Genomic DNA, 225,611 nt, shown 5'->3' on the forward strand with positions numbered 1-225,611 from the left:
CCCTGGCCGTTGTCCTCGACGTCCACGCACATCCAGGGTCCGCGCCGCTGGATACGGGCGGTGATGGTGGTACCGGGCTCCGTGTGCTTGCGGGCGTTGCCGAGCAGGTTGATGAGCACCTGCTGGAGGCGTGCGGCGTCACCGGAGACGAGGGCGGGTTCATCGGGCAGGTCGAGGCGCCAGTTGTGGTCCATGCCGGCCGCGCGGGTGTCGCTGATGGTGTCCACGACGAGCGGGATGAGATCGGTCTGCTCGAACTGGAGGGGCCGGCCCGCGTCGAGCCGCGCGAGGAGGAGGAGATCCTCGACCAACAACGTCATCCGGCCCGCCTCGGACTCGATACGGCCGAGGGCGTGCCGGGTGTCGGGGCCGATCTGCTCTCTGCCGCGTCTGGTCAGCTCGGCGTAGCCGCGGATGGAGGAGAGGGGGGTTCTGAGCTCGTGACTGGCGTCGGCGACGAACTGCCGTACGCGCATCTCGCTCTGCTGACGCGAGTGCAGGGCGGCGTGGACGTGGTCCAGCATCCGGTTCAGCGCGGCGCCCACCTTGCCGACCTCGGTGTTCGGGTCGCACTCCGACTCCGGAACACGCTCGCTGAGGTTCACCTCGCCGGTGTGCAGGGGGAGTTCGGAGACTCGGGTCGCTGTCGCGGCGACTCGGCGGAGGGGGCGGGTGGCTACGCCGACGATGACGGTACCGGCGATACCGGCGGCGATGAGACCGGCGGCGGTGACGCTGGCTTCTACGGCGATGAGGGTGTTGAGGGTGTTGTTGACTTCTTTGGTGGGCAACGCAACGTAGTAGCTGCCCTTGTCGCCGGAGGTGTACTTGACGAGATACTCACCGAGGCCGGGAATGTCCACGGTGTGCAGCTTCTCGTCCTGGGTGACCTCGTTGAGCGCCTCGATCGCCTTTTCACTGAGGTCCACTGCGGTCCTGTTGTAGGGATCGTCGTCCCCCACCTTGGCGTCAGTGATGAGGCCCTTCTGAACCGTGGCAGCGATACTGCCCTGCTGCGGCCCCCTGGTGACCAGGCTCTCCAGGTCGTTCGTATTGCCCGTCGGCGGCGTGTTGTCACCGACCTTGCCGGGCGGAGCACCCACTCCGGAGGCTCGCGCCGCGGCCTCTCCTACCTTGGTACCCAACTGCTCGTACAGATGCGACCGCAGCGCCAGCGTCGTCACCGTGCCGATCACCGCGCACACCACCGCGATCAGCACCACGGACGCGACGACGAGCCGCGCCCGCAGGGTACGCGGCTTACCCAGTCGCTTCTTCTGCGTACGCGGCCGTCGTCGTCCGCTCATGACGCGGCGGGCTTGATCAGGTAACCGGCTCCACGCCGGGTGTGGATCATGGGCTCACGGCCGGCGTCGATCTTGCGTCGGAGGTACGAGATGTACAGCTCGACCACGTTGGCCTGGCCGCCGAAGTCGTAGGACCACACACGGTCGAGGATCTGCGCCTTGCTGAGCACGCGCCGCGGGTTGCGCATCAGGAAGCGCAGCAGCTCGAACTCGGTGGCGGTGAGGTGGATGCCCTCGCCGGCCCGCGACACCTCGTGGCTGTCCTCGTCGAGGGTGAGGTCACCGACGACCAGGACGGAGTCCGAGCGCCGGTCGGCGGCACCGGAGCGGCGGATCAGCCCGCGCAGCCGGGCCACGACCTCTTCGAGGCTGAAGGGCTTGGTGACGTAGTCGTCGCCGCCGGCGGTGAGCCCGGCGATCCGGTCCTCGACGGCGTCCTTCGCGGTGAGGAACAGGACGGGAACGTCCGGCAGCTCACGGCGCATGCGCCCCAGGACGGTCAGCCCGTCCATGTCGGGCAGCATCATGTCGAGGACGACGGCGTCGGGCCGGAACTCCCGAGCGGTCTGGATGGCACCCGTGCCATCTCCCGCACTCCGGATCTGCCATCCCTCGTAGCGCAGGGCCATGGACAGCAGCTCGGTGATCGACAGTTCGTCGTCCACCACAAGCACTCGGACGGGGCTCCCGTCCGGCCTCAGCAGTTCGGTGCGCCCCTGGGGCGAGGTCGTGGTCATGTGGCCACACTGTCTGGATCCTCTGAGAGCACGCTTTCCAGAACCTGTGATTTCCCTGAGAAACTCACAGGGACCTCTCAGGGAACGCCCTGGAGGCTCCTTGCCTTCTCAGCGGCCGGACCTCTCACTGATCGGCCCGCTGAAAGCCGTGACTGTGCTCGACCCGGGCGATGTGCAGTGAGTACCGCTCGTACCAGTGCGCCCGCCCGTGCTCCTTGGCCTCCCGGTGCTCCGCGTTCTGACGCCACTGCTCGATGCCGGCCAGGTCCCGGAAGTAGGCGATGGTGATCGACAGCCCGCCTGGCGTGCGGGCCGAGTCCTCGCCGAGGAAACCGGGGATCTGCTGGACCAGCTCGCCCATGCGCTCCGCGGTGGCGCCGTATCCGGTGTCCTCCTCGGTGCGCAGGGAGGTGAAGACGACGGCGTAGTACGGAGGTTCGTGGGCGGCGACGGGTGCGACAGGTGCAATGCGGTGATCGCTCATGTCATCCACGGTCGTTCCAGGCCGGGCGCCGCGTCCAGGCACCTTGCCGAAAGGGATCCGGGAGGGATCCAAGTCTTTGCCATCCGCCTCCAGCGGGTCGCCCGAACCGTCGGGCCTGTCAGAACAATCCGTCCTGCACCCCTGTCTCCCTCCTGAACTCCCGCACCGGCACCGAGAGTTCCTCGGTGTCGACGGGCACCAGCCCCCACCCCGTCATCAACCGCGTGTCCAGCACGACCACCCCGCCCGCGGTCCCCAGATGCAGATCGGGTCCGGCGGCCGCGACCAGCCGCCCTCCCACCGCACCCCCGGCGACGAGTTCGGCGACCACACCGGCGGGGGCGGGCAGGTCCGCCAGCCCGAACACCCGCACATGGTCGACAGGTTGGCAGGGCTCGGCCCGCAGCGACTCCGGCCACCCGCCCAGCCCCACGGCCCGCGCATGCAGCTCGCGGATCTCGGCGGCCCGCTCCGCCTCGGTGCCGGGCAGCCCGGACCGCACCGCCCGCTTGTCGGCGTAGGGAATGCGGTCAGGCACCCGCAGGGCGGCCCGCAGCAGTTCCTCCGTCCGCCGGGCCGCCATGAGCGGGCCGACGCCGAGCCAGGTGAAACAGACGGCACCCTGTTCGAGCAGCCGCGCGGAACCCCGTTCTTCGGCGGTGATCCCGACCTTGGTCATGCCGGGTCCGAACCAGGCCAGATAGACGTGGTACGGCCGTGGATCGTCCGCGATGGTGTCGGCGGCGACGGAGTGCGCCCGGTCCAGCCGCGCGCACTCCTCGCACCGCGCCCCCGTACTCCGCCCCGACACCGCCGCCCGCACCGGACACGCATGCCCCCGCGCTCCCACGCATGTCCGCACACCCCCGTCCACGACCCCGAAGGCCACCCGTTTCCCCCAGGTCAGCGCACTGCGCCGCCCGCCCTCCCACGTCAGCTCGGGACCGTCCGCCGCCCACCGCAACCCCGAGCACTTCCATGCCTGTGCCATCGCTGACGAGAGTAGAGGCCGACACTGACAACAGGCGGTGAGCAGCGGAAACAGGCTTCAGCGACCGCCGGCCTCCGCCCTCGCGGGCTCCGGCTCACCCGTCACCACGACCGACCCCGCCCCCGGCTCGGGCACCGGCTCCACCGCCGTACTCCTGACCCGTCCCCGCCCCGCCAGCCGGCACCCCACGCACCCCGGATGTCCGTCGCGCGCCGAGCTGTCCCGCACCCGCATCCCCCACTCCTCCCGGGGCCGGCGTCCCGGCGGCTTGCCCCAGCCGGTGAGGTGCAGGGCCCACGTGACGAGGACGCTCACCACGACGACGGCGAGCCCGGCCGCCAGCACCGGGGCCGACACCATGATCGTCCCGAGTCCCAGAACGGCAGAGCCGACGATGGCCACGGCGAATCCGGTCCACCCCGCGACCGTGTGCCCCTCGTCATACTGGTGCGCACTCACGTTCCCGCCTCCCGCTCACAGCAACAGAACATCTCACGACGTAAGAAATTTAGCACCGAAACCTCTCACGATCTAAGGTAATCAGCAGATGCAAGCCGAGCCCCGCCCCGCCGCCACCCCGGCCCAGGCGCTGTCCTCGATGGACTCCCTCATCGCGACGCATCTGCTCGGCCAGCAGGAGATGGCCCAGCGGCTGGGCCTGAACGTCACCGATCTCCTCTGCTTCGGCTGTGTCCTGAAGGCCGGCGCGAACCTGCTCACCGCGGGCGACCTCGCGGAGCACGCCCATGTCACGACGGGCGCGATGACCGGCATCCTCAACCGCCTCGAACGCGGCGGCTACATCACCCGCCGCCCCGACCCCGACGACCGCCGCCGGGTCCGCGTCGCCGCCGTCCCGGCCGCGGTCGCTCGCGTCGAGGCCCTCTACGGCCCTTACTACGCCCGCCTCAACACCCTCTTCGCCGACTACTCCGCGGACGAGATCGCCGTACTGAACGACTGGTTCACGCGTACGACGGGCGTGGCGCTGGAGTACATCGAGGAACTCCGGGGCCAGGACGGCGATCTGCGGTCGTAGCGGCAGGCTACGGCGGCTCCTGGTAGGGCCTGGCGCAGGGCGATGGTGGGGCTGGCTCCACCATCGGTTCGGTAGGGGACACCCTCGTTCCGAAGGCCGCGCGACGACATCGTAGAACCACGCTGATCCGGGCTGAAGCCGCGGTGAAACTCCACTGAAGCCGGTCCGGGGTCAGCTGTGGTCTGTCAGATTCGCGCCCCGCCCGGAAGGAACCGTCATGGAGACGCAGCGCACAGAGGCCAAGCCGGTGGGCCCGCTCGCTTCCTTCGTCCGGTTCGTGGTGTGCGGCGGCGGGGTCGGGGTCCTGTCCAGCGCGGCGGTTCCGCTGCTGGCGCTGTTGATGCCCTGGGCGGCGGCGAACGCGGTGATCACGGTCGCGTCGACGATCCTCTGCACCGAACTGCACGCCCTGTTCACCTTCGGCACCGGCGGCCGCGCCGGACTGCGCCGCCACCTCCAGTCGGCCGGTTCGGCGACCGCCGCCTACGTCGTGACCTGCGCCGCGATGTTCGCCCTGCACTCGATGCAGTCCGCGCCGAGCCTGGCCTGGGAGCAGGCGGTCTACCTCGGCGCCTCCGGTCTCGCCGGGATCGGCCGGTTCCTGGTGCTGCGGCTGTTCGTGTTCGCCGGTCGCAAGGAGAACGAGGCAGTGGCGGTACGCCCGGTGCGCGGCGGCCGCGTCCACCACGGCGACCTGCTGCTCGCCCGCTGAACTCCCCGGCTGCCGGGGCCCCGGGATCACCCCGGGGCCCCGCTCATGCGTCAGGAGCCGTCGGCCCGGACCGCGTACACGTACCGCTTGTTGACGTACTCGCTGGCGTTCCAGATCACGGACTCGCTGTACGCCCAGCCCGACGCGCCGCTGCTGTGGAAGCTGAGGTCCTCGGAGCCGATGGCGAGGTCGGCGACGGTGCTCGCGCTGTTCGCGCCGGAGGTGAAGGTGCGCAGGGTGCCCGCGTTGGACTTGCCGTCGCTGACCGAGAGGTAGTGCTTGGTCTTGCGGGAGACGACGCCCTGGATCTTCTGCTGGGCGACGGTGACGGCCTCGGTCGCGGTGAGCGAACCCGGGTGCCGGTCGGTGTAGTCGAGCTCCCAGCGGACCACCTTGGGAACGGTGTTGGTGGGCTCGGTCGAGCCGAGGAAGGGGTCGCCCGGCTCGTCGTAGTCGACGACGCCGGAGAGCGAGTACTCGCCTATCACCAGGCTGTCGGGGGTGCTGGCGCGGTCGAGGCCTATCGCCGAGTAGCGCAGCCAGGTTCCCGCGTTGTCGTAGGCGTGGCTCTGCGGGAGGACGTACTTGTAGCCGTAGCCGTAGTACTGACCGTCGGTGTGCAGACCGCACACGTCCTTCTCCGTGGTGGGGACGGTGAAGAGGGTGTTGAGGTCGAAGATCCTGAGGCCCTTGTACGTGTCGACGACGTACAGCAGGTTGCCGTACCACATGATGCCGCCGGCGTGTTTGCGGACGGGGTTGAAGGAGTACGCGCCCGTGCTGGTCCTCACCGGTTCGACCAGCAGGATGTGCCGATAGGTGGGCGCGGAGGGGGTGTTGTAGTCGACGAAGGTGAGCCGCATGCCCTTGTCGAGGGTGTAGTCGTCGATCTTGTCGTCGTCGGGGTCGGTCTCGAAGTACCAGGAGACCAGGATGACCTTGTTGCTGCCGCCCTCGGGGTAGAGCCCGTTGCCGTAGGCGTCGGCGCTGGTGGTGACGCCCTGGGGTATCCAGTAGTCGACGATCTGGTCGTCGTCGTCCCAGGCGAAACCGGCCTGGAAGGCCTCGGCGGTGCTGGGGGCGCTGCTGAGCACATCGGCACTGCGGTTGGTGTCGGCTATGACGGTGGTCGCGTCCACCTTGGTCAGACTTGCCGCCAACCCGGCTGCCAGGGCGGCGAATTCGCCGTGGCTGTTGGAGGAGCGGCTGGTCAGTGAGTACTGGCCGGCATTGATGGTCGCGGCGTGCGCGGCGGTGGGGGCGAGCAGGCTGCCGGCGGCACCGACGAACGGTGCGGCCGCCATGCCCTTGATGATCGCTCTTCGCGTCATGGTCATGACGCGAGAAAGTATGCGGAGTCGAACAGACAGCACAAGCACATATGTTCGCCATCAACAGGCAAGGGCGGCAGGCCCCTTGCCCCGGGCCTCTTTCCGGCGGGACCCCGTCCGACTCCGACCTAGCACGCCCGCGCGGCTCCCGGACGGCCGTTCTCGAGAGCCGGTCGAGGAAGGCTAGCCGTCCGCTGGGGTACGGCTAGCCACACCCCCCACGCGGTAGGTCGCTCCATGGCGGCTGAAGGCCGAGGGGGGCATCGTGGAAAGCAGAGGATCCGAGAGGCACAGACCCGAGGCACAGCCCGAGGCACATCACACCTCCCCGGAAGGACATCCCATGCAGTCGCTGCCCTCACCCGAGCCGAACACCACCGTGGCCGCCCTGACCGAGAGCGCGCACGACAACGAACTCGCCCCGCTCCTCACCGCCTGGGACCAGACCCACTCGCCCGCGGCCGACCCCGAGTGGCGCCATCTCCTGGACGAACTGGCCCACCCCCGCACCACCGAGGCGTTCCACCGCCTGGCGGGAGCCACGGCTTGAACCCGCCCTCTTCTTGCCGCCAGACCCAGAACGCCAGAGGCCCCGGACATCACGCCGGGGCCTCTTCTCGTGTCTGCGGGTGCCGGTCCTGCTCCTACGCTGACTCCACGGTCAGCGCGTAGTCCACCGCCACCGAGAAGTCCTGCGACCGACCGCGGATCTCCAGCGTGTGCTTCCCGCTCCGCAACGGCGGCAACTGGACCCAGAGGCCGCATCCGGTGGCCGTGAAGCGCTCGCCCGTGCCCGTGACGGGATTGCCGGCGACACCGTCCACGGAGATCGTCTCCCCACGGCTGGTCTCCGCGTCGATCTCCTCGCCGTCCAGGACCGCGGATCCCTCGGCCGCGCTCATGAACTCCGCACAGTCCGCCGGGTCGGCGACCAGGTTCACCAAGGGGAACGCGAGCGGGACCCCGCCGGGAACCGTGCAGGTGCGCTCGGCCCGGGTGCCGAACGTGCCCGCCAGGAACCACACGTCCTTCGGCTGGTTACGTCCGCACTCGCGTCCGTCCTCGTCGGCCACCGGGTTCGTGGCTTCGGGCTCCGACGCCGCCCACGTCCACCACCGGCTCTGCAACACGTCGGAGGACAGCCGGTCCTGCGACGCCGAGGCCACCGACGACTCGGAAGCCGCTGCCGTCGTCCGCGCCCCCGCCCCCGCCTTCGCCTTCGCCTTCGCCGAGTCGTCCGAATCCCCGGACGAGCCGCCGCATCCCACCAGCGCGGCCAGCATCATGCCGACAAGCCCCGCTCTACCGATCCCGCCGTTCACCAGCACCCCTCCCGTACCGCGAACCCGCCCCCGACAACGCGAGAGGCCCCGGATCTCTCCGGGGCCTCTCACTTCATGTGCACTCGGCAGGATTCGAACCTGCAACCTTCTGATCCGTAGTCAGATGCTCTATCCGTTAAGCTACGAGTGCTTGTTTTGTTTTCCCGCCGTTCCTTGCCCTTCCGGGCCGCTCGCGGCGACAGGAAGAACATTACATGACTGCCGCCGCCATGTGAAATCCGTTTGCCGTACCCGTTGTGAGCTGCGGAAACGGCCTGAGAAGGCCTTGGCGGCAACGACGAAGCCCCGGCCTTGAGACCGGGGCTTCGTGATCAAGCGCGGAGGCGGAGGGATTTGAACCCTCGATGGGATTTGAGTCCCAAACCGCATTAGCAGTGCGGCGCCATAGACCGGACTAGGCGACGCCTCCAGCACAGCCACCCGCGCGAGCGCGAATGGTGCGTGCAGATGATGACACAGTCGAGCGTGGTGTCACCAATCGCCTCCCACGGTACTAGGCGGGCGGGCCGCAGGGCAAAGCCCTGCCGACGGTGCGAGCGGGGTGGCGCAACCGGTCGGGTCGGGGCGCGTTAGTCAGGTCATGCTCCAGTCCGCCCGGCTCGCCCGGCTCCTCGTCCTCGGCGCCTCCACTCTCGTCGCCGCCGGTTCCGTCACCGCCGTACCCGCCTCCGCCCACACCCTCATGCCCCCGCCCGTCCGCGACGACGACCGTGTCGGCGACCACCTCACCGTCACCGTGCGGAACGCGGGCGGCGGCAGGGACGGCACCTTCGAGCTGTACTGCCATCCCGGCGGCGGCACCCACCCCGACGCCGGCAGCGCGTGCGCCGCGCTCGACCGGGGTGCGCGCTGGGGCAAGGACACCTTCGCTCCCGTACCGGAGCGGAGTCTGTGCACCATGCAGTACGGCGGGCCGGCCACCGCTCATGTCACCGGGACCTGGGCCGGGCGGCCCGTCGACGCGCGGTACGACCGGAGCGACGGTTGCCAGATCGGCCGTTGGGACCGGCTCGTTCCCGTGCTGCCCGACATGGGCCGATAGGCAGGCAGTACCTCGCACAGGCATTTCATGGCGGAAACAGGGCGTCCGGAAAAGTCCTGCGAAAGTCCCACGGAGGTCTCGCGGAGGAGAAGCAGGTGGTCGCGCGTGCGGTCACACGTTCTGCGTCACTTCGTCGTGCGACCTCCCTCTCATCCGGGGCCCCCGGCACAACCGGTGCCCTTAGACTCCCTCGCGTGACACGTCGCGGGCCGGTTGGCAAGATGGCCCGAGCGGTCGGCAAGGTGCGGTAACAGGGAGGAAGCGTCTCGTGAGCAGCAGGCCATCCCGAGGCGCTGCTCGCCTCGCAGCCATACTCGACGCGCTGCCCGACGCGTTGGTCCTGGTCAACGCCAACGGGACCGTCGTGAACGCCAACACCATCGCCCTCGAGGCCTTCGAGGCGCCGGGGACGGCTCTGGTCGGGCGCGGGCTGCTCGATCTGCTGCCCGAGTTCGACTCCAAGCTGATTCCGGGGTCGATGCGGCGGCCGGACCACATGGATCCGCGGGGGCAGACCAAGCCGACGCGGATGATCGCGCGCCGCACCGACGGGGCCGAGTTCCCGGTCGAGGTGACCAGCGCCAATCTCGAGAACGGCCAGCAGGCCTACGACAACTACGGCTACGGCAGCGACGAGCTGCTGATGCTCGTCGTACGGGACCTCACCGGGACCGTCGACACCGAGGCCGAGCTGGCGCGTTCGCAGCGGCAGACCGAGATGATCCTGCGGGCCGCGTCCGAGGGGGTCGTCGGTACCGACACCGACGGGCGAATCGTGCTCGTCAACCCGGCCGCCGCCCAGATACTGGGCTACCGGGCCAGCGACCTCGGCGGCCGCGAGCTGCACGAACTCATGCTGCACTCCCGCGCGGACGGCACACCGTTCCCGTACGAGGAGTCCCCGCTCGCCGACACCCTGCGCTCCGGGCGCAAGCACCGGGTGCGCGGGCAGGTGGTGTGGTCGAAGAAGGGCGACAAGGTCTCCGTCGACCTGACGACCGCGCCGGTGCGGGACGGTGACCAGCTCGTCGGGGCCGTCATGACCTTCACCGACCGGCGCCCCTACGACCAGCTCGCCGAGGAGAAGGACGCCGCCGAGCAGCGGCACGCGCAGGAGCTGGAGCGGCTCGCCGAGGAGCACGCCTCCGAGCTGACCGCGCTGCGCCAGAAGCACATCACCGAGGTCGAGGAGCTCCAGGAGCAGCACGAGGAGGAACTCGCCGCGGGCGAGGAGCGGTACGCCTCCCTCGGCGAGCGGGCGAAGGACCGGTACGAGGCGCTCGCCGGGCGCCACGAGCAGCTCCTCACCCTGCTCGGGGCCTCCCTGCGCGGGCCCCTCGACGAACTGCGCCGCGAGCTGGCGGCGCTGGCCGCGGACGACGCCGGGCAGTTGTGGCCCGAGGCCAACCAGGTGCTGCACCACCTGTCCGCCGGGTACTCGCGGATCACCCAGCTCATCGACAACGTCCTCGCCTACCAGCGCCTCGACACCGGCACCGACGGCATCACCCGGACGAAAGTGATGCTCGACGCCGTCGTCGCGGCGGGCGTCGACGGGGCCGTGGAGCTCATCGGGCCGGGGCGCGTGCAGTTCGCCGTGCACGCCCCGCCCATCGAGGCCGAGGTCGACCCGCAGCTCCTCGCCCGGGCCCTCGCCCACCTCGTCGCGGACGTCGCCGGCGTCGACGCGACCGGCAACTCGCCCGTGTCGGCGGGCGGGTACATGGACAACACCGTCGTCGTGGCGGCGGCACAGCGCGGCGAGGTCGTACGCATCGAGGTGCGCGGGCCGTACGCCGGGGGAGACCCGGTGCACGAGCCGATCGTGCGCGGGATCGTGCGCGCCCACGGTGGTGTGCTGCAGACGCATGACGTGCCGGGCATGAGCGGGAGCGCCTACGTCCTCGAAGTACCCATCGGCGGTGGGGCGGGGGCCGTCGCGGCGGCCGGTCCGGCCGCGATCGAGCCGCCTGCCGGGACCGATGGCGGGGGCGGGCGGCGCCGGGCGCGGCGGTCGTCCGTCGACGCGTTCCTGGAGAGCGATGCGCCGGAGGCGTCCGGCATCGGCGCGGACCCCGACTCCGACGGGGCCGAGGGCACGCCCACCGGACGTCGCAGAAGGCGTACGGAGCAGGCTCCGGCCCTTCCGGCGCCGGCCCCCGGCGTGGAGTCCGGGTCCGGTGGCACCGGTCGGCGGCGGGGCAAGCCGGCCGAGGGTGCCGGTGAGGACGTGGCCGACGGGGTCCACGCGGGCGTGTCCGAGGGTGCCGTCGTCACGGCCGCCGAGTACGCCGCGGGGACCGCGGCCGTGGGGAGTGGGCTGGGCGGGACCGTGCCGCCGCAGGGTGTGCCCGCGCCCGCGGAAGGTCGCCGTGCTCTGCAGGAAGGCGGCGCCGGACCGGGCTCCGGTGAGCAGCACGCGCTGCCGGCGCTGCCCGCGGTCGCGTCCCCCGAGCCCGCGGAGGGCGGGACGCAGCCGACCGGACGTCGGCGCCGCGCCCTGGCCGCCGCGAACGAGCGGGCCGCCGCGCAGGAAGCCGCGCCCCGCGCGGTGTTCGCCCTGCCGCCCGCGGACGCGGACCGGGCCGAGGGCGCTCCGGACGGGCCGGGCGACGCGCAACACCAGGCGGCCGCGGCCGGGCAGGCGCTCGTTCCGGAACAGGCTCACGTTCCGGGGCAGGCGCAGGGCGGTGTGCCTCCGCAGGCACCCGGCGCCCAGGGCGGTGTGCCCCTGCCGACACCTGGCGTCCAGGGCGCCGTTCCCGGACAGTTGCCGGGTCAGATCGCCGTACCCGCACAGCTTCCGGTCCAGGCCGGTCTTCCCGGGCAGGCGCCCGGTGCGGCCGCCGTACCCGCGCAGGTGCCGGGCGCTCAGGTCGCCGTCCATGTCCCGGGCCAGGCCGCTCCCGCCGCCGGGCTCGTCGACGACGGTCGGCACGACGCCGTGCCGCACGACCAGTCCGGCGACCACACCCCGCCGCAGCCGCACCCCGCGTCCGCGCCCACGGGCCGGCGCCGACGGGCCATGGGTACGCCCGCGGAGGCCGGTGGGACGCCCGCGCAGGGGGTTCCGGCGCAGCAGCAGGGGGTGATGGCACCGCAGGCGACCGCCGGGCAGCAGACCGCTCAGCCGGTCCCCGCCCAGGCCGCCCGGCCCGCCGCCGTACCCGCGCAGAACACCACCGGTCAGACCGCGCCGCCCGCCCAGGCACCCTCCGGACAGACCCTCGCCGGTCAGCCGCTCCCCGCCGAGGCCGTTCCCGGCCAGGCACCCCAGGGCACCCCGGCTCCCCAGCCGTGGCCCGCCGACGACCACGCCGTTCCGGTGAACGCCCCGCAGCCCGTACCGGCCGCCGGTACCCCGGCCCCCGGCACCACGCCGCCCCCCGAGGCGGCCGCGCAGGCCCGCCCGGCGCAGCCGCTGCCCGCGGAGGCCGCGGCGCCCGTCGACCCGAACTCGACGCAGGGGCGGGCGATCAGCGTGCGGACGCTGGGGCAGGGCGTGCCGTTCACCCGGCAGGCGGCCCATGTCCAGCAGCCGACGGCGACGCCCGCGCCGCATCAGCCCGGCGGTTCCGGCCGCCGCCGCAAGCTCGGCACACCGCCCGACCCGGCCGCCGGGCGCCCGCATCCGACGGCCGAGCAGACCCCGGCGCAGCCCCAGCCGTCGTTGGCCGGGCAGGCGCCCGCGCAGGCCCAGCCCTCGATGGCCGGACAGTCCCGGCTGGCGCAGCTGACCGAGGGCACCGGACGGTCGTACGCCATAGGCGCACCGGACGAGAACGCCGCCGAGGGTCCCGAGCCGCTGGACGGTCCCGGTGGGGCCGTCGAGATCGCGGACACCCCGCGGCCGCAGCCCATGGACGACGAACTGCCCCCGGAGCCGCTGGACAACCCGCGCCGGCTGCTGGTGTGGCCCGCGCCGGACGTCACCACGCAGCAGGCGCTCAGCGACCGCGGCTACCGGCCCGTCATCGTGCACTCGCGCGAGGAGGTGGACGCGCAGATCGCCGCGTTCCCGGCCGCGCTGTTCGTGGACCCGCTGACCGGGCCGATCACCCGGACCGCGCTGCAGTCGCTGCGGCAGGCCGCGGTGGCCGCCTCGGTGCCGGTGATGGTGACCGCGGGGCTCGGACAGGCGACGCGCGAGGCGGCGTACGGCGCCGACCCCGCCGTACTGCTGAAGGCCCTGGCACCGCGGGACAGCGAGCAGCACCCGCCGCGCGTGCTGCTGATCGAGGAGCACGCGGAGATCGCGTTGGCGCTGACCGCGACGCTGGAACGGCGCGGGATGCAGGTGGCGCGGGCCGCGAGCGACGCGGACGCGGTGACGCTGGCGGGGCAGTTCCGGCCGAACCTGGTCGTGATGGACCTGCACCAGGTGCACCGCCGCCAGGCCGGCATCGTCGACTGGCTCCGCGCGAACGGGCAGCTCAACCGCACCCCGCTCGTCGTCTACACCGCCGCCGTCGACCAGGCGGACCTGCCCCGGCTGGCGTCCGGCGAGACGGTGCTGTTCCTGGCGGAGCGGTCCACCAGTGGTGAGGTGCAGGCGCGGATCGTGGATCTGCTGGCGCGGATCGGGACGAACTAGGGCGCGGGGGCGGGGGGACGCCGGTCAGGCGTCCCGGGTCGGACGGTGGGCCTCGGTGCGGAACCAGGCCGCCCCGCGACGAGCCGCGCGGTGAACCGCCGCGCACCGTCCACCCCTACTTCGCCACCAACCTCCGCGCTGCCTCCCGCACCGACGCCCGCAGCCGTTCCCGGTCGTCCTCCTCGCCGCCGACCACGATGCGCCGCATCTGCGGGACGACGGCGGCCCAGTTGGCCAGCGCGATGAGGAGGAAGAGGAGGTCGCGGGCGGGGATCGCGTCGGAGACGACACCCCGCTCCTGGCCGTCCTGGATGGTGGCGACCTTCTCCCGGTAGTGCTCCTGGCGCTCGGCCTCGTCGGGCAGCTCGGTCAGGCCGTACTCCAGGCCCTCCCAGAAGAGCAGGCGCAGTACCTCGGGGTGGGCGACGTGGTAGTCCATGACGCCGTCGATCCAGCCCTCGATGTCATCCGCGTCGACCGGGACGGCGACGGCCAGATCGAGCATCGCCTTCCCCAGGACGCGGGAGAACAGCTCCGCCTTGTTGCCGAAGTAGGCGTAGATCAGCTGCTTGTTGGCCTTGGCCTCGCGGGCGATGCGGTCGATACGGGCGCCGGCGATGCCGTGGCGGGCGAACTCGGCGACCGCCGCCTCGAAGATCCGGGCCCGGGTCGCCTCGGGGTCTCTGACTGCCATGGGGTCCAGGGTAGCGGGGAAGTAACCAACCGTTTGGTTGACAGGGAATTCGAGGGCGGTGCAGGGTGTTGCCCAGCTATCCAACCAACTGGTTGGTTGTCGACAGAGACCAGACCCTCGCCCCTCGCCTTCCTGCTCGCCGTCCTCCTCGCCTTCCTCCTCGTCTCCTCCGAAGGAGCCCGCCGCCCATGTCGTCGACGACGATCACCACCGAAACGGTCGCCCGGACCCCCACCCGGGAGCCCGCCCGCGCCCGTCTCTTCCTCGTCCTCATCGCCCTGTGCACCGCGGTCACGGCCGCCAACATCTACCTCGCCGCCCCGCTGCTCCCCCTCATCGCGCACGACTTCGGCTCCGCCCCCTCGGCCATCGCCTGGATCGCCTCGGTCGCCCAGTTCGGCTACGCCGCCGGCCTGCTCTTCTTCGCCCCGCTCGGTGACCGCGTCAACCGGCGCCGCCTGGTCGCGGGCCTCACCCTGGCCACGACCGCGGCCCTGGCCGTCGCCGCCGCGGCCCCCGGCACGACCGCCCTCGCCGCCGCGGTCTTCGTCGCCTCCGCCGCGACGGTCGTCCCCCAGCTCCTGGTCCCCCTGGTCGCCGAACGCGCCCCCGCCGACCGCCGCGCCCGCCACGTCGCCGCCGTCATCGCGGGCCTGTTCACCGGCATCGTCGCGGCCCGCGTCCTCGGCGGTCTGGCCGGGGACGCCTTCGGCTGGCGCCCGGTGTTCGCCGGTGCGGCGGTCCTCACCGCGATCCTGGGGCTGCTCACGGCGTCCGTCCTGCCCCCGCGCGCGGGAACCCCGAAGGGCAACGGCGGGCTCTTCTCCGGCCTCGCCTCGATGCCGGGCCTGGTGCGGCGCTCGCCCGACCTGTGGCGCGCGTGCGTACGGCAGGCCGGGATGTACGGCGCCTGGAGCGCCCTGTGGACCTCGCTCGCGCTGCTGCTGACCGGCGCGCCCTACGACCTCTCGACCGCCACCGCCGGTCTCTTCGGCCTCTTCGGCCTGTCCGCGAGCGTGGTGGCCCCGCTGGCCGGCGGCCTGGTCGACCGCTTCGGCGCCGCGAAGGTGGTGCGCACCGCGTATGTGCTCGCCGCCGTGTCCGTCCCGCTCTTCTGGCTCGGCGGCCATGTCCTGGTGGCGCTCTTCGCCGCCGCGATCGCCATCCACGCCGCCCTGGTCGCCGCCCACATCGCCAACCAGACCCTCGCCCTCACCACCACCTCCACCCCGGCCACCGCCAACAGCGCCTACGTCGTCTCCGGCTTCGCCGGCGGCGCCCTCGCCTCCGCCCTGGCAGGCCTCGCCTTCACCCACTTCGGGTGGGGAGGAGTGGTCGCGGTGGCGGCCGTGTGGCTGACGCTGGGATGGGGGGCGACCGCCGTACGACGGTGACGGCGCTGTTCCTACGACGGTGACGGCGCCGCTTCCACGACGGCGACCGCGGCGGTCGTACGGCGATGCCGGGCAGGGATGTCGATTCCCTGCCCGGCATCTCGTGCGTCCGAGCGTGTGTCAGAGCTTGGTGATGTCCAGCGCGCCCTCGGCGTACTGCTTGCGGAGCACCTTCTTGTCGAACTTGCCCACGCTCGTCTTCGGCACCGACTCGATGATCGTCCAGCGCTCCGGGAGCTGCCACTTGGCGATGTGGCCCTCCTCGGCGAGGAAGGCGCGCAGGGACTCGAAGTCGGCGGTGGAGCCCTCGCACAGGACGACCGTGGCCAGCGGGCGCTCGCCCCACTTGTCGTCGGGGACGGCGACGACGGCCGCCTCGGTGACGTCGGGGTGGGACATCAGGGCGTTCTCCAGCTCCACCGAGGAGATCCATTCGCCGCCGGACTTGATGACGTCCTTGGCGCGGTCGGTGAGGGTGAGGAAGCCGTCGGCGGAGATGGTGCCGACGTCGCCGGTCTTCAGCCAGCCGTCCTCGCTGAACTTGTCGGCGGGGCGCAGCGATTCGGCGTCCGGGCCGTTGTAGTAGGCGCCGGCGATCCACGGGCCGCGGACCTCCAGCTCGCCCGCGGACTCGCCGTCCCAGGGCAGGCGCTCGCCGCCGGGGCCGGTGAGGCGGGCCTCGACGCTCGTCGGGAAACGGCCCTGCGTGAGGCGGTACGCGAACTCCTCCTCGGTGCCCACCACATGGGCCGGCGGACGGGCGATGGTGCCGAGCGGGGAGGTCTCCGTCATGCCCCAGGCGTGGCAGACCCGCATGCCCAGCTTGTCGAAGGCCTCCATGAGGGAGGGCGGACAGGCGGAACCGCCGATGGTGACCTGCCCGAGCGAGGAGACGTCCCGGGGCTTGGCGGTCAGTTCGGCGAGCAGGCCCTGCCAGATGGTGGGGACAGCGGCCGCGTGGGTCGGCTTCTCGCTCTCGATCATCTCGGCGAGCGGCGCGGGCTGCAGGAAGCGGTCCGGCATCAGCAGGTTCACACCGGTCATGAACGTCGCGTGCGGCAGACCCCAGGCGTTGACGTGGAACTGCGGCACCACCACCAGCGAGGTGTCCTGGTCGGTCAGGCCCATCGACTGCGCCATGTTGACCTGCATGGAGTGCAGGTAGATCGAACGGTGGCTGTACACCACGCCCTTGGGGTCGCCCGTCGTGCCGGACGTGTAGCACATCGCGGCGGCCTGACGCTCGTCCAGCTCGGGCCAGTCGTACGCCGTCGGCTTCCCGGCGATCAGGTCCTCGTACTCGTGCACCTGGACGTCGGCGGCCGCGAGACCGGAGCGGTCACCCGGTCCCGACACCACCACGTGCTCGACCGTCTTGAGGTGCGGCAGCAGCGGGACGAGGAGCGGCAGCAGCGAACCGTTGGCGATCACGACCCGGTCGGCCGCGTGGTTGACGATCCACGCCAGCTGCTCGGCCGGAAGCCGGAGGTTCAGGGTGTGCAGGACCGCGCCCATGGACGGGATCGCGAAGTAGGCCTCGACGTGCTCGGAGTTGTTCCACATCAGGGTCGCGACCCGCTCGTCGTCCGCGACGCCGAGGTCCTCGCGCAGCGCGTGCGCCAGCTGGGCCGCACGGGCGCCGATGTCGGCGAAGGAACGCCGGTGCGGCTCGCTCTCACCGGTCCAGGTGGTCACCTGCGATGTGCCGTGGATCGTGGCCCCGTGGGCCAGGATCCTCGAGATCAGCAGCGGTACGTCCTGCATCGTGCTCAGCACGGCGTCCTCCCGGGGCGACATTGCCTACGCGGTGGTAAGGGCTGGGCTGATTCTGCTCACATACCACGCGGTATGTCACTAGGCAGCGGTGATCGATCACGTCACGTTGCGTTCACAGTGCTGTGCGGCTACCGGGGAGACCGCACTGCCGGTCTCAGGGCCGGTCGGGGCCGCGGAAGGGCAGGGTCTGGCTGTAGACGACGCTCGTGGTCGTGCTGCCCAGGCCCGCCAGCTCGTCCATGAGGGTCTCCAGGTGCGCCATGGAGGTCGCGGCGACCTTCAGGGTGTAGCAGTCGTCGCCGGTGGTGCGCAGACACTCGAGGATCTCCCGCCGCCCGGCGAACAAGTCACGCAACGGCTGGTGCCGGTTGCCCGGGTACTTCAGCCGGACGAGGGCCAGCACGGGATAGCCGACCTTCGCCAGGTCCACCACCGCCTGGTACCCGGTGATGACGCCCTGCGCCTCCAGCTGCCGCACCCGTTCCGTGGTGGCCGACGGGCTGAGGTTCACCCGCCGCCCCAGCTCGCTCAGTGACAGACGCGCCTCCTGCTGCAACTGACGGATGATCGCCCAGTCGACCTCGTCGAGATTCACGGCCATGTCGTGAATCTACCGGCGGATTCACGGGAGCACACCCCGATCACCAGGAGAAGCCTGTTCACTTGCCCATGATCACCGCTATAGCCTCGCACCATGCAACTGGGCGTCAACGTACCGAACTTCGGCCCCGGCACCGACCCGGGCGTCCTGCGCGAATGGGCCCGCGTCGTGGAAGGGCTCGGCTTCGACCTCCTCATGGTCTCGGACCACGTGACGGTCACCCCGGACGTGGCCGAGCGATACCCGGAACCGTTCTACGAACCCTTCACCACCCTCTCCTGGCTCGCCGGCATCACCACCACCCTGCGCCTGGGCACCACCGTCCTCGTCCTCCCCTACCGGCATCCGCTCCTGGTGGCCCGCATGGCCACCAACCTCCAACAGCTCAGCGAAGGACGCCTGGTGCTCGGCGTGGGCGTCGGCTGGGCCCGTCAGGAGTACGAGGCGCTCGGCGTGCCCTTCTCCGCGCGCGGCAGACTGACCGACGAGCACCTCACCGCCCTGCGCGACGCCTGGCGCTCGGACGGCCCCGCCACCGCCGTCCCCCTCTGGGTCGGCGGCAACAGCGACGCGGCGATCCGACGCGCCATCGGCTTCGGCGACGCCTGGCATCCCCTGCGAGGCACGATCTCCTGGCTGCGCTCCACCGTGACCCACCACTCCCTGCCGGGCTTCGCCCCTCGCATCGCCCTGCGACTGACGACGACACCGGTCGACGACACCGAACGCCCCGCGGGCGTCGGCACCCTCGACCAGATCCTCGACGACCTCGACCAGCTCCGTCTGCTCGGCGCCTCCACCGTCCTGCTCGACCCCTACCACGGGGACCCCGAGGAGACCCGCCGCCCGCACACGGCCTGGCAGGATCTCACCGCCGTGGCCACCCACTGGAGGAACCGCCCATGATCAGCACCGCCGACGAACACCTCCTGCGCCGCGCGATCGGCCTCGCGGCTCACGCCGTCACCCTCGGCGACGCCCCCTACGGCTCGCTGCTGGCCGGCCCCGACGGCGAGATCCTCGCCGAGGCCCACAACACGGTCCTCCGCGACAACGACATCAGCGCCCACCCCGAACTGAAGCTCGCCCGCTGGGCCGCCCGCGAACTCTCCCCCGACACCGCCGCCCGCACCACCCTCTACACCAGCTGCCAGCCCTGCGGAATGTGCACCGGCGGCATCGCCCGCTCCGGACTCGGCCGCGTCGTCTACGCCCTCTCCACCGAGCAGCTCATCGAACTCAACCCGACCTCAGGCGCCTGGCCCACGGTCGAGCAGCACGGCCCGTCCCTCTTCGACGAGGCACGGGGCCCGATCGAGACGTATTACCGACAGTGATCCACCGGGCCCGACGGTGACCTGCCCCGGAACAGTGGCGGAGCACCCGGACCGATCAAAGGCGGCTCGGGATGGTCGGGGCCTGCTCCGCAGGAGTGAGCTCCGCCGGTACGGGCCGAGACCGGCTCGGAACAGCTGTGACCGCGCCGCGGCCGGGCCGCTCCGGACGATCGGGGCCCGCTCCCGCGGTCCAGTCGGCTCAGAGCGGTTGGGGCCTGCCTCGCAGCCCGGGACGGCTCTGAGCGATTGGGACCCGCCCCGCAATCCAGGTCGGCGCAGAGCGGTTGGGCCCACCCCCACAACTCAGGTCGGCACAGAGCGATTGATACCCGCCCCGCAATCCAGGTCGACTCAAAGCGGTTGAGCCCACCCCGCAGCCCGGGTCGACTCCGACCGGTTGGGACCCGCCCCCGCGGTCCTGGCCGGCTCGGAGCGCTCGAAGCCGCTTGTCGTGGCCGGGGCCTCCCTGGTGCGGCCACGATCCGAACCGTGCGAGGCAGCCGCCCGCTTCAGTGCCGCCCACCTGCGGCGGGGCAGCCGCTCCTAGCGGACCAGCCCCAGCTCCGGGTCCTCCCGGAGCTTGCCCAGCGCTCGGGACACCGCCGACTTCACCGTGCCCACCGACACCCCGAGCACCTCGGCCGTCTGGACCTCGCTCAGATCCTCGTAGTACCTGAGGACGACCATCGCCCGCTGCCGGGCCGGCAGCTTCATGATCGCCCGCCACATCGCGTCGTGCAGCGCCTGCTGATCGGCCGGGTCGCCCCCGCCGGGCGTCAGCTCGGGCTCCGGGATCTCGTCGGTCGCGAACTCGTCCACCTTGCGCTTGCGCCACTGCGATGTACGCGTGTTCAGCAGCGCCCGACGCACATAACCGTCCAGCGCGCGATGGTCCTCGATCCGCTCCCAGGCGACATAGGTCTTGGCGAGCGCGGTCTGCAGCAGGTCCTCCGCGTCGCACGGGTTCGCGGTCAGCGACCGGGCGGTACGCAGCAGCACCGGCTGGCGGGCCTTCACATACGACGAGAAGGAGGGGTACGTCGCGTACGGGCGGGTCTGCCTCGCCGGTACCGCGACGTCCGATGCGCTGGTGCAGACGGGTGTGGTCATGGCTCCACGCTAGGAGCGAGGAGGCCTCCCGCTCATCGGCCGCAGGTCCCGAAGACGACTCCGCCTCAGGTTGTAGGGGTGGGGGTGGCTCCACCTCCTGAGGGTGGACGAAGGGGTGGGGACTACTACGGGACGACCCCTGAGAGGTACGCCCGTCCTCGCAGACGGGCCCGCCTTCAGAGGGCTCAGCCGTCCCCGGAGAGCACCAGTCCCGAGGTGGGTACCCCCGTCCCCGCCGTGACCAGGACCCGGCCCGCGCCGGATATCCGGTTCACCGCCGTCCCCCGTATCTGACGCACTCCCTCCGCGATCCCGTTCATCCCGTGCAGATACGCCTCCCCCAGCTGTCCTCCGTGTGTGTTCAGCGGCAACCGCTCCCCGGCCACGAAGTCCGCCGCCTCCCCCTTCCCGCAGAACCCGAACTCCTCCAACTGCATCAGCACGAACGGCGTGAAGTGGTCGTACAGGATCCCCACGTCGATGTCGGCCGGCGTGAGCCCCGAAGTGCGCCACAACTGGCGGGCCACGACCCCCATCTCCGGCAGGCCCGTCAGGTCGTCGCGGTAGAAGCCGGTCATCTGCTCCTGTGCCCGGCCCGCTCCCTGGGCCGCCGCGGCCACGACCGCCGGCGCGTTCGGCAGATCACGTGCCCGCTCCAGGGACGTGACGACGAGGGCCTGGGCGCCGTCCGTCTCCTGGCAGCAGTCCAGCAGACGGAGCGGCTCGACGATCCAGCGTGAGGCGGCATGGTCGGCGAGGGTGATCGGACGCTCGTGGAAGTACGCCGCCGGGTTGGTCGCCGCGTGTCTGCGGGCGGTGACGGCCACCTGCCCGAAGGCCTCCGGGGTCAGACCGTAGGTGTGCAGATAGCGCTGGGCCGCCATCGCCACCCAGGACGCCGGGGTGAGCAGCCCGAACGGCAGGGACCAGCCGAGCGCGACCCCCTCCGCCGAGGGCTCCCGATGCTGCACTCCCGAGCCGAAACGACGCCCCGACCGTTCGTTGAAGGCGCGGTAGCAGACCACCACCTCGGCCACGCCTGTCGCCACCGCCAGCGCCGCCTGCTGGACCGTCGCACAGGCCGCTCCGCCGCCGTAGTGGACGCGGGAGAAGAAGGACAGCTCGCCCATCCCGCAGGCCTGCGCCACGATGATCTCCGGGTTGGTGTCCATCGTGAACGTCACCATCCCGTCCACGTCGGCCGGCGTCAGCCCCGCGTCGCCCAGCGCGGCCCGCACCGCCTCCACGGCGAGCTTCAGCTCACTGCGGCCCGAGTCCTTGGAGAACTCGGTGGCGCCGATGCCGACGATCGCCGACCGCCCGCCGAGGGTGTCCCGGGCGCGGACGCTCATCGGGCACCTCCTGAGGCCGTCCCCGAGGCTGTCCCGGAAGGCGTCTGCGGCGGCGCGTCCGGCGGGACGGTGACGGTCACCGTGCCCGTGACATGTCTGCCGACGCTGTTCTCCCCGACCACGCGGACGGTCGCGGTGTCGCCTTCGACCTCCTCGACCGCGCCCGTCAACACCATGGTGTCTCCGGGGTAGTTGGGGGCGCCCAGACGGATGGCGACACGGCGGAGCTCGGCCGTGGGACCGAAGTGGTCCGTGATGTAGCGGCCGACGAGGCCGTTGGTCGTCAGGATGTTCATGAAGATGTCGGGGGAGCCCTTCTGCCGGGCCGACTCCACGTCGTGGTGGACGTCCTGGTAGTCGCGGGAGGCCACGGCGCCGGCGACGATCAGCGTGCGGGTGACCGGGATCTCCAGCGCGGGGAGCTGCTCACCGATGTGCATGGGACCCCTCCTCGTGCGAGCCCTTCCCGTACAAGCCTTCCTCCGCCCGGAAGACCGGGAGCACCAACTCCTCGTCGTACTCCCTGAACTCGAGCCGCACGGGCATGCCGATCCGCACCTTGTCGTACGGCACCCCGGTCACATTGCTGATCATTCGCACGCCTTCCGTGAGCTCTATCAGGCCGACCGCGTACGGAGGGTCGAAGGCCGGGAAGGGCGGGTGGTGCATGACGACATACGAATGGACCGTGCCGTTGCCACTCGCCTCGACGGTGTCCCACTCCGGGTGGCCGCAGGTGTTGCAGCCGGGCAGCCAGGGGTGGCGCAGGGTGCCGCAGGCCGTGCAGCGCTGGATGAGGAGGCGGTGTTCGCGGACGCCTTCCCAGAAGCCTGCGTTGTCGCGGTTGATGACGGGGCGGGGGCGGCGGGGGGCCTGGTCCGGCTGGCGCTGTCGCGCGGGGGCGTATTTGAGGATGCGGAAGCGGTGGGTGCCGGCGAGATCGGGGCCGACGCGGATGTCCATCCGGGTCGTGACGAAGTGACCCGTGCCGAGCTTCGTCGTCTTGCGGGGCGACACCGACTCGATCACCGCGTCGAAGGTGATCTCGTCGCCGGGGCGCAGGGGGCGGATGTACTCCTGCTCGCAGTCGGTGGCGACGACCGAGGTGCAGCCCGCCTCGTCGAGGAGGGTGAGCAGTTCGTCGAAGGCCGACGAGCGGCCCGTGTGTCCGGAGAGGCCACCCATCGTCCATGCCTGGAGCATGGTGGGCGGGGCGATGGCGTCCGGGCCGGAGTAGGCCGGGTTGGTGTCGCCCATGGCCTCGCACCAGTGCCTGATCATGGGCGCGTTGACGGGGTCCTTGCCGGTGCCGGAGACGGCGGCGGGCCGGCCCTCGTAGGTCTTCAGTCGCTGCTCCACTTCGTCGGCCATGGCCTCCCCCTCGTCCTCGTGGTCCCGTTCGTCCCGCCCGTTTCGTATCGACACTTCTGGTACACCGCTGCCGCCGTCGGGGTTCCCACGAACCCGGCGAAGATTTCTGACTGTCCGTCAGATGAGGTGCACTGTCAAGGCGGATGGCCACCGGCCGGGCCCCAGTCGGCAGCCCTCGCCCGGAGTTGGCAGACTCGGCCGGAGTCAGCGAGCCCCGGCGGAGTCGGCGAGCCCCGGCGGAGTCGGCGAGCCCGCCCACGACGCCCATGGCCATACGCACAAACGTCTGCGCGGCGATGCCGAAGCACCGCCGCGCAGACGCGTCACACCCCATGAAGCACACCCGGTCGGAGACCGGGGCCGCCGCCTGGGCGGCGGCCCCTCAGGTCACCACCACAGCGGGGTGAAGTTGATGGACGTGTTGTCGTTCCCCTGGTTGATGGCCGTGAACGCGGAGCCGTTGACCTGCGCGGTGTTGCTCTGGTTCGAGGCGCCGGAGCCCACCGCGTTCTGCTGCGTGGTGGACGAGTTGCCGTTGTTGGTGCCACCGACACCGCTGCCGACGATGCTCGCGACACCCGCGTTCGATCCGTCGTCCGCGAAGCCACCGTTGTCCGCCGTCGCGACGCCGGTGAAGAGCGCGGCGGCGAGCGGAAGGGCGGAGACGGCGGCGATGACGCGGGCGGTACGGATGCTTGCCATGTTCTTCCTCCAGAACCCGGCTTCATAGCCGGAAGTACGTCAAGTAAGGCTTTTCCCCAGGCAGTTGGCCGACCGCCTCGGAGTCGATCACGACGTCGCGAGATCAGAGTTGCCCACCGAATCCCCGGCGAACCAGCCCGGAAGCGACCATTCCCCCTGAAGCGTGAGGACAAGTCGATAAACCCCTTTCACGACCTTGAGCATCAGGTCAGGGTGATACGGGCAAACACATCTCAAGCGCCGCAAGAGGTGAAGCGTTCCGGCGCTTTTCCGGCCAACCCGCCCCGCCCGGCGAGTCGCCCTGGAATACGCTTCCCTTTCTCGAACAGGTGTACGAAAATAGAGTCATGGCCACCACAGACCGGCAGGCCACGACGCTGGCCCTCGCCCACGCCCTGTCAGCCGCCGAACGCGGCCTGGCCGTCATCCCCCTGTCCCGGACGAAACTCCCGGCCCTGCGCTCCCCGCACCGCGACGACCCCGAGGCCCCGCCCTGCCACGGCGAGTGCGGCCGCTTCGGCCACGGGGTCTACGACGCCGCCACCGACCCGAACCGCATCCGCGAACTGTTCGCCGCGGCCCCCTGGGCGACTGGCTACGGCATCGCCTGCGGCCTCCCGCCCCACCACCTGATCGGCATCGACCTCGACACGAAATCGGACACGGACTCCTCGGCGGCCCTGCGCGAGCTGGCCCTGCGCCACCTGTTCACGATCCCCGCCACGGTCGTCGTCCTGACCCCCAGCGGCGGCCGCCACCTCTGGCTGAGCGGCCCGCCCGACGTCGTCGTACCCAACTCGGCCGGCCGCCTGGCCCCCGGAATCGACATCCGAGGCGCCGGCGGCTACCTCGTCGGCCCCGGCTCCCGCACCGACCACGGCGTGTACGCGACGGCCCCCGGTACGGCCCATCTGGCCCCCGCCGCCTGCCCGCCCGCCCTGCTCCGCCTCCTGCTGCCCCCGCCCCGCACCCACCACCCCACACCCACGTCGGCGGGCGACCACGGTCAGGGCCTGGTCCAGTTCGTCCTCGCCGCGCACGAGGGACAGCGCAACACCCGCCTGTTCTGGGCGGCCTGCCGCGCCTACGAGGACGGCATCGGCCCCGCCCTCGTCGATCCCCTGGTCGACGCGGCCCTCAACACCGGCCTGACCGAACGCGAGGCCCGCGCGACGATCGCGTCGGCCGCACGCATGACGGGCCACCGGCCGTAAGGCATGTACGAGCCGGCGTCGGCCATGAAATTCACGGGAGCTCGATGCACCACCGCCCTAGAGTGCCGACCATGTCACTGGCCCGCATCGTCCTGACCTCCGGCCGCAGCATCGACCTGTCCGAGCTGCGGCTCTCCTCGACGTACGGCGGAATGCTGGAGGGCTATCCCTGCAAGCCGGTCAACGAGATGAAGATCAAAGGCCTGTTGCAGTCGGCGGAGCGGGAGTTCCCCAGGACGCCGGTCCACCTGGTCCCGCCCGCGCGGGAGTACCCGGACCAGTACGCGGGTGCGTTCGGCCCGGTGGAGGTGCTCCCGTCGGTGGCGTGCGTGGGCCGCTTCCGCTCCGACGTCATGAACCCGGCCCACGATCCGGTCCTGTACCGGTCGAACCTCACGGTCATCTGGTTCCAGCCCACCACTCAGGTGCCGTCGGGCTGCGACGCGGAGACCGGGCTGCGGGAGGTGGCGTGGGACGAACTGGCCTGGGACTACGAGCTGTAGCCGAACCGCTTGCCGCGGACCGGGAAGGCACCCTGAAGTACGCGCACAGCACGACGGCCCCCGACCGATTCACCTGGTCAGGGGCCGACGATCTGTGCGGTGGGTGTGGGATTTGAACCCACGGTGACTCGCGCCACGACGGTTTTCAAGACCGTTCCCTTAGGCCGCTCGGGCAACCCACCCCGCGCCGCAGGTGACCGGCGGCGCGGGGACCAGAGTAACCGGTGAGCACGCGCGCGCGTGGGTCAGCTGTCGCCCTCCCGGGAATCCAGGGTGAGATCCACGGTGTTGGTCTTGCCGTCGCGTTCGTAGGTGATCTTGACCTTGTCGCCGGGCTGGTGGGTCCAGATCTCGCCGATGAGGGTGGGACCCGAGTCGATGACCCGGTCGTCGAGCTTGGTGATGACGTCGCCGGGCTTGAGGCCCGCCTTGGCCGCCGGTCCGCCCGCCTCGACCGCGTCGGAGCCGCTGGCGCCCTGCTCGGTGATCTTCGCGCCGCCCGTGGAGTCCTCCAGGGAGACCGAGGCGCCGATCTTGGCGTACACCGGCTTGCCGGTCTTGATCAGCTGCTGGGCCACGTACTTGGCCTGGTTGATCGGGATGGCGAAGCCGAGGCCGATCGAGCCGGACTGGCTGGTGCCGCCCAGGCCGCCGTTGCTGCTGGACTGGATCGCGGAGTTGATGCCGATCACATTGCCCTGGGCGTCCAGGAGGGGGCCACCCGAGTTGCCCGGGTTGATCGAGGCGTCCGTCTGCAGGGCGCTCATGTAGGACGCGTTCGAACCGCTGCCGTCGCTCGACGCGACCGGGCGGTTCTTCGCACTGATGATGCCCGTCGTGACCGTGTTGGACAGGCCGAAGGGGGCGCCGATGGCGATCGTCGAGTCGCCCACCGCCACCTTGTCCGAGTTGCCCAGCGTCAACGGCTTCAGGTCGCTCGGCGCGTTCTTGAGCTTGATCACCGCCACGTCGTAGCCCTGCGCGTGGCCCACCACCTCGGCGTCGTACTTCTTGCCGCTCGGGAAGGTCGCGGTGAGCTTGCCGCCGTCCACCGCGTCCGCCACGACGTGGTTGTTGGTGACGATGTGGCCCTCGGTGTCGAAGACGAAGCCGGTGCCGGTGCCGCCCTCGCCGCTGCTGGACTCGGCCTGGATGGTGACCGTGCTCGGCAGGGCCGTGGCGGCCACGCCCGCGACCGTGCCGGCGTCACGCTTGACGGAGCCGCCGCTGTCGGAGGCCGAGACGGTGGTCGACGAGCCGTTGTCGTCGTTCTTGGCCAGGGTGTAGCCGAGGCCGCCGCCCAGGCCGCCCGCGACCAGCGCGGCGATCAGGACCGCCGCCATCAGGCCGCCGCGGCCACGGCCGGACTTCGGGGCGGGCTGCTGGTAGGAGGCGCCCCAGCCACCGGCACCCGCACCGCCCGAGCCGCTGTCGGCGTACGTCGGGGTGGCCGGGGGCGGGGGCGGCCACGAGCCGTCCGGCGCCTGGCCCGGGGCAGCGCCGCCCTGCGGACCGCCCGCGCTCGCCGAGGCGTACGCCGGTGCCTGGCCCGCGTGGACCAGTTCCTGCTCCGGTGCGCCGGGGGCGTGCGGGGGCGTCGTGGGGAACTGGGTCGTCGGGGCGCCGCTGCCGGGCGCGGTTGCCTGCGGGGAGGCTGCGGGGGAATCCACCGGCACGGGAGGTGCGGACGGGGCCGGGGGTACCGCAGTGCCCTCGTTCTCGGTGCTCACAGCTTTTCTCCTCGATCCACGGCTGTTGTCCTAAGGTCGCACTCGGTCACGCTCGTTCACGCTTGCCGACGGTCCGGCGCGATGCAGCTGTGCATGTGCTTTTGTATGCCGTCAGCTTTTCCCACAGGCCGTCAGAGCACCATAAGCGGTGGCTGTGGGTCCGCGACTTTCCTTTATATGGGACCTGTCCGGCGAACCGGACGCATCTTGGCGCCCTCCTCGTGCGACGCGTACCCCGGTGCGGTGGCACCATGACGCGGTGACCCACGCACGGCAGCAAAGCATTCAGGTCGTCGCTCACCGTGGAGCCTCCGAAGAGGCCCCGGAGCACACTCTGGCCGCGTACAAGAAGGCGATCGAGGACGGTGCCGACGCCCTCGAGTGCGATGTGCGCCTGACCGCCGACGGCCATCTCGTCTGCGTCCACGACCGACGCGTCAACCGTACGTCCAACGGGCGCGGGGCGGTCTCCGCCCTGGAGCTGGCCGACCTGGCCGCCCTGGACTTCGGCTCCTGGCGGAACCGGGACGAGGAGCCCGACTGGGAGCACCGCCCGGAGGACCGCGAGGACACCTCCGTACTGACGCTGGAGCGGCTCCTCGAGCTGGTCGCGGACTCGGGGCGGCGGGTGGAGCTGGCCATCGAGACCAAGCACCCCACCCGCTGGGCCGGGCAGGTGGAGGAGCGGCTGCTCGTCCTGCTGAAGCGGTTCGGGCTGGACGCGCCCGCCTCGGCCGCCGACTCCCCGGTGCGGATCATGAGCTTCTCGGCCCGCTCGCTGCATCGCGTGCGTGCCGCCTCGTCGGCGCTCCCCACGGTCTATCTCATGCAGTTCGTCTCGCCCCGGCTGAGGGACGGTCGGCTTCCGGCGGGCGTCCGCATCGCGGGGCCCTCGATCCGGATCGTGCGCAATCACCCGGCGTACATCGAGCGGCTGAAACGAGCCGGTCACCAGGTGCACGTATGGACGGTGAACGAGCCCGAGGACGTGGATCTCTGCGTCGAGCTCGGCATCGACGCGATCATCACCAACCGACCCCGCGCAGTCCTGCGCCAGCTGGGCAGATAACCAAAACGCCGCCAACTGGTAAAGACCTGTGACGACATCTTGACCCGGCACCCCGGACACCCGCATTCTCCCAACCCGGCCAGGACGTCGAAATCCAGCCAGGCGATTACAGGGTGTGCCCCGGCGCGTTCGGACCGTATTCGATCGTTACGAATGCGTCAGCGGACCTTGATTGGCCGGTTTCCGGTACAGGCCAATGGGGCATCCACACCGTGGCGTGGGGCAAAGGAGGTCTCGGGGGTGGCGTTGGTGGTGGCACAGGAGGTGCCCACGTCGTCGAGCATGGCCGTACCCCATGGCCCTGCGGGCGTGGGGGAAGCAAGACACCGGATGCGTTCTCAGTTGCGCAGAGGTGGCGTGTCGGAAGCGGTCATCGACGACGCCGTACTCATTCTTTCCGAACTCTTGAGCAATGCGTGCAAGCACGGCCGGCCACTGGGCGACGCCCTGGCCGGGGACGGCGATGTCCGCGCCGCCTGGCGGGTGGACACCGGGGGCAGACTCACGGTCGAGGTGACGGACGGCGGCGGGCCCACCCGCCCTGCTCCGGCCACGCCCTCGGTCACCGCACACGGCGGCCGCGGGCTGAACATCATCACCGCGCTGTCCGACGACTGGGGCGTCAGGGACGACGCCCGCGGCGAGGTCACGGTGTGGGTCGTGGTCCACGACGACGTGCACGATCCGGACGCCTGTCACCGTCGCGACGACTTCGCCACGCGCATCACGGCTCCCTCGGTGTCGACGATGGCCGGTCTGGACTTCGCGGACGCGTTCACCGACCTGGACTAGACGCTCCGCCGGGGAGAACCGCGATGGTCCGCCCTCGCTGCGGCTCCGTCGTGACTGGTCGCACAGTTCCCCGCGCTCCTGCGGGGCGTTACCGAACCGTCGGGGTTGTCCACAGGCTCCCGTCGGTCACTCCATGAACGGCTAGGCTCCCGCCGTACGAGACCAGCCGTAACCGGGAGACCTCACGATGGCCAAGAAGCGACCCCAGACGAAGGCCAAAGGCCCGCAGATCGCCGACGGGGAGGTCCCGGTCGTCGGTGCCCGCGAACCCTGCCCCTGCGGCAGCGGCCGCCGCTACAAGGCCTGTCACGGCCGGGCCGCCGCGCACGCGGTGACCGAGCTGGTGCAGCGCCCGTTCGAAGGACTCCCGGGCGAGGGCGACTGGGTGGCACTGCGCGAGCTGGTGCCGGCCGCCACGGTCGAACTGACGCTGAAGGGCGGCCTCCCCGAGGGCGTCCCGTCGGTCTCGCTGGCCACGGTGCTGCCGATGGCCTGGCCGGCGCTGCGCCGCGAGGACGGCTCGGTGCTGCTGGGCCTGCAGAACGACACGGCGTCGGGCGACATCAGCCGCGACCTCGCCGACACCCTCCAGCGCGCCCTCACCGCCGACCCGGGCACCCCGGTCCAGGGCCGCCGCGCCCCCGCCGACGGCCCGCGACTGCAGGATCTGCTCGACCCCGAAGGCACGTTCGAGCCAGTCGTGCACACGGGCTTCGAGTTCTGGGTGCCGGACGCGGAGAACTCCAGCCCGGAGGTGGCCGCCTCCCTGGAGCGTGCCAACGCCGCGGCCATCCCGACCGCCAAGCTCCAGGGCGTGGACGCCGCCTACTGGTGCGAGACGCCGGACAAGAACCACCTGCGCTGGGTCATGCCGTATCCCGAGGAGCAGCTTCTGGACGCACTCGCGCGGCTGCACGCGGCGGGCCGGGCGGGCCTCGGCGAGGGCACCCGGCTCGTGGGTTCCTTCCGCGCACACGGGCTGACCGTGCCGGTCTGGGACCTGCCGAGCGGGGTCACCGCGGAGGACGTGGAGAAGCCGGCGGCCGAGTTCGCCGAGCGGCTCACCGGCGCGCTGGCCTCGGACGCTCCGCTCACTGCGGACGAGCGCCGCGCGCGTGGCGGGCTGACCAACCGACAGGTCACGCTCAGCTGACACACAGGTTCGAAACCCGGGAGCTGCTGACTGGTCGGTCAGCGGCTCCCGTGGCGCGCGGGGTCCCCGGATCCACTCACAACTCCCGCCGGGAGCAAGTGAGTCGGTGTCCGGAAAGCCGATGAAAAACCGAGATCGAATTTGCGAACTGCCGATCTCTTGTTACCGTTCCAGTAGCCCGGTTGCTGGTGCATCCCCCGTCGCCAGCAACCGGGTCTTTCTTTGCGCCGTTCCGTTTACGCAACGCTGCCGGGCGTCAACTGCCCGTGTACGCACCGGAGTTGCTTCCGGAACGCAGCAGCAGCGGCCCCTGACCGCCCCGTCCCGCGAACTCCGCGACCGCCGTGTACGCGCCCGGTTCGCCCTGGGTGCGCTCCCTGGGCGTCTCGCAGGTTCCGGGCTCGTCGCCCGCGCCCACGGCGCAGTGCATCTGCACGGTGCGGCCGCCGGGGCCCATGAGGCTGAGGACGGATTCCAGTCCGCCGCCGGTGACGTTGCGGTAGTAGGTGCGCGCCCAGGTCTGCTCGCCCTGTGTCAGGACACAGGTCTGTGCCTCGATGCCCTCGGGGGAGGTGAGTTCGGGTCCGCAGCGGGCGGCGGTGGCCAGGCCCAGGCCGAGCAGCCACGGCGAGCTGGTGGGGGCGGCGACCTTGTGATCCTCGCGCACCCCGTCAGGTGCGGCGCCTTCCTCGCGTACGGCGGCCTCATCGCGTACAGCCACGTCGTCGCGTACAGCGGTGCGGCGCTCCTCGCCCACCTGTCCCGCGGACGCCACGGCCAGCGGCAGCGCGACCGCGCACACCACGACGCCCGTCAGGGCAAGCAGACGAAGGTTCATGAAAGGGACGATAACGAGCGCGCGCGGACGACTGGTTCCGCGCGCGCCCGACACCCCTACAACTCGGGCGCGCTCACACCCGTACGAGTGAGGGCGTCCACCGCCGCGTCCACCACGGCCTCGACATCGGGCACCCACGGGGAGGCCGAGCCGGGCAGCGGAGCACGCTCCCAGTGGATGGCGCCCCGGCCCGTCTCGGACGGGGGCAGCGCGACATAGCCGCCCTCGCCGTGGAAGCGCAGGGAGCCGGGGACGAAGTCCTTGGCGTACAGCAGTTCGCCCAACTGCTCCATGGAGTACGGCTTGACGAGGATCGCCCAGCGGGTGGGCGAGGCGACCACCGGTCCCAGGCGCATGCCCTGGCGGTCGAGGGCGGCGAGCGCACGGGAGCCCGCGAGCGCCGGCAGGGACACCGCGCAGGGTGCCGTGCCGCCGGTGGCGAGGACGATCGGCGCGGCGGGCCGGTTGCTCCACCACCAGCGCACCATGCGCTCGTCGGTGGTCGCCGCGAGGAGCCCGGGGTCGAAGGGGTGCGCGCCGGGGACCGTGCACTCGGGGTCGGGGCAGCTGCAACGGGCCCGACCCTGTGGGTCCGGTGCCGCGCCCGGGAGTACGGGCCACTGCCATTCCGTCGCGAAGGTCAGGGCCGCGCTGATCAACTCAGGCCCCCCGTCGTTCCGCTTGGACAGGAGCCTGCGTGCCTTTCCGAGGATCTCGCGCATGAGCGCTCGTTCCTTTCCGTTGCACCGCTGGCAACACCGTGGGCCACATCACACCATGTGTCGATCACTGCACTGTGCGTACCTGTTGGCGCATCACACCCCTGTCAGAGACAAGGGGAACCCCTATGGGTCGAGCGTTGGCTGCGTCCACGGCAGCCTGACCCACACTGCGTCTATCAAAAGCATGGGCGTGGCGTGGGGGTGGCGAAGTCTGGCGTTTTGCCGTCCCGCGTGTTTCTCCTCGCCTCCGCCACGGAGGATGGGGCACGGTCGTCGGTGGTTAAGACGCCCGGGTCCGTCACCAGGTTCCGGGTGGATGTCAACCACCCCTGGTCTTCTCCGAGTACGTACCCATCACGACCGCTGTGACGCTCAGTGGAGCAAGGCCAGTCGACCGCAATAACGCGTTACCCGAGTCAGTTTTAAGCCAACTTTGCTTTTCGGCAAGAGGTACACCGGTGGCCCACGGACACCAGGAATCCCGGCAGGACAATGCTGGACATCCCCTCACGAGTGCGTGTACATGTGGAGACACTGCTAGCGGCGCAGAATGACATGGGGGTTTGCGATGCTTTTGAGCAATACGCACCGGTCGGAAAGCCGGACGCCATGAACGCCCCTCACCCTCCGAAAGTGGCCGGAATCGATTCAACGGTTCCCTCGCCCGCACACACTGTCGCGCCCGCGCCCGCCGTCCCGGGCACCTCTCCGGTCCCGCCACCGACCGCTCCGAACGCCCCGGGCGCCCTGCTCCAGGACCGGCTCGCGGGCTGGGTTTCCGACCTCACGACCCTGCACGAACTCACGGAACGGCTGGCCCGGACGGACGGACTGCAGGAAGCCCTGACGGAACTCCTGCGCGCCGGAGCCGCCCTGGTGGGCGCCCGGCGCGGCCTCGTCGTACTGGAGCCGGACGACGGACTCGGCCCCGACACCACGATCGGCCTGGGCCTGGCCCGGGCCGATCTCGGTCACATCGAGACCGTGCCGCGCAGTGCGATGTCGTACGGCAGGATCCTCGACGGACTGCCGGGCGCCGACGGCGAGATCGCCGAGCCGGACCTGTTCGCCGAGGACGGCCTCGACCCCCGGCACCGCGAGGTGGCCGCCCGCCTCGGCTACGCGGCGTGCTACGCGCTGCCGCTCTCCTCCGACGCCGCCGGCCGCCTCGGCGCCGCCGTGTGGCTGTACGACGAGCCCGCCGAACCGGACGAGCGCCGCCGCCACCTCGTCGGCCTGTACGCGCGCCACGCGACCGAATACCTGGCGCGCCTGCTCGAAGTCGAGCGCACGCGCGCGTGCATGGCGACGATGGCGGAGGAGCTGCTGCCGTCCCGGCTCCCCCGCGTCGCCGGTATGCGGCTCGCCGTCCGGCACCGCACCGGCCCGCGCGGCGGCGGCGACTGGTACGACGCCCTGCCGCTGCCCGACGCCGCGCTCGGTCTCGCGGTGGGCTCGGTCACCGGATCCGGCCCGAGCGCGATCGCCGCGATGGGCCGGCTGAGAGCCAGCCTGAGGGCGTACGCCGTGATGGAGGGCGAGGACCCCGTCGCCGTCCTGTCCGACCTGGAGCTGCTGCTGCGGCTCACCGAGCCGGCCCGCTCCGCGACCGCCCTGTTCGCCTACTGCGAGCCCGCGCTGCGCAAGATCACGCTGGCCGGTGCCGGGCACTGCCCGCCGCTGCTGGTCGGGGAGCGGCGCACGGAGTTCGTGGAGACGTCCGTGTCGGCGCCGCTCGGGATGCTCGCCTGCTGGGAGGCGCCCAGCGTGGAGTTGGAGGCCGAGCCGGGAGAGACGGTTCTGCTGTACACCGACGGGCTGCTGCACCGGACCGGCGACCCCACCGACCGTGCCTTCGCGCGGCTGCACTCGGCGGCGGCCGGGGTGCCGAAGGCGCTGCGGCGCGACCCGGACGCGATCGCCGACCACGTCCTGCGCACCGTCCTGCCGGACGGGCTCGACGCGGCGGACTCCGAGGAGGACGTCGTCCTGCTCGCCGCGCACTTCGAGTAGTGCCTCGGGTAGCTCTCGGTAACAGGTCCAACGGCCCTGGGCCCCCTTCCGTACGACCGTACGATGGACGGGGTCCAGTGCCGTATCGAGGAGGATGACCGTGGCCGACGAGCTCAACCCGGAGACCCCGGAAGAGACCGAAGAGCCGATCAAACAGCGGAAGAACGGGCTGTACCCGGGCGTGTCCGACGAGCTGGCCGAGAGCATGAAGTCCGGCTGGGCCGACACGGAGCTGCACGATCTGCAGCCCATTCCCCAGGCCGCCGAGACCGCCGCCCGCCGTGCCGCGCTGTCCGCGCGTTTCCCGGGCGAGCGTCTGGTGATCCCGGCGGGCAACCTGAAGACCCGCTCGAACGACACGGAGTACCCCTTCCGGGCCTCCGTCGAGTACGCGTACCTCACCGGCAACCAGACCGAGGACGGCGTGCTCGTCCTGGAGCCGACCTCCGAGGGTCACAAGGCGACGATCTACCTGCTGCCGCGTTCCGACCGCGAGAACGGCGAGTTCTGGCTGTCCGGGCAGGGCGAGCTGTGGGTCGGCCGCCGGCACTCCCTGGCGGAGTCCGAGGCGCTGTACGGCATCGCCGCCTCCGATGTACGGGAGCTGGCGGACGCGCTGCGCGAGGCGACCGGTCCGGTGCGGGTCGTACGCGGGTTCGACGCCGGCATCGAAGCGGCGCTGACCGACAAGGTCACCGCCGAGCGCGACGAGGAGCTGCGGGTCTTCCTCTCCGAGGCGCGGCTCGTCAAGGACGAGTTCGAGATCGGCGAGCTGCAGAAGGCGGTCGACTCGACCGTGCGCGGCTTCGAGGACGTCGTGAAGGTCCTCGACAAGGCCGAGGCGACCTCCGAGCGGTACATCGAGGGCACGTTCTTCCTCCGCGCGCGGGTCGAGGGCAACGACGTCGGCTACGGCTCCATCTGCGCCGCCGGTCCGCACGCCTGCACGCTGCACTGGGTGCGCAACGACGGGCCCGTGCGCTCCGGGGACCTGCTCCTGCTGGACGCCGGTGTCGAGACGCACACGCTGTACACCGCCGACGTCACGCGCACGCTGCCGATCAACGGCACGTACACCGAGATCCAGAAGAAGGTCTACGACGCCGTCTACGAGGCCCAGGAGGCCGGTATCGCGGCGGTGCAGCCCGGTGGCAAGTACCGCGACTTCCACGACGCCGCGCAGCACGTGCTGGCCGAGAAGCTCGTCGAGTGGGGCCTGGTCGAGGGGCCCGTCGAGCGGGTGCTGGAGCTCGGGTTGCAGCGGCGGTGGACGCTGCACGGGACCGGGCACATGCTCGGCATGGACGTCCATGACTGCGCCGCGGCGCGGACCGAGACGTATGTCGAGGGCACGCTGGAGCCGGGGATGGTGCTGACGGTCGAGCCCGGTCTGTACTTCCAGGCCGACGATCTGACGGTGCCGGAGGAATACCGGGGTATCGGTGTGCGGATCGAGGACGACATCCTCGTGACGGAGGACGGGAACCGGAATCTCTCGGCGGGGCTTCCTCGGCGGTCGGATGAGGTCGAGTCCTGGATGGCTTCGCTCAAGGGCTGACGCCTGGATCGATGGCCGGGTACCAGTGGGGTACCCGGCCTTTCGTTGCGGTCTGCGGGGTTGTGGGGGCTTGTCGCGCGGTTCCCCGCGCCCCTTGGGGGGTTGATGTGGACCTGCATATCGAGCTCGGGTCTGTTGAGGGGCGGCGGGCCGGGCTTGAGCGTGCCTTGCGGGATGCCGTACGTGACGGGCGGCTGGCTCCCGGGGCTCGGTTGCCTGCCACGCGGCGGCTGGCCGCCGAACTCGGCGTCTCGCGCGGGACCGTGAAATCGGCGTACGACCAACTCGTCGCCGAGGGGTATCTCACCGCCCGGCAGGGTTCGGGCACCCAGGTCGCCTCCTTGCCGTCCGTGGACGAGGAGAACCCGGAAGCCGCCCCACACACGCGTGCACCCCGTTTCGATCTGCGGCCCGGCAGTCCGGACGTCGGGACGTTCCCGGCGGCGGCCTGGCTGCGGGCGCTGCGGCGGGCGATCGCGACGGCGCCCTCACTGGCGTACGACTACGGCGATCCGCGCGGGCGCGTCGAGCTGCGGACCGCGCTGTCCGGGTACCTGGGGCGTGCGCGAGGGGTCATCGCGCCCCCTGAGCGGATCGTGATCACGTCCGGGTATGTGCAGGGGCTCGCGCTCCTCACGCGTGTGCTCGACGGTGGCGAGATCGCCATGGAGGACCCGGGGCTGCCCTTCCACCGGGAGGTCGTACGGCGCGGCGGCGGGAGCGTGGTGCCCGTGCCGGTCGACGAAAGGGGCGCCCGTGCCGACGGGCTGGGGGACTGCGGAGCCGTCGTGCTCACGCCCGCGCATCAGTACCCGACCGGGGTGACGTTGCATCCCGCACGGCGGCGGGCGTTCAGCGACTGGGCACGCGCGCGTGGCGGGCTGCTCGTCGAGGACGACTACGACGGGGAGTTCCGCTACGACCGGCAGCCCGTCGGTGCGCTGCAGGGGATGGCGCCGGGGCATGTCGTGTATCTCGGCACCGCCTCCAAGACGCTGGGGCCCGCGCTGCGGCTCGGGTGGATGGTGCTGCCGCCGCACCTGGTCGACGCGGTCGCCGACGCCAAGCTGCACAGCGATCACCACACCGAGTCCATCGGGCAGTTGGCGCTCGCCGAGCTCATCGGCAGTCATGCGTACGACCGTCATGTGCGCGCCTGCCGGCTGCGGTACCGGCGGCGCCGGGACCAGTTGCTGCACCGGCTCGGGGAGCGGCGGCCGGTGCGGGGGATCGCGGCCGGGCTGCACGCGCTGGTGGAGGTCGCCGACGAGAAGGAGGCCCTGGCGCGGGCGGAGGCGGCGGGTCTCGCCGTCGGGCGCCTTGGGGACCACTGGCACACGCCGGACGCCGAGGGGCGGCCTCAGGGGCTCGTGGTGGGGTACGGGACGCCGCGGGAGCGTGTGTATCCGGAGGCGCTGGAGGCGCTGGGGACCGTGTTGGACGGATTGGGCCAGTAAAGGGGGCGACTATTGGGTCTGTAGTGGGGTCCAGTTCCCTTCTACCGTCGTAGACATGACGAACTCCCTCGTCCCGCCCGCGGGGCCGCGACGCGTCCTGGCCCTGGCCCAGTTGACCAATGCCGTCGGTGACGGCGCCTACCTCGTGACCTCCGCGTTATACTTCACCCACGTCGTCGGGCTCTCACCCGCGCGCGTGGGGCTCGGACTGACCGTCGGGTGGGCGGTCGGGTCGGTGGCGGGGGTGCCGCTGGGGCGGCTCGCGGACCGGCGCGGGGCACGCGGTACGGCGGTGCTGCTGGCGCTGGCGGCGGGGCTCGCGGTGGCGTCGTTCCTGTTCGTCCGGGGGTTCCTGCCGTTCGTCGCGATCGCGTGCGCGTACGCCGCCGCGCAGTCGGGGCTGGCCGCGGCCCGGCAGACACTGCTGGCGGGGCTGGTGCCCGCCGGGGAGCGGACCGGGGCGCTGGCGTATCTCCAGTCGGCGTTCAACGCCGGGCTGGCGGTGGGTGCGGGGCTGGGCGGGCTGGCGATCCAGGCCGGGACGCGGGAGGCGTATCTGGCGGTGTTCGCGATGGACGCGGTGACGTTCGCGGCGTGTGCGGGGGTGCTGATGCGGCTGGCGTCGGTGGCGCCGGTACCCGTGCGGAAACGTCACGGCCTCGGTGTCGTACGGGATCGCCGCTATGTCGCCGTCACGGCCCTCAACACCGTCCTGCTGCTGCGGATGCCGCTGCTCAGCCTCGGGCTGCCGCTGTGGATCGCCGAGCGGACGCAGGCGCCGGCATGGCTGGTGTCCGCGCTGTTCGTGCTCAACACCGGGGCCGTGATGGTCTTCCAGGTGCGGATGGCGCGCGGTGTCACGGGGATCGGGTCGGCGGTCGGCGCGGTACGGCGGTCGGGGTGGGTCATGCTCGCGGCGTGCGCGGTGTTCGCGCTGTCGGCCGGTGCGTCGCCGTGGGTCGCCGCCGGGGTCCTGGTGGCCGGAGCGGTCCTCCAGGTCCTCGCGGAGATGGGGCAGTCGGCCGGTTCGTGGCAGCTGTCCTTCGATCTGGCCCCGGCCGACCGGGTGGGTGAGTACCAGGGGTTCTTCGGAACGGGCGTGACCGTGGCGCGGACGCTCGGTCCGCTCGTGGTGACCACGCTGCTGATCGGCTGGGGGACGGCGGGCTGGCTCCTGCTGGGAGGGGTGACACTGCTGGCGTCGTACGCCATGGGGCCGGCGGCGCGCCGGGTCACCGCCTCCCCGCGGGAGGTCAGGCAGCGGCCCGTGCTCGTGAACTGACTGTCGCCGGAAGCGAGTCCAGGAACAGGGCCCCCGCGAGCAGCCCCGCGCTGCCACGGGGGCTCCACGCGCGCGCGTGAAGGTCCGCGTCGAAGGCGACCAGTGCCGCGGCACCGGCCTCGGTGGACGTGCCGCCGGCCTCCAGGACGCCGCGGGCGCCCGCCTGGACGTGGCGCAGGCCGAGGGGGCCCGCGGCGTACAGGAGTTCGGTGTCCTGGAGGGTGGACATCACGGTGAGCAGGGCGTCGAGCCGGGCCTCGCCCTCGGTGGCGCCGGCCGCGCGCGCGGCCGCCAGGGCGTCCAACGCCCGCCGTACGTGCGGGAATCCGGCCCGGGCCTCGCCCCGCGCCCCGGCTGCGCCGTACTTCGCCGACACCGACGAGCCGTGGGAGGGCTTGCGCGGGGCACGCTTGTCGGTGTGCCGGGCGATGCCCTTGGCGGTCGCGGTGATGTCCGTGGCCACGGCTCGGGGGTCCAGGGCGGCCGCGGCGACCAGCAGGCCGAGGGCCCACGTGGCGCCGCGGTGGCCGCCGCCCGCGAGGCCCACCGAGTGCTCGGTGCAGCGGCCGATCGCGCCGAGTTCCGTACGGAGTCCGGGCGTGGGTTCGCCGGTGCGGCGGGCGGCGGCGGCCATCGCCGCGAGGCCGGGCACGAGTGCCTTGGCCGACCAGCGCAGGGAGCAGTGGTCCCGGCGGGTGACACGGGCGTCGAGGTCACGCGGATCGGGCAGGCCCGGCTTGGGAGCCAGGGCCAGCTGCCCGGTCAGCGCGGTCACGGCGGCCTGCGCCAGCGCTTCGTCCTCGCGGCTGCTCATGGCCGAACCTTACGAGGAGGCCGAGGCCGACGGGGAGGCGCTGCCGGTCGGGGCCTCACTCGGCGGAGTGCCCGTCGGCGCGTCGCTCGGCGGGGTGCCGCCGCCACCGCCTCCGCCTCCGCCCGCGCCGGTGCTCTCGGCGTCGGGGTCGATCCCGAGGGTCAGGAAGCCCTTGTAGCCCTTGGAGGGGTCCTTCTTGTGGACGGCCTCGAGGGTGAGCAGGCCGCCGGCGGCGCCGCTGCCGTCGTACACCATGTCGTTGTCGAGGGTGGTGTAGCTGCCGGAGTGCCGGGAGTAGGGCTCCAGCGTGAAGATCTCTTCGGCGACGGTGTCGTCGAAGAAGAACTGGCCGGTGTGGTTGACCTTGCCGCCCTCGTAGGTGCCGTCCTCCTTCTCGCCGCCGGTGTGGACCTTGACGTGGATGTGGCAGGTGCGCGGGGTGTACCAACCGGGGAAGATCGTCTCGAACTTGACGACCCCGTTGCCGTTGGCGATCTGGTAACCGCGCAGGTAGGTCTGGTCGTCGGCGGTCGAGCCGTCCTCGCTCTCGGCGGGGGCGGAGCCGCCGGGGTTGGCGGTGGTGTAGCCGGAGTAGTAGCCCCAGGCGTCGCAGTGCCAGATCTCCACGGCCGCGCCGGGGACCGGGGTGCAGCCGTCGGTGGCGTCGACGACGGTGAGGCGCAGGGTCAGCGGGACGCCGCTCTTGCCCTCGGTGATGTCTTTTCTGACCAGGGCGCCGTCGAGGTAGTACGGCCCCTCGGTGACGCTCGTCATGAGCGTCATGCACTCGCTGCCGGCGGCGGACGCCGAGGCCGTCGCGGCAGCGGTGGTGGCGTCGTCGGCGAAGGCCGACTGGTAACCGGCGACGGCGAGGCCGCCCGCGGCGACCGTGCCGCCCGTCACGGCGATGGCTCGGCGCCTGGTGATCGTCTTGTCCCTGTGGTTTCCCGTCATGATCGGGAAGGTAGGGACGGTGTCCGTCAGGGAGGTGGGGAGACGCTGAGAGCCGCCTGTGAATGCTGAGGAAGCTGAAATTCCGCGTCTTCGCGCGTGGAGAAGTCCCCGGGCGGCGGGCGCTACACCGCCATGAGCGGAGCGTCCTTCTTCCACTTGAGGATCTTGTCGAAGCTGACCACCGCACCGCCCCGGCCCGGCTTGTTGCCGATGTGGACGTGGTCGGCGAGCTCCTGGATCAGACACAGCCCGCGGCCGTGCTCGGCCTCGCTGGAGGCACGCCGGACCACCGGGGCGGGGCGCCCGAAGCCCGGACCCGAGTCCGCGACCTCGATACGACACTTCTCGCCGTCCAGATATGCGGTGACCCGGTACGCCTCCGAGGTACCGCCCTGCTCGGTGTCCCCGCCGTGCTCGACGGCGTTCGCGCAGGCCTCGCTGAGGGCAACGGAGAGGTCGTAGGAGATATCGGGGTCCACCCCCGCGGTCTCCATCGTGCCGAGCAGCAGCCGTCGCGCGAGCGGAACGCTCGCGGCTTCGCGGCGCAGATGGAGTGACCACCAGATGCTCATGCTCCAGCCTCCCGGCCGCGGCTCGACATACCGTTACCTATTGCCGCCAGTGGCCAGGTGTAAGCACACAGTTGACGTGACGCCGCCCATATGGGCGATGCGTACCGGGCGGCGCATGGGGTATGTGGGGGCGGTTCATATCAGAGGGTGATCTTCCGGTCGTACCACCCGTACGTCACTTTGTGGGCCTGCCGTATGGCCGCCGTAAGCCCAGTGCGATGATGAGCCCGCCATGTCTGCCCCCCACCAGCGCACCGGAGACGGTCTCCGGCTCCCGCGGGCCGCGGTGTTCGCCGCGGTCTGCGTCGTGCTGGCCGCCGCCGGGCACACCATGGCCGCCTGCGCCGCCGTTCCGCTGTGGACGCTGGGCGCGGGATTCCTCGGGGTCCTCGCGGTCGCGGCACCGCTCGCCGGGCGGGTGCGCTCGCTGGCCGGGACCGCGGCGCTGCTGGCGGTCGGACAGACCGTGCTGCACACGCTGTTCGGGCTGGGACAGCACGGTACGACGACCCAGCCGATGCCCCCGATGTCGTCGGACGCCACTGTGGTGGAGCAGGCCGCGCGGCTGGTCTGCGGGACCACCGCGGCGGCGATCAGCCCCACCCAGGCGGTCCGGATCCTCACCGAGGCGCGCCTCTACCCGGGCACGCACGCGCACGGCTCGATGGACACCATGTCCACCGCCGACGCCTCCACCTCGCTGATGCCCTCGCTGCCGATGCTGCTCGGTCACCTCCTCGCGGCCCTGGCCGCCGGCTGGCTGCTGCGCCACGGCGACCTGGCGCTGCTGCGGCTGGCCGAACTGTCGGCGCACGGGGTCGCTCAGGGGGCACTCGTACGGTCCCTGCGCGCAGCGCTCGCTCTGGTGCGTGCCCTGCGGGCCGGGCTGCCGGGTGCGCCGGAGGCCGGTCCACGGCTGCCGCGCACCGATCTGCTCGCGCCCCCCGCGCCTCGTACGACCGCACTCCGGCACGCGGTGATCCGGCGCGGTCCGCCCGCCGCCGACGGTCTCGTCCTCGCCGCCTGACACGACGCGAGCACCCCTTCCTGGGTTGGGGGCCGCCGTCGTGCGGCCACACGCGCGTGCCCTGTTCCGAGTGATCGGGCACCTCTGCGCGCGCGTATCCCTCTTCAACTCCGGAATCACACGCGAAGTGGAGTGCTCTCTTTCATGAAGGTTTCTCGTCTCGCCGCCGTCGGCGCCCTCGCCGCCTCTGCCGTCGTCGTCCTGTCCTCCCCCGCGTTCGCGCACGTCAGCGTGCAGCCCGAGGGCACCGCCGCGAAGGGCGGTTACGCGGTCGTCGACTTCAAGGTGCCCAACGAGCGCGACAACGCCTCGACGACCAAGCTCGAGGTCACCTTCCCGACCGACCACCCGCTGGCCTCCGCCATGCCCGAGCCGGTGAACGGCTGGGACATCAAGGTCACCAAGTCCAAGCTGTCCAAGCCCATCGAGCTGCACGGCAAGAAGATCTCCGAGGCCGTCTCCAAGATCACCTGGACCGCCGACGGCAAGGGCATCCAGCCGGGCTTCTTCGAAAAGTTCCCGGTCTCCGTGGGCACGCTGCCCGAGGACGCCGACGAACTCGTCTTCAAGGCGATCCAGACGTACTCCAACAAGGAGGTCGTCCGCTGGATCGAGATCGAGCAGGAGGGCCAGGAGGAGCCCGAGAACCCGGCCCCGGTGCTGGCACTCTCGGCCGCCTCCGAGGACGGCCACCACGGCGCGTCGGCGACCGAGAAGGCCTCCGACTCCGACGACACCGAGAACGCCGCCGCCGAGACGGCCGCCCCCGCCGACAGCAGTGACACCACCGCGCGCGTGCTCGGCGTGGTCGGCATCGCCGTCGGCGCGCTCGGGGTCGGGTACGGCGTGCTCGCCGGCCGTCGGCGCACCACCGACGCCTGAGGTCCACCCTTCCGCGCGGCGCACCGGGGTCGTGCGACCTGTCCGCACGATCCCGGTGCACCCCGGGCCCTTCACATCTGGGACATTTTGATATGCGCAAGAAGACGTTCGCCGCGGCCGCCCTGCTCGCCGCCGCATCCCTGACGCTGACCGCCTGCGGCAGCAGTGCCGACAGCGACTCGCCCGTCTCGGTGGTCTCCGAGGAGGCGGGTTCCGACAAGGCCGCCACCGTCCTCGACAAGCCGTTCGAGAAGCCGGACCTCGTCCTCACCGACACCCAGGGCGAGAAGTACGACCTCCGCGAGCAGACCAAGGGCCGGCCGACGCTGATCTACTTCGGCTACACCCACTGCCCCGACGTCTGCCCGCTGACGATGAACAACATCGCCGTCGCCAAGAAGCAGCTGACCAAGGCACAGCAGGACGAGCTGCGGATCGTGTTCGTCACCACCGACCCCGACCGGGACACCCCGAAGGCGCTCGGCAAGTGGCTCAAGGGCATCGACTCCCAGGTCGTCGGTCTCACCGGCGACTTCGCCACCATCCAGGCCGGCGCCCGCACCCTCGGCATCTCCATCGAGCCGCCGCACAAGGACAAGAACGGCAAGATCGTCTCGACGCACGGCACTCAGGTCGTCGCGTTCTCGCCGAAGACCGACGGCGGGTACGTCCTCTACGGCGAGGACGCCACCGTCGACGACTACACCAAGGACCTCCCCGAGCTCATCAAGGGAGAGAACCCGTGAGCCGGTTCCCGCTCCTCGCGGCCGCCGCGGCCGGCGCCCTGGTGCTGACCGGCTGCTCCGACTCCGGCTCCTCCGACGACGCACAGGCCGAACTGTCCGTCAGCGCCCCCTACATGCCCCAGCCGGTCTCCGACTCCATGGCGGCGGGTTTCCTCACGATCACCAACCAGGGCGGCGCGAAGGACGACCTGACCTCGGTCACCAGCGATGTCGGCGAGGTCACCGTGCACAAGACCGTCGACTCCGCCATGGCGGAGGTCAAGAGCCTCGACGTGCCCGCACACGGTCAACTCGTGTTCAAGAGCGGCGGCAACCATCTGATGTTCGAGAACCTGAAGCGGAAGCCGAAGCAGGGCGAGACGGTCTCCGTGGAACTGCACTTCGCGAAGTCCGGCCCGGTCACCGTCGAGATGCCGGTGAAGTCCGCGACGTACAGCCCCAAGACCGGGCACTGAGGGAGGGACCACCTTGACGCAGACCATCGCCCCCCGCGTCCGGATCCTGGTGCTGCTGCTTCTCGCGGCCACCGGACTGCTTCTCGCCGGTGCCGGACCGGCCTCCGCGCACGCCGCGCTGACCGGCAGCGACCCCCAGCAGGGGGTGGTGGTCGACAAGGCCCCGACCCAGGTCTCGCTCACCTTCTCCGAGAAGGTCGCGATGTCCGACGACTCCCTGCGGGTCCTCGACCCCAAGGGCAAGCGCGTCGACACCGGCAAGCCGTCCGACGTCAGCGGCACGACCTACGCCGTCCAGCTGCACAGCGGACTGCCCGACGGCACCTACACCGTCACCTACCAGGTCGTCTCCGAGGACAGCCATCCCGTCGCCGGGGCCTACACCTTCTCCGTCGGCGCCCCCTCGAAGACCACCGTCTCGGCCTCCGGCCCGACCGCCGGCGGCGGAGTCGTCGGCTGGCTCTACGGCTTCGGACGTTACGTCTCCTACGCCGGGTTCATCGTCATGGTCGGCGGCGCCGCCTTCGTGCTGGCCTGCTGGCAGCGCGGTTCCGGCGTACGGCCCCTGCAGCGGCTCGTCGTCTCCGGGTGGCTCGCGCTCACCTCGGCCACCCTCCTGCTGCTGCTCCTGCGCGGCTCGTACACCGGCAGCGGCAAGCTCGGCGACGTGTTCGACCTGAGCCTGCTCGGACAGGTCCTCCAGACCAAGACCGGCGCGTCGATGGTCTCCCGGCTGCTGCTGCTCGCCGCGGCGGCACTGTTCATCGCCGTGCTCTTCGGGGCGTACGACAAACGCGAGGACCAGGAGAAGCGGGACCTCACCTTCGGGCTCTCCATCGGCGGCACCGTCGTGGCCGCCGGGCTCGCGGCGAGCTGGGCGATGGCCGAGCACGCCTCGACCGGGCTCCAGACCGGCATCGCGATGCCCGTCGACGTGGTGCATCTGCTGGCGGTCGCGGCCTGGCTCGGCGGGCTGACCGCGCTCCTGGTGACGCTGTACCGGGCCGACACCCCCATCGAGCGCTCCGCCGTTCGCCGCTTCTCCCGTCTCGCCTTCAGCAGCGTGGTGACCCTCGTGGCCACCGGCATCTACCAGTCGTGGCGCCAGCTCGGTTCCTGGTCGGCCTTCACCGACACGACCTACGGACAGCTGCTCCTCGTCAAGATCGGGCTCGTGACGCTGCTGGTGGGCATCGCGTGGATCTCCCGGCGATGGACCTCGCGGCTGGGGGACAGCGCGGTGACGGCCTCGGTGGAGGTTCCGGAACAGGAGGACGCTCCGGAGCGGGAGAAGGAGCACGTCAGTGCCCATGCCCAGGGCGGCGACTCCCAGCGGGCCGCCCAGCTCGCCCGGCAGCGGGCCGCCGTCGACGCGGCGCGGCAGCGGCGGCAGCGGGACGCCGACCCGGATCGGTTCGGGCTGCGCCGCTCGGTGCTCGCCGAGGCGAGCGTCGCCGTCGTGCTGCTCGCCATCACCACCGTGCTGACCCAGACCGAGCCCGGCCGCACCGAGGAGGACGCCAAGGCGGCCACGTCGTCGTCCTCTTCCTCCTCCACCTCGTCCTCGGGCGCGCTGACGCTCGACATGCCGTTCGACACCGGCGGCGAGGACGGCAAGGGCCTCGTGCGGATCGATCTCGACCCCGCGCGCGTGGGCGCCAACGAGATGCACGTCTACGTGGAGCGGCCCAATGGGCGCGGCTTCGACGTACCCGAGGTGAAGGTCTCCTTCACCCTCGAGTCCAAGGGCATCGGGCCGCTGCCCGTCGTCCCCGACCACATCACCACCGGACACTGGTCGGCGAACGGCATCCAGCTCCCCATGGCGGGCGATTGGCAGATCGCGGTGACCGTGCGGACCTCCGACATCGACCAGACCACCGTCTCGAAGAACGCGCAGATCGGCTGAACCACCATGGCTGACCAGTCCATTCCGGAGGTCCGTACTCCCGAGAAGGCACTTGATGACGGCGCTTTGCCAAACGCCGTCATCAAGGAGGGCGTTTCGCGGCGCCGGCTGCTCGGGACCGCGGGTGCCACCGGGCTCGTGCTCGGCGCGGCCGGCGGGGCCGTCGGGTATGCCGCCCGGCCCTCCGAGGCCACGCCGCTCGCCTCGGTCGGCGCCGACGAGGCGATGTTTCACGGGAAACATCAGCCCGGCATCCTCCAGGGCCTCCAGGCCTGCGGCCACCTCGTCGCCTTCGACCTGACGGCGGGCGCCGGCCGCAAGGGCGCGGCCGCGTTGCTGCGCCGCTGGTCGCAGACGGCCCGGCGGCTGATGGCGGGCGAAGGGACGGCCTCGGGCGACACGGATGTCGCGCGGGACGCCGGTCCGTCGGCGCTGACGATCACCTTCGGGTTCGGGCACAGCTTCTTCGCCAGGACCGGCCTCGAGAAGCAGCGCCCGGTCGCTCTGGACCCGTTGCCCGACTTCTCCTCCGATCAGCTCGACAAGGCACGCAGCAACGGCGATCTGTGGGTGCAGATCGGCGCCAATGACGCGCTGGTCGCCTTCCATGCCCTGCGCGCGATCCAGAAGGACGCGGGGAGCGCGGCCCGCGTCCGGTGGCAGATGAACGGGTTCAACCGGTCGCCGGGTGCCACCGCCCACCCCATGACGGCCCGGAACCTCATGGGCCAGATCGACGGCACCCGCAATCCGAAGCCGAGCGAGTCCGACTTCGACCGGCGGATCTTCGTACCGTCGTCCGGTTCGCACGACCCGTCCTGGATGGCGAACGGCTCCTACGCCGTCGTACGCCGTATCCGCATGCTCCTCGACGACTGGGAGAACCTCTCGGTCTCCGAGCAGGAGAACGTCATCGGGCGCCGCAAGGCGAACGGGGCGGCGCTCTCCGGGGGCTCCGAGACGACCGAGATGGACCTGGAGAAGACGGACGCCCAGGGCGATCTGGTCGTGCCGATCAACGCCCACGCGCGCATCACCCGGCCCGACCAGAACGGCGGGGCGGCCATGCTGCGGCGCCCGTTCTCGTACCACGACGGCATCGGCACGGACGGGGTGCCGGACGCGGGGCTGCTCTTCGTGTGCTGGCAGGCCGACCCGCTGCGCGGCTTCGTCACCGTGCAGCGCAAGCTCGACCGCGGGGACGCCCTGTCGAAGTACATCCGGCACGAGTCGAGCGGGCTGTTCGCGGTGCCGGGCGGGGCGGCGGAAGGGGAGTACGTGGGGCAGCGGCTGCTGGAGGGGTGAGCGGGCGGGGTGGTCGTGCGGTCCGGGGAGGGTCACGCGAACGCCCGGGGCGGCTTCCGGTCACGCCGGTTCACTCAGCGGAGGGGCTGTCGTGAGACGTGTGCGCCAGGCTGCGCAAGGGCCATTAGGGTGAGGTCATGCCAGCGAGCTATGCGTATCTCGGTCCTGAAGGCACCTTCACCGAAGTCGCCCTGCGCACGCTTCCGGAGACGGCCACGCGGGAGCTGATCCCGTATGTGTCCGTGCAGTCCGCGCTGGACGCGGTGCGCGCGGGCGAGGCCGAGGCCGCGTTCGTGCCGATCGAGAACTCCGTCGAGGGCGGCATCACCACCACCCTCGACGAGCTGGTCGCGGGCGCCCCGCTGATGATCTACCGCGAGGTGCTGCTGTCGATCACCTTCGCGCTGCTGGTCAGGCCCGGCACCGAGCTGTCGGGGATCAAGACGGTCTCCGCGCATCCGGCCGCCCAGCCGCAGGTCCGCAACTGGCTGAAGAAAAACCTCCCGGACGCCCTGTGGGAGTCCGCCGCCTCCAACGCGGACGCCGCGCGCCTGGTCCAGGAGGGCCAGTACGACGCCGCCTTCGCGGGCGAGTTCGCGGCTGCCCGGTACGGCCTGGAGGCGCTGGAGACCGGCATCCACGACGCGGAGAACGCCCAGACGCGGTTCGTGCTGGTCGGCAGGCCCGCCCGGCCCGCCGCGCCGACCGGTGCCGACAAGACGTCCGTGGTGCTGTGGCAGCGCGACGACCACCCCGGTGGTCTGCGCGACCTGCTGGGCGAGTTCGCCACCCGTGGCATCAACCTGACGGTCCTGCAGTCCCGGCCCACCGGTGCCGGCATCGGCAACTACTGCTTCTGCATCGACGCCGAGGGGCACATCTCCGACCGCCGGGTCTCCGAGGCCCTGATGGGGCTCAAGCGGATCTGCCTCGATGTGCGGTACCTCGGTTCGTACCCCCGTGCGGACATGACCACGGCCGACGTGCAGGCGCCGTTGCGCGGGACGTCGGACGAGGAGTTCGTGGCGGCGGCGGACTGGGTGGCGCGCTGCCTGGACGGGCGTTTCTAGCAGGCGTCCAGCAGGAGTACGCGGGGTTTCCGGCCGTTCCTACCTGCATATTTTCGTTATCCACAGGCGTTATCCACAGGCTGCCGTCTCGACCTGGGGACAAGTCGACACGGAAGCGCCACTCAGTCGACAAATCTCCCTACAGCCCGCAACTTCGTCCACAGCTCTGCAGGTCACCCTTCGTCCACCCGTTTCCATCGATCAATCCTTTGGAGCGACCCATTTCCACCCGAAAGTGGGCCTGAACAGGGTTTGGATCGGGAATTCTCAGCCCGGCAAGGCCGATTCGGAATGATCACTTCCGAAGTCCACAGATCTTTCGCACACCCTGTGGATAACTTTCCGGGGGTGTGGATTCCTGTGGACAGAGGAGCCTCCAAGTCCCGTCCCCCGCAAGGGAATCGAGTCAACCAGCCGCCTCTCGCCTGCCCCGTTCCAGGGAGTGGGACGCCTTTTATTGACACGGTACGCAATTCCCCCATAACGGTATGTAAGGCGTAGTTCGGAATAGCGAGTCGTGGGCTCTCACCAGGCACCGGTAGCCTTGGCCGCGTGATTGACCTTCGCCTGCTCCGTGAGGACCCCGACCGAGTGCGCGCGTCCCAGCGCGCCCGTGGAGAGGACGTCGCGCTCGTCGACGCCCTCCTGTCTGCCGACGAGCGGCGCAGGTCGTCCGGCGTCCGCTTCGACGAGCTGCGTTCCGAGCAGAAGAACCTCGGCAAGCTCATCCCCAAGGCCTCCGGCGACGAGAAGGCCGAGCTCCTGAAGAAGGCGGGCCAGCTGGCCGCCGACGTCAAGGCGGCCGACGCCGAGCAGCACGAGGCCGACGAGGAGACCAAGCGCCTCGCCCTCCAGCTCGGCAACCTCGTCCACCCGGACGTCCCCGTCGGCGGCGAGGAGGACTTCGTCGTCCTCGAGACGCACGGCACCATCCGGGACTTCGGCGCCGAGGGCTTCGAGCCCAAGGACCACCTGGAGCTCGGCGAGTCGCTGGGCGCCATCGACGTCGAGCGCGGCGCGAAGGTCTCCGGCTCGCGCTTCTACTACCTGACGGGTGTCGGCGCGCTCCTGGAGCTCGCCCTCGTCAACGCGGCGATCGCCCAGGCCACCGAGGCCGGCTTCATCCCGATGCTCACCCCCGCGCTGGTCCGACCGCGCGCCATGGAGGGCACCGGCTTCCTCGGCCAGGCCGCGGAGAACGTGTACCACCTGGAGAAGGACGACTACTACCTGGTCGGCACCTCCGAGGTCCCGCTCGCCGCGTACCACATGGACGAGATCCTCGACGCCGACAAGCTGCCGCTGCGCTACGCCGGCTTCTCGCCGTGCTTCCGCCGCGAGGCCGGCACCTACGGCAAGGACACGCGGGGCATCTTCCGCGTGCACCAGTTCGACAAGGTCGAGATGTTCTCGTACGTCGCCCCCGAGGACGCCGAGAACGAGCACCAGCGGCTCCTGGACTGGGAGAAGCAGTGGCTGACCGGCCTCGAGCTGCCCTTCCAGGTCATCGACGTGGCCTCGGGCGACCTCGGTGCGTCGGCGTCCCGCAAGTTCGACTGCGAGGCGTGGATCCCGACCCAGGGCAAGTACCGCGAGCTGACCTCGGCGTCCAACTGCGACAGCTTCCAGGCCCGCCGTCTGTCGGTGCGCCAGCGTGACGGCAAGAAGGTGCAGCCGCTCGCGACGCTCAACGGCACGCTGTGCGCCGTACCGCGCACGATCGTGGCGCTCCTGGAGAACCACCAGCAGGCCGACGGCTCCGTGTACGTGCCGCCGGTGCTGCGTCCGTACCTGGGCGGGCGTGAGGTGCTGGAGCCCGTTGCCAAGTGAGTACGGCCGCTGAGTTTCCCTTCAAGCTGATCGCGACCGACCTCGACGGAACGCTCCTGCGCTCCGACGAGTCGGTCTCTCAGCGCACGCGTGCTGCCCTCGCGGCGGCGACCGAGGCCGGTGCGGCGCACATCGTCGTCACCGGCCGCGCGGTGCCGTGGACGCGGCACATCCTCGACGACCTCGGCTACGAGGGGCTCGCGGTCTGCGGGCAGGGTGGGCAGGTGTACCACGCCGGGGAGCATCGGCTGCTGACGTCGGTGACGCTCGACCGGCAGCTGGCGGGGGTCGCGCTGGCCAAGATCGAGGCGGAGGTCGGGCCGCTGTACCTCGCGGCGAGCCGGGACGGTCTCGACGGTGCCGTGCTGGTGGGGCAGGGATATGCGCTCACCGGGGACCTGCCTGCGACGCCGTTCACGGATGCGGCCGATCTATGGTCCGCGCCGCTGAACAAGATCTACATCCAGCATCCGGAGCTGTCGGACGACGAGCTGGCGGAGGCGTCCCGGCGGGCCGCGGGTGGGTTCGTGAACGTCGCGATGGCCGGTGCGGGAATTGTTGAGCTGCTGCCGTTGGGGTTGTCGAAGGCGACGGGGTTGTCGCTGGCTGCCCGTCGGCTCGGTCTGAAGGCCGCGGACACGATCGCCTTCGGCGATATGCCGAACGATGTGCCCATGTTCGGGTGGGCGGCTCGGGGTGTGGCCATGGGCAACGCGCACGAGGAGCTCAAGGCGGTGGCCGACGAGGTCACCGCGTCCAACGAGGACGACGGGATCGCCGTGGTCCTGGAGCGTCTGCTGGGTTGAGGCTGTGGTGAACTGCGGGCCGTCTCCGGCTGGTCGCGCAGTTCCCCGCGCCCCTGGGTTGGTGCACTCGTCCCTGGGTTCAAGTCCCGCTCAGTCTCGGTGACAGTGTCTTGCGGAGGATGCACGGATCGAACGTGCGCGGGGTTTCCCCCGACCGCGGCTTAGCAAGCCGGTGCCTTTCCACTCGGCCAATCCTCCGGGTGGGCGGCCCACGCGAGAGCGACATCGCGTGCTCGAAGCGGCCGCCCCGGGCAGCTCCCCTGCGAGCGGGTCCGACGGTGGCGTAACTACACCGGAACCCGCCGCGGACTGCCCTGAAGGGAGCTGGACGTACTGTCGTGCATGGACATCGCCCAACTCCTCTCCCAGAACGTGGCGCCGGAGTCACTGTCCGGCGTGGACACAACCATCGTGCCCGTACGCCGAGTTGGACGCCACTGATTAAAGGCGGCCGGTTGTTCGCCTACCGCCGCCACCACTTGCGGCGCGCCTTGCTGAAGAACCAGCCCGCGGGCGGCTCGTCGGAACGCCACGGCTGCGGCTCGGGCTTCTCGCCGCGCCAGCGGGCGGCGAGCATCCGGGCCCGGGCGGACGGCTCGGAGGACTCCGCCGAGCGTATGAAGTCCTCGTCCAGGACGAGGCCGTCCCAGGTGTCGTCCCCGGATCGTGCCCGCCCGTCGTAGTGCGCGTCCGCCATCCCCGTTCCTCCTCGCGGTGCATCCCCTTGTGCCCAGTCTGCCCGGGCAGTGGTGAAGTCCCTGTCAATAAGCCCGGCGTCTACTCCTCGCCCGCCAGCGTCAGAGTCCGCAGCTTCTGTCCCGCGTACCAGGTGGCGAGCACGGTCACCGCGACCAGCAGCACCGTGGCCGTCGTCAGCCCCACGTCCGAGGTGACCAGGTCCCCGCCGGCGACCTTCTGAGCCACCGCCAGCGACCACTGCTGGACGCTGAGCGTGCGCGCCCCGGCGACCAGGGAGCCGAACAGTGCCTCCCAGACAAGGGCGTAGACGAGGCCGAAGACCACCGCGTGCCGGGACACCGTGCCGAGCAGCAGGAACAGCGCGGCGTAGGCGATGGAGGAGACCAGCGCGGCCACCGTGTAGGCGACGGCGACCTGCTGGCCGTTGCCGTTGAGGATGAAGCCCGCGATCAGGGTCGGCAGCGCCGAGAACACCATGGTCACGGCGACCGCGACGATCAGCTTGGTGAAGATGATCGTCGGCCGTTTGATCGGCTTGGACAGCAGATACACCACCGAGCCGTCGTCGATCTCCGGGCCGATCGCGCCCGTGCCGGCGATGACACCGATGATCGGCACCATCGTGGCCAGCGCGAGGCCGCCCAGGAGGTCGGCCGTGGTCTGGTCGTCGGCGCCCACCAGAGCCCGCACGATCACGGAGATCAGGATGAGCAGAGCGGGCAGGGCGCCCAGGATGAGGGCCCGGCGCCGGCCGAGCAGGGCCCGGTAGGTGAGTCGGGCGACTGTGGGGTCGTACATCGTGGGCCTCCTACGCCGCGACCAGATACGAGAACACGGACTCGAGGGACTCGTCGGACGGCGAGACCGTGAGCAGCCGGATGCCGTGGTCGCGGGCGACCTTGGGCAGCAGCGCGGTGAAACGGCCGAAGTCGACGGCCTGGATGCGCAACGCACCCTCCGCCAGGTCGACTTCGATGCCGGACGTCGACGGATCGGCGATCAGCGCGGCCGCGAGGGCGCGGTCGTCGCTGGAGCGCACCAGATAGCGGTGCGGCCGGTCGGTCATCAGGCGGCGGATCTTGCGGAAGTCACCGCTGGCCGCGTGGCGTCCGGCCACCACGACCTCGATGTGCCAGGCGAGTTGCTCGACCTCTTCGAGGATGTGGGAGGAGAACAGCACCGTGCGGCCCTCGTCACCCATGCGTCGCAGCAGGTCCATGAGCTGCATGCGCTGACGCGGGTCCATGCCGTTGAAGGGCTCGTCGAGGAGGAGCAGCGACGGGTCGTGGACGAGGGCACTGGCCATCTTCACGCGCTGACGCATGCCCTTGGAGTACGTCTGGATCTTGCGGTCCTGCGCGTACTCCATCTCGACCGTGGCCAGCGCCTTCTGGGCGGCCTTGGCTCCCAGACCGTGCAACTCGGCGTTGGCGACGACGAATTCGCGGCCGGTGAGGAAGTCGTACATCGCCTCGCGCTCGGGGACGATGCCGATGTGCTGGTAGATGTTCTCGTTGCGCCACACCTGCTGGCCGTCGAGGGTGACGGTGCCGGTGGAGGGGGCGAGGAAGCCGCCCATCATGTTGATCAGGGTGGACTTTCCGGCGCCGTTGGGTCCGAGGAGGCCGGTGACGCCGGGGCCGATCGTCATGGTGATGTCGTTGACGGCGACCACGTTGCCGAACCAGCGCGAGACGTGGTCGATGTTGAGCGTGGTCACAGTCCGACCTTTCGGTAGCGGCGCAGCAGCAGGCCGTAGCAGGCGGCGATGAGGCCGAGGACGGCCAGGACGTAGACCACGCCCTCGCCGTTCGAAGGACCTACCGCGCCGGGGAACGCCGAGCTCGCGCCGAGGAACGCGGTCTGCAGTCCGTCGATGAGGGTGACCGGGGAGAACAGGCCGATCCACGGGACGGCGTCCGAGCTGCCCTGGGCGTCGGCGATCGCCTGGAGCGTGGAGACCGCTCCGTAGGAGATGGTCATGACGGCGATCACGGCCGCGATGCCGAAGCCGCGGCGCGGGGTGACCGAGGCGATGACCAGGCCGATGCCGGCGAACAGCAGCGAGAGCAGTGCCACCGAGACCAGTCCCTGCGCGAATCCCTTGGTCTGGTCGGCGAAGTCCAGTTTGGCCAGCAACGCGCCCACATAGAGCACAAGCAGCGGGGCGGCGGTGAGGATGAACATCGCCGAGGCCAGCGCCGCGTACTTCGCACGGACGTAGTCGGCGGTCTCGATCGGTCGCGAGAAGTACAGCGGCACGGTCTTGAAGCGCAGGTCGCGCGAGACGGACTGGGGTGCCTGGGAGGCGATGTAGAGGCTGATGACGGCCTGCATGACGATCGCGTAGCGCGTGTAGTCGACGGGCAGGTCGTTGGCCTTGGTGGCGACCGCGACGGCGACCATGATGGCCGCGGGCACGCACATCACCACGAACAGCAGCATCGGCAGCACCTTGGACTTCACCGAGCGGCCGAGGCCGTAGGAGCCGCGCAGGGACTGCGAGTAGAGGGAGCGGGTGGCATAGGAGCGGCCGAGGCGGGGGCCGTCGTAGGTGCGGTAGCCGATGTTGTGGATGCGGGTCTGGTCACCCGGTGTCGCGACCGGTGTCGACAGGGGCTGCTCAACTGCCATGGCCGACGGCCTCCTTCCGCTGCTCGCTGGTGTCCTGGTCGTCGGTGAAGACCTCGGAGATGTGGTGCCGGCGCTGCTCCATGCGGACCAGGCCGAGGCCGAGGTCGGCGACCGCGTCCCGGACGACGTCGTACGTCTCCTCGCCCTGTGCGGTCAGCAGCAGGATGTGGCCGGCGCCCGGCAGGGCGCTGTTCGCGTCGAGGACTTCCACCCCGCGCGCGTGGAGCGCTTCTCGCACCGCGCGGGTGCCGTCGGGGTGCGCGTCGGTGTCGGTGACCTCGATCGCGAGGGTGGTCGTGGTCTGGGTGAAGTCGGTGGTGGAGCTGGAGCGCAGCAGCTTGCCGCCGTCCACGACGACGACGTGGTCGCAGGTACGTTCCAGTTCGCCCAGCAGGTGCGAGGTGACCAGGACCGAGATGCCGAAGTCGGTGTAGATGCGCCGGATCAGGCCCAGCATGTCGTCGCGGCCGACCGGGTCGAGGCCGTTGGTCGGCTCGTCCAGGAAGACCAGCTGCGGGTCGTGGACCAGGGCCTGGGCCAGCTTCACGCGCTGCTTCATGCCGGTGGAGTAGCCGCCGATGGGGCGGTACCGCTCCTCGTACAGCCCGACGTGGCGCAGCGTGTCCGCGGTGCGTTCGCGGGCGGCGGCGGGCGGCAGGCCGGACATGCGCGCCATGTGGACGACGAACTCGGTCGCCGAGACGTCGGGCGGCAGACAGTCGTGCTCCGGCATGTACCCGACGCGCTCGCGGATGGCGCCGCCCTTGGTGGCGACGTCGAGTCCGAGCACTTCGGCACGGCCCTCGGTGGCGGGGGACAGACCCAGCAGGATCTTGATCAAGGTGGACTTGCCGGCTCCGTTTGCTCCGACGAGTCCGGTCACACCGGGCCCGACGTCGACGGAGAGCCGGTCAAGCGCGGTCACCCGGGGGAACCGCTTGCTCAGGCTTTCGGTCGCGATCACAGTCACGTCTTCGAAGGTAGTGACCCGCGCCACGCCGGTCGTCACACCGCAGAGCTGTCTTCGGGTCAGCCTCCAGATGTACGGGCCCGTAGGGGATGCCATGCCTGAGAGCTACGCGGAGGCGTTTTCCACAGGCCGCGACCCGCCTATTGACGCTGCCTCTAACAACTGTCACATTCGGTGCTGTCAAGTTACGGACACGTAGCGCAGTCGGCGTGGACTGGGTGGGGCGGAGTGGCATGACGACGGCAGTGACAGACGAACGGGCCGCTGAACTGCGGGGATTCAGAAAGGTCCAGCGGCTGGCGTACGAGTGCGCCGAGGCAGTCGCGGCCCGCCTAGAGCCGGGGGTGACCGAGCGTGAGGCGGCGCGGATGCAGCGCGAGTGGCTGGGCGAGCGCGGGGTGCGGGACTGGTTCCATCTGCCCTTCGCCTGGTTCGGGGACCGCACGGCGTTCGTGAACTTCCGCGTCCCGCTGCAGTTCTTCCCCACCAACCGCAGGCTGGAGCCGGGGATGCCGTTCATCCTCGACATGGCCCCGGTGTACGAGGGCTTCACGGCGGACATCGGCTACTCGGGCTCGCTGGGCGTGAACCCGGTGCAGGACAGGCTGATGGACGACCTCCGGGCGCACCGCGAGCTGATCCTCTCCGAGGTGCGTGAGCGGCGGTCGCTGCGCGAGATCTACCAGGACGTGGACCGCCTCATGGTCCGCCAGGGCTACGCCAACCGGCACCGCGCGTATCCCTTCGGGGTGATCGCGCACAAGGTGGACCGGGTGAAGGAGCGCCGCTGGTCGCCCAAGGTCTTCGGCTTCGGCACCCAGTCCCTCAAGGGCCTGGCGGCCGACGCGCTGCACGGACATCGCGAGGGCTGGTCGCCGCTGTGGTCGCCGTACCGCTTCTCCGACCATCCGCCGCGGCCGGGCCTGTGGGCGGTCGAACCCCACCTCGGTTTCCGGGGTACGGGCGCGAAGTTCGAGGAGATCCTCGTCGTCACCGACTCCGAGGACCCCGAACAGAGCGCGTTCTGGCTGGACGACGATCTGCCGCACGTGCGGCGCTGGACGGAGGGGGAGTGAGCGGCGTGACTCTTGAGGATGCGCGCGAGCGCCGGGTGCGGACCGGCGGCGTCGAGCTGTGTGTCGCCGAGCTGGGGGACCCGTCGTGGCCGACGGTCGTCCTGGTGCACGGCTATCCGGACAGCAAGGAGGTGTGGTCGCAGGTCGCGTCACGGCTGTCGGACCGTTTCCATGTCGTGCTCTACGACGTCCGGGGCCACGGCCGCTCGTCGGCACCGCAACCGCTGCGCGGGGGGTTCACCCTGGAGAAGCTCACGGACGACTTCCTGGCCGTTGTGGACGCGGTCAGCCCGGACCGGCCGGTGCATCTGGTGGGGCACGACTGGGGCTCCGTACAGGGCTGGGAGTTCACCACGGTCCGGCGCACCGAGGGCCGGATCGCCTCCTTCACCTCGATGTCCGGACCTTCCCTGGACCACTTCGGACACTGGATCAACGGCCGGATCAAGCGCCCCACTCCGCGCCGCGTCGGCCAGCTCCTCGGCCAGGGCGCCAAGTCCTGGTACGTGTACGCGCTGCACACGCCCGTGCTGCCCGAACTCGCCTGGCGCGGCCCGCTCGGCAAGGCCTGGCCGCGCCTCCTGGAGCGCGTCGAGCGGGTCCCCGGCGACGGCTACCCGACCTCGTCGCTGGCGACGGACGCGGCGCACGGGGCGTGGCTGTACCGGGACAACATCCGTCCCCGCCTGCGCAGACCACGCCCGGACGCGTACGCCCACGCGCCCGTGCAGCTCATCACGCCGCTCGGCGACGCGTTCCTGTCGGAGCGGCTCTACGACCAACTGGAGCAGTGGGTCCCGCAGTTGACCCGACGCACCCTCCAGGCACGGCACTGGGTACCGCGCTCACGGCCCGACCAACTAGCCTCCTGGATCTCGGAGTTCGTGACCTCCGTGGAAGGCGGGCGCCCCGAAGCGGTGACGGTCACCGGCACGTACGCCGACCGCTTCGGCGGGCAGCTCGTGCTGGTCACGGGTGCGGGCAGCGGCATCGGGCGGGCGACCGCCTACGCGTTCGCGGAATCCGGCGCCCGAGTGATCGCCGTGGACCGGGACGCCGAGAGCGCGACACGTACCGCCGAGATGTCCCGGCTGATCGGCTCCCCCGAGGCCTGGGCGGAGACCGTCGACGTCTCCGACGAGCAGGCCATGGAGAAGCTCGCCGCGAAGGTCGCCGCCGAGTACGGCGTGGTGGACGTCCTGGTGAACAACGCCGGGATCGGCCTGGGCGGCTCCTTCTTCGACACCAGCCCCGAGGACTGGAAGAAGGTCCTCGACGTCAACCTGTGGGGAGTCATCCACGGCTGCCGGCTGTTCGGCAGGCAGATGGCCGAACGCGGACAGGGCGGCCACATCGTCAACACCGCGTCGGCGGCCGCCTATCAACCCTCCAAGGCGCTGCCCGCCTACAGCACCTCCAAGGCGGCGGTGCTGATGCTCAGCGAGTGCCTGCGCGCGGAGCTGGCCGGGCAGGGGATCGGGGTGAGCGCGATCTGCCCCGGCATCGTCAACACCAACATCACCTCGACCGCGCGCTTCGCCGGGGTGGACGCCGACGAGGAGAAGCGCCGCCAGAAGCGGACCGCGCGGCTGTACGGACTGCGGAACTACCCGCCGGAGAAGGTCGCCGACGCGATCCTGCGGGCGGTCGTGCGCAACGAGGCGGTGGTACCGGTGACACCCGAGGCCCGCGGCGCGCGCCTGCTGTCCCGGGTCGCACCGCGCGCGCTGCGGGCGATCGCACGGCTGGAGCCACCGCTGTGAGGACCCTGGGCCGGTTCTCCGGCGTGACGTCGTCCTTCGGGCCTCTGCTCCGCCGGGCGGTATGAACGGCATCCAGAGGGGGCTCGTGTGAGTGAGGTACCGGCGCTCCGGATCGAGGACCTCGCGCACCTCAGCGGCGCCACCGTCCGCACCATCCGCGCCTACCAGGACCGCGGCCTGCTCCCCCGTCCCGAGCGCCGCGGCCGCGCCAACCTCTACTCCGACGCCCACCTCGTCCGCCTGCGCCAGATAGCCGAGCTCCTCGACCGTGGCTACACCCTGGCTTCCATCAAGGAGCTCCTGGAGGCCTGGGACACCGGTCGCGGCCTCGGCGGGGTGCTCGGGCTGGTCGCCGAGGTCGACGGACCGTGGAGCGACGAGGCGGCGGTACAGATCTCGCGCGCCGAGCTGGAGGAGCGGTTCGGCGGCACTCCCGACGACGCGGCGATCGCCGACGCCGTGGAGCTCGGTGTGCTGGAGCCGGTGCCCGACGACGAGGACTGCTTCCTTGTTCCGAGCCCCCAAGAGCTGGCCGTGGCGGTCGAGTTGCACGCGGCAGGGGTGCCGCTGTCGGCCATCTCCGGCCATCTAAGGGAGTTGAGGGGTCAGGTCGAGCACATCGCCGCCCGTTTCCTGGAGTTCACCACCGAGCACGTCTTCGCCCGCTACCTCGACGGACCCCACCGACCGACCGACGCCGACGCGGCCGAAGCGGCCTCACTCGTACGCCGGCTGCGGCCGCTCGCCCAACAGACGGTGGACGCGGAACTCGCCCGTGCGATGCGGCTGTTGGCGGTACGTCATCTGCGGCAGCACCTGGACACGGGCAAGGGGCCAATGGAGCGGATTTCGTCACGCTCCGTGTCGCTGCCCGAGGAGACAATGCGGGCGGTGGAGGGGCTGGTTGGCGCGGAGGACGTGGCGGAGTTCATCGCGCTTGCGGCTGAACGGGAGGTGCGGGCAAGGGGGTTGGACGCGCTCACGTCAAAGCGATTGGCCCCAGCCGATCTTGACGAACAGGGCTGACATGACGGTGAGTTGTCCACAGAAACGCCAAGTAGCCTGTGGATAACTACACTTGGTTGTGGATCAAACCTCCATGCCAAAACAAAATGCGTGATGCGCGTCTCTCCCGTCATGCTGAGCGGATGGACGAAAGACGCACCGTGAAGGTGTCGAAGTACCTCTCGAAACACCTGCGCCATCAACCCGAGCGGATCGGCCTCGTCCTCGACGAGGCCGGCTGGGTCGAGATCGACGCACTGATCGCCGCTGCCGCCGCGCACGGCTTCCGGTTCACCCGCGAGGAACTGGACCATGTGGTCGCCGCCAACGACAAGAAGCGCTTCGCGATCGAAGGCGCCCGAATCCGCGCCAGCCAGGGCCACAGCATCGAGGTGGACCTCGGACTGCCCCCGGCGACCCCACCGCCGTACCTCTACCACGGCACCGTGGACCGCTACCTGGACGCGATCCGCGCCGAGGGCCTCCGGCCCATGAACCGCCACGACGTGCATCTCTCACCCGACCGCGAGACGGCGACCCGCGTCGGCGCCCGCCGCGGCCGGCCCGTCGTGCTCTCCGTGGACACGGGTGCGATGCACCGCGACGGCCACGTCTTCCACGTCAGCGCGAACGGAGTATGGCTGACGAAGGCGGTGCCGCCGGAGTACCTGAGGTTTCCCGCGCCCCACTGACCGGTCTCTCCGGCATGATCAGTGGTATGGACCACAGCGGAACCCACCTCCCCACCACCGAGGCCGCCGTCGCAGCCCTGCGCGCCCTCGCCGCCGAGTACGCGCTCGAGATCGAGGTGACCCACGACATCGGCGCCGACCAGACCTCGCGCCGCAGCGCCGCGGGCGTCGGCGTCACCACCGACCCGGACGGCTCCCTGCCGCACGAGGCCTATGTCGAGCTCGGTGGCCGGCCCCAGGTGGACGTACGACTCTTCCCGGACGACGACGCGCTGATCACCGTCGACGGCGTCGAATGCCCCGACATCGCCCGCGACGACGTGCCGGCCTTCCTCCGCGCCCTCTACGACGGCCACGCATGGGTCAAGGTGCGCCGCTTCCCGCCGGGCAACTATCTGATGGTCCCGCTGCCGGGCGACCGCGTGCACAAGGAGTTCATCCTGGTCGGACTCAGCCCATGGCTCAGCAGCCAAGGGCGATGACCGGGCGGTGACTGTCAGTCACTGTTTCACGTGAAACGGGCGGGTCCGCATACGCTCGAATCATGAGTCTGCGTCTGAGCACCGTGATCCTCCCGTACCGCCGCTGGCACGAGGGGAGTCGTGAGGCATGGCAGCGTGCGGAGCAGCTCGGCTTCCACACCGCCTACACCTACGACCATCTGTCCTGGCGCAGCTTCCGGGACGGCCCGTGGTTCGGTGCCGTGCCGACACTGACCGCCGCGGCGGCCGTCACCGACCATCTGCGGCTGGGCACCCTGGTGACCTCGCCGAACTTCCGCCACCCGGTCACCCTCGCCAAGGAACTGATCTCCCTCGACGACATCTCCGGCGGCCGGGTCACCCTCGGTATCGGCGCGGGCGGCACCGGCTTCGACGCCACGGCCCTCGGCCAGGAACCGTGGACGCCGCGCGAGCGTGCCGACCGGCTCGCGGAGTTCGTCCCGCTGCTGGACCGGCTGCTGACCGAGGACTCGGTGTCCTACGAGGGCGACTTCTACTCGGCTCACGAGGCACGGAACATCCCGGGCTGTGTGCAGCGGCCCCGGCTGCCCTTCGCGGTCGCGGCCACCGGTCCGCGCGGGCTGCGGCTGGCCGCCCGTCACGGGCAGGCGTGGGTGACCACCGGCGACCCGAAGCTGTACGAGAACGGCACTCCTGAACAGTCGATTCAAGCCATTCGCGGCCAGGTCGAGAAGCTCGCCGACGCATGCGCGGAGATCGGCCGTGATGTGACCGGGATGGACAAGATCCTGCTCACCGGATTCACCCCGGACCGCGCCCGGCCGCTGCAGTCGCTCGACGCGTTCGTCGACTTCGCGGGACGGCACCGGGAGTTGGGCTTCACGGAGATCGTCGTCCACTGGCCGATCGCCGACTCGGACTTCGCCGCGGACGAGAAGGTCTTCGAGCAGATCGCCATGGAGGCACCGGCACAGCTGGGCCGGGGCGACGGAGCGTGATCGGCCCGGTGGGGGCGGTAACTACTCACATGTGCAGGCTCTCGCACGACCGTGCGGGCATATGCGGGAGAATGAGCGAGTGACCTCAGCGACTCGACAGCCCGAGACCCCGGCCTCCACGGTCCCGCCGCGCCTGATAGCCACCGACCTCGACGGCACCCTGCTGCGCGACGACAAGTCCGTCTCCCCGCGCACGGTCGCCGCCCTCGCCGCCGCCGAGGAGGCGGGCATCGAGGTCTTCTTCGTCACCGGCCGCCCCGCCCGCTGGATGGACGTCGTCAGCGACCACGTCCACGGGCACGGCCTGGCGATCTGCGGCAACGGCGCCGCGGTGGTCGACCTGCACGGCGGCCCCGGCGCCCACCGGTTCGTGAAGGTGCGGGAGCTGGCGCGGGACAACGCGCTGGAAGCCGTACAGCTGCTGCGCAACGCGGCGCGTGGCACCGTGTACGCGGTGGAGCAGACGTACGGCTTCCATCAGGAGCCGGACTATCCGAAGCTGCACATGGAGATCCCCGACGAACTCCAGCCGGCCGAGAAGCTGCTCGCGCCGGACGGTCCCGGAGCCGACGAGCCGGTCCTCAAGATCCTCGCCTTCCACCCCACGATCGACCCGGACGCCTTCCTCACCCTCGCCCGTCTCGCCATCGGTGAGCGCGCCAACGTCACCCGCTCCAGCCCCAGCGCCCTGCTGGAGATCAGCGGCCCCGGCGTCTCCAAGGCCAGCACGCTCGCCCTGTGCTGCGCCGAACGCGGTATCTCCCACGAGGAGGTCGTCGCGTTCGGGGACATGCCGAACGACGTGGAGATGCTGACCTGGGCAGGCCAGTCGTACGCGATGGGCAACGCCCACCCCGATGTGATCGCCGCGGCCTCGGGGCGGACGGTGGCGAACAACGAGGACGGGGTGGCGGTCGTGATCGAGCAGCTGCTGGCGCGGCGCTAACCGAGGGGGACGCCGCGTGCCGCCAGCCACGGCACCGGGTCCACCGCCGAGCCCAGCTCCGGTGTGACCCGGACCTCGAAGTGCAGGTGGGGTCCGGTGGAGTTGCCGCTGGTGCCCGACTGGCCGATCCACTGCCCCGGCACCACCTGGTCCCCCTGGTCGACGGTGACGGCGGCGAGATGGGCGTACTGCGTGTAGTAGCCGCCCGCCTGCTCGATCACGATCTCGATGCCGAACGGGCCCCCGCAGGACACCTTCACCACCCGGCCCGCGCCGACCGACCGCACGGGCGTGCCGATCGGCACCGCGAAGTCCTGTCCGGTGTGCCGGTTCGCCCACCGCGAGCCGCCGCTGCCGAAGCCCGCGGACAGTGCGTACGTCTCCACCGGCGCGACCCAGGCGCCCACGACCTGCGTCGGGGGCTGGTCCAGCCGGACGGCACCCCGGCAGGCACCCGCGGCGACCGACGCGTCCGCCTGGCCCTGCAACTGAAGGCGCGCTTCTTCGAGCTTCTGCTCGATGTCCGACTTCAGACCGGCGAGTTCCGCCTTCCGCTTCTCCAGCGACTGCCACGCCGCCACGGCCTTCGCCTCGTCCTTCGCGAGCCGCTCCTCGGCACGCCGGCTCTTCTCGATGGAGTTGTTCACGGCCAGATTCGCCTGGGAGAAGACCTGCTGACCGCGCATCAGCTCCTCCGGACTGCCGGCGAGGATGATCTGCGCGGTGAGCGGAAGACCGCCACCGTCGCGGTACTGAGTGCGGGCGATCCGGCCCAGGTCCTCGTGCAGGACGGCGATGTCCCGCCGCTCCCGGTCCAGCAGCGCCTCGAACCGCTGTGCCTGGACGCGCTGCGCCTCCGCCTCCACCCGGCCTTTCTCGTACTGCTGTGTCGCCACGGCCGCGTCCTCGTACAGCCGCGCCACCTGGGCACTGATCCCGGGGTCAGCGCCGTCGCGCCTCTTCTCCGCCGCGTCGGTGGGGCGGGCCGCGAGCACGGCGAGCGCGCACAGGACGGCCGGGACGAGCAGGGGATGGCGCCAGGGCAGTCGCATATCAGCGATCGTGGCCCGAGCGCGGGACAGTGGCACGTTCAGGTCGTACAGCCGGGGGAATCACAGCCCCGTTCGGCGCAGTCGTACGACCGAACAGGCCTGCTCGGAATCGAGGTTGACGGCCCGTCACGGGGTAGGTGGCTCACGGGCCAGCTCTTCAGTCGAGCGGTGCCTCCCACACCACCGTCGTGCCGCCGCCGTCCTTCCCGATGCCCGGCCCGTGCCGGCTGTCGCCGCCCAGCGACTCGGCGCGCCTCCTGAGGTTCTTCAGGCCGCTGCGCCGGCCGTCCTCGGGGATGCCGACGCCGTCGTCCGCGACGGTCAGGCGTACGCCCTTGCGTCCACCCGGCAGGAGCGCGGTCGCGTCGACGACGACGTCGATACGACAGGCCTTGGCGTGCCGGGAGGCGTTGGAGAGAGCCTCGCGCAGGGCCGCGATGAGGTTCTTGCCGGTGAGATCGCCGACGAGGGTGTCGACCGGGCCGACGAAGCGGTGGGAGGGTTTGAAGCCGAGCGGCACGGCGGCGGTGTTGATCTCCCGCAGCACGCGTGTGCGTAGCGCCGCGGGCTTCTCGGCGGGCCCCTGTTGCAGCGCGAAGATCGCGGTGCGGATCTCCTGGATGGTGACGTCGAGGGCATCGACGGCCTTGCCGACCCCCTCGCGCACATCGGGCACGACCGACCCGCGCTGCGCGCTCTCCAGCATCATGCCGGTGGCGAACAGCCGCTGGATGACGAGGTCGTGCAGGTCACGGGCGATCCGGTCGCGGTCCTCGTAGACCGCGAGCCGTTCCCGGTCGCGCTGCGCGTCGGCCATCATCAGCGCTAGGGCGGCCTGCGAGGCGAACTGGATCGCGAGGGTGCGTTCCGACTCCGTGAACGGCCGCTCGCCCCGCGCGCGGGGTGTGACGAGAGCGCCCAGGACACGGCCGTCGCTGTGCAGGGGCAGCATCATGGTCGGCCCGTAGCCGCGCGCGAGGGGGGAGATCATGCGCGGGTCGGCGGCCGCGTCGTCCATGAACACGGCCTGTCCGTCGAGGAGTTCGGCGACGAGCTTGCTCTCCGGCGGGACGACCGTGCCCAGGAGGTTCGACGGCTGGTCCGCGGCCACCGCGGCGACCTCCAGGCCGCCCTCGTCGGCGGGCAGCAGCACGATCCCCGCTGTCGCCCCCGACAGCCGTCGGGTCTGCTCCGCGACGACCTGGAGGGCGTCGTCGACGTGCCCGCCGGACAGCAGGGCGGTGGTGACGGCGACCGACCCGTCGATCCACCGCTCACGCTGCTGGGCGGCCTCGTACAGCCGGGCGTTGCCGATGGCGATGCCGGCCTCCGTGGCGAGCACCCGGACCATGTCGAGGTCGTCGTCGTTGAACGGCCCGTCGCCGCGCTTCTCCGTCAGATACAGGTTTCCGAAGATCTCGCCCTGGACCCGGATCGGGAGGCCGAGGAAGCTGCGCATCCATGGGTGGTGCTCGGGGAAGTCGCAGGAGCGCGGATCGCGGGTGAGGTCCGTGAGGCGGACCGGCTCCGGGTCGCGGATGAGCGCGCCGAGCAGCCCCCGGCGCCCGTCCGGCAGCCGTCCGATACGCCGGGCGGTCGCCTCGTCCACGCCGTGGAAGACGAAGTCGGCCAGCCCCCGGCCGTCCTCGTCGACGACGCCGATGGCCGCGTACCGGGCCTCCGTCAGCGTGGCCGCGGTCTCGCAGATCCGTTCCAGCGTGGAGTGCAGCTCGAGGCCGCTGCCGACGGACCGCATCGCCTCCAGCAACTGCGGCACCCGCGCGGCCAGCTCGGTCGGGAGAGTCGCGGGCGGGGGACCGGGAGCCGGTGCGTCGGACATGAGCCGAGCGTAATTAGTCCCCTTTGATACAGAAAGTCGAGCGTGTCAGGCAGCGGCTCACGCGGTGAGTGCCAGCACCTCCGACTCCGCCTCCCGCTCCACCATCCCTCGCAGCGGCCCCGGCACGGCGGCCAGTTCCGCGTACGAGCCCCGCTGCACCACACGTCCCCCGTCCAGCACGATCACCTCGTCCACTCCTTCCAGCCCGGCCAGCCGGTGGGTGATGAGCAGCGTCGTACGCCCCTCGGTGGCGGCCAGGAGGTCGGCGGTGAGCGCGTCGGCGGTGGGCAGGTCGAGATGCTCGGCCGGCTCGTCGAGCACGAGGACGGGGAAGTCGGCCAGCAGCGCGCGGGCCAGCGCCAGCCGCTGCCGCTGGCCCCCGGACAGCCGCGCACCGTGCTCGCCGACCAACGTGTCCAGGCCGTCCGGCAGACCGTCGGCCCACTCCAGCAGCCGGGCCCGCCCCAGGGCGTCACGCAGATCGTCCTCGGTGGCGTCCTTCTTGGCGAGCAGCAGGTTCTCGCGCAGTGAACTGTCGAAGAGGTGCGCGTCCTGGGCACACAGCCCCACGAACCGCCGTACGTCGTCTCCGTCCAGCGCGTACGCGTCCACGCCGCCCAGCGTGTACGAGCCGGCCTCCGCGTCCAGGAACCGCAGCAGCACCTGCGCGAGGGTCGTCTTGCCGGACCCGGACGGCCCTACGACGGCGATCCGACGGCCTTGGGTGAGGGTCAGGTCCAGCCCGGCGAGGGCGTCCCGCCCCTGCCCGGCGTAACGCGCGGACAGACCCTGCACGACGACCGGGAACGGCGACGCGGGTGCCTCCCGCGGCCGCTCCGGCTCCCGTACCGGCTCCGGGGCGTCCAGCACCTCGTACACGCGCTCCGCGCTCTTGCGGACCCGCTGGCGGTACCGCACGGCGAGCGGCAGCCCGAGGACGGCCTCGAAGGCGGCCAGCGGGGTGAGGACCACGACGGCCATGGTGACGCCGCTCAGCCGTCCGTCGGCGACTCCCTGGGCGCCCACGAGGGCGGTGGCGGCGACGGTCAGACCGGAGACCAGCGCGGTGAGCCCGTCGCCGAGCGCGGTGGCGGTGGCGGCGCGCGAGGCGATCCGGGCGAGCACCCCGTCTGCCTGCCGCGCATCGGCCGTACGGGCGGACAGGGCGCCGGCGACGGCCAGTTCGGCGGTCCCGGTGAGCAGATCGGTCACGCGCGTCGCCAGTACTCCGCGTGCGGGGGCCAGCCGCCGCTCCGCCCGCCGGGCCACCGCACCGGTGACCGACGGCACCCCGACCCCGGCCGCCAGCAGCCCGACGGCGAGTACGGCACCGGCCTCGGGCAGCAGCCAGGCGGTGAAGCCCACGGACACGGCGGACACCGCGAGAGCCGCACCGGCGGGCAACAGCCAGCGCAGCCAGTAGTCCTGCAGGGCGTCGACATCGGCGACGAGGCGCGACAGCAGATCACCGCGGCGGGTCCGGCGCAGTCCGGCGGGCGCCAGCCGCTCAAGGCGCCGGTACACGGCGACCCGGGTGTCGGCGAGCATCCGCAGCACGGCGTCGTGGGACACGAGCCGCTCCGCGTACCGGAAGACGGCCCGCCCGATCCCGAAGGCCCGCGTCGCCGTCACGGCCACCATCAGATACAGCACCGGCGGCTGCTGCGAGGCCCGCGAGATGAGCCACCCGGAGGTGGCCATGAGCCCGACGGCACTGCCGAGAGCGAGGCTCCCGAGGAGCAGGGCGAGCGCGAGGCTCCCGCGCCGGGGGGCGGCCATGGCACGGACACGGGCGAGGACGCCACGGGCGGGCGCGGCCGCTGCCGGATCGCCGGGCACGGCCTCCTCGGAGGACACCCCATCGGTGTCGAAGGACCGCTCTTCGTTGCTACGAGCCGCAGGCGCCTTCGCCACGGCCTCGGTACGACCGGGAGCAACAGCCTCCTCCAGCCGCACCACCCGATCCGCCACGCCCAAAAGCGCCGGCCGATGAACGACGAGCAGCACCGTCCGCCCCACGGCCAGCCGCCGTACCGCCGCCACGACCTCCGCCTCGGTGGCCCCGTCGAGCGCCGCCGTCGGCTCGTCGAGCAGCAGCACCGGCCGGTCCGCGAGGAACGCCCTTGCCAATGCGAGCCGTTGCCGCTGACCGGCGGACAGCCCTGCCCCGTCCTCCCCGAGCACGGTGTCGGCGCCCTGCGGCAGCGCGTCGACGAACTCCAGCGCGCCCGCGTCCCCGAGCGCCTGCCGTACGGCGGTGTCGTCCGCGTCGGGGCGTGCCAGCCGTACGTTCTCGGCGATCGTCCCGGCGAACAGATGCGGCCGCTGCGGCACCCACGCGATCCGCGACCGCCACTCCTCCAGATCGGCCTCGGTGAGATCGACTCCCCCGACCAGTGCCCGGCCTTCGGCGGGCGGCACGAACCCCAGCAGCACGTTCAGCAACGTCGACTTGCCCGCGCCGCTCGGTCCGACGAGCGCGACGGTTTCCCCGGGCTCGACGGTGAAGGACACGTCGGAGACGACGTCTCCGGACCGGCCGGGATAGCGGACGGTGACCCTGTCGAAGGTCAGCGCACCGGCCGACACGGCTCGGGTGCCCGACGCCGGCACCGGCGTCTCCAGTACCTCGAAGATCTCCTCGGCCGCGGCCAGCCCCTCCGCCGCCGCGTGGTACTGCGCCCCCACCTGCCGCAGCGGCAGGTACGCCTCGGGCGCCAGCACCAGGATGACCAGGCCGAGGTACAGGTCCATCTCGCCGTGCACGAGCCGCATGCCGATCGTCACGGCGACCAGCGCCACCGACAGCGTCGAGAGCAGCTCCAGGGCGAAGGAGGAGATGAAGGCGATCCGCAGCGTCCGCATGGTCGCCCGCCGGTACTCGCCGGTGATATGCCGGATCGAGTCGGCCTGCGCCTTGGCCCGTCCGAACACCTTCAGGGTCGGCAGCCCGGCGACGACGTCCAGGAAGTGCCCGGACAGCCGGGACAGCAGCTGCCACTGACGGTCCATCCGGGACTGTGTGGCCCAGCCGATCAGCACCATGAAGAGCGGGATGAGGGGGAGGGTGCCGACGATGATGGCCGCCGAGACCCAGTCCTCGGTGACGATCCGCGCCAGCACCGCCACCGGTACGACCACCGCAAGGCCCAACTGCGGCAGATAGCGCGAGAAGTAGTCGTCGAGGGCATCGACGCCTCGTGTGGCGAGCGCGACCAGCGACCCCGTCCGCTGCCCGCTCAGCCACCCGGGTCCGAGCGCTGCGGCCCGTTCCAGCAGTCGGCCCCGCAGCTCGGACTTGACCGCCGCACTGGCCCGGTGCGCGGCGAGTTCGGTGAGCCAGGAGACCAGCGCCCGTCCCCCCGCGACCGCCACCAACAGCAGCAGGGGAGTGCGCAGTTCACCGACCGACAGACCGTGCTGGAAGGCGCCGACGACCACCTCGGCGATGAGCATCGCCTGGGCGATGACCAGCGCCGCCCCGACGGCACCCAGGCCCACGACCGCCACCATGAAGAGACGGGTGGCGCGGGCGTATCGCAGCAGACGCGGATCGATCGGTTTCACGTGAAACACACCCTCTTCTCAGCGGGATTGGTGGGGCATGTTTCACGTGAAACATGCCCCAACCCGGGCACCCCGGCTCGGACTCAGTGCGCGACGTCCGCCGCGATGTGCTGCGTACCGATCCGCTTGCGGAACACCCAGTAGGTCCAGCCCTGGTAGACCATCACGACCGGCGTGGCGATCACCGCGCACCAGGTCATGATCTTCAGGGTGTACGGGCTCGACGAGGCGTTGGTGACCGTGAGGCTCCAGTCCTCGTTGAGCGAGGACGGCATGACGTTCGGGAAGAGCGTCAGGAAGAGCATCGCCACGGCGGCCGCGATGGTGACGCCCGAGAACGCGAACGACCAGCCCTCGCGCCCGGCCTGGTTGGCCACCAGGGCGGCGACCAGGGCGGCCACCGCCACGACCATGGCGACCAGGCTCTTGCCGTCACCGCTCTCGACCTGCGTCCACAGCAGGAAGACGAGCGCCGACACGGCCGTCAGGAGTCCGACCTGAAGCGCCAGCTTCCGCGCCCGCTCCCGGATCTCGCCGACCGTCTTGAGCGCGGTGAACACCGCTCCGTGGAAGGTGAACAGCGTCAGCGTCACCACCCCGCCGAGGAGCGCGTACGGGTTGAGCAGGTCCCAGACGGTGCCGACGTACTCGAAGTTCTTGTCGATCTTCACGCCGTGGACGATGTTGCCGAAGGCGACGCCCCACAGGAACGCGGGGAGCAGCGAGGTCCAGAAGATCGCGGTCTCCCAGTTGCGCTGCCAGTTCTCCTCGGGACGCTTCACCCGGTACTCGAAGGCGACACCGCGGACGATGAGGCAGACCAGGATCAGCAGCAGGGGCAGGTAGAAGCCCGAGAAGAGCGTGGCGTACCACTCGGGGAAGGCGGCGAAGGTCGCGCCGCCCGCCGAGAGCAGCCAGACCTCGTTGCCGTCCCACACGGGGCCGATGGTGTTGATCAGCACCCGCTTCTCGGGCCGGTTCCGGGCCAGCAGCTTGGTGAGGACGCCGACCCCGAAGTCAAAGCCCTCCAGGAAGAAGTAGCCGGTCCACAGGACGGCGATGAGCACGAACCAGACGTCGTGAAGTTCCATGACTCGATCCCCCTCGGCCTAGTACGAGAAAGCCATCGGCTTGTCGGCGTCACGGGTGTCGCCGCCGATCTTCGTGGGCGGGTTGAGGTCGGCCTCGGTGAGTTCGGGCGGGCCGGCCTTGATGTACTTCGCGAGCAGCTTGACCTCGACGACGGCGAGGATGGCGTACAGCGAGGTGAAGACGATCATCGAGGTGAGGACCTCGCCCTGGGAGACACCGGGGGAGACCGCGTCGCGGGTCCGCAGGACGCCGTAGACGACCCACGGCTGACGGCCCATCTCGGTGAAGATCCAGCCCCAGGAGTTGGCGATCAGCGGAAAGCCCGCGGTGAGAACGGCGATACGCCAGTACCACTTGGTCAGCTTCGGACCGAGGGCCTTCTTGCCCCTGGGCAGCAGCACGAGATGCGGCACCTCGTCGTCGGCGACCCTCAGGGCCTGCGGCAGCAGGAACTTCTTGCGGGTCAGCCAGAGCCCGAGCAGGCCGATCGCGAAGGACGTCATGCCGAAGCCGATCATCCAGCGGAAGCCCCAGTAGGCGACGGGGATGTTGGGCCGGTAGTCGCCGGGCCCGTACTTCTCCTGCTCGGCCTTGTTGATGTCGTTGATGCCCGGGACGTACGAGGTGAAGTCGTCCTTGGCCAGGAAGGACAGCAGACCCGGGATCTCTATGGCGACCCTGTTGTGGCCCTTGTCGACGTCGCCGACGGCGAAGACCGAGAAGGGCGCCGGCTTCTCGCCGTCCCACAGCGCCTCGGCGGCGGCCATCTTCATCGGCTGCTGCTCGTACATGATCTTGCCGAGGGTGTCGCCGCTGACCGCGGTGAGCATGCCGCCGATGACGACGGTGACCAGACCGAGCCGCAGCGAGGTCTTCATGTCACTGATGTGCTTCTTGCGCAGCAGATGGAAGGCGGAGATGCCGACCATGAAGGCGCCGCCGGTGAGGAACGCCGCCGAGAGGGTGTGGAAGGCCTGGGCGAGCGCGGTGTTCTGGGTCAGGACCAGCCAGAAGTCGGTGAGCTCGGCCCTGCCCTTGGCCTCGTTGATCCGGTAGCCGACCGGGTGCTGCATCCACGAGTTGGCCGCGAGGATGAAATACGCCGACAGGATCGTGCCGATCGAGACCATCCAGATGCAGGCCAGGTGGATCTTCTTGGGCAGCTTGTCCCAGCCGAAGATCCACAGACCGATGAAGGTCGACTCGAAGAAGAAGGCGATCAGCGCCTCGAAGGCGAGCGGGGCGCCGAAGACGTCACCGACGAAGCGCGAGTAGTCGGACCAGTTCATGCCGAACTGGAACTCCTGCACGATGCCGGTGACCACACCCATCGCAATGTTGATCAGGAAGAGCTTGCCCCAGAACTTCGTCGCCCTGAGGTACTTCTCCTTCTCCGTGCGCACCCAGGCGGTCTGCAGTCCGGCCGTGAGGGCGGCCAGCGAGATCGTCAGGGGAACGAAGAGGAAGTGGTAGACGGTGGTGATGCCGAACTGCCAGCGCGCCAGTGTCTCCGGCGCCAAAGCCAGGTCCACGTCGTCAGTCTCCTTAGGTCGCCGTGGTACGGCAGTTTGCCCCTTATGTCACACACATCATTGGAGCAACCGGGACACGCTTGTGAACGCGTTCACATTCACAAGCCCAGTATGCCGTACTGGTTTTCGACGAAGGGCAGGGGGGTCGTGTCTCCTGCGTCACGGGAACGCACACGGCGGCCGCTTCGACATCTCGTTGAAGCGGCCGCCGTGCGGCAGGTCTCCCGGCGGTGCTTCAGAGCTCCTTGCGGAACCCCTCCGCCGCCTTCAGGAAGATGTCGTTCGCCTCGGTCTCCCCGACCGTGACCCGCACACCCTCACCCGGGAACGGCCGGACCACCACACCCTGCCGCTCGCACGCCGCGGCGAAGTCGGCCGTGCGCTCCCCCAGCCGCAGCCACACGAAGTTGGCCTGGGTCTCGGGCACCGTCCAGCCCTGCCCCCGCAAGCCCTCCACCACCCGGTTGCGCTCACACACCAGCGAGCCCACCCGGCCGAGCAGCTCGTCCTCGGCACGCAGCGAGGCGATCGCCGCGTCCTGCGCGAGCTGGCTGACACCGAAGGGCACCGCGGTCTTGCGCAGCGCCGCCGCCACCGGCTCGTGGGCGATCGCGAAGCCGACCCGGAGACCGGCCAGACCGTACGCCTTGGAGAAGGTCCGCAGGACGCAGACGTTCGGCCGGTCGCGGTACAGCTCGACGCCGTCCGGCACCTCGGTGTCCCGGATGAACTCGCGGTACGCCTCGTCCAGCACCACGAGCACATCGCTCGGCACCCGGTCGAGGAAGCGCTCCAGCTCGGCCCGCTTCACCACGGTGCCGGTCGGGTTGTTGGGGTTGCAGACGAAGACGATGCGCGTCCGGTCGGTGATGGCGTCGGCCATGGCGTCCAGGTCGTGCACATCGCCCGGCGTCAGCGGGACCTTCACCGAGGTCGCTCCGCTGATCTGCGCGATGATCGGGTACGCCTCGAAGGACCGCCAGGCGTAGATGACCTCGTCGCCCGGGCCCGAGGTCGCCTGGATGAGCTGCTGGGCGACACCGACCGAGCCGGTGCCGGTGGCCAGGTGGGAGAGCGGGACACCGAAGCGCTCCGACAGCTCGTTCATCAAGCCTGTGCAGGCCATGTCCGGGTAGCGGTTGAAGGACGAGGCCGCGGCCGTGACGCTCTCCATCACGCCCGGCAGCGGCGGATAGGGGTTCTCGTTGGAGGACAGCTTGTAGGCGACCGGGCCGCCGGCCGCTGCGGGCTTGCCCGGCTTGTAGGTGGGAATCCCCTCCAGCTCGGCGCGCAGCTTGGGGCTCGTCTCGCTCACCGCAGTCCTCCTTGTGACCACCACCGGCTTCGAATGCTTCTTACCTTATGAGGATTCGGCGCCGCTGCGTACAGGTGGGACGCAAACCCCATCAGCCCCACTGGCATCAGGGGCATCACCGTACGAAGACAGACGAATCGCAGGGCGCGCTCACATATATCTATGCGCCGGTGGCTCGCGCCGTGGCGCGCATCACCCGTGCAGGTGAGTTGAGACCTCTTCGAAACATCGGCGAGTTGGCAGGCCCATGCGCGTCGACAAGTCACGTAGTGCCATTGGATCGTTCAACTCCCTTTAATTCAAAGGAGATTGACGGGTTATGACCATGCAGAAACGTGCCTGTCAACGCGTGCATATGCGCCCGCCCTACCCCACCGCCTGAGCCCTACTATCGGCTCGCCATGACAGCAGCAGGGAAGCACCAGGTGAGCCGCGCGGAAACCTCACGTCGAGGCAGCCGGCCGGGCCGTGCGGGCATCAGAGACGTTGCCGCCGCCGCCGGAGTCTCCATCACGACCGTCTCTGACGCCCTCAACGGCAAAGGGCGGCTTCCGGACGCCACCCGCCGCCATGTCCGCGAGGTCGCCGACCGGCTGGGTTATCGCCCGTCGGCGGCCGCCCGAACCCTCCGTACCGGAAAGTCGGGCCTCATCGGCCTCACCGTGACGACGTACGGGGATGAACCTTTCACCTTCACGGAGTTCGCGTACTTCGCCGAGATGGCCCGGGCCGCCACCTCGGCGGCGCTCGCCCGGGGCTACGCGCTCGTCATCCTCCCCGCGACCTCGCGCCACGACGTGTGGTCGAACGTCGCCCTGGACGGGACGGTCGTCATCGACCCGTCCGACCAGGACCCGGTGGTCAGCGAACTCGTCCGGCAGGGTCTACCGGTCGTCTCCGACGGCCGCCCGGCCGGCTCGCTGCCGGTCACCGCGTGGGTCGACAACGACCACGAGGCCGCCGTACTCGGCATCCTCGACCACCTGGCCGACGCCGGCGCCCGCCGCATCGGCCTGCTGACCGGGACGTCGACGGACACCTACACCCATCTGTCCACCACGGCGTATCTGCGCTGGTGCGAGCGGGTCGGCCAGGATCCGGTGTACGAGTCCTACCCGGCGCACGATCCGTGCGCGGGCGCCGTCGCCGCCGACCGGCTGCTGGCCCGGCCGGACCGCCCCGACGCGGTCTACGGGCTGTTCGACCCGAACGGCACCGATCTGCTCGCCGCCGCCCGTCGCTACGGGCTGCGGGTACCGGACGACCTGCTTCTGGTCTGCTGCAGCGAGTCCACCGTGTACGCCAGCACCGAACCGCCCATCACCACGCTCTCGCTGAAGCCGAGGCGTATCGGCACGGCCGTGGTCCAGCTCCTCATCGACGCCATCGAGGGGGTCGAATCGGACCAACCGGTCGAGCAGGTGATACCGACGGAGTTGATCGTGCGCACCTCGTCCCAGCGCCGTCCTCCCCGGACGACCGTCAGTCCGCCCCGGTCGCCCGAGGAGAAGTAGGACGAGGGCCGTCAGCAGGCGGCACAGGCCCTGCCCAATCGGGGCGAAAGCCGCGGTGAACAGGAGTCTTGCTCCGATTCACCACCCCTGGGTCATCACATGGCGCGATCCGCATTCCTATGATGGGCCCACGACACCGCGGGCCGCTGCGACCAGGCAGTCCGAAGCGGTGCAGATGCGGCGTGATGGTGGAGGGGTCTGATGACTCAGGGGGCCGGTCAGGGACCCGAGGCGGAGCGGACGGCGACGTTGCGCGACTTCCGGGTGCCCGCGTACGTCCACGAGACCGGCCCGTACGGCCACAGCGCGCACCCCGGCGACGTCGTACCGGCGCACGAGGCGGAGTACCCGGAGGGGTACACGCCCACCGAGCGCAACCTGCCGGTCGTCAACCGGGGTGACACGCTTCAGGTGGCCGTCGACCCCGCGGCGGTCCCGCAGGCCGTTGTCGGGCCGGGCGCGCTGTTCGTCGTCGGTGACGTCCACGGCTATCTCGACGAGCTGGTGGCGGCGCTCCAGGAGAAGGGTCTCGTCGACGCGGCGGGCAACTGGTGCGCGGGCACCGCCCGGCTGTGGTTCCTCGGCGACTTCACCGACCGCGGGCCGGACGGCATCGGCGTCATCGACCTCGTGATGCGCCTGTCCGCCGAGGCCGCCGCGGCCGGCGGCTACTGCAAGGCCCTCATGGGCAACCACGAGCTGCTGCTCCTCGGCGCCAAGCGGTTCGGCGACACCCCCGTCAACTCCGGAGCGGGCACCGCCACCTTCCAGGCGGCCTGGCTGCTCAACGGCGGGCAGAAGACCGACATGGACCGTCTCCAGGACCACCACCTCCAGTGGATGGCCCGCCTCGACGCCATGGAGGAGGTCGACGGGCACCTGCTCGTCCACTCGGACACCACCGCCTACCTCGACTACGGCGACTCGATCGAGGCGGTCAACGACACCGTCCGCGAGACGATCACGCGCAACGACGCGGACGAGGTGTGGGATCTGTTCCGCAAGTTCACCAAGCGCTTCTCCTTCCGCGACGAGGGCGGCGCCGACCATGTGCGGTCCCTGCTCGACACGTACGGCGGCACGCGGATCGTTCACGGTCACAGCCCGATCCCCTACCTGCTGGGCGAGGTCGGCTCGGAGGACGGCGAGGACTCGTCGGGTCCGCTGGTCGAGGGACCGCACGTCTACGCCGAGGGGCTGGCCATCGCGATGGACGGCGGTGTGACCATGGCCGGAAAGCTGCTGGTCCAGCAACTGCCGCTGGATATCTGAACGTTCACGGGGCAAGCGATCCCCCACGACGGACCGAGCAAGAAACGACGCAGGCCAGGGCCCAATTTCTGGAAACCCCCTGTCACCGTGTGCCGTCACCGCTCTACCATCGGCTTATCCGTAGCAGGCTCCCCTCCGTTTCTGCCCGACGGCTCACAGTCATGCGAGCCCCAAGCCCTACGGAGCATCGGGGGATGCACATGAACAGCGTTCCGCAGCACCTGCTGATCGAGGACCGCCAGGAGTACGAGCGGATCCTCGATGAGGCGCTGCGCTCCGCCCCACACCGCCCGGAACTGGCCGCTGTGGGACAGCGGCTCAATCCCGAACAGCTGCGCACCATGGCGCTCAACGCCACGGCGATCATCACGGCGGCCGCGGCGACCGAATACCAGCACTACGTGAAGGTCCGCGAGGAACTGCGCCAGCCGGCGCCGTCCACCCCGTCGTCCGTCCGTGAAACCGGCTCCGCGGAGCCGGGCTCGGGCGCGGTGGGGCTCGCCGCCACCATGGGAGAGGTCGCCGAGACCGCCGGCGCGGGCGCCGTCGCCGTCGCCGCGGTCCTGACTCCTGTCCTCGCCGGAACTGCCGCGGCGATCTTCCTGCTGGTGGGGTACATCCTGAAAATGCTGGACCCCCAGCCGGCGTTCGCCCAGACGATGCTGACCACCGGTTGGGTGTTCGGCGCGGTGACCGCGGTCGCGATCCTGGTCGCCGCGGTCGGTCTCCTGCTCACCGCCCTGCGCAACCGGCCCTCGCTGGACACCGGGCCGTACGGCGAGCTGAGCGGGGAGGTGGCCCGGGCCAGGGAAGCCTGGCGCGAGGCCCTGCTGGAGCGGGGTGTCCTGCCCTTCCTGCGGGACGCGCTGGCCGACCCCGGCACGGCGACCGCGCTGCACCGCCCCGCACGGCCCGCGCCGACCAGCCGTATGCCGAACCTCGGCTACGGCCGCCCGGGTTTCAGCAGCCCGGACGACGGCTCCACCGGCCCCCGGCCCAGTTTCACGAGCCCGGACTACACCAGCCCGGACTTCGGCGGCCCGGAACACCAGCCGGAGTAGCCTCCGGCTTGCGCCCCTCCTCGCGGGGAAACCCGCTTCCGGGGGCGCGCAAGCCGGTTGTCCGGCGCCGCACGGGCACCGGACGACCTGCGCCTCCCGCACTCCCCGACGGGCCTCGGCTCAGTCGGCGAGCGGCAGATACACCCGGTTCCCCGCCGCCGCGAACTCCTTCGACTTCTGGGCCATGCCCTCCTCGATCTCCTCCTGGTTCCCGCCATGCCGGCGGCGGATGTCCTGAGAGATCTTCATGGAGCAGAACTTGGGTCCGCACATGGAGCAGAAGTGGGCCGTCTTGGCCGGCTCGGCCGGGAGTGTCTCGTCGTGGAACTCACGGGCCGTGTCGGGGTCGAGGGCGAGGTTGAACTGGTCCTCCCAGCGGAACTCGAAGCGGGCGTCCGACAGCGCGTCGTCCCACTCCTGTGCGCCAGGGTGTCCCTTGGCGAGGTCCGCCGCATGGGCCGCGATCTTGTAGGTGATGACGCCTGTCTTCACGTCGTCACGGTTGGGCAGGCCCAAGTGCTCCTTGGGCGTGACGTAGCAGAGCATCGCCGTGCCCCACCACGCGATCATCGCGGCACCGATGCCTGAGGTGATGTGGTCGTAGGCCGGGGCGATGTCCGTGGTCAGCGGGCCGAGCGTATAGAACGGTGCCTCCTCGCAGATCTCCTGCTGAAGGTCGATGTTCTCCTTGATCTTGTGCATCGGGACGTGCCCAGGGCCCTCGATCATGGTCTGTACATGGAAGCGCTTCGCGATCGTGTTGAGTTCCCCGAGCGTCCTCAACTCCGCGAACTGCGCCTCGTCGTTGGCGTCCGCGATCGAACCCGGCCGGAGGCCGTCACCGAGCGAGTACGTGACGTCGTAGGCGGCGAGGATCTCGCAGAGTTCCTCGAAGTTCTCGTAGAGGAACGACTCCTTGTGGTGCGCGAGACACCAGGCCGCCATGATCGAGCCACCGCGCGAGACGATGCCCGTCTTGCGGTTGGCCGTCAGCGGTACGTACGGCAGGCGGACGCCCGCGTGGACCGTCATATAGTCCACGCCCTGCTCGGCCTGCTCGATGACCGTGTCCTTGTAGATCTCCCAGGTCAGTTCCTCGGCCTTGCCGTCCACCTTCTCCAGTGCCTGGTAGAGCGGCACCGTACCGATGGGGACGGGGGAGTTGCGCAGCACCCACTCGCGCGTGGTGTGGATGTTGCGGCCGGTGGACAGATCCATGACCGTGTCGGCGCCCCAGCGGGTCGCCCAGGTCATCTTCTCGACCTCCTCCTCGATGGAGGAGGTCACCGCGGAGTTGCCGATGTTGGCGTTGACCTTCACCAGGAACCGCTTGCCGATGATCATCGGCTCGATCTCGGGGTGGTTGACGTTGGCCGGGAGGACCGCGCGGCCCGCCGCGATCTCCTCCCGGACGACTTCGGGGGCCAGGTTCTCCCGCAGGGCCACGTACTCCATCTCCGGCGTGATCTCGCCTCGGCGCGCGTAGGCGAGCTGCGTGACCGCTCCACCGTCGCGGCTACGGCGCGGTAGCCGGGGCCGCCCGGGGAAGACCGCGTCGAGGTTGCGGAGGTTGCCGCCCCGCGGCGAGGTGTGCTTGATGCCGTCGTCCTCGGGGCGGGCGGGACGGCCCGCGTACTCCTCGGTGTCGCCGCGGGCGATGATCCAGTTCTCCCGGAGCGGAGCCAGACCCCGCCGGACGTCGGTATCGACCAGGGGATCGGTGTACGGACCCGATGTGTCGTACAGCGTGACCGACTGCCCGTTGGTGAGGTGCACCTGACGGACCGGCACCCGCACATCGGGGCGCGAGCCCTCGACATACGCCTTGTGCCAGCCGATGGACTTCCCGACCTCCGCGGACTGTTCGCCCTGAATGGGCTTTTCGTCCTGGCTGAAGGCAGGCGTGCGCGCGTCCTTGATGGTCATGAGACCTACTCCCTACGCCGGCATTACCCGGTAACAGGTTCGGCGGTCGACGCAGCGGCTTCCGTCTGCCGACGTTTCGTGTGGAACGTCACTCGCTGGTGACGATGTTCCACGTGAAACATCGCTGGGACGGAGGTCAGCGCCCTCTCAGCCCGGTGCTCCGAGCTCCCGCGTGTACAAAGGTGCCCCCACGCTAGCGTCAATTCGGGCGCGGTGAACAGAGGGCCCCTGTCGTTCTTGCGATGATCGGTCGGTGACCACGACACATCAGCCCCCGTTCCCACCGCCCGAGCCTCCTCGCAGGCCCGGCTCCGGCAACGGGCCCGGCAACAGACCCGGACCCGCCGACGGGCAGGGCGGCGGGTACGGCCCGGGCCCGGGCTCCGGCGACTGGTACGAGCAGGGAAACGGCACCGGTGACGGGTTCGGCCAGGAGCCCGGATCGGGCGGCCGGTTCGAGCAGGGGACCGGTTCCGGCGGCCACGGGCACGAGGCCGGTGGCGATGGCGGGCACAGGCATGGGCATGGCCCCGGTTCCGGTGGCGGGGGCACAGTCGGTGGCACCGGCGGTGGCGGTGGCGGTGGCGGCGGACACGGTCATTCGCACAGCCACAGTCACGGCCCGGCGGCCCCCGTCTCCAAGCACCTGCGCAAGGTCATCGCCGCGATCCTCATCCCCTTCGGCGTCGCCGTGATCGTCGGGCTCGTCGTGCTGTGGCCGGGGGGCGCGCCGGGTCATGAGCGCACCGGCGTCGGCTTCGACCGGCAGACCCAGCAGGCCACGGTCACCAAGGTCGTGAGCGTGAGCTGCAAGTCGGTCAACGCCTCGGGCGAGACCCCGACCGGCGACACCTCCACCGCCGAGGGCTCCTCCGCCCAGCAGCAGGCCGACGGCGACTGCAAGAAGGCGACGATCCGCGTCGACACCGGCGACGACAAGGGCCGTACGTTCACCGAGATCGTGCAGCCGGACCAGTCACGGCAGTTGGACCAGGGCGAGAAGGTCGTGGTCGCCTACGAGCCCTCCGCTCCCAAGGACCTGCAGTACTCGGTCACCGACGTGAACCGCAGGCTCCCCATGGCGCTGCTCGCCGGCATCTTCGCACTCGCCGTCGTGGTCGTCGGGCGGTTGCGGGGCGTCATGGCGCTGGTCGCGCTGGCCATCAGCTTCATGATCCTGAACTTCTTCATCCTGCCCGCGATCCTGCAGGGCTCGAACCCGCTGGTCGTGGCCGTGGTCGGGGCGAGCGCCATCATGCTGATCGCCCTGTATCTGTGCCATGGACTGTCGGCGAGAACATCCGTGGCCGTGCTCGGCACGCTGATCTCGCTGCTGCTGATCGGCGTGCTCGGCTCGCTGTTCATCGACTGGGCCGCGCTCACCGGCAACACGGACGACAACACCGGCCTGATCCACGGCCTGTACCCGTCGATCGACATGAGCGGTCTGCTGCTCGCCGGTGTCATCATCGGTTCGCTCGGTGTCCTCGACGATGTGACGGTCACCCAGACGTCGGCGGTCTGGGAGCTGCACGAGGCCAATCCGTCGATGGGCTGGCGCGATCTGTACCGCGCGGGCATCCGCATCGGCCGCGACCACATCGCGTCCGTCGTCAACACGCTCGTCCTCGCCTACGCGGGCGCCGCCCTGCCGCTGCTGCTGCTCTTCTCCATCGCACAGAGCAGCGTGGGGACCGTCGCCAACAGCGAGCTCGTCGCCGAGGAGATCGTGCGCACGCTGGTTGGATCGATCGGCCTGGTCGCGTCCGTGCCGGTGACGACCGCCCTCGCGGCCCTGGTGGTGGCGGCCGACCGGCCTGCACCCGCTGGCTCCGGGACGGCACCGGCGGGCGGTCGGCCGGCTCCGGCGGGAGCCCAGTCGATGTCGGCCGGCACCCAGCCGACGGCGGCACGAGGTGGGCACGGGCGGCGGCGCAAGCGCTGACGTCGGCGCCCGCGTCGCCGTAGGAAGGGCTGTACGGCGACGTACAGCCGCTGTGGCATGCCCCAGGCCCCGCCGGAGGAGAAGCGTTCCTGCGCGGGCCCCACGCCCGCGCTGAAGCGTTACGCCCCCCTCATGGCCGTAACGCTTCAGCCCGCGCTCTGTTCCTCCGCCAGAATCCGGTCCAGGGCCTCATCGAGGTGGGCGTCGAAGTCGGCGAGCGCACCCTCCTGGCCCAGCGGCACCAACTTGTCGGTGCGGTCGAGGAAAGCGATGAGCGGCGCCGCCGAGGAGCGGAACAGCGCCTGGTCGACACCGACCTGAAGGCGGATCAGGACCTCACCCAGCGTGTCCGCCTCGGCGGGCGCGATGCGCACATCCCCGTCCCCACACGGCCGCCCCACGCCGTCGATCAGCAGCTCACGCCCGAAAGCCCAGGTCACCGGCGCGTCACCGGGGAGGTGGAAGGTGAGCCGCACGGCGTAGGGATCGCAGGTCTCGTAGCGCAGCTCCACCGGGATGCGGAAGGCGAGCTCCTCGGACACGAGAAAGCTCATCATGACCTCTGCCTGTACCGACTCACCCATCGTCTACCCCGTCATCTGCCGTCGACTGGCCGGGAATGATCCCTTTGACTGTGATGGAAGTTTGCTGAAAGTACACGAGAGATCACAAGGAGTGAGTTTTCAGATACTGATAGAGATCGCCAGTGACCCGAGGAGGCGTCCGACCTCGCTCTGCAGCTGACGGGTGGCGGCCGCCAGTCGGTCGGCCTGGTGGGCGGGCAGCGAGATGGCCATCGTCGCGGCGGTGGTGCCCATGGTGATCGGAATCGCCGCGCAGACCGTGCCCAGCGCGTACTCCTGCCGTTCGAAGACCGGTTCCATCCGCCGCGTCCGGTCCAGACGTCGCAGCAGCGTGTGGTTGTCCCGCACGGTGTACGGGGTGATGGCCTGTACGGGGTAGCGGTCCAGGTGGTCGCGGCGGGCGTCCTCGTCGAGCTGGGAGAGCAGGCACTGGCCGATGGCGTGCGCGTGCGCCGTCTCGCGGAAGTCGGCCCATTCCTCGACCGCCGGGTTGGCCGCGGTGTCGGAGACGCACATGACCTCGATCTCGCCGTCCCGGTAGATCGCGTAGTAGACGGGTACGCCGATGGCGTCGCGCCAGTGGGCCAGTGTCTCGGCGATTGTGCTGCGACGTTTCTCCTGTGCTCCGCTGCTGCTCAGCCGTTCGGCTGCCTCGCCGAGGAAGAACAGGCCCCTGTCCCTGCGCAGATACCCCTCGTGGACCAGGGTGCGCAGCAGGTGGTAGGCCGTGGGCAGGGCGAGGCCGGTCTCGCGGGCCAGTTGTTTGGCGGGGGCGCCGTGTTCGTGCTCGGCGACGGATTCCAGCAGGCGCATCGCGCGCTGGACGGAGCCGATGAGGGTCGTGGAGTGAGGTGACTCCGAGGAGTCTGCGGAGACTGCTCTCGGTGCCGGGTTCGATGCCGCTGCCGGGGGTGTCCCCGGGCGGGACCGGTTGGCGGCTGCGGGCTGCTCCGGCGGCCGGAGTCGGGGCTCCGGCGAAGGGACCGCCGCCCGGGCCGGTGCGGGGGCTGCGAGGCGTTCCGCGGGTGCGGTGTCAACCGTGGGCAAGGGTCACTCCCGAAGCGCGAGGGGGCCGCCCGTGCGGGGGGACACGGGAGGGGGTGTGCGCCGCTCGCGGGGGATCGTCCCCGCGTCGAATTCCGGACTTTAACCGTCCGTCACCGCTCGCACTCGACCTGTACCGAAACTTCCCCCACCCGAGGGAACCGGCGATTCCTGTTACCGATCACCGGTGCCGCCCGCCGGTTGCCGCCCGCGTCACCAGTCGCCGCGCGACGAGGAACTCGACATGAACTTGCGCACCACGTAGACCAGTCCGCCGACCAGGGCCACGAAGACCAGCAGCTTGAACAGCAGCCCGATGACGAACCCGACGACGCTGGCTATCAGCCCGCCGAACACGACCAGGGCGATGACCGGCACCGCGATCCACTTCACCCACCAGGGCAGTCCCGCGAAGAAATCTCCCATTGCTCTCGTCCTTGTCTCTCTGCCCGTCGCTCGTGCCGGGTCCGGTCGAAGACCCGGGCTCGTGATGCCGGATCCTTCTGGTGTCCTGCACTCGATGCTAGGGCGGGGAGGGGCCCCGGCGGGGGCCTCGCACCCCTTGTCCTCCCCTGACTGATCCCCTAGGGAATCCCGGGGTGCCGGGTCAGCTCTCGGGCGGAGAGAACACCACGACGACCCGCAGGTCCTCGCTGATGTGGTGGAACTTGTGGGCGACGCCGGCCGGTACGTAGACCACGCTGCCGCGCGCGACCTGGGTGGTCTCCATGCCCACGGTGATCGCGGCGCGGCCGCTCACAACGAAGTAGACCTCGTCCTGATTGTGCGGCTTCTGTGGATCATGCTCACCGGCATCCAGCGCGTACAGCCCGACCGACATGCTCCGCTCACGCAGAAACTGCAGGTAGGCGCCGTCGTTGGCGGCGCGTTCCGCCTCCAGTTCGTCCAGCCGGAATGCCTTCATCGCCCTTGTCCGCCCTCGTCACACTGCTGATCGCCGACCTCTTCTGCCACGATCAGACACATGAAGAATTTCGTAGTCAAGACGATCGCCAACGCGGGCGCCCTGGCGGTCGCCGTCTGGCTGCTGGACAAGATCACCCTGACCGGTGACAGCACGGGCAAGAAGATCGGCACCCTGATCCTCGTCGCGCTGATCTTCGGCATCGTGAACTTCCTGGTCAAGCCGGTCGTCCAGCTCCTCAGCCTCCCGCTGCTGATCCTGACCCTCGGTTTGTTCACCCTGGTCGTCAACGCGCTGATGCTGATGCTGACCTCGTGGCTGGCCGACAAGGTCGACCTGAGCTTCCACGTCGACGGCTTCTGGACCGCGGTGCTCGGCGGCCTGATCATCTCGATCGTGTCCTGGGCGCTCAACGTCGTCCTGCCCGACGGGGACTGAGCCCCTCGTGACGTACCGCGTCTGTTTCGTCTGCACCGGCAACATCTGCCGCTCGCCGATGGCCGAGTCCGTCTTCCGCGCCCGCGTGGCGGAGGACGGGCTCGACGGCCTGGTCGAGGTCGACAGCGCCGGCACGGGCGGCTGGCACGAGGGCGACGGCGCCGACCCGCGCACCGTGTCGGTCCTCGAGGCGCACGGCTACGACGGCGCCCACACGGCCCGCCAGTTCCAGCCGTCGTGGTTCTCCCGCCTCGACCTCGTCATCGCCCTCGACCGCGGCCACCTCAAGGCCCTGCGCCGCCTCGCGCCCACCCCGCAGGACGCGGCGAAGGTGCGGCTCCTGCGCTCCTACGACCCGGCCGCGGGCGACGACCTCGACGTACCGGACCCTTATTACGGGGGGATGGACGGGTTCGAGGAGTGCCTTGAGATGGTGGAGTCGGCGAGCGAGGGTCTGCTCGCCGCGGTACGCGAGGACGCGGAAGGACGAGTGGCATGAGCGAGTCGACCGAGGGCAACGGCGAGGGCACGCGCGCGGTACGGGCGGGACTGCCCGAGCCGGTCAGGAACGAACCCACCCTGCCCGGTCCGGCTTTCGCCGCCCACTTCCATCTGCCGGGCGAGGTGGGCGGCCCGTACACCTACGGCCGGGACGAGAACCCCACCTGGACTCTCCTGGAGCGCGCCATCGGCGAGTTGGAGGCTCCCGGGCGGGACGGCCTCCAGACGCTCGTGTTCGCCTCGGGCATGGCCGCCATCTCCTCGGTGCTCTTCTCCCAGCTGCGCGCCGGGGACACGGTCGTCCTGCCGAACGACGGCTACCAGGTGCTGCCCCTGGTGCGCGCGCAGCTCGAGGCGTACGGCATCGAGGTACGGACCGCGCCGACCGGCGGCGACGCCCAGCTGGAGGTGCTGGACGGCGCGAAGCTGCTGTGGATCGAGTCGCCGTCGAACCCCGGGCTCGACGTGTGCGACATCCGGCGGCTCGTCGAGGCGGCACACGCGCGTGGCGCCCTCGTCGCCGTCGACAACACCCTCGCGACGCCGCTCGGACAGCGCCCCCTGGAGCTCGGCGCCGACTTCTCGGTGGCCAGCGGCACCAAGCAGCTCACGGGGCACGGGGACGTCCTCCTGGGATACGTCACCGGGCGCGACGGCGAGGCGATGACCGCCGTACGGCGCTGGCGCAAGATCGTCGGGGCGATCCCGGGCCCCATGGAGGCCTGGCTCGCGCACCGCTCGATCGCCACGCTCCAGTTGCGGGTAGACCGGCAGAACGCGACCGCGCTCGTGCTCGCCGAGGCCCTGAAGAGGCGCCCGGACGTCACGGGGCTGCGGTATCCGGGACTGCCCGACGATCCCTCGCACAAGGTCGCCTCGCAGCAGATGCGGCGCTACGGCTGCGTGGTCTCCTTCACGCTGCCTTCGCGGGAGCGTGCCGAGCGTTTCCTCGACGCGCTGCGGCTCGTGGACGACGCGACGAGCTTCGGCGGAGTGCGTTCCACGGCCGAGCGGCGTGGGCGCTGGGGCGGGGACGCCGTGCCGGACGGCTTCGTCCGCTTCTCGGTCGGCGCCGAGGACCCGGAGGATCTGGTGGCGGATGTGCTGCGTGCGCTGGACGAGTCGGCGCACTGACACCATGTTCTGCCCGTGCGCGGGTGTCCGGCTACGCACAACGGACGGTCCGAGCCTCCCCCCTCGTGGCTCGGACCGTCCTCGGTTCCGCGCGCGAAGAACCGCGCAAGCAAGGCTAGTTGACTCTGCGTCAGTGTCCAATCACAGTAGCGACAGCAACCTATCGACATATTTATAGTTGGGGCGCGGCCGGGGGCCGGGAGCAGGCACTGAAGGGGAGGGCGCGGCATGGATCTGGCCTTGCTGCGGACCTTCGTGACCGTGCACCGGGCCGGCTCCTTCACTCGCGCCGCCGCGCTGCTCGGCCTCTCCCAACCGGCCGTGACCTCGCAGATCCGTACGCTGGAGCGGCAGTTGGGCCGCCCTCTGTTCCTGCGACAGGCCCGCGGGGTGACCCCGACGACCATCGGCGACGAGCTCGCCCACAAGGCCGCGCCGCATCTGGACGCCCTGGTGGAGATCACCGAGACCGGCCTCGACGACGAGTCCTCTTTACGAACCCTCCACCTCGCCGGGCCCCCCGAGTTCGTCGCTGAACGGGCCCTGCCCGCGCTCACCGAGCTGACCGGCGAGGACGGCCAGGGCTTCGCGCTGCGGGCCTCCTTCGGGAACGCCGAGGAAACCATGGAAGGGCTGGCCGCCGGGCATCACGATCTGGCCATCACCACGGCCCGTCCACGCGGCTCTCTGCTTACGGCGACTGCGCTCTGCGACGAAGTGCACGTCCTGGTCGCCTCCCCGCGCTGGGCGAAGCGGATCAATACCGGGACCACGCGCCGCAAGGGAGCGCCCGCCCTGGAGAACCTCCCGGTGATCGAGGTGCACGAGTCGCTGCCGTTCGTCTCGCGCTACTGGGCTTCCGTCTTCGACTCCCGTCCGGCCGCCCCCGGCACCGTCATCGTCCCCGATCTGCGCGCGGCGCTCGCCTGCGCGGCGGCGGGTGCCGGGCTCGCGGTGCTGCCCAGCTATTTGTGCGCATCCGCCCTGGAGCGCGGCGACGTCGTCGCCCTGCACCATCCGGCGGTTCCGCCCCTGCGGACGTACTTCCTGGTGGTCCGTACCGGCACGCTGGCGATGCCGCACATCGCGCGCGCACACGACTGGCTGCTGCACGCGGCTACGGACTGGTGCTGACCTGCGCTTTTCCTCTGGTCACCGGGTGAGTTCGGCCGATGACCGTTCGCGATGTTTCACGTGGAACCAACCGGGCCACATTTCACCCATGACCGTCCGACCCGTGGTCAAGCGCACCGCACGTGCCGTTCTCCTGCATGGCGACGACCTGATCCTGATCAAGCGCACCAAACCCGGCATGGATCCCTACTGGCTCACGCCCGGTGGTGGAGTCGAGCCGACCGACGCGACTGTCGTCGACGCGCTGCACCGCGAGGTGTACGAGGAACTCGGCGCCAAGATCACCGACGTGGTGCCCTGCTTCGTCGACACCGTCGAGCACATCGGCGAGGACGCCGCCGCGACCGGGGTGAAGGTCCAGCACTTCTTCGTCTGCCGTCTGGAGTCCATGGACACCTCGCTGCGGCACGGCCCCGAAATCGACGAACCCATCGGTGAGTACGAGATCGTGCGGGTGCCGTTCACCCGTGTCGGGATCGCCTCCGTCCATCTCGTCCCGCTGTCCCTGCGGCACTACCTGGACGGGAACATCGAGGGCGTCCGTGCCATGCACGCCCCCGACCTGGGCTGAGATCAGTCCCCGATCACGACGAGCTCCTCCACGGAGTCGTGACGTATGCGGTTCGGCGGAATGCCGATGTCCCTCAGGGTGTGCACACCGTTGCGGATCATCCCGGGCGGGCCCGAGACGAAGGCGTCGTACTCGTTCCAGGGGCCGTACTGGCGGATGGCGTCGGGGAGCTGGACACGCGCCAGTTGGTCGATGACCGCGCGGACCGAGAGCCACGGGTGGGACTGCTGGAGCCTGAGCATGGTGTCGATGTCGTACAGGTCGTGGTCGGTGCGAGCGCCGTAGAACACCTCGACCGGCCGCCGCTCGCCGTGTTCGGCCACGTCCTCGACCAGTGCCTTGATGGGCGCTATGCCGGTACCGCCGCCCAGACAGAGAAGTCCGCTGTCGGTGGTGTGGTCCACGGTCATCGAACCGGCCGGAGGACCGAGCCGGAGGATGTCGCCGGGGCGGGCGCGGTGGACCAGGGCGTTGGAGACCCAGCCCGCCGGGACGGCCTTCACGTGGAACGACAGCAGGCCGTCGGAGCGGGGCGCCGAGGCGAAGGAGTAGTGCCGCCAGATCCGCGGCCACCACGGCGTCTCCAGGCTCGTGTACTGGCCGGCGAGGAAGGGATAGGGCTGGTCCGGGCGGACGGTGACGACCGCGACGTCCGGTGTCCTGAGGTCGTGCGCCACGACCTCGGCGTACCACCAGGCAGGAGCACGCAGTTCGTCCGTGGCCGCCGCGTCGATCATCACCTGCGAGATCGTCGTGTACGTCCGGACCCAGGCCGCCTCCAGCTCCGGATCCCAGATGTTCCCCGCGTACTTGCTCAGCGCACCGATGAGGCACTCACCGACGGCCGGGTAGTGCTCGGCCCGGGTGCCGTACTTGCGGTGGCCGCGTCCGAGGTTCTGCAGATAGTCGACGAGGACGGGGGTGTTGTCGATGTGCTCCGCCGCGGTGAGCAGCGCCTTGAGCAACCGGTCCCGCTGGGTGTCCATCGCGGCGGGGAAGAGCGAGCGCAGGTCGGGGTGGCGGACGAAGAGGAGCGCGTAGAAGTACGAGGTGACCTTGTCGGCCACGGGGGCGACCTCCGCCATGGTCCGGCGGATGAGGATCGCGTCCGGGGAAGCCTGCTGGGCCTGCGCCGGGTTGGCGCGCTGCGGGGGTACACGCTGCTCCGGGGGCGGGGGTTCCGTCGGCCCGTGGTGCGGTATCGCGTGCGAGGTGGGGATCGCTGTCGGGTGCGCCTGCTCGGCCGAGGCAGGCGGCGCGGCGTACTCGGGCGGTGGCGCGGGGGCGGGTGTCGGGGCTGGGGCGGGCAGCGGGGCGTCCTGTGCCGGTGGGGCCGTGTCGGCGCCCTGTGGGGTCCTGCCGACCGGGCGCAGCGCCGCCAGGCGGCTGCCCTCGGCCGTCTCCTGCTCGCTGCCCGGTGTCGGCTCCGGCTGCTTGTGGGGCGCGAACCAGCCGCCCCCGCCGCCGGAAGTGCCGTTGTCGGCCGACGCGGTGGTCGGAGCGTCCATGGTGTGCCTCGCCTCGAACATCTTTCGGTCGGTCTGCGCACTTCCTCGGTCGGAATGTGCCCGCTTTCCCCCGCGGACGGCTTGCTTTCCCCGTTCATGGCCATGGCCAATGCGGCCACATTCAAACCGTATTCGCGCTCCATACGGACAAGTAAGGCGAGAGTGTGACATTGGCCGCAGTGCTCTGACCGCAGCCTCCCACCGTGTGGGGACGCCCGGCCGCATAACCGAAAACGCGGGTCTTCGATCTCTCCGTCCCATTAGGCTGGCTTGCCTTGTTCACGGTCCGGGCAGGGCATGTGCAGGGTCTGCGCACGTCACGCCGGACGAGAACCGGAGTCGACCCTACCGGTCAGCGCTCCGCACACAAGTCCCCCCTCCCTCCCCCACGAATGAGGCGAGGAGCGAACCATCAGTTGCCTCAACTACCGGGCGTGGCGCACCAATTCATAGGCATCCCACAGATCTCTGCCCGTGTAGGCGTGCGTCGCGAGACCGGACAGATGACGGTCCGCATTGACCGCGACCGAGACCGGCACCGTGCTGAAGAGATCCTTGTCCGAGGACGAGTCCCCATAGGCAATGCAATCGGCCCGGCTCACTCCGAACTCCTCGCACAGCCGGTCGGCGATGAGGACCTTGGCCGCGGCGCTCAGCACCCCGGCCGGATCCACCGGCTCAGTGAACGGCACGGCGGGAAAGCGCGATCCGTATGCCGCGTGGGCACCCCAGGTGGTGAGCCGCTCGACGAAGAAGGTCGGCGAGAGCGATATGACGGCGCAGTAGTCGCCGTTCTCCCGGATCTCCTCCCAGACGTCACGAATGCGGGCGAGCCACGGAGCGCCCTCGAAAGCGGCCGCCACATGGACCTCGGTGAGCTCCGCCCACAGTTCGCGCACCCGCGCGGCGTACTCGGGCGGCTGTATCAGCCCCGTCGAGATCGCCTGGTCGAGTGCCACGGCCTCGGCTTCCAGCCCTAGTTGTCGGGAGATCTCCACAGGCGAGGAAGTGCCGTACAGCAGTGTGCCGTCGAGGTCGAAGAGATGAAGTCTGGCCATGGTTCCCGAGGCTAGCCGGGGCGGTTGACGGCACCTCGACGAGGATCCCCCAAGCGCCTTGACGAAGACACCGCCTTAGGAGAGGCCGCCGGCGGCGCTTCGCAAGACCGTCGGATGCCGACCGTTCTCTCATGTTTCACGTGAAACACGGACCGTCTGTCGAGGCGCTGTGCAGTCGGCCATGACATGGCCAAAACCTCGTACGTCTCACCGGAAACAGGTGGACGCCGAGTGCGCCCGTCAGACAGCCTGACCTGCGTGTCGACACCTTCCCTCACTGATCCGCCCATCCGCCGACTGACGCTGCGCGATCTCGTCGCCTGCGCCGACTTGTCCGAGGACCGGGGGTGGCCACGCGAGGAGCACAAGTGGGGCTTCCTCCTCGCCTCCGGGAAGGGATACGGCATCGACGACCCCGACGGCGGCCTCGTCAGCGCCTGCGTCGTCACCGAGTACGGGTCGCAGGACCGCCCCGATCTGGGGGCCATCGGCATGGTCCTGGTCGCCGAACGGCATGCACGCCGAGGCATCGGCCGCCGACTGATGCATCACGTGATCGCGGCGATGAGCACCACCCCGCTGACTCTGCATGCGACGCCCAACGGCCGCCCGCTCTACGAGGAACTCGGCTTCAAGGTCACCGGCCGGGCGGAGATGGTGCGGGGCCACTTCACGGCCCCCGGATACGAGCCCGCCGTCGTCACGCGCGCGGCGACCGCAGAGGACCTCACCGCCATCCTCCGGCTCGACGCGGAGGTCTTCGGCGCCGATCGCACGCACATCGTGACGCGCCTGCCCGCCTTCGCCGACCAGTTGCGGGTCGCCGAGGAGAACGGCCGGATCATCGGGTACGCGGGCGCGTGGCCCAACATGGACAACCATGTCGTGGGACCGCTGATCGCCCGGGACACGGAGACGGCGAAGGCACTCATCGCCTCGTTGGCCGCCCACACCGACCTCAAGCTGCGTACCGACATCGACGTGCGGCACGAGGAGCTGCTGATGTGGGTGAAGGAGCGCGGGCTGGCGTCCGTCGCCTTCAACTCGGTCATGACCTACGGGATTTCGGAGTTGCCCGGTGACTGGAGTCGGCGGTTCGCGCCGGTGACGGTGGCGGCGGGGTGAGGGACGGCGTCGTGGCGACGGCTTGCTGAGAGGTGCCGTAGCGGTGATGCCGGGTCCTGGTCGGGACCCGGCATCGTTCGGTGCGGCTCATGGTGGCGGGTGCGGCTCGGCCGGCCCTGTCCGGATCAGTGGCGGACGGCCGCCCGCCGCTCAGCCGGTACGGCCCCTGCCACGACCTCGCTGGGCGTGTCGGCCCGGCGTTCCAGGGCGGCCGAGAGCAGCGCGAGCCCCAGGGCGGCGGCGGCCAGGACGGCACCCACCCAGTTCGGAGCGGTGTAGCCGAGACCGGCGCCGATGACGAGGCCGCCGAGCCAGGCGGAGAGCGCGTTGCCGAGGTTGAAGGCACCGATGTTCACCGCGGAGGCGAGTGTCGGGGCGCCGTGAGCCTGGTCGAGGACGCGCTTCTGCAGCGGCGGGACCGTGGCGAATCCCAGGGCGCCGATGAGCGCGATCGTGACGGCCGCGAGGACCTTGTTGTGCGCGGTGAGCGTGAAGAGCGCGAGGACGACGGCCAGGGCGCCCAGAGACACGTACAGCAGGGGCATCAGGGCGCGGTCCGCGTACTTGCCGCCGATGAGGTTGCCGCCGACCATGCCGAGGCCGAAGAGGACGAGCAGCCAGGTGACGGAGCCGTCGGCGAATCCGGCGACGTGGGTCATCATCGGCGCGATGTAGGTGATGGCCGCGAAGACTCCGCCGAAGCCGAGCACGGTCATCGCCATGGCGAGCAGGACCTGGGCGTTCTTGAAGGCGGCCAGTTCGTGGCGCAGGTGTACGCCCTCCGGCCTGGGCATGTCGGGGACGAGCTTGGCGATGCCCAGCAGACCCAGGACGCCGAGCGCGGCGACGAGGGCGAAGGTGACGCGCCAGCCGACGGTCTGCCCCACGAGGGTGCCCAGTGGGACGCCCACCACGTTGGCGACGGTGAGGCCGGTGAACATCATGGCGATGGCTCCGGCCTTCTTGTCCGGGGCGACCAGCTCGGCCGCCACGACCGAGCCGATGCCGAAGAACGCACCGTGGGCGAGCGAGGCGACCACCCGGCCCATCAGCATGACGCTGAAGGCGGGGGCCAGCGCGGACAGCAGGTTGCCGGCGATGAAGAGGCCCATGAGCAGCATCAGCATGCGCTTGCGGGAGACCTTGGTGCCGAGCACCGTCATCAGCGGAGCACCGAACATGACGCCGAGCGCATAGCCCGTCACCAGGAAGCCGGCCGTGGGGATGGAAACCCCGAAGTCACCCGCGACCTCGGGCAGCAAGCCCATGATCACGAACTCGGTGGTTCCGATTCCGAAGGCCCCGATCGCCAGAGCCAGGAGCGCGAGAGGCATGAGGGACTGCACCTTCCAGGTGATTGCAGGAGCGCTTTACACTCGAAGACAATACTTGCAGACGCCTGATACTTGCAAGCGCCGACTATTGCGGCCCTGCTCTATCCTGGTTTCAGTCGTTCCGGGACGAAGGAAGCGCCGATGACAGCGACGGACCCCGCACTCACCGCCCTCGCACAGGGCTGGTGCGCCCTCTCCCTGCTGCACGGGAGGATCGAGGCCCATATCGAGCGGGCCCTCCAGGCGAAGCACGACCTCAGCGTGCGCGAGTACTCCCTGCTCGACGTCCTCAGCCGGCAGCACGACGGAGACGGCGGCCATCTGCAGATGAAGCAGGTCGCCGACGCCGTCGTCCTGAGCCAGAGCGCCACCACCCGGCTGGTCACCCGCCTGGAGGACCGCCACCTGCTCACCCGCTACCTGTGCCCCACCGACCGTCGCGGCATCTACACCAACGTCACCGAGGCAGGTCTCAAGCTCCTCGACGAGGCTCGCCCGACCAATGACACCGCCCTGCGCGAGGCCCTCGACGAAGCGGCCAGGAACCCCGAACTGGCTCCACTGGTCCGGGTCGTGGAGTCGCTGAACGTGCCCGCATAAGCTGGCCGCCATGGGAGATCTTGAAATACGCGCCGCCGTCGCCGCCGATGTCCCCGCGATCGTCGCCATGCTCGCGGACGACCCGCTGGGCGCGCAGCGCGAGTCACCGGACGACCTCGCCCCCTACCTGACCGCCCTGGAGCGACTCGTCGCGGACCCGAACCAGCACCTCGTCGTCGCCGTCCGCGAGGACCGCGTCGTGGGCACGCTCCAGCTCACGATCATTCCCGGGCTCTCCCGACGCGGCTCCACCCGGTCGATCATCGAAGGCGTCCGCGTCCACGCCGACGAGCGTGGCAGTGGTCTGGGTACGCAGCTCATCGAGTGGGCGGTCGATGAATCACGACGCCAGAACTGCCAGTTGGTGCAGCTGACCTCAGACGCCACCCGCACCGACGCCCATCGCTTCTACGAGAGGCTGGGCTTCGAGGCCTCACACGTCGGCTTCAAGCTCCCGCTCTGAGGCTCGGGCCCACCATTACGACCCCCAGGGGGCTTGTTTCACGTGAAACAAGCCCCTCACCGCTCAGCCGATACCGCGCCATCCCTCCGGATCCACCCCACCCGGCACAGGCGAGCCCTCGTCGTACGGCTGACGCGTGAACACGAACGAGCCGAGGTCCAGATGGCTCACACCGCCGTCAGGCCGCCGTACGGCCCTCAGAAGCTCTCCGGCGAAGTAGCCCTCAAGGCCGGTCCACGTGCCGTCACCGTTCCTGCGAAAACGTGAGCGACGACCGACGCCGTTCAGGGGATCCAGCGAAACGCCGCCCTCGGTCGTCAGCCGCAGGGCGAACGCGTGCGTCCCCCAGTACCACGGCCCTGCCAACTCCAGCACAGCTGCGTCGACTTCGGGCAGAGGACGCCACGGCTCGGGAATCCGCGGCTCGGCCTCCGCGACGATCCGTACGAGGTCGGCGCCCACGGAACCCAGCAGGGGCCCGGAGGTGCAGTTGGCCAGCACCACCGCGGCCACGTCGTCCGCCACGCTGATGGTGAGGTTGGCCAGGAATCCCGGCAGGGACCCCGAGTGCCCGACGAGCAGTCGGCCGTCCCGGCTCTGCACCTGCATCCCCAGACCGTACGTCGCACCGTCCACGACATCCGCGGCCTCGGCCGGAGCGGCGGGCGTCCGCATCTCCCGCACCGTCTCCGCACTCAGCACCCGGTCGTCGCCCTTCGCCAGGAAGGCCGCGAACTTCGCCAAGTCGCCGGTGGTGGACCAGAGTTGGCCCGCCGGCGCCATCCGGCCGAGGTCCTCGGTGGGCTCCGGAAGCATCACATCGGCCCAGGGATGTACCGCCCAGCCACCCGCGTGCGGCGCCCGGGGCTGGGCGCTCGTGCTCTCGAGGCCCAGGGGTTCGAGCACTTCGCGCCGGAGGACGTCCTCCCAGGCGGCGCCGCGCAGCTTCTCGACCAGCGCGCCCAGCAGGGTGTAGCCGGGGTTCGAGTAGTGGAAGCGACGGCCGCCCGGGTGCAGGAAGGGCTGTTCGCCGAGCACGTCGGTCAGTTCGGGGCGCAGCGAGCCCGGGCTGCGCTCCCACCACGGCCCCGGCGACTCGGCCGCCAACCCGGCCGTGTGCGCGAGGAGTTCGGCAAGGGTGGCCTCCCCCGCGCCGGTGCCCGGCAGATGCTTCTCCAGCGGGTCGCCCAGGTCGAGCAGTCCCTCGTCGCGCAGCCGCAGCACGAGTACGGCGGTGAAGGTCTTGGTGATCGAGCCGATGCGGTATTGCACGTTCTCGTCCGGCCCGTGCCCGTCCACCGACGTGCGCGAGCCGTGCCAGACGGCCCGGCCGTCCCGCACGACCGCCGCGACCAGCGATGGCGTACGTCCCTCGGCCTGCGCGACGGCGATGCGGTGCAGCAGCGCCCGGCGCGTGCCGGGAAGCAACTCTTCCTGAGATGTCGTCATGGACCCAGTCCACCCCGCGGAACACCGCGGCGTCGAACGCTTTGGGCCCGGGGCGGGCGGCTCAGGTCTGGGCCATGTCCACGAAGCGCGAGTAGTGGCCCTGGAAGGCGACCGTGATCGTCGCCGTCGGGCCGTTACGGTGCTTGCCCACGATGATGTCCGCCTCGCCGGCGCGCGGCGACTCCTTCTCGTAGGCGTCCTCGCGGTGCAGCAGGATCACCATGTCGGCGTCCTGCTCGATGGAGCCGGACTCACGCAGGTCGGACACTTGCGGCTTCTTGTCGGTGCGCTGCTCGGGGCCACGGTTGAGCTGTGAGAGCGCGATCACCGGTACCTCGAGTTCCTTGGCCAGGAGCTTGAGGTTACGGGACATGTCCGAGACCTCCTGCTGACGGCTCTCGGAGCGCTTGCCGGACTGCATCAGCTGCAGATAGTCGATGATCACGAGCTTGATGTCGTTGCGCTGCTTCAGCCGACGGCACTTGGCGCGGATCTCCATCATCGACAGGTTCGGGGAGTCGTCGATGTAGAGGGGCGCGGCCGAGACCTCGGGCATCCGTCGGGCCAGCCGCGTCCAGTCCTCGTCCGTCATGGTGCCGGAGCGCATGTGGTGCAGGGCCACCCGCGCCTCAGCCGACAGCAGACGCATCGCGATCTCGTTGCGCCCCATTTCCAGGGAGAAGATGACGCTCGGCAGGTTGTTCTTGATCGACGCCGCCCGCGCGAAGTCCAGCGCCAGCGTGGACTTACCCATGGCGGGGCGGGCCGCGATGACGATCATCTGGCCCGGGTGCAGACCGTTGGTGAGCGAGTCCAGGTCCGTGAATCCCGTCGGCACACCGGTCATCTCGCCCGTGCGGGAGCCGATCGCCTCGATCTCGTCGAGCGCGCCCTCCATGATGTCGCCGAGGGGCAGATAGTCCTCGCTGGTGCGCTGCTCGGTGACCGCGTAGATCTCGGCCTGGGCGCGGTTGACGATCTCGTCGACGTCGTCGTCGGCCGCGTATCCCATCTGGGTGATGCGGGTGCCGGCCTCGACCAGACGGCGCAGGACCGCGCGCTCGTGCACGATCTCCGCGTAGTACTCGGCGTTGGCCGCCGTCGGCACCGTCTGGACGAGTGTGTGCAGATACGAGGCGCCGCCGACCTTGTTGATCTCACCGCGCTTGGTCAGCTCGGCCGCGATCGTGATCGGGTCGGCCGGCTCGCCCTTGGCGTAGATATCGAGGATCGCCTGGAAGATCGTCTCGTGCGCCGGCTTGTAGAAGTCGTGTCCTTTGATGACCTCGACGACGTCGGCGATGGCGTCCTTCGACAGCAGCATGCCGCCGAGGACGGACTGCTCGGCATCGAGGTCCTGCGGCGGGACCCGTTCGAAGGACGTACCCCCGCCCTCCCATTCGCCGCTCTCACGGCCGCGGTCGTGCTGCTCGTCGCGACCCCGGCCGCCCTCGCCGCGGCGGCGCGAGGCAGGCAGGCGATCACTGGGACCGCTGTCGGCCCACGGATCGTCCAAGGGCTCGGAAATGCTCACCGAGCCACCTCCTCCCGTCCGCGGAGCGGACCTCGCCGTGCTTCTCTGTTTCTACGGCACGGCACTGACAAATGAGAGGCCCAACTCCGGTTCTGGCGCGTCGGTTTTGTAATGGTTTCCGGGCCGACAGACGGAGCGGGCGCCGGACCACGGTAGGCCCGACGGCACCGTCAGCCAATCTGGTTATCCACAGGCCATGTGGACGACGGCCCGGATGCTGTGGAGAACTCCGCAAAACCTGTGCACGACCCGGTGGACAGGCCTGTGAACAAGCTCGCGCTTCTCGCCCGGGACCAGCCCTGACCTGCACTCTTCCCGTCCACCGGCTGTGCAGAAGAAAAACTTTCCCAGTCGGACCAAGATCACATCGAACGCCATGCGAAAGCGCACGCGACAACATGGCAAGTAAGGGTCATTAACACATTGCATCGCTTACCTGTGGACGATTAGATTGGTGCTCATGACACATGCTCCGGCGACCACGCGCGCCACACGGCGACAGCATGACCGAGAGATCGTCGCTCTGGCCGTCCCGGCCTTCGGGGCGCTCGTCGCCGAGCCGCTCTTCGTCATGGCCGACAGCGCGATCGTGGGCCATCTCGGCACGGCGCAACTCGCGGGACTGGGGGTCGCCTCGGCCCTCCTCATGACAGGCGTCAGCATCTTCGTCTTCCTCGCCTACGCCACCACCGCGGCCGTCGCCCGACGTGTCGGCGCCGACGACCTCCCGGCCGCCATCCGGCAGGGCATGGACGGCATCTGGCTTGCGCTCCTGCTCGGCGCCGCGGTCGTCGCCGTCGTCCTGCCCACCGCGTCGGCCCTGGTGGAGCTCTTCGGCGCCTCGGACACCGCCGCCCCCTACGCGACCACCTATCTGCGGATCTCAGCCCTCGGCATCCCGGCCATGCTCGTCGTGCTCGCCTCGACCGGCGTTCTGCGCGGGCTGCAGGACACGAAGACACCGCTGTACGTCGCGGTCGGCGGCTTCGTCGCCAACGCCGTCCTCAATGTGGGCCTCGTCTACGGCGCCGACCTCGGCATCGCCGGCTCCGCCTGGGGCACCGTCATCGCACAGTTCGGTATGGCTGCCGTCTACCTCGTGGTCGTCGTCCGCGGGGCCCGCGCCCACGGCGCCTCACTGCGCCCCGACGCCGCAGGGATCCGAGCTTCGGCGCAGGCCGGCGTCCCCCTGCTCGTCCGCACCCTCTCACTCCGCACGATCCTGATGATCGCCACGGCCGTGGCCGCCCGTCTCGGCGATGCCGACATCGCGGCGCACCAGATCATCCTGTCACTGTGGAGCCTGCTCGCCTTCGCCCTGGACGCCATCGCCATCGCAGGACAGGCCATTATCGGCCGCTACCTCGGTGCCGGCGACGTCCAAGGCGCCCGCGAGGCGTGCCGCCGCATGGTGCAGTGGGGCATCGCGGTGGGCGTGATACTCGGCCTCGTCGTCGTGGCGGCCCGTCCCGTGTTCCTCCCGCTGTTCACGAGCGACTCGGTGGTGAAGGACACGGCACTGCCCGCTCTCCTCGTGGTGGCGCTCGCCCAGCCCATCTGCGGGATCGTCTTCGTCCTGGACGGAGTCCTGATGGGGGCGGGCGACGGACCCTACCTCGCCTGGGCCATGGTCCTGACTCTGGCGATCTTCACGCCCGTGGCTCTGCTCATTCCCGTGCTCGGCGGAGGCCTTACCGCGGTCTGGGGAGCGATGACGCTGATGATGGCGGTGCGCATGCTGACCCTCTGGCTGCGGTCCCGCTCGGGTCGCTGGATCGTCACCGGCGCCACGCGCTGAACCGAGGACCTCGCTGAACCAGGCATGCCACGCTGACTGTTTCACGTGAAACCCTCTGTTTCACGTGAAACACACCTCGGTCCGCACGCACGCAAGAAGGGCCGCACCCGAGGGTGCGGCCCTTCTCAGCTGCTCAAACCGAGCGCAGCGTCACGCAGCGACAACCTCGATGTTGACCTTGGCGGCCACCTCGGGGTGCAGACGCACGGACGTCTCGTGGGCGCCCAGCGTCTTGATCGGCGAACCGAGCTCGATGCGGCGCTTGTCGACCTCGGGGCCACCGGAAGCCTTGATCGCCGAGGCGATGTCGGCCGGGGTGACGGAACCGAAGAGACGACCGGCGTCGCCGGAGCGAACGGCCAGACGAACCTTGACGGCCTCGAGCTGGCCCTTGACCTGGTTGGCCTGCTCGATGGTCTGGATCTCGTGGATCTTGCGAGCACGACGGATCTGCTCGACGTCCTTCTCGCCACCCTTGGTCCAGCGGATAGCGAACTTCCGCGGGATCAGGTAGTTGCGAGCGTAGCCGTCCTTGACGTCGACGACGTCGCCCGCGGCACCGAGGCCGGAGACCTCGTGGGTAAGGATGATCTTCATTGGTCGGTCACCCTTCCCTTATCGCGCGGTGGAGGTGTAGGGCAGCAGCGCCATCTCACGGCTGTTCTTGACGGCCGTGGCGACGTCACGCTGGTGCTGCGTGCAGTTGCCGGTCACGCGGCGGGCACGGATCTTGCCGCGGTCGGAAATGAACTTCCGCAGCATGTTCGTGTCCTTGTAGTCCACGTACGTGACCTTGTCCTTGCAAAAAGCGCAGACCTTCTTCTTAGGCTTGCGCACAGGCGGCTTCGCCATGGTGTTTCTCCTGTGTGATCAAGAAGTGTGGGTACGACCCACCCTCGGCCCGAAGGCCTAGAAGGGGGGCTCGTCCGAGTAGCCGCCGCCCTGCTGGCCGCCGCTGGGGCTTCCACCCCAGCCGCCGCCACCGCCGCCGCCCTGGTTGCCACCGGCGGGAGTGCCGGTCGCCCACGGGTCGTCGGCGGGAGCGCCGCCACCCTGCTGGCCGCCGCCGGAGTTTCCACCCCAGCCGCCGCCGGCCTGGCCGCCGCCGCCACCGCCGCTGTAACCGCCCTGGCCACCGCGGCCGGCGCCGCCGGCAGTCTTGGTGACCTTGGCCGTGGCACTGCGCAGGCTGGCGCCGACTTCCTCGACGTCCAGCTCGTAGACCGTGCGCTTGACGCCCTCACGGTCCTCGTAGGACCGCTGCTTCAGCCGGCCCTGCACGATGACGCGCATGCCTCGCTGGAGCGACTCCGCGACGTTCTCCGCCGCCTGACGCCAGACCGAGCAGGTCAGGAACAGGCTCTCGCCGTCCTTCCACTCGTTGGTCTGACGGTCGAAGGTGCGGGGGGTGGACGCGACACGGAACTTCGCGACCGCCGCACCGGAGGGGGTGAAGCGCAGCTCGGGGTCGTCGACAAGATTGCCGACGACCGTGATGACGGTCTCGCCTGCCATGGGGAACCTCTCGGCGGGTTTGCTGCTCTGGCTGCTTGGTTGCTGCTACTCGAATCCCGAGATCAGCTGAGCGGGAGGCTCAGTGGGTCTCGGGGCGGAGGACCTTGGTCCGGAGGACCGACTCGTTCAGGTTCATCTGGCGGTCGAGCTCCTTGACGACCGCAGGCTCGGCCTGCAGGTCGATGACCGAGTAGATGCCCTCGGGCTTCTTCTTGATCTCGTACGAGAGCCGACGACGGCCCCAGGTGTCGACCTTCTCGACCTTTCCGTTGCCCTCACGGACGACGGAGAGGAAGTTCTCGATCAGGGGGGCGACAGCGCGCTCCTCCAGATCGGGGTCGAGGATGACCATCACCTCGTAGTGACGCATGTGGAACCCACCTCCTTTGGACTCAACGGCCACGGTCGTTCCGTGGCAGGAGGGTTGTAATGCGTACGCAAAGGTATCGGCCGCCACTGACAATCGGGGCTTCCTCGCGGTAGTCCCGGTCGTGACATGGGCAGACACCAGTGCAGACGGTACAGAGTACCCGCACCATGGCTTCCGGTTGAAATCCGGCCGCCAGGAACGACAATCTGTACACATCGGGTGTGTATGGCGCTACGATGCGCCGCCTTTCGCAGGAGGTGCCCTATGGCACAAGCATTGCGACCCAACACCGTCGGAGGCCTGTTCGCCACGGACGGCAAAGCCCACCCCCTCCAGGACACCCTGCTCGCGGTGACCCTGGTCCTGGGGCTCACGTCGTTCATCACGGCGATGTTCCACAGCCTGCACCTCATCAGCTCCTGGACCGGACTGGTGGGGATCCTCGTCGGCGCGTACGGCCAGTGGATCTCGGAGACGACCCGTGAACGCTTCGGACTGATCCTCGGTCTGGGCGCCTCGGCGATCGGCTTCTTCCTCGGCATGGCGCACGGCGGCCTCTTCGGCGGAGTCATCAGCTGACGCCTAGGGCACCGTCCCCCTAACACCACACAAAGCACCGCGGAACGCCTCGGCGGCCCACCCGCCGGGGCGCAGGTTCCGTATGCCCAGTCAGGGCGCTCGCCAGGCGCAGTAGGCTTCGGCGCGAGAGCCGGAGCCCCTGTACCCATGGGGACACCCCAGCCCGAGGAGCGCCCCGAATGAGCCTGACCCTGAGGACGATCAGCCGCGAGCAGCATCTGGCATACATCCAGAGCCTGCCGTCGGCTAGCCACATGCAGGTTCCGGCCTGGGCAGACGTCAAGGCGGAGTGGCGCTCAGAGAGCCTTGGGTGGTTCGACGACAAGACCGGCGAGCTGGTCGGTGCGGGCATGGTGCTCTACCGGCAGCTCCCCAAGATCAAGCGCTACCTCGCCTATCTGCCCGAGGGCCCGGTCATCAACTGGTTCGCGCCGAACCTGACCGACTGGCTGGAACCGATGCTCGCGCACCTCAAGCACCAGGGCGCCTTCTCGGTGAAGATGGGCCCGCCGGTGATCATCCGGCGCTGGGAGGCCACCTCCATCAAGGCCGGCATCCAGAACCCCGACGTGAAGCGGCTGCGCGACATCGAGGCCGACTTCATCGAGCCGCGCGCCTTCGAGGTGGCCGACAAGCTCCGTCGCATGGGCTGGCAGCAGGGCGAGGACGGGGGCGCCGGCTTCGGCGACGTCCAGCCTCGCTACGTGTACCAGGTTCCGTTGGCGAACCGGTCCCTGGAAGAGGTCCACAAGAACTTCAACCAGCTGTGGCGCCGCAACATCAAGAAGGCCGAGAAGGCCGGTGTCGAGGTCGTCCAGGGCGGTTACCAGGACCTCGAGGAATGGCAGCGGCTCTACGAGATCACGGCCGTGCGTGACCACTTCCGGCCCCGCCCGCTGTCGTACTTCCAGCGCATGTGGACGGCCCTCAACAACGAGGACCCCAACCGGATGCGGCTGTACTTCGCCCGCCACAACGGCGTGAACCTGTCGGCGGCGACGATGCTGATCGTCGGCGGACACGTCTGGTACTCCTACGGCGCCTCCGACAACATCGGCCGCGAGGTCCGGCCCTCGAACGCGATGCAGTGGCGGATGCTGCGCGACGCCTACGCGCTCGGCGCGACCGTCTACGACCTGCGCGGCATCTCCGACTCGCTGGACGAGACCGACCACCTCTTCGGCCTGATCCAGTTCAAGGTCGGCACGGGCGGCCAGGCCGCCGAGTACCTCGGCGAGTGGGACTTCCCGCTGAACAAGCTGCTCCACAAGGCGCTCGACATCTACATGTCGCGCCGCTGAACCCCGGCTGTTTGGTTCGATAGCTTCGGCACGTTCCTTCACTTCCATACCTCTGATACACCGCAGCCACGAGAAAGGTTCCAGGTCCGGCCATGGCGCTCACGCTCTACGTCGACACCGCGCGCTGGCGTGCGCACCACAAGCACGTGCAGGACCAGTTCCCGGGTCTCGTCCCGGTCTGCAAGGGCAACGGCTACGGCTTCGGGCACGAGCGGCTGGCGGAGGAGGCCACGCGGATGGGCTCGGACGTCCTCGCGGTCGGCACGACGTACGAGGCCGCGCGCATCAAGGACTGGTTCGGCGGCGACCTGCTGGTGCTGACGCCTTACCGGCGCGGCGAGGAGCCCGTGCCGCTGCCGGACCGGGTCATCCGCTCGGTGTCGTCGATCGACGGGGTCTACGGCCTTGTGGGCGCCCGCGTGGTCATCGAGGTGATGTCCTCGATGAAGCGTCACGGCATCAGCGAGCAGGACCTGCCGCAGCTGCACTCCGCCATAGAGAACGTCCGTCTCGAGGGCTTCGCCATCCACCTGCCCCTGGACCGTACCGACGGCTCGGACGCCGTCGAGGAGGTCATCGGCTGGATGGACCGGCTGCGCGCGGCCCGCCTGCCGCTGCACACGATGTTCGTCAGCCACCTCAAGGCCGAGGATCTCGCCCGGCTCCAGCAGCAGTTCCCGCAGACCCGCTTCCGCGCCCGCATCGGCACGCGGCTGTGGCTGGGGGACCACGAGGCCACCGAGTACCGCGGGGCGGTCCTGGACGTCACTCACGTGGCCAAGGGCGACCGGTTCGGCTACCGCCAGCAGAAGGCGGCCTCGGACGGCTTCCTGGTCGTCGTGGCGGGCGGTACGTCGCACGGGGTGGGCCTGGAGGCTCCCAAGGCTCTGCACGGCGTCATGCCGCGTGCCAAGGGCGTGGCCCGCGCCGGCCTCGCCACGGTCAACCGGAACCTTTCTCCGTTCGTCTGGGGCGGCAAGCAGCGCTGGTTCGCCGAGCCGCCGCACATGCAGGTATCGATCCTGTTCGTCCCGTCCGACGCCCCGGAGCCGAAGGTCGGCGAGGAACTGGTGGCCCATCTGCGGCACACCACCACGCAGTTCGACCGGATCGTCGACCGCTGAGCGTCGTACGGACGACTGAAGAGCCGTAGGCAGACAGCCGAAAGGCCGTACACGGACCTCCCGTGTACGGCCTTTCGCGTGGGTCGGCCACGCCTTGTTCGCTCAGAGCGAACGGTCTGGGGGAGAGGCCGGATCGCCCCACTCCACCTGCGGCCCCTCGAAGTGGGCGGCGTGGCGCGGGGGATGAGCGGCGGGGCCCAGGACGAACACGTCCTTCGCCCCGTCGAGCACGCCTCCCGAGGGGTCGTCGTCGCCGGCCCGGCGCACCACGTCCCGCTCCGGCATCCAGATGTCGCGCACCACCACGGCACACAGGTACAGCGTCCCGAGCAGGTGCAGCCCGATGGCCCAGTGATAGCCGTCCTGGGGCAGGCCCTTGTGGGCGTCCGCGCTGGTCGTGTAGGCGAGGTACATCCAGATCCCCAGGAAGTACGCCACCTCGCAGGCCTGCCAGATCAGGAAGTCCCGCCATTTGGGCCGCGCCAGCACGGCGAGGGGGATCAGCCACAGGACGTACTGCGGCGAGTAGACCTTGTTGGTGAGGATGAACGCCGCGACGATCAGGAAGGCCAGCTGGGCGAAGCGCGGCCGGCGCGGGGCGGTCAGGGTGAGCGCGGCGATGCCGACGCAGGACAGCAGCACCAGCAGCGTGGCGAGCGTGTTGACGGTTTCGGTGCTCAGCGGGTCGGTCGAGTTCTGGGCCAGGATCAGCCAGAAGGACCCGAAGTCGACGCCCCGTTCCTGACTGAACTCGTAGAACTTGGACCAGCCGTCCCAGGCGAGGAGCATCACCGGAAGGTTCACGACCAGCCAGGAGACGGCGGCACCTCCCAGTGCCTTTCCGAAGTCCCGCCACTTGCCCGCGCGCCAGCACAGCACGAACAACGGACCCAGGAGGAAGACGGGGTAGAGCTTGGCGGCCGTGGCAAGGCCCAGCAGGACGCCGAAGGCGAGAGAGCGGCCCCGCGACCACATCAGCATCGCCGCGGCCGTCAGGGCGACCGCCAGCAGGTCCCAGTTGATGGTGGCGGTCAGCGCGAAGGCGGGCGCCAGGGCGACCAGGAGACCGTCCCAGGGCCGCCGGGCGTGCGTACGGGTGACGCACACGGCGATGACGGCGGCGCACGCCATCAGCATCCCGGCGTTGACCATCCAGTACCACTGCTCCTGGTCCTGGATGCTGCCGCTGCCCGGCGTGAGCCAGGAGGCGACCTCCATGAACACACCGGTCAGCACCGGGTACTCGAGGTACTCCATGTCGCCGTTGAGCTTGTCGAAGTACGGCACGAGGCCGTCGGCGAAGCCGCGCCCCGCGTAGAGGTGCGGGATGTCCGAGTAGCACGCGTGCGTGTACTGCGAGCTGGCGCCGAAGAACCAGCCGCCGTTGTAGCAGGGCGCCTTCTGGACCAGACCGAGGGCGAACATCCCGATCGCCACGAGCGCGATGATGCGCACCGGAGTCCACCAGGACGTCCCTAGCAGCGCCCGCCGCCCGATGGGGCCGCCGATCAGCTCACTGCCACTCGCGGCGATCTCGTCGTCCTTGGTCGGCCGCACCGGGTCCGGCTCGTGCACGCTCGCTTGCGTCGATTCTGCGCTGGGCATGGGGCACATCCTGCCGTACGTCTCTAGGAATACGCCGAGGGCCGCCACACCTGGTGGGTGCGGCGGCCCATGTTTCACGTGAAACACCCTCGGCGGGCGATATGGCGGCTAACCGCTCGATCCTCCGAAGATGCCTCCATTGCCGTTACCTCTGGTGTTCCCGGTCGACTCCGTGGCCGTCGGCGTGGAGCTCGTGCCTCCGTCCGTGCCGCCGGTGTTCGTACCTCCGGTGTCCTCGCACTGGAAGCCGAAGCAGGTCTCCGTCGCCGAGGGCGAGGGAGAGGTGAGAGACGGGCTCGGCGTCGGAGTCGGGGTCGGGGTCGGCGTCGGCGTCGGCGTCGCGGTGACGGTCGGGGTCGGGGAGGGAGCGCCCTGCTCGTCCTGGACCTCGCCGATCTTCTCTGCGTTCGGGAAGCCGGGGTCGTTGGCGTTCTTGAGGGCGACCTTCATGTACTCGGTCCAGATCGACGTGGGGATGTCACCACCGTGGATGGAGTCCTCACCCGCCGTGCCGTTCATGGAGAGCAGCTTGCTGCTCTTGGGGTCCTCACGGAACATCGCGATCGATGTCGACAGCTGCTGGGTGTAACCGACGAACCAGGCCGACTTGTTGCTGTCGGTGGTACCGGTCTTGCCGGCCGCCGTACGGCCCAGCGCCTTCGCGTTCTGACCCGTACCGTTCTCGATGACGTTCTCGAGCAGGTCAGTGACGTTGTTCGCCACGTTCTCGGGCATGGCCAGCTTGATCTTCGGCTTGTCGAAGCCCGGCAGAGGCTGCCCGTCCTTCTTGACCTCGGTCACCGAGTACGGATCGGCCTGCTTGCCAGAGGCGGCGAAGGTGGCGTACGCGTCCGCCATCCGAATGGCGCTGGGAGTCGAAGTACCGAGGGCAAAGGAAGGATTGCCCTTGTAGTCGGCGAAGCTGCCGTCCAGGATGCCGGACTTCGAGGCGACACTCCGTACCTTGTCCATCCCCACGTCCATGCCGAGCTGTACGAACGGCGTGTTGATGGATTGCTCCATCGCCTTGCGGAGGCTGATGTAGCCCCAGGGATAGTCGCTCTCGTTCTCCTGGTAGAAGACCGAGTTGTCCTTCTTCAGGACGTAGCTGCCGTCGTTGTTCTTGACCCGCAGATGGTCGTCGCCGTTGTATTTACTCAAGGGCGAGACACCAACGTCCGGATCCTTGTAGGTGCCGTACTCCATGGCCGCCGCCATCACGAACGGCTTCCACGTCGAACCGACCGGCACACCCGAGGTGTCCGCGTTGTTGTTGAAGTGGTCGTTCTCGTACCCCGCGCCGCCGTACAGCGCGACGATCGCACCGTCCTTGGGCCTGACCGACGCCCCACCGAACTGAACGTGTTTGTCCAGCTCACGCTTCTCCGGGTCGATCTTCTCGTCCTCGATCTTCTTCACGGCCTTGGCGAGGGCGTTGACCTTGTCCTTCTCGAAGGTCGTGTAGATCTGATAGCCGCCCTTGTCGAACTCGGTCCGCGAGATGTCCGAGTGGGCCAGCACGTACTTCTTGGCTGTGTCGACCAGGTAGCTGGTCTGGCCGGTCATGCCCTTGGTCGCCTTGAGGCCCTGGGGCATGGGGTACTTCTTGGTGGCCTTGGTGTACTCGGCGTCCGTCAGATGCTCGTCGTTGTGCATCTGCTCGAGAATCCAGCTCCAGCGGTACTTGGAGCGCTCGGTGTTCTTCTCCTTGGTCGCCGCAGGGTCGTAGCTCGTGTTGTCCACGGGGTCGTAGTACGTCGGGCCCTTGAGCAGAGCGGCCAGGAAGGCGCACTGGCTCGGCGTCAGTTTCTCCGCGTCCACTCCGTAGTAGGTCTGCGCGGCGGCCTGGATGCCGTACGCGTCACGGCCGTAGTACGAGGTGTTCAGGTAGCCCTGCAGGATCTCGTCCTTGGTGAGCTTCGTGCCCACCTTTATGGAGATGAACATCTCCTTGAACTTCCGGGAGACCGTCTGTTCCTGGCTCAGGTAGGTGTTCTTCACGTACTGCTGGGTGATCGTCGAACCACCCTGCGTGTCACCGCCCCGCGCCATGTTGGCCAGCGCTCGGGCGATACCCATGGGGTCGACGCCCGAGTCGGAGTAGAAGCTCTTGTTCTCGGCCGAGATCACGGCCCACTGCATGGCCTTGGGAATCTTGTCGATCGTGACGTTCTGCCGGTTCGCACCGGCACCCGTCGCGACCATCTGGGAGCCGTCCTCCCAGTAGTAGACGTTGTTCTCCGACTTGGCCGCGGCGTTCTCGCTGGGGATGCCGACCATGGCGTATCCGATGCCCGCGATCGCCACGAGCCCGCCGAAGAACGCCAGGCACAGTCCGGAGACGAGCTTCCAGGACGGCATCCAGCGCTGCCAGCCGTACTTGCCGGCGCGCGGATAGTCGATGAACCGGTTCTTGGTCGAGGCGGCGGCTCGGCCCCGTCCAGGACCGCTCGGGCCCCCCGGGCCACCGCGTCGGGCGCCACGGCCGGCGGGCTCGGCCGCTCTGCGTCGGCTGCCCCCGCTTCTCTGGGCCGCGCGCCGGGCATCGGCGCGGCCGCCGAACGACCGCTCCTCGCCTCCCGACCCGTATGAACCCGACCCGTACGAGTCGGAAGGCGACTCGGTGGCGCCACGCGGTGCCGCACGGCGGCCGGAGGACGAGCCGGACTGGCCGCGTCGGGCCGCGGCACGTCCGCCTCCCTGCGGCTGCGGCGGTTTGCGACGGTGCTCGCTCATCGAACGACTACTCCTCGGGCAGGCGCACCTTTGCGCGCCTGGAAACGGCGGCTGGTTTCCGGTCCCCCCGAAGTACGGATGTGGTCGCTTTCGCATTCACCCGTACTGCACCGAGGACGACGACGCCCCCACGCGTCACTCGGTTCCCGGTGGTGTGCATGCCGCACAGACTACGCACCGTCAAAACCTGCCTAGCCCCGAAGTTCACCCCAAATCAGGCAACTTGCCTCGGATGAATAAGTGATGTGATCCCGTTCACCATCCCCCCACTTGTCCCATGCGGATGGCCGTTCTATCGTCGTGATGTATCGAGTCGATACATCAGAGCGACATAAGCGAGCCGGGGACGAGGAGGCGAGAGGATGAGCCGACGCTCAGGGATCCTTGAGTTCGCCGTACTCGGCCTGCTCCGCGAGTCCCCGATGCACGGCTATGAGCTGCGCAAACGACTCAATACGTCACTGGGCGTGTTCCGTGCGTTCAGCTACGGCACGCTCTACCCCTGTCTCAAGACGCTGGTCGCCAATGGCTGGTTGATCGAAGAGCCGGGACACGCTCCTGAAGACGCTCTCGCCGCATCACTCGCGGGACGTCGCGCCAAGATCGTCTATCGGTTGACGGCGGAAGGTAAGGAGCACTTCGAGGACCTGCTCTCGCAGACCGGCCCCGACTCGTACGAGGACGAGCACTTCGCCGCGCGTTTCGCCTTCTTCGGCCAGACGTCGCGCGACGTACGCGTACGCGTGCTGGAGGGCCGCCGCAGCCGGTTGGAGGACCGGCTGGACAAGATGCGCGTCTCCTTCACGCGCACCCGGGAGCGCCTCGACGACTACACGCTTGAGCTCCAGCGCCACGGAATGGAGTCCGTGGAGCGCGAAGTGCGCTGGCTGAACGAGCTCATCGAGAGCGAGCGGGCCGGACGGGACCTCAAGGGGTCCGCCTCCGGGGGGTCCGCTCAGCCCTCTCAGCAGAACAACACATCTGGAGCGCCGGGCAACCTGCCACGGTCCGGGGACACCCCCCGGCCCGATACGCCCGACGACACCACCACGTGAGCGCCCAGTCAGGGCCTCACTCATACACACAGGGAGCAACCGGAATGGGTTCGGTCCGCGTAGCCATCGTTGGCGTGGGCAACTGCGCCGCGTCGCTGGTCCAGGGAGTCGAGTACTACAAGGACGCCGACCCGGCGACCAAGGTCCCCGGCCTCATGCACGTCCAGTTCGGCGACTACCACGTCGGTGACGTCGAGTTCGTCGCCGCCTTCGACGTCGACGCGAAGAAGGTCGGCCTCGACCTCTCGGACGCCATCGGTGCCAGCGAGAACAACACCATCAAGATCTGCGACGTCCCGAACAAGGGCGTCACGGTCCAGCGCGGCCACACCCTCGACGGTCTCGGCAAGTACTACCGCGAGACCATCGAGGAGTCCGCCGAGGCCCCGGTCGACGTCGTCCAGATCCTCAAGGACAAGCAGGTCGACGTTCTCGTCTGCTACCTGCCCGTCGGTTCCGAGGACGCGGCGAAGTTCTACGCCCAGTGCGCCATCGACGCCAAGGTCGCCTTCGTCAACGCCCTTCCGGTCTTCATCGCCGGCACCAAGGAGTGGGCGGACAAGTTCACCGAGGCGGGCGTCCCGATCGTCGGCGACGACATCAAGTCGCAGGTCGGCGCCACCATCACGCACCGTGTGATGGCGAAGCTGTTCGAGGACCGCGGTGTCCGTCTCGAGCGCACCATGCAGCTCAACGTCGGCGGCAACATGGACTTCAAGAACATGCTGGAGCGCGACCGTCTCGAGTCCAAGAAGATCTCGAAGACGCAGGCCGTCACCTCGCAGATCCCCGACCGCGACCTGGGCGAGAAGAACGTCCACATCGGTCCCTCGGACTACGTGGCCTGGCTCGACGACCGCAAGTGGGCCTACGTCCGCCTCGAAGGCCGTGCCTTCGGCGACGTCCCGCTGAACCTGGAGTACAAGCTCGAGGTCTGGGACTCCCCGAACTCCGCGGGTGTCATCATCGACGCCCTGCGCGCCGCGAAGATCGCCAAGGACCGCGGCATCGGTGGCCCGATCCTGTCGGCGTCCTCGTACTTCATGAAGTCCCCGCCGGTTCAGTACTTCGACGACGAGGCCTACGCGAACGTCGAGAAGTTCATCAAGGGTGAAGTCGAGCGCTAAAGGCGCCGAGGCTCATTGAAAATCGCTCCTGCCAGGGCTGTGTCGAGGGTCCCCGGGTTGTACCGCCCGGGGACCCTGTCCTTATGTGAGGCTGTGCGCCATGGCCGTCGTACGTGACCTGCGCGTCCTGCTGCGTTTCCAAGGCTTCAGACGCCTGCTCGCCGTACGCCTGCTCTCCCAGGGCGCCGACGGCGTCTACCAGGTCGCACTCGCCGCCTACGTCGTCTTCTCCCCGGAGAAACAGACCTCGGCCACCGCCATCGCCTCCGCCATGGCCGTGCTGTTGCTCCCCTACTCCCTCGTGGGCCCTTTCGCCGGCGTCCTGCTGGACCGCTGGCGCCGCCGCCAGGTCTTCCTCTACGGCAACCTGGTGCGCGCCCTGATGGCCACGGCGACCGCCGTCCTGATGGTCAGCCACGTGCCGGACTGGCTCTTCTACGTCTCCGCGCTGTGCGTCACCGCCGTCAACCGCTTCGTCCTGTCGGGCCTGTCCGCCGCCCTGCCGCGTGTGGTCGACACCGAGCGCCTCGTCCTCGCCAACTCCCTCTCCCCGACCGCCGGCACACTCGCCGCGACGGCCGGGGGCGGCCTGGCCTTCGTCGTACGCCTGGTGTTCGCGGACTCCGACGCCGCGGTCGTGCTGCTGGGCGCCGCCCTCTACCTGTGCGCGGCACTGGCCTCGCTGCGCATGTCACGGGAGCTTCTGGGCCCCGATCAGGAGTTGGTGCGGCCCGGCCTCTCAACCGCCCTCTCCAGCACCGCCAACGACCTGGTGGCCGGCATACGCCACCTCGCCTCCCCGCCACGCCGACGAGCCGCCCGGGCACTCGCCGCGATGACGCTCATGCGGTTCTGTTACGGCGCCCTGTTGGTGATGCTGCTGATGCTCTGCCGGTACGAGTTCTCGTCGACCACCGATGACGGACTCGCCCTGCTGGGGCTGGCGTTGGGCATCTCCGGCGCGGGCTTCTTCGTGGCGGCCGTGTTGACGCCCTGGGCGGCGGGGCGGCTCGGCCCCGGGTGCTGGATCGCCGTGTGCGCAGCGTCCGCCGCGATCCTGGAACCGGCTCTCGGCCTCCCTTTCGCCGTCCCGCCCCTGCTCGTCGCGGCGTTCGTCCTGGGTCTGACCACACAGGGCGCGAAGATCGCGACGGACACCATCGTGCAGTCCTCGGTCGACGACGGGTTCCGGGGCCGGATCTTCTCGGTCTACGACGTGCTGTTCAACATCGCGTTCGTGGGCGCGGCCGCCGTGGCTGCCCTGATGCTGCCGCCCGATGGGCGCTCGGTGGTGCTGGTGGTTACGGTGGCCGTTATCTACGGGGCAGTTGCGGTGGCTATGGCCCGCTTTGAGCGCCAGTAAGTGTCACATCAATGACACAGAGTCCCCCTGGGTTGCAGGAGTGTCAGTGGGGCCCGGTAACTTACGTGCGTCTTACTCGCTCCTTATGCGTGCCACACGCCCATGTTCTAGGGGGACCCCCAAGTGACTACTCCGCCGCCCCAGGGCCAGAACCCATACGCCCAGGGCCAGCAGCTCCCGGCCCCGCAGCCGCCCCAGGGCGGTAACCCCTTCGCCCAGGGCCAGCCGGGCGTTCCCCCGCAGGGCGGCGCTCCGTACGCGCCGGTTCCGCCGACCCCTCCGGCCCGGCGCTTCAACAAGAAGCTCCTGCGCATCGCCGGCTTCATCGTCGTCGCGATCCTCATAGCCGGCGGCAAGTGGTTCTTCGGGCAGACCGACGCGGAGACCACGTCGGTGGGCAGCTGCATGCACAACGAAGGCACTCAGGTCAGCCCGGACCTCAAGACGGTCGACTGCGGCTCCAGCGACGCCCAGTACAAGGTCGTCGAGAAGTTCGAGGACACCAGCGACAGCGACAAGTGCGAGGCCGTCAAGGAGGCCGAGATCTCCTACTACCAGACGGGTGACGGCCACGACGTGGTCCTCTGCCTGAAGGAAGTCTAGTAACTCCTGCAGCAACGCCGAGGGGCGCTGTTTCACGTGAAACAGCGCCCCTCGGCGCATCCCGGGGTCATGTTTCACGTGAAACATGACCCCGTTTCGCTGTCTCAGTTCTGCTCGGCCCACCACTCCTTGAGTGCCTTGGCCGCAGCGTCTTCACTCATCGGCCCGTTCTCCAGGCGCAGTTCCAACATGTGCTTGTAGGCGCGACCCACGGCCGGGCCGGGCCCCACGCCGAGGATCTCCATGATCTGGTTGCCGTCCAGGTCCGGGCGGATCGCGTCGAGCTCCTCCTGCTCCTGGAGTTGGGTGATGCGCTCCTCCAGGCCGTCGTACGCACGGGACAGCGCGGCTGCCTTGCGCTTGTTGCGGGTGGTGCAGTCGGACCGAGTCAGCTTGTGGAGACGGTCGAGGAGGGGACCGGCGTCACGGACATAGCGGCGGACCGCGGAGTCCGTCCACTCGCCCATGCCGTAACCGTGGAAACGCAGGTGGAGTTCGACGAGCCGCGAGACGTCTCTCACCAACTCGTTGGAGTACTTGAGAGCCGTCATCCGCTTCTTGGTCATCTTCGCGCCGACCACCTCATGGTGGTGGAACGAGACCCGGCCGTCCTGCTCGAAGCGGCGCGTACGCGGCTTGCCGATGTCGTGCAGCAGGGCGGCCAGCCGCAGGACCAGGTCGGGACCGTTCTCCTCGAGCGCGATCGCCTGCTCGAGGACGATCAGCGTGTGCTCGTAGACGTCCTTGTGCCGGTGGTGTTCGTCGCTCTCCAGACGCAGCGCCGGCAACTCGGGCAGGACGTGGTCTGCGAGCCCGGTGTCGACCAGCAGGGTCAGGCCCTTGCGCGGGTGGGCGGAGAGGATCAGCTTGTTCAGCTCGTCCCGTACCCGCTCTGCCGAGACGATCTCGATGCGTTCCGACATCTCCTTCATCGCGGTGACGACATCGCCGGCCACCTCGAAATCGAGCTGGGCGGCGAAGCGCGCTGCCCGCATCATCCGCAGCGGGTCGTCCGAGAAGGACGCCTCGGGAGTGCCGGGTGTACGCAGCACACGCGCGGCGAGGTCGTCGAGCCCGCCGTGCGGATCGATGAACTCCTTCTCCGGCAGCGCGACAGCCATCGCGTTCACGGTGAAGTCACGCCGGACGAGGTCCTCCTCGATGGAGTCGCCGTACGACACCTCGGGCTTGCGCGAGGTCCGGTCGTACGCCTCCGACCGGTACGTGGTGACCTCGATCTGGTAGCCGTCCTTCTGCACCCCGACCGTGCCGAAGGCGATCCCGACCTCCCACACGGAGTCCGCCCACGGGCGCACGATCTTCAGTACGTCCTCGGGGCGGGCGTCGGTCGTGAAGTCCAGGTCGTTGCCGAGCCGGCCGAGCAGCGCGTCCCGGACCGAGCCGCCGACCAGGGCGAGAGAGAACCCGGCCTCCTGGAAACGGCGAGCGAGGTCATCGGCGACAGGCGCGACCCGCAGCAGTTCAGTTACCGCGCGGAGCTGCACCTGGCTCAGGGCACTGGGGGTGTCTTCGTTGGCGTTCGGCACAACAGAAGAGGGTACGTGGCCCGGGCGACGCCGAGCGCCTCCATTAAATCTGCACAGCCAGGTATGGGAGGCTCACCCCTCGAGCGGGCGGAATCGCTCCTCCTTATACGCGCACATACGGGACGCCCCGGACTCTTCCCCCGATCTTGTGGAGCAGTCCGCGGCACTTCCCCTCAGCGCGCATCGTTACCATGCGTGGACGCACATTCCGACGACCACTGACGACGACGAGGGACGGGCGAGCGCGTGGCCGAGGCGGCAGACTTCCAGGGGATGAGTCCCTCACCTGCCCGCCGGTGGCTGCGGCGCACCGGAGCCCTGCTCGCCGGGGCGCCTCTGCTGGCCGGCCTCCTCCAGTTGCCGGCGGCCACACCCGCGGCGGCCGCGTCCGGCTCGAGCACAGTGGCCGTCGCCCTCGACACGCTCACCCCCAGCGCCCCCACGGACGGCGACACGGTCACCGTGTCCGGCACCGTGACCAACAACGGCAAGCAGGCGGTCACCGACGCCCAGGTCGACCTCCGCGTGGGCCCCGCGATCAGCACCCGCTCGGAGATCGACACCGTCGACAAACGCACCGATTTCCAGCCGGGGCTCGACGGGACGATCGTCGGCGGCAAGTACCTCAAGAAGTTCACCAAGCTCGCCCCGGGCGTCGCCCAGGACTTCAGCATCTCCGTGCCGGTCGACGAGCTGGATCTCGGCTCGGCCGGCGTCTACCAGCTCGGCGTCTCCCTGACCGGTGAGACGTCCGCTCAGCAGTGGCAGCAGGTGCTCGGCATCCAGCGGACGTTCCTGCCCTGGCAGCCCGAGGACGCCGACACGAAGACGAAGACGACCGTCCTGTGGCCGCTCGTCTCCACCGTCCACATGACGGCGGAGACGGGATCCAACGAACAGCAGACGCCGGTCTTCCTCGACGACGACCTCGCCAAGGAGATCTCCCCCGGCGGCCGCCTGGAGCAGCTGCTGTCGCTGGGCAAGGAGCTGGACGTCACCTGGGTGATCGACCCGGACCTGCTGGCCTCCGTCGACGCGATGACACGCGCCTACCGCGTCGAGTCGGGCAGCACCACCGTGGCGGGCACGCACCAGCGGGTCGCCATGGCATGGCTGGCCGAGCTGCAGGAGGCGGTGAAGGACAAGGAGGTCGTCGCCCTCCCCTTCGCCGACCCGGACCTGGCCTCCCTCGCGCACAACGGCACGACCGTCACCGGTTCGCTGAACCACCTCAAAGAGGCCACCGACGCGGTCGCGAACACGGTGGAGCCGATCCTCCACGTGACGCCGACCACCGACTTCGCCTGGCCGGTCGAGGGTGCCATCGACCCCTCGATCGTGAAGGTCGCCACCTCCGCCGGCGCCGACAAGGTGATCACGCGCAGCGACAGCCTGGAAGAGACCGGGGGCCTGACGTACACGCCCTCGGCGGCCCGTCCCATCGGCGGCGGCACGACAGCGGTGGTGGCGGACGCGCGGCTGTCCACGGCCTTCCAGGGCGATCTGACGAAGGCCTCCGCCACGACGCTCGCCGTACAGAAGTTCCTCGCGTCGAGCCTGGCGCTCAACGCCCAGACCGACAAGCAGCGCAGCATCGTCGTCGCCCCGCAGCGCATGGCGACGGCGAGCCAGGCCCGGGCGATGGCCGAGGCGGTGGCGGCCCTCCAGGACGGGAACTGGTCCAAGGCCCAGGGCCTCACGTCGGCGGCCGCCGCCAAGCCGGACACGAGTGCCACCACCAGGGTGCCGTCGGCGTCCGCCTATCCGTCCTCGCTGCGCAAGCGGGAGCTGTCGAAGGCGGCCTTCGAGCAGATCGCGACCACGCAGGACAAGCTCGACAGGTTCAAGGTGATCCTCACCGACTCGTCCCGGGTGGTAACCCCCTTCGGCCGGGCCACGAACCGCGAGATGTCCACGGCGTGGCGCGGTCGCGCCGCCGAGGCGAACCGCTACCGCAACGCCGTGGAGCAGTACCTCAACTCCCTGGTCTCCCAGGTCAGACTGATCGACAAGTCCGAGACCAAGCTCTCCGGGCGCAGCGCCACCATCCCCGTGACCGTGCAGAACAACCTGGTGCAGGGTGTCGAGCACCTGGTGCTGCGGCTCACCTCGACGAGTCCGACCCGCCTCAAGATCGGCGACGGCGAGTACCAGGAGCAGCGCGTCGCGGTCTCCGGCGGCCACAGCCAGTCGGTGAAGTTCACCACCTCCGCCCAGGCCAACGGAAAAACCACGGTGACCGCCCAGCTCTTCACGGAGGACGGCCAGGCGTACGGCGACCCCGTCCAGTTCGACGTGAAGGTCACCGAGTTCACGGCCACGGTGATGCTGGTCATCGGCGGCGGTTTCCTTCTGCTGGTCCTCGCCGGGTTCCGGATGTACACGCAGCGCAAGCGCGCCGCCGCCCGGGAGGCCACGGAGGACGACCCCGAAGAGACCGGCGAGGCCGTGGACGCCACGGAGAACCCCGGGGACTCCGAGGACCGTCTCAGGAAAGAGTCCGGCACCCTGCGCGGGGCAGACGACCCGGAGCAGCCGAGTGACCCTGCGCCGGACACCGCAGCGGAAAGCGCCGACCCGTCCGGCACGGGTGAGAGAGTGGACCGTTGAGGATGTCGTGGCCGCCGATGGGCCCGGGACGATGAGGTGGGGTAACCATGAACGCGCCGTACGACGGTGACCGCGGCCAGGCCGCGGGCAGCTCGGGCTACCCCGACGGCCCGCCGCCCGAGCACGGCCAGGTGCCGCCGCAGCCCCCCGCGGACATGTACCTCCAGGACGCCTACGACCAGGACCCCTACCGGGCGCAGGACCTCTCCGCCCAGGACCCGGTCGCCGAGGCGCTCTACGACCGCGCCGCGCACCCTCCGCCGCCCCCCGGCACGTACCAGCCGCAGCAGCCGCTGTACGCCCAGCCTCAGCAGTCCCCGTACGCACCGGACCCGCACGTGTGGGCCCAGACGCCGGCCCCCGAGCCGGAGGGTCCCACCCAGTACCTGCCGTACGGCGACGATCCCCGCACGACTCAGTACGTCGGCGTCGACGACCTCGTCACGCACTCCGCCGAGGAGCGCCACGAGCCGGACGCCTTCGCCCACCTCTTCCGCGACCAGCAGCAGGGCGGCGGCCAACCGCCGTACCAGCCCCCGTCGGTCCCCGGCCCCTCTCCGGCACCGGTCCCTGGAGCCGAGCCCCCCATGCCGCCCTCCGCGGACAGGACCATGAACCTCGGCACCGCCCCCGTACCGCCTCCGGCCGCGCCGGCTCCGGCGAAGAAGGGCGGCAAGGCCACGGGCCTGCTGAAGTCCAGCGCGGTGATGGCGGCGGGCACGATGGTGTCCCGGCTCACCGGGTTCGTGCGCTCCGCGATGATCGTCTCGGCTCTCGGTCTGGGCCTGCTGGGTGAGTCCTTCCAGGTGGCCTACCAGCTGCCGACGATGATCTACATCCTGACCGTCGGCGGCGGCCTCAACTCCGTGTTCGTCCCTCAGCTGGTCCGTTCCATGAAGGACGACGAGGACGGCGGCGAGGCGTACGCCAACCGGCTGCTGACGCTCGTCATGGTGATCCTCGGCGTGCTCACCGTGCTCGTCATGTTCGCCGCGCCACTCCTGGTGCGGGCGCTGTCGAACCCGCTGGCCAGTAATCCCGCGGCCAATGAGACCGCCGTCACCTTCACCCGGTACTTCCTGCCCTCGATCTTCTTCATGGGCATCCACGTGGTGATGGGCCAGATCCTCAACGCCCGCGGCCGGTTCGGCGCCATGATGTGGACGCCGGTCCTGAACAACATCGTCATCATCGTGACGCTCGGCGCGTTCCTGTGGGTGTACGGCACGTCCGAGCGCTCCGGGATGACGGTCCAGAGCATCCCGCCCGAGGGCGTCCGGCTGCTCGGTGTCGGCGTCCTGCTCGGCCTCGTCGTGCAGGCCCTCGCGATGATCCCCTATCTGCGTGAGACCGGCTTCAAGGTGCGTCTCCGCTTCGACTGGAAGGGCCACGGCCTCGGCAAGGCCGCGATGCTCGCCAAGTGGACGATCTTCTTCGTCCTCGCCAACCAGGCCGGCGCCCTCGTCGTCACCCAGCTGGCCACCGCGGCCATCACGGACTCCGGCGTCCCCGGCACCGGCTTCAGCGCCTACGCCAACGCCCAGCTCATCTGGGGCCTGCCGCAGGCCATCATCACCGTCTCGCTGATGGCCGCCCTGCTGCCCCGTATCTCCCGCTCGGCCGCCGAGGACGACGCGGGTGCCGTGCGCGACGACATCTCCCAGGGCCTGCGCACGACAGCAGTGGCGATCGTGCCGCTCGCCTTCGGGTTCGTCGCTCTCGGCATTCCGATGTGCACTCTGATCTTCGGCTCCTCGGGCGCCGACCAGGCCACGAACATGGGCTTCATGCTGATGGCCTTCGGCCTCGGCCTGATCCCGTACTCCGTGCAGTACGTCGTCCTGCGCGCCTTCTACGCCTACGAGGACACCCGGACGCCCTTCTACAACACGGTCATCGTGGCGGCCGTCAACGCCGTCGCGTCCGCCGCCTGTTACTTCGTACTGCCGGCGCGCTGGGCGGTCGTCGGTATGGCCGCCTCGTACGGCCTCGCCTACATGATCGGCGTCGGCGTCGCCTGGAGCCGTCTGCGTAAGCGGCTCGGCGGGGACCTGGACGGTGCCCGCGTGATGCGGACGTACGCCAGACTGTGCATCGCCTCGGTACCGGCGGCAGTCCTCAGCGGCGCGGTCTGCTACAGCATCGGTCACACCCTCGGCCAGGGCGTCGTCGGATCGTTCGCCGCCCTGATCGTCGGCGGGGTCGTGCTGCTCGGGATCTTCTTCGTGGCCGCTCGCAAGATGCGCATCGAAGAGCTGAACTCCCTGGTCGGCATGGTGCGCGGACGGCTGGGGCGCTGATAATCGGGTACGCGCACAACCATCGTCCGCCACCGTGTGTCGTGCATAGGGTCGGACTGTGGGCACAATTGGGTTCGGCGTCGGACGGCGCGCACGGAAGTCGGTCGGCGCGCAACGAATGGGGAGGCAGGAACGACGGTGGCGGAACGCAGCACGGCTGCCGTCGACGTGGCAGACAACAGTGGCGACGAGCCGCTGACCGCACAGGCGGACCAGTCCACGGCCGACGGGGAGGCCCAGAACCGGGAGCGGGACACGGACAACGAAGAGGCACAGGGGAGTGGCGGGACCGAGAGTCCCGGGAAAGCCTCACCGCCCGAACTGCACAGTGGCCACAAGCTCGCCAGACGCTACCGGCTCGAGGAGTGCGTCACCCGTCTGGACGGCTTCAGCAGCTGGCGTGCGGTCGACGAGAAGCTCCGCCGCGCGGTCGGCGTCCACATCCTGCCCGCGGACCACTCACGGGCTCGTTCCGTCCTGGCCGCGGCCCGTTCGTCCGCGCTGCTCGGTGACCCCCGCTTCGTCCAGGTCCTGGACGCCGTCGAGGAGAACGATCTCGTCTATGTCGTCCACGAGTGGCTGCCCGACGCCACCGAGCTGACCACGCTGCTGGCCCCCGGGCCGCTGGAGCCGCACGACGCCTACCAGATGGTCAGTCAGATCGCCGCCGCCATGGCGGCCGCCCACCGCGAGGGCCTCGCGCATCTGCGCCTGAACCCGAACGCGGTGCTGCGTACTTCGAGCGGCCAGTGGCGCATCCGCGGCCTCGCCGTGAACGCCGCGCTGCGCGGAATCACCTCCGACACCCCGCAGCGCACCGACACCGAGGCGATCGGCGCACTGCTGTACGCGGGACTCACCCAGCGCTGGCCGTATGAGAGCGACGCCTACGGCCTGTCCGGGCTGCCCAAGGACGTCGGTCTGATCGCCCCGGACCAGGTACGGGCCGGCGTGCACCGCGGTCTGTCCGAGCTGTCGATGCGCGCACTCGTCAACGACGGCGCGACCGCCTCCCGCCACGAGTCCGCGTGCACCACGCCCGAGGAACTGGTGAAGGCGATCGGCGAGATGCCCCGCATCCGCCCGCCGGAGCCGGCGTTCACCGCGCCCCCCGAGTACCAGCGCACGACGTACCAGCAGGGCACCTACGGCCGTCCCGCGCCGCACCCGGGCGCCACACAGGTGCTGGCGACCCCTCCGCCCCCACTGCAGAGCCGCACCGGCCGAGCCCTCAAGTGGGCCGTGTCGGCCCTTCTGATCGCCGCGCTGGGCCTGGGCAGCTGGCAGCTCGCGGACGCCCTCATGGACCAGGGCAACAAGTCCGACGACACCAACCAGACGCAGACGACGGACGACAACGACAAGGGCGGCGACAAGACCAAGCCGACCAAGGCGCTCAGCATCAAGGAAGCCCAGGAATATGTCGCGAGCGGCGACGCCCAGGCGCCCGGTGACGTCAAGCTGACCTACGACGGCGACAGTTCCACGTACTGGCGGACCAAGCGCTACAACGCCGGTCCGACACTGGCCCCTTACAAGCCGGGCGTGGGCATCGTCTATGACCTCGGCTCGTCGCAGGAGATCTCGACCGCGTCGATAGGGCTCCGGTACCCGGGCAACAACACGACGGTGAAGCTCTACGCCACGGACTCTCTCTCACCCTCGACGGGCGTCGACGGGATGACGGAGATCGGAACCGCCACCACCAAGGGCAACTCTCTTACGGTGAAGGCGTCGAAGACCGTCAAGACGCAGTACGTGCTGCTGTGGGTCACGGCCGTGCCGTACGCGCCGACGGACGGGTTCAGCGGGGCCGGCTACAAGCAGGCAGTGACCGACGTGACGTTCAAGGGCTGAGCGCACCGCATCCCAGGGGAGGGGGTCCGATGGCAGATTGCACCGCATACGGCGACGCAAGCGATCAGGATCTCCTCGCCTGGCATGTGGACGGCGATCCCGACGCCTTCGGTGAGCTCGTACGGCGTCACCGTGATCGCCTGTGGGCGGTGGCCCTGCGGACGCTCGGGGATCGTGAGGAGGCCGCTGACGCCGTCCAGGACGCCCTGGTCTCCGCCTACCGGGCCGCCCACACCTTCCGCGGCCAGTCGGCCGTCACGACATGGCTGCACCGCATCACGGTGAACGCCTGTCTCGACCGCGTCCGCAAAGCGGCCTCCCGCAAGACGTCCCCGGTCGACGACACCGAGCGCCTGGAGCAGCTCCTCGAGCCGCACGAGTCGGCCTCGGCGCCCGCGGAGCGCAATGATCTGCATCGCCAGCTCGTGGAAGCCCTCGGCACGCTCCCGCCCGACCAGCGGGCGGCCCTCGTTCTGGTGGACATGCAGGGATACCCGGTGGCCGAGGCCGCCCGCATGCTCGATGTCCCGACCGGCACGGTGAAGAGCCGCTGCGCCCGCGGCAGAGCCAGACTCCTCCCCCTTCTCACCCATCTGCGGCCGGAAAACACCGGTGCCGGCAGAGAACCGGGCGGGGGACGGAACCGGGTGCAGGGGACATCCGTCCCACCCGCAGCGGAACCTCGTGACAGAGGCCCCCGCGAGACAGGTCCAGGCGATTCAGCTGCTGTGAAGGGCGGAGGTGGGCGAGCATGACATCGACAGACACGGCCGGGCACCCGGACGTCGCGGAGATCTCCGACCTCACCGAAGGCCTTCTCCCCCCGTCCCGGACCTCGGACGTACGACGGCATCTGGACGAATGCGAGCTCTGCGCCGACGTCCACGCGTCCTTGGAGGAGATCCGGGGTCTGCTCGGCACGATGCCGGGCCCCCCGCGCATGCCCGACGATGTCGCGAGCCGTATCGACGCCGCACTGGCCGCCGAGGCTCTGCTCAACGCCACAGCCCCCGACGCCGCGGATGCCCCCACGCTCACCGAGGCGCATGTTTCACGTGAAACGTCGGCGCCGACGGACCGACCCGCCGGCCGGCCCCGCAGCTCCACCACGGGCCCGGGCCGCAAGGACCGCTCCCGTGGCGGACGCCGCAGGATCGCCGTTCTCGGCACGGTGTTCACGGTCGCCGCTCTGGGGCTCGGCTCGGTGCTGTTGTCGTCCTTCAACGACGGCAAACCGTCCGGACAGGCCGACGTCTTCTCGGGGAAGAAGGTCGAGACCGAGGTCTCCGCGCTTCTGTCGCAGAACTCCGGAGCAGGCTCTCGTGCCCCCCAGAGTTTCGGCGTGAACACCGTCCCCGAGAACAACCTCAAGAACAAGACCATCCCTCAGGTGCCTGCGTGCGTCCTTCAGGGCATCGGCCGCGAGGACGAAGCACTGGCCGCCAAGAAGGGCACATACGACGGGGACCCGGCGTACCTCGTGGTGATGATCGACGACGCGAAGGACACCAGCCGTGTCGATGCCTACGTGGTCGACGCCGCCTGCGAAACGGATTCCTCGTCCTCGGCGAAGGTTCTGCTGACGCACTCCTACACGCGGCCCGCAGGCTGACACTTCACGCGCGATTTCACGGGCTGACGCTTCGCCTACGGCCGGCGTGGTATCCCAAACGGTGTCGCCTCTCCGTGTGCCCGGACACACCGGGAATGCGCGCCCCTTAGGATCCGTTGGGTGGGGTGAGAGTTCTGAGAGGGCTCCCACCGGCCGTACTGACGCAGTCCAGAGACGAGGAACCCAGTCGTGAGCGACGTCCGTAACGTGATCATCATCGGCTCCGGGCCTGCCGGCTACACGGCGGCGCTCTACACCGCGCGCGCGTCGCTGAAGCCGCTGGTCTTCGAGGGCGCCGTCACCGCGGGTGGTGCGCTGATGAACACCACCGAGGTGGAGAACTTCCCGGGCTTCCAGGACGGCATCATGGGCCCCGAGCTCATGGACAACATGCGTGTCCAGGCTGAGCGCTTCGGCGCCGAACTCATCCCGGACGACGTCGTCAACGTCGACCTGACCGGTGAGATCAAGACCGTCACCGACACGGCCGGCACGGTCCACAAGGCGAAGGCCGTCATCGTGACCACGGGCTCGCAGCACCGCAAGCTCGGCCTGCCCAACGAGGACGCCCTCTCCGGCCGTGGCGTCTCCTGGTGTGCGACCTGCGACGGCTTCTTCTTCAAGGACCACGACATCGCCGTGATCGGCGGCGGTGACACCGCGATGGAAGAAGCCACCTTCCTCTCGCGCTTCGCCAAGTCCGTGACGATCGTCCACCGCCGGGACACCCTGCGCGCTTCCAAGGCGATGCAGGAGCGCGCCTTCGCCGACCCGAAGATCAAGTTCGTGTGGGACAGCGAGGTCGCCGAGATCCAGGGCGACCCGAAGCTGGCCGGCCTGAAGCTGCGCAACCTCAAGACCGGCGAACTCTCGGACCTCCCGGTGACCGGCCTGTTCATCGCGATCGGCCACGACCCGCGCACCGAGCTCTTCAAGGGCCAGCTGGAGCTGGACGAAGAGGGCTACCTGAAGGTGGAAGCCCCCTCCACGCGCACCAACCTGACGGGGGTCTTCGGCGCCGGCGACGTCGTCGACCACACCTACCGCCAGGCGATCACCGCGGCCGGTACCGGCTGCTCCGCCGCCCTCGACGCCGAGCGCTTCCTCGCCGCCCTCGCGGACGAGGAGCAGGCGGAGCCCGAGAAGACCGCTGTCTGACCCTCCCTTCCACCCCACCCCGCATAACCAGTTAAGGAGCCCGCCGTGGCCGGCACCCTGAAGAACGTGACCGACGACTCCTTCGAGCAGGACGTCCTCAAGAACGACAAGCCCGTACTGGTGGACTTCTGGGCCGCCTGGTGCGGTCCCTGCCGCCAGATCGCTCCGTCCCTCGAGGCGATCGCCGCCGAGTACGGCGACAAGATCGAGATCGTCAAGCTCAACATCGACGAGAACCCGGGTACGGCCGCCAAGTACGGCGTCATGTCCATCCCGACCCTGAACGTCTACCAGGGTGGCGAGGTCGCCAAGACCATCGTCGGTGCGAAGCCGAAGGCCGCGATCGTTCGCGACCTCGAGGACTTCATCGCTGAGTGACGTTCCACGTGACAACTGCATGATGTTTCACGTGAAACACGAATGGACCGGCCCATGAGGGCCGGTCCATTGTCGTTACAGCGGCCGTAGCGCCGGTTCTTTCTGCACGGCTCCCAGGAGCCGGTCCAGCGCCATCTCCACGTCTTCCTTCCAGGAGAGCGTCGTCCGCAGCTCCAGCCTCAGGCGTGGATGCATGGGATGAGGACGGACCGTCTTGAAGCCCACTGCCAGAAGGTGGTCGGCGGGCAGAAGACAGGCAGGCTCCCGCCAGCGGGCGTCCCCGAACGCCTCGATCGCCTTGAAGCCCCGTCGCAGCAGATCCTTGGCCACCGTCTGGACCATCACTCTGCCCAGCCCCTGTCCCTGATATCCGGGCATGATGAACGCCGTCATCAACTGCACGGCGTCAGGTGACACGGGGCTCGTGGGAAACGCCGTCGAGCGGGGGACATAGGCCGGAGGAGCGTAGAGCACAAAGCCCACCGGTACCTCGTCGACGTACACGACCCGGCCGCACGATCCCCAGTCCAACAGGACCGAGGAGATCCACGCTTCCTTCTCCAGGGCGGCTGTGCCTGCCTTTACCGCGGCTTCGCCACTGACTGGGTCCAGCTCCCAGAAGACACACGAGCGACAGCGCTTGGGAACGTCCTGAAGGTTGTCCAGCGTGAGCGGTACGAGCCGACGGCCCATGAAGGCTGTTCCTCGCTTCCCTCGCCCGCGGCATCGCGGGCGGCTGTCAGAGCGCTGCGTTCCCGGATCAGGCTGCCGACGAAGCCGCCGACCGCGCCCAGCCCCAGGCCCGCGCTCATCAGTCCGGTGCGGCTTACCGTTCGCATGACACCTGCCCTCCCCTGAAGGTGCTGCCGGGTGGTTGCGCCATACCCGAACGCATCGTATCCACGATGTGATGGCCTCGATACCGCCTGAAAGCAAAGAGCGGGCTGTGTCCAGTACCCACCGGACACAACCCGCTCCGTCGACTGTCGGGCATCGCACCCGGCCAGTCCGAGGCTCTAGTCCTCCATGCCCTCGGCGTCGCCGTCCAGAAGGCTCTTCTGAAGGACGGGGCCCTCTCCGGGGGCGAGGCTGCCGAGGATCCGCTCGAGGTCCTCCATGGAGGCGAACTCGACCGTGATCTTGCCCTTCTTCTGCCCCAGATCGACCTTCACTCGCGTCTCGAAGCGGTCCGAGAGACGGCCTGCCAGGTCGGTCAGCGCCGGAGAGACCCGGGCGCCGGCTCGCGGCCCCTTGGAACGCTGAGCCGTCTGGGGCCGCGACCCCATGAGGGTCACGATCTCCTCGACGGCACGCACCGAGAGTCCCTCGGCGACGATCCGGTGAGCCAGACGGTCCTGCTCCTCCGAGTCCTCGACGGAGAGCAGGGCGCGTGCGTGTCCGGCGGACAGGACCCCGGCTGCCACCCGGCGCTGGACGGCCGGTGAGAGCTTCAGCAGACGCAGGGTGTTGGAGACCTGCGGGCGGGAACGGCCGATGCGGTCCGCCAGCTGGTCGTGCGTGCAGTTGAAGTCCTTCAGCAGCTGGTCGTAGGCCGCGGCCTCTTCCAGCGGGTTCAGCTGAGCCCGGTGCAGATTCTCCAGGAGCGCGTCCAGGAGAAGCTTCTCGTCGTCCGTGGCCCGCACGATCGCCGGGATCGCGTCCAGGCCCGCCTCACGGCTGGCCCGCCAGCGCCGCTCACCCATGATGAGCTCGTAGCTCGCAGGACCGACCTGCCGCACGACGACCGGCTGGAGGAGACCGACCTCCTGGATGGAGGTGACCAGTTCCTGCAGCGCGTCCTCGTCGAAGACCTCACGCGGCTGCCGCGGGTTCGGCGTGATGGAGTCGAGCGGAAGCTCCGCGAAGAAGGCGCCCACAGGAGGCGCGGGAGTCTCCGCGTAGCCGTTGACCGACGGCTCCTCGGTTTCATGTGAAACAGGCGGCAGCATGGCTACCTTCGCCGCAGCCACTCCGCGGTCGGTCGTCAGCACCGGTACGGCCGACGGAGACGCGGAACCCGCGCCCCCCACCGCGGCCGGAGCCGGCGTCTTCTCCGTCGGGGCAGCAGGGATCAGTGCGCCGAGCCCACGGCCCAAACCCCTCCGTCGCTCACTCACTGAATGCCCTCCACCATGCTCGGGTTGCTCTGGGTGCCGATATGGGCCTGCGTCGGGTCGTAGGCGACGCCCACGCCCCTCAGCGCGATTTCTCGTGCCGCCTCAAGATAGGAGAGGGCGCCACTCGATCCTGGATCGTAGGTCAGCACCGTCTGCCCATAGCTCGGTGCCTCGGAGATACGGACCGAGCGGGGAATGCTCGTCCGCAGCACCTCGTCACCGAAGTGGGTGCGCACCTCGTCCGCGACCTGGGACGCAAGCCGCGTTCGGCCGTCGTACATGGTGAGCAGAATCGTCGAGACATGCAGGTGGGGGTTGAGGTGCCCCCGCACCAGGTCGACGTTACGCAAAAGCTGTCCCAGACCCTCCAGCGCGTAGTACTCGCACTGGATCGGAATGAGGACCTCGGCACCGGCGACCATCGCGTTGACGGTCAGCAGGCCGAGCGAGGGCGGGCAGTCGATGAGGATGTAGTCCAGCGGGTGCTCATACGCCTGGATCGCCCGCTGAAGCCGGCTCTCACGTGCCACCAGGGAGACCAGTTCGATCTCCGCACCGGCGAGGTCGATCGTGGCGGGAGCGCAGAAGAGACCCTCTACGTCCGGGACCGGCTGGACGACTTCGGCCAGCGGCCTGCTGTCGATCAAGACGTCGTAAATGGACGGCACTTCGGCGTGGTGGTCGATACCCAGGGCCGTGGACGCGTTGCCCTGTGGGTCGAGGTCGATCACGAGGACACGGCTGCCATGCACCGCCAGTGAAGCGGCGAGGTTGACCGTTGTCGTCGTTTTGCCCACGCCACCCTTCTGGTTGGCGACCACCATGACGCGGGTCTGCTCAGGCCGAGGTAGGCCCTCGCCGGCGCGACCCAGTGCCTCCACCGCCAATTGGGCAGCACGACCGATGGGAGTGTCGTCCATCGGGGGCGGTGTTTCACGTGAAACATCGTCCCCCATCGACTCGGTACGGGGACCGGGGACCGGATCGGTCATCGGTCCCGCGATGTTGGCGTCGGACCGCAAGGATTCACTCTCCTCGACTTCAGGCTCGCAATGAACAGAGCCTCCCATGTCTTCGGGGTCGTGAACCAGTGAGGCCTGGCGTTCTGTGGAGAAATCCACCTCTGTGGACAACTCCGTTACCTCTCCGAGAGACCCGAGAGGCTTCCGGTCACGCGGTTCGGCCGCGGCGCGACCACGGCTGATGATGCCGTGCAGCAGTGAGCGACGTTTCACGTGAAACACGATGCACAGCAGCAGAGCCCGAAGTGTCGCGACACTCCGGCATGCGTACGTTTGACAGCTTGTGTGGAGTACGTCTCGTCGTCAGGACGGATCAGTGAGGCCGTCGACGTCGCCGACTCCGGCCGTCCCCGATGATCCTCCCCGGCACCTATCCTCGACGCCTACGGGTCCGTCCCGTACGAGCCGCCTTGGCTCGCTTCGCCGCGAAGCGCACACCGCCAGGACTCTCACCGACCTCGACCCGCACCACCGTGGACGGCGGATCCACCACGCCCTCCCCGACATGCAGGACCGAGGTCTCCACAGCGCCCAGCTTACTCAGAGCCGTGCCCGCCGCCTTGAGCTCCTCCTCCGCTGTGTCGCCCTTGAGCGCGAGCATCTCGCCGTACGGGCGCAGCAGAGGAATGCCCCAGGCGGCCAAGCGGTCCAGCGGGGCCACGGCACGCGCCGTCACCACGTGCACCGGCGGCAGCTTGCCCATGACCTCCTCGGCACGCCCTCGCATGACCGTGACATGGTCCAGGCCCAGCAACTCCACGACCTCGGTCAGGAAGGTCGTACGCCGCAGCAGGGGCTCCAGCAGCGTGATCTTCAGGTCCTCCCGGACGAGCGCCAGGGGAATGCCGGGGAGGCCGGCACCCGAGCCCACGTCGCAGACCGTCACGCCCTCGGGAACGACCTCCGAGAGCACCGCGCAGTTCAACAGGTGCCGCTCCCACAGCCGGGGCACCTCACGCGGCCCGATCAGACCGCGCTGCACGCCTGCCTCAGCGAGCAGCTCCGCGTACCGGACCGCGTCCGCGTAGCGATCACCAAACACCGTGCGCGCCTGCTCGGGCGCAGGGGGGAGCTCCGCTGCCTCCGTCACGGGGACCGTCCTTCCGTACCGCGATGGGCGCACGCGGCGCCGATCACCACATCCACCAGAACTATCAGGCTGACAAAGTTCGGCCCCGTCTGCGCTACAGACGGGGCCGGAGGAACGTACGGACCGATCAGGCGGGAAGCACAACGACGAAGCGCTGCGGCTCCTCGCCCTCGGACTCGCTGCGCAGACCGGAAGCCTTGACGGCGTCGTGCACGACCTTGCGCTCGAACGGCGTCATCGGCTGCATCTTCACGGGCTCACCCGTGCTCTTGACCTCGGCGGCGGCCTTGGCACCCAGCTCGGAGAGCTCGGCACGCTTCTTGGCGCGGTAGCCCGCGATGTCCAGCATCAGCCGGCTGCGGTCCCCGGTCTCCCGGTGCACGGCCAGGCGCGTGAGCTCCTGGAGCGCCTCCAACACCTCGCCGTCGCGGCCGACCAGCTTCTGCAGGTCGCGGCCGCCCGAGTCGCTGATGATGGACACAGCGGCACGGTCGGCCTCGACGTCCATGTCGATGTCGCCGTCGAGATCGGCGATGTCGAGCAGACCCTCGAGATAGTCCGCCGCGATCTCGCCCTCCTGCTCCAGGCGGGACAGAGTGTCTACACCCTCGGCAGCAGCGGAGGTGGTGCCTTCCGTCACGGGATGGACTCCTTCTTACTTCTTGGACGGGGACTTGGGCCGCTGCGGACCCTTGCGCTGTCCGGACTGGGCCTTGCTGCGGGTATTGCCGCCGGGCTGCTTCTTGGCCGGAGCGGCAGGCTTGGCGTCCTCGGGCTCATCGGACTTCCTGAGCGACGTGGGCTCGTCGGACTTCCTGAGCGACGTGGGCTCGTCGGCCGCCTTCGGGGCACCTGAAGCACCACCGGACTGCCGCTGCGACTTGCTCTGCCGCTTCGGCTGCTGACGCTTGGGAGTACCGCCGGTCGTCGGCGTACCGTCCTCGGTCTCGGCGGCGGCCTGGGCCTCGCCCTTCACCACGGTGCCGTCCGCCTGGGCCACGAGGCCCGTCTTGCTCAGAGCGTTGATGAACTTGCGCTCGAACTCGTTGCGGTCGCGGCCCTTGGCCACGATGGCCTTGACGATGGCCTTCTCACCACGGCTGCGCGTCTTGCCGTGGTTGGTGACGTGCTTGGTCAGGCGCTCCAGGTATGCGGCCTGGGCCTTGGAACCCGGGGTCGGGTTGTTGTGGATGACGTACATCTGCTGGCCCATGGTCCACACGTTGGTGGTCAGCCAGTAGACGAGGACACCGACGGGGAAGTTGATGCCGAAGACGGCGAACATGACCGGGAAGACGTACATCAGCATCTTCTGCTGCTGCATGAACGGCGTCTTCACCGTGGTGTCGACGTTCTTCGTCATCAGCTGGCGCTGCGTGTAGAACTGCGACGCCGACATCATCACGATCATGACCGCGGTCACGATGCGGACCGTGGTCAGCGAGGCGTCGAGCGCGGCGACGTCCGAGGCGCTGTCGGTGAACTTCGCGGCCAGGGGGGCACCGAAGATGTGCGCCTTCTGCGCGCTGTCCAGCAGGCTCTGGTTGATCGAGCCGATGGTGTCGTTGTTCGCGATGGCATTGAGCACGTGGTACAGCGCGAAGAAGAACGGCGACTGCGCCAGGATGGGAAGACACGAGGAGAGCGGGTTGGTGCCCGTCTCCTTGTAGAGCTTCATCATCTCTTCGGACTGGCGCTGCTTGTCGTTCTTGTAGCGCTCCTGGATCTTCTTCATCTCGGGCTGCAGCGTCTGCATCGCCCGGGTCGCCTTGATCTGCTTCACGAAGAGCGGGATCAGGCAGATACGGATCAGGATCACCAGGGACACGATCGACAGGCCCCAGGCCCACCCGGTGTCAGGCCCGAAAATGGCGCCGTACACCTTGTGGAACTGGACGATGACCCAGGAGACAGGTGTCGTGATGAAGCTGAAGAGGCTGGCAATCGTGTCCACTAATCATGCTCCTTGGGCATGGGACGGTGTCTCTGCGGCCGGGCTCGAAGGAGTCTGTCCTTCAATGGCCGTTTCGGCGGCGGAGGGCCCGCCCTTGCGTGCACGCCAGGCGTTACGCAGAAATTCGTGCCACCGCGGGCGCTTGCGGGGCGGCACATGGTCCACACCGCCCAGTGACCACGGATTGCACCGCAGGATGCGCCAGGCGGTGAGCGCCGTGCCCTTGATCGCACCGTGCCGGTCTATGGCCGTATAGCCGTAGTGGGAGCACGACGGGTAGTACTTGCAGACAGGCCCCAGCAGCGGACTGATCGTCCACTGGTACAGCTTGATCAGAGCCAGCAGCGGGTACTTCATCGCGCGCCCCCTCCCAGCAGCCGCTCAATGGCGGCATCCAGGTCTCGGGCCAGCTGTGCATGGTCGGCGTCACCCGCACCGGGCAGCGCTCGTACGACTACCAGGCTACCGGGGGGAAACAGCTCGACCCGGTCGCGCATCAGATGCCGCAGTCTGCGCTTCACCTTGTTGCGGACCACCGCACCGCCCACGGCCTTGCTCACGACGAAACCCGCACGCGTCGGGGGAGCGCTCTCCCCAGGCGCGTGCGGGTCCGTGACACCGCTACGAAGATGGATGACGAGGGACGGGCGGCCTGCCCGGCGCCCCCGTCGTACCGCGGTCGCGAAGTCCTCGCGCCGCCTCAGCCGATGCTCGGTAGGCAGCACGACGTCATGACCTGATCAGGATCAGGCGGACAGGCTGGCGCGACCCTTGCCACGGCGGTTCGCGAGAATCGCGCGACCGGCACGGGTACGCATCCGCAGGCGGAAGCCGTGGGTCTTCGCGCGACGACGGTTGTTCGGCTGGAAGGTGCGCTTGCTCACTCGGGGGCTCCAGAAATCAATCGGTGGTGGCGGGTGCCGTCCTGGCTGTCACCGTGCGCCCACGAGTAGCTCTCGCTTACGCCCGAGTGCACCGCTTCCCGATCACCTGACGCGATCTGTGCCCATCGGAGGCAGGCGGCAGCAGCCATCGACAACTCGACCTGGTTACGGTACGCGCGGCTACGCCATCCGGTCAAACCAGAGGTCACCAGGAGACACTATCCACAGGCTGGGGACAACAACTTGAACCGCACCCGTCGCCCTGACTACCGTGGCTGAACTCCGATTCGTTCCCATGTCTGTGCCCCACCCCCTTTGAATCCCGACTCGTCCCACCACCACACGATCGTGGGACCCCGTGAGAGAGCGTGCCCTGTGGCTGACGTACCTGCCGATCTTGCCGCAGTGTGGCCACGAGTACTGGAGCAGCTCCTCGACGGGAGCCGTGGGCAGGGGGTCGAGACGAAGGACGAGCACTGGATCCGCCGCTGCCAGCCCCTCGCGCTGGTCGCCGACACCGCCCTGCTCGCCGTACCGAACGAATTCGCGAAGGGCGTACTCGAAGGCCGTCTCGCGCCGATCGTCAGCGAGACGCTGAGCCGCGAGTGCGGCCGCCCGATCCGCATCGCGATCACCGTCGACGACTCCGCCGGCGAGCCCCCGGCCCCTCCGGCCGCCCGCCCGCAGCCGCGCTACGAAGAGCCCGAGCTCCCCTCCAACCAGTACGACGGCCAGACCGACAGGCAGTACGAGGGCTACGGCCGCCACCGCGCCGACGACCGGCGGCCGGGCCGGCCCGAGCAGAACGACCAGCTGCCCACCGCGCGTCCCGCCTACCCGAACGAGTACCAACGCCCCGAACCCGGCGCCTGGCCGCGCCCGCAGCAGGACGAGTACAGCTGGCAGCAGCAGCGCCTCGGCTTCCCCGAGCGCGACCCGTACGCGACCCCGCCGTCGCAGGAGTCGTACTCCCAGGACTCCTACTCCTCACCGTCGCAGGACTACCGCCCGCAGCCGATGGACCGCCCGCCCTACGACGGCCAGCGCCCCGACTACGACCAGCAGCGGCCCCCCTACGAGGACCAGCGGCCGGACTACGACCAGCAGCGCCGCTCCTCCGACTACGACCAGCCGGGCCCGCGCCGCGACCTTCCCGAGCCGCCCTCCGGCGGCGGACACATGCACCGCGGCGGGCCGGCGGTGTCCGGGTCCGGTGGCGCCCCGGGCCCGCTGGCCGCGAAGCCCGCACCCGCGGCAGGCCCGGGTGAGCCGACGGCGCGCCTGAACCCGAAGTACCTCTTCGACACCTTCGTCATCGGCGCCTCCAACCGCTTCGCGCACGCTGCCGCGGTGGCCGTCGCCGAGGCACCGGCGAAGGCGTACAACCCCCTCTTCATCTATGGGGAGTCCGGGCTCGGCAAGACGCACCTGCTGCACGCGATCGGGCACTACGCCCGCAGTCTCTATCCCGGCACGCGTGTGCGGTATGTGAGCTCGGAGGAGTTCACCAACGAGTTCATCAACTCCATCCGCGACGGAAAGGGCGACAGCTTCCGCAAGCGGTACCGCGAGATGGACATCCTGCTCGTCGACGACATCCAGTTCCTCGCGGACAAGGAGTCGACGCAGGAGGAGTTCTTCCACACGTTCAACACGCTCCACAACGCCAACAAGCAGATCGTGCTCTCCAGTGACCGGCCGCCCAAGCAGCTGGTCACGCTGGAGGACCGGCTGCGGAACCGTTTCGAGTGGGGTCTGATCACCGACGTCCAGCCTCCGGAGCTGGAGACGCGTATCGCGATCCTCCGCAAGAAGGCGGTCCAGGAGCAGCTCAACGCCCCGCCGGAGGTCCTGGAGTTCATCGCCTCCCGCATCTCGCGCAACATCCGCGAGCTGGAGGGGGCGCTGATCCGGGTGACGGCTTTCGCGTCGCTCAACCGGCAGCCGGTGGACCTGGGCCTGACCGAGATCGTCCTCAAGGACCTCATCCCCGGCGGCGACGACGGGGCGCCGGAGATCACGTCGACGGCCATCATGAGCGCGACCGCCGACTACTTCGGCCTCACCGTCGAGGACCTGTGCGGCACCTCACGCGGCCGCGCACTCGTGACCGCCCGCCAGATCGCCATGTACCTGTGCCGGGAGCTGACGGACCTCTCGCTGCCGAAGATCGGCGCGCTGTTCGGCGGCCGCGACCACACGACGGTCATGCACGCGGACCGCAAGATCCGCAATCTGATGGCCGAGCGGCGCTCCATCTACAACCAGGTCACGGAGCTCACGAACCGCATCAAGAACGGCTGACGGCCGCAGAGACACCCGCTGAGGGCGCCCCGGGACGAGTTCTCGAGGGCGCCCTTCTTCATGACGTCGTAGCCCGGTGTTCGAATAGCTGCCGGGTTACGGCCTCTCTCCACAGATTCGGTGACTTTTTCCCGTCCACACCCTGGGGACTGGGAAGTTGTCCAGACTGTGTCCACAGGCGCCCGTCTTGAAAGACCATCAGGGCAGGTCACCTGGTTGTGGATTCGTGGACGAAGGATCTCCACAGGCTGTGGACAGAGAAAAGATCCACAGGCTGTGCACGAAGTTGTCCACCGGCAACCCACAGGCTGAGGTGCGTTGTCCCCAGCGATCACCAGTTTCTCCACACCGCTGTCCACTGTTCGGCAACCCGCCGCGGCTGCTCACCGGGTCGAGTGAAAGGCGTCACACGAAGGTGCCGGGTTGGCCTGTGGGAAACGTGGGTAAAGCTGGGGACGGCGTTGGGGAGAAGTCGCCTCAGGCTGTGCACGGGATGTGCAGAACTTTCTGTTCTCCACAGATGAGGCCGGTTGTCCACCGCCTCCGCCCACAGGGTCAGTGGACAAAATTTCCGGTGTGACCTGCGCAAACGCAGTTATCCACCGTTTCCACAGCCCCTACTACTACTCCCAACTAGAGAGAGCTGGGAATCCGTTTCGAAGTGGGCCCTGTGCACAACTCGCTGTCCGGCTCCCGGCTGCCCCTCGTCACGACTTGACCCCGAGAGGCACCTACTGTCAGTGGGGTGCGTCAGACTGTTCCCCGGTGTCCTTCCCCTCACCGGGGCTGACGACACCGAGTCAGACGACGAGGGCCAGGCAGAGCGAAGCGCCGGCAACAGCAGGAGGCGGCAACAGTGAAGATCCGGGTGGAACGCGACGTACTCGCGGAGGCAGTGGCCTGGGCGGCACGCAGCCTCCCGGCCCGTCCGCCGGCGCCTGTCCTCGCCGGCCTTCTGCTGAAGGCCGAGGAGGGCCAGCTGAGCCTGTCCAGCTTCGACTACGAGGTCTCGGCACGGGTGTCCGTGGAGGCCGAGGTCGAGGAGGAGGGCACGGTCCTGGTGTCCGGCCGGCTTCTCGCCGACATCTGCCGCGCGCTCCCCAACCGGCCGGTGGAGATTTCCACAGACGGTGTACGGGCGACCGTGGTCTGCGGCTCCTCGCGCTTCACCCTCCACACCCTGCCTGTGGAGGAGTACCCGGCGCTGCCGCAGATGCCGACCGCGACCGGCACCGTCCCGGGTGAGGTCTTCGCCTCCGCCGCCGCGCAGGTCGCCATCGCCGCCGGCCGCGACGACACGCTGCCCGTCCTGACCGGTGTGCGCATCGAGATCGAGGGCGACACCGTCACGCTGGCCTCCACCGACCGCTACCGCTTCGCGGTCCGCGAGTTCCTGTGGAAGCCGGAGAACCCCGAGGCGTCCGCGGTGGCCCTGGTGCCCGCCAAGACGCTCCTGGACACCGCCAAGGCGCTCACGAGCGGCGACAGCGTCACCCTGGCGCTGTCCGGCTCGGGTGCGGGCGAGGGCCTGATCGGCTTCGAGGGTGCCGGGCGTCGCACGACGACCCGCCTCCTGGAGGGCGACCTCCCGAAGTACCGCTCGCTGTTCCCGACGGAGTTCAACTCCATCGCCGTGATCGAGACCGCCCCCTTCGTGGAGGCCGTCAAGCGTGTGGCCCTGGTCGCCGAGCGCAACACCCCGGTGCGGCTGAGCTTCGAGCAGGGCGTGCTCATCCTGGAGGCGGGTTCCAGCGACGACGCACAGGCTGTGGAGAGGGTCGACGCCCAGCTGGAGGGCGACGACGTGTCGATCGCCTTCAACCCGACCTTCCTGCTGGACGGCCTGAGCGCCATCGACTCCCCGGTCGCCCAGCTCTCCTTCACGACGTCCACGAAGCCCGCGCTGCTCAGCGGCAAGCCGGCGCTGGACGCCGAGGCGGACGAGGCCTACAAGTACCTGATCATGCCGGTACGGCTCAGCGGCTGACCCTTCAGAGAACCCGCAGGTCGGGGCATACGTTTGAGCGGGTATGCCCACAGGTGTGCGTGAGCGTCCGGGTTTAGGCTCGGACGTGGGTACGAAGGTGCCTCACACGCCACAGCAACCTAAGGAACAACTGATGGAGCTCGGTCTCGTCGGCCTCGGCAAGATGGGCGGCAACATGCGCGAGCGGATCCGCCGCGCAGGCCACACCGTCATCGGATACGACCGCAACCCGGACCTCGCCGACGTCCACAGCCTGGAAGAGCTTGTGGGCAGGCTCAACGGCCCGCGCGTGGTCTGGGTGATGGTCCCGGCCGGTGCCGCGACCCAGTCGACGGTCGACGAGCTGGCCGAGCTCCTGGAGCCCGGTGACGTCGTGGTGGACGGCGGCAACTCCCGCTGGACGGACGACGAGAAGCACGCCGAGGAGCTCGCGGCCAAGGGCATCGGCTTCGTCGACTGCGGCGTCTCCGGCGGTGTGTGGGGCCTGGAGAACGGCTATGCGCTGATGTACGGCGGCGACGCCGAGAACATCGCCAAGGTGCAGCCGGTCTTCGACGCGCTCAAGCCCGAGGGCGACTTCGGCGCCGTGCACGCCGGCAAGGTGGGCGCGGGCCACTTCTCGAAGATGGTCCACAACGGCATCGAGTACGCGATGATGCAGGCCTACGCCGAGGGCTGGGAGCTCCTGGAGAAGGTCGACTCCGTGACGGACGTCCGGGAGGTCTTCCGCTCCTGGCAGGAGGGCACCGTCATCCGCTCCTGGCTGCTGGACCTCGCGGTCAACGCCCTCGACGAGGACGAGCACCTGGACAAGCTGCGCGGTTACGCACAGGACTCCGGCGAGGGCCGGTGGACCGTGGAGGCCGCCATCGACAACGCGGTACCGCTTCCGGCGATCACCGCGTCCCTGTTCGCGCGGTTCGCGTCCCGTCAGGACGACTCGCCGCAGATGAAGATGATCGCGGCGCTGCGCAACCAGTTCGGTGGCCACGCGGTCGAGAAGAAGTAATCCACAGGGCTGCGTCGCGATCCACAGGACGCACGGCGCAGTCCACAAGCTGGGGGAGGTCGGCGCCCGACCATGCACGTCACGCATCTGTCGCTGGCCGACTTCCGCTCGTACGCCCGGGTCGAAGTTCCGCTCGACCCGGGCGTCACGGCTTTCGTCGGCCCCAACGGGCAGGGCAAGACGAACCTGGTCGAGGCGGTCGGCTATCTCGCCACTCTCGGCAGCCACCGCGTCTCCTCCGACGCGCCCCTGGTCCGCATGGGCGCCGACCGCGCGGTGATCCGGGCGCAGGTCAAGCAGGGCGAGCGACAGCAGCTGATCGAGCTGGAGCTGAACCCGGGCAAGTCCAACCGCGCCCGGATCAACAGGTCCTCGCAGGTCAGGCCGCGTGACGTGCTCGGCATCGTACGGACCGTGCTGTTCGCGCCGGAGGACCTCGCGCTGGTCAAGGGCGACCCCGGTGAGCGGCGCCGTTTCCTCGACGAGCTGATCACCGCGCGCTCCCCGCGCATGGCCGGCGTGCGCTCCGACTACGAGCGGGTCCTCAAGCAGCGCAACACCCTGCTGAAGTCCGCGGCGCTCGCCCGACGGCACGGCGGCCGCACCATGGACCTGTCCACGCTCGACGTGTGGGACCAGCACCTCGCGCGCGTGGGCGCCGAGTTGCTCGCCCAGCGGCTCGACCTGATCGCCGCGATCCAGCCGCTGTCCGACAAGGCGTACGAGCAGCTGGCCCCCGGCGGCGGTCCGATCGCCCTGGAGTACAAGCCGTCCGCGCCGGGCGAGGCCCACACCCGCGAGGACCTCTACGCGCAGCTGATGGCGGCGCTCGCGGACGCCCGCAAGCAGGAGATCGAGCGGGGCGTCACCCTCGTAGGCCCTCATCGGGACGATGTGCTGCTCAAGCTCGGTCAGTTGCCCGCCAAGGGATACGCCTCGCACGGCGAGTCCTGGTCGTACGCGCTGGCGTTGCGCCTGGCGTCGTACGACCTGCTCCGCGCGGAGGGCAATGAGCCCGTGCTGATCCTCGACGACGTCTTCGCCGAGCTGGACACCCGGCGCCGGGAGCGGCTGGCGGAGTTGGTGGCGCCCGGTGAGCAGGTGCTGGTGACGGCCGCGGTCGACGACGACGTACCGCATCTGCTGCTGGGGGCGCGGTACTCGGTGTCCGAAGGGGTGGTGGAGCGCGTATGAGCAGCCCTCAGGAACCCGCCCCCGAGAAGAGCCCTGAGCCCTCCGGCGTCGACCTCGCGCGCGTGGCGCTCCGGGCGGCCAAAGAACAGGCACGCGCGCGTGGGGACGCGGCGCAGCAGAAGAAGCAGGCGCGGCGGGGTGGTCTGCGCTCCGGCGCGCGCGCCGACGGGCGCGACCCGATGGCGCTGGGCTCCGCGATCAACCGGCTCATCAGCGAGCGTGGCTGGGAGGCCCCGGCGGCGGTGGGCGGGGTGATGGGGCGCTGGCCGGAGATCGTCGGCGAGGACGTGGCCAAGCACTGCGAGCCGGAGCGATACGACGAGGACGAGCGGGTCCTGATCGTGCGCTGCGACTCCACGGCCTGGGCGACCAATCTGCGGCTGCTCGCGCCGACGCTGGTGGCCCGGCTCAACGAGGATCTGGGGCACGGGGCCGTGCGGATCATCAAGGTGCAGGGGCCCGCGGGGCCCCCGCGGCGCTATGGCCCCTTGCGCGCCCCGGGCAGCACCGGCCCTGGTGACACCTACGGGTGACCGGCAAACCTGCGGGTGACAGACATCACATCCAAGGCCGTCGACGGCTGCGAAGGACCGTCGGCGGCCTTCGTGTCGCAGGACCCCACGCGGTTGCGAACAGCGACCTGACTCCCAAGTAGCCAAGGGTTGACAGCCCGAAGCGCTGAGTGCCTCCGTGAGCCTCTTGGAGCCCTGCTCCGTATATGGGGACCCGGAGGAGGAGGATTTAGGGCGGCACATGCGGACTCAGGTACCCGCAAACCCCCATCACTGTCGGCGCTACCGGTAGACTGGAAGCTAATCCCGCCCCACTCGTGGGGACCGCCGGGACAAGGTGAACAACGCTGAACAAGGCTTACCAACGCAACATGCCGCAGCCGCTCCGGCAAACCGCCGACGAGCCTGGCTCGTGCTGTGCCAGAAAGGGCGCTTCGTGGCCGATTCCGGCAACCCCAACGAGAACATCCCGTCCACCGGCGTCGGAGCGCACGGCGAGGTCACCGCCTCGTACGACGCCAGCGCCATCACCGTCCTCGAGGGTCTGGACGCGGTCCGCAAGCGACCCGGTATGTACATCGGCTCGACCGGCGAGCGCGGCCTGCACCACCTGGTGCAGGAGGTCGTCGACAACTCGGTCGACGAGGCGCTGGCCGGGCACGCGGACACCATCGACGTCACGATCCTCGCCGACGGCGCCGTGCGCGTGATCGACAACGGCCGTGGCATCCCGGTGGGCATCCACCCCGTCGAGAAGAAGCCGGCCGTCGAGGTCGTCCTCACCGTGCTGCACGCGGGCGGCAAGTTCGGCGGCGGCGGCTACGCCGTCTCCGGTGGTCTGCACGGCGTCGGCGTCTCCGTCGTGAACGCGCTCTCGTTCAAGCTGGCCGTGGAGATCAAGACCGACGGCTACCGCTGGACGCAGGAGTACAAGGCGGGCGCACCCACCGCTCCGCTCGAGCGGCACGAGGCCACCGACGAGACCGGCACCTCGGTCACGTTCTGGGCCGACCCCGACATCTTCGAGACCACCGTGTACTCCTTCGAGACGCTCTCGAGGCGCTTCCAGGAGATGGCCTTCCTCAACAAGGGCCTGACCATCAACCTCACGGACGAGCGCGAGTCGGCGAAGGCCACCGCCGGTGCGGACGAGGCGGGCGAGGACGAGAAGCACGAGGTCAAGACCGTCTCGTACCACTACGAGGGCGGCATCGTCGACTTCGTGAAGTACCTCAACTCCCGCAAGGGAGAGGCGGTTCACCCGTCCATCATCGACCTCGAGGCCGAGGACAAGGAGCGCCACCTCTCGCTCGAGGTCGCGATGCAGTGGAACGGCGGCTACACCGAGGGTGTGTACTCGTTCGCCAACATCATCCACACGCATGAGGGCGGTACGCACGAAGAGGGCTTCCGCGCGGCGCTCACGAACCTGATCAACAAGTACGCGCGCGACAAGAAGCTGCTGCGGGAGAAGGACGACAACCTCACGGGTGACGACATCCGCGAGGGTCTGACCGCGATCATCTCGATCAAGCTGAGCGAGCCGCAGTTCGAGGGCCAGACGAAGACCAAGCTGGGCAACACGGAGGCGAAGACCTTCGTGCAGAAGGCCGTCTACGAGCACCTCAACGACTGGCTGGACCGCAACCCGGTCGAGGCCGCGGACATCATCCGCAAGGGCATCCAGGCGGCCACCGCGCGCGTGGCGGCCCGCAAGGCGCGTGACCTGACGCGTCGTAAGGGCCTGCTGGAGTCGGCGTCGCTGCCGGGCAAGCTCTCGGACTGCCAGTCGAACGACCCGACCAAGTGCGAGATCTTCATCGTCGAGGGTGACTCCGCCGGCGGCTCGGCCAAGTCCGGCCGAAACCCGCAGTACCAGGCGATCCTCCCGATCCGAGGCAAGATCCTCAACGTCGAGAAGGCGCGGATCGACAAGATCCTGCAGAACCAGGAGATCCAGGCGCTGATCTCGGCCTTCGGCACGGGTGTGCACGAGGACTTCGACATCGAGAAGCTCCGCTATCACAAGATCATCCTGATGGCGGACGCCGACGTCGACGGACAGCACATCAGCACCCTGCTGCTGACCTTCCTGTTCCGCTTCATGCGGCCGCTGGTCGAGGCCGGGCACGTGTACCTCTCCCGTCCCCCGCTGTACAAGATCAAGTGGGGCCGGGACGACATCGAGTACGCGTACTCGGACCGCGAGCGCGACGCGCTGCTCGAGATGGGGCGCCAGCGCGGCAAGCGCGTGCGCGAGGACTCGATCCAGCGCTTCAAGGGTCTCGGCGAGATGAACGCCGAGGAGCTGCGCGTGACGACCATGGACCAGGAGCACCGCGTCCTCGGCCAGGTCACCCTCGACGACGCCGCCCAGGCCGACGACCTGTTCTCGGTCCTGATGGGCGAGGACGTCGAGGCCCGCCGCGCGTTCATCCAGCGCAATGCCAAGGACGTCCGCTTCCTCGACATCTGAGTCGGTCTCAGCTGACCGCACCAGGAAGGATCTTCACCAGCAATGGCCGACGAGAACACTCCTGTCACCCCTGAAGAGGGCGGCATCATCGCCCAGCGTGTCGAGCCCGTCGGGCTCGAGACGGAGATGCAGCGCTCGTACCTCGACTACGCGATGTCCGTCATCGTCTCCCGCGCGCTGCCGGACGTCCGGGACGGCCTCAAGCCCGTCCACCGCCGCGTCCTGTACGCCATGTACGACGGCGGCTACCGCCCCGAGCGCGGCTTCTACAAGTGCGCCCGCGTCGTCGGCGACGTCATGGGCAACTACCACCCGCACGGCGACTCCTCGATCTACGACGCGCTGGTCCGTCTCGCGCAGCCGTGGTCGATGCGGATGCCGCTGGTGGACTCCAACGGCAACTTCGGCTCTCCCGGCAACGACCCGGCGGCCGCCATGCGGTACACCGAGTGCAAGATGATGCCGCTGTCCATGGAGATGGTCCGCGACATCGACGAGGAGACCGTCGACTTCACGGACAACTACGACGGCCGCTCCCAGGAGCCGACCGTCCTGCCCGCCCGCTTCCCGAACCTGCTGATCAACGGCTCGGCAGGCATCGCGGTCGGTATGGCGACCAACATCCCGCCGCACAACCTGCGCGAGGTGGCTTCCGGCGCCCAGTGGTACCTGGAGAACCCGGAGGCCTCGCACGAGGAGCTCCTGGACGCGCTGATGGAGCGCATCAAGGGCCCCGACTTCCCGACCGGCGCGCTCGTCGTGGGCCGCAAGGGCATCGAGGAGGCGTACCGCACGGGCCGTGGCTCGATCACCATGCGCGCGGTCGTCGAGGTCGAGGAGATCCAGAACCGCCAGTGCCTGGTGGTCACGGAGCTGCCGTACCAGACCAACCCCGACAACCTCGCGCAGAAGATCGCCGACCTGGTGAAGGACGGCAAGGTCGGCGGTATCGCGGACGTCCGGGACGAGACCAGCTCCCGTACCGGTCAGCGGCTGGTCATCGTGCTCAAGAGGGACGCGGTCGCCAAGGTCGTACTGAACAACCTCTACAAGCACACGGACCTCCAGTCGAACTTCAGCGCCAACATGCTGGCGCTGGTCGACGGGGTTCCGCGCACGCTGTCGCTGGACGCGTTCATCCGCCACTGGGTGACGCACCAGATCGAGGTCATCGTCCGCCGTACGCGCTTCCGGCTGCGCAAGGCCGAGGAGCGGGCGCACATCCTGCGCGGTCTGCTGAAGGCCCTGGACGCCATCGACGAGGTCATCGCGCTGATCCGGCGCAGCGACACCGTCGACATCGCGCGCACGGGCCTGATGGACCTCCTGGAGATCGACGAGATCCAGGCGAACGCCATCCTCGAGATGCAGCTGCGCCGACTGGCCGCCCTGGAGCGCCAGAAGATCATCCAGGAGCACGACGAACTCCAGGCGAAGATCACGGAGTACAACGCGATCCTGGCCTCGCCGGTCCGCCAGCGCGGCATCGTCAGCGAGGAACTCGCGGTCATCGTCGAGAAGTTCGGCGACGACCGCAAGACGATGCTGGTCCCCTACGACGGTGACATGTCCATCGAGGACCTGATCGCCGAGGAGGACATCGTCGTCACGGTCACGCGCGGCGGCTACGTCAAGCGCACCAAGACCGACGACTACCGCGCCCAGAAGCGCGGCGGCAAGGGCGTGCGCGGCACGAAGCTCAAGGAAGACGACATCGTCGACCACTTCTTCGTCTCCACGACCCACCACTGGCTGCTGTTCTTCACGAACAAGGGCCGGGTCTACCGCGCGAAGGCGTACGAGCTTCCCGACGCCGGCCGTGACGCGCGTGGACAGCACGTCGCGAACCTGCTGGCCTTCCAGCCGGACGAGGCGATCGCCGAGATCCTCGCGATCCGCACCTACGAGGTGGCGCCGTACCTGGTGCTGGCCACGAAGGGCGGCTTGGTCAAGAAGACGGCTCTGAAGGATTACGATTCGCCGCGTTCCGGTGGTGTCATCGCGATCAACCTCCGGGAGACGGACGACGGTTCGGACGACGAACTGATCGGAGCCGAGCTTGTTTCGGCCGAGGACGATCTGCTCCTGATCAGCAAGAAGGCTCAATCGATCAGGTTCACGGCCACCGATGACGCATTGCGGCCCATGGGCCGTGCGACCTCGGGTGTCAAGGGCATGAGTTTCCGCGGAGGAGACGAGCTGCTCTCGATGAATGTTGTTCGACCCGGTACGTTCGTGTTCACTGCCACAGACGGCGGGTACGCGAAGCGGACCGCCGTCGACGAATACCGCGTCCAGGGTCGCGGCGGCCTCGGTATCAAGGCCGCCAAGATCGTGGAGGACCGTGGTTCTCTCGTCGGCGCGCTGGTGGTCGAGGAGACCGACGAGATCCTCGCCATCACGCTGGGCGGCGGTGTGATTCGTACGCGAGTCAACGAGATCAGGGAGACGGGCCGTGACACCATGGGCGTCCAACTGATCAACCTGGGCAAGCGCGATGCCGTCGTCGGTATCGCACGTAACGCCGAGGCGGGACGCGAGGCGGAGGAGGTCGAGGGCATTGACGCCGTCGACGAGACCGCCGAGGGTGCCGCGACCACCGGCACGGACGAGGGTGAGGCGCCCTCGGCCGAGTAGCACGAGGAGTGAGTCAGCGTGAGCGGAGCCACGGGCGCCGGATCGTCCGGTACCTCTACCGGTTCTCAGGCCGGTACGGATACGGACGGCGGCGGCCGTGGCTCCGCCGCGCAGGCGACAGATTCGCACACGACCCAGCTCAAAGCGATCAAGTCGCCCGCGAAGGACTCACCCTCGCCCGACTCGCATGGATCCCAGGGGGGAACTGTGACGGACACCCGAGGCCCGCAGACCCAGCAGTACGCGGCCGGCGCGGGCTCGGCTGCTCCGGGCGCACAGCCGCAGCAGCCTTCGGCTGAGCAGCCGGCTCCGTCCCCGCTGCCGGGAGAGCGCGGGCCCCAGCAGGCGGCCGGGCCGTACCACCCGCCGCAGGCCTACCCGGCGCAGGCCGCCGTCTCCGCGGGCGCCGTTCGCCGCCCGCGCACCGGCGCGCGCACCACGCCGCGCACCCGCAAAGCGCGGCTGCGGGTGGCCAAGGCCGACCCGTGGTCGGTGATGAAGGTCAGCTTCCTGCTCTCCATCGCGCTGGGCATCTGCACGATCGTGGCGGCCGCGGTGCTGTGGATGGTCATGGACGCGATGGGCGTCTTCTCGACCGTCGGCGGCACGATCTCCGAAGCGACCGGCTCCAACGAGTCGAACGGCTTCGACCTGCAGTCCTTCCTGTCGCTGCCGAACGTCCTGATGTTCACGACGATCATCGCGGTCATCGACGTCGTCCTCGCGACGGCTCTCGCGACCCTCGGCGCGTTCATCTACAACCTCTCCGCGGGCTTCGTCGGCGGTGTCGAGCTGACGCTCGCCGAGGACGAGTGACATTAACTCCGATCGCCGTTCCAAACCCCTCCTGAGGGACCGCGGACAACCGATTTTGGGACTGCCCATGTCGTGCGCTAATCTTCAGGAGTCAGCGCGCGGGACACACACCGCAGAGCGCGGCGGGGCTATAGCTCAGTTGGTTAGAGCGCATCCCTGATAAGGATGAGGCCACAGGTTCAAATCCTGTTAGCCCCACAGACGAAGATCGAGAAGTCGGGTGTCTCCCCAGTGGGAGGCACTCGTTCTTCGTTTTGGCAGCAGCACGATGCCCCCCGGTCGAGGGAGACCGGGGGGTTTCGCGTTTCTGTACGTCCATGTAGCGGGCGTGTACGCAAGTTCGCCGTTACACATCGTGGAAGGGACGGCGCCGTCAGCGCTGGAGGGGTGTGGCCGGCTCGGCGGCCGGGTCCTCGCAGGGGGACGTGGCCCCGTCGGCCTCCTCCGTGTCCGTCGGCGGGCGGTGGCGGCAGCTGGGGGTCTTGCCGTGGGCCTCGGCTCGGATGCGCTGCTTCATCGTGGGGGGCAGGGACCTGGTGGTCGACCAGGGCCACAGGGACGGCGCCGGTGTCGTGGCCTCGGTGCTGCTGTTGCGGGTCGGCTCGGTCTGCGGTACGGCCGCGGCGGCGGTCGTGGTGATGAGTCCGAGCGTCGTGCACAGCGCCAGGAGGGCGGTGACGATGGCGGTCCACAGGTTCATGACCTTGTTCTGGGCCATGGCCCCTCACTTTCGGGTTGGGCGATTTGCGTACTTTCCTCATGATGTGTATGGGGGCGGCGAAATCATGGACCGACGCCCGTGGCGCGTCGATGTTCAGATGAACACCACTCGGATGGGTGCAAGAAGCCCGAAAAGTGGAGGAGAGTGGAGGAGAAGGGTCAAAGTGACCGTCCGTGGAGGTGTGATCACCCTCCGATCGGAGTGGCGTCATCCGCTTCTATTGCGGTGTGCAGGGCGGAAGTTGAGGGGCTGACGCAGGTCACCGATCGGTATCGGTCGGTGTGTATAGTCGGGCGCCAGAGGTCCCCTACGTCAAGGAAAGACGAGGTCGCACGGTGAAGAAGCTTCTCCTGGTCGCACTGGCCGCCATCGGCGGGCTCCTCGTGTACCGCCAGATCCAGGCGGATCGCGCCGAGCAGGATCTGTGGACGGAGGCGACCGACTCCGTGCCCACGGGTTCGTGAGTACCGACATTCGGTTCTGAACAGACCCCGGCCGCCTCGCGGTCGGGGTTTTGTGTTGCGCGAGACGCAGCCGGGCAGGATGAGCCACGTTCAGGCGACGGCGAGGGGTGGCGCGTGATGGGGCGGCGTACGGTGCGGTGGCGCGGCGTGTGCGCGGCTGTCGTGGGAATGGCCCTGGCCGCCCTGCTGCCGGGACAGACGGCCCTCGCGGCGAGTACACCCAGCCCCTCGTACGGGTTCGCCCCCGACGCCCGGCCGGTCACCGGCGCCGCGACCACCTCGGGCGCCGAGTCCCTCGACATCGGCGAGACGTACCGCAGCACCCTCCCCGCGAGCGGCAAGCTCTACTACCGCCTCGTACTCGACGAGACGTCGAACACGTACGTCTCCGTCACGGCCGTCCCGCGCGCGGGCACGACGGTGTCCACCGGCAGCGGCATCAGGGTGTACCTGCAGGACGCCGACAGCCGCTCCTGCTCCTTCGAGAGCGCCTACTTCGGCGCGAGCCGCAGTCCGCGGCCGATCGTCGCCTGGGGAGCGAGAGAGGCCTCGTCCAAGCGCGCCTTGTGCAAGGGCGGCGGCCTGTACTACGTGCGCGTAGAACGCATCGACGGCACGGACGTGTCGCCCGGCGAATGGGAGCTGGAGCTCGCTCCGGTGTCGGAGTCGCATCTGGACCGGGACGAGCCGACGAGCGCGCCGCGGAGCTGGAACTCCACGCCCCCACAGCCTCCGACGGACCAGGCCGTACGACGTCCGGGCGGCGCGGGCTTCGACGAGGCCGTGCCGGTGAAGGAGGGGGCCTGGAGCGCCGATGCCGTCCCCGGGCAGACGCTCTTCTACAAAGTGCCGGTCGACTGGGGGCAGCAGCTCCACGTCACCGCCGAACTGGGCAGCACGACGCGCGGCCGTTATGTGGGCAGTGCGCTCATCACGTCGCTGTACAACCCCGCACGCATGCCCGTCGACGACGTGGCCATCGGTTACAACGGCACCCAGAAGTCGGACTCCCTCGACCCCTTGCCGCCGGTCGACTACACCAACCGCTACGACTCCTCCCGACAGGTCAGAGCGATGCGGTTCGCCGGCTCGTACTACCTCGCCCTCCATCTCTCGTCGGCCATGGCCGAGAAGTACGGCGACAAGCCGTTCGGCGTGACCCTGCGGGTGCGGATCGACGGCACGGCCGAGACGGCACCCGCCTACGCGGCACCGTCCGATCCGCGGGGCCTCTTCGAGGTGTCGGCGCAGGACCGGGAGGCGGCGGCCGAGGGCGGGGGCGCGGGAGGCGACGCGGTGATGAAGGTGGTCGCCGTGGCGGGCATCGGGGGCGGGAGCCTGGTGCTGGCGGTACTGGGGGCGTGGACCGTGGTGGCTCGGCGGAGGGCGGCCGGGGTCGCCGGGTAGGCGCGGGGGTCCCGGCACCCGTGGGCGCTCAGATCCGGGTCAGTGCCCAGAAGCCCACGGCGTAGCAGGCCAGCGCGAGAAGCAGCATCGGCACGACCACCTTGGCCGGGGGGCCGGGACGCCGTCGTGCCCTGCGCACTCCTCTGCCCGCGCGGTGCCGCGAGGTTTCCTGGGCCGGAGGGGGAACCTCCGGGACCTGAGCGGTGTACGAAGCAGTAGAGGCATCGGCGCGATGGAGCGGCGGTGACGCCAGGGGCCGCGTCGGGTAGGGCGGCGCCTGCGGCCGGGGGGAGGGCAGGACATGCGTGGGGTCGTCGGGGGAGACGTGGGAGGGCTGGTGCTGCGCGCCCTGCTGTGTCTGTGGCGGTGTCTGGGAGTCCGGGGGACGCACCTGAGGAGAGGAACCGGTGGCCTGCAGGGGCGGCAGCGGGAAGCTGCCGGTGTCCGACATGCTGGGCGGCCGCGCACCACCGGAGGACTCGGAGAGGGACGCCGCCGGCCGCGACCCGGTGCTCCAACGGGGATCGGGCGGTACGGAGTCGGTGCCGGGCCATGCGGAGGCGGAGTCGTGGTCCCGCGCGGACGGCCGGACGCCGGTACCCGGTGTCGGGGCTGCCTGCCCGGACGGTGGGAAGCCGGCACTCGGTCCTGGGTCGGTCTGCCCGGACGACGGCCGGGGGACGGTTCCCGACCCCGAGGATTCCCAGCCCTGGCCCGTGTCCGAGGACCCCGTCCGCACTCCCGGCGCGGGCTTGAGCGGCCCCGTCGGCCCGAACCCCGGTGGCAGTGGCCCCAGTTGGTCGAAGATCTCGATCAGCTCGTCGTCGGGGCCCGGCTCCGGCAGAAGCTCCGCGGCCGCGGCGAGCGCCTTGCGCGCCCCCGTCGCGGTGCGGAACCGCGCCTGCGGATCCGGCTGCACCAGCGTCGCCACGACCTGCCACAGCGGCTCGGGAATGCCCTTGGGCGCACTCGGCGTCCCGTGCGCCGCGAAGTACTGGACGAGAGCCTTGGCGTCCGGCTTGGCGCCCTCCAGGAGATACAGCGCGACCAGGCCTACGGCGAACAGATCGGCGGGAAAGTCCGGCTCCGACCCCATCATCTGCTCGGGCGAGATGTAACCCGGCGTCCCCACCACGAGGTTGGTCTCCGTCAGCCGCGGTTCGCCCAGCCGCATCGCGATGCCGAAGTCGGACAGCCGCAGCCGGGGCCGACCGGTACCGGTGGCCTCCAGCAGCACGTTGGCGGGCTTGATGTCCCGGTGCACCACACCCTCCGCGTGCACCGCCGCCAGCCCCGACAGGAGTTGGTCGAGGAGCGTGCACACGAAGGACGGCGGCAGGGGACCGTAGTCCCCGATCAGATGGGCCAGCGAACCGCCGCCGACCAGATCCATGGTGAACAGGACCTTGTCGTCGTCTGCGGCCCAGCTGGCGGGCGCGAGCACATGGGGGTGGTCGATCCGCAGCGCCTGTTCGCGGACGAAGCGCAGCAGCGAGTGCGCGTCGCTCTGCTGCAGCACCTTGGCGGCGACATACCGACGGCGGCGATGGTCCCAGGCGCGCCACACGGCGCCGACACCTCCGCGCCCGATCGGATCGACGAGTTCGTACCGGCCGGCGAAGACCTCACCCATGGCAGTGCGTCGCTCCTCCCCCTGCGGTCTCCCCCCTTGCCTCCCCCTCCACGAGCGATACGACTCCCGCCGCACCGCTCCAGGATGAGTGACACCCCTCGCACCGCCCCCCGGCGAGCGACACGGCCCGTCTCCCGGCCGGTGAGTGACACGCCCCCACGTGTCCCTCCCCGGATGAGCGACGACTCCCGTGCCTCTCCACGCGGCACGACTCCCCTGTGCCTCCTCGGCCGTCGTCCCGGCTGCCGAACCCCCTTCGGCGACCGGGCCGCGGAGTCAGCTCTGGTGGGACTGGTAGTGCGAGACCGCGTCGGAGGTGCGGCCCGCGCCGTAGACCCGGAGGAACTCTGCCAGTTCCGGATGGGTCGGGGCGAGGGTGTCCGCCGCCTCGATGATGTCCCCCGCGGCCGCGACCGACCGCAGCAGCGACTGGATCTCACGGACGACCCGCTTGACCGTCGGCGCTCCCGAACTACTGGTCGTGGTCGTGGCGTTGCTGAGCACCGAGCCCCCTTGCGACTTCTTGATCTCGTCCATCCGCTCGGTCGCCTCGGCCGCGCTGACGCTGCCGTCCGCGACCTGCCTCGCCAGATCCTGCAGCAGCTGCACCCGCTGGACCACGGCCGGATTGCCGATCTTCGCCCGCTGACCGCTCATCAGCTGCGACAGCATCGGTGCGGACAGTCCCAGCACCCCCGCGAGACGAGCCTGGTTGAGGCCAAGATCGTCTATGAGCTTACGGAAGAGCGCCCCCAGCGGCTCCCCGTACCAGTTCCGCTGCAGTTCCCGCGCTCTCGCGGTCGCTTCCTGCTGTGCGGCGTCCATTGCGTCTCCCCATCGCTTCCCCAAATACCGCGGTTCGCTGTAGCGAACCACGCCGAGCATCTTACGGAGAGTGGTCGTTCATCGGGACCCCCAATCTTTTTGCGAGATACCGGGGGCGACCCGGTACTCTGGTCTGCGACGCCCACCGGTATGAGTCACTTCCGGTCGGACGCTCCCCTCCCGGGGCCTTAGCTCAGTTGGTAGAGCGCTGTCTTTGCATGGCAGATGTCAGGGGTTCGACTCCCCTAGGCTCCACACCTCGGACCGGTCAGACGCCCTTCACGGCGGCTGGCCGGTTCTTGCGTGTGCGGGTTTTTCACGCGCCGGATCCGCACATGCGCCAGGTGTGGACGGAGAAGGTCCCTCGAGGTGACGTGCGTCACTCGGCGACACCTGAGCCGTTGCGGATATTTGCGCAAACGCGAGCGCCGACGGGGGTGCCCAAGCCTGTCGCGCGAGTAGCCGACGAGGCGCCGGAGTCGATGATTCCGCTGGTGGAGGCCTTGTGGGGACTGGTGGGAACGTGTGCTGGTAACCAGGGCGACGCTCTCCGTCAACGCAGTCTGTGCGGAACTTGCACACCTGAACCGTTGCAAACGTCATCGTGGATGCAGAGGACAGGCATCCGCCGTTCCACGTGAAACACCGCTGTGGGGCAGGAGACCCTCAAGTCTCCTGCCCCACAGCGGTGTTCGGAATGCCGGACGTCAGTGCCGTTCGTCGCGGTGCGCGGCCTCCTCCTCGGCTTCCTTGACCTGCACCTCCGGGTCGAGCACGGACTGGCCGCTGCCGTCGACCGACGTCAGCCCACTCGACTCCGGGACCTCCGTCGCGGCGGGCGGCTCGACCAGCCAGTCGGGGTTGGCCTGCTTGTCCCACCACTTCCAGGCGGCGTAGGCACCGCCCGCGAGGACGCCCGCGACCATCAGTGCCTTGGCGAGACGGCCGGCCCTCGCCCGACGTTCCTGCTTACGGACCAGCTTCTCGATCTGCTTGGCCGAGACCTGACCGCGCAGCGCGAGCAGCGCGGCCGTACCGCGGGATGCGGCCTCGTCCTTCACGGGCCCGGCCGCGGCCACGGCCTGCTCGATCCTCGGACGTGAATAGTCGGCGGCCTGCCGGGCAGCCTTGCGGGTGCGGACGGCGGCCTCGTGGGCGGCGTGGTCGACCTTCGGCGGCACATGCGTCAGGGCCTGTTCCAGGCGCGGCGCGAGATGCGCGTCGTACTGGACGCGAGCCTGCTCGGCCGCCTGTGACACCTTCGGCGCGAGCCGTACGCGTGCCTCGTGTGTGTAGTGAGCGGCCCTGTCCTTGGCCGTGTCGGCGTAGGGCGCCACCACTTCCGCGGCGTGCAGCACGCTGTCCTTCGCCGAACCGGTCGCGGCGCGCACGCTGTCGATGCGGGTCACGGGAATCCTCCTCCTCGGTGGCGTACGGTAATTCGACTTTCCACCCTTTTACGGATCATGCCTGCGAACGGGGACCTGGGCATGTGAGGGCAGGCATCCGGGTCATGGGCGCTTACTCCGGACGATCTCCGATCAAGCGCTGCTGAAGAACCGATCACATGCAATAGCGGATGAATACGGGCAACGGGAGCTTGTCGTCGACAATGCCACGGATCGTCGACGAACGCGCCCGGCCCGGGACTACTCGACCGGATTTCTGCCCGCGGCACCCGGCAACGGGCACCACAGGCGACGGCGGGCGACGGACCTCCAGGCCCGTGCGAGGATCGACGAATCACAGAGAGACAACGGAAGGCAGATCGTGGCCGAGCATCTCTACGCCACACTGAGGACCAACCACGGCGACATCGAGATCCGACTCTTCCCGAACCACACGCCGCTCACCGTCAAGAACTTCGTCAAACTCGCCCAGGGCCGACAGGAGTGGACCAACCCGATCACCGGGGAGAAGGCCAAGGCCAGACTCTACGACGGCACTGTCTTCCATCAAGTGATCAGCGGCTTCATGATCCAGGGCGGTGACCCGCTGGGCAACGGCACCGGAGGCCCCGGCTACCAGTTCCAGGACGAGTTCCACTCCGATCTCTCCTTCGACAGGCCCTACCTGCTGGCCATGGCCAACGCCGGACCGGACACCAATGGCTCGCAGTTCTTCATCACCGTCGTCCCCACGACCTGGCTGAACGGCAAGCACACCATCTTCGGCGAGGTCACCGACGCGGCCAGCCAGAAGGTCGTCGACGACATCGCCGACACACAGAGCAACCCGCGCACCAAGCGCCCCATCAACGATGTCGTCATCGAGTCGGTCGTCGTCGAGACCCGCAAGAGCTGAACGCCGGGACCCACAGGGAACCAAACGCCCCGCTCGTCCGTAAGGATGGGCGGGGCGGTTTCATTGCATACGACGACTTAGGGGACCCGATGGACCAGGCGCCAGGCAGCCCGCAGGGCCCGGAGGATCAGGGCCCCCAGCAAGCCGAGGGCCTGCCCGGTTGCTACCGCCACCCCGACCGCGAGACCGGCATCCGCTGTACCCGCTGCGAACGCCCGATCTGCCCCGAGTGCATGGTCAGCGCCTCCGTCGGTTTCCAGTGCCCCGACTGCGTCCGCGGCGGCTCCGGCACCGGCCACAGCGCCGACGCCGCGATGCCCCGCACGATCGCCGGCGGCAGGATCGCCGCCGACCCCCGGCTGGTCACCAAGATCCTCCTCGGGATCAACCTCGCCGTGTTCATCGCCGTCCGGGCCTCGGACTCACTGCTCAGCGATCTGGTCCTCATCGGCGCTTGGCCGCCGGCCCCCTTCACGGCCACCGAGGGCGTCGCGGAGGGCCAGTGGTACCGCCTGGTCACCTCGATGTTCACGCACCAGGAGATCTGGCACATCGCCTTCAACATGCTGAGCCTGTGGTGGCTCGGCGGCCCGCTGGAGGCGGCCCTCGGCCGGGCCCGCTATCTCGCGCTCTACCTGGTGTCCGGTCTCGTCGGCAGCGTCCTGGCGTATCTGCTGGAGTCCCCGACCACGGCCACGCTCGGCGCCTCCGGCGCCATCTTCGGCCTGTTCGGCGCCACCGCCGTCCTGATGCGCCGGCTCAACTACGACCTGCGGCCGATCATCGCGCTCCTGGTGATCAACATGATCTTCACCTTCAACCCGGCGTTCGACATCTCCTGGCAGGCCCACATCGGAGGCCTCGCCGGAGGCGTGGTCATCGGCTACGCCATGGTGCACGCCCCACGCGAACGACGGGCCCTGATCCAGTACGGCACCTGCGCCCTGGTCCTCGCCCTGGTCGTCGTATTGACGCTGGTGAGGACGGCTCAGCTCACCTGAGCGGGGGCAGTTGTCCACAGCGGGTGGCGAATCTTGTGCATAGTGTGCGCGAACAAGCGTGCCCCCTGTCGCTGACCTGTGTTTCCGCAGGTCGGACAGGGGGCGAACATGCTTTCGGGTGACCGGTAGTTCCGTCACACCGGCGTCAACACTGGATGGGTTATCCACAGATCGTCGTTCTTTTTCCCCACTGTGGAAAACGTTGTGGATAACTCAGCGGATAGCCCTGGGCAGAGCTGTGTTCACCGCGAAGCAGCCACTACTTCCACTGTGTGGAGACGCCGAATCCCGCGGCGATGAAGCCGAAGCCCACCACGATGTTCCAGTTGTCGAGCGAGTCGATGGGCAGCGAGCCGTCCGTCACATAGAAGACGACGATCCAGGCCAGCCCGATGACGAACAGGGCCAGCATGACGGGTGCGACCCAGGCGCGGTTGGTCAGCTTGATGCTGGTCGCCTGCTTCGCAGGCGGCGGCGTGTAATCGGCCTTCTTGCGGATACGTGACTTCGGCACGAGGGTCTCTCCTGTCGATGCGCTGCGTGGCCGCGCAGGTAACTAGGTCGGGCTCGGGGCAGCGTACAAGGGGACACTGAGTGCTCCCCCGGGCGTCCGTTAGCGTAGTGCTTCCGCGGCGCCGAAGGAGATAAGGGTACGTTGAGCAATTCTGCCGACTCCCCCCAGGCCGGATCCAGCCCTGTCCGCAAACGGGGTTTCAGGCCCGTGCGGCTGCTCACGGTGGCTGTCTTCGCCCTCGCGGGCCTCATCTTCTTCACCAGCTTCAATACGGCCAAGGGCACCAATATCCGTACGGATGCCTCGCTGCTGAAGCTGTCCGACCTCATCCTGGAGCGCAGCCACAAGAACGGTCAGCTGGACGAGACCACCGGGACGCTCAGGGACGACGTCGAGGCGCTGGCCGAGCGGGACGACGGCAGAACCAAGGCCGAGGACGACAAGCTGGCGGCGCTGGAGAAGAGGGCGGGGACGCAGAAGCTGAAGGGCCAGGCGATCTCCGTCACGCTCAACGACGCCCCGCCGGACGCCACGGCCAAGCTCCCGGGCTATCCCGAGCCGCAGCCCGACTACCTCGTCATCCACCAGCAGGACCTGCAGGCCGTGGTGAACGCGCTGTGGCAGGCCGGCGCCCAGGGCATCAAGGTCATGGACCAGCGGCTGATCTCCACCAGCGCCGTGCGCTGCGTGGGCAACACGCTCATCCTCCAGGGCCGGGTCTACTCACCGCCGTACAAGATCACGGCGATCGGGAACCCGGAAAAGCTGCGGACGTCGCTCGCGGCGAGCCCGGCGATCCAGAACTACATGGTGTACGTCAACGTCTACGGGCTCGGCTGGAAAGTCGAGGACGAAGGAACGGTGACTCTGCCCGGCTACTCGGGCACAGTGGATCTGCAGTACGCCAAGCCTGTGGAGTAGGCCTCTCTGGAGCCGCCGGTGCGTGTCGTCGTCAGGACCGTCAGCGAACTCTGCATCACCGTCGGCACCGTCATCGTGCTCTTCGTCGTCTACGTGCTGTTCTGGACCGGCGTGAAGGCCGACGACGTCATGGGCGAGCAGATCGACCAGTTGCAGGACCAGTGGTCGAAGGGGAGCGTGCGGCAGCCGACGGGGGGCGCCCCGTCCGGTACGCCGGAGCCGACGGCGTACAAGAGCGGCAAGCCCTTCGCGATCATGTACATCCCGCGGCTTGGTTTCACGTGGAACAAGCCCGTGCTGGAGGGGACGGCCGTCGGCACCCTGAAGAAGGGGCTCGGTCACTACGCGCGGACCGCGCGGCTCGGGGAGAAGGGCAACTTCTCGGTGGCCGGTCACCGGCGTACGTACGGCGACCCCTTCAAGGACTTTCCCAAGCTGCGGCGCGGAGATGCGGTGGTGCTGACGGACGGGACGACCTGGTTCACGTATCGGATCGACAAAGGCCCCTACAAAACCGTGCCCACGGACGTTGAGGTGATCGATCCTGTGCCACGTAAGTCGGGGTATACGCGCTCGGGCCGCTATCTCACCCTGACCACGTGCGATCCGGAGTGGGGGCACAGTCACCGCCTGATCGTGTGGGCACACCTGGACTCCACACAGCCTGTGGAGAAAGGGAAGCCGACGGCCCTGCGCCGTTAGTCTGGTGCGGTACGGCGTGAGTCTGTGCCGTGGTGCGACGGAAGGGACGGCATGTACGGCTGGATCTGGCGGCATCTGCCAGGGAACGCGTGGGTGAGGGCTTTCATCTCACTCGTGCTGGTGCTTGCTGTGGTCTACGTCCTTTTCCAGTACGTCTTCCCGTGGGCCGAACCGCTGCTGCCCTTCAACGATGTGACGGTGGACAACCAGTGAGTGCGCGGATTCTCGTCGTCGACAACTACGACAGCTTCGTCTTCAACCTGGTGCAGTACCTGTACCAGCTGGGCGCCGAGTGCGAGGTGCTGCGCAACGACGAGGTGTCGACCGCGCACGCCCAGGACGGCTTCGACGGTGTGCTGCTGTCGCCGGGCCCGGGGACGCCGGAGGAGGCGGGCGTCTGCGTCGAGATGGTCCGCCACTGCGCGGCCACCGGGGTGCCCGTCTTCGGTGTGTGCCTGGGGATGCAGTCGATGCAGGTGGCGTACGGCGGTGTCGTGGACCGGGCGCCGGAGCTGCTGCACGGCAAGACGTCGTTGGTGGAGCACGAGGGCAAGGGTGTCTTCGCGGGTCTGCCGACGCCCTTCACGGCGACCCGCTATCACTCCCTCGCTGCCGAGCCGGAGACGGTGCCGGCCGAGCTGGAGGTGACCGCGCGGACGCACGACGGGATCATCATGGGGCTGCGCCACCGTGAACTGCGGGTGGAGGGTGTGCAGTTCCACCCCGAGTCGGTGCTGACGGAACACGGGCACCGGATGCTGGCCAACTGGCTGGTGGAGTGCGGCGACCAGGGTGCGGTGGCACGAAGCGCGGGGCTGGCCCCGGTGGTGGGCAGGGCCTCGGCGTGACCGCACTGCGCCCCGAGCGCGAGTCCGGGACCTCGTACGGGAAGCAGTCGTACGAGGATGCCGGTGCGCTTGGGGACTGGTACGACAGCGCGTCGTACGACACGGGGGGCGGGGCGGGTGTCGATGAGCCCTGGGTGCCGCCTGCCGACGACGAGACGGTGGCGCTGCGGATACCGGAGCCGCCGCCGACGCGAATAGACGGGTCCGTACCGGCGTCTGGATCGGTGTCTGACGCCTCGTCCGCCACAGGAGCCCCCGGAACCCCTGCGGGGGGCCGTGCGGCCCGGAGAAAGGCCGCCAAGCGCCGCGGTGGGCGTCATGGGGGCGGAGCGAGGCCTTCCGCGGAGTCGGCGGAGGCGTCGGACGACGGGATGTCGTCGGCTCCGCTCTCCCGTGTCGAGGCCCGGCGGCAGGCACGGGCGAGCAAGCCCGGTCCGGCGGTGCTGGCGAGCCGGGCGGTCGGTGAGGTGTTCATCACGACCGGCGTGCTGATGCTCCTGTTCGTCACCTACCAGCTGTGGTGGACGAACGTGCGGGCGCACGCGCAGGCCGGCAGGGAGGCGAGCACGCTTCAGAACGAGTGGGCGAGCGGGAAGCGGGCGCCGGGCGAGTTCGAACCGGGGCAGGGGTTCGCGCTGCTGCACATTCCCAAGCTGGACGTGGTCGTGCCGATAGCCGAAGGCGTCAGCAACAAGAAGGTGCTCGACCGGGGCATGGTCGGGCACTACTCCGAGGGTGCGCTGAAGACGGCGATGCCGAGCGCGAAGTCCGGGAACTTCGGGCTCGCGGGGCACCGGAACACGCATGGCGAGCCGTTCCGGTACATCAACAAGCTCAGCGCGGGCGACGAGATCGTCGTGGAGACACAGGACGACTACTTCGTCTACAAGATGACGTCGTTGCTGCCGGTGACGGCGCCGAGCAACACGAGCGTGCTCAATCCGGTTCCTCCGCAGTCGGGTTTCACCGAGCCGGGCCGCTACATCACCCTGACGACCTGCACGCCGGAGTTCACCAGCAAGTACCGGTTGATCGTCTGGGGCAAGATGGTCGAGGAACGGCCGCGCAGCAAGGGCAAGCCGGATGCGCTCGTCCAGTAAGGGCAGATGAACAGTGGCAGCGACCGCGGAGCAGCAAGAGGTCACCGACACCACCCACGCCCCGCGCCGCCGCGGCATGGGCCCGATCGCCACGGCGGTCAGTGTCTTCGGTGAACTCCTCATCACGGCGGGCCTGATCCTCGGCCTGTTCGTCGTCTACTCGCTGTGGTGGACGAACGTCATCGCCGACCGCGCGGCGGGCAAACAGGCCGACAAGGTCCGCGACAACTGGGCCCAGGACAGGGGGCCGGGTGCGCTGAACACGAGGAACGGCATCGGCTTCCTGCATGTCCCCGCGATGGGCGGCGGCGAGGTGCTGGTGGAGAAGGGCACGTCGTCGAAGCAGCTCAACGACGGTGTCGCCGGTTACTACACGGACCCGGTCAAGGCGACGCTGCCGATGTCCGGCAAGGACGGCAACTTCTCCCTCGCGGCCCACCGCGACGGTCACGGCGCCAAGTTCCACAACATCGACAAGATCGATAAGGGCGACGCGATCGTCTTCGAGACGAAGGACAAGTGGTACGTCTACAAGACGTACGCCATCCTTCCGGAGACCTCGAAGTACAACGTCAAGGTCCTGGGCGCCGTCCCGAAGGAGTCCGGCAAGAAGAAGGCCGGCAAGTACATCACGCTGACGACCTGCACGCCGGTGTACACGTCCCGGTACCGGTATGTGGTGTGGGGCGAGTTGGTGCGGGTGGAGAAGGTGGACAGCGAGCGGACGTTGCCGAAGGAACTGCGCTGACCGGATCACCGGGACGAGAACGAGAAAGAGCTGTTGCCGGGGGGTGCTCCCTGTAAAGCGCTGAGGGGCTGGTCGCTTGAAGCGACCAGCCCCTCAGCGTGGGGTCGAGCAGGGGTCAGTCCTCGGTGCGGGCCGCCGTTCCGGTCGTGCCGCCGAAGAAGGTGCCTCCGCCGTTGTTTCCGCCGTTGTTGTTGCCGCCGACACTGACCGTGGTCAGGGTGATCGTCGTGCCTGCCGGGTCGTCGACCTCGTTGCCCTGGTCGGGATCCTGGTCGGTGACGAACGCGGTGTCGCTCTGGTCGCTGCCGTTGGCGAACTGGATGTTGGTGAAGCCCTGGGACTGAAGGAGCTGCTTGGCCTGCTGGACCGTCCGTCCGACGACGTTCGGGACCTTGACCTTGGCCTTCTCGGCCTTCTTGCCGAGGTGGATGGTCACCGTCGAGTTCTTGTCGACCGAGTTGCCGATCGCCGGGTCGGTGCTGACGACCTTGTCGACCAGGTTGTCGTCCTCGGTCTCCGCGTCGGTGACACAGTTGCCGGTGAGGTTGCTCTCCGACATCCGTGCCTTGGCGTCGTCGCAGCTCAGGCCATTGACGTCCGGGACGGTCGACTTCTGGATCTCGGTGGCGACGGTGAGGGTGATCGTCGAGCCCTTTTCGACTTCCTTGTTGAAGACGGGGGTCTGGTCGAGGACGGAGCCCGTCTCTTCGGGAGACTCCTTTTCCTTCTTCTCGACCTTGAGACCGTAGTCGTCGCCCTCCAGCTTGGCCTTGGCATCGTCGAACTGGTCGCCGATGACACTGGGCACGACGACCTTCGGGGCGCCCGTCGAGACCACGAGGTTGATGGTGGACTTCTTCTCGACCTTGGTTCCCGGGTCGACATCCTGCTTGCAGATGTTGCCCTTGGGCTGGTCCTCGCAGGTCTTCTCGGTGGTGGCCAGTTGCAGGTCACTGTTCGTCGCCATGGTCCTGGCACTCTTCAGCGTCTCGCCGATGAAAGTCGGCACCGCCACCTTGTCGTCCGCGCTGTTGTTCCCGCTGAACGCCCACTTCCCGATCAGGATCGCGCCGATCAGCACCAGCACAGCCGCGACGACCAGCAGGATCGTCGAGGTGTTGTTCTTCTTCTGCTGGCGGCGCCGGTCGGGGCGGTCGTCGTAACCGCCGTAGCCGCCGTCGTCCGGGTTCATGGGCGGGAGCATCGACGTGGCGCCGGCGTCCGCGGAGCGCAGGGCGGTGGTCGGCTGGTCGTCCGGGTAGGCGCCGTAGCCGACCGAGCCCATCGCCGCGGTGGCCGCCACCGGCTGGCCGTCCAGGCACGCCTCGATGTCGATGCGCATCTCGTCGGCGGACTGGTAGCGGTAGTTGGGGTCCTTGACCAGGGCCTTGAGGACGATGGCGTCCATCTCGGGCGTGAGCTCGGGGTCGAAGACCGACGGGGGCTGCGGCTCCTCGCGGACGTGCTGATAGGCCACGGCCACGGGGGAGTCGCCCACGAAGGGCGGGCGTACCGTCAGGAGCTCGTAGAGGAGACAGCCCGTCGAGTAGAGGTCGGAACGCTGGTCGACCTGCTCGCCCTTCGCCTGCTCCGGCGAGAGGTACTGGGCCGTGCCGATGACCGCCGAGGTCTGGGTCATCGTCATGCCGGAGTCGCCCATGGCGCGGGCGATGCCGAAGTCCATGACCTTGACCTGGCCGTTGCGCGTGAGCATGACGTTGGCCGGCTTGATGTCGCGGTGGACGATGCCGGCCCGGTGGGAGTACTCCAGGGCCTGGAGGATGCCGATCGTCATCTCCAGCGTGCGCTCCGGCAGCAGCCGGCGGCCGGAGTGCAGCAGCTCGCGGAGCGTGGAGCCGTCGACGTACTCCATCACGATGTACGGGATCGAGACCCCGTCGATGTAGTCCTCACCCGTGTCGTAGACCGCGACGATCGCGGGATGGTTGAGCGAGGCGGCCGACTGGGCCTCCCGGCGGAACCGGGCCTGGAAGGACGGGTCGCGTGCGAGGTCCGCGCGCAGCGTCTTCACCGCCACGGTGCGGCCGAGCCGGGTGTCATGCGCGAGGTAGACCTCCGCCATGCCACCACGGCCGAGCACCTGGCCCAGCTCGTACCGGCCGCCGAGGCGACGCGGCTCTTCCATAGCTACCTACCAGCCCTCTCCGTCGGTCCCGACCGGCACTGGTGTGCGGTCGGGGGCTGCCGTCCGGGCCTACCGTACCCGGCTGGCTTTGTGTGACCTGGCCAAGCCCGTCACCCGATACAGGACCGGTATCGCAACGTGCACCGATGTGAAGGGGACGTGAGCGGGGTCACTTGTTGGAGTTGATGACCGCCTCCATCACGCTCTTCGCGATCGGCGCCGCGAGGCCGCTGCCGGAGATGTTCTCGCGGACCGCGTTCTCGTCCTCGACGACCACGGCCACGGCGACCGGCTTGCTGCCGTCGGCGAGCTTGGCGTACGAGATGAACCAGGCGTACGGGTTCTTGCTGTTGTTCTCGCCGTGCTGGGCGGTGCCGGTCTTGCCGCCGACGGTGACGTCGCCGCCGATCTGGGCCGTCTTGCCGGTGCCCTTCTCGACCACCGTCTCCATCATCGACTGCAGGATCTGCGCGTTCTTCGCCGACAGCGGCTCGCTGTACTTCTCCGGGTCGGTCTTCTCGATGACGTCGACATTGCTGGCCTGGAGCTCGTCGACCATGTACGGCTTCATGAGGGTGCCGTCGTTGGCGACCGCGGAGGCGACCATGGCCATCTGCAGCGGGGTCGCGGCGGTGTTGAACTGGCCGATGGAGGACAGGGCGACCTGCGAGGGCTCCATGTTGTCCGAGAAGACGGAGGCGCTGGAGCGGACCGGCGTGAACTGCTCCTCGGTGAAGCCGAACTTCTTGGCCTCTTCCAGCATCTTCTCGTTCTTGAGGTCAGCGCCGATCTTGCCGAAGACGGTGTTGCAGGACCACTGCAGGGCGACGCGCAGAGTGGCGTTCTTGCAGGGGATGTTGCCCTCGTTCTTCAGCTCGGTCGTGGTGCCCGTCATGACCCACGGCAGCGGTGAGTCCGTCTTTTCGTCGGCGTCGTCGTACAGGCCGCTCTCCAGAGCGGCGGCCGCGGTGACGACCTTGAAGGTGGAGCCGGGCGGGTAGACCTCGCGCAGGGCCCGGTTGAGCATCGGGTCGGCGGGGTTGTTCTTCTTGTCGAGGGCCTTCCAGGCCTTCTCGTCCGACTCGCCGCCGCCGGCGATCGTCCCGGGGTCGTACGACGGGTAGGAGGCCATCGCCAGAATCTTGCCGGTGGACGGCTCGAGAGCGACGACCGCGCCCTTGCCGCGCTCCTTGAGGCCGTCGTACGCGGCCTTCTGGGCGGCGGCGTTGAGGGTGGTGACGACGTTGCCGCCCTCCTTCGGCTTCCCCGTGATCATGTCCAGGGTGTTGCGGAAGAAGAGCCGGTCGTCGTTGCCGGTGAGGATGCCGTCTTCGAGGTTCTCCAGCTGGTTGGCGCCGTAGGCCTGCGAGACGAAGCCCGTGACGGGCGCCCACATGGCGCCGTCCTTGTAGGTGCGCTTGAACTTGAAGTCGCCGCTGGTGGTCTCGGTGTGGCCGGTGATGGCCTTGCCGTCGACGATTATGTCGCCGCGCGGGGTGGCGTACCGCTCGATGGCGACCCGGCGGTTGTCGCTGTCGGTCCTCAGGTCGTCGGCCATGACGTACTGGAGCCAGTTGTCACGGATGAGCAGGGCCATGACGAGGAGGCCGCAGAAGATCGCGATCCGGCGCAGGGGCTTGTTCATGACGGGCGGACCACCTGGGTCATCTCGGCATCGGGGCTGGGGGCGGGAGCGGGCGCCGGACGGCGTGCGGTGTCGCTGATGCGCAGCAGGATGCCGATCAGGGCCCAGTTGGCGATGACGGACGAACCGCCGTAGGCCACGAACGGCAGCGTCATACCGGTCAGCGGGATGAGACCCATGACACCGCCGGCCACGACGAAGACCTGGAGGGCGAAGGCGCCGGACAGGCCGACGGCCAGCAGCTTGCCGAACGGGTCGCGGGCCGCGAGGGCCGTACGCACACCGCGCTCGACGATCAGGCCGTAGATCAGCAGGATCGCCATGACGCCCGCCAGGCCCAGCTCCTCGCCGAACGTGGCGAGGATGAAGTCGGAGTTGGCTGCGAAGCCGATCAGGTCGGAGTTGCCCTGGCCGAGACCGGTGCCGAGGGTGCCGCCGGAGCCGAAGGCCCACAGGGCCTGCATGGACTGCTCGGTGTGGCCGTACACGCCCTGCCTGCTGAGCGTGTACTCGCGCATGGGGTCCAGCCAGGCCTGGACGCGCTGCTGGACGTGCGGCTCGAAGGAGGCGACGCCCACGGCGCCGGCCGCGGACATCAGCAGACCGAAGACGATCCAGCTGGTCCGCTCGGTGGCGACGTACAGCATGATGATGAACATCCCGAAGAACAGCAGGGATGTACCGAGGTCGGTCTCGAAGACCAGGATGAGGATCGACATCACCCAGACGACGAGGATCGGACCGAGGTCGCGGCCGCGCGGCAGGTACAGGCCCATGAAACGCCGGCTGGCCAGGGCCAGGGCGTCTCTCTTGACCATGAGATAGCCGGCGAAGAACACCGCGAGGGCGATCTTCGCGAACTCACCGGGCTGGAGCGTGCCGAGGCCGGGGATCTTGATCCAGATCTTGGCGCCGTAGGTGGGGGCGCTGATGCCGGGGATCAGCGGCAGCACGAGCAGGAGCATGGCTCCGGCCATGGAGATGTACGTGTAGCGCTGCAGGACGCGGTGGTCCTTGAGGAAGATCAGTACGACCACCAGCAGCGCGACGCCCATCGCCGAGTACAGCAGCTGGCGCGGTGCCGCCTCGACGAAGGTGTTGCTCGACTGCAGGCGCTTGGACTGGTCCAGCCGCCAGATAATGACGAGGCCGAGCCCGTTCAGCAGGGTGGCCAGCGGCAGCAGCAGCGGGTCCGCGTACGGCGCGAACTTCCGTACGACGAGATGGCCCACGCCCGCGAGCAGGGCGAGGCCCAGGCCGTAGCCCAGCAGGCCGGCAGGCAGCTCGTCGTTGATGGCGAGGCCTACGTTGGCGTAGGCGAACACCGGGATGACCACGGCGAACACCAGCAGCGCGAGCTCGGTGTTGCGTCGGCTCGGTGTGCCGATCGAGCCGATCGTGGACGTGTGGTGCGTCGACGTGTTGGAAGTACTGCTCATCGTGTGACAGGGCCTCTCACGGCTTGCCTACTGCGTACCGCACTGCCCGACGACCTGCTTCTCTTCGTCCGAGAGGGTGGGGCCGGGGGTGGGAGTGGGCGCGGTCGGGGAGGCGGAAGCGTTCGGGGACGGTGAGGTCGAGGTGGACGGGGTCGGTGAGGCCTTGGACGTGAGGGAGGTCTTGGTGGTTCCCGTGGTGCCTCCGGCCTCGCCCTCGCCGGTCTTGGAGTTCTGCTCGCTCTCGGCGGCCTGCTGCTCGGCGCGCTTCTTGCACGCGGAGGCCTGCAGGGAGAGTTCGTCGATCTTCTTCTGGGCGGTCTTGAGGTCGCCCTCGGCGATGGTGCCCTCGACGAGCTTCTGCTGGTACGGCGGCAGGTACTTGAGTTCGATCTCGGGGTGGTCCTTCTCCACCTTCGACAGCGACACCCAGGCCAGGTCCTGGCTGATGCCCCGGTACAGCGCCACGTGCTCGTCGTTGGCGGCCACGTAGTACTGGGTCTGGGTCCAGCGCCAGCCGCCGTAGAGGCCGCCGCCGACGACGGCGAGCGTGAGGGCGATGTAGAAGGATCTCTTCAGCCACTTGCGGCCCTTGCGGGGCTTGACGAAGTCCTCGTCGCTGTAGTCGCCGAAGCCGTCGGTGGGGATGAAGCCGGTGACGTCGCCGGAGCCGGGCGGGCCGAACTGTCCGCCCCCGCCCTGTCCGGGCACCTGGCGGCCGAGCCCGGAGGCGCGGCCCGCGGGGGTCTGCATGATGCCGTTGTCGTGCAGTGGGTGCTGCTGGTTCTCGGCGACCGCGCCGACCACGACCGGGGTGTCGGAGAGCTGCCCGGCGAGGGTGTCCCCGGTGTCCAGGTCCAGTACGTCGGCGACGATGACCGTGATGTTGTCGGGGCCGCCGCCGCGCAGCGCGAGCTGGATCAGCTCCTGCACGGTCTCCTGGGGGCCCTGGTAGCTGGCGAGGGTGTCCTCGAGCGTCTGGTGGGAGACGACCCCGGACAGTCCGTCGGAGCAGATCAGGTAGCGGTCGCCGGCGCGGACCTCGCGGATGGAGAGGTCGGGCTCGACGTGCTCGCCGCTGCCCAGCGCGCGCATCAGCAGGGAGCGCTGCGGGTGGGTGGTGGCCTCTTCCTCGGTGATGCGGCCCTCGTCGACCAGGCGCTGCACCCAGGTGTGGTCCTGTGTGATCTGGGTGAGGACGCCGTCGCGCAGCAGGTACGCGCGCGAGTCGCCGACATGGACGAGGCCGAGGCGCTGGCCGGTCCACAGCAGGGCGGTGAGCGTGGTGCCCATGCCCTCGAGCTGGGGGTCCTCCTCGACCAGGGAGCGCAGCTGGTCGTTGGCGCGCTGGACCGCGGTGCCGAGGGAGGTGAGGACGTCGGAGCCGGGGACGTCGTCGTCGAGGGCGACGATGGTGGAGATGGCCTCGGAGGAGGCGACCTCACCGGCGGCGGCGCCGCCCATGCCGTCGGCGATGGCGAGCAGGCGCGGACCGGCGTATCCGGAGTCCTCGTTGCCCTCCCGGATCATGCCTTTGTGCGATCCGGCGGCGAAGCGCAGTGACAGACTCATGCGCACCTCGCCCGTCGGCTCCGGATACATCCGCACGGTGCCCACCCTCCGGTCGGGAGCGCGCCGGGGCCCGGGGTGGGGGCCCACTCCGCGTGCTCGCTCCGCTCGCGCCTATTCATGATGTAGCACTACTTCCGCAGCTCGATGACGGTCTTGCCGATGCGGATCGGCGCGCCCAGCGGAATCGGTGTGGGGGTCGTCAGCCGACTCCGGTCCAGATAGGTGCCGTTGGTGGATCCGAGGTCCTCGACGATCCACTGGCCGTCCCGGTCCGGGTAGATCCTGGCGTGCCTGCTGGAGGCGTAGTCGTCGTCCAGCACGATGGTGCTGTCGTGCGCCCGGCCCAGCGTGATGGTCTGGCCCTGGAGCGCGACGGTGGTGCCCGTGAGGGTGCCCTCGCTGACGACCAGCTTGCTGGGGGCGTTACGGCCGCGACGGCCGGCGGCGGGCTGCTGGCGCTGCTGCGGGGGCGCCTGCTGGCGCTGGGCCTGCTGCGGCCGGGCGGCCTCTCGCCTGGCCCCGCGCTGGGTGACACGCGTACCGAACAGATCGCTGCGGATGACCTGCACGGCCACGATCACGAACAGCCACAGTACGGCTAGGAAACCCAGCCGCATGACCGTGAGGGTCAGCTCTGACATTGCCCCCGCTTCACCCTTCGGCTTGCCGGTAAATGATGGTGGTGTTGCCCACGACGATCCGCGAGCCGTCGCGGAGCGTAGCGCGGGTGGTGTGCTGTCCGTCCACCACGATGCCGTTGGTGGACCCCAGATCCTGGACGGTCGAGGGCGTTCCGGTCCGGATCTCACAGTGCCGGCGGGAGACGCCGGGGTCGTCGATCCGCACGTCGGCCTCGGTGCTGCGGCCCAGCACCAGCGTCGCGCGGGAGATCTGATGGCGGGCGCCGTTGATCTCGATCCAGTGGCGGGTGCGTCCGCCTGCCGCGGCTGCGGGAGCGGGTGCGACAGGGGGCCGCTGGCCGCTCGCGGGCTGCGGGTATCCGTAGCCGCCGGGGCGGCCGCCGGGCGGCGGCGCGGCCGGCATGGGCGGGGCGCCCGGGGCTCCGGCGGGAGCCGCGGCCGGCGGGTATCCGTAGCCGCCGGGGGCCGCGGGCCGGCCCGCCGGGGCGGCCGCGCCGGGGGCCTGCTGGTCGGTGGAGGAGGCGAGCGTGCGGCTGCGCACCCGGTACAGGCCGGTGTCGAGGTCGTCGGCCTTCTCCAGGTGGACCTTGATGGGGCCCATGAAGGTGTAGCGCTGCTGCTTGGCGTAGTCGCGCACCATGCCGGCGAGTTCGTCGCCGAGTTGGCCGGAGTACGGGCTGAGGCGCTCGAAGTCCGGTGTGCTCAACTCCACGATGAAGTCGTTGGGGACGACCGTGCGGTCGCGGTTCCAGATGGTCGCGTTGTTGTCGCACTCGCGCTGGAGTGCTCCCGCGATCTCCACGGGCTGTACCTCGGACTTGAACACCTTGGCGAAGGTGCCGTTGACCAGACCTTCGAGGCGCTGCTCGAACTTCTTCAGGACTCCCATGGGGCACCTCCTCCGTAGCTGCTGCCGTCCTGCACCCCGCAGAGCGGGTACTGCCTTACCTGGTACTGCTTACTGATCGTATCCACGCGCCGGTCAATCGGCTGGTTCCCCCTGTCGGCCTCGTCGACGGGTGTCGACGCCTCCGAGGTTCCCTGTGGAGCTCCTCTTCGAACTCCCCCGGCCGACTCCTCCTGTCAAGGATCGTAGAGGCGGCCGCAGACAAGTGTCCCGCACCTGACTGTGGACCCCGACCGGCTCCTGGGGAGACGGGCGGTACCGGTACGAGGTTGATACGTGAACAGACACGTGTTGATACGTAGCCGGAAGGACGACGGGTTGGTGCGGGATGTCTACGGCCCTGGTGAGCGGCTGCCCCTGGATAAGGGATGTGAACCCACCCCTGCCCGCGTGCTAATGTTCTGGATGTCGGAAGGCGCCAGCCCCTAGGGGAAACAGCCCGAAGACACACCCAATGCGCGGGTGGCGGAATAGGCAGACGCGCTGGATTCAGGTTCCAGTGCCCGAAAGGGCGTGGGGGTTCAACTCCCCCCTCGCGCACAGCTGAAAGCCCCGCAGGTCTCAGACCTGCGGGGCTTTTGCGTTGTCCTCCGGCGTGCTCCGGCGCTATCTGCCGTGAGGACAATCACACGGCGTGGTCCCGGCCGCGGGCTTACGCGGTCACGCGCTGGGCGAGGTGCTTCGCCCTGGTCTCCGCGTCCTGGTGGGCACGCGCGCGGGAGGCCTCGTAGAGGGGGACCAGTTCGGTCATCGCCGGGTTCTGCGGGGCCATGGTCAGCTCCGGGACGATGAAGTGGACGTCCAGGGCGAGGGAGTCGCCGAGGACCGCCTGCAGGTAGTTCTGCACGTACTCGAAGCCCTCGCGCGGAGTGCCCGGCGCGTAGGAGCCGCCGCGGCTGGCGACGACGGTGACTGGGGTCCCGGTGATCTTCGAGTCCTCGGTCAGGAAGGTGCGGCCGACGAGCATCACGTTGTCCAGCCAGGCCTTGAGGGTCGAGGGGATTGCGAAGTTGTACATGGGGGCGCCGATCAGCACGGCGTCCGCCCCCTCCAGCTCCTCGATCAGCCGCACGCGCGCGTGGAAGGCGGCGGCCTGTTCGGGGGTGTGCGTCGCGGGATCGGAGAAGCCGGCGAGGTGGGAGTCGGCGGTGATGTGCGGTACGGGGTCCGTGGCGAGGTCGCGGTAGATCACCGTGCCCTCGGGGTGCTGCTCCTCCCAGGTCCTGCGGAAGGCGTCCGTGACGGAGCGGGACGAGGAGGCGCCGTGGGGGAACACGGAGGAGTCGATGTGCAGCAGGGTGGCCATGGGGGTCTCCTGACGAGCGGTGCGTGGCTAATAGTTCGTACACGGCTATTGATAACACAGCTACTTACTTTTTTTCACCCCCATACGTGAGCGCAGTATCCTGAAGGGCATGACGGTCGAGCAGAGTCACGGCACGGAGGCCTGCAAGCAGGTGGACGACGGGATCACCCGTGTCTTCCAGTTGCTGGGGAAGCGCTGGACCGGGCCGATCGTGGCCGTCCTGACCCCGGGGCCGGCGTACTTCGTCGACCTGCGCCGGGCGATCCCCGGCATCAGCGAGCGGATGCTCTCCGACCGTCTCACCGAGCTCGCCTCCGCGGGGCTCGTGCTGCGCGAGGTCGACGAGGGGCCGCCGCTGCGGGTGTCGTACCGGCTGACGGCGGCGGGGGCGGCGCTGGAACCGGCGTTCGCGGAGCTGAAGCAGTGGGCGCAGCAGCACCTGCCGGAAGGGTCCGGAGGCGGGTGCTGAGGCACTCCGGCGCCGGGCGGATGCCCAGGCAGGCGGCCGCGGGGCCGGTTTTTCACAGGCACGCGGTTGTCCACAGGGCCTGACGCGTTTCGGCCACCGGTTGTACGGTCTGCACGAGTTGATGTTCGGGCGTGTGCGGGTTCGGAGAGGCGGTCGCGATGACCGAGGTCGGGGTGGAGGCTTCCGCCGGGGATTCCGTGGGCGCGGGGCGCAGGCTGCCGCGGGTGCGGGGCTTCGCCGAGTGGCCCGTGCAGGGGTCGCCCAAGCAGGAGGGCAAGGCGCTGCGCAAGCAGGTCCCGCGTGGTGCGCACACCGCGCTCGACCTGGACGGCTCGCGGCCCGACGCGGTGAGCGCGGTCGAGGAGTCCAGCCGCGACCGCATTCCCGGACTCGCACCGCTGCGCGTCGGCCGGATGGCGGCCACGCCCTTCGCCTTCCTGCGCGGCTCGGCGGGCCTCATGGCCTACGACCTGGCGCGCACCCCCATGACCCGGATCCGCGCCCAGATCTGCGGCGACGCCCACGCGGCCAACTTCGGTCTGTACGGGGACGCGCGCGGCGATCTGGTCATGGATCTCAACGACTTCGACGAGACGGTCCGGGGCCCCTGGGAGTGGGACCTCAAGCGGCTCGCGGCCTCGCTGGTACTCGCCGGCCGGGAGGCGGGCGCGGACGAGGACACCTGCCGCAGTGCGGCACACGGCGCGGTGGGCGCCTACCGCCGCACCATGCGGCTGCTGGCCCGGCTCCCCGTGCTGGACGCCTGGAACGCCATCGCGGACGAGGAGCTCGTCTCCCACACCGACGCCCACGATCTCGTCGGCACGCTGGAGCGGGTCTCCGAGAAGGCACGGGCCAACACCAGCGGACGGTTCGCGGCGAAGTCGACCGAGCGGACCGACGACGGCGGGCGCCGCTTCGTCGACGCCCCGCCGGTGCTGCGGCGCGTGCCGGACGGGGAGGCCGCGGCGGTGGCCGGGTCCCTGGAGGAGTACCTGGAGTCGCTCTCCGAGGACCGCCTTCCGCTGCTGTCCCGGCACGCGGTGCACGACGTCGCGTTCCGGGTCGTCGGTACGGGCAGCGTCGGCACCCGGTCGTATGTCGTGCTGCTCCTCGACCACCGCGATGAGCCGCTGGTGCTCCAGGTGAAGGAGGCCCGCCCCTCGGCGCTGCTGCCGCACCTGGTGACCGCCGGGTTCGAGGCGCCCGCCGTCGAGCACGAGGGCCGCCGGGTCGTCCTCGGACAGAAGCGGATGCAGGTCGTCAGCGACATCCTGCTGGGCTGGACGTCGGTGGACGGACGGCCGTTCCAGGTACGGCAGTTCCGCAACCGCAAGGGCAGCGTCGACCCTGCCGCGCTCGCCGCCGACCAGGTAGACGACTACGGCCGTATGACGGGGGCGCTGCTGGCCCGCGCCCACTCGCACAGCGTCGATCCGCGCCTCGTCGCCGGGTACTGCGGCAAGAGCGAGGAGCTGGACGAGGCGATGGCCACGTTCGCCGTGGCGTACGCCGACCGCACGGAGGCGGACCACGCCGAGCTCGTGGCGGCGGTGCGGGCGGGGAGGCTCGCGGCGGAGACGGGAGTGTGAGGGGGGAGCGGCCGGTGGGGAGCCGTCGGTGAGGTACGTGGATCTCGACGGGCGGGACGGGGACATCACGGGGATCGTCGACCCGCGGCCCTACCTCGCGAAGCTGCCCCGGCTCGCGGAGCGACTCCCGCCCGGGGCACGCGCCTTCGCCACCGACCCGGGGCACTACGCGTTCTCCGGCAGGAGGTGTGTGAAGGATCTCCAGCCGCAGCGGGTGCGGCGCCTGGGGGACGGGGAGATCGAGATCCGGTTCGGCCACAACTGCTGGAAGCACGACGAGGACCTGGTCGTCCGGTACGAGGGGGTCTCGCGGTCCCAGGTGGATGTCCTGGACGTCTGTGACGTGGCCGCGCTGGGGGACGTGATCCTCGACGAGGTGCTGCCGTACGGCGGGGGTTGCATCCATGAGGTCGCATGTCGGCCGGGGACGCTGGTCGTCGCGTGCCGGGACCTCGCGGCGCAGTGGGTGGCTGCGGATTGCCCGGATGCGGGTGAGGGCTGACACCGGCGTCGGAGGGCCGACCCGGCCGTGGCCTACGCTGGTCGGGTGACGACCCCGGAAGCTGAGCAGGGTGGTGTCGCCGGCGGTACGCGGGCGGCGCCCGAGGATGGCGCGCCCCGGCCCGAGGAGCGGCTGGAGCGGGCCGTGCGAGCCGCCGAGCAGGCGCTGATCGAGTACGAGATCGCGGTGGAGACCTTCCGGGTCGAGGTCGAGAACTTCTCCCGGCTCCACCACCAGAGACTCGGCCCGATGTACACCCGGCTCGACGAACTGGACGCCCAGATCGCCGAGGCCACGGCCGAGCGCACCGGTGACCCCGAGGACCGGCGCAAGGCGGACGAGGCCCGTGCCCGGGTGATGCCGATGCCGGCGGTGGAGGAGCTGTTCCACGGCTGGATGGACGGGGACGGGCTGTTCCCGGAGGCCGTGGCGATGCTCACGGAGCAGCCGGTGCGGCCCCCGCAGCGGGTGCGGCCCAGCGACGAGGCCCGCAAGCTCTACCGGGAGCTGGTCCGCAAGGCCCACCCCGACCTGGCGCAGGACGACACCGAGCGGGCGCGCCGCGACGAGTTCATCACCCGGGTCAACGCCGCCTATGCCCGCGGTGACGAGCCGCTGCTGCGGGAGCTGGCCGAGGAGTGGGCCGCCGGGCCGAAGCCGCCGGAGCAGGGGCCGACGCCGAGCGAGGAGCTCTACGCCCGCCTCGAGTGGCTCGCCCGGCGCAAGGAGCTGCTCAGCGTGGTCGCGCGAGAGCTGGAGGAGAGCGCGATCGGGGCGATGCTGCGGCTGGCCCCGGACGACCCCGACCGGCTCCTGGAGGAGATCGCCGAGCAGCTGCTGGCGCAGCTCGCGGAGCGGGAGCGCGAGCTGGCGGAGCTGCTCGGGCAGTAGGCGGGCCGGGCGCCGGGCGGGCCTGTGGACGTCGGGTGCCGCCACGGTGTGCGCGGATCCCTCGGCCGGGGGGCTCGCCTGTCGCTCAGGTAGCCTCGGGCCATGAGTTTCGGAGCTTCCCTGCCCTCGGTCGACGTCGCCGGTGTTCCGGCCGACGGCCTCGTTCTGGATGTCCGTGAGGCCGACGAATGGGCCGCGGGGCATGTCGAGGGCGCGCTGCACGTGCCCATGAGTGACTTCGTGGCCCGGTTCGGCGAGGTGACCGAGGCGGTGGCGGACGGCCGACGGGCCTATGTGATGTGCCGCGTCGGCGGTCGCTCCGCGCAGGTCACCCAGTACCTGGTCCAGCAGGGCATCGACGCCGTGAACATCGACGGCGGCATGCTGGCCTGGGACGGCGCAGGCCGCCCCATGGTCACGGACAACGGTTCGGCGGCGTTCGTCCTCTAGGGCGGCTCCCGGGCGCGCGTCAGGCCAGAGGGTGTGCCGCCAGCAGATCGCCCAGCGCCTCCTCGTGGGCGGCCGCCGGGCCGAGCGACAGTTCCAGGTGCTTGGCCCAGGCGTGGTACCGGTGCAGCGGGTAGTCGGTGTCGGCGCCGAACCCGCCGTGCAGATGCTGCGCCGTCTGCACGACCCGCCGTACGCCCTCCGAGGCCCAGATCTTCGCGACGGCGACCTCGCCGGAGACCGGCAGCGCGCCCTGTGTCCCGGAGCCGGTCCGCCAGGCCGCCTGCCACAGCGTGGCCTCCATCGCCTTCAGATCGATGTAGCGGTCGGCGGCCTGCACGGCGACGGCCTGGAACGTGGCGACCGGGAAGCCGAACTGCTCCCGCTTGCTGGTGTATTCACTGGTCATCCGCAGGACCTGACGGCCCAGGCCGAGTGCCTGCGCGCACGTCCCGACGGTCAGCAGATGCCGTAGCGACTCCCATGCCCCGTCCGCGTCGAGGACGTCCCGGGCCGCGATCCGCGCCGACTCCAGCCGCAGTTCGCCGAGCCGCTCGCCCGTGGTGGAGAGCTGCTCGGCGAGGGCGACCCCTTCGCCGGCGGGTGCGACGAGCGCGAGCACGGTCTGTCCGGTGGCCGCGTGCGCCGGTACGACGATGTGGTCCGCGTCGAACGCCCACGGCACCGCCGTCTGCACACCGTCCAGGATCCACTCCGCGCCCTCCTGCCGTGCGGTCACGGCGAGTTCGGCGGGGTCGTGGCCGGTACGGCCGCTCGCGGCGACGGTCAGCACGACCTCGCCGCGGCCCGCCCGGGCGAGCAGGCCGGACCTCAACTCCTCGGTGCCATGGGTTTGTACGGCCGCCGCGGCCGCGCTGCTCTCCAGCAGCGGCACCCGCGCCAGCACCTTCGCCGACTCGGCCAGCACCAGGCACAGCGCGACCGCGTCCAGACCGGCCCCGCCGTACTCCTCCGTCAGCAGCAGGCTCAGCAGGTCGGCGTCAGCGAGCTTGCTCCACAGCTCACGGTCGAAGTGGTCGGCGACGGCGCCCGTGGCGAGCGCGGGGCTCGGCACCCCGTCCGGCGCGACCCCGGCGAACACGCCCCGTGCCGCCTCGGCCGCCGCCTGCTGCTCCTCGGTGAAGGTGAAGTCCACGGTCCCTGTCCTCCCGACGCGTCAGCCGATCGACGGGTGAGCCGATCTGACGGACCGTCAAGATAGAACAGGTTCTAGAAGAAGGGAACGGGGCGGCCCGCGCCGGGTGCCCTCACCTGTCGAAGTCCAGCTCCACCGTCTCCGTCGCCGGATGCGACTGGCATGCCAGCACGTACCCGGCCTCCGTCTCCTCCGGCTCCAGCGCGAAGTTGCGGTCCATGCGGACCTCGCCGGAGACGAGGAAGGCGCGGCAGGTGCCGCAGACCCCGCCCTTGCAGGCGTAGGGCGCGTCGGAGCGGTTGCGCAGGACCGCCTCGAGGAGGGACTCGCCGTCCTGGACGGGCCAGGTCCCGCCGCGGCCGTCCAGACGGGCGGTCACCGTGCTGTGCGCGGGCGCCGGGGTCCTGGGCGCCGGGGCCGCACCCTCGTCGACGTGGAAGATCTCCTCGTGGACGCGGCTCCGGGGGACACCGAGCTCCCTCAGCGCTCGTCCCGCGCCCTGCACCAGCCCGAACGGCCCGCACAGGAACCAGCCCGCCACATCCGCCACCGGCAGCAGCGCGGGCAGCAGTCCCGTCAGTCGCTCCCGGTCCAGCCGTCCGGACGGCAGCCCCGCCTGCTGCTCCTCCCGGGAGAGCACCGTGACCAGCTGGAGCCGCTCCGGGTAGCGGTCCTTCAGGTCGGCGACCTCGTCCAGGAACATCGTCGAGGCGGCCGTACGGTCACTGCGGATCAGGCAGAACCGGGCCTCGGGCTCGCGCGCCAGCAGCGTCGACACGATCGACAGCACCGGGGTGATGCCGCTGCCGCCGACGACCGCCGCGTACAGGCCGGGGGCGGGGGTGAGGGTGAAGCGCCCCGCGGGAGTCATCACCTCCAGCTCGTCGCCGACGGCGATCTCCTTGAGCGCGTACGTGGAGAAGGCTCCGCCGTTCACCAGCCGTACACCGACGCGCAGTCGGCGAGGGGCTTCGCCGTCCGGTGCCGGGGAGCAGATCGAGTACGTGCGCCGGATCTCCTCGCCGTCCGCCGTGCGGCGCACGGCGAGGTGCTGGCCCGGGGCGTAGCGGTAGGCCTCGCCGAGCTCCGGCGGCACGGTGAAGGTGAGGGCCACGGAGTCGTCGGTGAGCCGGTCGACCGCCGCCACCCGGAGCGCGTGGAAGCGGGCCATCACAACTCCTTGAAGTGGTCGAAGGGTTCACGGCAGTCCAGACAGCGCCGCAGCGCCTTGCAGGCCGTGGAGGAGAAGCGGCTGAGCAGCTCGGTGTCGGCGGATCCGCAGTGCGGGCAGCGGACGGGGTCGGTGGCGTCGAGCGTCCGGGTGGGGCCCAGGGACAAGGTCACCGGTCCTGCCGCGTGCTGTGTGCGCGGCGGGGCTATGCCGAACTCCCGGAGCTTGCGGCGGCCTTCGTCCGAGATGTCGTCCGTCGACCAGGCGGGCGCGAGGACCGTGCGCACGGTGACCTCGCGGACGCCGTGGGCGTGCAGCACCCGCTCGATGTCCACGGCCATCGCCTCGATCGCCGGGCAGCCGGTGTACGTCGGGGTCAGTTCGACCTCGGCGGTGTCCTGGCCGCGGACGTGCACCGCGCGCACGACTCCCAGTTCCCGCAGGGTGAGCACGGGCAGTTCGGGGTCGAGCACCGATCCCGCCACCTCGAGGAGTTCCGCCTCCAGCGGTGTCACGGTCACCATGACGCCCCCGGGTGGCTGCGGTGCAGATGCTGCATCTCGGCGAGCATCCGCCCGAAGGACTCGGTGTGCAGGCCCTGTCGGCCGGCGCCGGCCGTCCACGCGCCCGTGCGCGGTCCCTCGGGGACACTCAGGGTGGCGCGGCCCAGGACGTCCGTGACGGACGCCAGCCACGCCGCCTCCAGGGCGGCCCAGTCGACGTCGACGCCCTCGACCGGCTGGAACATCTCGCCGGTGAACCGCCACAGCGCCTCGCACGCCCGCCGCATCCGCTCGTGGCTGACGTCCGTGCCGTCGCCCAGCCGCAGGGTCCACTGCTCGGCGTGGTCGCGGTGGTAGGCGACCTCCTTGACGGCCTTCGCGGCGAGCGGGGCGAAGGGGCCCTCGCCCGCGGCCAGTTCGGCGTGGAGCAGGTGCTGGTAGGTGGAGAAGTACAGCTGGCGGGCGATGGTGTGGGCGAAGTCGCCGTTGGGCTGCTCCACCAGCTGGAGGTTGCGGAAGGCGCGCTCCTCGCGCAGATACGCCAGTTCGTCCTCGTCGCCGGCCATCGAGAGCAGGACGCGGGCCTGGCCCAGGAGGTCCAGCGCGATGTTGGCGAGGGCGACCTCCTCCTCCAGGACGGGGGCGTGGCCGGCCCATTCGCCGAGGCGGTGGGAGAGCACCAGGGCGTCGTCGCCGAGGGCCAGAGCGGCGGCGTTCGTGGTCAGGTCGACGGTCACAGGTGCTTCACCCCGTCCGGGATCTCGTAGAACGTCGGATGGCGGTAGGGCTTGTCGGCGGACGGTTCGAAGAACGGGTCCTTCTCGTCCGGCGAGGACGCGGTGATCACGGAGGACGGGACGACCCAGATCGAGACGCCCTCGCCGCGGCGGGTGTACAGGTCGCGGGCGTTGCGCAGGGCGAGGTCCGCGTCCGGTGCGTGCAGGCTGCCGGCGTGGGTGTGCGAGAGGCCGCGGCGGGAGCGTACGAAGACCTCCCACAGAGGCCAGTCGGTGTTCGTCATGCGCGTGTGGCTCCCGTCTCGGTGTGCTTGCCGGCGTAGGCCGAGGCGGCCTCGCGGACCCAGGCGCCCTCGTCGTGGGCCCGCCTGCGCTGGGTGATCCGCTGTTCGTTGCAGGGGCCGTTGCCCTTGAGGACGTTCTTGAACTCGGTCCAGTCGATCTCGCCGAATTCGTGCCGGCCCAGCTCCTCGTTCCACTTCAGGTCCGGGTCGGGGAGCGTGAGGCCCAGGGACTCGGCCTGGGGGACGCAGATGTCGACGAAGCGGCGGCGCAGCTCGTCGTTGGAGTGCCGCTTGATCTTCCAGGCCATCGACTGCGCGGAGTGCGCGGACTCGTCGTCGGGCGGGCCGAACATCATCAGGGACGGCCACCACCAGCGGTCCACCGCGTCCTGGGCCATCGCGTGCTGCTCGGGGGTGCCCTTGCTGAGCGCCAGCAGGAGCTCGTAGCCCTGGCGCTGGTGGAAGGACTCCTCCTTGCAGACGCGGACCATCGCGCGCGCGTACGGGCCGTAGGAGCAGCGGCACAGGGGGACCTGGTTGGTGATCGCGGCGCCGTCCACGAGCCAGCCGATCGCGCCGACGTCCGCCCAGGTCAGCGTGGGGTAGTTGAAGATCGAGGAGTACTTCTGGCGGCCGGTGTGCAGCTTGTCGAGCAGTTCGTCGCGACCTGTGCCGAGGGTTTCCGCGGCGCTGTAGAGGTAGAGGCCGTGCCCGGCCTCGTCCTGGACCTTGGCCATCAGGATGGCCTTGCGGCGCAGCGAGGGCGCACGCGTGATCCAGTTCGCCTCCGGCTGCATGCCGATGATCTCGGAGTGGGCGTGCTGGGCGATCTGGCGGACCAGTGTCGCGCGGTAGGCGTCCGGCATCCAGTCGCGCGGTTCGATGCGCTCGTCGGCGGCCACGGCGGCGTCGAAGGCGCGCTCGTACGCGTCCTGGTCGACGACGTCCTCCCTGTCGTACGCCTGTGCTGCTGTTGCCATGTGGCCCCCTCGACCCTGTGCGCTGCTCGGAGCAGGCTCCCGACCGATCGTTCGGTTCGTCGATTCCATGGTGTGCCGGGCGCCGTAAGGTGTCAACCGCTGTGGATAACCTGCCGACGGGCTGTGCGGGCGGGAGGGCCTGAGTACCGTTCCCGTGCGAGCGCCGTGGAGGGTGCGCGAGGGCGGTGGCGGGCCCTGCGGCCTCGTGGCCGGAAGACGGAGCGGACATCGGGAGACGGGGCGGAATGGACGCGTACGACACAGGCTCGGGCGCCCGGAGCGGGCCTGCCGACGAGCCGGGGGCACCGGAAGGGGGCACCGGGCCACGGACCGCCCTGCCCGCAGCCGGCGATCCCGCCGACGCGGCTCCCCCGCCCTCGCCGTACGACCTGCCTTCCCCGCACGGCACCGGACCCCGCACCGGTGTGGCCGCCCTCTCACTCCGCTACCAGATCGGTGCCGCGCTGGCGCTCGCGATCGTGGCGGTCACCGTCTGCGTCCATCTGGGGATGACGTTCCTGCACGTCGCGCCTGCCAACGCGGTCACCAAACAGCACGGCAAGGCGATCGACGACTGGATCTACCCGGAGTTCGAGCAGAACTGGAAGCTCTTCGCGCCGAACCCGCTCCAGCAGAACATCGCGGTCCAGGTGCGGGCCCAGGTCCTCACCGCGGACGGCACCGTGCGGACCACCGGCTGGTACGACCTGTCCGCCGAGGACGGCCGGGCCATCGACGGCAATCTGCTGCCCAGCCACACCCAGCAGAACGAGCTGCGCCGCGCGTGGGACTTCTTCACCGCCACGCACGGCACCGACAACCGCCCGGTCGGCCTGCGCGGCGCCCTGTCCGAGACGTATCTGCGCCGCATCGTGGTGATGCGCCTGGACCGGGACGACGCGGCCGGGTCCGACGGCAGCGTCGAACGCGTACAGGTCCGCTCCCGGACCACCAGTGTGCGACCGCCGAAGTGGAGCCAGGAGCAGGTCTCCGAGAAGCCCCTGTACCGCGAGCTGCCCTGGTGGTCGGTCACGCCGGCCGATCTGCCGGGAGGTGAGCGATGAACCGCTTCGCCCTGTCGCTCTCCACCGCCATCGCCCGCATCACCGAGTCGGCGCTCGGCCCGTACCAGAGCGCCGTGGTCCGCATCGGCTTCAGCGCGACCTGGCTGCTCTTCCTGCTGCGCGAGCTGCCCCACCGCCAGGAGCTGTACGGTCCCGACGGCCCGTGGAGCTGGGACCTCGCCGAGCAGCTGATCGCCGGCAACGGCGCCTTCACGGCGCTGATCTGGTCGGACGCCCGGATCTGGTTCGAGAGCGTCTACGGCCTCGCCGTGCTGTCGAGCGTCCTGCTGCTGCTGGGCTGGCGCACCCGCACCATGTCGGTGCTCTTCATGGTCGGCGTGCTGTCGCTGCAGAACCGCTCCATCTTCATGGGCGACGGCGGCGACAACGTCCTGCACCTGATGTGCGTCTACCTCGTCTTCACGCGCTGCGGCCAGGTCTGGTCGCTGGACGCGCGCAGGGCGCGGCGCGAGAACGAGGCACGCGCGCGTGGCGAGCGGGTCGTGGACCGGGTCGGTCCGGCCCTGTGGATCGTGCTCGGGCTGATGCTGATCGCGGTGACCGGGGCCGGACGGCTGCTGGAGGGCGATCCGGTCATCCCCGCCCTGCTGTGGGCGGTGTGGCTGGGGCTCGGCGTGTGGTGGACGGTCGGGCGACTGGCGCGGACGGCCCAGCCGCGGATCCTGCTCGACGTCATCGGCAACATCGTGCACAACGGCGCCCTGCTCGTGATCATGGCCGAGGCCTGTCTGATCTACGCCACGGCCGGCTGGTACAAGATCCAGGGCACGCGCTGGCAGGACGGCACCGCCGTCTACTACCCGCTGCACCTGGACTACTTCTCGCCCTGGCCCGCCCTCGCCGACGCGCTGTCGTCCAGCGCCACGATGGTGCTGCTCGTGACGTACGGGACCGTCGTGGTCCAGGTGGCCTTCCCGTTCACCCTGTTCAACCGGCGGGTCAAGAACGTCCTGCTGGCGCTCATGATGACCGAGCACGCGGTGATCGCGGTCGTCCTCGGACTGCCGTTCTTCTCGCTGGCGATGATCGCCGCCGACGCGGTGTTCCTGCCGACGCCGTTCCTGCGCCGGATGGGCGGCCGGGTGGCACGCGCGCGTGAACGGCTGACGGCGGGACGGGGCGGCCCCGCGCCGGTGCCGGAGACGCGCGCCCCGGAGGGCGCCGAGGAGACGCACGTAGGCTTCACGGCATGACCGACCCCGCCGGCCTCTGGCGCCGGCTCGCCGACTCCCGCGTCCTGCTCGACGGCTTCCACGCCCTCAAGCACGCGGTGCGCTTCGGCGCCGACGTCACGGTCGCGGTCACCACCGACCGGGAGGCCACGCTCGCCCTCGCCGACGAACTCGCCCCCGACGTGCGCCGGGCGCTGGACGCGCTGCTGACCGAGGTCCCGGAGCCGGTGTACGCCTCGCTGGTGCCGCGCCCGCATCCGACCGCGGTCGCCGCCCTGGCGGTGCGACCGTCCCGCGCGGCCAACCTGGAGCGGCTGGCCCGGACGGCGCGCACCGCCCCGGTGGTGGTCCTCGACCAGCCGCGCAACCTCGGCAACGCCGGGGCCGTGATCCGGCTGGCGGCGGGCTTCGGCGCGACGGGGGTGGTCACCACCGGCACGCTCGACCCCTGGCATCCGACGGTGGTGCGCGCGGGCGCCGGGCTGCACTTCGCCACGGCGGTGGAACGGGTGACGGTCGAGGAACTGCCTCCGGGCCCGCTGTTCGCCCTGGACCCGGAGGGCGACGACATCCGGGGCACGAAGCTCCCGGACGACGCCGTCCTCGCGTTCGGCTCGGAGCGCAGCGGCCTGTCGGGCGACCTGCGCGCGCGTGCCGACCATTTGCTGTCCCTGCCGATGCGCCCGCAGGTGTCCAGCTACAACCTGGCCACCAGCGTGGCGATGACGCTGTACCACTGGAGCCTGGGCGGCGGGGTCTAGCACCTGTCCGGGCGTCCTAGACCTCCCGGCGGACCTCGACGACCCGGAACCGGTTGGCCACGAACGCCCCGTCGCACAGCGCGGCGTTCGCCGCCGGATTGCCCCCGGACCCGTGGAAGTCGGAGAACGCGGCCGTCTGGTTGACGTACACCCCGCCCGTGAGGTTCAGCGACAGCTGGGCCGCCTCCTCCAGGCAGACCTCCTGCACGGACCGCTCGACGTCGTCGTCGGTGGTGTACGCGCCGACCGTCATGGCGCCCTTCTCGCGGACCGTGCGCCGCAGCAGCTCCACCGCGTCGGCCGAGGAGTCGACGGCCACGGCGAAGGAGACGGGGCCGAAGCACTCGCTCATGAAGGCGGCCTCGTCGTCCGGCTTGGCGCCGTCCAGCTTGACGATGACGGGGGTGCGCACGACCGCGTCCGGGAACTCCGGGTTGGTGATCTCGCGGGAGGCGAGGGCGACTTCGCCGAGCCCGGTCGCGGCCTCCAGTCGGGCCTTGACGTCCGGGTTCACGATCGCGCCGAGCAGCGCGTTCGCCCGCGCGTCGTCGCCCAGCAGACCGTCCACGGCGCGGGCGAGGTCGGCGGCCACCTCGTCGAAGGTGCGGGGGCCCTCGTCGGTGCGGATGCCGTCGCGGGGGATCAGGAAGTTCTGCGGAGTGGTGCACATCTGGCCGCTGTAGAGCGACAGCGAGAAGGCCAGGTTGGAGAGCATGCCCTTGTAGTTGCTCGTCGAGTCGACCAGCACCGTGTTGACGCCGGCCTTCTCCGTGTAGACCTGCGCCTGGCGGGCGTTGGCCTCCAGCCAGTCGCCGAACTCGGTGGAACCGGTGTAGTCGATGATGCGGATCTCCGGGCGGCCGGCCAGGGTCTTGGCGATGCCCTCGCCGGGGCGCTCGGCGGCCAGCGCCACCAGGTTCGGGTCGAAGCCCGCCTCGCTCAGGACCTCACGCGCGACCTGGACCGTGAGCGCGAGCGGCAGCACCGCGCGAGGGTGGGGCTTGACCAGGACCGCGTTGCCGGTGGCGAGGGAGGCGAACAGGCCCGGGTAGCCGTTCCAGGTCGGGAAGGTGTTGCAGCCGATGACCAGGCCGATACCGCGGGGGACCGGCGTGAACTGCTTGGTGAGCGCCAGCGGGTCGCGCTTGCCCTGCGGCTTGCTCCACTCCGCGGTGTCGGGCGTGCGGACCTGCTCCACGTACGCGTACGCCACCGCCTCCAGACCGCGGTCTTGCGCGTGCGGGCCGCCCGCCTGGAACGCCATCATGAAGGCCTGGCCGGAGGTGTGCATGACCGCGTGCGCGAACTCGTGCGTCCGGTCGCTGATCCGCTTGAGGATCTCCACGCAGACCACCGCGCGGATCTCCGCGCCCGCCTCGCGCCACGCGCGCTGCCCCGCGCGCATGGCGGGCAGCAGGGTGTCGATGTCCGCGTGGGGATAGGTCACCCCCAGCTCGATGCCGTACGGCGAGACCTCGCCGCCCACCCAGTCGTCCGTGCCGGGCTGGCCGAGGTCGACGCGGGTGCCCAGCAGGGCGTCGAAGGCGGCCTTGCCCGCGGCCGCGTCCAGGCTGCCGTTCTCCCCGTAGGCCTTGGGGTGCTCGGGATGCGGCGACCAGTACGCGCGCGTGCGGATCGCTTCGAGCGCCTGGTCGAGGGTGGGCCGGTGCTTGGCGATCAGCTCGTGGGCGGTCAGTTCGGCGGCCATGCGGGACCAACTCCTCGTCTTGTGAACTCTTCGTCGAGCTCATGACCTGGGCAGAACCTGGGCAGATACAGCCAGACAGAGTTAGAGTAACCGAACGATCGGTCGGGACAAGGGGGTCCGCCGCATCTGTGGAAAACCCCGTGCGGGAGGATCGCGCACATGACAGCACTCGACCTCAGCAGCCCCGTGGCCGTCGTCGGCACCGGCACCATGGGCCAGGGCATCGCCCAGGTCGCGTTGGTCGCCGGCCATCCCGTCCGGCTGTACGACGCCGCTCCCGGGCGCGCCCGGGAAGCCGCTGACGCGATCGGCGCGCGGCTCGACCGGCTCGTCGAGAAGGAGCGCCTCTCCGGCACCGACCGGGACGCGGCACGCGCGCGTCTCACGGCCGCCGACAGCCTCGCCGACCTCGCGGACTGCGCCCTGGTCGTCGAGGCGGCCCTGGAGCGGCTGGACGTCAAGCAGGAGCTCTTCCGGGAGTTGGAGGACGTCGTCGGCGAGGACTGTCTGCTCGCCACCAACACCTCGTCCCTGTCGATCACGGCCATCGGCGGCGCCCTGCGCAACCCCGGCCGTTTCGTGGGCCTGCACTTCTTCAACCCCGCGCCGCTGCTGCCGCTCGTCGAGGTCGTCTCCGGCTTCGCCACCGACGTCACCTCGGCCACGCGCGCGTACGAGACCGCACGGGTCTGGGGCAAGACGCCGGTCGCCTGCGCCGACACCCCGGGATTCATCGTCAACCGCATCGCCCGGCCCTACTACGCCGAGGCGTTCGCGGTGTACGAGGCCCAGGGCGCCGACCCCGCCACCATCGACGCCGTGCTGCGTGAGTCGGGCGGCTTCAAGATGGGCGCGTTCGAGCTCACCGACCTGATCGGGCAGGACGTCAACGAGTCCGTCACGCACTCGGTCTGGAAGTCCTTCTTCCAGGACGTCCGCTTCACGCCCTCGCTCGCGCAGCGGCGGCTGGTGGAGTCGGGCCGGCTCGGCCGCAAGAGCGGACACGGCTGGTACGTGTACGGACCCGAGGCCGAGCCCGCCGAGCCGCACACCGCGGAACCGGCACAGGCGCCCGCGTACGTCGTCGCCGAGGGCGACCTGGGCCCCGCGTCCGAGCTGCTCGCGCTGATCCGCGAGGCGGGCATCCCGGTGCGCGAGGACGACGAGGACCACGGCACCCGGCTGGTGCTGCCGAGCGGGGGCCAGTTGGCGCTCGCCGACGGGCAGACCTCGGTGGAGTTCCGGGACGTCGTCTACTTCGACCTCGCGCTCGACTACCGCCGGGCCACCCGTGTCGCACTGTCCGCCTCCCAGGACACCGCGCAGCAGACCCTCGCCGAGGCGGTCGGCCTCTTCCAGGCGCTCGGCAAGGACGTCAGCGTCATCGGTGACGTCCCCGGCATGATCGTCGCCCGCACGGTCGCCCGGATCGTCGACCTGGCGCACGACGCCGTCGCCAAGGGCGTGGCCACCGAGGAGGACATCGACACCGCGATGCGCCTCGGCGTCAACTACCCGCTGGGCCCCTTCGAGTGGAGCCGCAGGCTCGGCCGCAACTGGGCCTACGCCCTCCTCGACGACCTGCACCTGCGTGATCCGAGCGGCCGCTACGCACCGTCCCTCGCGCTGTACCGCCACGCGTACGCCACCGACAAGAGGGAGGGCAGCACCTCATGACCACCGCCAAGCGCGACACGTACACCCCCGAGACGCTGCTGTCCGTCGCCGTACAGGTCTTCATCGAGCGCGGCTACGACGGCACCTCCATGGAGCATCTCTCCAAGGCGGCCGGCATCTCCAAGTCCTCGATCTACCACCACGTGGCGGGCAAGGAAGAGCTGCTGCGCAGGGCCGTCAGCCGCGCGCTGGACGGCCTCTTCGGGATCCTCGGCGAGGAGCACGCGCGCGTGGGGCGGGCGGTCGAGCGCCTGGAGTACGTCGTGCGGCGCATGGTCGAGGTGCTGATCACCGAGCTGCCGTACGTGACGCTGCTGCTGCGCGTGCGCGGCAACACCGACACCGAGCGCTGGGCCCTGGAGCGGCGTCGCGACTTCGACCACCGGGTCGCCGAGCTGCTGAGGGCCGCGGCCGCCGACGGCGATGTGCGCGGCGATGTCGAGGTGCGGCTCGCGACGCGGCTGGTCTTCGGCATGATCAACTCGATGGTGGAGTGGTACCGGCCTGACGGGCGCGGCGTGAGCGAACGCGAAGCGGCCGACGCCGTCGTCCAGTTGGTGTTCTCGGGACTGCGCAAGGAGCACTGAGCCGCCCGCACTGAGCCGCCCGCACAGGGCCGCCCGCGCAAGCGCCCGCGGAAAGGGTTCCGCCCTGTACGGCCCCACGCGGCCCGGTTCAGCCCTGCGGCTCCAGGTCCTCCTCCTCGAAGACCAGCAGCGTGCGGGTGCTGAGGACCTCCGGGATGGCCTGGAGGCGGGTGAGGACCAGTTCGCGCAGGGCCCTGTTGTCGGAGGTGTGAACCAGGAGCAGGACGTCGAAGTCACCGCCGACCAGGGCGATGTGGGAGGCACCGGGCAGCTGGATGAGCTGGGCGCGGACCGTGCGCCAGGTGTTCTGGACGATCTTCAGGGTGATGTACGCCGACGTGCCCTGACCGGCGCGTTCGTGGTCGACACGGGCGCCGAAACCGCGGATCACACCGTCCTCGACGAGACGGTTGATACGCGCGTAGGCATTGGCGCGCGAGACGTGCACGCGTTCGGCCACCGACCTTATCGACGCGCGGCCGTCCGCCTGGAGCATCTTCAGGATGTCCTCGTCGATGGCGTCGAGGGGACGAGGGGGCGGCAGCGGGCGGCTGCCGTCCGGGCTCTCAGCCATTTGTTCAGGTGCCATGTCCCCCCGCCTCCCTACCATGGACGTACTGCGTTCATTGCAGGCTGTGGAGAACCGTTTGTCCACAGCCTGAGGGTGCCTGTAGCCAAAATGTGCCGACGACCGAACAATCGGTAGGTGAGGCGCATCACAACCCGTGACGCGTCTGAAGCCGCTCCCACGAGGAGGTGCCGTCATGACGGTCATGGAGCAGCGGGGCGCGTACCGGCCATCGCCGCCGCCCGCCTGGCAGCCCCGTACCGACCCCGCGCCGCTGCTGCCCGACGCGGAGCCGTACCGCGTCCTCGGCACGGAGGCGGCGGCGAAGGCCGACCCCGGCCTGCTGCGCCGCCTGTACGCCGAACTGGTGCGCGGCCGTCGGTACAACACCCAGGCCACCGCCCTCACCAAGCAGGGCCGCCTCGCCGTCTACCCCTCCAGCACCGGCCAGGAGGCCTGCGAGGTCGCCGCCGCGCTGGTGCTCGAGGACCGTGACTGGCTCTTCCCCAGCTACCGCGACACCCTCGCCGCCGTCGCCCGCGGCCTGGACCCCGTCCAGGCGCTGACCCTGCTGCGCGGCGACTGGCACACCGGCTACGACCCGCGCGAACACCGGGTCGCCCCGCTGTGCACCCCCCTGGCCACCCAGCTCCCGCACGCCGTCGGCCTCGCCCACGCGGCCCGCCTCAAGGGCGACGACGTGGTCGCGCTCGCCATGGTCGGCGACGGCGGCTCCAGCGAGGGCGACTTCCACGAGGCGCTGAACTTCGCCGCCGTCTGGCAGGCGCCGGTCGTCTTCCTGGTCCAGAACAACGGCTTCGCGATCTCCGTCCCGCTCGCCAAGCAGACCGCGGCCCCGTCGCTGGCCCACAAGGCCGTCGGCTACGGCATGCCCGGCCGGCTGGTCGACGGCAACGACGCGGCCGCCGTGCACGAGGTCCTCGCCGCCGCCGTACGGCACGCGCGCGAGGGCGGCGGCCCCACCCTCGTCGAGGCGATCACCTACCGCGTGGAGGCTCACACCAACGCCGACGACGCGACCCGCTACCGCGGCGACGCGGAGGTCGAGACCTGGCGGCAGCACGACCCGATCGCGCTCCTGGAGCACGAGCTGACCACGCGCGGGCTCCTCGACGACGCCGCCATCCAGGCCGCGCGGGACGCCGCCGAGACCATGGCCGCCGATCTGCGCGAGCGCATGAACCAGGACCCGGCGCTCGACCCGATGGATCTGTTCGCCCACGTCTACGCCGAGCCGACCCCGCAACTGCGAGAGCAGCAGGCGCAGTTGCAGGCCGAGCTGGCGGCGGAAGAGGAAGGGGCGCACTGATGACGACCGTCGCCCTCAAACCGGCCACCATGGCGCAGGCCCTCACGCGCGCGATGCGCGACGCGATGGCCGCCGACCCGACCGTGCACGTCATGGGTGAGGACGTCGGCACCCTCGGCGGTGTCTTCCGGGTCACCGACGGCCTCGCCAAGGAGTTCGGCGAGGACCGCTGCACCGACACCCCACTGGCCGAGGCCGGCATCCTCGGCACCGCCGTCGGCATGGCGATGTACGGGCTCAGGCCGGTCGTGGAAATGCAGTTCGACGCGTTCGCCTACCCGGCGTTCGAGCAGCTGATCTCGCACGTCGCCCGCATGCGCAACCGCACCCGCGGCGCGATGCCCCTCCCCATCACCATCCGGGTCCCCTACGGCGGCGGCATCGGCGGCGTCGAGCACCACAGCGACTCCTCCGAGGCGTACTACATGGCGACTCCGGGACTCCATGTCGTCACGCCCGCCACCGTCGCCGACGCGTACGGACTGCTGCGCGCCGCCATCGCCTCCGACGACCCGGTCGTCTTCCTGGAGCCCAAGCGCCTGTACTGGTCCAAGGACTCCTGGAACCCGGACCGTCCGACCGACGTCGAGCCGATAGGCCGTGCGACGGTGCGGCGCTCGGGGCGGAGCGCCACGCTCATCACGTACGGGCCGTCCGTGCCCGTGTGCCTGGAAGCCGCCGAGGCGGCACAGGCCGAGGGCTGGGACCTCGAGGTCGTCGATCTGCGCTCGCTGGTGCCGTTCGACGACGAGACGGTCTGCGCGTCGGTCCGGCGGACCGGGCGCGCGGTCGTCGTGCACGAGTCGGGCGGGTACGGCGGGCCGGGCGGCGAGATCGCGGCCCGCGTCACGGAGCGCTGTTTCCACCACCTGGAGGCGCCGGTGCTGCGCGTGGCCGGGTTCGACATCCCCTACCCGCCGCCGATGCTGGAGCGCCACCATCTGCCCGGCGTGGACCGGATCCTGGACGCCGTGGGGCGCCTGCAATGGGAGGCCGAGGGCTGATGGCACAGGTCTTGGAGTTCAAGCTGCCCGACCTCGGGGAGGGGCTCACCGAGGCGGAGATCGTGCGCTGGCTGGTGGAGGTCGGCGATGTGGTCGCCGTGGACCAGCCGGTCGTCGAGGTCGAGACGGCCAAGGCGATGGTCGAGGTGCCGTGTCCGTACGGCGGTGTCGTCACGGCCCGGTTCGGCGAGGAGGGTGCGGAGCTTCCCGTGGGGGCGCCGCTGATCACGGTGGCGGTCGGGGCACCTGTCTCCGACGGGTCCACCGAGGGCTCCGACGGTTCCACCGACGGATCCGCCGCGAAGAGCGAGGGCTCCGGGAACGTGCTGGTGGGGTACGGCACGTCCGAGGCGCCCGCGCGGCGGCGCAGGGTGCGGCCGGGGCAGGGGGCGCCCGTGGCGTCCCAGGCGGCGGTGAACGGACAGGCCGCGGTGCGCGAGGTGGTGGAGGGCCCGGTGCCCGTGATCTCGCCGCTGGTGCGCAGGCTCGCCCGGGAGAACGGCCTGGATCTGCGGGAGTTGACCGGTTCCGGACCGGACGGGCTGATCCTGCGGGCGGACGTGGAGAACGCACTGCGGTCCGCCGCCGCGCAGGACAAGGTCGCCGAACCGACGCCGACAGCACCGCCGCAGACGTCGGCTCCCACCCCTGGAGGCATCCGCGTCCCCCTCAAGGGCATCCGCGGTGCCGTGGCCGACAAGCTCTCCCGCAGCCGGCGTGAGATCCCCGACGCCACCTGCTGGGTGGACGCCGACGCGACGGAACTGATGCGTGCGCGTACGGCCATGAACGCGGCGGGCGGACCGAAGATCTCCCTGCTCGCGCTCCTCGCCCGGATCTGCACGGCCGCCCTCGCCCGGTTCCCCGAGCTCAACTCCACCGTCGACATGGCGGCCAGGGAGGTCGTCCAGTTCGACCATGTGCACATCGGGTTCGCGGCGCAGACCGAGCGCGGGCTCGTCGTGCCCGTCGTACGGGACGCGCACGCGCGGGACGCCGAGTCGCTGACCGCGGAGTTCGCCCGGCTGACCGAGGCGGCCCGGACCGGAGGCCTCACACCCGGGGAACTCACCGGCGGGACCTTCACGTTGAACAACTACGGGGTCTTCGGCGTCGACGGCTCCACACCGATCATCAACCACCCCGAGGCCGCCATGCTCGGCGTCGGCCGGATCATCCCCAAGCCGTGGGTGCACGAGGGCGAGCTGGCGGTGCGGCAGGTCGTCCAGCTGTCGCTCACCTTCGACCACCGGGTCTGCGACGGCGGCACGGCGGGCGGCTTCCTGCGGTACGTGGCGGACTGCGTGGAACAGCCGGCGGTGCTGTTGCGCACCCTCTGATCCCACGGACCGCACACGCACTGATTGCATGGCCTCCCCTGCGTTCCCTGTGATCGCCACGGCACGCATACTCGGGGGGTGACCGCTTACGACGTCGTCGTGCTCGCCGGGGGAGCCGCCCGGCGGCTCGGCGGTGCCGACAAACCCGGGGTGCGGGTGGGCGGCCGGGCGCTGCTCGACCGGGTCCTGGCGGCCTGCGCCGACGCGCGCACCACCGTCGTCGTCGCCGATCCCCGGCCCACCGCACGGCCCGTGACCTGGGCCCGCGAGGACCCGCCCGGCGGAGGCCCGCTCGCCGCACTCGGCGCCGGGCTGAGCCACACCACGGCACCGGACGTCGTCGTCCTCTCCGCCGACCTGCCGTTCCTCGCCGCCGACACCGTCCGGCACCTGCTGACCACCCTGCGGACGGGGGACACCGAAGGCGCGCTGCTCACCGATGCCGAAGGCCGTGACCAGCCCCTCGTGGCCGCGTACCGCGCCGCCGTCCTCCGCCGCGAGCTGGTCGCGCTCGGCAAGGAGCATGACGGACTCACCGGCCTCCCCCTGCGTCGCCTCACCGCAGGCCTCCACCTCACCCGTGTCCCGGACCCCGTCGCGTCGTTCGACTGCGACACCTGGGACGACATCGCCGCCGCCAGGGCACGTATCAGGGAGCATGGGCACGTGTTGGATGAATGGATTTCCGCAGTCAAGGACGAGCTGGGCATCGAACTCGACGTCGACACCGGTGTCCTGCTCGATCTCGCCCGTGACGCCGCCCACAACGTGGCCAGGCCCGCGGCGCCGCTGACGACCTTCCTCGTCGGCTACGCGGCCGCACAGGCCGGGGGAGGCCCGCAGACGGTGGCCGAACTCGCCCGCAAGGCAGCCGACCTCGCGCTCGGCTGGTCCGAGGAGAACGCTCCGGACGCCGGACCCAAGCCCGACACGGACGCCGGATGACCGCCCGCACCGGCTCGGACGCCGAGGACGCCGAGGATCTGGACGTGGAGGAGGTGCTCGCCCTCGTGAACGGCGACAACGGCCGCACCCCCGCAGACCGGACGCCCCCGCCGCAGCCCACGCCGCCCACCGGCGGCCACAAGCCCGACACCCACCACCGCGCCACCTCCTGGCCCGAGGCCCGTGCCGTCGCCGGACGAGCCGCCCGTGCCGGCACCCGGGCCGCCCGCCGCGCCCCCGTCTCCGTACCCCTCGACACCGCCCTCGGCCTCACCCTGGCCGGCCCCCTCACCGCCCTCACCGACCTGCCCTCCTTCGACACCTCCGCGATGGACGGCTGGGCGGTCGCCGGACCGGGCCCCTGGGACGTACGGGACGAGGGTGTCCTGGCCGGGCACGCGGAGCCGCAGCCGCTCACCGACGGGGAAGCGGTCCGGATCGCCACCGGCGCCCGTGTCCCCCTGGACACCACCGCGGTCATCCGCAGCGAGCACGGCCGTACCGATGCCCAGGGCCGGCTGCACGCCACCCGCGACACCCGACACGGTCAGGACATCCGCCCGCGGGGCCAGGAGTGCCGTAGCGGAGACCAGCTCCTGCCCGTCGGCACCCTCGTGACCCCGGCCGTTCTCGGGCTCGCCGCGGCCGCCGGATACGACACCCTCACCGCGGTCCCCCGCCCCCGCGCCGAAGTCCTCGTCCTCGGCGACGAGTTGCTCACCGAGGGCCTCCCGCACGACGGCCTCATCCGTGATGCGCTCGGCCCGATGCTGCCGCCGTGGCTGCGCGGACTCGGCGCCGAGGTCACCGCCGTACGCCGGCTCGGGGACGACGCCCAAGCCCTGTACAAGGCGATCACCACCTCCGACGCCGACCTGATCGTCACCACCGGAGGTACCGCCTCCGGCCCCGTCGACCACGTCCACCCCACACTCCAGCGGATCGGCGCCGAACTCCTCGTCGACGGCGTCAAGGTGCGCCCCGGCCACCCCATGCTGCTGGCCCGCACCAAGGAGAACCAGCACCTCGTCGGCCTGCCCGGCAACCCCCTCGCCGCCGTCTCCGGTCTGCTCACGCTCGCCGAGCCGCTGCTGCGGACGCTCGCGGCACGCCCCGCGCCCGAGCCGTACACCCTGCCCGTGCGGGACGAAGCGCACGGGCACCCGTACGACACCCGGCTCATCCCCGTCGTCCTGCGCGGCGACAGCGCCGTCCCGCTGCACTACAACGGGCCGGCCATGCTGCGCGGCATCGCGGCGGCGGACGCGCTGGCCGTCGTACCGCCCGGTGGTGCCCGCCCCGGTCAGGAGCTGGAACTGCTCGACCTGCCCTGGGCGTCCGCCGGGATCGAGGTGTGTTTCACGTGAAACTTCCGGGCCATGACGCGATCGCCCGCCAGGCGGACGAACATCTCGTGACCTATCGGGTGAAACTCCCGAGGAAAGTGGTGGAGCACCCGTTCCGGCAGGTCGCCAGGCGGGTGATCATGGCCTTGCTGCTCCTGGTGGGCACGGCACTGATCGTGTACGCCGACCGCGGCGGCTACAGCGACAACTCCGACGGCTCCGTCGACCTCCTCGACGCCTTCTACTACGCGACCGTCTCCCTCTCCACCACCGGATACGGCGACATCACCCCGGTCAGTGACGCCGCCCGGCTCACCAACATCTTCCTCATCACGCCGATGCGTGTGCTGTTCCTGATCATCCTGGTCGGAACCACGCTCGAGGTCCTCACCGAACGCACCCGGGAGGAATGGCGCCTGAATCGCTGGAGGTCCACCTTGCGCGACCACACCGTCGTCGTCGGCTTCGGTACGAAGGGGCGCTCGGCGATCCAGACCGTCTGTGCGACGGGCCTGAAGAAGGAGCAGGTCGTCGTGGTCGACCCCAGCTCCAAGGTGATCGAGGCGGCGACGGCCGACGGTTACGCGGGGATCGTCGGCGACGCGACGCGCAGCGAGGTGCTGAAGCGGGCCGAGGTGCACAAGGCCCGGAAGATCATCATCGCGACCCAGCGCGACGACACGGCGGTGCTGGTGACGCTGACGGCCCGGCAGCTCAACAAGGGCGCCAAGATCGTGGCCGCGGTGCGCGAGGAGGAGAACGCGCCGCTGCTGAAGCAGTCCGGCGCCGACGCGGTCATCACCAGCGCCAGTGCCGCCGGCCGGCTGCTCGGCCTCTCCGTGCTGAGCCCGGCCGCCGGCATGGTGATGGAGGACCTCATCCAGCAGGGCACCGGGCTCGACATCGTCGAACGGCCGGTCATAAAGGCCGAGGTGGGCAAGAAGCCGCGGGAGACGGAGGACCTGGTGGTGAGCGTCGTACGCGGGCACCGGGTGCTCGGATACGACGACGTGGCCGTCGGGACGCTGGAGCTGACGGACCGGCTGATCACCATCGTGCGGGCGACGCCGGGCTCGCAGATCGCGCCCGACGTCCGCCCGCTCTCCCAGGACTGAGGCCCGCTGAGACCTACTTCCTGTTGTACAGCCGCATCGTGACGGGTCCGAAGACCGCGACGAACAGGCCCGCCCACCCCAGTGACCAGGCGATCTCGTCGGCGGGCCAGTCGCCCGCCATCAGTTCGCGGACGGCCGAGGAGAGATGGGTGATGGGGCTGTTGTTGACGAAGGCCTGCAGCCAGCCCGGCATGGTCTTCGGGTCGACGAAGATGTTCGACAGGAAGGTCAGCGGGAACATCACCATCATGCTGACGCCCATCACCGACTTCTCGGTGCGCAGCAGCAGCCCGAACATCGTCCAGATCCACGAGAACGCGAACGAGAAGACGATCAGCAGCGCGACTCCGGCGAGCACGCCGCCGAACCCGCCGTCCGGGCGGTAGCCGAGAATCAGGCCGACGGTAAGCATCACGACGGACGCGATCGTGTAGCGCAGGGCGTCGCCGAGCAGATAGCCGACCATCGTCGACGGCCGCCAGATGGGCAGCGTCCGGAAGCGGTCGAAGACGCCCTTCTCGATGTCGGTGTTCACCGAGACACCCGTGTACATCGTGATCATCACGACCGACATCACCATGATGCCCGGCAGCAGGAACTGGATGTACTCCTCCGGGGAACCGGCCAGGGCGCCCCCGAACAGGTACGTGTACATCAGCACCATCATGATCGGGAACGCGGTGACGTCGAAGAGCTGCTCGGGGACGTGCTTGATCTTGAGGATCGCCCGCCAGCCGAAGGTCAGCGAGGCCGACAGGGCGCTGGGCCGCGGCGGACGCTCCCCGGAGACCAGCAGCGCGGCGAGGGACTCGGCGCTGACGGGGGCGAGGTCCTGGGTCTCGGTCTGCGTCACGGTGCTCATGCCGCGACCTCCTCGTCCTTGGAGTGCTTCGGGTCGTTCTGCGAGTCGTCGCGGGTGTCGTGTCCGGTGAGGGCGAGGAACACCTCGTCCAGGCTGGGCTGCCCCAGGGAGAAGTTGTCGACGGTGATGCCGGTGCGGGCCAGTTCGGCGAGGGCCCGGGACGCCTGCTCGGCCGCGCTGTCGCTGGTCGTGCCGCCCAGCCGGGCGGTCAGTGCCACGGGATCGGGCTCCAGCTGTACGTCCGTGTCCAGCGCCAGCCGCAGCACCTGTTCCGCCGCGGGACGCTGAGCCGGGTCACGCAGTCGCAGATGGACGGAGCCGGCGCCCACGGACGCCTTCAGCTCGCCCTTCGTGCCCTCGGCGATCACCTTGCCGCGGTCGATGACGGCGATCCGGGACGCCAGCTGGTCGGCCTCGTCCAGGTACTGCGTGGTCAGCAGCACGGTGGTGCCCTGGGCGACGACCGCGCGCACGATGTCCCACACCTGGTTGCGGCTGCGCGGGTCGAGGCCGGTCGTCGGCTCGTCGAGGAACAGCAGGTCGGGGGTGTTGAGGATGGACGCGGCGATGTCGATGCGCCGCCGCATGCCGCCCGAGTAGTGCTTGACCTGCTTCGCGGCCGCGTCCGAGAGCCCGAAGGCCTCCAGGAGCTGCCCGGCGCGCACCCGCGCCGCCTTCTTGTGGTGGCCGAGGAGACGGGCGAGCAGGATCAGGTTCTCGGCGCCGGTGAGGTCCTCGTCGACGGAGGCGTACTGACCGGTGAGGCTCACCCGGCCGCGCACCTCGTCGGCCTCGCGGACGACGTCGTGGCCGAAGACGTGGGCCTGGCCGCCGTCGGGGCGCAGGAGGGTGGCGAGCATCTTCACGGTGGTCGTCTTGCCGGCGCCGTTCGGGCCGAGGACGCCGTAGACCGTGCCGGCCGGGACGGCGAGGTCGACTCCGTCGACGGCCCGGGTCTCGCCGAACGTCTTCACCAGTCCCGCCGTCTCGATGGCCAGGCCGGAGGTGTGCTGGCTCATGGTGGGTTGTCCTTCCGCGTGCTTGGGCTAGCGCGTGCTTGGGCTACGCATGGGGAGACCTTTACCGTCGCGCAAACTCATCGGTCGCGCACAGGGTTTTCCGAGCGGATCCGCCCAATTACCGGGGGCGGCTCCGTCCGACGACCGAGGAGCTGCGACCGGGGACGGAGGGGGATGCGACCGAGGGCGGAGGAGTAGCGTCGCCCTCATGCGTGCGATCACGATTCCCGAACCTGGTGGGCCCGAGGCGCTGGTGTGGGGCGAGGCCCCCGATCCGGTGCCCGGCGAGGGCGAGGTGCTGGTCGAGGTGGTGGCCAGTGCCGTCAACCGGGCCGACATCCTGCAGCGCCAGGGCTTCTACGACCCGCCGCCCGGCGCCTCCCCCCACCCCGGCCTGGAGTGCTCGGGCCGTGTCGTCGAGACCGGACCCGGTGTCTCCGGATGGGCGGTGGGCGACGAGGTGTGTGCGCTGCTGTCGGGCGGCGGGTACGCCGAGAAGGTCGTCGTACCGGCCGGTCAGCTGCTGCCCGTGCCCAAGGGCGTGGACCTCCGGCAGGCCGCCGCGCTGCCCGAGGTGACCTGCACGGTCTGGTCGAACGTCTTCATGATCTCCCACCTGCGTCCCGGCGAGACGCTGCTCGTGCACGGCGGCTCCAGCGGTATCGGCACGATGGCGATCCAGCTGGCGAAGGCCGTCGGTGCGAAGGTCGCGGTCACGGCGGGCACGAAGGAGAAGCTGGACCACTGTGCCGGGCTCGGCGCGGACATCCTGGTCAACTACCGGGAGCAGGACTTCGTGGCCGAGGTGAAGCAGGCGACCGGCGGTGCGGGAGCCGACGTGATCCTCGACAACATGGGCGCGAAGTACCTCGACCGCAACGTCCAGACCCTCGCCGTCAACGGCCGCCTCGCGATCATCGGCATGCAGGGCGGCATCAAGGGCGAACTGAACATCGCGGCGCTCTTGGCCAAGCGCGCCGCCATCAGCGCGACGTCGCTGCGGGCCCGGCCGCCGGCCGAGAAGACGGCGATCGTGGCGGCGGTACGGGAACACGTCTGGCCGTTGCTGGACGGGGGCCATGTCCGTCCCGTGGTCGACCGCGAGATCCCGATGAGCGACGCGGCGGCGGCGCACCGGGTGGTGGAGGAGAGCGGGCACGTCGGGAAGGTGCTGCTGGTCGTCGAGTAGGAGTACGCCGGGCAGCGCGGCCTCAGGCCCTCCACAGGCCCTCATTCCCGTCGCACCCGCAGGCCGACGAACGCGAGCCCCAGACCGAGCCCGATCAGGACCAGCCCGCTGCCGAGCGGCAGGATCCGCAGGACGGGCTCGGTGGGGCTCTCGGCACGGGTCACGTCCTGCCGCCCGTTCCGCCGCGGTGGCGGAGAGGCGTCCGGTACGGCTTCCCGCGACGGCTCCGCCACGACGGTGGCGTCACCGTCGGCGGGCTGCTCGGCCTCACTCTCGCTCCCGACGCCCGAACCCGCGTCCTCCTCGCCGGTCTCCGCAGCCTCCGCCGCCTCCCGCCGCCCCGGCCGCTCCCGCCCCTCACCCGCCCGGCTCCCGGCCCGGGACGGCTCGGCCGAGGGGGACGCGGTGGCTTCCGCGCGCGGGACGGGCCGGGAGCCGTGCAGTGCCGGTTCGGACGGGGCGTCCACCGCCCTCGGCGTCATCCTGCCGTCCGGTACCGCCGACGCGGTCGCGCTGCCTCGCACTCCGGGTGCGGCCTGGCTGCCCGGCACCGCGGATGCCGATGGGACGTATCGCATCCCCGGGCCGACCGCACCGCCCCGCGCCCACCCCGGCCGGTCCGTCGTGGCCCCGCCCTCCTGTGCCGTGAGGGCGAACGCGCTCTTCCCTGCAGCGCGTGCGGGCTCACCACCCCGCACCGCCTCGGCGCCGTAAGACATCCCCGCCCCGCACGGAACCGCGACCGCTCCCGTCCCCAGGGCGATCACCAGTCCCGTAGTGCGCACGGTGCGCAGCCATCGCGTCACGGGACCAGCGTCACACCGGGCCGGGCTCGCGGCATTCCGGGCGCCGCCGAAGTGTCGAAGCGGCCGCACACGGGTCTGTCGATACGGCACGGACCGCCGGCGCCGGTGACGGAAACTTCCGCACCGTAAACGGTGGATCACCCTCCATGGGGGGCACCTCAGTGGTGAGGTGTACCGGTGCGAGAGAATGGCGGCATGGAGATGCCGAGGAACGAACGGTCGCCCGAACAGCCCCAGATCCTGGTCGTGGGCCAGGACGGAATGGCGCTCGGCGGCACCGGGGACGAGGACTCCCGCGAGATTCCGGTGACGGAGATGGTGGAGCAGCCCGCCAAGGTCATGCGGATCGGCAGCATGATCAAGCAGCTGCTGGAGGAAGTGCGAGCGGCTCCCCTGGACGAGGCGAGCCGGGTCCGGCTCAAGGAGATCCACCGCAGCTCGGTGGCGGAGCTGGAGGACGGTCTGGCCCCTGAGCTGGTCGAGGAGCTGGAGCGGCTCTCCCTGCCCTTCACGGACGGGGCGACCCCGAGCGACGCCGAACTGCGGATCGCGCAGGCCCAGTTGGTCGGCTGGCTGGAGGGTCTCTTCCACGGGATCCAGACCACCCTGTTCGCCCAGCAGATGGCCGCGCGGGCGCAGTTGGAGCAGATGCGGCGGGCGCTGCCGCCCGGCGTCGGCCATGACGGCGAGGACGGCCCCACGGCGGGCCGTTCGGGCGGGCCCTACCTGTAGACCACGTAAACGAAGGGGCCGGCGAAGAACGCCGGCCCCTTCACTCATGCCTCACGGCACTGATGCCTCACGCCCAGGTGATCAGCCGCTTCGGCTGCTCCAGGATCGCCGCCACGTCCGCCAGCACCTTGGAACCCAGTTCGCCGTCGACCAGCCGGTGGTCGAAGGAGAGCGCCAGCGTCGTGACCTGACGCGGCTTCACCTTGCCCTTGTGGACCCACGGCTGGAGCTTGATCGCGCCGACCGCGAGGATCGCGGACTCGCCGGGGTTGAGGATCGGCGTACCGGTGTCGACGCCGAAGACGCCGACGTTGGTGATGGTGACGGTGCCGCCCTGCATGGCCGCGGGCGAGGTCTTCCCGTCCTTCGCCGTCACCACCAGCTCACCCAGTGCCTGAGCCAGCTGCGGCAGCGTCTTGGCGTGCGCGTCCTTGATGTTCGGCACGATCAGACCGCGCGGGGTGGCCGCGGCGATGCCCAGGTTCACATAGTGCTTCTGCACGATCTCCTGGTTCGCCTCGTCCCAGGACGCGTTGACGTCCGGGTTCCGCTTGATGGCGACCAGCAGGGCCTTGACGATCAGCAGCAGCGGGTTCACCCGCAGCCCCTGCATCTCCTTGTCCTGCTTGAGCTCCTCGACGAGCTTCATCGTGCGCGTCACGTCGACCGTCACGAACTCGGTGACGTGCGGCGCGGTGAACGCCGAGCCGACCATCGCCGCGGCCGTCGCCTTGCGGACGCCCTTGACCGGGATACGGGTCTCCCTGGCCGTGTCGTACGTCGGTACGGGCGCGGGCGCCTGGGCGGGGGCCGCGGTGGGCGCCGGCGTCTCGACGACCGCCGGCTCCGGGGCCGCCGCCGCGTGGACGTCCTCGCGGGTGATGATGCCGTCGGGGCCGGACGGGACGATCGTCGTCAGGTCGACGCCGAGGTCCTTGGCCAGCTTGCGCACCGGAGGCTTGGCCAGCGGGCGCTCCTTGAGCGCCGCCACCGGTGCCCCGTGGCCGTTCAGCTCGGTCTGGATCACGACCGGGGTCTCCTGGACCGGCGCGGGCTCCTGGACCGGGACCTGGGGGCCCTTGCGGGGGCGCCGCTTGGTCGAGGACGCGGCGACGCCGTACCCGACGAGCACGGGCTGGCGGCCCTCGGGCTTCTTCTCGGGCTCCGGTTCGGCAGCCGGCGCCGGTGCCTCGGCGGGAGCCGCCCCGCCCGACACGTCCACCGCGATGATCGACATGCCCACGGCGACCGTGGTGCCCTCGGGGAAGTGGAGCTCCCGCACGACACCGTCGTAGGGGATGGGCAGTTCGACGGCCGCCTTGGCGGTCTCGACCTCGCACACCACCTGGCCGTCGGTGACCTCGTCACCGGGCTTGACGTACCACTTGAGGATCTCGGCCTCGGTGAGGCCCTCGCCCACGTCCGGCATCTTGAACTCGCGTACGGACGCTTCCGTCATCGTCGTCACGACCCTCTCCTCAGTACGCCAGGGCACGGTCGACGGCGTCGAGTACCCGGTCCAGGCCCGGCAGGTACTCCTCTTCCAGACGGGCCGGCGGGTAGGGGGCGTGATAGCCGCCGACCCGGAGCACCGGGGCCTCCAGGTGGTAGAAGCAGCGCTCCGTGATCCGGGCCGCGATCTCCGCGCCCGAGCCGAAGAACACCGGCGCCTCGTGGACGACGATCAGACGGCGGGTCTTCTCGACGGAGGCCTGGATGGAGTCGAAGTCCAGCGGGGACACCGAGCGCAGGTCGAGGATCTCGAGGTTCCTGCCCTCCTCGGCGGCCGCGTCGGCGACCTCCCGGCAGAGCTTCACCATCGGGCCGTAGGCGACCAGGGTGAGGTCGGTGCCCTCGCGGACCACCTGGGCCTTGTGCAGCGGGCCGGGGATGGCTTCGGTGTTGACCTCGCCCTTGTCCCAGTAGCGCCGCTTGGGCTCGAAGAAGATCACCGGGTCGTCGCTCTGGATGGCCTGCTGCATCATCCAGTACGCGTCGAAGGAGTTCGAGGGGCTGACGACCTTGAGGCCCGCCACGTGCGCGAAGAGGGCCTCGGGGGACTCCGAGTGGTGCTCGACCGCGCCGATCCCACCGCCGTAGGGAATGCGCACCACGACGGGGAGCTTGACCTTGCCCAGCGAGCGGGCGTGCATCTTCGCGAGCTGCGTGACGATCTGGTCGTAGGCCGGGAAGACGAAGCCGTCGAACTGGATCTCCACCACCGGGCGGTAGCCGCGCAGCGCGAGGCCGATCGCGGTGCCGACGATGCCCGACTCGGCGAGCGGGGTGTCGATGACCCGCTCCTCGCCGAAGTCCTTCTGCAGTCCGTCCGTCACCCGGAACACACCGCCGAGCTTGCCGACGTCCTCGCCCATGATGAGGACCTTGGGGTCCGTCTCCAGGGCGCGGCGCAGCGATTCGTTGATCGCCTTGGCCAGGGCCAACTTTTCGGCTGCCATGGTCAGACCCCCTCTTCCTCTGCGAACGACGCCTGGTAGGCGGCGAACTGGGCGCGCTCCTCGTCGACGAGCGCGTGTCCGTCCGCGTACGCGTGCTCGAAGATGGCGAAGTGGTCCGGGTCCGGCATGGCGCGGACCGCTTCACGTACTCGCTTGCCCAACGCCTCGCTCTCGGCCTCGAGTTCCGCGAAGAATCCGTCGTCCGTGTGGTTTGAGGCCTCCAGGTACCGGCGAAGGCGCAGGATCGGGTCCTTCGCCTCCCAGGCCACGCGCTCCTCGTCGGCCCGGTACTTGGTCGGGTCGTCGGAGGTGGTGTGGGCGCCCATCCGGTAGGTGTACGCCTCGACCAGCGTCGGGCCCTCGCCGTTGCGGGCGCGCTCCAGGGCCCACTTGGTGACCGCGAGGCAGGCCAGCACGTCGTTGCCGTCCACGCGCACGCCCGGGAAGCCGAAGCCCTGGGCGCGCTGGTAGAGCGGCACCCGGGTCTGCTTCTCGGTGGGCTCGGAGATCGCCCACTGGTTGTTCTGGCAGAAGAACACGACCGGGGCGTTGTAGACCGCGGAGAAGGTGAAGGACTCGGCCACGTCGCCCTGGCTGCTCGCGCCGTCGCCGAAGTAGGCGATGACCGCGCTGTCCGCGCCGTCCTTGGCGATGCCCATGGCGTAGCCGGTGGCGTGCAGGGTCTGGGAGCCGATGACGATCGTGTAGAGCTGGAAGTTGTTGGTGTTGGGGTCCCAGCCGCCGTTGTTCACGCCACGGAACATGCCCAGCAGGTTGGTCGGGTCGACCCCGCGGCACCAGGCGACGCCGTGCTCGCGGTAGGTCGGGAAGACGAAGTCGTCCTCGCGGGTGGCCCGTCCGGAGCCGATCTGGGCGGCCTCCTGGCCGAGCAGCGAGGCCCACAGCCCCAGCTCGCCCTGGCGCTGCAGGGAGGTGGCTTCTGCGTCGAAGCGGCGGGTGAGCACCATGTCGCGGTACAGACCGCGGAGCTCTTCGGGGGTGATGCCGGCGACGTACTTGTCGTACGTGGCGTCCTTGACGCGCTTGCCCTCGGGCGTCAGCAGCTGCACGAGCTCGGGCTCGGTGCCCGGCTGCTTCTTGGCGGTCGTGCGCTTGCCGGCCGTGCTCTTGGTACTGGCGCTGCGTCGCGGTGTGCGCGCGGCAGTGCTCTCCACGGTCACGTGTGCTCCTCCGTCGGTCCGGCTACCCGGGTTCGCCGGGGGCCTGGGGTTCCCCTCGGCTCGTTCAGAGCCTGGGGGAGCGGCTCACCTGAAGCCCTACGGACGCACGGGGTGGGTGCGGCTCGGTCGGGAACAGGCGTGACAGGTGCCCCGGCGAGCGCCCTGCACAATGCACGTTACCCAGTGCCTCACATTTCTGTGAAACCCCTCCTGACCTGCGATTTTGCTTGGATTTCCAAGTAAATCGCGAAAGTCGGGAACAACTCCTGGTCACAGCCTTGCAGGGGGCCGGAACAACGGCACGTTAACCCGGTGACCCAGGTCACGGGAAGAGCCTGCCTGAAGCGAGCTCTCAGACGCCGTGTGACACTGACCTCGTGCGCGAAGAAGGAAAAATCCGGGTATTTCTCCTCGATGACCACGAGGTCGTCCGGCGGGGCGTCCATGAGCTGCTCTCGGTGGAGGACGACATCGAGGTGGTCGGCGAGGCCGGTACGGCGGCCGACGCGCTGGTCCGGATCCCGGCCACCCGGCCCGACGTGGCCGTCCTCGACGTACGGCTCCCGGACGGCAGCGGGGTGGAGGTCTGCCGGGAGATCCGGTCCGGGGACGAGAACGTCATGTGCCTGATGCTGACGTCGTTCGCCGACGACGAGGCCCTCTTCGACGCGATCATGGCGGGCGCCTCGGGGTATGTCCTGAAGGCCATCCGGGGCAACGAACTCCTGGCGGCCGTACGGGATGTCGCCGCCGGCAAGTCCCTCCTCGACCCGGTGGCCACCGCGCGCGTGCTGGAACGGCTGCGGGACGGCGGCACCGCCAAGGGCGACGACAGGCTCGCGCACCTCACCGAGCAGGAGCGCAGGATCCTCGACCTGATCGGCGAGGGGCTCACCAACCGCGCGATCGGCGAGCGGTTGCACCTGGCGGAGAAGACGATCAAGAACTATGTGTCGAGTCTGCTTTCCAAACTCAACATGGAGCGCCGCTCGCAGGCGGCGGCGTTCGTGGCGCGGATGCAGGTCGAGCAGGAGCGTCGCTGAGGACCGCGGCGGGCCCGTCGCGGGCGCATTAGGGACCAAAGACCCCTGCCCCGGGACGCGTGTACGGCCGACATTGGTCGTATGTCCTCCGACGAACAGCTCGCCGTCGAACTGCTCGCCCGCACCGACTACGGCCGGGTGGCCACCAGCATGCGCGCCCTTCCCTTCCTCGCCTTCGCCCGCCACGTCGTGGACGACGGGCGGGTCCTGCTGAGGCTGCCCGGGAACTGCGGCTACCACCGCGCGTGCGCCGGCGGCGTCGTCGCGTACGGCGCGGACAACCTGAGCTCGGCCCGGCCGGGCGAGGGCCTGTGGTCCGTCCAGGTCGTGGGCGAGTGCTCGGCGTACGAGCCGACGGCCGCCGAGGTCGAGCGGTTCGGGCCGGTGCCCCGGCTCGTCGACGGCGAGCCCTATGAGCCCGTCTATCTGCTCGTCGAGCCGCAGTTCGGCACGGTCCACTCGACCGACGGCGCCCTGGAAAGTCGCTTCGCGCACATGCCGTGACCGAAAGCGACTGTCTGTGACAACGCCCAGCTCACAGGCTCGGCTCGTGCCCTAGCATCTGGCGCGTGCCGCGCCCTTGTGTACCACCCCTCATGCCTCACGCGCCCCCGTTGCGGGCCCTCCTCAGCCAGTACGCCGCCGGCTCCGCCGTCACCTGCGAACCCACCGACCAGGGGCTGCTGAACCGCGGCTACCGCCTGCGCACGACCCGCGGCCACTACTTCCTCAAGCACCACTTCGACCCCGAGACCGCCGACCCGGCCGCCATCGCCCGCCAGCACCGCGCCACCGAGCGGCTGGCGGCCCTGGGCGTCCCGGTCGCCCCTCCCCTGCCCGACCGCGACGGCCGCACGGTCGCGGTCGTCGGCGGCCACTCCTATGCCCTCCACCCGTGGATCGAGGGCCGCCACCGCCACGGGGGCCAGCTGACGCCGGAGCAGTGCGGACGGCTGGGGGCGCTCCTCGGCGTGGTGCACGCGAGCCTGGAGCGGGTGATGCCGGTGCAGGGACGAGTGCCGGGCGCGCGCGGTGAGGCGAGTGCCGGGCGGCCGGACAGCGCGCCCGCCGCGGACCCGGGCGCCGACCCCGCCGACACCTTCGCCCTCATCGACGACCTGCTCACCCGCGTACGCCGGCACCGTCCCGCCGACTCCTTCGACGAGCTGGCCCGGCACCGGCTCCTGGAGCGGCGGGCGCTGCTGGAGCGGCACGCGGACCGGCGGCCGCCTCGGGGCGGCTGCGTCGGGTGGGTGCACGGGGACTTCCACCCGTTCAACCTGCTCTACCAGGGGGACGCCCCGGCCGCGATCGTCGACTGGGACCGGCTGGGCGTGCAGCCCCGCGCGGAGGAGGCCGTACGCGCCGCCGCGATCTTCTTCGTCCGGCCCGCGGGGGCGCTCGACCTGCCTAAGGTGCGGGCGTACGCGCGCGCGTACCGGCGTACGGCGGGCGCCCCGCCCTCGGAGCTGGCGGCGGCCGTCCACCGGGTCTGGTGGGAGCGCCTCAACGACTTCTGGATGCTGCGCTGGCACTACGAACGCGGCGACACCCGCGCGGACCCCCAGTTCCCGGCGGCCTCGGCGCTGGTGGTGTGGTGGACGCGGGAGTACGAGGCGGTGTGCGAGGCCTTCGCCGAATGAGCCGCCCGCCCGGGAAAACGCCACGCGCGCGTACGGTCCGTTCCCGGTCCGTACGCGCGCGTGGCGGTGTACTGCTGCGTCAGCCGCCCTCTACGTCACCGGTGGTGCCGCCCGCGTCGGCGCCGCCGTCCGTCTCCGTCGGCTCCTCCGTCGGCTCCGTGGGCGTCGGCTCGGCGCTGGTCGGCTCCGCGCTCGTCGGCTCGCCCGTGGGCTCCGTGGCCGTCGCCGTGGGGGTCGGCGAGGGCGTGTACGACGGCGAATAGGACTGGGTGTAGGACGGATCGGTGCCCGTGGACCCGTCGTCGGTCTGCGTGTCGGTCGCCTCGTCCGTCGGCTCGTCGCTCGGCGACTCGCTGGTCGTCTCCGAGGGCTTCGTGGAGGTGGTCGGCTTCTGGGTGGTGCCGTCATCGCCGCCGCCCCCGCCTCCCCCGTTCAGCGCCAGCGCGACGCCCGCCGCTATGGCGACCACCGCGAGGACGGCGAGGATCCACAGCTTGCCGCGGCCGCTGCCCCGGTTGCCGTGCCCCTCGAAGCCGCCGTCGTCCCCGCCGCCGTAGCCGCCGGGCAGGATCGGCTGCGGGATCTGCGTGGTGCCGGAGGCGTCACCGGGGTGCTGCATGACGGTGGTGCCGGCGAAGCCGCCCGAAGGGGTGTGCCGGCCGTCGTGCAACGCGACCGGCCCGGTGTTCCAGGTGCCGGTGTGACCGCCCTGCTCGTACAGCATCTGCAGCCCGTACTGGACGAGCCCGCGCATCTCCTCGGCCGTCTGGAACCGGTCGTCCGGCTCCTTGGCGAGCGAGCGCATGACCAGGCCGTCGAGCTCCGGAGGCGTGGCGTCGGAGACCTCGGACGGAGGCGTCGGGATGTCCTGGACGTGCTGGTAGACGACGGACAGCGGGGTCTCACCGGTGAACGGCGGCCGCAGCGCGAGGAGTTCGTACAGGAGGCAGCCCGTCGCGTACAGGTCGGAGCGGTGGTCCACCGCCTTGCCGAGCGCCTGCTCGGGCGACAGGTACTGAGGGGTGCCCATGACCATGCCGGTCTGCGTCATCGTCGACTGCGCGCCGTGCAGCGCGCGGGCGATGCCGAAGTCCATCACCTTCACGGCGCCGCTGTGGGTGATGATGACGTTGGCCGGCTTGATGTCCCGGTGCACGATGCCGTGCTGGTGCGAGTAGGCGAGTGCCTCCAGGACCCCGGAGACGATGATCAGCGCCTGCTCGGGCCCGGGGGCCTCGGCGTTGATCAACAGGTCCCGGATGGTCCGGCCCTCGACGATCTCCATGACGATGTACGGAACGGCGTGGCCGTTCACGAAGTCCTCGCCGGAGTCGTACACCGCGACGATCGCGTGGTGGTTGAGGCCGGCCACGGACTGGGCCTCGCGGGTGAAGCGGGCCTTGGAGACCGGGTCCTCGGCCAGGTCGGAGCGCAGCAGTTTGACCGCCACGGTGCGGCCGAGACGTACGTCCTCGGCGGCGAACACCTCGGCCATGCCGCCCCGGCCGAGTCTGTGTGTCAGCCGGTACCGGCCGTCGCCGACCAGTCCGCCGTTGCCCCACATCTCCGGCGCGTCTGACATCCCGCCGCCAGTCGCCTCGGGGTCGGACGGGCCCTGAGCGCGCTGCTGCTGTGCCATCGGTCCTCGCCGTCGTTTCTGCCCGCGGTGCGCGCGGTGTTGTTACGGTCTCCGTCGGCCACGCTACAGCCTTTGCGCAAGCCTCCGGTCCGGGATGAGCCCGGGGACCGGTCCGAGCCGGACCGGTCATCAAAGCGGTAGCACGCGCTGTCGTGCAAATTCTGTGTACCGGCCGTAGGCCCCCTGTAACGCTTCCGCGACGCTTCTTTCGCGTACGGTCACGGAACGGGCACCCGGCTTGACCTGTCAGTGCCGTGGGGCAGACTTGGCCGGGAATGAGCTATTCGATCAATGACAGTCGGGCCGGCGCCTGATGGCCGATGGGGGACGCGGAACATGAGCCAGGACGGCGCACACGGCCGGTATGCGGGGCGGGCGATCGCCAACAACCGCTATCAGCTGCGCGACTTGCTCGGTGAGGGTGGCATGGCCTCGGTGCACCTCGCGCACGACACCGTGCTCGACCGCCCCGTCGCGATCAAGACCCTCCACACCGAGCTGGGCCGGGAACAGGCCTTCCGCGAGCGCTTCCGCCGCGAGGCCCAGGCGGTGGCCAAGCTCACGCACACCAACATCGTCTCGGTCTTCGACACCGGCGAGGACAACCTCGACGGGACGACGATGCCGTACATCGTCATGGAGTACGTCGAGGGCCGGCCGCTCGGCTCGGTGCTCGACGAGGACGTACGGCAGTACGGCGCGATGCCCGCCGACAAGGCGCTGAAGATCACCGCTGATGTGCTGGCGGCGCTGGAGATCAGCCACGAGATGGGCCTGGTCCACCGCGACATCAAGCCCGGCAACGTGATGATGACCAAGCGCGGCGTCGTCAAGGTCATGGACTTCGGCATCGCGCGCGCCATGCAGTCGGGTGTCACGTCGATGACGCAGACCGGCATGGTCGTCGGCACCCCCCAGTACCTCTCCCCCGAGCAGGCGCTGGGCCGCGGTGTGGACGCGCGCTCCGACCTCTACTCGGTCGGCATCATGCTGTTCCAACTGGTCACCGGGCGGCTGCCGTTCGACGCGGACTCGCCGCTGGCGATCGCGTACGCGCATGTGCAGGAAGAGCCGGTGGCCGCGTCGCAGATCAACCGCGCGCTGCCGCCCGCGGTGGACGCGCTGATCGCCCGCGCCCTGAAGAAGAACCCGAACGAACGCTTCCCCAGCGCCGAGGCCATGCGCACCGAGTGCCTGCGGGTGGCGGCGTCCTTCCAGGCGGCCGCACCGAGCATCGTCCCCGGCGCGCAGACGTCGAGCGGGGCGGGCGTGGGCTCGGCGGTGTTCCCGCCGGTGGACCAGGGGACCCCGGCGCCGACGGGCCCGGTCCAGACGCCGTACCAGCAGACGCCGAACCCGTACGGCACCCCGCCGCCCTCGGCTCCCTCCCCGGCGTACGGCTATCCGCAGCAGGGCGGGTACCAGACCCCCACGCCGGCGCCGCACGCGTACGCCTCGACTCCGCCGCCGTACAACATCACCCCGCAGCAGGCACCGCCCTCGGGCGGCGGCCGCAAGAGCAACAAGCCGGTCGTCCTCGGCTCGATCATCGTGTCCGTCGTGGCGGTCGGCGGCCTGATCGCGGCGCTGACGCTGAACGGGGGCGGGACGGACGACGACGCCGGCGGCGACACCACGCCGACCACCTCGTCGACGCCCTCGGGATACCGGACCGGGGACGCGAACCGGACGGTCGAGACGACCGAGTGCACCGAGCCGCAGGAGTCGAACAACGACCCCGACCAGGTGCAGATGCCGGACTTCGCGTTCAAGAACTGGGACTCCGTCAAGCTCTGCCTACAGGCGGCGGGTTGGTCCTATGACGACAACGACTACGCCGAGAACACGTACGGCCAGGGCACGATCATGAACCAGTTCCCCAAGGCCGGGACGGACTTCAACCCGAAGGACCCGCCGGACATGCAGTTCGACGTCTCGACGGGCGTCTCGGCCGGCTAGCCGACGGCCTGTTACCCCCGTCACAGGAACGCTGATCACGGGGGTGGCATGGTCATGCCCCTCATAGGATCCCGCCTGCAAGACAATCGATCTTGGACACAGGGGGGACCCTTGAAGAAGAACCTCAGCAGAATCCTCGCGGTGGGCGCCGCGGCCCTGGGCGCGTTCGCCTTCTCCGTGAGTCCGGCGGCCGCCGGTGGCGTCGGCACGTCGATCTCCGGGGCCCAGGGCACCGGGGACTTCTACTACGCGAGCAAGACCGTCGCCAACAAGATCTACCTGACGGTGACCGACACCGCCCCCGACGGACACCACGTCCGCATCCGGGTGCAGTCCCTCACCCCGGAGCGCGTGGTGACCAGCTACGCCTGGCGCTCGGTCACCGCCGGCTACGAGCACTCCGACACCTGGGTGACGTCCCTGACGGACACCCGTGGCATCTGGGCGCTGCGCATCCAGGTCTGCGTCTACGAGAAGGACGACCAGCTGGGCTGCGACGAGTCGAGCTGGGACGGCAACACCTACTACTGAGCCGACCAGAGCCAAGAGGGCCGCCATGGATCCGGCGGTCATGGACGGCGGCACGCATCGGACCGGGTCGGCCCTTACGCGGGGTCGGCCCGATCCGCGTCTTCCTCACCGGCCCGGCCGAGCAACAGCGGTGCCGGCTTGGCGAGTTCCTCAACGATCGGTACGACGGTGTACGTGCCGTCGCCCATGGCGTCCCGCAGGGACTGACTTTCAGCGGCGTCAGTGCGTGGCCGGGGGGTGGCGCGGGGGAACGGTGAAGGTGATCATTGCCGTATGGCTGGTTTTCGAACAGATGCGCATATAACGGCAGCCGTGGACGTCTCCGGGCTGCTGGAGCTCGCCGACACTCATCACGCCCGTGCCGTAAGGCCCTTGGGGACGCATGAGGTCGCCGGCCACCTGGTGAAGGCGTACGGCATCGAAGCCCCCGGGCGGAAGGTCGAGGCCGCGGACGCCGCGTTGGCGATCGCCGAGGCGCACCTCGCCACCGCCGGGCTCCGTGGCTCCCGTGGCTCCCTCGGGGTCGCCGTGCTGCTGGTGCATGCCGGAGGCGACGGGGACTACGTGCTCGTGCACACGTGGATCGAGGGGGACATGTCCGACCTCGCCGTCTTCGTCGGGCCCGTCGGTGAGCCGGAGGGCTTGCGGCCGGGGCGGCAGGGGCTGGCTCCCTGTGTATGGGAGGCGGCCGTGTTCGCGTACGAGCGGGATGCCTGGGTGCGGCACGTGCTGGACGGGGACGGGGAGATCGGTGAACGGCTCGCCGCCTGGTCCGCGGATGTGCTGGAGGGGGAGGTCCGGTGAGCGGCGGTCCCGTCGTGCGGCGGGTGCGGCCCGAGGAGCTGGCGGACGTCGTCGCGCTGATCACCGAGCACGCCGTGTACGAGAAGGCCGAGCCGCCCGCCCCCGGGCTCGAGGAGCGGTTGCGGTCCCTGCTGTTCGGGAGCCCCGAGCCGCGGCTGCGGTGTCTCGTCGCGGAGTTGGACGGGACCGTCGTCGGATACGCCACCTGTTCCGCCGAGGTGTCCACCTGGGACGGCGCCGAGTACCTCCACATGGACTGTCTGTTCCTGCGGGACGGGCACCGCGGGCTCGGCATCGGGGAGTCGCTCATGGCCGCCGTACGGGACGAGGCGCGGGCTCTCGGGCTCGGACAGGTGCAGTGGCAGACGCCCGCGTGGAACGAGGGGGCCATTCGGTTCTACGACCGCATCGGCGCCGTCTCGAAGGAGAAGCTGCGGTTCTTTCTGCCCGTATGACGGCATGGGAGGACGGCATGAGAAAGGGGCCCGCCGTGGCGGGCCCCTTTCTCATGTCCTGGTGCTTCGGCGTCAGCTGATCTTCGCGTAGCCGTAGTTGATCAGCTTCTTCACGTCCGACGTGCGGCTGGCCTCGTTGGGCGCGGTGAGGACCGTGCCGATCACCGACTCGCCGTTGAGCGTGGCGGCGAAGATGAGGCAGTACTTGGCCTCGCTGCCGGAGCCGGTCTTCACGCCGAGCGTGCCGTTCCAGCCGAGCAGGAGGTTGGTGTTCTTCCACGCCGCCATGGTGCGGGTGGAGCCCGTCTTCGTGATCGTCTTCGCCGTGTACGACTTGGTCTTGACGACGGACTTGAAGGTGGAGCTCTTCATCGCGCTGCGGGCGAGCTTCGTCAGGTCGCGCGGCGTCGAGGCGTTGGCGCCCCTGCTGATGCCGTCGAACGAGTCGAACTTCGTGTTCTTCATGCCCAGGCTCGTGGCCATGGTGTTCATTTTGCCGATGAAGCTCTTGGTGCGGGCCGCGACCGTCGTGCCGGAGCCGTACTTGTCGGCGAGCGCCATCGCGGCGTCGCAGCCCGACTTCAGCAGCATCCCGTAGAGCAGCTGGCGGACGGTGACCTTGTCGCCGACGATCAGGTTCGCGGAGGAGGCGCCGTTGGCGACGATGTAGTCGCTGTACGCCTTTTTGATCGTGACCTTGGCGTCCAGGTTCAGGTTCGACTGCGACAGGACGACCTTCGCGGTCATGACCTTCGTGGTGGACGCGGTGAGCCGCTTGGTGTCGGCGGACTTCGAGAAGAGCGTCGTGCCGGTGGCGCTGTTCATCAGGAACCCGCCCTTGGCGGTGATGGTGGGCGCGGTGACGGCCTGCGCCGGCGCCGCGGTGAGGGCTCCGGTGGCGAGCAGCGAGCCGGTGGTCACGGCCACGGCTACAGCTCTGCGGATACGGATGCCCTGAATGCCGGTAATCAAGTGAGGTACCCCGAATACGTTGAATGCCCCTGGCGTGCGGCCGAGTTGACCTGAAAAGTTGTTGGGGCCGCACGTGTCTGACTCGTAAGTAGCACAGAAGGTTGTGCGGCCGCTGGGGCGAGTTTGGATTCCCCTGTCCTGCGGGGCCCGTGGGGTCCGCAATATGGACGGGTCTTCGGCATGCGTACGTGTTGTATCTATGATGTGCGCATGCCTTCAGCCCCACCCGCCCCGTCCGTCGCCCACACCAAGCAGCCGCCCGCCGCCGACCGCGTCTACGACCACGTCAAGCAGGGCGTCCTGGAGCGCCGCTACGAGGGCGGCACCCTGCTCACCGAGGGCGAGCTCGCCGAGGCCGTCGGGGTCTCGCGGACACCGGTGCGCGAGGCGCTGCTGCGGCTCCAGGTGGAGGGGCTGATCAAGCTCTATCCGAAGAAGGGCGCGCTGGTCCTGCCCGTCTCCGCACAGGAGATCGCGGACGTGGTGGAGACCCGCCAGCTCGTCGAGGGACATGCCGCGCGCAAGGCCGTACCGGCGTCGCCGCGGCTCATCGCACGGCTCGAGGAACTCCTCGCCCAGCAGAAAGAGCAGGCCGCCGCCGGGGACCTGGCCGGCGCCGCCGTCACCGACCGCTGCTTCCACGCCGAGATCGTGCGCAGCGGGGGCAACGAGATCCTGTCCCGGCTCTACGACCAGCTCCGCGACCGGCAGTTGAGGATGGGCGTCGCCGTGATGCACGCCCACCCCGACCGCATCACCAAGACCCTCGCCGAGCACGAGCAGATCCTCGACGCGCTGCGCTCCGGCGACGCGGAGGCGGTCGTCGGGCTCATCCACGGCCACGTCGAGTGGTTCTCCCACCTGGCGCGGGGCGAGGTCCGATGAGCGCCACGCTGCCGGGTGACCCTCCGGGCGGCCGCCGCGCGATGGCCGTCTGGGGCATCGGCGTCTCCGTGTACTTCGTCGCCGTCATCTTCCGTACGTCGCTGGGGGTGGCCGGCCTCGACGCCGCCGACCGCTTCCACGTCAACGCCTCCGCGCTGTCGACCTTCTCCATCCTCCAGCTGCTCGTGTACGCGGGCATGCAGATACCCGTCGGTCTGCTCGTCGACCGGCTCGGCACCAAGAAGGTGCTGACCATCGGGGTGGTGCTGTTCACGGCCGGACAGCTGGGCTTCGCCTTCTCCCCCTCGTACGGCATGGCCCTCGCCTCGCGCGCGCTGCTGGGCTGCGGTGACGCGATGACGTTCATCAGCGTGCTGCGGCTCGGCACCCGCTGGTTCCCGGCCCGGCGCGGGCCGATGGTCGCGCAGTTCGCGGGGCTGGTCGGCATGGCGGGCAACCTGGTCTCCACCCTCGTGCTGGCCCGGCTGCTGCACGGCATCGGCTGGACGGCGGCCTTCGCGGGCAGCGCGGTCGCGGGTGTGGTCGTGCTGGTCCTGCTGCTGCTCTTCCTCAAGGACCACCCCGAGGGACACGAACCGGAGCCCTTCCCGCACCAGGGCGCGGCCTACGTACGACGCCAGATCGCCGCCTCCTGGCGGGAGCCGGGCACGCGGCTCGGCCTGTGGGTGCACTTCACGACCCAGTTCCCGGCGATGGTGTTCCTGCTGCTGTGGGGCCTGCCGTACCTGGTCGAGGCGCAGGGGCTGTCCCGTGCGGTCGCCGGCGAGCTGCTGACCCTCGTCGTGCTGTCGAACATGGTGATCGGGCTGGTCTACGGCCAGGTCGTCGCCCGGCACCACGAGGCGCGGCTGCCGCTGGCGCTGGGGACCGTGGGGGCGACGGGGCTGGTGTGGGCGGTGACGCTGGCGTACCCCGGCGAGCATGCGCCGATGTGGCTGCTCGTGGTGCTCTGCACGGTGCTGGGCGCGTGCGGGCCGGCCTCGATGATCGGCTTCGACTTCGCGCGTCCGGCGAACCCGCCGGAGCGGCAGGGCACCGCGTCCGGCATCACCAACATGGGCGGCTTCGTCGCCTCGATGACGACCCTGTTCGCGGTCGGGGTGCTGCTGGACGCGACCGGGAACAACTACCGGATCGCCTTCTCCGCGGTCTTCGTGCTTCAGGCGCTGGGGATCAGCCAGATCCTGCGGCTGCGTCGGCGGGCGATCCGCCGGGAGCGGGAGCGGTTGGTGGCGAGCCGGGTGGAGACGGTGCATGTGCCGGTGTAGAGCTGGGGGCCGCCGCCCCCAGTTCCGTCAGCGGTCCGTCATCGCGGTCCCGCTACCGCGTCACCGTGAAGTTCCGCAGGATCGCCGCCGTCAGGGCCGGGTCGCCCTCCGCCTTCACCCGGTCCGGTACCGCGTCCGCCGTCACCCGGCCGCAGGCCAGGCGGACGTAGGTCTCCCAGTCGAGGGTGAGGGTGGCGGCGGGGCCGAGGGCCGGGGCCGTTTCGAGGGTGCCGCGGCCCTGGATGTCGACGCGGATCGTGCGCAGGAACTCGATCGGGCCGTGGACGTCGAGGACGATCGCCGAGCTGCGAGGGGCGTCGGCCTTCTCGGCGACTATGGCGGGCAGCTCGGCGAGCAGGACGTCACGGGCGATGTGCGCGCCGGGGGAGTCCAGGTTGCCGGGGCGGCCGAGGGCGGCGCGGAGATCCTGCTCGTGCACCCAGACGTCGAAGGCGTGCTTGCGCATGGACTCTTCGAGCGTCAGTTCGCTGCCGAGGGGGCCGCGCACCTTCGTGCCCGGATCCCGCGACTCGTTGCGCAGCTGGCGGTTGCGGCGGATGATCACGTACTCCAGCTCGGACGTCATCTCCGGCGCGGTGTGATGGCGACGGACGTCGACCTGCATCTCCGTGTACCGCTGGTGCTCGTTGGTGACGTGGTAGAGGTCGCGCGGCAGCGAGTGGATGGGGCGCGGGTCCCCCAGCATCTCGGTGTCCAGACCGATGACATGGGACACGATGTCCCGCACCGACCAGCCGGGGCACGGGGTACGCCGGTTCCACTCTCCCTCCACAAGCGGGGTCACCAGCTCGGATATCGCGTCGATGGAGTGGGTCCAGGCGTCGGCGTAGGGCTGGAGAGTGGGATGCAGACTCACGGAACGGGACCCCTCGGCGGTCGGTGCACGGGCTGGTGATGGCGTCGTTGCCAGTGGGAGTGTGGCTGTCGGCGGGTGTCTTGGAACGCTAAGTTACGCTGCTGTGAGGCACCCCGGCAGTGCTTTCGTGTGACGATCGTAGGCCCGTGTGAACGGCTCGAATGCCAGGACGGTGGTAGTGTGCGCGCCTCGTTGATTCAGATCGCCGTAAGTGAGGGCGAATCGGTCGAATCGCGCCGACGACGGGTGGCCTCACTGGTACGGGACCAGTCCGGTGCCGATCTGGTCGTGCTGCCGGAGCTGTGGACCACGGGCGCGTTCGCCTACGAGGGGTTCGGCAGCGAGGCCGAGCCGCTGGAGGGGCCGACGCACGAGGCCATGGCGAAGGCCGCGAGCGACGCGGGCGTCTGGCTGCACGCAGGCTCCATCCCGGAGAGCACCGCCGACGGCACCCTCTACAACACCTCTCTCGTCTTCTCTCCCTCCGGCGACCTGATCGCCGCCTACCGCAAGATCCACCGCTTCGGCTTCGACAAGGGCGAGGCTGTGCTGATGGGCGCGGGCCGGGACCTGGTGACGGTCCGTCTGCCCGAGACCACCCTCGGCTTGGCCACCTGCTACGACCTCCGGTTCCCCGAACTCTTCCGCGGCCTCGTCGACGCCGGCGCCGAGACCCTGGTGATCCCCGCGGGCTGGCCGGAGCGCCGCCGGGCGCACTGGACGCTGCTGGCCCAGGCGCGGGCGGTCGAGAACCAGGCGTACGTGCTTGCCTGTGGAACGGCCGGGACGCATGCGGGAGTTCCACAGGCGGGTCACTCGATCGTGGTGGATCCGTGGGGCGAGGTACTGGCCGAGGCCGGCGCCGGCGAGGAGGTCCTCACCGTCGAGTTCGACCCCGCGAAGGTCGCCGTGACACGGGATCAGTTCCCGGCGCTGAAGGACCGGATGCTGGGACTGGACGCACCCCGGCGCTAGGCCTGTCCGGCGGGCCCTAGTCCTCCCTCTCCTTCTCGGCGAGGTGGATCACGCACACCGTCACCGCGATCAGCAGCGCCGGGTCCGTGTCCTCCCGTACGACGTCGACGCCGTAGGTCTCCCGCACGTGCAGCCACCGCCGGGAGACCACGGCGAGCAGCTCACCGTCGTACTCGATCGCGAACTCCCGGTCGAGGATCTTCCCGCTGACGTCGAGCTCGGTGCCGCCGTCCGCCAGGGACACCCGGTAGTGGTTGCGCAGCAGGGACAGCCGCTTGCGCTTGATGGTGGCCAGCGGTTCGCCGTCCCGCTCGATGATCATCGTGTCCCGCAGGGCGAACATCTTCTGCCGGATGTCGATCAGGACGCGCCCACGGGTGTCCTTCAGCTCGAAGGTGTCCCGCAGCCGCATGGCCTTGCCGTCGACGAGGAACACCTTGTTGCCCTGGTCGTCCTCGATCCAGTAGTCGTCACCGATGCCGAGGAGCCGGTCGCGTACGAGGAATCTCATGCCGTTACGGCTTCCCCGAGCCGCGCGGCGGAACGCAACCGATAGGCCGTAGGGATGGTCGGCACGCCGGGTTTGGTGTGGTGCCCGAGCTGCGACAGCTCAGGTCCGAGGGCGCGGGACCTCCGTCGCCGACGTCCCGAACCGCCTCCGGTACGCCGACGGGCTGAGCCCCGTCTCGCGCCGCACGCGCGCGCGGAGGTTCGCGGCCGTCCCCAGGCCACTGCGGGCGGCCACCACGTCCAGCCGTTCCTCGCCCCGCTCGATCAGCCGGCAGGCCAGTGCCACGCGCTCCCCCGTCAGCCAGGCCAACGGCGTCGTGCCGAGCTGGGCCTGGAAACGGCGGTGCAGCGTGGCGGGGGAGACGGCCGCGCGGGCGGCGAGCTCCGCCACCGTCAGCGGCTCCCCCAGCCGTCCCCGCGCCCACGCCAGCAGGGGCGCCAGCGACGCGTCCGGCACCTCGGGCACCGGACGCTCCACGAACTGCCGCTGTCCCCCGTCCCGATGGGCGGCGAACACCAGCCGCCGGGACACGGCGTTGGCGACCTCGGCACCGTGGTCGCGCCGCCAGATGTGCAGCCCGAGGTCGAGCGCGGCGGCACTGCCGGCGGCGGTGAGGAGGTCGCCCTCGTCGACGAAGAGGACGTCGGGCTCCAGGAGGACCTCCGGATGCAGTTCGCGGAACGCATCCGCCCACAGCCAGTGGGTGGTGGCCCGCCGGCCGTCCAGCAGCCCCGCCTCGGCGAGCGCGAAGCTGCCGGTGCACAGGCTCATGACGCGGGCGCCACGCGCGTGCGTGCGGCGAATCGCGTCGAGCACGGCGGCCCCGCGCGGTACGACGTTGTCCGGGCGACCCGGTACGACCAGGGTGTCGGCCTCGTCCACGGCTTCGAGTCCGGGCACCCCGCTCAGCGTGAAGAACCCGTGGTTCATCCGCACCCCGGGCGTGGGCGTGCACAGCGTCACCTCGTACAGCGGCCCCGGCAGCCCCAGCTCGGGCCGCGGCAGCCCGAACAGCTCGGTGGCGACGCCGACTTCGAAGGGGTTGGTGCCCTCGTCGACGATGACCGCGACCCGGTGCGGACGCCTGTTCGGTTGAGAGGATCCTTGCGGCATGTGCAATTCCTAGCACTCGCGCGCGTGCCGGACCGCGCCCGACGATGACGGACATGAGCGAACCCGTCTCCCCCGAGCCGATCTCCCTGGAAAAGGCCCTCGCGTCCTTCGCGGACCGGTGGAGCCCCCGCATCGTCACCACCGTCAACGACTACGACGTACGCGTCGCCAAGGTCGAGGGCGAACACCTCTGGCACACCCACGACCACACCGACGAGTTCTTCCTCGTCCTCGACGGCGAACTCCACATAGCCCTGCGCGAACCGGCCGGCGAACGGACCGTCGTCCTCCCCAAGGGCTCGGTCTTCACCGTCCCCCACGGCACGGAACACAAGCCGTACGCCCCCGTCCCGTCGTCGATCCTCCTCCTCGAACCCACCGGCACCCTCACGGTCGGCGATCGCCACGAGGACGTGCCCGGCCATGTGGATGCCACCACGGGGCACACCCTGGGGTGACTGTCGGTGGCGGGTGGCACTCTTGATCCATGAGCGACTCCGCGCCCCGCCGTGTCCGCGTCCGCGCCCCCGAACTCGTCGGCAAGGGCGGCTGGCTGAACACGGGCGAGAAGCAGTACACCCTCGCCGACCTGCGCGGACGTATCGTCATTCTCGATTTTTGGACGTTCTGCTGCATCAACTGCCTTCACGTGATCGACGAGCTCCGCGAGCTGGAGCACCAGCACCCCGACACCGTCGTCGTCATCGGCGTGCACTCGCCGAAGTTCGTGCACGAGGCCGAGCATGCGGCGGTCGTGGATGCCGTCGAGCGGTACGGGGTGGAGCATCCCGTGCTCGACGACCCGGAGCTGGCGACGTGGAAGCAGTACGCGGTGCGTGCCTGGCCGACGCTCGTCGTGGTCGACCCGGAGGGATATGTCGTCGCGCAGCATGCCGGTGAGGGGCATGTGCACGCCATAGAGCGGCTCGTGCGGGAGTTGGAGGCCGAGCACGAGGCGAAGGGCACGCTGCGACGCGGGGACGGCCCCTATGTGGCGCCGGAGCCGGAGGCGACCGTGCTGCGGTTCCCGGGAAAGGCGGTGCTGCTGCCCTCGGGGAACTTCCTGGTCAGTGACACCACCCGGCATCAGCTGGTGGAGCTGGCGCCCGACGGGGAGACCGTGGTGCGGCGGATCGGCCAGGGCGACCACCGGGGGATGACGGACAGTACGTCGGTCCGCTCGCGGTTCAACGAGCCGCAGGGGCTGGCGCTGCTGCCCGACGGCTCCGTGGTCGTCGCCGACACCGTGAACCACACCCTGCGCCGCTATGACCCGGAGTCGGGCCGTACCACCACCCTCGCCGGCACCGGCCACCAGTGGATGCGGGGCGACGACACCTCGGGACCGGCGCGCGAGGTCAACCTCTCCTCCCCCTGGGACGTGGCCTGGTGGCACGGCAAGGTGTGGATCGCGATGGCCGGCGTCCATCAGCTGTGGACGTACGACCCGGCCGATCGAACGGTCGCCGTCGCGGCCGGCACCACCAACGAAGGCCTTGTCGACGGCCCCGCCGCCGAGGCGTGGTTCGCCCAGCCCTCCGGGCTCGCCGCCACCCCCGAGCGGCTCTGGGTCGCCGACTCCGAGACGTCAGCCCTGCGCTGGGTGGACACCGACGGCACGGTCCACACCGCCGTCGGCACCGGGCTCTTCGACTTCGGACACCGCGACGGCGCCGCCGAACAGGCCCTGCTCCAACACCCGTTGGGGGTCACCGCGCTGCCCGACGGCTCGGTCGCGGTCAGCGACACGTACAACCACGCCCTGCGCCGCTACGACCCGGCGACGGGCGAGGTCACCACCCTGGCCACGGATCTGCGCGAGCCCAGCGGCGCCGTCCTCGTCGGGGACGACCTCGTGGTCGTCGAGTCGGCCCGGCACCGGCTCACCCGGCTGCGGCTCCCGGAGGAGGCCGTACGCGTGGCGTCGGTCGCCCACCGCACCCCGCGCGCCGCCACCGAAGTCGCCCCGGGCAGGCTGCGGTTGGACGTGGTCTTCCAGGCCCCGGCAGGTCAGAAGCTCGACACCCGGTACGGTCCCTCGACCCGGCTGCTGATCTCCGCCACCCCGCCCGGACTGCTCGTCGAGGGCGAGGGCGCGGGCACCGAACTCTCCCGCACCCTGCTCCTCGATCCGGGGGTCGCCGAAGGTGTGCTGCATGTCTCCGCGACGGCCGCCTCCTGCGACGACGACCCTCGCAACGAATACCCCGCCTGCCATGTCCACCAGCAGGACTGGGGTGTGCCGGTCCGTCTCGCCGAGGGCGGTACGGACCGGCTGCCCCTCGTGCTGGCCGGTATGGACGATCAGCCGGTGTAGCCGCCCCCGCGCCGGTGGTCGTCCTCGACCACGGTCGTCGTGGGCGGCGGTACGACCACCCGCCTGCGCCGGGCGATGCTGCTGAACGTGCTGACGCCGATCAGGCCGACGATCATGAAGATGACGCCGACCAGGTCGAGATTGACTCCCTGCATATCCCAGTCGGTCGCGAACGTGAGAATGGCTCCCGCGGCGATGAGGATGATGCATCCGCCGAGGCCCATAGTGTCGCCTCCCTGTCCGGTGGTTCCGGTTGAAGGCGGGTACCCGGCCTCGCGAGGGCTATCCCTCGCTGTCCCTCGCTATCCCTCCAGGAACGCCACCAGCGCGTTGGCCAGCAGATGCGGGTCGTCCACGCCGCACAGTTCGCGGGCGCTGTGCATCGACAGGATGGCGACGCCGATGTCGACGGTCTTGATGCCGTGCCGGGCCGCCGTGATGGGGCCGATCGTGGTGCCGCAGGGCATCGAGTTGTTGGAGACGAAGGACTGGAAGGGGACGCCGGCCTTCTCGCAGGCGGTGGCGAAGACCGCGCGGCCCGCACCGTCCGTGGCGTAGCGGTTGTTGACGTTGACCTTGAGGATCGGGCCGCCGTTGACCCGCGGGTGGTGCGTGGGGTCGTGGCGTTCCGCGTAGTTGGGGTGGATCGCGTGGCCCGTGTCGGAGGACAGACAGACCGTGCCGGCGAAGGCGCGCGCCCGGTCCTCGTACGACCCTCCGCGCGCGAACACCGAACGCTCCAGCACACTGCCGAGCAGCGGCCCGTCCGCGCCGGTGTCCGACTGCGAGCCGTTCTCCTCGTGGTCGAAGGCGGCGAGTACGGGGATGTGGGACAGGGCCGAGCCGGTGGCGACGGCGCTCAGCGCGGCGACCTCGGCGTGCACGGACAGCAGGTTGTCCATGCGCGGGCCGGCCACCAGCTCCTTGTCGCGGCCCAGGTAGGCCGGGGGCTCCACCGAGTGCACCATGAGGTCCCAGCCGGTCACCTCGCCCGCCGGGAGGCCGCTCTCCTCCTCCAGGAAGCCGATGAGGTCGCCCTCGCGGATGTCGTCGCCGAGCCCCCAGATGGGCTGCAGATGCCGCTGCTTGTCGAGCTTGAGGCCCTCCGTCGACACGGAACGGTCCAGGTGGACGGCGAGCTGCGGGATCCGCAGCAGCGGTCGGCCGACGTTGACCAGCCGTGTCGAGCCGTCCCGCAGGGTCAGCCGGCCGGCCAGGCCCAGGTCGCGGTCGAGCCAGGAGTTCAGCAGCGGTCCGCCGTAGATCTCCACGGCGACCTGGCGCCAGCCGTGCGCCCCGGCGTCCGGGAGCGGCTTGACCCGCAGGTTGGGGGAGTCGGTGTGCGAGCCGACGATCCGGAACGGGGTGTGCGGCTCGGCGCCCTCGGGGACGTACCAGGCCACGATCGCGCCGCCGCGCAGCACGTACTTGCCGCCGGTCGTCCCGTCCCAGGCGTCCGTCTCCGCGACCTGCCTGAAGCCCGCCTTCTCCAGTCGCTCGGCGGCGTTCGCCACGGCGTGGTAGGGCGAGGGGGCGGCAGCCAGGAAGGACATGAGGTCGTCGGTGTGACCGCGGTCGAAGCGGGAGGGTTCGCTCATGGGGTTCACCTTAACGACGTACGAGGGCCCGCTCCGATGATGGGAGCGGGCCCTCGGGAGAGCTGTGCGGGTGTGTCCTAGAACGCGGCCTCGTCCAGTTCCATCAGGTCGAGCTCGACGCCCTGGGCGAGCTTGCGGGCGCCGGTGACGCCGGGCAGGACGTTGGCGGCGAAGAACTTCGCCGCCGCGATCTTGCCGGTGTAGAACGCCTTGTCCTTGGCGGAGGCCGTCTCCAGCTTCTCGGCGGCGATAGCGGCGCCCTTGAGGAGCAGGTAGCCGACGACGACGTCGCCGGAGGCCATCAGCAGGCGGGTGGTGTTCAGGCCCACCTTGTAGATGTTCTTGACGTCCTGCTCGGTGGCCGCGAGGTCGGTCAGCATCAGACCGACGATGGCCTCCAGCTCGACGGCCGCCTTGGCCAGGTGCTCGCGAGCGCCCGCGAGGTCCTCGCCGCCCGTGCCGAGCGCCAGGAACTTCTTGATGTCCTCGGCGAGACCGTTCAGGGCCGCGCCCTGGTTGCGGACGATCTTCCGGAAGAAGAAGTCCTGGCCCTGGATGGCCGTGGTGCCCTCGTACAGGGTGTCGATCTTGGCGTCGCGGATGTACTGCTCGATCGGGTACTCCTGGAGGAACCCGGAGCCGCCGAAGGTCTGGAGCGACTGGGCGAGCTGCTCGTAGCCCTTCTCGGAGCCGTAGCCCTTCACGATCGGCAGGAGCAGGTCGTTGAGCGCGTGCTCGGCCTTGGTGTCCTCGCCGGCGGCCTCCTTGACGGCGATCGCGTCCTGGATGGAGGCGGTGTAGAGGACGAGGGCGCGCATGCCCTCCGCGTACGCCTTCTGCGTCATGAGCGAGCGGCGTACGTCGGGGTGGTGGGTGATGGTGACCTTGGGCGCGGTCTTGTCGCCGAAGGCGGCGAGGTCGGAGCCCTGGACGCGCTCCTTGGCGTACTCCAGCGCGTTCAGGTAGCCCGTCGACAGCGTGGAGATCGCCTTCGTGCCGACCATCATGCGGGCGAACTCGATGATGCGGAACATCTGGCGGATGCCGTCGTGCTTGTCGCCGATCAGCCAGCCCTTGGCGGGGTGCTGGTCGCCGAAGGTCATCTCGCAGGTGTTGGAGGCCTTCAGGCCCATCTTGTGCTCGACGTTGGTGGCGTAGACGCCGTTGCGCTCGCCCAGCTCGCCGGTCTCGAAGTCGAAGAGGTACTTCGGGACGAGGAAGAGGGACAGGCCCTTGGTGCCGGGGCCGTGGCCCTCGGGGCGGGCGAGGACGTAGTGGAGGATGTTCTCCTCCATGTCGTGCTCACCGGACGTGATGAAGCGCTTGACGCCCTCGATGTGCCAGGAGCCGTCCTCCTGCTGGACCGCCTTGGTGCGGCCGGCGCCGACGTCCGAGCCCGCGTCGGGCTCGGTCAGCACCATGGTCGAACCCCAGGTCCTCTCCACGGCGATCTGGGCGATCTTCTTCTGTACGTCGTTGCCCTCGTCGTAGAGGATCCCGGCGAACGCCGGGCCGGAGGAGTACATCCACACGGCCGGGTTCGCGCCCAGGATCAGCTCCGCGTACGACCAGATCAGGGACGGCGGGGCGGTGGTGCCGCCGATGCCCTCCGGGAGACCCAGGCGCCAGTACTCGGAGTCCATGAAGGCCTTGTAGCTCTTCTTGAAGGACGCCGGGACCGGCGCGGTGTTGGTCTCCGGGTCGAAGACCGGCGGGTTGCGGTCGGCGTCGGCGAAGGACTCCGCCAGGTCGTTCTCGGCGAGACGGGTCATCTCGTCGAGGATGCTCTTCGCGGTCTCGACGTCCATCTCCTCGAAGGGACCCGTGCCGTACAGCTTGTCCCGGCCGAGTACCTCGAAGAGGTTGAACTCGATGTCGCGGAGATTCGACTTGTAGTGCCCCATGGCGACGGCTCCGTAGAGAGACGGGCGAGGGACTGGATCCTCGCGCTAGTTCACGTACCAACAAGTAGCTTCGATACGATGATGCTACCCGCCGGTAATAAACCGCAACCCTGATCCGGTCATCTGTGACGGTTCACACCGGAATCGTGAGGGTGGCGGTGTAGCCCCTCTCGACACTTCCGGTGATGGCAGCCATCTGCTGGTCGTACCCATCACTGAAAACCATGTCCGTCTCGATGGAGAGCCGACCGAGGTTGGACACACTCTCGCTGTAGCCGTCCGTCGCGTACACCGTGTCGCAGACGTCCTTGGGGAACGCGAGCTGCGAGGTGTTGGTGATGGAGGTGGCCGCGGTCGCGTCCTCCAGGTCGGCGTAGACCTCGAAGTGGATGTGCGGCCAGCGGCCGGTGTAGCAGCCCGGGAAGACGCTGGTGAAGGTGACCTGCCCCTTGCCGTCGGTCTCCTGCACACCCCGCAGATAGTTCTCGTCCGTGACGCCCTCGGTGTACAGGGAGTAGCTCCCTTCGCGGTCGCAGTGCCAGACGTAGACCGCGGCGCCCTCCCTCGGGGTCCCGCAGCCGGAGGCGGCGTCCACGACCGTCAGCGTGAACGTCAGCGGCACCCCCTCGGCGGTGCCGCCCGCGGAGTCGCCGAAGCTCGTACGGATGTCGCTGCGGACGACACCGCTCTCCCTGAGGACGTTCACACCGTTCGATCCGTCGCCGGGGTAGGGCCCGGCGGTCTCCTCGGGAATCGTGGCGCATTCCGAGGATGAGGACGACGAGCCGGCCGTGGCAGAGGACGAGGAAGAGGACGAAGAGGACGAAGAGGAAGAGGCGGACGCGGTGGAGTCGTTGTCGGCGGAACAGCCGACCAGCGGTACCAGGCTCGCTCCCGCCATCAGCCGGATCATCCGCCGGCGGGCGAGGACGGGAAGGTCGTGGGCGAGTCCTCCGTCGTGCTCGTGAGCTGCGTCGTCGTGGTGTCCGCGCATGGCTGTCCTCTTGGTGGTGGGCCGCTGTCCGTGCCGCTCCCCTCGGCACTGCAGACGCTACGAGGGCCGGCCGCCGGAAACCACGGCCGCCGCCTGTCAAGCCGCTGTCGGTCTGCCCGGACCCCATTGCCGCCCGCCGCCCCCGCCCCGATCGGTACTCTTGCGCCCATGTACGGCTACGACCAGAGCGCGGGTACGCAGCAGCAGTACGCCACGCCACAGCAGCAGATGCCGGGCGGGTACGGCCAGCAGCCGCCGCTGTATCCCGAGCCGTCCCCGCCGTCCCTCGCGGACGCCGTGCGGGCCTTCACCACGGGCCAGCTGGCGGCGGAGGACTTCCAGCAGGTCTTCGCCACGTCCAAGGTGTACTGCCCACGCGGCGACAACCCCGGATTCCTCGCCCTGCACAACACCCAGCAGCCGGTGATCCCGATGTTCACCTCGCTCAAGGAACTGCGCCGGTACGCGGGCAAGGAGTCCAAGTACTTCGTGATCACGGGGGCGGAGGTGATCGACCTGCTGCCCACCGGCTACGGCTTCGTCCTCGACATGGAGGGCGAGCACCGGATGGTCTTCGACGCGAAGGCCGTGGAGCAGATGGTCGAATTCGCGATGCGCCGGATGTACGGCTGAGTGCCGGATCCGCGACCGCTCCGACTGAACCGCTCCTTCCGGTCGCCGGGCTCGCCTACTGTGCCCGCGTGACCGAGATCGACACATCGCCGCTGGTCCTGCACGGCCGGCGGCGTTCTGTTGCCCGCCTCCGAGCGGGCGTCGTGCTGCTGGAGACCGGTGGAGTGCGCCACCGGATCCCCGTCGCGGCGATCACCCGCGTCGACGCGACCGGCCCCGCAGGCCGGGTACTGACGGTCGTCGTCGCCACGACACCCACCGATTCCGTGACCTACTCCCTCACCTCCCGCAGCGCCCCGGCCGTACGGGCGTTCGCCGACGCGGTACGCCGGGCGCTGCCCGTGCGCGACGCCGACGAACCGCGTCCGCAGGTGTCGGTGGAGCCGGTCGAGCGCCCCGGCCCACACCTGGGATACGCGATCCTCGGCGCGCTGGTCCTCACTTACGTGCTGGTCGCGGTGGTGCTGGTGAACCGCGGTGCGGGGGAGCGGGCCGTCATCTTCTGGCTGGCCGGGCCGGTGCTGACGGGCGGCGGGAGCACCGCCCTGCCGGGCGGCGTGCGCACGGTGCGGGAGGCTGTCGTGCTGCGCCGCCGGGGGATCACGGTGGAGGGGCGGCGCGAGCGGTCGTACGAGGTCGGGACCGGCGAGGACGCCGTCACGCATCACACGTACGCGTACGTCGACGCCCTGGGCGAGGCGCGTACGCGCAGCGGTCCGCAGGGCGGGGCGGACGAGGTCGACATCCTGTACGACCCCGAGGATCCGGAGGGCACCACCAAGGTCGGGCACCGTACCGCCGGGCACCTCGCCCTGGGTCTGTTCCGCCTGGTCCTCGGGCTGTCCACGGTGTCGGCGGGCCTGTGGGCGATGGGCGTCGGGGTGGTGGCCCTGCTCCGTTGACGGCGGCGGGAATGTGCCTGCGGACCTCATGGTTAGGGGTGGCAGGAAGTTCAATGCTCAACTAAACTGGACGCACCAAGGAGGTACCGACATGCCCGCAGTGACCGTGGAGAACCCGCTGACGCTCCCCCGCGTGGCCGCTCCGGCCGACGCCGTGGCCCGTCCCGTGCTCGGCGTCACGACCGCGCCGAGCGGTTTCGAGGGTGAGGGCTTTCCGGTGCGCCGTGCGTTCGCCGGGATCCATTACCGGCATCTGGATCCGTTCATCATGATGGATCAGATGGGGGAGGTCGACTATCCTGCCGGCGCCCCGAAGGGGACGCCCTGGCATCCTCACCGTGGCTTCGAAACCGTCACGTACATCATTGACGGAACCTTCATCCATCAGGATTCCAACGGTGGTGGTGGCACCATCACGAACGGCGACACGCAGTGGATGACGGCTGGGTCCGGCCTGCTGCACATCGAGACGCCGCCCGAGTCGCTGGTGAAGTCGGGTGGGCTGTTCCACGGGCTTCAGCTCTGGGTCAACCTGCCGGCCAAGGACAAGATGAAGGACCCGCGCTACCAGGACATCCGTGGCGGCCAGGTGCAGCTTCTGACCTCGCCGGACGGTGGAGCGCTGCTGCGGGTGATTGCCGGTGAATTGGACGGTCACCAGGGGCCTGGTGCCACGCACACACCGATCACGATGATCCACGCGACCGTGGCTCCCGGCGCCGAGATCACGCTCCCGTGGCGTGAGGACTTCAACGGGCTCGCGTACGTCCTGGCCGGCCGTGGTTCGGTGGGCGCCGAGCGGCGCCCGGTGCACCTGGGACAAACTGCAGTGTTCGGTGCGGGCTCCTCGCTGACCGTGCGAGCGGACGAGAAGCAGGACTCCAACGCGCCGGAACTCGAGGTCGTACTGCTCGGCGGCCAGCCGATCCGTGAGCCGATGGCCCACTACGGCCCGTTCGTCATGAACACCCGTGAGGAACTCCAGCAGGCGTTCGACGACTTCCAGAAGGGGCGACTGGGGACGATCCCGGCCGTGCACGGGATGTCTGAGGGCGGACTGTAGTTACAAGGCGGGCTGTAGTTACTTGGCAGATCGTCGGCCGGCTCGGAGTCGGCCGACGATTTCCTGGTTCGGGCCGTTCTTCAGGCGGACTCGGGCAGCCTCTCGGCGCCCGGTGAGCCGTCGAAAGTCACGCCTCCTGCCCAGACGATGCTCACGCGCGACGCGGTGGGTACGCCCTGTCCAGCGTGGCGGTATGCCTTGCGGACCTCAATGCGGTCCAGAAAGAGCCGGAAGAAGGCGCGTTTCTCGTCTCGAGTGGCCTGGTCCCACCAGGAGCCCGGGCCGATGGGGTCCGAGCCGTCAGGCGGTAGCCAAGCGGAGCAGGGAAGTTGGGCTTGGCTACTGCTCCCCAACTCTGCGATACGAGTGTCAAGTGCCTGCATACGCTCCGCGAGGGCACGCTCGGTCTTGTTCCACTCGTCCTGCCCAGCGGTATCGGTGGATCCGTTTTTCAGCGTTGGGCATTGCTTGTTCGCTTGGTGCTTCTGGCGGAGATGCCGAAGGTTCGCGTGTTCGCCCAAGAGGCGATCGCGTTCTTGCGTGACCTGAAGGGGCTCCTGCTGCTCCTGTGCATACCGCGCCGACGCATGCGCGAGAACGGTCATGGTGGCTTCGTTGTCCTGCGCTGTCGCGATCACAGCCAGAACCCGGCGGGCGAGGTACTCCTCGATGCCCTTCGCGCCGATGGCCACCGTTCCCATGTGCTGACCCGGCTTCACGACCCGTCGGCGGCAGCGATAGTGCTTCTTGGAACCGGTTCCGCCGTGCGTCATGTATGACCCGCACTCGCAATACAGGAGTTTCATCGCGGACAGGACCCCGGAAGGCTGGCCCTGCCAGTCACCGCTGCTGGGGTGACGGTCTTCGACCCACTTCTGCACGCGGTACCAACGCGCAGGACTGACGATCGGCTCGTACTCCGTTACGGGATTGCCGTTGTCGTCCAAGATGATCCGGTACTCGGCGACCTTCTTGTCCGGTGTGCCGTCACGGCGGACGCCGTAGACGCTTTCACAGGCGAATCCTGCGATGCGCGGGTCAATGAGAATGCGCTTCACGGTGCCCCTGTCCCAGGGTGCTTCTGAGTGCTGTTGCGCGGTCCTTTTGCCGCGTGTCAGGTGTCCTTCGGCTTCGAGACGACGGGCGAGCTTCCAGCACGAGCCGGACGTGTCGCCAGTTGTGAGCCACTCCTCGACAATCTCCACGATGCGGCGGACGACGGGTGCTTCGTGCTCCTCGTCCGGCGTGAGGATCTTGATGCTGACCGGCTTGCCGTCGGCGGACCTGCGTGTGTCACGGACGAGGGTGAAGCCGAAGGGAGGCTTGCCCGTGTAGCCGCCCAGACTCGCTTCCAGGGCCTTGGCGGCCTTGATTGCGCGGCTTTTGTTCAGACTCTCTTCGTGGTTGGCCTGAAGCTTGAACAAGAGCTCCATGAGGGCGAGCGGGTTGTCGGTGTGGAACTCGCGATGCTCGCCGACGCTGATGATGCGAACCCGGTTCGTGAGGAGCGGGCGAAGTTCGTCGTACGTCTCCGCTGCGTTCTTCCGGCTGAGCCGGGACATGTAATGCACCATGATCACGTTGATGCGCCCGGCTCGTACGTCGCGCAGCAGTCGTTCGTAGGCGGGTCGTTCCACGTTCTTGAAGGCGCTGATGCCCAGGTCTTCGTACACCTCGACGTGGGCCGGTGGGACGTCCCACTGCTCTAGGGCCTTCAGGCACTCTTCGTGTTGAGCCGCGGTGCTGGCTTCGCTGCCAGTGGTTCGACGCTCGGATTGGCGTAGGTACACCCCCACGTGGATCGCCATGCCGGTCACGGCTACGGGGCGTGCGGGGGTGGGCAGGGCGGCGCTAGAGTCGCTGGTATCCATGAGATCGGTCCGTTCGATCCTGTGGTGAGACCCCGGCGGGTGCGTCAACACCCGGCCGGGGTTGTTTGTTACTGCGAACGCTAGGTGATCGCGACGGAGTGTCGCAGGCGATTGCTGAAAGTGATCTGCGCTGGTGTGTTGGGTAGTTGAAGTGCGTGACTGTCTCTTTACGCAGCCCTTGCGGCCATGGGTGAGGCACCGACAGTGACGCGTGTTGGGGCGTTGCAGCTGCCGGAGCGTTATTCCGATGACTCCGCGGCCGTGGACTCGTAGAGCTCGAACCAGATGCTCTTGCCCTCGCCCTGTGGGTCAACGCCCCAGGTGTCGGCCAGCAGTTCGATGAGGACCAGGCCGCGGCCGGACGAGGCCAGTTCGCCGGGGCGGCGGACGTGGGGGAGGTCGTCGCTGGTGTCCGTCACCTTCACGTGCATACGGCGGGTGCCCTGTTCGCCGCGTACCTCCGCCAGGAGCAGCGCGTCCGCGTCGGTGTGGACGAGGACGTTCGTCAGCATCTCGGACAGCAGCAGTACCGCCGAGTCCACCTGGTCCTCCGACGGCCAGTCGTGGAGGAGTTCCCTCAGCTGCTGGCGGGCCACCGCCACGCGTTCCGGTTCCGCCTGGGCGACCGACAGCATCGTGCGGCGGATCTGCGGTGTCGTCACGACGGTGTCGCCGCAGCCGCAGCCCTCTCCCGCGCGGCACAGCAGCAGGACCGCTATGTCGTCCTCGCGGCGGTCCGCCAGGGGGCCCGTCGTGTGGTGGGAGGAGGGGCCGTGGACGGCCTGGACCAGGGCGTCCGCCAGTTCCTCCAGGTCACCCTTGTGTTCCTCCAGGATCCTGCGGACCCGCTGCCAGCCGGTCTCCAGGTCGTGGCCGCCCGTCTCGATCAGGCCGTCGGTGCAGACCATCATCGTCTCGCCGGGCTCGAGGGTGAGGCGGGTGGTGGGGTAGTCGGCGTCGGGGTCGATGCCGAGGGGGAGGCCGCCGTCCGTGCGGCGGACCAGGACCGTGCCGTCCGCCATGCGGATCGCGGGGTCGGGGTGGCCGGCGCGGGCGATGTCGAGGCGGCCGCTGGCGGGGTCGACCTCGACGTAGAGGCAGGTCGCGAAGCGCTGGTCGGCGGGGTCGTGGGAGTCGTACGTCATGCCGTGCAGGAAGCGGGAGGCGCGGGACAGGACCGCGTCGGGGCGGTGGCCCTCCGAGGCGTAGGCCCGCAGGGCTATGCGCAGCTGGCCCATCAGGCCCGCGGCGTGGACGTCGTGGCCCTGTACGTCGCCTATGACGAGGGCGAAGCGTCCTTCCCCGGGGAGCGGGATCATGTCGTACCAGTCGCCGCCCACCTGGAGGCCGCCGCCGGTGGGGACGTAGCGGGCCGCCACGCTCATGCCCGGTATCTCGGGGCCCAGCTTGGGGAGCATGGAGCGCTGGAGGCCGTCGGTGAGCTCTCTGGCCGACTCGGCCGCTTCCGCGCGGGACAGTGCCTGGGCGAGCATCCGGGCGACCGTCGTGAGGACGGATCTCTCGTCCGGGGTGAAGGCGACCGGGTAGGCGAAGGCCGCCATCCACGCGCCCATCGTGCGGCCCGCGACCGTGAGGGGGAGAAAGGCCCAGGACTGGCGGCCGAAGTTGGCCGCGAGGGGCCAGGTGACCGGGTAGCGGTTCCGGTACTGCTCGGGGGTGGAGAGGTAGACCGCGCGGCCGGTGCGGACCACCTCGGCGGCGGGGTAGTCCGTCTCCAGGGCCATGTGGGAGAAGGGGCCCTCGTCGCCGGGCTGCTGGCCGTGGTGGCCGATGATCTTCAGGCGGTCGCCCTCGACGCCGAAGACCGCGAGGCCGTCCGGGGAGAAGCCCGGCATCGACAGGCCCGCGGCGACCCGGAGGACCTCCTCGGTGGAGCGGGCCTCGGCCAGGGCGCGGCCCGCGTCCAGCAGGAACGCCTCCCTGGAGCGCCGCCAGTCGCCGGTGATCGCGCTGCGGCCGGCCGGGGTGCCGGGCGAGGGCTCGGTGACCTCTTGCAGGGTGCCGATCAGGACGAAGGCGCGGCGCTCGGCGTCGTAGGACGGATTCGAGCGGCTGCGGACGACCCGCACCACCCGGTTCTGCTCGTCCATGATCCGGATGCGGACCTCGGCGAGGGTGCCCTCGGCGACGGCGAGCTGGATGACGCCGGTGATCTCGTTCCAGTCGACGGCGTGCATGCGCGCGCGTGCCTGGACCTCCGTGAGGGTGGTCGGCTCGGCGGGCAGCCCGAGCAGTCGTGCGGCCTCGGCGTCCACGGTGACCTGGCCCGTTGCGGTGTCCCAGTGCCACAGGCCGGTCGCGAGGGCGGCGAGGACGTCCCCCACGGCGGGCAGGGGCTCACCAGTGCGCATTGCCCCACTGTAGGGAGAGGTGATCGGGGGCTGCCACCGATGGCCGGGCCCGGGTCCCGTGATTAATGGTGGGGAGCCGATCTTGGGGCGGCCGGTACCCTTGGGAGGTCCGGGCACCATGGCCCGTTCCTTGTCGGGGAGTGACCCTCGGCACAGCCCAAGATGTAAGGACGATGAACGACGATGCATCGGTACAGGTCCCACACCTGCGGCGAGCTCCGCGCCTCTGACGTCGGTACCGACGTCCGGCTGAGCGGCTGGCTGCACAATCGGCGCGACCTGGGCGGCATCCTCTTCATCGATCTGCGCGACCACTACGGCATCACGCAGCTCGTCGCCCGGCCCGGCACGCCCGCTTACGAGGCCCTGGACAAGGTTTCCAAGGAGTCCACGGTCCGGGTGGACGGCAAGGTTGTTTCACGTGGAACCGACAACGTGAACCCCGACCTGCCCACCGGCGAGATCGAGGTCGAGGTCGGCGAGGTCGAGCTGCTCGGCGCGGCCGCCCCGCTGCCCTTCACGATCAACACCGAGGACGGGGTCAACGAGGAGCGGCGCCTGGAGTACCGCTTCCTGGACCTGCGCCGCGAGCGGATGCACAAGAACATCCTGCTGCGTACGTCGGTGATCAGCGCTATTCGTCACAAGATGACGGCTCTCGGGTTCAACGAGATGGCCACGCCGATCCTGTCCGCCACCTCTCCCGAGGGCGCGCGTGACTTCGTCGTTCCGTCGCGTCTGAACCCGGGCAAGTTCTACGCCCTCCCCCAGGCGCCGCA

206 protein-coding genes, 7 tRNA genes and 1 riboswitch (2 of these 214 cut by a window edge) are annotated in these 225,611 nt (G+C 69.8%); of the genes, 114 read left to right on the plus strand and 99 right to left on the minus strand.

The window, feature by feature from the left end:
* The 5 genes from ACIOHP_RS04405 to ACIOHP_RS04425 form a co-directional block, all read right to left on the minus strand.
* Positions 1-1,307: the 5' portion of an ATP-binding protein gene (locus ACIOHP_RS04405; protein WP_401883330.1), read on the minus strand. Its footprint begins 286 nt before the window's first position; 1,307 of the gene's 1,593 nt are visible here — the first part of the coding sequence; it begins with the start codon at positions 1,305-1,307; its stop codon lies off the left edge, out of view.
* Entirely contained in the window at positions 1,304-2,044 is a 741-nt protein-coding gene (locus tag ACIOHP_RS04410; RefSeq protein WP_019054929.1) for a response regulator transcription factor, read from the minus strand. The genes ACIOHP_RS04405 and ACIOHP_RS04410 overlap by 4 nt, the downstream gene beginning before the upstream one ends.
* A 124-nt stretch (positions 2,045-2,168) precedes the next feature.
* Positions 2,169-2,528, minus strand: coding sequence for an antibiotic biosynthesis monooxygenase family protein (locus ACIOHP_RS04415; protein ID WP_401883334.1), 360 nt, complete (start codon positions 2,526-2,528; stop codon positions 2,169-2,171).
* A gap of 118 nt (positions 2,529-2,646) precedes the next feature.
* Positions 2,647-3,519, minus strand: coding sequence for a DUF2797 domain-containing protein (locus ACIOHP_RS04420; RefSeq protein ID WP_401883337.1), 873 nt, complete (start codon positions 3,517-3,519; stop codon positions 2,647-2,649).
* A 57-nt stretch (positions 3,520-3,576) separates the two neighbouring features.
* Positions 3,577-3,978, minus strand: a complete 402-nt coding sequence (locus ACIOHP_RS04425) for an HGxxPAAW family protein (protein WP_401883340.1) — start codon at positions 3,976-3,978, stop codon at positions 3,577-3,579.
* Positions 3,979-4,066: 88 nt separating this feature from the next.
* On the opposite strand from ACIOHP_RS04425, the gene ACIOHP_RS04430 reads away from it, so the two are divergent.
* Complete coding sequence (locus ACIOHP_RS04430; RefSeq protein WP_401883343.1) at positions 4,067-4,558, plus strand: MarR family transcriptional regulator; 492 nt, start codon at positions 4,067-4,069, stop codon at positions 4,556-4,558.
* 217 nt (positions 4,559-4,775) lie between these two features.
* Complete coding sequence (locus tag ACIOHP_RS04435; protein WP_401883345.1) at positions 4,776-5,270, plus strand: hypothetical protein; 495 nt, start codon at positions 4,776-4,778, stop codon at positions 5,268-5,270.
* Between the two features lie 50 nt (positions 5,271-5,320).
* On the opposite strand, the gene ACIOHP_RS04440 is transcribed toward ACIOHP_RS04435, so the two are convergent.
* Positions 5,321-6,607 (minus strand): hypothetical protein, encoded by a 1,287-nt coding sequence (locus ACIOHP_RS04440; protein WP_401883348.1) that lies wholly within the window; start codon positions 6,605-6,607, stop codon positions 5,321-5,323.
* 337 nt (positions 6,608-6,944) lie between these two features.
* On the opposite strand from ACIOHP_RS04440, the gene ACIOHP_RS04445 reads away from it, so the two are divergent.
* Positions 6,945-7,151, plus strand: coding sequence for a hypothetical protein (locus ACIOHP_RS04445; RefSeq protein WP_361554164.1), 207 nt, complete (start codon positions 6,945-6,947; stop codon positions 7,149-7,151).
* A gap of 94 nt (positions 7,152-7,245) precedes the next feature.
* Here the strand turns inward: ACIOHP_RS04445 and ACIOHP_RS04450 are convergent, their stop codons facing one another.
* From ACIOHP_RS04450 to ACIOHP_RS04460, 3 genes are all read right to left on the minus strand, one after another.
* On the minus strand, positions 7,246-7,923 hold the full coding sequence (locus ACIOHP_RS04450) for a signal protein (RefSeq protein ID WP_401883350.1): 678 nt from the start codon (positions 7,921-7,923) through the stop codon (positions 7,246-7,248).
* A 78-nt stretch (positions 7,924-8,001) separates the two neighbouring features.
* A tRNA-Arg gene (locus ACIOHP_RS04455) sits at positions 8,002-8,074 on the minus strand.
* Positions 8,075-8,262: 188 nt separating this feature from the next.
* A tRNA-Ser gene (locus ACIOHP_RS04460) sits at positions 8,263-8,353 on the minus strand.
* Between the two features lie 171 nt (positions 8,354-8,524).
* On the opposite strand from ACIOHP_RS04460, the gene ACIOHP_RS04465 reads away from it, so the two are divergent.
* Together ACIOHP_RS04465 and ACIOHP_RS04470 are read left to right on the plus strand one after the other, a co-directional pair.
* Positions 8,525-8,986 carry an SSI family serine proteinase inhibitor gene (locus tag ACIOHP_RS04465; protein WP_361554169.1) on the plus strand — a complete coding sequence of 154 codons (462 nt, stop codon included), beginning with the start codon at positions 8,525-8,527 and terminating at the stop codon, positions 8,984-8,986.
* 268 nt (positions 8,987-9,254) lie between these two features.
* Positions 9,255-13,580, plus strand: coding sequence for a PAS domain-containing protein (locus ACIOHP_RS04470; protein ID WP_401883354.1), 4,326 nt, complete (start codon positions 9,255-9,257; stop codon positions 13,578-13,580).
* Positions 13,581-13,695: 115 nt separating this feature from the next.
* Here ACIOHP_RS04470 and ACIOHP_RS04475 read toward each other — a convergent pair whose 3' ends face one another.
* Positions 13,696-14,274, minus strand: a complete 579-nt coding sequence (locus ACIOHP_RS04475) for a TetR family transcriptional regulator (protein WP_361483653.1) — start codon at positions 14,272-14,274, stop codon at positions 13,696-13,698.
* 188 nt (positions 14,275-14,462) lie between these two features.
* Here ACIOHP_RS04475 and ACIOHP_RS04480 point away from each other — a divergent pair, with 188 nt between their 5' ends.
* Positions 14,463-15,668 carry an MFS transporter gene (locus tag ACIOHP_RS04480; protein ID WP_401883356.1) on the plus strand — a complete coding sequence of 402 codons (1,206 nt, stop codon included), beginning with the start codon at positions 14,463-14,465 and terminating at the stop codon, positions 15,666-15,668.
* A gap of 120 nt (positions 15,669-15,788) precedes the next feature.
* On the opposite strand, the gene ACIOHP_RS04485 is transcribed toward ACIOHP_RS04480, so the two are convergent.
* Both ACIOHP_RS04485 and ACIOHP_RS04490 read right to left on the minus strand, forming a co-directional pair.
* Positions 15,789-17,465, minus strand: a complete 1,677-nt coding sequence (locus ACIOHP_RS04485; protein WP_401883358.1) for a long-chain fatty acid--CoA ligase — start codon at positions 17,463-17,465, stop codon at positions 15,789-15,791.
* Positions 17,466-17,598: 133 nt separating this feature from the next.
* On the minus strand, positions 17,599-18,045 hold the full coding sequence (locus tag ACIOHP_RS04490; protein WP_361554181.1) for an Lrp/AsnC family transcriptional regulator: 447 nt from the start codon (positions 18,043-18,045) through the stop codon (positions 17,599-17,601).
* 93 nt (positions 18,046-18,138) lie between these two features.
* Here ACIOHP_RS04490 and ACIOHP_RS04495 point away from each other — a divergent pair, with 93 nt between their 5' ends.
* Both ACIOHP_RS04495 and ACIOHP_RS04500 read left to right on the plus strand, forming a co-directional pair.
* Positions 18,139-18,951: an LLM class flavin-dependent oxidoreductase gene (locus ACIOHP_RS04495; protein WP_361554184.1), complete on the plus strand. Its 813-nt coding sequence runs from the start codon at positions 18,139-18,141 to the stop codon at positions 18,949-18,951.
* Complete coding sequence (locus tag ACIOHP_RS04500) at positions 18,948-19,382, plus strand: nucleoside deaminase (RefSeq protein ID WP_401883361.1); 435 nt, start codon at positions 18,948-18,950, stop codon at positions 19,380-19,382. Before ACIOHP_RS04495 ends, ACIOHP_RS04500 begins: the two co-directional genes overlap by 4 nt.
* 543 nt (positions 19,383-19,925) lie before the next feature.
* Here the strand turns inward: ACIOHP_RS04500 and ACIOHP_RS04505 are convergent.
* The 5 genes from ACIOHP_RS04505 to ACIOHP_RS04525 form a co-directional block, all read right to left on the minus strand.
* Positions 19,926-20,492, minus strand: a complete 567-nt coding sequence (locus ACIOHP_RS04505; protein WP_361483665.1) for a SigE family RNA polymerase sigma factor — start codon at positions 20,490-20,492, stop codon at positions 19,926-19,928.
* A gap of 185 nt (positions 20,493-20,677) precedes the next feature.
* A complete protein-coding gene (locus ACIOHP_RS04510) occupies positions 20,678-21,844 on the minus strand; it encodes a lipid-transfer protein (protein ID WP_401883363.1) in 1,167 nt (388 codons plus the stop codon).
* Positions 21,841-22,284 carry a MaoC/PaaZ C-terminal domain-containing protein gene (locus tag ACIOHP_RS04515; protein WP_401883365.1) on the minus strand — a complete coding sequence of 148 codons (444 nt, stop codon included), beginning with the start codon at positions 22,282-22,284 and terminating at the stop codon, positions 21,841-21,843. Before ACIOHP_RS04515 ends, ACIOHP_RS04510 begins: the two co-directional genes overlap by 4 nt.
* Entirely contained in the window at positions 22,271-23,215 is a 945-nt protein-coding gene (locus ACIOHP_RS04520) for a bifunctional MaoC family dehydratase N-terminal/OB-fold nucleic acid binding domain-containing protein (protein ID WP_401883367.1), read from the minus strand. Before ACIOHP_RS04520 ends, ACIOHP_RS04515 begins: the two co-directional genes overlap by 14 nt.
* Positions 23,216-23,602: 387 nt before the next feature.
* Positions 23,603-23,917 carry a hypothetical protein gene (locus ACIOHP_RS04525; protein ID WP_109497067.1) on the minus strand — a complete coding sequence of 105 codons (315 nt, stop codon included), beginning with the start codon at positions 23,915-23,917 and terminating at the stop codon, positions 23,603-23,605.
* A 347-nt stretch (positions 23,918-24,264) separates the two neighbouring features.
* Here ACIOHP_RS04525 and ACIOHP_RS04530 point away from each other — a divergent pair, with 347 nt between their 5' ends.
* Together ACIOHP_RS04530 and ACIOHP_RS04535 are read left to right on the plus strand one after the other, a co-directional pair.
* Positions 24,265-25,131, plus strand: a complete 867-nt coding sequence (locus ACIOHP_RS04530; protein WP_401883371.1) for a bifunctional DNA primase/polymerase — start codon at positions 24,265-24,267, stop codon at positions 25,129-25,131.
* A 71-nt stretch (positions 25,132-25,202) separates the two neighbouring features.
* Positions 25,203-25,634 carry a hypothetical protein gene (locus ACIOHP_RS04535; RefSeq protein WP_401883373.1) on the plus strand — a complete coding sequence of 144 codons (432 nt, stop codon included), beginning with the start codon at positions 25,203-25,205 and terminating at the stop codon, positions 25,632-25,634.
* A gap of 97 nt (positions 25,635-25,731) precedes the next feature.
* Here ACIOHP_RS04535 and ACIOHP_RS04540 read toward each other — a convergent pair.
* Together ACIOHP_RS04540 and ACIOHP_RS04545 are read right to left on the minus strand one after the other, a co-directional pair.
* Positions 25,732-25,816, minus strand: a tRNA-Ser gene (locus ACIOHP_RS04540).
* A gap of 63 nt (positions 25,817-25,879) precedes the next feature.
* Positions 25,880-27,364 (minus strand): S1C family serine protease, encoded by a 1,485-nt coding sequence (locus ACIOHP_RS04545; RefSeq protein ID WP_401883375.1) that lies wholly within the window; start codon positions 27,362-27,364, stop codon positions 25,880-25,882.
* 259 nt (positions 27,365-27,623) lie between these two features.
* Between ACIOHP_RS04545 and ACIOHP_RS04550 the strand changes: the two genes are divergently transcribed.
* From ACIOHP_RS04550 to ACIOHP_RS04560, 3 genes are all read left to right on the plus strand, one after another.
* The gene (locus ACIOHP_RS04550) at positions 27,624-28,433 is read left to right on the plus strand and encodes a glycerophosphodiester phosphodiesterase (protein WP_307028635.1); all 810 of its coding nucleotides are present in this window, start codon (positions 27,624-27,626) and stop codon (positions 28,431-28,433) included.
* 153 nt (positions 28,434-28,586) lie between these two features.
* On the plus strand, positions 28,587-29,225 hold the full coding sequence (locus ACIOHP_RS04555) for an ATP-binding protein (RefSeq protein ID WP_307028632.1): 639 nt from the start codon (positions 28,587-28,589) through the stop codon (positions 29,223-29,225).
* Between the two features lie 187 nt (positions 29,226-29,412).
* Positions 29,413-30,378 carry a DUF5926 family protein gene (locus tag ACIOHP_RS04560; RefSeq protein WP_361483679.1) on the plus strand — a complete coding sequence of 322 codons (966 nt, stop codon included), beginning with the start codon at positions 29,413-29,415 and terminating at the stop codon, positions 30,376-30,378.
* Between the two features lie 256 nt (positions 30,379-30,634).
* Here the strand turns inward: ACIOHP_RS04560 and ACIOHP_RS04565 are convergent, their stop codons facing one another.
* Positions 30,635-31,216, minus strand: coding sequence for a hypothetical protein (locus ACIOHP_RS04565; RefSeq protein WP_401883379.1), 582 nt, complete (start codon positions 31,214-31,216; stop codon positions 30,635-30,637).
* A 56-nt stretch (positions 31,217-31,272) separates the two neighbouring features.
* Positions 31,273-31,938, minus strand: coding sequence for a bifunctional DNA primase/polymerase (locus ACIOHP_RS04570; protein WP_361554212.1), 666 nt, complete (start codon positions 31,936-31,938; stop codon positions 31,273-31,275).
* Positions 31,939-32,430: 492 nt separating this feature from the next.
* Here ACIOHP_RS04570 and ACIOHP_RS04575 point away from each other — a divergent pair, with 492 nt between their 5' ends.
* The 4 genes from ACIOHP_RS04575 to ACIOHP_RS04590 all read left to right on the plus strand — a co-directional run bounded on the left by ACIOHP_RS04575 (position 32,431) and on the right by ACIOHP_RS04590 (position 38,248).
* A complete protein-coding gene (locus ACIOHP_RS04575) occupies positions 32,431-33,951 on the plus strand; it encodes a PP2C family protein-serine/threonine phosphatase (RefSeq protein ID WP_401883381.1) in 1,521 nt (506 codons plus the stop codon).
* 94 nt (positions 33,952-34,045) lie between these two features.
* Entirely contained in the window at positions 34,046-35,509 is a 1,464-nt protein-coding gene (locus tag ACIOHP_RS04580) for an aminopeptidase P family protein (protein WP_361483687.1), read from the plus strand.
* A gap of 11 nt (positions 35,510-35,520) precedes the next feature.
* Entirely contained in the window at positions 35,521-36,966 is a 1,446-nt protein-coding gene (locus tag ACIOHP_RS04585; protein WP_401883384.1) for a PLP-dependent aminotransferase family protein, read from the plus strand.
* A 55-nt stretch (positions 36,967-37,021) separates the two neighbouring features.
* The gene (locus tag ACIOHP_RS04590) at positions 37,022-38,248 is read left to right on the plus strand and encodes an MFS transporter (RefSeq protein ID WP_401883387.1); all 1,227 of its coding nucleotides are present in this window, start codon (positions 37,022-37,024) and stop codon (positions 38,246-38,248) included.
* On the opposite strand, the gene ACIOHP_RS04595 is transcribed toward ACIOHP_RS04590, so the two are convergent.
* The 3 genes from ACIOHP_RS04595 to ACIOHP_RS04605 form a co-directional block, all read right to left on the minus strand.
* The gene (locus tag ACIOHP_RS04595) at positions 38,220-39,062 is read right to left on the minus strand and encodes a triphosphoribosyl-dephospho-CoA synthase (protein ID WP_361554224.1); all 843 of its coding nucleotides are present in this window, start codon (positions 39,060-39,062) and stop codon (positions 38,220-38,222) included. The two genes, ACIOHP_RS04590 and ACIOHP_RS04595, sit on opposite strands and share 29 nt — an antisense overlap.
* Before the next feature lie 9 nt (positions 39,063-39,071).
* Positions 39,072-40,016 (minus strand): intradiol ring-cleavage dioxygenase, encoded by a 945-nt coding sequence (locus tag ACIOHP_RS04600; RefSeq protein WP_401883390.1) that lies wholly within the window; start codon positions 40,014-40,016, stop codon positions 39,072-39,074.
* Between the two features lie 122 nt (positions 40,017-40,138).
* Entirely contained in the window at positions 40,139-40,588 is a 450-nt protein-coding gene (locus tag ACIOHP_RS04605; protein WP_327718072.1) for an ATP-binding protein, read from the minus strand.
* Positions 40,589-40,820: 232 nt separating this feature from the next.
* Here ACIOHP_RS04605 and ACIOHP_RS04610 point away from each other — a divergent pair, with 232 nt between their 5' ends.
* From ACIOHP_RS04610 to ACIOHP_RS04650, 9 genes are all read left to right on the plus strand, one after another.
* Entirely contained in the window at positions 40,821-41,615 is a 795-nt protein-coding gene (locus ACIOHP_RS04610; protein WP_361554230.1) for a hypothetical protein, read from the plus strand.
* 144 nt (positions 41,616-41,759) lie between these two features.
* Positions 41,760-42,497 (plus strand): YcnI family protein, encoded by a 738-nt coding sequence (locus ACIOHP_RS04615; RefSeq protein ID WP_401883394.1) that lies wholly within the window; start codon positions 41,760-41,762, stop codon positions 42,495-42,497.
* Positions 42,498-42,589: 92 nt separating this feature from the next.
* The gene (locus ACIOHP_RS04620) at positions 42,590-43,243 is read left to right on the plus strand and encodes an SCO family protein (RefSeq protein WP_401883396.1); all 654 of its coding nucleotides are present in this window, start codon (positions 42,590-42,592) and stop codon (positions 43,241-43,243) included.
* Complete coding sequence (locus tag ACIOHP_RS04625) at positions 43,240-43,698, plus strand: copper chaperone PCu(A)C (RefSeq protein WP_361554239.1); 459 nt, start codon at positions 43,240-43,242, stop codon at positions 43,696-43,698. Before ACIOHP_RS04620 ends, ACIOHP_RS04625 begins: the two co-directional genes overlap by 4 nt.
* A 13-nt stretch (positions 43,699-43,711) precedes the next feature.
* Positions 43,712-45,607: a copper resistance CopC/CopD family protein gene (locus tag ACIOHP_RS04630; RefSeq protein ID WP_401883399.1), complete on the plus strand. Its 1,896-nt coding sequence runs from the start codon at positions 43,712-43,714 to the stop codon at positions 45,605-45,607.
* Positions 45,608-45,613: 6 nt separating this feature from the next.
* A complete protein-coding gene (gene efeB, locus ACIOHP_RS04635) occupies positions 45,614-46,912 on the plus strand; it encodes an iron uptake transporter deferrochelatase/peroxidase subunit (RefSeq protein WP_401883402.1) in 1,299 nt (432 codons plus the stop codon).
* Between the two features lie 137 nt (positions 46,913-47,049).
* On the plus strand, positions 47,050-47,982 hold the full coding sequence (gene pheA / locus ACIOHP_RS04640) for a prephenate dehydratase (RefSeq protein ID WP_361558668.1): 933 nt from the start codon (positions 47,050-47,052) through the stop codon (positions 47,980-47,982).
* Between the two features lie 552 nt (positions 47,983-48,534).
* A complete protein-coding gene (gene serS, locus ACIOHP_RS04645; protein WP_046256448.1) occupies positions 48,535-49,812 on the plus strand; it encodes a serine--tRNA ligase in 1,278 nt (425 codons plus the stop codon).
* Positions 49,809-50,618, plus strand: coding sequence for a Cof-type HAD-IIB family hydrolase (locus ACIOHP_RS04650; protein ID WP_361558664.1), 810 nt, complete (start codon positions 49,809-49,811; stop codon positions 50,616-50,618). Before serS ends, ACIOHP_RS04650 begins: the two co-directional genes overlap by 4 nt.
* A gap of 113 nt (positions 50,619-50,731) precedes the next feature.
* On the opposite strand, the gene ACIOHP_RS04655 is transcribed toward ACIOHP_RS04650, so the two are convergent.
* The 6 genes from ACIOHP_RS04655 to ACIOHP_RS04680 form a co-directional block, all read right to left on the minus strand.
* Positions 50,732-50,816: transfer RNA gene (locus tag ACIOHP_RS04655), tRNA-Ser, on the minus strand.
* Positions 50,817-51,081: 265 nt separating this feature from the next.
* The gene (locus ACIOHP_RS04660) at positions 51,082-51,315 is read right to left on the minus strand and encodes a hypothetical protein (protein WP_046256450.1); all 234 of its coding nucleotides are present in this window, start codon (positions 51,313-51,315) and stop codon (positions 51,082-51,084) included.
* Positions 51,316-51,395: 80 nt separating this feature from the next.
* A complete protein-coding gene (locus ACIOHP_RS04665) occupies positions 51,396-52,115 on the minus strand; it encodes an ABC transporter permease (RefSeq protein WP_361558661.1) in 720 nt (239 codons plus the stop codon).
* A 10-nt stretch (positions 52,116-52,125) separates the two neighbouring features.
* The gene (locus ACIOHP_RS04670) at positions 52,126-53,037 is read right to left on the minus strand and encodes an ABC transporter ATP-binding protein (RefSeq protein WP_361558658.1); all 912 of its coding nucleotides are present in this window, start codon (positions 53,035-53,037) and stop codon (positions 52,126-52,128) included.
* On the minus strand, positions 53,034-53,951 hold the full coding sequence (locus ACIOHP_RS04675; RefSeq protein WP_361558655.1) for an ABC transporter permease: 918 nt from the start codon (positions 53,949-53,951) through the stop codon (positions 53,034-53,036). The genes ACIOHP_RS04670 and ACIOHP_RS04675 overlap by 4 nt, the downstream gene beginning before the upstream one ends.
* Entirely contained in the window at positions 53,941-54,915 is a 975-nt protein-coding gene (locus ACIOHP_RS04680; RefSeq protein ID WP_046256587.1) for an ABC transporter ATP-binding protein, read from the minus strand. Before ACIOHP_RS04680 ends, ACIOHP_RS04675 begins: the two co-directional genes overlap by 11 nt.
* Before the next feature lie 239 nt (positions 54,916-55,154).
* Here ACIOHP_RS04680 and ACIOHP_RS04685 point away from each other — a divergent pair, with 239 nt between their 5' ends.
* The 7 genes from ACIOHP_RS04685 to ACIOHP_RS04715 all read left to right on the plus strand — a co-directional run bounded on the left by ACIOHP_RS04685 (position 55,155) and on the right by ACIOHP_RS04715 (position 61,865).
* On the plus strand, positions 55,155-55,997 hold the full coding sequence (locus ACIOHP_RS04685; protein WP_401883409.1) for a M24 family metallopeptidase: 843 nt from the start codon (positions 55,155-55,157) through the stop codon (positions 55,995-55,997).
* 5 nt (positions 55,998-56,002) lie between these two features.
* Positions 56,003-57,760, plus strand: a complete 1,758-nt coding sequence (locus tag ACIOHP_RS04690) for an SDR family oxidoreductase (protein WP_401883411.1) — start codon at positions 56,003-56,005, stop codon at positions 57,758-57,760.
* 87 nt (positions 57,761-57,847) lie between these two features.
* Complete coding sequence (locus ACIOHP_RS04695) at positions 57,848-58,786, plus strand: MerR family transcriptional regulator (protein ID WP_401883414.1); 939 nt, start codon at positions 57,848-57,850, stop codon at positions 58,784-58,786.
* 122 nt (positions 58,787-58,908) lie between these two features.
* On the plus strand, positions 58,909-59,457 hold the full coding sequence (locus ACIOHP_RS04700) for an RNA 2'-phosphotransferase (protein ID WP_401883416.1): 549 nt from the start codon (positions 58,909-58,911) through the stop codon (positions 59,455-59,457).
* 26 nt (positions 59,458-59,483) lie between these two features.
* Entirely contained in the window at positions 59,484-59,939 is a 456-nt protein-coding gene (locus tag ACIOHP_RS04705) for a hypothetical protein (RefSeq protein ID WP_401883418.1), read from the plus strand.
* Positions 59,940-60,001: 62 nt separating this feature from the next.
* Positions 60,002-60,919 (plus strand): LLM class flavin-dependent oxidoreductase, encoded by a 918-nt coding sequence (locus ACIOHP_RS04710; protein WP_361558637.1) that lies wholly within the window; start codon positions 60,002-60,004, stop codon positions 60,917-60,919.
* 79 nt (positions 60,920-60,998) lie between these two features.
* A complete protein-coding gene (locus ACIOHP_RS04715; protein ID WP_401883421.1) occupies positions 60,999-61,865 on the plus strand; it encodes a Cof-type HAD-IIB family hydrolase in 867 nt (288 codons plus the stop codon).
* Here ACIOHP_RS04715 and ACIOHP_RS04720 read toward each other — a convergent pair.
* The 6 genes from ACIOHP_RS04720 to hisC form a co-directional block, all read right to left on the minus strand.
* The gene (locus tag ACIOHP_RS04720; protein WP_401883424.1) at positions 61,862-62,917 is read right to left on the minus strand and encodes a peptidoglycan DD-metalloendopeptidase family protein; all 1,056 of its coding nucleotides are present in this window, start codon (positions 62,915-62,917) and stop codon (positions 61,862-61,864) included. The two genes, ACIOHP_RS04715 and ACIOHP_RS04720, sit on opposite strands and share 4 nt — an antisense overlap.
* 157 nt (positions 62,918-63,074) lie before the next feature.
* Positions 63,075-64,757 carry a GAF domain-containing sensor histidine kinase gene (locus ACIOHP_RS04725; RefSeq protein ID WP_401883427.1) on the minus strand — a complete coding sequence of 561 codons (1,683 nt, stop codon included), beginning with the start codon at positions 64,755-64,757 and terminating at the stop codon, positions 63,075-63,077.
* A 57-nt stretch (positions 64,758-64,814) separates the two neighbouring features.
* Positions 64,815-68,324, minus strand: a complete 3,510-nt coding sequence (gene cydD / locus ACIOHP_RS04730) for a thiol reductant ABC exporter subunit CydD (RefSeq protein ID WP_401883430.1) — start codon at positions 68,322-68,324, stop codon at positions 64,815-64,817.
* Positions 68,325-68,407: 83 nt separating this feature from the next.
* Positions 68,408-69,415, minus strand: a complete 1,008-nt coding sequence (gene cydB / locus ACIOHP_RS04735) for a cytochrome d ubiquinol oxidase subunit II (protein WP_361558622.1) — start codon at positions 69,413-69,415, stop codon at positions 68,408-68,410.
* Positions 69,416-69,433: 18 nt separating this feature from the next.
* The gene (locus tag ACIOHP_RS04740; protein WP_401883434.1) at positions 69,434-70,948 is read right to left on the minus strand and encodes a cytochrome ubiquinol oxidase subunit I; all 1,515 of its coding nucleotides are present in this window, start codon (positions 70,946-70,948) and stop codon (positions 69,434-69,436) included.
* Positions 70,949-71,183: 235 nt separating this feature from the next.
* Complete coding sequence (hisC, locus tag ACIOHP_RS04745) at positions 71,184-72,263, minus strand: histidinol-phosphate transaminase (protein ID WP_401883437.1); 1,080 nt, start codon at positions 72,261-72,263, stop codon at positions 71,184-71,186.
* Positions 72,264-72,664: 401 nt separating this feature from the next.
* On the opposite strand from hisC, the gene ACIOHP_RS04750 reads away from it, so the two are divergent.
* The 3 genes from ACIOHP_RS04750 to ACIOHP_RS04760 all read left to right on the plus strand — a co-directional run bounded on the left by ACIOHP_RS04750 (position 72,665) and on the right by ACIOHP_RS04760 (position 76,110).
* Positions 72,665-73,777, plus strand: coding sequence for a LacI family DNA-binding transcriptional regulator (locus ACIOHP_RS04750; RefSeq protein WP_266824842.1), 1,113 nt, complete (start codon positions 72,665-72,667; stop codon positions 73,775-73,777).
* 201 nt (positions 73,778-73,978) lie between these two features.
* Positions 73,979-75,049, plus strand: coding sequence for a metallophosphoesterase (locus ACIOHP_RS04755; RefSeq protein WP_307028567.1), 1,071 nt, complete (start codon positions 73,979-73,981; stop codon positions 75,047-75,049).
* Positions 75,050-75,243: 194 nt separating this feature from the next.
* Positions 75,244-76,110, plus strand: a complete 867-nt coding sequence (locus ACIOHP_RS04760) for a hypothetical protein (RefSeq protein WP_351675258.1) — start codon at positions 75,244-75,246, stop codon at positions 76,108-76,110.
* A gap of 120 nt (positions 76,111-76,230) precedes the next feature.
* On the opposite strand, the gene thiC is transcribed toward ACIOHP_RS04760, so the two are convergent.
* Complete coding sequence (gene thiC, locus ACIOHP_RS04765) at positions 76,231-78,036, minus strand: phosphomethylpyrimidine synthase ThiC (RefSeq protein ID WP_401883441.1); 1,806 nt, start codon at positions 78,034-78,036, stop codon at positions 76,231-76,233.
* Positions 78,029-78,218: riboswitch (TPP riboswitch) on the minus strand. It overlaps the preceding gene by 8 nt.
* 71 nt (positions 78,219-78,289) lie before the next feature.
* On the opposite strand from thiC, the gene ACIOHP_RS04770 reads away from it, so the two are divergent.
* Positions 78,290-79,981, plus strand: a complete 1,692-nt coding sequence (locus ACIOHP_RS04770) for a YibE/F family protein (RefSeq protein WP_401883444.1) — start codon at positions 78,290-78,292, stop codon at positions 79,979-79,981.
* Positions 79,982-80,127: 146 nt separating this feature from the next.
* Here the strand turns inward: ACIOHP_RS04770 and ACIOHP_RS04775 are convergent, their stop codons facing one another.
* The 4 genes from ACIOHP_RS04775 to ACIOHP_RS04790 all read right to left on the minus strand — a co-directional run bounded on the left by ACIOHP_RS04775 (position 80,128) and on the right by ACIOHP_RS04790 (position 82,534).
* Positions 80,128-80,565, minus strand: a complete 438-nt coding sequence (locus tag ACIOHP_RS04775; protein WP_351675266.1) for an SsgA family sporulation/cell division regulator — start codon at positions 80,563-80,565, stop codon at positions 80,128-80,130.
* A gap of 99 nt (positions 80,566-80,664) precedes the next feature.
* Positions 80,665-81,399 carry an IclR family transcriptional regulator gene (locus ACIOHP_RS04780; RefSeq protein WP_401884117.1) on the minus strand — a complete coding sequence of 245 codons (735 nt, stop codon included), beginning with the start codon at positions 81,397-81,399 and terminating at the stop codon, positions 80,665-80,667.
* Positions 81,400-81,822: 423 nt separating this feature from the next.
* Positions 81,823-82,035 carry a DUF5326 family protein gene (locus ACIOHP_RS04785; RefSeq protein ID WP_361558607.1) on the minus strand — a complete coding sequence of 71 codons (213 nt, stop codon included), beginning with the start codon at positions 82,033-82,035 and terminating at the stop codon, positions 81,823-81,825.
* 181 nt (positions 82,036-82,216) lie between these two features.
* Positions 82,217-82,534: a cupin domain-containing protein gene (locus ACIOHP_RS04790; RefSeq protein WP_361483757.1), complete on the minus strand. Its 318-nt coding sequence runs from the start codon at positions 82,532-82,534 to the stop codon at positions 82,217-82,219.
* 60 nt (positions 82,535-82,594) lie between these two features.
* Here ACIOHP_RS04790 and ACIOHP_RS04795 point away from each other — a divergent pair, with 60 nt between their 5' ends.
* The 5 genes from ACIOHP_RS04795 to ACIOHP_RS04815 all read left to right on the plus strand — a co-directional run bounded on the left by ACIOHP_RS04795 (position 82,595) and on the right by ACIOHP_RS04815 (position 86,312).
* On the plus strand, positions 82,595-82,972 hold the full coding sequence (locus ACIOHP_RS04795; RefSeq protein ID WP_361483759.1) for a phage holin family protein: 378 nt from the start codon (positions 82,595-82,597) through the stop codon (positions 82,970-82,972).
* Positions 82,973-82,979: 7 nt separating this feature from the next.
* A complete protein-coding gene (locus tag ACIOHP_RS04800) occupies positions 82,980-83,471 on the plus strand; it encodes a low molecular weight protein-tyrosine-phosphatase (RefSeq protein WP_401883450.1) in 492 nt (163 codons plus the stop codon).
* Positions 83,468-84,607, plus strand: a complete 1,140-nt coding sequence (locus ACIOHP_RS04805) for a cystathionine gamma-lyase (RefSeq protein WP_401883452.1) — start codon at positions 83,468-83,470, stop codon at positions 84,605-84,607. Before ACIOHP_RS04800 ends, ACIOHP_RS04805 begins: the two co-directional genes overlap by 4 nt.
* Positions 84,608-84,835: 228 nt before the next feature.
* Positions 84,836-85,741: a LysR family transcriptional regulator gene (locus ACIOHP_RS04810; RefSeq protein WP_361558597.1), complete on the plus strand. Its 906-nt coding sequence runs from the start codon at positions 84,836-84,838 to the stop codon at positions 85,739-85,741.
* 88 nt (positions 85,742-85,829) lie between these two features.
* Positions 85,830-86,312 (plus strand): NUDIX hydrolase, encoded by a 483-nt coding sequence (locus ACIOHP_RS04815; RefSeq protein WP_327718106.1) that lies wholly within the window; start codon positions 85,830-85,832, stop codon positions 86,310-86,312.
* 2 nt (positions 86,313-86,314) lie between these two features.
* Here the strand turns inward: ACIOHP_RS04815 and ACIOHP_RS04820 are convergent, their stop codons facing one another.
* Together ACIOHP_RS04820 and ACIOHP_RS04825 are read right to left on the minus strand one after the other, a co-directional pair.
* Positions 86,315-87,820, minus strand: coding sequence for a globin domain-containing protein (locus ACIOHP_RS04820; RefSeq protein ID WP_401883454.1), 1,506 nt, complete (start codon positions 87,818-87,820; stop codon positions 86,315-86,317).
* 425 nt (positions 87,821-88,245) lie between these two features.
* On the minus strand, positions 88,246-88,878 hold the full coding sequence (locus tag ACIOHP_RS04825) for an HAD family hydrolase (RefSeq protein WP_401883457.1): 633 nt from the start codon (positions 88,876-88,878) through the stop codon (positions 88,246-88,248).
* Between the two features lie 258 nt (positions 88,879-89,136).
* Here ACIOHP_RS04825 and ACIOHP_RS04830 point away from each other — a divergent pair, with 258 nt between their 5' ends.
* Positions 89,137-90,003 carry a GNAT family N-acetyltransferase gene (locus ACIOHP_RS04830; protein WP_401883460.1) on the plus strand — a complete coding sequence of 289 codons (867 nt, stop codon included), beginning with the start codon at positions 89,137-89,139 and terminating at the stop codon, positions 90,001-90,003.
* 125 nt (positions 90,004-90,128) lie between these two features.
* On the opposite strand, the gene ACIOHP_RS04835 is transcribed toward ACIOHP_RS04830, so the two are convergent.
* Complete coding sequence (locus ACIOHP_RS04835; RefSeq protein ID WP_401883462.1) at positions 90,129-91,337, minus strand: MFS transporter; 1,209 nt, start codon at positions 91,335-91,337, stop codon at positions 90,129-90,131.
* Between the two features lie 141 nt (positions 91,338-91,478).
* On the opposite strand from ACIOHP_RS04835, the gene ACIOHP_RS04840 reads away from it, so the two are divergent.
* Both ACIOHP_RS04840 and ACIOHP_RS04845 read left to right on the plus strand, forming a co-directional pair.
* Entirely contained in the window at positions 91,479-91,937 is a 459-nt protein-coding gene (locus tag ACIOHP_RS04840) for a MarR family transcriptional regulator (protein WP_361483778.1), read from the plus strand.
* A 10-nt stretch (positions 91,938-91,947) separates the two neighbouring features.
* Positions 91,948-92,400 carry a GNAT family N-acetyltransferase gene (locus tag ACIOHP_RS04845; protein WP_401883466.1) on the plus strand — a complete coding sequence of 151 codons (453 nt, stop codon included), beginning with the start codon at positions 91,948-91,950 and terminating at the stop codon, positions 92,398-92,400.
* A 63-nt stretch (positions 92,401-92,463) separates the two neighbouring features.
* On the opposite strand, the gene ACIOHP_RS04850 is transcribed toward ACIOHP_RS04845, so the two are convergent.
* Together ACIOHP_RS04850 and dnaB are read right to left on the minus strand one after the other, a co-directional pair.
* Positions 92,464-93,849 carry a serine hydrolase domain-containing protein gene (locus ACIOHP_RS04850; RefSeq protein WP_401883469.1) on the minus strand — a complete coding sequence of 462 codons (1,386 nt, stop codon included), beginning with the start codon at positions 93,847-93,849 and terminating at the stop codon, positions 92,464-92,466.
* Between the two features lie 61 nt (positions 93,850-93,910).
* Entirely contained in the window at positions 93,911-95,383 is a 1,473-nt protein-coding gene (dnaB, locus tag ACIOHP_RS04855) for a replicative DNA helicase (RefSeq protein WP_361558572.1), read from the minus strand.
* A 460-nt stretch (positions 95,384-95,843) separates the two neighbouring features.
* On the opposite strand from dnaB, the gene ACIOHP_RS04860 reads away from it, so the two are divergent.
* Entirely contained in the window at positions 95,844-97,181 is a 1,338-nt protein-coding gene (locus tag ACIOHP_RS04860; protein ID WP_401883472.1) for an MATE family efflux transporter, read from the plus strand.
* 150 nt (positions 97,182-97,331) lie between these two features.
* Here the strand turns inward: ACIOHP_RS04860 and rplI are convergent, their stop codons facing one another.
* From rplI to rpsF, 4 genes are all read right to left on the minus strand, one after another.
* Positions 97,332-97,778 (minus strand): 50S ribosomal protein L9, encoded by a 447-nt coding sequence (rplI, locus tag ACIOHP_RS04865; protein ID WP_046256488.1) that lies wholly within the window; start codon positions 97,776-97,778, stop codon positions 97,332-97,334.
* A gap of 18 nt (positions 97,779-97,796) precedes the next feature.
* Positions 97,797-98,033 carry a 30S ribosomal protein S18 gene (gene rpsR, locus ACIOHP_RS04870; RefSeq protein ID WP_003949403.1) on the minus strand — a complete coding sequence of 79 codons (237 nt, stop codon included), beginning with the start codon at positions 98,031-98,033 and terminating at the stop codon, positions 97,797-97,799.
* A 57-nt stretch (positions 98,034-98,090) separates the two neighbouring features.
* Entirely contained in the window at positions 98,091-98,696 is a 606-nt protein-coding gene (locus ACIOHP_RS04875) for a single-stranded DNA-binding protein (RefSeq protein WP_361483789.1), read from the minus strand.
* A gap of 79 nt (positions 98,697-98,775) precedes the next feature.
* On the minus strand, positions 98,776-99,066 hold the full coding sequence (gene rpsF / locus ACIOHP_RS04880; RefSeq protein ID WP_005482942.1) for a 30S ribosomal protein S6: 291 nt from the start codon (positions 99,064-99,066) through the stop codon (positions 98,776-98,778).
* 264 nt (positions 99,067-99,330) lie between these two features.
* Between rpsF and ACIOHP_RS04885 the strand changes: the two genes are divergently transcribed.
* The 3 genes from ACIOHP_RS04885 (at position 99,331) to ACIOHP_RS04895 (ending at position 102,070) form a co-directional block, all read left to right on the plus strand.
* The gene (locus ACIOHP_RS04885) at positions 99,331-99,645 is read left to right on the plus strand and encodes a hypothetical protein (RefSeq protein WP_351675307.1); all 315 of its coding nucleotides are present in this window, start codon (positions 99,331-99,333) and stop codon (positions 99,643-99,645) included.
* A gap of 179 nt (positions 99,646-99,824) precedes the next feature.
* Positions 99,825-100,946 (plus strand): peptidoglycan bridge formation glycyltransferase FemX, encoded by a 1,122-nt coding sequence (gene femX / locus ACIOHP_RS04890; RefSeq protein WP_307028521.1) that lies wholly within the window; start codon positions 99,825-99,827, stop codon positions 100,944-100,946.
* 92 nt (positions 100,947-101,038) lie between these two features.
* Positions 101,039-102,070 (plus strand): alanine racemase, encoded by a 1,032-nt coding sequence (locus ACIOHP_RS04895; protein WP_361483792.1) that lies wholly within the window; start codon positions 101,039-101,041, stop codon positions 102,068-102,070.
* Positions 102,071-102,172: 102 nt separating this feature from the next.
* Here the strand turns inward: ACIOHP_RS04895 and ACIOHP_RS04900 are convergent, their stop codons facing one another.
* Together ACIOHP_RS04900 and ACIOHP_RS04905 are read right to left on the minus strand one after the other, a co-directional pair.
* Positions 102,173-103,675, minus strand: coding sequence for a glycosyltransferase 87 family protein (locus tag ACIOHP_RS04900; protein WP_361558564.1), 1,503 nt, complete (start codon positions 103,673-103,675; stop codon positions 102,173-102,175).
* A 108-nt stretch (positions 103,676-103,783) separates the two neighbouring features.
* Positions 103,784-106,411 carry a transglycosylase domain-containing protein gene (locus ACIOHP_RS04905; protein WP_401883478.1) on the minus strand — a complete coding sequence of 876 codons (2,628 nt, stop codon included), beginning with the start codon at positions 106,409-106,411 and terminating at the stop codon, positions 103,784-103,786.
* Between the two features lie 362 nt (positions 106,412-106,773).
* Between ACIOHP_RS04905 and ACIOHP_RS04910 the strand changes: the two genes are divergently transcribed.
* From ACIOHP_RS04910 to ACIOHP_RS04925, 4 genes are all read left to right on the plus strand, one after another.
* A complete protein-coding gene (locus ACIOHP_RS04910; RefSeq protein WP_361483796.1) occupies positions 106,774-107,466 on the plus strand; it encodes a PadR family transcriptional regulator in 693 nt (230 codons plus the stop codon).
* 44 nt (positions 107,467-107,510) lie between these two features.
* Positions 107,511-108,593 carry an inositol-3-phosphate synthase gene (locus ACIOHP_RS04915; RefSeq protein WP_361558558.1) on the plus strand — a complete coding sequence of 361 codons (1,083 nt, stop codon included), beginning with the start codon at positions 107,511-107,513 and terminating at the stop codon, positions 108,591-108,593.
* A gap of 100 nt (positions 108,594-108,693) precedes the next feature.
* Positions 108,694-109,956, plus strand: a complete 1,263-nt coding sequence (locus tag ACIOHP_RS04920; RefSeq protein ID WP_401883483.1) for an MFS transporter — start codon at positions 108,694-108,696, stop codon at positions 109,954-109,956.
* Between the two features lie 123 nt (positions 109,957-110,079).
* Complete coding sequence (locus tag ACIOHP_RS04925; RefSeq protein WP_327718119.1) at positions 110,080-110,559, plus strand: hypothetical protein; 480 nt, start codon at positions 110,080-110,082, stop codon at positions 110,557-110,559.
* Between the two features lie 104 nt (positions 110,560-110,663).
* Here the strand turns inward: ACIOHP_RS04925 and ACIOHP_RS04930 are convergent, their stop codons facing one another.
* Positions 110,664-112,106 carry a CCA tRNA nucleotidyltransferase gene (locus ACIOHP_RS04930; protein WP_401883486.1) on the minus strand — a complete coding sequence of 481 codons (1,443 nt, stop codon included), beginning with the start codon at positions 112,104-112,106 and terminating at the stop codon, positions 110,664-110,666.
* 246 nt (positions 112,107-112,352) lie between these two features.
* Here ACIOHP_RS04930 and ACIOHP_RS04935 point away from each other — a divergent pair, with 246 nt between their 5' ends.
* The 7 genes from ACIOHP_RS04935 (at position 112,353) to trxA (ending at position 122,021) form a co-directional block, all read left to right on the plus strand.
* Positions 112,353-114,716: a DUF6049 family protein gene (locus ACIOHP_RS04935; protein ID WP_401883489.1), complete on the plus strand. Its 2,364-nt coding sequence runs from the start codon at positions 112,353-112,355 to the stop codon at positions 114,714-114,716.
* Between the two features lie 47 nt (positions 114,717-114,763).
* Positions 114,764-117,016, plus strand: a complete 2,253-nt coding sequence (gene murJ / locus ACIOHP_RS04940) for a murein biosynthesis integral membrane protein MurJ (protein ID WP_401883491.1) — start codon at positions 114,764-114,766, stop codon at positions 117,014-117,016.
* Positions 117,017-117,154: 138 nt separating this feature from the next.
* Complete coding sequence (locus ACIOHP_RS04945) at positions 117,155-118,873, plus strand: serine/threonine protein kinase (protein WP_361552660.1); 1,719 nt, start codon at positions 117,155-117,157, stop codon at positions 118,871-118,873.
* 29 nt (positions 118,874-118,902) lie between these two features.
* Entirely contained in the window at positions 118,903-119,628 is a 726-nt protein-coding gene (sigM, locus tag ACIOHP_RS04950; RefSeq protein WP_401883494.1) for an RNA polymerase sigma factor SigM, read from the plus strand.
* Positions 119,625-120,485, plus strand: a complete 861-nt coding sequence (locus tag ACIOHP_RS04955) for an anti-sigma factor family protein (RefSeq protein WP_401883497.1) — start codon at positions 119,625-119,627, stop codon at positions 120,483-120,485. The genes sigM and ACIOHP_RS04955 overlap by 4 nt, the downstream gene beginning before the upstream one ends.
* A 189-nt stretch (positions 120,486-120,674) precedes the next feature.
* A complete protein-coding gene (gene trxB, locus ACIOHP_RS04960; protein ID WP_401883500.1) occupies positions 120,675-121,643 on the plus strand; it encodes a thioredoxin-disulfide reductase in 969 nt (322 codons plus the stop codon).
* 45 nt (positions 121,644-121,688) lie between these two features.
* Positions 121,689-122,021, plus strand: coding sequence for a thioredoxin (gene trxA, locus ACIOHP_RS04965; RefSeq protein ID WP_081218330.1), 333 nt, complete (start codon positions 121,689-121,691; stop codon positions 122,019-122,021).
* Positions 122,022-122,096: 75 nt separating this feature from the next.
* Here the strand turns inward: trxA and ACIOHP_RS04970 are convergent, their stop codons facing one another.
* From ACIOHP_RS04970 to rpmH, 9 genes are all read right to left on the minus strand, one after another.
* The gene (locus ACIOHP_RS04970) at positions 122,097-122,714 is read right to left on the minus strand and encodes a GNAT family N-acetyltransferase (protein ID WP_361552650.1); all 618 of its coding nucleotides are present in this window, start codon (positions 122,712-122,714) and stop codon (positions 122,097-122,099) included.
* A gap of 323 nt (positions 122,715-123,037) precedes the next feature.
* Positions 123,038-124,138: a ParB/RepB/Spo0J family partition protein gene (locus ACIOHP_RS04975; protein WP_401883503.1), complete on the minus strand. Its 1,101-nt coding sequence runs from the start codon at positions 124,136-124,138 to the stop codon at positions 123,038-123,040.
* Positions 124,135-125,208, minus strand: a complete 1,074-nt coding sequence (locus ACIOHP_RS04980) for a ParA family protein (RefSeq protein WP_307037341.1) — start codon at positions 125,206-125,208, stop codon at positions 124,135-124,137. The genes ACIOHP_RS04975 and ACIOHP_RS04980 overlap by 4 nt, the downstream gene beginning before the upstream one ends.
* A gap of 322 nt (positions 125,209-125,530) precedes the next feature.
* A complete protein-coding gene (gene rsmG / locus ACIOHP_RS04985; RefSeq protein ID WP_401883505.1) occupies positions 125,531-126,250 on the minus strand; it encodes a 16S rRNA (guanine(527)-N(7))-methyltransferase RsmG in 720 nt (239 codons plus the stop codon).
* 127 nt (positions 126,251-126,377) lie between these two features.
* Entirely contained in the window at positions 126,378-126,890 is a 513-nt protein-coding gene (locus tag ACIOHP_RS04990) for a R3H domain-containing nucleic acid-binding protein (protein ID WP_361552641.1), read from the minus strand.
* A gap of 15 nt (positions 126,891-126,905) precedes the next feature.
* Complete coding sequence (gene yidC, locus ACIOHP_RS04995) at positions 126,906-128,204, minus strand: membrane protein insertase YidC (RefSeq protein ID WP_401883507.1); 1,299 nt, start codon at positions 128,202-128,204, stop codon at positions 126,906-126,908.
* Positions 128,205-128,207: 3 nt separating this feature from the next.
* Positions 128,208-128,561, minus strand: coding sequence for a membrane protein insertion efficiency factor YidD (yidD, locus tag ACIOHP_RS05000; protein ID WP_266890082.1), 354 nt, complete (start codon positions 128,559-128,561; stop codon positions 128,208-128,210).
* A complete protein-coding gene (gene rnpA / locus ACIOHP_RS05005; protein WP_307028486.1) occupies positions 128,558-128,929 on the minus strand; it encodes a ribonuclease P protein component in 372 nt (123 codons plus the stop codon). The genes yidD and rnpA overlap by 4 nt, the downstream gene beginning before the upstream one ends.
* 21 nt (positions 128,930-128,950) lie before the next feature.
* Positions 128,951-129,088, minus strand: coding sequence for a 50S ribosomal protein L34 (rpmH, locus tag ACIOHP_RS05010; RefSeq protein ID WP_006381191.1), 138 nt, complete (start codon positions 129,086-129,088; stop codon positions 128,951-128,953).
* Between the two features lie 375 nt (positions 129,089-129,463).
* On the opposite strand from rpmH, the gene dnaA reads away from it, so the two are divergent.
* The 9 genes from dnaA (at position 129,464) to ACIOHP_RS05055 (ending at position 142,221) form a co-directional block, all read left to right on the plus strand.
* A complete protein-coding gene (gene dnaA, locus ACIOHP_RS05015; protein WP_401883510.1) occupies positions 129,464-131,392 on the plus strand; it encodes a chromosomal replication initiator protein DnaA in 1,929 nt (642 codons plus the stop codon).
* Between the two features lie 856 nt (positions 131,393-132,248).
* Positions 132,249-133,379, plus strand: coding sequence for a DNA polymerase III subunit beta (gene dnaN, locus ACIOHP_RS05020; protein ID WP_067436160.1), 1,131 nt, complete (start codon positions 132,249-132,251; stop codon positions 133,377-133,379).
* 133 nt (positions 133,380-133,512) lie between these two features.
* A complete protein-coding gene (gnd, locus tag ACIOHP_RS05025; RefSeq protein ID WP_401883512.1) occupies positions 133,513-134,388 on the plus strand; it encodes a phosphogluconate dehydrogenase (NAD(+)-dependent, decarboxylating) in 876 nt (291 codons plus the stop codon).
* Positions 134,389-134,460: 72 nt separating this feature from the next.
* Positions 134,461-135,582 carry a DNA replication/repair protein RecF gene (gene recF, locus ACIOHP_RS05030; protein ID WP_401883514.1) on the plus strand — a complete coding sequence of 374 codons (1,122 nt, stop codon included), beginning with the start codon at positions 134,461-134,463 and terminating at the stop codon, positions 135,580-135,582.
* Positions 135,579-136,115, plus strand: coding sequence for a DciA family protein (locus tag ACIOHP_RS05035; protein ID WP_361552629.1), 537 nt, complete (start codon positions 135,579-135,581; stop codon positions 136,113-136,115). The genes recF and ACIOHP_RS05035 overlap by 4 nt, the downstream gene beginning before the upstream one ends.
* A gap of 415 nt (positions 136,116-136,530) precedes the next feature.
* A complete protein-coding gene (gyrB, locus tag ACIOHP_RS05040) occupies positions 136,531-138,570 on the plus strand; it encodes a DNA topoisomerase (ATP-hydrolyzing) subunit B (RefSeq protein ID WP_361483837.1) in 2,040 nt (679 codons plus the stop codon).
* Positions 138,571-138,612: 42 nt separating this feature from the next.
* Positions 138,613-141,207, plus strand: a complete 2,595-nt coding sequence (gyrA, locus tag ACIOHP_RS05045) for a DNA gyrase subunit A (protein WP_361483839.1) — start codon at positions 138,613-138,615, stop codon at positions 141,205-141,207.
* An 18-nt stretch (positions 141,208-141,225) separates the two neighbouring features.
* Positions 141,226-142,023, plus strand: coding sequence for a DUF3566 domain-containing protein (locus ACIOHP_RS05050; protein ID WP_307028472.1), 798 nt, complete (start codon positions 141,226-141,228; stop codon positions 142,021-142,023).
* A 124-nt stretch (positions 142,024-142,147) separates the two neighbouring features.
* Positions 142,148-142,221 (plus strand) — tRNA-Ile (locus ACIOHP_RS05055).
* Between the two features lie 175 nt (positions 142,222-142,396).
* On the opposite strand, the gene ACIOHP_RS05060 is transcribed toward ACIOHP_RS05055, so the two are convergent.
* Positions 142,397-142,741 carry a DUF6344 domain-containing protein gene (locus ACIOHP_RS05060; protein WP_401883517.1) on the minus strand — a complete coding sequence of 115 codons (345 nt, stop codon included), beginning with the start codon at positions 142,739-142,741 and terminating at the stop codon, positions 142,397-142,399.
* A 338-nt stretch (positions 142,742-143,079) separates the two neighbouring features.
* On the opposite strand from ACIOHP_RS05060, the gene ACIOHP_RS05065 reads away from it, so the two are divergent.
* The gene (locus ACIOHP_RS05065; protein ID WP_003999697.1) at positions 143,080-143,208 is read left to right on the plus strand and encodes a DLW-39 family protein; all 129 of its coding nucleotides are present in this window, start codon (positions 143,080-143,082) and stop codon (positions 143,206-143,208) included.
* Between the two features lie 117 nt (positions 143,209-143,325).
* A complete protein-coding gene (locus tag ACIOHP_RS05070) occupies positions 143,326-144,615 on the plus strand; it encodes a hypothetical protein (RefSeq protein WP_401883519.1) in 1,290 nt (429 codons plus the stop codon).
* Positions 144,616-144,643: 28 nt separating this feature from the next.
* On the opposite strand, the gene ACIOHP_RS05075 is transcribed toward ACIOHP_RS05070, so the two are convergent.
* Positions 144,644-146,248, minus strand: a complete 1,605-nt coding sequence (locus ACIOHP_RS05075; RefSeq protein WP_401883521.1) for a serine/threonine protein kinase — start codon at positions 146,246-146,248, stop codon at positions 144,644-144,646.
* Between the two features lie 276 nt (positions 146,249-146,524).
* On the minus strand, positions 146,525-147,073 hold the full coding sequence (locus ACIOHP_RS05080; protein WP_046256534.1) for a DNA-binding protein: 549 nt from the start codon (positions 147,071-147,073) through the stop codon (positions 146,525-146,527).
* Between the two features lie 182 nt (positions 147,074-147,255).
* Between ACIOHP_RS05080 and ACIOHP_RS05085 the strand changes: the two genes are divergently transcribed.
* A tRNA-Ala gene (locus ACIOHP_RS05085) sits at positions 147,256-147,328 on the plus strand.
* A 452-nt stretch (positions 147,329-147,780) separates the two neighbouring features.
* Here ACIOHP_RS05085 and ACIOHP_RS05090 read toward each other — a convergent pair.
* Positions 147,781-148,482 (minus strand): DUF5324 family protein, encoded by a 702-nt coding sequence (locus tag ACIOHP_RS05090; protein WP_401883523.1) that lies wholly within the window; start codon positions 148,480-148,482, stop codon positions 147,781-147,783.
* 361 nt (positions 148,483-148,843) lie between these two features.
* Here ACIOHP_RS05090 and ACIOHP_RS05095 point away from each other — a divergent pair, with 361 nt between their 5' ends.
* Both ACIOHP_RS05095 and ACIOHP_RS05100 read left to right on the plus strand, forming a co-directional pair.
* Complete coding sequence (locus ACIOHP_RS05095; protein ID WP_401883525.1) at positions 148,844-149,377, plus strand: peptidylprolyl isomerase; 534 nt, start codon at positions 148,844-148,846, stop codon at positions 149,375-149,377.
* Between the two features lie 89 nt (positions 149,378-149,466).
* Complete coding sequence (locus ACIOHP_RS05100) at positions 149,467-150,378, plus strand: rhomboid family intramembrane serine protease (RefSeq protein WP_401883527.1); 912 nt, start codon at positions 149,467-149,469, stop codon at positions 150,376-150,378.
* A gap of 259 nt (positions 150,379-150,637) precedes the next feature.
* Here ACIOHP_RS05100 and crgA read toward each other — a convergent pair whose 3' ends face one another.
* Positions 150,638-150,892: a cell division protein CrgA gene (gene crgA, locus ACIOHP_RS05105; protein ID WP_307028434.1), complete on the minus strand. Its 255-nt coding sequence runs from the start codon at positions 150,890-150,892 to the stop codon at positions 150,638-150,640.
* Positions 150,893-151,033: 141 nt separating this feature from the next.
* Between crgA and ACIOHP_RS05110 the strand changes: the two genes are divergently transcribed.
* The 5 genes from ACIOHP_RS05110 (at position 151,034) to ACIOHP_RS05130 (ending at position 155,211) form a co-directional block, all read left to right on the plus strand.
* A complete protein-coding gene (locus tag ACIOHP_RS05110) occupies positions 151,034-151,813 on the plus strand; it encodes a DUF881 domain-containing protein (RefSeq protein WP_401883529.1) in 780 nt (259 codons plus the stop codon).
* Positions 151,814-151,831: 18 nt separating this feature from the next.
* Entirely contained in the window at positions 151,832-152,515 is a 684-nt protein-coding gene (locus tag ACIOHP_RS05115) for a class E sortase (RefSeq protein ID WP_307028430.1), read from the plus strand.
* Positions 152,516-152,724: 209 nt separating this feature from the next.
* Entirely contained in the window at positions 152,725-153,363 is a 639-nt protein-coding gene (locus ACIOHP_RS05120; RefSeq protein WP_361483859.1) for an aminodeoxychorismate/anthranilate synthase component II, read from the plus strand.
* On the plus strand, positions 153,360-154,463 hold the full coding sequence (locus ACIOHP_RS05125) for a class E sortase (protein ID WP_401883532.1): 1,104 nt from the start codon (positions 153,360-153,362) through the stop codon (positions 154,461-154,463). The genes ACIOHP_RS05120 and ACIOHP_RS05125 overlap by 4 nt, the downstream gene beginning before the upstream one ends.
* 13 nt (positions 154,464-154,476) lie before the next feature.
* The gene (locus ACIOHP_RS05130) at positions 154,477-155,211 is read left to right on the plus strand and encodes a class E sortase (protein WP_401883534.1); all 735 of its coding nucleotides are present in this window, start codon (positions 154,477-154,479) and stop codon (positions 155,209-155,211) included.
* A 115-nt stretch (positions 155,212-155,326) separates the two neighbouring features.
* On the opposite strand, the gene pknB is transcribed toward ACIOHP_RS05130, so the two are convergent.
* The 6 genes from pknB to ACIOHP_RS05160 form a co-directional block, all read right to left on the minus strand.
* A complete protein-coding gene (gene pknB, locus ACIOHP_RS05135) occupies positions 155,327-157,357 on the minus strand; it encodes a Stk1 family PASTA domain-containing Ser/Thr kinase (RefSeq protein ID WP_401883536.1) in 2,031 nt (676 codons plus the stop codon).
* A gap of 169 nt (positions 157,358-157,526) precedes the next feature.
* Positions 157,527-159,002 carry a peptidoglycan D,D-transpeptidase FtsI family protein gene (locus tag ACIOHP_RS05140; RefSeq protein ID WP_401883538.1) on the minus strand — a complete coding sequence of 492 codons (1,476 nt, stop codon included), beginning with the start codon at positions 159,000-159,002 and terminating at the stop codon, positions 157,527-157,529.
* The gene (locus ACIOHP_RS05145; protein WP_361552587.1) at positions 158,999-160,441 is read right to left on the minus strand and encodes an FtsW/RodA/SpoVE family cell cycle protein; all 1,443 of its coding nucleotides are present in this window, start codon (positions 160,439-160,441) and stop codon (positions 158,999-159,001) included. Before ACIOHP_RS05145 ends, ACIOHP_RS05140 begins: the two co-directional genes overlap by 4 nt.
* Positions 160,442-160,468: 27 nt before the next feature.
* Positions 160,469-162,040 (minus strand): Stp1/IreP family PP2C-type Ser/Thr phosphatase, encoded by a 1,572-nt coding sequence (locus ACIOHP_RS05150; RefSeq protein WP_361552686.1) that lies wholly within the window; start codon positions 162,038-162,040, stop codon positions 160,469-160,471.
* Between the two features lie 98 nt (positions 162,041-162,138).
* Positions 162,139-162,651 carry an FHA domain-containing protein gene (locus ACIOHP_RS05155; protein ID WP_266824712.1) on the minus strand — a complete coding sequence of 171 codons (513 nt, stop codon included), beginning with the start codon at positions 162,649-162,651 and terminating at the stop codon, positions 162,139-162,141.
* A gap of 10 nt (positions 162,652-162,661) precedes the next feature.
* Positions 162,662-163,540, minus strand: a complete 879-nt coding sequence (locus tag ACIOHP_RS05160) for a DUF3662 and FHA domain-containing protein (RefSeq protein WP_327718171.1) — start codon at positions 163,538-163,540, stop codon at positions 162,662-162,664.
* A gap of 474 nt (positions 163,541-164,014) precedes the next feature.
* Here ACIOHP_RS05160 and ACIOHP_RS05165 point away from each other — a divergent pair.
* A tRNA-Leu gene (locus ACIOHP_RS05165) sits at positions 164,015-164,098 on the plus strand.
* A 112-nt stretch (positions 164,099-164,210) separates the two neighbouring features.
* Here ACIOHP_RS05165 and ACIOHP_RS05170 read toward each other — a convergent pair.
* Complete coding sequence (locus ACIOHP_RS05170; RefSeq protein WP_401883541.1) at positions 164,211-164,864, minus strand: FMN-dependent NADH-azoreductase; 654 nt, start codon at positions 164,862-164,864, stop codon at positions 164,211-164,213.
* Positions 164,865-164,973: 109 nt separating this feature from the next.
* On the opposite strand from ACIOHP_RS05170, the gene ACIOHP_RS05175 reads away from it, so the two are divergent.
* The 5 genes from ACIOHP_RS05175 (at position 164,974) to ACIOHP_RS05195 (ending at position 168,768) form a co-directional block, all read left to right on the plus strand.
* Complete coding sequence (locus ACIOHP_RS05175; protein ID WP_401883543.1) at positions 164,974-165,333, plus strand: winged helix-turn-helix transcriptional regulator; 360 nt, start codon at positions 164,974-164,976, stop codon at positions 165,331-165,333.
* A gap of 158 nt (positions 165,334-165,491) precedes the next feature.
* A complete protein-coding gene (locus ACIOHP_RS05180; RefSeq protein ID WP_401883545.1) occupies positions 165,492-166,925 on the plus strand; it encodes a DUF2252 domain-containing protein in 1,434 nt (477 codons plus the stop codon).
* Positions 166,926-166,953: 28 nt separating this feature from the next.
* A complete protein-coding gene (locus ACIOHP_RS05185; protein WP_401883547.1) occupies positions 166,954-167,427 on the plus strand; it encodes a hypothetical protein in 474 nt (157 codons plus the stop codon).
* Positions 167,428-167,472: 45 nt separating this feature from the next.
* Positions 167,473-168,318 carry a J domain-containing protein gene (locus tag ACIOHP_RS05190; protein WP_401883549.1) on the plus strand — a complete coding sequence of 282 codons (846 nt, stop codon included), beginning with the start codon at positions 167,473-167,475 and terminating at the stop codon, positions 168,316-168,318.
* Between the two features lie 102 nt (positions 168,319-168,420).
* Positions 168,421-168,768 (plus strand): rhodanese-like domain-containing protein, encoded by a 348-nt coding sequence (locus ACIOHP_RS05195; RefSeq protein WP_361552571.1) that lies wholly within the window; start codon positions 168,421-168,423, stop codon positions 168,766-168,768.
* A gap of 19 nt (positions 168,769-168,787) precedes the next feature.
* Here ACIOHP_RS05195 and ACIOHP_RS05200 read toward each other — a convergent pair whose 3' ends face one another.
* From ACIOHP_RS05200 to paaA, 6 genes are all read right to left on the minus strand, one after another.
* Positions 168,788-169,921 (minus strand): acyl-CoA dehydrogenase family protein, encoded by a 1,134-nt coding sequence (locus ACIOHP_RS05200; RefSeq protein WP_401883552.1) that lies wholly within the window; start codon positions 169,919-169,921, stop codon positions 168,788-168,790.
* Positions 169,922-170,033: 112 nt separating this feature from the next.
* Positions 170,034-171,092, minus strand: coding sequence for a 2Fe-2S iron-sulfur cluster-binding protein (locus ACIOHP_RS05205; protein ID WP_401883554.1), 1,059 nt, complete (start codon positions 171,090-171,092; stop codon positions 170,034-170,036).
* Positions 171,092-171,616, minus strand: a complete 525-nt coding sequence (gene paaD / locus ACIOHP_RS05210) for a 1,2-phenylacetyl-CoA epoxidase subunit PaaD (RefSeq protein WP_401883556.1) — start codon at positions 171,614-171,616, stop codon at positions 171,092-171,094. The genes ACIOHP_RS05205 and paaD overlap by 1 nt, the downstream gene beginning before the upstream one ends.
* Positions 171,610-172,332, minus strand: coding sequence for a 1,2-phenylacetyl-CoA epoxidase subunit PaaC (paaC, locus tag ACIOHP_RS05215; RefSeq protein ID WP_361552559.1), 723 nt, complete (start codon positions 172,330-172,332; stop codon positions 171,610-171,612). Before paaC ends, paaD begins: the two co-directional genes overlap by 7 nt.
* Complete coding sequence (gene paaB / locus ACIOHP_RS05220) at positions 172,329-172,616, minus strand: 1,2-phenylacetyl-CoA epoxidase subunit PaaB (RefSeq protein WP_307028393.1); 288 nt, start codon at positions 172,614-172,616, stop codon at positions 172,329-172,331. Before paaB ends, paaC begins: the two co-directional genes overlap by 4 nt.
* A complete protein-coding gene (paaA, locus tag ACIOHP_RS05225) occupies positions 172,613-173,596 on the minus strand; it encodes a 1,2-phenylacetyl-CoA epoxidase subunit PaaA (protein WP_401883559.1) in 984 nt (327 codons plus the stop codon). Before paaA ends, paaB begins: the two co-directional genes overlap by 4 nt.
* 245 nt (positions 173,597-173,841) lie before the next feature.
* Between paaA and ACIOHP_RS05230 the strand changes: the two genes are divergently transcribed.
* The 3 genes from ACIOHP_RS05230 to ACIOHP_RS05240 are packed head-to-tail and all read left to right on the plus strand — an operon-like array spanning position 173,842 to position 176,614.
* Positions 173,842-174,660, plus strand: a complete 819-nt coding sequence (locus ACIOHP_RS05230; RefSeq protein WP_401883561.1) for a DUF5819 family protein — start codon at positions 173,842-173,844, stop codon at positions 174,658-174,660.
* Positions 174,657-175,874, plus strand: a complete 1,218-nt coding sequence (locus tag ACIOHP_RS05235; RefSeq protein WP_401883563.1) for an HTTM domain-containing protein — start codon at positions 174,657-174,659, stop codon at positions 175,872-175,874. The genes ACIOHP_RS05230 and ACIOHP_RS05235 overlap by 4 nt, the downstream gene beginning before the upstream one ends.
* Complete coding sequence (locus ACIOHP_RS05240; RefSeq protein WP_401883565.1) at positions 175,871-176,614, plus strand: TrmH family RNA methyltransferase; 744 nt, start codon at positions 175,871-175,873, stop codon at positions 176,612-176,614. The genes ACIOHP_RS05235 and ACIOHP_RS05240 overlap by 4 nt, the downstream gene beginning before the upstream one ends.
* Positions 176,615-176,630: 16 nt before the next feature.
* Here ACIOHP_RS05240 and paaN read toward each other — a convergent pair whose 3' ends face one another.
* Positions 176,631-178,322, minus strand: coding sequence for a phenylacetic acid degradation protein PaaN (gene paaN, locus ACIOHP_RS05245; protein WP_361552543.1), 1,692 nt, complete (start codon positions 178,320-178,322; stop codon positions 176,631-176,633).
* A gap of 159 nt (positions 178,323-178,481) precedes the next feature.
* Between paaN and ACIOHP_RS05250 the strand changes: the two genes are divergently transcribed.
* On the plus strand, positions 178,482-179,999 hold the full coding sequence (locus tag ACIOHP_RS05250; protein WP_361552540.1) for a 3-hydroxyacyl-CoA dehydrogenase: 1,518 nt from the start codon (positions 178,482-178,484) through the stop codon (positions 179,997-179,999).
* Positions 179,996-180,586 carry a TetR/AcrR family transcriptional regulator gene (locus ACIOHP_RS05255; protein WP_361552537.1) on the plus strand — a complete coding sequence of 197 codons (591 nt, stop codon included), beginning with the start codon at positions 179,996-179,998 and terminating at the stop codon, positions 180,584-180,586. Before ACIOHP_RS05250 ends, ACIOHP_RS05255 begins: the two co-directional genes overlap by 4 nt.
* An 88-nt stretch (positions 180,587-180,674) precedes the next feature.
* Here ACIOHP_RS05255 and ACIOHP_RS05260 read toward each other — a convergent pair whose 3' ends face one another.
* Entirely contained in the window at positions 180,675-181,160 is a 486-nt protein-coding gene (locus ACIOHP_RS05260; protein WP_401884120.1) for an Lrp/AsnC family transcriptional regulator, read from the minus strand.
* A gap of 190 nt (positions 181,161-181,350) precedes the next feature.
* On the opposite strand from ACIOHP_RS05260, the gene pdhA (ACIOHP_RS05265) reads away from it, so the two are divergent.
* The 6 genes from pdhA (ACIOHP_RS05265) to ACIOHP_RS05290 all read left to right on the plus strand — a co-directional run bounded on the left by pdhA (ACIOHP_RS05265) (position 181,351) and on the right by ACIOHP_RS05290 (position 188,234).
* Positions 181,351-182,484, plus strand: a complete 1,134-nt coding sequence (pdhA, locus tag ACIOHP_RS05265) for a pyruvate dehydrogenase (acetyl-transferring) E1 component subunit alpha (RefSeq protein ID WP_401883568.1) — start codon at positions 181,351-181,353, stop codon at positions 182,482-182,484.
* On the plus strand, positions 182,484-183,488 hold the full coding sequence (locus tag ACIOHP_RS05270; RefSeq protein ID WP_361483907.1) for an alpha-ketoacid dehydrogenase subunit beta: 1,005 nt from the start codon (positions 182,484-182,486) through the stop codon (positions 183,486-183,488). Before pdhA (ACIOHP_RS05265) ends, ACIOHP_RS05270 begins: the two co-directional genes overlap by 1 nt.
* A complete protein-coding gene (locus ACIOHP_RS05275) occupies positions 183,488-184,828 on the plus strand; it encodes a dihydrolipoamide acetyltransferase family protein (protein ID WP_401883570.1) in 1,341 nt (446 codons plus the stop codon). The genes ACIOHP_RS05270 and ACIOHP_RS05275 overlap by 1 nt, the downstream gene beginning before the upstream one ends.
* 78 nt (positions 184,829-184,906) lie before the next feature.
* Complete coding sequence (locus ACIOHP_RS05280; RefSeq protein ID WP_401883572.1) at positions 184,907-185,773, plus strand: NTP transferase domain-containing protein; 867 nt, start codon at positions 184,907-184,909, stop codon at positions 185,771-185,773.
* Complete coding sequence (locus tag ACIOHP_RS05285; RefSeq protein WP_361552524.1) at positions 185,770-187,140, plus strand: molybdopterin molybdotransferase MoeA; 1,371 nt, start codon at positions 185,770-185,772, stop codon at positions 187,138-187,140. Before ACIOHP_RS05280 ends, ACIOHP_RS05285 begins: the two co-directional genes overlap by 4 nt.
* The gene (locus ACIOHP_RS05290) at positions 187,137-188,234 is read left to right on the plus strand and encodes a potassium channel family protein (RefSeq protein ID WP_361483915.1); all 1,098 of its coding nucleotides are present in this window, start codon (positions 187,137-187,139) and stop codon (positions 188,232-188,234) included. The genes ACIOHP_RS05285 and ACIOHP_RS05290 overlap by 4 nt, the downstream gene beginning before the upstream one ends.
* A 13-nt stretch (positions 188,235-188,247) precedes the next feature.
* Here ACIOHP_RS05290 and ACIOHP_RS05295 read toward each other — a convergent pair whose 3' ends face one another.
* Both ACIOHP_RS05295 and ACIOHP_RS05300 read right to left on the minus strand, forming a co-directional pair.
* Positions 188,248-189,096 (minus strand): ABC transporter permease, encoded by an 849-nt coding sequence (locus tag ACIOHP_RS05295; RefSeq protein ID WP_401883575.1) that lies wholly within the window; start codon positions 189,094-189,096, stop codon positions 188,248-188,250.
* Positions 189,093-190,115, minus strand: coding sequence for an ATP-binding cassette domain-containing protein (locus ACIOHP_RS05300; RefSeq protein ID WP_361552520.1), 1,023 nt, complete (start codon positions 190,113-190,115; stop codon positions 189,093-189,095). Before ACIOHP_RS05300 ends, ACIOHP_RS05295 begins: the two co-directional genes overlap by 4 nt.
* Before the next feature lie 208 nt (positions 190,116-190,323).
* Here ACIOHP_RS05300 and ACIOHP_RS05305 point away from each other — a divergent pair, with 208 nt between their 5' ends.
* Entirely contained in the window at positions 190,324-191,304 is a 981-nt protein-coding gene (locus ACIOHP_RS05305; protein WP_361552517.1) for an NAD(P)H-quinone oxidoreductase, read from the plus strand.
* Between the two features lie 41 nt (positions 191,305-191,345).
* Here the strand turns inward: ACIOHP_RS05305 and ACIOHP_RS05310 are convergent, their stop codons facing one another.
* Positions 191,346-192,110, minus strand: a complete 765-nt coding sequence (locus ACIOHP_RS05310) for a hypothetical protein (protein WP_401883578.1) — start codon at positions 192,108-192,110, stop codon at positions 191,346-191,348.
* A gap of 195 nt (positions 192,111-192,305) precedes the next feature.
* Between ACIOHP_RS05310 and ACIOHP_RS05315 the strand changes: the two genes are divergently transcribed.
* On the plus strand, positions 192,306-192,842 hold the full coding sequence (locus tag ACIOHP_RS05315; protein WP_361483924.1) for a bacterial proteasome activator family protein: 537 nt from the start codon (positions 192,306-192,308) through the stop codon (positions 192,840-192,842).
* A 67-nt stretch (positions 192,843-192,909) separates the two neighbouring features.
* Here the strand turns inward: ACIOHP_RS05315 and ACIOHP_RS05320 are convergent, their stop codons facing one another.
* From ACIOHP_RS05320 to pdhA (ACIOHP_RS05330), 3 genes are read right to left on the minus strand one after another with little or no spacing between them, the layout of a single operon-like run.
* Complete coding sequence (locus tag ACIOHP_RS05320) at positions 192,910-194,310, minus strand: dihydrolipoamide acetyltransferase family protein (RefSeq protein ID WP_401883580.1); 1,401 nt, start codon at positions 194,308-194,310, stop codon at positions 192,910-192,912.
* 10 nt (positions 194,311-194,320) lie between these two features.
* The gene (locus ACIOHP_RS05325) at positions 194,321-195,301 is read right to left on the minus strand and encodes an alpha-ketoacid dehydrogenase subunit beta (RefSeq protein WP_351675492.1); all 981 of its coding nucleotides are present in this window, start codon (positions 195,299-195,301) and stop codon (positions 194,321-194,323) included.
* 2 nt (positions 195,302-195,303) lie between these two features.
* The gene (gene pdhA, locus ACIOHP_RS05330) at positions 195,304-196,482 is read right to left on the minus strand and encodes a pyruvate dehydrogenase (acetyl-transferring) E1 component subunit alpha (protein ID WP_361552508.1); all 1,179 of its coding nucleotides are present in this window, start codon (positions 196,480-196,482) and stop codon (positions 195,304-195,306) included.
* Between the two features lie 377 nt (positions 196,483-196,859).
* Here pdhA (ACIOHP_RS05330) and ACIOHP_RS05335 point away from each other — a divergent pair, with 377 nt between their 5' ends.
* From ACIOHP_RS05335 to ACIOHP_RS05345, 3 genes are all read left to right on the plus strand, one after another.
* Positions 196,860-197,525, plus strand: a complete 666-nt coding sequence (locus ACIOHP_RS05335; RefSeq protein ID WP_361552505.1) for a response regulator transcription factor — start codon at positions 196,860-196,862, stop codon at positions 197,523-197,525.
* An 81-nt stretch (positions 197,526-197,606) separates the two neighbouring features.
* Positions 197,607-198,029: a pyridoxamine 5'-phosphate oxidase family protein gene (locus ACIOHP_RS05340; RefSeq protein WP_401883583.1), complete on the plus strand. Its 423-nt coding sequence runs from the start codon at positions 197,607-197,609 to the stop codon at positions 198,027-198,029.
* 92 nt (positions 198,030-198,121) lie between these two features.
* Positions 198,122-199,168, plus strand: coding sequence for a phosphotransferase (locus ACIOHP_RS05345; protein ID WP_361552499.1), 1,047 nt, complete (start codon positions 198,122-198,124; stop codon positions 199,166-199,168).
* A gap of 79 nt (positions 199,169-199,247) precedes the next feature.
* Here ACIOHP_RS05345 and ACIOHP_RS05350 read toward each other — a convergent pair whose 3' ends face one another.
* The gene (locus tag ACIOHP_RS05350; RefSeq protein ID WP_401883585.1) at positions 199,248-200,807 is read right to left on the minus strand and encodes a protein kinase; all 1,560 of its coding nucleotides are present in this window, start codon (positions 200,805-200,807) and stop codon (positions 199,248-199,250) included.
* 336 nt (positions 200,808-201,143) lie between these two features.
* Between ACIOHP_RS05350 and ACIOHP_RS05355 the strand changes: the two genes are divergently transcribed.
* The 4 genes from ACIOHP_RS05355 to ACIOHP_RS05370 all read left to right on the plus strand — a co-directional run bounded on the left by ACIOHP_RS05355 (position 201,144) and on the right by ACIOHP_RS05370 (position 204,556).
* On the plus strand, positions 201,144-202,766 hold the full coding sequence (locus ACIOHP_RS05355; RefSeq protein ID WP_401883587.1) for a protein kinase: 1,623 nt from the start codon (positions 201,144-201,146) through the stop codon (positions 202,764-202,766).
* Between the two features lie 111 nt (positions 202,767-202,877).
* Positions 202,878-203,297 (plus strand): hypothetical protein, encoded by a 420-nt coding sequence (locus tag ACIOHP_RS05360; RefSeq protein WP_401883589.1) that lies wholly within the window; start codon positions 202,878-202,880, stop codon positions 203,295-203,297.
* A 312-nt stretch (positions 203,298-203,609) separates the two neighbouring features.
* The gene (locus ACIOHP_RS05365) at positions 203,610-204,101 is read left to right on the plus strand and encodes a hypothetical protein (RefSeq protein WP_401883591.1); all 492 of its coding nucleotides are present in this window, start codon (positions 203,610-203,612) and stop codon (positions 204,099-204,101) included.
* Entirely contained in the window at positions 204,098-204,556 is a 459-nt protein-coding gene (locus ACIOHP_RS05370; protein WP_361552484.1) for a GNAT family N-acetyltransferase, read from the plus strand. The genes ACIOHP_RS05365 and ACIOHP_RS05370 overlap by 4 nt, the downstream gene beginning before the upstream one ends.
* Before the next feature lie 72 nt (positions 204,557-204,628).
* Here the strand turns inward: ACIOHP_RS05370 and ACIOHP_RS05375 are convergent, their stop codons facing one another.
* Positions 204,629-205,477 carry a D-alanyl-D-alanine carboxypeptidase family protein gene (locus ACIOHP_RS05375; protein ID WP_401884122.1) on the minus strand — a complete coding sequence of 283 codons (849 nt, stop codon included), beginning with the start codon at positions 205,475-205,477 and terminating at the stop codon, positions 204,629-204,631.
* A 261-nt stretch (positions 205,478-205,738) separates the two neighbouring features.
* Here ACIOHP_RS05375 and ACIOHP_RS05380 point away from each other — a divergent pair, with 261 nt between their 5' ends.
* Positions 205,739-206,413 (plus strand): GntR family transcriptional regulator, encoded by a 675-nt coding sequence (locus ACIOHP_RS05380; RefSeq protein ID WP_361552481.1) that lies wholly within the window; start codon positions 205,739-205,741, stop codon positions 206,411-206,413.
* A complete protein-coding gene (locus tag ACIOHP_RS05385) occupies positions 206,410-207,702 on the plus strand; it encodes an MFS transporter (RefSeq protein WP_361552478.1) in 1,293 nt (430 codons plus the stop codon). Before ACIOHP_RS05380 ends, ACIOHP_RS05385 begins: the two co-directional genes overlap by 4 nt.
* Before the next feature lie 52 nt (positions 207,703-207,754).
* On the opposite strand, the gene ACIOHP_RS05390 is transcribed toward ACIOHP_RS05385, so the two are convergent.
* A complete protein-coding gene (locus ACIOHP_RS05390) occupies positions 207,755-208,579 on the minus strand; it encodes a maleylpyruvate isomerase family mycothiol-dependent enzyme (RefSeq protein ID WP_307028337.1) in 825 nt (274 codons plus the stop codon).
* Between the two features lie 180 nt (positions 208,580-208,759).
* Between ACIOHP_RS05390 and ACIOHP_RS05395 the strand changes: the two genes are divergently transcribed.
* Positions 208,760-209,554 carry a carbon-nitrogen family hydrolase gene (locus ACIOHP_RS05395; RefSeq protein ID WP_361552472.1) on the plus strand — a complete coding sequence of 265 codons (795 nt, stop codon included), beginning with the start codon at positions 208,760-208,762 and terminating at the stop codon, positions 209,552-209,554.
* A 16-nt stretch (positions 209,555-209,570) separates the two neighbouring features.
* On the opposite strand, the gene ACIOHP_RS05400 is transcribed toward ACIOHP_RS05395, so the two are convergent.
* Complete coding sequence (locus tag ACIOHP_RS05400) at positions 209,571-210,065, minus strand: LURP-one-related/scramblase family protein (protein ID WP_401883595.1); 495 nt, start codon at positions 210,063-210,065, stop codon at positions 209,571-209,573.
* A gap of 99 nt (positions 210,066-210,164) precedes the next feature.
* On the minus strand, positions 210,165-211,178 hold the full coding sequence (locus ACIOHP_RS05405; RefSeq protein WP_401883597.1) for a helix-turn-helix domain-containing protein: 1,014 nt from the start codon (positions 211,176-211,178) through the stop codon (positions 210,165-210,167).
* A gap of 53 nt (positions 211,179-211,231) precedes the next feature.
* On the opposite strand from ACIOHP_RS05405, the gene ACIOHP_RS05410 reads away from it, so the two are divergent.
* The gene (locus ACIOHP_RS05410; protein ID WP_401883599.1) at positions 211,232-211,636 is read left to right on the plus strand and encodes a cupin domain-containing protein; all 405 of its coding nucleotides are present in this window, start codon (positions 211,232-211,234) and stop codon (positions 211,634-211,636) included.
* Positions 211,637-211,665: 29 nt separating this feature from the next.
* Positions 211,666-213,495: an NHL domain-containing thioredoxin family protein gene (locus ACIOHP_RS05415; protein ID WP_401883601.1), complete on the plus strand. Its 1,830-nt coding sequence runs from the start codon at positions 211,666-211,668 to the stop codon at positions 213,493-213,495.
* Here ACIOHP_RS05415 and ACIOHP_RS05420 read toward each other — a convergent pair.
* The 4 genes from ACIOHP_RS05420 to ACIOHP_RS05435 all read right to left on the minus strand — a co-directional run bounded on the left by ACIOHP_RS05420 (position 213,483) and on the right by ACIOHP_RS05435 (position 217,991).
* The gene (locus tag ACIOHP_RS05420; protein WP_361552458.1) at positions 213,483-213,719 is read right to left on the minus strand and encodes a DUF6458 family protein; all 237 of its coding nucleotides are present in this window, start codon (positions 213,717-213,719) and stop codon (positions 213,483-213,485) included. The genes ACIOHP_RS05415 and ACIOHP_RS05420 overlap by 13 nt on opposite strands.
* 78 nt (positions 213,720-213,797) lie before the next feature.
* Complete coding sequence (locus tag ACIOHP_RS05425; RefSeq protein WP_401883603.1) at positions 213,798-215,093, minus strand: M18 family aminopeptidase; 1,296 nt, start codon at positions 215,091-215,093, stop codon at positions 213,798-213,800.
* Between the two features lie 77 nt (positions 215,094-215,170).
* Positions 215,171-216,997, minus strand: coding sequence for an acyl-CoA dehydrogenase (locus ACIOHP_RS05430; RefSeq protein WP_361552452.1), 1,827 nt, complete (start codon positions 216,995-216,997; stop codon positions 215,171-215,173).
* A gap of 133 nt (positions 216,998-217,130) precedes the next feature.
* Positions 217,131-217,991 (minus strand): intradiol ring-cleavage dioxygenase, encoded by an 861-nt coding sequence (locus ACIOHP_RS05435; RefSeq protein WP_401883605.1) that lies wholly within the window; start codon positions 217,989-217,991, stop codon positions 217,131-217,133.
* A 168-nt stretch (positions 217,992-218,159) separates the two neighbouring features.
* Between ACIOHP_RS05435 and ACIOHP_RS05440 the strand changes: the two genes are divergently transcribed.
* The 3 genes from ACIOHP_RS05440 (at position 218,160) to ACIOHP_RS05450 (ending at position 220,589) form a co-directional block, all read left to right on the plus strand.
* On the plus strand, positions 218,160-218,624 hold the full coding sequence (locus tag ACIOHP_RS05440) for an SseB family protein (protein ID WP_059194285.1): 465 nt from the start codon (positions 218,160-218,162) through the stop codon (positions 218,622-218,624).
* Between the two features lie 68 nt (positions 218,625-218,692).
* Positions 218,693-219,526 (plus strand): hypothetical protein, encoded by an 834-nt coding sequence (locus tag ACIOHP_RS05445; protein ID WP_401883607.1) that lies wholly within the window; start codon positions 218,693-218,695, stop codon positions 219,524-219,526.
* 91 nt (positions 219,527-219,617) lie between these two features.
* Positions 219,618-220,589 (plus strand): pirin family protein, encoded by a 972-nt coding sequence (locus ACIOHP_RS05450; RefSeq protein ID WP_401884124.1) that lies wholly within the window; start codon positions 219,618-219,620, stop codon positions 220,587-220,589.
* An 80-nt stretch (positions 220,590-220,669) separates the two neighbouring features.
* Here the strand turns inward: ACIOHP_RS05450 and ACIOHP_RS05455 are convergent, their stop codons facing one another.
* Positions 220,670-222,460, minus strand: a complete 1,791-nt coding sequence (locus ACIOHP_RS05455; RefSeq protein WP_401883609.1) for a recombinase family protein — start codon at positions 222,458-222,460, stop codon at positions 220,670-220,672.
* A 239-nt stretch (positions 222,461-222,699) separates the two neighbouring features.
* Positions 222,700-224,832, minus strand: coding sequence for a SpoIIE family protein phosphatase (locus tag ACIOHP_RS05460; RefSeq protein ID WP_401883611.1), 2,133 nt, complete (start codon positions 224,830-224,832; stop codon positions 222,700-222,702).
* Positions 224,833-225,015: 183 nt separating this feature from the next.
* Here ACIOHP_RS05460 and aspS point away from each other — a divergent pair, with 183 nt between their 5' ends.
* Positions 225,016-225,611 carry the 5' end (the start) of an aspartate--tRNA ligase gene (gene aspS, locus ACIOHP_RS05465; RefSeq protein ID WP_401883613.1) on the plus strand. The gene runs 1,168 nt beyond the window's last position, so the window shows 596 of its 1,764 coding nt (coding positions 1-596); the start codon lies at positions 225,016-225,018; the stop codon falls past the right edge of the window.

The sequence above is a fragment of the Streptomyces sp. NPDC087859 genome (assembly GCF_044742595.1).
Taxonomy (GTDB): domain Bacteria; phylum Actinomycetota; class Actinomycetes; order Streptomycetales; family Streptomycetaceae; genus Streptomyces; species Streptomyces canus_F.

Excerpts from the sequence above, each read along its gene's own strand:
- ACIOHP_RS04605 (WP_327718072.1), bottom strand. The coding sequence starts at position 40,588 with ATGAGCATCTGGTGGTCACTCCATCTGCGCCGCGAAGCCGCGAGCGTT.
- ACIOHP_RS05180 (WP_401883545.1), top strand. The coding sequence starts at position 165,492 with ATGACCGAGGTCGGGGTGGAGGCTTCCGCCGGGGATTCCGTGGGCGCG.
- ACIOHP_RS05450 (WP_401884124.1), top strand. The coding sequence starts at position 219,618 with ATGCCCGCAGTGACCGTGGAGAACCCGCTGACGCTCCCCCGCGTGGCC.
- ACIOHP_RS04700 (WP_401883416.1), top strand. The coding sequence starts at position 58,909 with ATGGACGAAAGACGCACCGTGAAGGTGTCGAAGTACCTCTCGAAACAC.
- ACIOHP_RS05240 (WP_401883565.1), top strand. The coding sequence starts at position 175,871 with ATGACCGACCCCGCCGGCCTCTGGCGCCGGCTCGCCGACTCCCGCGTC.
- ACIOHP_RS05305 (WP_361552517.1), top strand. The coding sequence starts at position 190,324 with ATGCGTGCGATCACGATTCCCGAACCTGGTGGGCCCGAGGCGCTGGTG.
- gyrA (WP_361483839.1), top strand. The coding sequence starts at position 138,613 with ATGGCCGACGAGAACACTCCTGTCACCCCTGAAGAGGGCGGCATCATC.
- ACIOHP_RS04955 (WP_401883497.1), top strand. The coding sequence starts at position 119,625 with ATGACATCGACAGACACGGCCGGGCACCCGGACGTCGCGGAGATCTCC.
- ACIOHP_RS04885 (WP_351675307.1), top strand. The coding sequence starts at position 99,331 with ATGGCACAAGCATTGCGACCCAACACCGTCGGAGGCCTGTTCGCCACG.
- ACIOHP_RS05070 (WP_401883519.1), top strand. The coding sequence starts at position 143,326 with ATGGGGCGGCGTACGGTGCGGTGGCGCGGCGTGTGCGCGGCTGTCGTG.
- ACIOHP_RS05175 (WP_401883543.1), top strand. The coding sequence starts at position 164,974 with ATGACGGTCGAGCAGAGTCACGGCACGGAGGCCTGCAAGCAGGTGGAC.
- ACIOHP_RS05235 (WP_401883563.1), top strand. The coding sequence starts at position 174,657 with ATGAACCGCTTCGCCCTGTCGCTCTCCACCGCCATCGCCCGCATCACC.
- ACIOHP_RS04445 (WP_361554164.1), top strand. The coding sequence starts at position 6,945 with ATGCAGTCGCTGCCCTCACCCGAGCCGAACACCACCGTGGCCGCCCTG.
- ACIOHP_RS04415 (WP_401883334.1), bottom strand. The coding sequence starts at position 2,528 with ATGAGCGATCACCGCATTGCACCTGTCGCACCCGTCGCCGCCCACGAA.
- ACIOHP_RS05340 (WP_401883583.1), top strand. The coding sequence starts at position 197,607 with ATGTCCTCCGACGAACAGCTCGCCGTCGAACTGCTCGCCCGCACCGAC.
- ACIOHP_RS04675 (WP_361558655.1), bottom strand. The coding sequence starts at position 53,951 with ATGGCAGTTGAGCAGCCCCTGTCGACACCGGTCGCGACACCGGGTGAC.
- ACIOHP_RS04555 (WP_307028632.1), top strand. The coding sequence starts at position 28,587 with ATGCGTCAGCGGACCTTGATTGGCCGGTTTCCGGTACAGGCCAATGGG.
- ACIOHP_RS04490 (WP_361554181.1), bottom strand. The coding sequence starts at position 18,045 with ATGGCCGTGAATCTCGACGAGGTCGACTGGGCGATCATCCGTCAGTTG.
- ACIOHP_RS04520 (WP_401883367.1), bottom strand. The coding sequence starts at position 23,215 with ATGGCCGACGAAGTGGAGCAGCGACTGAAGACCTACGAGGGCCGGCCC.
- ACIOHP_RS04620 (WP_401883396.1), top strand. The coding sequence starts at position 42,590 with ATGCGCAAGAAGACGTTCGCCGCGGCCGCCCTGCTCGCCGCCGCATCC.
- ACIOHP_RS04590 (WP_401883387.1), top strand. The coding sequence starts at position 37,022 with ATGACGAACTCCCTCGTCCCGCCCGCGGGGCCGCGACGCGTCCTGGCC.
- ACIOHP_RS04710 (WP_361558637.1), top strand. The coding sequence starts at position 60,002 with ATGAGTCTGCGTCTGAGCACCGTGATCCTCCCGTACCGCCGCTGGCAC.
- ACIOHP_RS05170 (WP_401883541.1), bottom strand. The coding sequence starts at position 164,864 with ATGGCCACCCTGCTGCACATCGACTCCTCCGTGTTCCCCCACGGCGCC.
- yidD (WP_266890082.1), bottom strand. The coding sequence starts at position 128,561 with ATGAAGTACCCGCTGCTGGCTCTGATCAAGCTGTACCAGTGGACGATC.
- thiC (WP_401883441.1), bottom strand. The coding sequence starts at position 78,036 with ATGACCATCAAGGACGCGCGCACGCCTGCCTTCAGCCAGGACGAAAAG.
- ACIOHP_RS04835 (WP_401883462.1), bottom strand. The coding sequence starts at position 91,337 with ATGCCTCTCGCGCTCCTGGCTCTGGCGATCGGGGCCTTCGGAATCGGA.
- ACIOHP_RS04410 (WP_019054929.1), bottom strand. The coding sequence starts at position 2,044 with ATGACCACGACCTCGCCCCAGGGGCGCACCGAACTGCTGAGGCCGGAC.
- rplI (WP_046256488.1), bottom strand. The coding sequence starts at position 97,778 with ATGAAGATCATCCTTACCCACGAGGTCTCCGGCCTCGGTGCCGCGGGC.
- ACIOHP_RS05430 (WP_361552452.1), bottom strand. The coding sequence starts at position 216,997 with ATGGGGCACTACAAGTCGAATCTCCGCGACATCGAGTTCAACCTCTTC.
- ACIOHP_RS05230 (WP_401883561.1), top strand. The coding sequence starts at position 173,842 with ATGGACGCGTACGACACAGGCTCGGGCGCCCGGAGCGGGCCTGCCGAC.
- ACIOHP_RS05275 (WP_401883570.1), top strand. The coding sequence starts at position 183,488 with ATGGCACAGGTCTTGGAGTTCAAGCTGCCCGACCTCGGGGAGGGGCTC.
- ACIOHP_RS05285 (WP_361552524.1), top strand. The coding sequence starts at position 185,770 with ATGACCGCCCGCACCGGCTCGGACGCCGAGGACGCCGAGGATCTGGAC.
- ACIOHP_RS04565 (WP_401883379.1), bottom strand. The coding sequence starts at position 31,216 with ATGAACCTTCGTCTGCTTGCCCTGACGGGCGTCGTGGTGTGCGCGGTC.
- ACIOHP_RS05410 (WP_401883599.1), top strand. The coding sequence starts at position 211,232 with ATGAGCGAACCCGTCTCCCCCGAGCCGATCTCCCTGGAAAAGGCCCTC.
- ACIOHP_RS05260 (WP_401884120.1), bottom strand. The coding sequence starts at position 181,160 with ATGGCTGAGAGCCCGGACGGCAGCCGCCCGCTGCCGCCCCCTCGTCCC.
- ACIOHP_RS04515 (WP_401883365.1), bottom strand. The coding sequence starts at position 22,284 with ATGCACATCGGTGAGCAGCTCCCCGCGCTGGAGATCCCGGTCACCCGC.
- ACIOHP_RS04610 (WP_361554230.1), top strand. The coding sequence starts at position 40,821 with ATGTCTGCCCCCCACCAGCGCACCGGAGACGGTCTCCGGCTCCCGCGG.
- ACIOHP_RS05385 (WP_361552478.1), top strand. The coding sequence starts at position 206,410 with ATGAGCGCCACGCTGCCGGGTGACCCTCCGGGCGGCCGCCGCGCGATG.
- ACIOHP_RS04475 (WP_361483653.1), bottom strand. The coding sequence starts at position 14,274 with ATGGCAGTCAGAGACCCCGAGGCGACCCGGGCCCGGATCTTCGAGGCG.
- ACIOHP_RS05400 (WP_401883595.1), bottom strand. The coding sequence starts at position 210,065 with ATGAGATTCCTCGTACGCGACCGGCTCCTCGGCATCGGTGACGACTAC.
- ACIOHP_RS04725 (WP_401883427.1), bottom strand. The coding sequence starts at position 64,757 with ATGTCCGACGCACCGGCTCCCGGTCCCCCGCCCGCGACTCTCCCGACC.
- ACIOHP_RS04905 (WP_401883478.1), bottom strand. The coding sequence starts at position 106,411 with ATGAGCGAGCACCGTCGCAAACCGCCGCAGCCGCAGGGAGGCGGACGT.
- ACIOHP_RS04665 (WP_361558661.1), bottom strand. The coding sequence starts at position 52,115 with ATGTACGACCCCACAGTCGCCCGACTCACCTACCGGGCCCTGCTCGGC.
- ACIOHP_RS04900 (WP_361558564.1), bottom strand. The coding sequence starts at position 103,675 with ATGCCCAGCGCAGAATCGACGCAAGCGAGCGTGCACGAGCCGGACCCG.
- ACIOHP_RS05140 (WP_401883538.1), bottom strand. The coding sequence starts at position 159,002 with ATGAACAAGCCCCTGCGCCGGATCGCGATCTTCTGCGGCCTCCTCGTC.
- ACIOHP_RS05035 (WP_361552629.1), top strand. The coding sequence starts at position 135,579 with ATGAGCAGCCCTCAGGAACCCGCCCCCGAGAAGAGCCCTGAGCCCTCC.
- ACIOHP_RS04500 (WP_401883361.1), top strand. The coding sequence starts at position 18,948 with ATGATCAGCACCGCCGACGAACACCTCCTGCGCCGCGCGATCGGCCTC.
- ACIOHP_RS04815 (WP_327718106.1), top strand. The coding sequence starts at position 85,830 with ATGACCGTCCGACCCGTGGTCAAGCGCACCGCACGTGCCGTTCTCCTG.
- ACIOHP_RS04720 (WP_401883424.1), bottom strand. The coding sequence starts at position 62,917 with ATGCGACTGCCCTGGCGCCATCCCCTGCTCGTCCCGGCCGTCCTGTGC.
- ACIOHP_RS04440 (WP_401883348.1), bottom strand. The coding sequence starts at position 6,607 with ATGACCATGACGCGAAGAGCGATCATCAAGGGCATGGCGGCCGCACCG.
- ACIOHP_RS04465 (WP_361554169.1), top strand. The coding sequence starts at position 8,525 with ATGCTCCAGTCCGCCCGGCTCGCCCGGCTCCTCGTCCTCGGCGCCTCC.
- ACIOHP_RS05455 (WP_401883609.1), bottom strand. The coding sequence starts at position 222,460 with ATGGATACCAGCGACTCTAGCGCCGCCCTGCCCACCCCCGCACGCCCC.
- ACIOHP_RS05250 (WP_361552540.1), top strand. The coding sequence starts at position 178,482 with ATGACAGCACTCGACCTCAGCAGCCCCGTGGCCGTCGTCGGCACCGGC.
- ACIOHP_RS04575 (WP_401883381.1), top strand. The coding sequence starts at position 32,431 with ATGCTGGACATCCCCTCACGAGTGCGTGTACATGTGGAGACACTGCTA.
- ACIOHP_RS05255 (WP_361552537.1), top strand. The coding sequence starts at position 179,996 with ATGACCACCGCCAAGCGCGACACGTACACCCCCGAGACGCTGCTGTCC.
- ACIOHP_RS04435 (WP_401883345.1), top strand. The coding sequence starts at position 4,776 with ATGGAGACGCAGCGCACAGAGGCCAAGCCGGTGGGCCCGCTCGCTTCC.
- ACIOHP_RS04615 (WP_401883394.1), top strand. The coding sequence starts at position 41,760 with ATGAAGGTTTCTCGTCTCGCCGCCGTCGGCGCCCTCGCCGCCTCTGCC.
- ACIOHP_RS05460 (WP_401883611.1), bottom strand. The coding sequence starts at position 224,832 with ATGCGCACTGGTGAGCCCCTGCCCGCCGTGGGGGACGTCCTCGCCGCC.
- ACIOHP_RS05355 (WP_401883587.1), top strand. The coding sequence starts at position 201,144 with ATGAGCCAGGACGGCGCACACGGCCGGTATGCGGGGCGGGCGATCGCC.
- ACIOHP_RS04480 (WP_401883356.1), top strand. The coding sequence starts at position 14,463 with ATGTCGTCGACGACGATCACCACCGAAACGGTCGCCCGGACCCCCACC.
- ACIOHP_RS04705 (WP_401883418.1), top strand. The coding sequence starts at position 59,484 with ATGGACCACAGCGGAACCCACCTCCCCACCACCGAGGCCGCCGTCGCA.
- ACIOHP_RS05420 (WP_361552458.1), bottom strand. The coding sequence starts at position 213,719 with ATGGGCCTCGGCGGATGCATCATCCTCATCGCCGCGGGAGCCATTCTC.
- ACIOHP_RS05315 (WP_361483924.1), top strand. The coding sequence starts at position 192,306 with ATGGAGATGCCGAGGAACGAACGGTCGCCCGAACAGCCCCAGATCCTG.
- ACIOHP_RS04820 (WP_401883454.1), bottom strand. The coding sequence starts at position 87,820 with ATGGACGCTCCGACCACCGCGTCGGCCGACAACGGCACTTCCGGCGGC.
- rpsR (WP_003949403.1), bottom strand. The coding sequence starts at position 98,033 with ATGGCGAAGCCGCCTGTGCGCAAGCCTAAGAAGAAGGTCTGCGCTTTT.
- pheA (WP_361558668.1), top strand. The coding sequence starts at position 47,050 with ATGCCAGCGAGCTATGCGTATCTCGGTCCTGAAGGCACCTTCACCGAA.
- ACIOHP_RS05145 (WP_361552587.1), bottom strand. The coding sequence starts at position 160,441 with ATGAGCAGTACTTCCAACACGTCGACGCACCACACGTCCACGATCGGC.
- ACIOHP_RS05075 (WP_401883521.1), bottom strand. The coding sequence starts at position 146,248 with ATGGGTGAGGTCTTCGCCGGCCGGTACGAACTCGTCGATCCGATCGGG.
- ACIOHP_RS04580 (WP_361483687.1), top strand. The coding sequence starts at position 34,046 with ATGACCGTGGCCGACGAGCTCAACCCGGAGACCCCGGAAGAGACCGAA.
- ACIOHP_RS04805 (WP_401883452.1), top strand. The coding sequence starts at position 83,468 with ATGAGCGAGTCGACCGAGGGCAACGGCGAGGGCACGCGCGCGGTACGG.
- ACIOHP_RS05160 (WP_327718171.1), bottom strand. The coding sequence starts at position 163,540 with ATGGGAGTCCTGAAGAAGTTCGAGCAGCGCCTCGAAGGTCTGGTCAAC.
- ACIOHP_RS04510 (WP_401883363.1), bottom strand. The coding sequence starts at position 21,844 with ATGAGCGTCCGCGCCCGGGACACCCTCGGCGGGCGGTCGGCGATCGTC.
- ACIOHP_RS04420 (WP_401883337.1), bottom strand. The coding sequence starts at position 3,519 with ATGGCACAGGCATGGAAGTGCTCGGGGTTGCGGTGGGCGGCGGACGGT.
- recF (WP_401883514.1), top strand. The coding sequence starts at position 134,461 with ATGCACGTCACGCATCTGTCGCTGGCCGACTTCCGCTCGTACGCCCGG.
- ACIOHP_RS04660 (WP_046256450.1), bottom strand. The coding sequence starts at position 51,315 with ATGGCGGACGCGCACTACGACGGGCGGGCACGATCCGGGGACGACACC.
- ACIOHP_RS05150 (WP_361552686.1), bottom strand. The coding sequence starts at position 162,040 with ATGTATCCGGAGCCGACGGGCGAGGTGCGCATGAGTCTGTCACTGCGC.
- ACIOHP_RS05155 (WP_266824712.1), bottom strand. The coding sequence starts at position 162,651 with ATGTCAGAGCTGACCCTCACGGTCATGCGGCTGGGTTTCCTAGCCGTA.
- ACIOHP_RS04795 (WP_361483759.1), top strand. The coding sequence starts at position 82,595 with ATGAAGAATTTCGTAGTCAAGACGATCGCCAACGCGGGCGCCCTGGCG.
- pknB (WP_401883536.1), bottom strand. The coding sequence starts at position 157,357 with ATGGAAGAGCCGCGTCGCCTCGGCGGCCGGTACGAGCTGGGCCAGGTG.
- paaN (WP_361552543.1), bottom strand. The coding sequence starts at position 178,322 with ATGGCCGCCGAACTGACCGCCCACGAGCTGATCGCCAAGCACCGGCCC.
- ACIOHP_RS05205 (WP_401883554.1), bottom strand. The coding sequence starts at position 171,092 with ATGGCCCGCTTCCACGCGCTCCGGGTGGCGGCGGTCGACCGGCTCACC.
- femX (WP_307028521.1), top strand. The coding sequence starts at position 99,825 with ATGAGCCTGACCCTGAGGACGATCAGCCGCGAGCAGCATCTGGCATAC.
- ACIOHP_RS04785 (WP_361558607.1), bottom strand. The coding sequence starts at position 82,035 with ATGGGAGATTTCTTCGCGGGACTGCCCTGGTGGGTGAAGTGGATCGCG.
- sigM (WP_401883494.1), top strand. The coding sequence starts at position 118,903 with ATGGCAGATTGCACCGCATACGGCGACGCAAGCGATCAGGATCTCCTC.
- ACIOHP_RS05435 (WP_401883605.1), bottom strand. The coding sequence starts at position 217,991 with ATGCGCGGACACCACGACGACGCAGCTCACGAGCACGACGGAGGACTC.
- ACIOHP_RS04505 (WP_361483665.1), bottom strand. The coding sequence starts at position 20,492 with ATGACCACACCCGTCTGCACCAGCGCATCGGACGTCGCGGTACCGGCG.
- ACIOHP_RS05345 (WP_361552499.1), top strand. The coding sequence starts at position 198,122 with ATGCCTCACGCGCCCCCGTTGCGGGCCCTCCTCAGCCAGTACGCCGCC.
- ACIOHP_RS04570 (WP_361554212.1), bottom strand. The coding sequence starts at position 31,938 with ATGCGCGAGATCCTCGGAAAGGCACGCAGGCTCCTGTCCAAGCGGAAC.
- ACIOHP_RS05295 (WP_401883575.1), bottom strand. The coding sequence starts at position 189,096 with ATGAGCACCGTGACGCAGACCGAGACCCAGGACCTCGCCCCCGTCAGC.
- ACIOHP_RS04845 (WP_401883466.1), top strand. The coding sequence starts at position 91,948 with ATGGGAGATCTTGAAATACGCGCCGCCGTCGCCGCCGATGTCCCCGCG.
- cydB (WP_361558622.1), bottom strand. The coding sequence starts at position 69,415 with ATGGAACTTCACGACGTCTGGTTCGTGCTCATCGCCGTCCTGTGGACC.
- ACIOHP_RS05060 (WP_401883517.1), bottom strand. The coding sequence starts at position 142,741 with ATGGCCCAGAACAAGGTCATGAACCTGTGGACCGCCATCGTCACCGCC.
- ACIOHP_RS05380 (WP_361552481.1), top strand. The coding sequence starts at position 205,739 with ATGCCTTCAGCCCCACCCGCCCCGTCCGTCGCCCACACCAAGCAGCCG.
- ACIOHP_RS04685 (WP_401883409.1), top strand. The coding sequence starts at position 55,155 with ATGACGACGGCAGTGACAGACGAACGGGCCGCTGAACTGCGGGGATTC.
- efeB (WP_401883402.1), top strand. The coding sequence starts at position 45,614 with ATGGCTGACCAGTCCATTCCGGAGGTCCGTACTCCCGAGAAGGCACTT.
- ACIOHP_RS05405 (WP_401883597.1), bottom strand. The coding sequence starts at position 211,178 with ATGCCGCAAGGATCCTCTCAACCGAACAGGCGTCCGCACCGGGTCGCG.
- ACIOHP_RS04430 (WP_401883343.1), top strand. The coding sequence starts at position 4,067 with ATGCAAGCCGAGCCCCGCCCCGCCGCCACCCCGGCCCAGGCGCTGTCC.
- ACIOHP_RS04860 (WP_401883472.1), top strand. The coding sequence starts at position 95,844 with ATGACACATGCTCCGGCGACCACGCGCGCCACACGGCGACAGCATGAC.
- ACIOHP_RS04600 (WP_401883390.1), bottom strand. The coding sequence starts at position 40,016 with ATGACGGGAAACCACAGGGACAAGACGATCACCAGGCGCCGAGCCATC.
- ACIOHP_RS04825 (WP_401883457.1), bottom strand. The coding sequence starts at position 88,878 with ATGGCCAGACTTCATCTCTTCGACCTCGACGGCACACTGCTGTACGGC.
- ACIOHP_RS04850 (WP_401883469.1), bottom strand. The coding sequence starts at position 93,849 with ATGACGACATCTCAGGAAGAGTTGCTTCCCGGCACGCGCCGGGCGCTG.
- ACIOHP_RS04750 (WP_266824842.1), top strand. The coding sequence starts at position 72,665 with ATGACAGCAGCAGGGAAGCACCAGGTGAGCCGCGCGGAAACCTCACGT.
- murJ (WP_401883491.1), top strand. The coding sequence starts at position 114,764 with ATGAACGCGCCGTACGACGGTGACCGCGGCCAGGCCGCGGGCAGCTCG.
- ACIOHP_RS04920 (WP_401883483.1), top strand. The coding sequence starts at position 108,694 with ATGGCCGTCGTACGTGACCTGCGCGTCCTGCTGCGTTTCCAAGGCTTC.
- ACIOHP_RS04485 (WP_401883358.1), bottom strand. The coding sequence starts at position 17,465 with ATGTCGCCCCGGGAGGACGCCGTGCTGAGCACGATGCAGGACGTACCG.
- ACIOHP_RS04895 (WP_361483792.1), top strand. The coding sequence starts at position 101,039 with ATGGCGCTCACGCTCTACGTCGACACCGCGCGCTGGCGTGCGCACCAC.
- ACIOHP_RS05415 (WP_401883601.1), top strand. The coding sequence starts at position 211,666 with ATGAGCGACTCCGCGCCCCGCCGTGTCCGCGTCCGCGCCCCCGAACTC.
- paaA (WP_401883559.1), bottom strand. The coding sequence starts at position 173,596 with ATGGCAACAGCAGCACAGGCGTACGACAGGGAGGACGTCGTCGACCAG.
- rpsF (WP_005482942.1), bottom strand. The coding sequence starts at position 99,066 with ATGCGTCACTACGAGGTGATGGTCATCCTCGACCCCGATCTGGAGGAG.
- ACIOHP_RS04810 (WP_361558597.1), top strand. The coding sequence starts at position 84,836 with ATGGATCTGGCCTTGCTGCGGACCTTCGTGACCGTGCACCGGGCCGGC.
- ACIOHP_RS04760 (WP_351675258.1), top strand. The coding sequence starts at position 75,244 with ATGCACATGAACAGCGTTCCGCAGCACCTGCTGATCGAGGACCGCCAG.
- ACIOHP_RS05300 (WP_361552520.1), bottom strand. The coding sequence starts at position 190,115 with ATGAGCCAGCACACCTCCGGCCTGGCCATCGAGACGGCGGGACTGGTG.
- ACIOHP_RS04530 (WP_401883371.1), top strand. The coding sequence starts at position 24,265 with ATGGCCACCACAGACCGGCAGGCCACGACGCTGGCCCTCGCCCACGCC.
- ACIOHP_RS04585 (WP_401883384.1), top strand. The coding sequence starts at position 35,521 with ATGGCCGGGTACCAGTGGGGTACCCGGCCTTTCGTTGCGGTCTGCGGG.
- pdhA (WP_401883568.1), top strand. The coding sequence starts at position 181,351 with ATGACGGTCATGGAGCAGCGGGGCGCGTACCGGCCATCGCCGCCGCCC.
- ACIOHP_RS05440 (WP_059194285.1), top strand. The coding sequence starts at position 218,160 with ATGTACGGCTACGACCAGAGCGCGGGTACGCAGCAGCAGTACGCCACG.
- ACIOHP_RS04560 (WP_361483679.1), top strand. The coding sequence starts at position 29,413 with ATGGCCAAGAAGCGACCCCAGACGAAGGCCAAAGGCCCGCAGATCGCC.
- ACIOHP_RS04915 (WP_361558558.1), top strand. The coding sequence starts at position 107,511 with ATGGGTTCGGTCCGCGTAGCCATCGTTGGCGTGGGCAACTGCGCCGCG.
- ACIOHP_RS04875 (WP_361483789.1), bottom strand. The coding sequence starts at position 98,696 with ATGGCAGGCGAGACCGTCATCACGGTCGTCGGCAATCTTGTCGACGAC.
- ACIOHP_RS04840 (WP_361483778.1), top strand. The coding sequence starts at position 91,479 with ATGACAGCGACGGACCCCGCACTCACCGCCCTCGCACAGGGCTGGTGC.
- ACIOHP_RS05195 (WP_361552571.1), top strand. The coding sequence starts at position 168,421 with ATGAGTTTCGGAGCTTCCCTGCCCTCGGTCGACGTCGCCGGTGTTCCG.
- ACIOHP_RS04535 (WP_401883373.1), top strand. The coding sequence starts at position 25,203 with ATGTCACTGGCCCGCATCGTCCTGACCTCCGGCCGCAGCATCGACCTG.
- ACIOHP_RS05100 (WP_401883527.1), top strand. The coding sequence starts at position 149,467 with ATGGACCAGGCGCCAGGCAGCCCGCAGGGCCCGGAGGATCAGGGCCCC.
- ACIOHP_RS05325 (WP_351675492.1), bottom strand. The coding sequence starts at position 195,301 with ATGGCAGCCGAAAAGTTGGCCCTGGCCAAGGCGATCAACGAATCGCTG.
- paaD (WP_401883556.1), bottom strand. The coding sequence starts at position 171,616 with ATGGTGACCGTGACACCGCTGGAGGCGGAACTCCTCGAGGTGGCGGGA.
- gnd (WP_401883512.1), top strand. The coding sequence starts at position 133,513 with ATGGAGCTCGGTCTCGTCGGCCTCGGCAAGATGGGCGGCAACATGCGC.
- ACIOHP_RS04755 (WP_307028567.1), top strand. The coding sequence starts at position 73,979 with ATGACTCAGGGGGCCGGTCAGGGACCCGAGGCGGAGCGGACGGCGACG.
- ACIOHP_RS04790 (WP_361483757.1), bottom strand. The coding sequence starts at position 82,534 with ATGAAGGCATTCCGGCTGGACGAACTGGAGGCGGAACGCGCCGCCAAC.
- ACIOHP_RS04910 (WP_361483796.1), top strand. The coding sequence starts at position 106,774 with ATGAGCCGACGCTCAGGGATCCTTGAGTTCGCCGTACTCGGCCTGCTC.
- paaB (WP_307028393.1), bottom strand. The coding sequence starts at position 172,616 with ATGACGAACACCGACTGGCCTCTGTGGGAGGTCTTCGTACGCTCCCGC.
- ACIOHP_RS04595 (WP_361554224.1), bottom strand. The coding sequence starts at position 39,062 with ATGAGCAGCCGCGAGGACGAAGCGCTGGCGCAGGCCGCCGTGACCGCG.
- ACIOHP_RS05350 (WP_401883585.1), bottom strand. The coding sequence starts at position 200,807 with ATGGCACAGCAGCAGCGCGCTCAGGGCCCGTCCGACCCCGAGGCGACT.
- ACIOHP_RS04970 (WP_361552650.1), bottom strand. The coding sequence starts at position 122,714 with ATGGGCCGTCGGCTCGTACCGCTCACGCTGGACAACCTTCAGGACGTT.
- ACIOHP_RS04980 (WP_307037341.1), bottom strand. The coding sequence starts at position 125,208 with ATGGGAGGCTCTGTTCATTGCGAGCCTGAAGTCGAGGAGAGTGAATCC.
- ACIOHP_RS05425 (WP_401883603.1), bottom strand. The coding sequence starts at position 215,093 with ATGAGCGAACCCTCCCGCTTCGACCGCGGTCACACCGACGACCTCATG.
- ACIOHP_RS04525 (WP_109497067.1), bottom strand. The coding sequence starts at position 23,917 with ATGGCAAGCATCCGTACCGCCCGCGTCATCGCCGCCGTCTCCGCCCTT.
- ACIOHP_RS05080 (WP_046256534.1), bottom strand. The coding sequence starts at position 147,073 with ATGGACGCCGCACAGCAGGAAGCGACCGCGAGAGCGCGGGAACTGCAG.
- ACIOHP_RS04495 (WP_361554184.1), top strand. The coding sequence starts at position 18,139 with ATGCAACTGGGCGTCAACGTACCGAACTTCGGCCCCGGCACCGACCCG.
- ACIOHP_RS05270 (WP_361483907.1), top strand. The coding sequence starts at position 182,484 with ATGACGACCGTCGCCCTCAAACCGGCCACCATGGCGCAGGCCCTCACG.
- ACIOHP_RS04775 (WP_351675266.1), bottom strand. The coding sequence starts at position 80,565 with ATGGGTGAGTCGGTACAGGCAGAGGTCATGATGAGCTTTCTCGTGTCC.